Below are 230,686 nucleotides of genomic sequence, written 5' to 3'. Positions count from 1 at the left end.
AGTGACAGCTCGAAATCCCGTTGCAGCCCGCTGCTGTCACCTTGCAACACGGCGAGGAACAAACGGTTCTGCTCGGCACCGGCGCTCTTGCCCGGCAGCATCTTCCAACCGCTGGCATCACGTCGTGCGATGCCCTTGGTGGTGATGCGGTAATCCTGTTGCAGCGGCGTTTTCAACAGCCACAACAAACCCTGGTTTTTTGCCAGGACGAAGGAGCCCTTGCTGGTCAGCGGCTGGGGCAGGGCGCGCAGGTGTTTCTCCTGGACGAAGCTGCCGTGGATAACTTCGGGTCTGGCCAGCTGATCGCTGAGCTGTTGCAGATCGAAGGCATGGGCCAGCCCTGGAATACCCAGCAACACACAAAACACTGTGGGAGCGAGCCTGCTCGCGAAAAACCTGAGAACGCCACGGGGTGTCAGGTGCCCAGCATCATCGTTATCGACCATCGCGAGCAGGCTCGCTCCCACAGGGAAGTGGCGGGCATTCATGAGAGCACCCGTTCGACGGCGTCGGTGAAGACCTTCGGCGAAGCCAGTTGCATCTCGCGGCTGCCCATGTCGACGGCGACTTGCACGGAAACGGCGCGGGTCAAGCGTTCGCCGGTTTCCAGGTCGCTGATCAGGTAGTTGATCTTCAGTCTGTTCTCCCACTCCACCAGATTGGCGCGCACGTTCAGCTTCTGACCGAACACCGCGCCCCGCACGTAGCGCAGTTGCAGGTCGATCACCGGCCAGGCGTAGCCCGATCCGGACATGGCGCTGTAGTTGTGGCCGATCTTGTCCAGCAACGCACAGCGGGCGATTTCCAGGTATTTGACGTAATGGCCGTGCCAGACGACGTTCATGCTGTCGACGTCAAAGAACGGCACGAGGATTTCCGTATCGGTGTGGAGCACTCCCTTGCTACGCATGCAACCTCCAGTGTTGTTCGGCGATGCGTTGCAGGCACAGGCGCAATTCGCCTTCCAGCGCGCGGTCTTCGATGACCGGCGGGAAGTCTTTGGCCAACTCTTCGTGCATGGCGGCCAGCGCTGGCGGCAACGGGCGTGAGTCTGCAGACTGTTCACGTAGCCAGACGCCCTGATTGGCGGCCAGCAGCGTGGCGGCGGCGACCTGTTCGGTCAGTTCCAGCACGCGAATCGCATCACGGGCGGCGATGGTGCCCATGCTCACCTTGTCCTGGTTGTGACACTCGGTGGAACGCGAGAACACGCTGGCCGGCATGGTGTTTTTCAGCGCTTCGGCGGTCCATGCACTGGCGCCGATCTGCACCGCCTTGAAGCCGTGATTGAGCATGGCCCGCTCGGCGGAGGCACTGGACAGGTTGCTCGGCAAACCATGGTTGTAACGCTCGTCCACCAGCAGCGCGAGCTGGCGATCGAGCAGGTCGGCGACGTTGGCCACGAGGTTTTTCAGGCTGTCCATGGCGAAGGCGATGTGGCCGCCATAGAAGTGCCCGCCGTGCAGCACGCGCTCGGCCTCGGCGTCGATGATCGGGTTGTCGTTGGCGCTGTTGAGCTCGGTTTCAATGAACGCACGCAGCCAGTTCAGGCTGTCGGCCAGCACACCGAGGACGTGGGGCGCACATCGCAGGGAGTAGCGGTCCTGCAGGCGATGCAACGGCGCGGTCGGTGCGTCGATCGCCAGGTCCTTGCGCAACCACGCGGCGACCTGCATCTGCCCCGGATGGGGTTTAGTGGCGAACAGACGCTCGTCGAAGTGCTCCGGGTTACCCTGCAGGGCAACCACGTTCAGCGCGGTGATGCGGGTCGCCAATTGCAGCAGGTAGTCGGCGCGGGCGTAGGCCAGGCAGGCAAGACCGGTCATCACCGCCGTGCCGTTCATCAGCGCCAGGGCTTCCTTCGGACGCAGCACCAGTGGTTGCCAGCCGAGTTCGCGATGCACATCGGCGGCCTGACGGCGTTCGCCACGGAACATCACTTCGCGTTCGCCGGACAGGGTCGCGGCGACATAGGACAACGGCGTCAGATCGCCGCTGGCACCGACCGAACCTTCTTCCGGAATCAGCGGCAGGATGTCGTGTTCAAGGAACGCTTGCAGGCGCTCCAGCAGCTCCACGCGCACCCCGGAAACACCGTGGCACAACGACTGCAACCGCGCCGCCAGTACCGCGCGGGTCGCCTGGGCGTCGAGCAGTTTGCCCAGCCCGCAGCCGTGGAAGGTGTAGAGATGACGCGGCAGTGCCTCGACGTGATGCAGCGGCACCGCCACCACGCAGGAATCGCCGTAACCGGTGGTCACGCCATAGATCACGCCTTCCTTGTCCAGCAGGGAATCGAGGAAGCGTGCGCCCTTGGCGATGCGCTCGCGGTACGCGGGGTCGCTTTGCAGCTGCGTGGGGGCCTGGCGGTTGGCCAGGGCCAGCACGTCTTCGATGCGCAAAGGGAGTTCGCCGAAGGTTACCGGCTCAAGCGTTGGCGTCGTCATCGGTCTTCCAGAAAGGGTAAAAGTTGAACCATTGTTGGGGCGCTTCGAGGCAATAGTGACTCAGGCGCCCGGCATATCGGGATGCCCACTGATGAATGACCTGCTCGCGGTCTCCGCGTTTCCAGGTGATCGCCTCAGCGAACGGCTCCAGAGTCAGTCGATAACCGCCGTCGGGTTTCTTCAGGCACAGCAGCAGATTGACCGGGCATTTCAGCAGGCCGGCCAGCAGCCACGGCCCTTGCGGAAATTTCGCCGGGTGCCCCAGGAAATCCACGGTCACGCTACGCCCGCCATGCAGCGGCACGCGGTCGCCGGCAATCGCCAGCCACTCGCCGCGCTCCAGGCGTTCGTGCAGTTGCAGCATGATCACCGGGTCCAGTTCGCTGACCTGAATCAGGCGCAGATTGGTGGCACCGGCTTCGCCCAGCAAGCGATTGAATTGTTCGGCGTGCTTGGTGTGCACCAGCACGTTCATCGTCACCTTCTCACCGATCTCCGCCAGCGCGCGGCAGACTTCCAGGTTGCCCAGGTGCGCACCCACCAGCATCTGTCCGCGGGTGCCGCGCAACTGGTTGCGCAACAGCGCCGGGTCGATGATCTCAATCTGTTCGATGCTCAGCTTGCCGTTCCATACGTCGAGCTTGTCGAGCATGGAGTCGGCGAAGGCCATGAACTGGCCGAATACCCGCCAATGGGTCGGACGCAGTTCGCTGCGGCCGCTCCAGTCAGCAAGCCGCTGCTGGTACTGCCAGGCGCTGTGACGGGCGCCGCGACCGAACAGGAAAAAGTACAACACGATGCCGTACAGCAACGGGCTCAACAGCCGGCGACCGAGGACTTTGGCGGCGAACGCCGTGAATTTCATCAGCCAGAAGCTGCCGCGTTCCTCGCGGTCGGCCCAATGTTGCTTGTCGACGTTCATGTTCGCCACCGCCGCCAGAGAATCAGGGGCGAGCGCAGCAGCATGCCGAAGAACAACCGGGTGTGCATGCTCGAAATCAGCACGTTGTCGTGGAACATGCGGAAATGCGAAACGCCGTCCAGAGGGTAGTGAACTCGGGTTTGCAGCCATTGCATCGGCTGATCGCGCCAGGCCAGGCGCACCAGGATGTCCGAATCGAAATCCATGCGCTTGCCGATCTTCGCGGTGTCGATCAGCGCCAGTACCGGCGGCAACGGATAGACACGGAAGCCGCACATGGAGTCGCGGATCTGCAGCGACAGGGTATTGATCCAGACCATGACGTGGGTCAGGTAGCGGGCATACAGGCGACCTTTGGGCACACTGGCGTCGTACTGCGGATAGCCGCAGATCACAGCCTCGGGATAAGCGCGGGAGTGGTCGATGAAACGTTGGACGTCTTGCAGGTCGTGTTGACCGTCAGCGTCCACCTGCAAGGCGTGGCTGAAACCCAGGCGCGAGGCTTCACGCAGGCCGGTCATCACCGCACCACCCTTGCCCTGATTGGCGGCCAGGCGGATCAAGTGCGCCTTGTCGCGCTGGGCCAGTTGATCCAGGACCGTGGCGCAGGGCTTATCGCTGGCGTCGTCCACCAGAATGCACGGCAGACCGCTGGCGAGCAGTGCCTCGACCACGGTGGTGATCGCGGTTTCGTGGTTATAGACCGGGATGACGGCGCAGGGGTTATGCATTTTGGGGTACACCTGTGAAACCGAGGTGTCTGCTTCGCGAGCAGGCTCGCTCCCACACTGAACGGGTGAGCACCGCAGTCTCCCTGTGGGAGCGAGCCTGCTCGCGAATGAGTGCGCAGCACTCACCAAACCTATGCATGTACTGTCTCCAGCAGAATCCGCCCACTGGAGCAGGTAGCGGTTTCATTGCGATAGGCGAAATACAGTTTGTTGCGGCTCGGGTCGAAGCGCAGGTGCAATTGCACTTCATCACCGGGACGCACCAGTTGCTGGAACTTCAGCACTTCCATGCCGGCGAATTTTGCCGGCAGGTTCATCAATTGCTGGCCCAGGCTCAATGCCCACTCCACTTGCACCACGCCCGGCAGCACCGGCGCTCGGGGGAAGTGGCCACTGAAATAGGCCAGGTCCGGTGGCACGGCCAGTTGCAGGCTCCACTCGCCCTCGGTTTCGATCTGTTCCAGCACCAGTGGCGCCTTGGGGCGCGGCGCCAGCAGCAGGGCTTCGACATCGGCTTGGGGCAGTTTGCCTTGAGCGTTCAGCGGCAGTTGCCGTAGCAAACGCCAGCGCCGTGGCAGGGCCAGGGCTTCGCAGTGTTGGCTCAGATGTTGGCGCAAGGTCTCAGTGAGGCCGCGTCGGCCTTGGTTGCGCAGGGCATGCAACCCCGCTTCGCTGAGTACCAGCAGCGCCCCCAGTGAGGCGCGGTTTTCCTGAACGACACCCAGCCGCGCTTCGGCGACCCAATCATGAGCCGTCAGCGCCTGCTCCAGCATTGGCAGCGAGATACGTTTTTCTTCCAGTTTGACGATCCGGTCCAGCCGCCCGAGCAATTCGAATCGGCCATCAGGGGCGATTTTCGCTGCATCGGCGGTGTGTTCGACATGGCCGGCGGGCAAGTAGGGCGAGGTGATGAGCAGAGCGCCGTCTTTGTCCTGGCTCAGCGCGACATCGGCGAAGGGTTGCCACAGATCGTGCCCCTGACGCCATGCAATGCCACCGGTCTCCGAACTGCCGAAAATTTCGGTCGGCCATTGATGCAGGCGCTCGTGCAGGCTCTGTGCGGCCTCGGCTGGCAATGCGCCGCCGGATGAAAACACCCGACGCACCGTGCTCAAGGCCCGCCAGTCGAGGTTGTCACCCATCCGTTTGAGCAGCGCCGGGCTGGCGACCCAGGCGAAGGCCGGGTGCAAACGGCTGGCGCGTTGCAGGTCTTCCGGAAAGGCCAATTGCTTGCGCACGAACGGGCGCCCGGCGCAGAGCGGCCAAAGTACCCGAAACAGCAGGCCGTAAATGTGTTGGGTGGCGACGCTGCCAATGATGCACGCCGGGCCCAGGTCGGCGCCCCACAGTTGCTCCAGGGCTTCGACTTCATTGATCAGTTGGCGCAGGTTTTTCTCGATGCGCTTGGGTTCGCCGCTGGAGCCGGAGGTGCACAGGCTCAGGGAACAGCGATCCAGATCCAGTGCCGCAGCGGCCAGTGGCGGGTACTGGAAATCGTCCAGACGGGCGTCATCGGGTTGATCGGTGAGCCACAGGTCGACTTCGCCCGACCAGCGCTGGCGAGTCTGGGCTTGCAGGTCGGCCGGCAACAAAACGCTGACCCCGGCACGCCACGCGCCGAGCAGGGCAATCGCCAGGTCGACGGCGTCCTCAAGGTGCACGGCGATGCGCTGCACGCCTTTGGCTTGCAGGCCGGCGGCCAGGCTCAGGACCTGTTCGCACAGTTGTGCGTGATTCAGCGCCGGTTCGGCCGTTACGACACGCTCCGGCTGAGCCTTGAGCAACAAGTGCTCAAGTTTTATCCAATTCATGGGTGGCCTCGTACCCTTTGTCGTATGAGCCATTCAATGGCAAACATCAGGCCTATCAATCCGTAGGAAATCAGGCCGGTGTACAACATCCACCAGCTCAGCGGCGCCCAAAGCGTCAGGGCGGCCGCGCACAAACCGTTGCACAGAAAAAACACGCTCCAGGCGATGGTCACCTGGCGGGTATATCGAATGCCCTTGGCCGGTAGATGCGGTTCACGCAGGCGGGCCAGGCGTTCAACCATCGGTGTGCCGTAGATCAGACTCACGCCGAACAGCACCAGCATGAAACCGCTGATCAGGACCGGGTACCAGCGCAGCAATACCGGGCTATCGAACAGCGCCAGCAACAGACAGAACACGATGGCCACCACGGCCATCCACAGACTGCCCGGTCGCCGCCGTCCGGTCAGTGCTCGCGCCAGCCACAGGCTGCCCAGCAGCAAACCGAACTGCCATGGCGCGAAATGTTCCATGCCGAAATACACCGCGAAGGGGTACAGCAGGCCTGCCAGCAGCAGGCCGAGGCCGATCAGTCGGCTCATGCGGCGGGTTGAACCAGACGGTAGACGGCCTCGACCACGTCACTGACGGTACGCACCGATTTGAATTCCTCGGCGGCGATTTTCTTGCCGGTCTGACGTTTGATGTGATCGATCAGGTCGACCGCATCAATGCTGTCGATTTCCAGGTCCTGGTACAGGTTGGATTCGAGGCTCACGCGCTCGGGGTCCAGTTCGAACAGCTCGACCAAGGCATCGCGCAGTGTGTTGAAAATGTCGTCACGAGTTTGCATGGTCCGGTCTCAAGCTGCCTGTTTTGCAGTGACGAACGCCGCAAGGCTCGCCACGTTGCTGAAGTGATTGCGAGTGTCCTTGGCGTCGGCATCGATTTTGATGCCGTACTTTTTCTGGATGGCCAGGCCCAGTTCAAGGGCGTCCACCGAGTCAAGGCCCAGGCCTTCGCCAAACAGGGTCTGTTGATCACCGATGTCGTCGGCACTGATGTCTTCGAGGCCGAGGGCTTCGATGATCAGATCTTTTATTTCACGGTTCAGATCGCTCATCTTCGGCGAGCTCCTTGATGAAGAAAGAATGCAAATAGTCGTTGAGCTTGCGCGAGGCCTGAGGTGCCGGGCCCAGCGCGGCGAAGACCTGTGGGTCTATATCGGCACCGACACGGAAACTGAAGTGCACGCGGCGTTTCGGGATCCGATACCAGGGCTCGGCCTTGGTCAGTGTGGTCGGGCTGACCTTGATGATCACCGGGGTGAGGATTTTCGCACCCCGCACGGCAATTGCCGCGGCCCCCCGATGAAAGGCCGGCGCCTGCCCTGGCCGGGTGCGGGTGCCTTCGGGAAAGATGATCAGGGTCTGGCCGTTTTTCAGGGCATCGGCGGCGGCATCGAGCATGTCCATGCTGCCGTCGTTGCTGATGTATTCGGTACGGCGCAGGGGGGCGCGGGTAAACGGGTTCTCCCAGAGGCTCTGCTTGACCACGCAGTTGGCGTGGCGCACCAGGCCGATCAGGAACACCACATCGATCAGCGAAGGATGATTGGCGATGATCATCTGCCCGGGTCGTCCCAGTTTTTCCGCGCCCTGGATGTCGTAGGTCAGGACACCGACGCGAGCCATGAACCGGACAAAAAACCAGAAGCAGCGACTGACGGTTTGCCGTGCGCGCAACCGATGGGTCTGGGCATCGCCCGGCAGGCAGCTCAGCAAAGGGAAAACCACCAGGCGCAGGCACAGCCCGCCCAGCCCGAACAGGGCGAAGCTTGCGGCGGTGGCCAGCAGGCGCCAGTAATAGACGTCGCGGTTTTTTTCGGTCACGGGTTGCGTTGCCAGGTCCATACACGATTTTTCCAGGCATGTTGGCAAGTGGTTTGCTGGCCAAGCAACGTACGCACCAGATTCAGCGCGTGCGGCCAACGGGGTTTGGACAACGCATCCGCGGGGCTGTTCAGGGACAACTGCCAGTCATTGCCGGGCGTGATCAGCAGGCCTACGGCATAAGGAAAAGGTACGTCGTCGATCCAGGTCGAGTAAGCCTCGGGCGGTTGTTCTTCGGTCACTACCAACAATACCGCGGGTGCGCCTTCCTTGAGCAGGGCTGCGGCTTCCAGCATGCCGTGTTCCAGGCCATCACCGGCAGCGGCGAGGGCGGTCATTTCGCTGGTTTCGCCGCGCATGATCGACCATAGGCCAATGATCGCGTTATGTACTGAAAGGCTGAATTGGGTCGGCGACAGCGGCTCGTCGACGGCCAGATCGCTGAGAATGTCGAACGTGCGGGGGGTTTCGCCGTGACGGGAAACAAATACCAGTGGCAGGTCCTGACGGCCCTCGGCCAAAGGCCAGCCGACACTGAACGCCATCCGCGCCAGACGGCTGAGGCGCCGGCGTTGCATGGCGGGCAGGAACGAAACGTCGGGAGCGGCATCGCTGACCGGCAGCACCACCGGTTGTTGGCTCCAGGCCTGCCAATCGTCCACGCTTTCGAGCCCCGGGGCCCACGCGCGCCACTGGGCGATGTTGAAATTGATCACAGACATTCATCCCGCCCCTGCGGGCTTCTTGACGCGGTGAGTGGGAGAAGACCACGACTCACTCTACGTGGCGCCTGGCGCCGTGTGGTGCGCATTATCCCGGTGCCGGGAACGTGTAGCAAATGCTGGTTACATTTTGAACAGTAAGATGTACCGGTTAGTTCGCGAAAACCGCACATTTGACAATTATTCACATCGCTATCGGCCCGTCTGTCGGCTCTGGCGCAAGCCCATGCCCCGGGTTTGCCGCATATTTGGCGGGAGATTGCCCCTGACCCTGTAGTCCCTGTGTCAGCGAGGTAGCTAAGCCATGCCGTGGGCTACTACACTCGGTCATTCTTTGATACACGGAGGTTTTTCACATGCGGCGCGTGGTGTTCAATCAGAAAGGTGGCGTGGGCAAATCCAGCATTGCCTGCAATCTGGCGGCGGTCAGCGCCAGCGAGGGCTATCGCACCCTGTTGGTGGATCTCGATGCCCAAGCCAACTCCACTCAATACCTGACGGGACTCACTGGCAATGATATTCCGATGGGTATTGCCGATTTCTTCAAGCAGACCCTGTCGTCCGGGCCTTTCGCCAGGAAAAACCAGGTCGACATCTACGAAACTCCATTCGATAACCTCCACGTCATCACCGCGACGGCTGAGCTCGCGGACTTGCAGCCCAAGCTTGAGGCCAAGCACAAGATCAACAAGCTGCGTAAATTACTGGAAGAACTCGACGAAGATTACGATCGAATCTACCTTGATACGCCGCCTGCACTGAATTTTTACGCGGTTTCGGCGCTGATTGCCGCCGATCGTGTGCTGATCCCTTTCGATTGCGACAGTTTTTCTCGTCAGGCGCTTTACGGCCTGCTAGCGGAAATTGACGAATTAAAGGATGACCATAACGAAGGCCTGGAAGTCGAAGGCATCGTGGTCAACCAGTTCCAGGCTCGCGCCAGCCTGCCCCAGCAAATTCTCGACGAATTGATCGCCGAAGGTTTGCCGGTGCTGCCGGTGTACCTGGGCAGTTCTGTGCGTATGCGCGAATCCCACCAGGCCAACACACCGTTGATCCACCTCGACCCGCGGCACAAGCTGACGCAACAGTTCGTCGAACTGCACAACCTGCTGGAAAACGCCTGATCATTGCGGTCTATGCAGAACCCATGTGGGAGCGAGCCTGCTCGCGAAATCGGTATTACAGACAAATCAATGTTGACTGACGCACCGTATTCGCGAGCAGGCTCGCTCCCACATTGATCCGGTAGCGTCTGAAATCGTCGTCAAATCCCCTGACTACGCAACCAACTCATCAATTGCGGCAACGGGAAGGCCCCACTCTGGCGTGCGATTTCCCGTCCGTTCTTGAACAGAATCAGGCTCGGAATCGAGCGAATCCCCAATTGCGCCGACAACTGCTGATTCGCCTCGCTGTCCAGCTTGGCCAGTCGACACTTGCCCGCCAATTGCCCGGCCGCCTGCTCGAATATCGGTGCAAACGACTTGCACGGCCCGCACCAATCCGCCCAAACGTCCACCAGCAGAGGCAGATCACCCTTGATCTGACTGGCGTAGTCACCCTGTTTCAGTTCGAAGGGTTTGTTCAGCAGCACCTCGGACTTGCAACGACCGCATTTTGGGTGGTCGTTGAGGCGCTCGGCGGGAATGCGGTTAAGGCCGTTGCAGTGGGGGCAGGGGATGAGGAATGGGTCTGACATGAAAGACGGTCCAATGAGAAGCGGGTAGTCCTTATCTGGAGACACCCGCTTGAATTTTCAAATGCGCGGTACATCACGACGAACAACTGATCTCCAGATGCTTGCCCCACTCTGGCGGTCGCTCCGCATAGCTCTCCATCCCCGGCTGCTCCTCGAACGGCTTGCTCAGCACCGCGTGCAGGCGGCGGACTTCCGAGTAGTCGCCCTTTTCTGCCGCATCGATAGCGTTTTGCGCCAGGTAGTTGCGCAGGATGTACAACGGATTGACTGCGTGCATCCGTTGGCGACGCTGCTCCTGGTCAAGCGTGCCTTCGCGCATTACCCGGGCGACGTAGAGCTCGCTCCAGGCGTCGAAGCCCTTGAGGCCGACGAAGTCATCGCGTAGACGACGCGCAGCCGCTTCAGGTGATTCATTGCCCAGCCGGCGGAAGAACAGGCTGTAATCGACGCCACTGTTCTGCATCAATTGCAGCAGGTGTTCCAGCAGCTTCTGGTCCTCCTCTTCTGCGGTGGTGAAACCCAGGCGGCGGCGCATCAGGTCCAGGTAATGGGCCTGGAACAGCGGCAGGTACAGGCCGAGGGTTTCGCGCAGGGCCTCGACGCTGATGAACGGCGTCAGCGCCTGGGCCAGGGCGCTTAGGTTCCATTGGCCGATCGGTACCTGGTTGCTGAAGGAGTAGCGGCCCTGATCATCGGAGTGGTTGCAGATGAAGTTGGCATCGAAGTCATCAAGAAAGGCAAACGGGCCGTAGTCGAAGGTAATACCGAGGATCGACATGTTGTCGGTGTTCATTACCCCGTGGCAGAAGCCGTAGGCTTGCCACTTGGCAATCAGCTCGGCATTGCGCTCGACGATCTCGCGGAACATTGCCAGGTACGGTTCAGGTTGTTCCAGGCACTCTGGAAAATGCATGGCGAGGACGTGGTCGCCAAGCTCTTTCTGCTTTTCGGGACGTTTGGTGTAGTAGAAGTATTCGAAGTGCCCGAAGCGCACATGGCTGGGCGCCATTCGCAGCACCATTGCCGCGCGCTCCTGTTTTTCGCGCCAGACAGGGGTGTCAGAGCCGATCACGCACAGTGCACGAGTGGTCGGGATGTTCAGCGCATGCAGGGCTTCTGAGGCGAGGAATTCGCGGATCGAGGAGCGCAGTACCGCCCGTCCGTCGCCCATGCGCGAGAAGGGCGTCTGCCCGGCACCCTTGAGGTGCAGGTCCCAATGCTCGCCGGCTTCGTTGTACACCTCACCCAGCAACAGGCCACGGCCGTCGCCCAGCTGCGGGTTGTAGGAACCGAACTGATGCCCTGAATAGACCATCGCCCTCGGGATCGCGTCGGCCCAGAGCTTGTGGCCGCTGAACAACTCGGCGAATTCCTGGGTTTCGGCCACGGCCGGGTCAAGATCCAGCAACGCCATGGCGGCGGGACTTGCCACCACCAGGCGCGGGTTGTCGATCGGTTCGGGCAGCACATGGGCGGAAAACGCATCGCCCAGGCGGTCGAAGCGATTATCGAAGGTCAGTTCGTCGAGGGCTTTCAAAGGCCGTCTCCAGCAGAATGTCCGAGCATTCTGCTGGGGAATTGCCGGTTAGTCGAGTTTGGCGGCGGGCGGCTCTTGCGCCGGCTTGCCATCGACCATCGGCACGATGGTTTTCGCTTCCGGCTCGATCGGCACCATCTTGTATTCCTGGCCGTGGAGGTTCTTGAGGTAGACCTCCATCTGCCGGAACGAGATGTTGATGTGCTGCTTCTTGAACTCGCGATTGATGAAGCGGTTGACCTCATCGAGTACCGGGTTACGGTCGCCGAGGTCACGCACATGCATGCGCAGCTCGTGATCGAGGGTGCTTTCACCGAAGTTCAGGAAGTACACGTGCGGCTCCGGTTCCTTGAGCACACGTGGGTTTTCCCGCGCGGCCTTGAGCAGCAGTTCCTTCACCAGGTCCAGGTCCGAGCCGTAATCGACCCCGAGCTTGAGCGTCACCCGGGTGATGGTGTCGGTCAGGGACCAGTTGATCAGTTGTCCGGTGATGAACGTCTTGTTCGGGACAATGATGTCCTTGCGGTCGAAGTCGGTGATGGTCGTGGCGCGGATGCGGATCTTGCTGACCGTGCCCGACAGGTTGCCGATGGTGATGGTGTCGCCGATCCGCACCGGGCGCTCGAACAGAATCATGATGCCGGAGATGAAGTTGGCGAAGATCTCCTGCATGCCGAAACCGAGGCCTACCGACAGCGCCGCCACCAGCCACTGCAACTTGTCCCAGCTGACGCCGAGGGTCGACAGGGTCGAGACGAAGCCGACGCCGGCGATCACGTAGGACAGCAGTGTGGTGGTGGCATAGGCGCTGCCCTGTGCCAGGTTCAGCTTCGACAGCACGAAGACTTCCAGCAGACCCGGCAGGTTGCGCGCCAGGGCGAAGGTGATGCCGATGATGATCAGGGCGCCGAGCATGTCGCCGATGCTGATCGGCACCATGCTCATGTTGGCGCCGGTGCCGCTGGTGTATTCGTAGAGGGTGATGTTGTCCAGGTACGAGAACACCGTGATCAGGTCGGCCCAGACCCAGTAGAGCAAAGCCATGAAGCCACCGAGCAGTGCCAGGCGGATCAGGCGCAGGGATTGTTCGTTGACCTTCTCGATGTCCAGGGTCGGTTCTTCGATCACCGCTTCACCGTCGCCGGCCTCTTTCGCTGCCTGACGTTTGGTCAGGGCGCGCTGGTAGGCGAGGCGGCGTGCCGCCACGCTGAGGCCGCGCACGAAGGTGGCTTCGATCACCAGCCAGAACATCAGCAGGTACAGGGTGTTGATCAAGCGGTCACTGAGTTTCAGCGCGGTGTAGTAGTAACCGAAGCACACCGCCACGAACAAGGCGATCGGCAGGGCGGTAAACATGATGGCCACGGCCTTGCGGAACAGCGATGCGTTCTCGTGGGTCGGGCTGCTCCATAGCAGTCGGCTGAGCAACCAAGTCATCAAGGCGTAGCAGATGAGTACCACCGGCATGCCCAGCACGTCGTCGGCCAGTGCCGCCGGTTGCAGTTCGGCAACTGCGACCACGGCGACCAGTGCCATCACCACCATGCCGAGCCGGCGGACCCAGCCGCGCAGGAATTCGACCTGAGGCTTCTCCCAGCGGAAATGCAGTTCCGCCACGCCGCCCGGCGCGAGGATCCGATAAGCGGTGTAGAACACCAGCCATGCCTGGGCCATTTGCAGCAACGCTGCACCCATGTTGGCGTTTTGCCCGCGAGCGTCGATTTGCAGGGCCAGGCCACACAAGGCCAGGCCCAGCGACACCGGCATCGCCAGCAGAATGTTGATCAGAATCGCCTGCGGCGTATGCCACTGGCTGTCGCGCTTGAAGTGGCCGATGTCCTGGTGAACCTTGTTCAGTCGGGCGTACAGGCTCTCGCGGCGCCACAGCAAGGCGCCGATCAACAGCGCCAGAGGCAGGAACAGCAACGGTCGCTGAGTCAGGCCGTCGGTCAGCTCACTCAGGCTGGAGGCCAGGGGAAGCGTATCGATCTGACGTTTCAGACGGTCCGGCACGCTGCGGAACCATTCAGGATCAAGCGGCTTGTTACTGGGAATCCAGAACATCTGCTCATCGAGCGTCGCTCGCAGGCTTTGCGCTGTGCTGAGCAGTTGCTTCTGGTTCAGTTGCAGGGTGATGGATTCGTTGAGCACGGCGCTCAGTTCGCGGTTCAGCCGCTCCAGCAGGTCCGCACGGGTGGTGGCCAGCTCCAGCAGGCTCTTGCGCAGCTGCGGAGTGACTTGCTCGGGCGGTTGGGCCGACAGCAGGTTGTCGACGTAGGTGGTCGGGTTGCTGAGCAGCTCCCGTTGCTGGCTGACTTCGAACTGATACAGACGAATGTCGGCGATCTGGTCGGCCAGATCACGGTCGACCCGCAGACGCGGCAAGGCCTGTTTCTGTTTGTAGAGAATCTTGGAGAGCAGCAGGCTGCCCTTGAGTACGTTGATTTGTTCGTCCAGGGCCGAATCGCTCTGGGTCACGCTGTCCAGTTGCTGCTTGGTCTGCAGGTTCTGCTGGGTGACTTCGTTGAGGCGGTCAGTGCTTTTGAGCAAGTAGTCCGAGAGCTTCAGGTTGGCCGCGCTTTCGGTCGCCAGCAGGCTGCTGCCACCGGCCTTTTGCGCTTCGATGGACTGCTGCGTCACCGTTTCCTGGGATTGAGCCAGGCGCTTCTGGTTGATCAGGTTTTGCAGCTCCTGGATTTCCCGATCCAGCCGGTCGGATCGCTCCGACAGCAAATCATGCTGACTATTGCCCAGGTCTTGCAGCTGAGTGTTGCCGGCCAGTTCCTGGCGACGCAGCGGAATCAGGGCGTTGAGTGCCGAGAGTTCAGCATTGAGCTGGTCACGCTGCTCGGCGCTCAAGGTCTTGCCGGCGTCCTTGCCGGCCTTGAGGATATTGTTGATCTGCTGGATGCGCGTCTGGCTGGCGGAAATTTCCGCCTGGGCGCGCTCGGGGCGAGTCTGGGCGGTAATGATCAGGCTGTTGGCTTCGGCCAGTGCCTTTTGCAGATCGCTTTGCTGCGTAGAGCGCTCGGTGAGCATCTGCTCAAGCTGCTGAATCGACTCTTTGGTAAAGCGTTGCGCAACTGGCACCACGTTGCTGGCCTTCAGGCGCGTCAGCTCACGCTGGTTCTCGACGGTCTGTTTGGGGGCCGTGGCCAGTTGCTGCTTGAGGTCGCTGAGTTTCTGCTCGTAATCACGCTGGTTGTTGAGCTGCGTCAGCGTGCCTTGCAGGACCGACTGCAGGGCTTTTTGATCGGCCTCCGGCAGTTTGCGGTCGGCGATCTTGTCCAGGCTCGCCTGCACGGTTTCGCGGGTGGGTGGCTCAGCGGCTTGCAGCGTGCCGACGGAGAGGCTCAGGCCCAACAGGACCAGGACGAAAAAGGTGCGCAGGCTTGACATAAAGACCGATCAAAAAACAGGACGAAGTGTGGAGTTTAGAGGAAGAGTCCCGGACCCGGGCGACTTCCTTCGGGGAATCTGACGCCCACTTTACCGATCTTGTTCCCCTCCATGACCGCAACGGTCCAGATGGTGTTGTTCCATTCCACCTGGTCACCGACTACTGGTGCGCCCCCTACTTTCTGGGCAATGAAGTGGCCCAGGGACATGTCCGGATCGATGCCTTCGACCTTCAGCCCGTACAGGGCAGCAACCGCGGCCAGCTGGGCATCTCCTTCGAGTACGAAGTCGCCGAAAAAGCGCAAATCGAGGCCTCGTTGCGGAGCCTGGCTGAAGAGTTTTCCGAGGGCTCCAAGATTGTGTTCATGGCCGATTACGCACAATAAATCGTCGACTTCGAGCACCGTACTACCCGACGGATGGAGCAGTTGCTCGCCACGAAACAGGGCTGCGATACGGGTGCCTTCGGGCATTTTCAGCTCGCGAAGGTGCGAACCGATGCACCATTTTTCGGCGCCGAGGCGATAAACGAACAGCTCCCACTCGCTGGTGACGTGAACTTCGAGGGCCGAACGGGAGATCGGCGCCGGCTCCGGTGGCACCGTCACCTTCAGCAGTTTGGCGATCCACGGCAGGCTCGTGCCCTGCACCAGCAGCGACACCAGTACGATAAAGAAGGCGAGGTTGAAATAGAGTTGGGCGTTGGGCAGGCCCGCCATCAATGGGAACACAGCCAGAATGATCGGTACCGCGCCGCGCAAGCCGACCCAGGAAATGAACGCTTTTTCGCGGCCATGGAAGGCTTTGAAAGGCAGCAGGCCGACCAGTACCGACAGCGGCCGGGCAAATAGAATCATCCACAGCGCCAGGCCCAGTGCCGGCAACGCAATCGGCAGCAAGTCGTGGGGCGTGACCAGCAGCCCCAGCACCAGGAACATGCCGATCTGCGCCAGCCAGGCCATGCCGTCGAGCATGTGCAGGATACCGTGGCGGCTGCGTACCGGGCGGTTGCCGATCACCAGTCCACACAAGTACACCGCCAGGAAGCCGCTGCCATGCAGGGCGTTGGTCAGGGCAAACACCACCAGGCCGCCGGCGATGACCAGAATCGGATACAGGCCGGTGGCCAGGTTGATGCGGTTGACCATTTGCAGCATCAGCCAGCCACCGCCCAGGCCAATGACGGCGCCGATGCCGAACTCGCGCAGCAAGTGGGTCAACAGGCTCCAGTGCAGGCCGGTCTGGCCGCTGGCGAGCATGTCGATCAGGGTCACGGTGAGGAACACCGCCATCGGGTCGTTGCTGCCGGATTCGATCTCCAGGGTTGCGGTCACCCGCTCGTTCAGGCCTTTGCCACCCAGCAGGGAAAACACCGCGGCGGCGTCGGTGGAGCCGACGATGGCGCCGATCAGCAGGCCTTGAATCATGTTCAGGTCGAACAACCAGGCGGCGGCCATGCCAGTCAGCCCGGTGGTGATCAAGACGCCAACCGTTGCCAGCGACAACGCTGGCCATAACGCCACGCGGAAACTCGACACCCGGGTGCGCAAACCGCCATCGAGCAGGATCACCGCCAGTGCAAGGTTGCCGACGAGGTAAGCCGTGGGGTAGTTAGTAAAAATGATGCCGCCGCCATCGACCCCGGCGGCCATGCCCACCGCCAGGATGATCACCAGAATCGGGATGCCGAGGCGCGAGGAAAGTGAACTCACCAGAATGCTCGCACCTACCAGCAACGCGCCGATCAAGAACAGGCTGTTGATGGTCGTCGCATTCAAAGGCAGTACTCCGGAAAGCTGAAAGACGGGCACAAACTGACCATGCAGTCTGCGTGCCAGCGATTCTAACCTGTTGAAATGTGATGCTGTCAAAAAGCTTTTTGGTTGTCGCACATCCATGTAGGAGCGAGCTTGCTCGCGAAGAACTCAATGACGACGTGTTGATTCAGGCAGCACACGTTATCGTTGACGTCCATCGCGAGCATGCTCGCTCCTACAGGAAATGTGTTACCGCCTGATCAGAGGCTGAACCGCCCAACCATCGTGTTCAGGTCCACTGCCAATCGCGACAGCTCGCTACTGGCCGCACTGGTCTGGTTGGCGCCGGTGGCCGATTGCACCGACAGATCACGAATGTTCACCAGATTGCGGTCCACTTCGCGGGCCACTTGCGCCTGCTCTTCGGCGGCGCTGGCGATGACCAGGTTGCGTTGGTTGATTTCGACGATGGCGCTGTTGATGGTGTCCAGCGACAGTCCGGCGCCGCGGGCAATGTTCAGGGTCGATTCGGCGCGCTCGGTGCTGTTGCGCATCGAATCCACCGCGTGCTCGGTGCCGCTCTGGATGCTGCCGATCATGCGTTCGATTTCGCTGGTCGACTGCTGGGTGCGGTGCGCCAGGGCCCGAACCTCGTCCGCCACCACCGCGAAGCCACGGCCGGCTTCACCGGCGCGCGCCGCTTCGATGGCAGCGTTCAGGGCCAGCAGGTTGGTCTGGTCGGCCAGGCCGCGAATCACATCCAGCACTTTGCCGATATCGCGAGATTCATTGGCCAGGTCGCCGATCAGGGTGGCGGTACTTTGCACATCGGCGCTCATGCGCTCGATGGCGCTGACGGTTTCCTGCACCAGATCGCGGCCGTCACCGGCGGAAGTCGTAGCGTTTTTCGATGCTTCGGATGTGCTGACCGCATTGCGCGCGACTTCTTCCACGGCGCTGGTCATCTCGTTGACTGCCGTGGCGGCCTGTTCGATCTCGTTGTTCTGTTGGGTCAGGCCACGGGCGCTTTCATCGGTGACACTGTTGAGCTCTTCGGCGGCAGAAGCCAGCTGAGTGGCGGAGCCGGAAATTCGCTGCAGGGTGTCGCGCAGCTTGTCCTGCATCTTCGACATCGCCAGCAGCAAGCGGCCGGCTTCGTCCTCGCCGTCGACCGTGATCGGGCGTGTCAGATTGCCCTCGGCGATTTGCTCGGCAGCGTTCAGCGCGTTGGCGATCGGTTTGGTGATGCTGTTGGTCAGCAGCCAGGCGAACAGAATCGTCAGGCCAGTGGCGATCACCAACAGGGTAATGACCAGATTGAACGCCGAATCGTATTGATCGGCGGCTTGCTGGTTGGTGTCGAGGGTCTGCTGGGTATTGATCTCCAGCAGCTTGCTCAGCACAGCGTTGATCGCTTCGGAGTTGCTCAGCAGATCGGCGTTGAGCAGGCTGCGCAGTTCGTCGACCTGATTATTGCGCGACAGGGTCTTCATCCGGTCTTCGATCTGGCGGTACTGCCCGAGCAGCTGTACGTATTGATCGTAGGCCGCACGTTCCTGCGGGCTGGCGATCAGTTTTTCGTAGGTGGCCTGGGCGGCGCGGATCTGCTGGTTACGCAATTCCAGCAGCTCGATGGTTTTCTGTTGCACGTCCGGCTCGCGGTTCACCAGCAGGCGATAAGACAGCACGCGCAGGCGAAGCGTCAGTTGAGTGAACTCGTCGAGGCTCTTGATGCTCGGCACGCTACTGACGGTGATGTTCTCGGCGGCACCGCGGATCTTGCTCATCTGGTTCAGGGCAAACACGCCCAGCACCAGCATCAAGCCGCCAATCAAGGCAAAACCGAGGAACGCTCGCGGCGCGATATTCATATTACGAAGGGACATGGTGATTACCGAAAAGAGCGCACCTGAGCGGTGCCGAGGCTGACGTATGAATGACTTATCGGTCATGCGCCCGAAGTCTTGAGCCCTTGTATTAATTGTAGGAGCGAGCTCGCTCGCGATGGACGTCAACGATGACGAGGGGCACCTGAATACACGCGGTGCTCATGTCACCATCGCGAGCGAGCTCGCTCCTACAGGATGAGGCGGGCGACGAAGTGCAGGAACCAGATCGGCCAATCACAGTCTTTAAAGTTCGCGAGACAGGTCACTCGTCAGGAAAATCAAGGCTTTGCGCCCGTTTAACCCTGGCATCCACGGTGACTTTTCTTTATCGTACGCGCCCTTTGAAAATGCCTGGAAAATCAAAATGTTGGAAGCATCCCTAAGCCAATTGGAACAACTGGTCAGCGACCTGGTACAACAGAACCAGACCCTGCTCGGTACCAGCCAAGCCCTGAGCGCAGAACTGGCCCAGGCCAAGGATGAAAACGAAAGCCTGCAACTGAGCCTGATGGAACAGGAAGAGAAACAAGGCGCCACCGCCGCCCGCATTCAGGCTTTGGTTGAGCGCGTCAGCGCTGGGCCTCTAGTCGAATCAGTCAGCGCATGAGTTATGGCGCAGGGGTAAAAGTCGTCTCGATCCTGGGGGAGGACTATTCGATCAAGGCGCCGGCCGGGGAAGAACAGACCCTGCTCGATGCTGCGTTGATGTTGAAGGCTGCCCTGGCCGAGACCAAAAAGAAGTACCCGACCCTGATCGGTGACCGACTGCTGGTGCTGGCCGCCATGAACCTGTGCTCGCAACAGATCGAAATGCAGAAGCAGCACAAGCTCGAACTCGACCGTTACCAAGAGCAAGTCAGCGCCACGGTTGAAGTGATCACCAAGACGATCAATCAGGCCTGATCGGCTTTGCGCACAACCAAAGAATAGATTGTCGATTTAGCTGTATACAATCGGCATGGCTGTTGCAGTGTTTCAGCCTCTTATTCTTTGGGGGTGCTCCATGCAGTTCTGGCGACGCAGTATTCAATGGCAGTTGATCCTCAGCATGGGCACCGCCCTGCTGGTCAGTATCCTGATTGTGGTTGGCATTTATACCCTCGTGGTCAATCGCCTGGCCCAGCGCTATCTGGTCGAGCAGGCATTGCCGTCGAGCATCGAAGCGATGCGCAACGACATCGAGCGCATCCTCGTCCAGCCCCTCACTGCCGCCAAGGATATCGCCAGTAACAGCATGGTGCGCGACTGGTTGGCCGGGGGTGAAAATCCCGCCCGGACTTCGTCGTTCGTGCAGTATCTCGAAGGTATCCGCGCCGAACACAAGGCTTTTACCGCGTTGATTGTCGGCACAGCCTCAAACCACTATTTCACTGAAAAAGGTCTGGACCGGACCCTGAGCCGTTCCAATCCCAAAGACGCCTGGTTCTATTCGTTCCTCGACAGCAGCCAGCCGCGCACCCTCAACATCGACAACGACACGGCCACGGGAGAGTTGGCGCTGTTCATCGACATCAAGGTCGAACAGGCCGGTAAAGTCGTGGGTGTCGCCGGGCTTGGGTTGAGCATGAAAGAGCTGTCCGAGCTGATTCACAATTTCGCCTTCGGAGAGCGCGGCAAGGTCTATCTTGTGCGTTCCGACGGATTGATCCAGGTACATCCCGAGGCGCAACTCAGCGGTAAACGCACGTTGACCGAGCAAATTGGCGCGTCTGCCGCGCAAGCGGTGATGGGTCAAAAAGCGGTCGCCACCGGTTTCGATCGTGATGGCGAAGATTTCCTCGCATTGAGCCTGCCGCTGCGGGATCTGGGCTGGACCCTGGTGGCCGAAGTGCCACAGTCGCAGATCTACGCCGAAGCTCGACGCGCGATGTGGATGAGCAGTGGCATTGGCCTGGCGGTGGCGCTGGTGTGCCTGTTACTCGTGGTGTTGCTGGCCCGTGGGCTGGTGCGACCGATTCGTCAGGTAACAGCGGCACTGGTAGCCATCGGTAGCGGTGGTGGAGATTTGACCCACCGGTTAGATTCCAGCCGTGCCGATGAGCTGGGCGACCTGGCTCGAGGTTTCAATCGATTCCTCGACAGCCAGCGCGAGATGATCGGTGAAGTTCTGACCACCAGCGAACGCTTGCGCACGGCTGTCGGCCAGGTGGCGCGGGTGGTGGACAACACCGCTGAGCGTGCCGGTCGCCAGCAGGAAATGACTGATATGGTCGCCACCGCAGTCCACGAAATGGGCCTGACCGTACAGGAAATCGCGCAGAATGCCGGCAACGCGGCGCTCGCTTCGCAGACGGCCCTTGATGAGGCGATGCAAGCGCGGGAAGTGGTGGGCGGCTCGATTCGCCATATCGAAAGCATGTCCGATGAAATCGGTGTCGCTGCCAGCGCCGTGGGTGAGTTGGCCGATCAGGTCGCTTCCATCGATCAGGTGTTGGCGGTGATTCGCAGGATTTCCGAGCAGACCAATCTTCTGGCTTTGAATGCGGCGATCGAAGCGGCACGGGCCGGGGATATGGGGCGCGGGTTTGCGGTGGTTGCCGATGAAGTGCGCACGTTGGCGCGACGTACGCAAACGTCCACCGATGAAATCCAGCAGATGATCGGCAGCCTCAAGCAGGGCGCGGAGAATGCGGTTTCGTCGATGCATACCGGGCAGGCGGCGACTGGCACCGGAGTCGAGTCGAGCCAGCGCACTGGAGCGTCATTGACTGCGATTACCGGGCAGGTCGAGCGCATCAGCGACATGAACCACCAAGTCGCCACGGCGACGGAGGAGCAGTCCGCGGTGACCGAAGAAATCAACCGCAACGTGCAGGGGATTTCCGATCTGGCGCGGGCGACGGCGGGGGAGGTCAGGGCTTGTCGTGAGGATTGCCAGACGCTGCAGCGGTTGGCGGATGATCTGGCGCGGCAGATGGGTGGGTTTCGGTTGAGTTGATGTGCTGTCAGTGATGGCCTCATCGCGGGCAAGCCCGCTCCCACAGGATTTGTGTTGAGCACATTATCTGTGAACAACTGAGATCACTGTGGGAGCGGGCTTGCCCGCGATTGGTTTTCAGCAGCACCGAAGGGCTTTGCTCAGAACCACTCATCCTGCATATTCAGGCAGACATCATCCCGCGCCTCAAGAATCGCCAATTCATGGTGGCACCCCGGAATTTCCCAGGTCAGGAAATACCGCGCTGCCTGCAACTTGCCTTTATAAAAGTTCACATCCGCCGCATTGCCCCTGGCCAATCCTTCTTCGGCGCGAATCGCCTGTTCCAGCCAGCGCCAGCCAATCACCGTGTGGCCAAACACTTTCAGGTACAGCGCCGAGTTCGCCAGGCTGCTGTTGACCTTGCCCTGGGCCAGGTCGGTCAGCAGACCGATGGTTACGGTTTGCAGGCGCGCGACCAGTTTCTCCAGCGGTTCACGCAGTGCGGTCAGCGATTCATGGGCCTGGGCGCGCTCGGCGGTGTCGGCGATCAGGCGGATCAGTTGCTTGAGTCCCGCGCCGCTGTTTTGCGCCAGTTTGCGACCCAGCAGGTCCAGTGACTGGATGCCGTGGGTGCCTTCGTGGATAGGGTTCAGGCGGTTGTCGCGGTAGTACTGTTCCACCGGATATTCGCGGGTGTAACCGTGGCCGCCGAGGATCTGGATCGCCAGTTCGTTGGCCTTCAGGCAGAATTCCGACGGCCAGGATTTGACGATCGGTGTCAGCAAATCCAGTAGCTCATGGGCCTGTTTGCGTTCGGCTTCGCTTTCCAGGGTTGTGGTGTCGTCGAACAGGCGCGCGGCGTACAGTCCCAGGTCGAACGAGCCTTCGACGTAGGCCTTCTGGGTCAGCAGCATGCGTTTGACGTCGGCGTGCTGGATGATCGCTACCGGTGCGGTATTCGGATCTTTACTGTCCGGCACGCGACCCTGCGGGCGTAAACGTGCGTACTCCAGCGAATACAGGTAACCGGCATACCCGAGCATCACTGCGCCCATGCCGACGCCGATCCGCGCTTCGTTCATCATCTGGAACATGTAGCTCAAGCCATGGTGCGGCTTGCCCACCAGGTAACCGACACACTCGCCGTTATCGCCGAAATTCAGTGCGGTGGACGTGGTGCCACGCCAGCCCATCTTGTGAAACAGGCCAGCCAGCAACACATCGTTGCGCTTGCCCAGGCTGCCGTCATCGTTGACCAGGTACTTGGGCACGATAAACAGCGAAATACCCTTCACCCCGGCCGGCGCATCCGGCAGTTTGGCCAGGACCATGTGCACGATGTTTTCCGATAACGGGTGATCGCCGCCGGAGATGAAGATCTTGTTGCCCTTGAGTCGATAAGTGCCGTCAGACGCAGGCTCGGCGCGGGTGCGAATATCCGACAGCGATGAGCCGGCGTGAGGTTCGGTGAGGGCCATGGTGCCGAAGAAGCGCCCGTCGATCATCGGTTGCAGGAAACGTCGTTTCTGCTCCTCGGTGCCGAAGCTTTCGATCAGGTTAGCCGCACCCATGGTCAGGAACGGGTACGAGGTCGAGGCGGCGTTGGCCGATTGAAAATGCGCGAAGCAGGCTTGGGACAAGAGTGTAGGAAGCTGCATGCCGCCAGCATCGAAACTGCGCGCGGCGTTGAGGAAGCCGGCTTCGAGGAAGGCATCCACCGCCGGTTTCACTTCGGGAATCAGAATCGCCTGGCCGTCCTCATAGCGCGGCTCGTTCTCGTCACCCTTGCGGTTGTGCGGGGCGAAGAACTTCTCGGCGATGCTGCGGGCGGTGCCAATGGCGGCATCGAAGGTTTCGCGGTTGTGCTCGGCGAAACGCTCACGCTGGGTCAGGCCCTCGGCATCGAGGACTTCATACAGCTCGAAAGCCAGATTGCGGGAACTGAGCAACGTCTCGGACATGGCGGCTTACCTGTATTGGAGTGCGCCTGAGTCTAAGTCCGGGAATTGAGAGTGGGTAGTAAGATTGATGTGGGTGATGGGCGATTAGAACAAGGAGGCGCACCGGGTGTGCGCCTCCTTAGACTTTACTTAATTACTGGGGTAGTGTGGAGAAGTATTGTGTAGGTCCCGTCTCCATTGCGTACCCAGTTTTTGTTGGTGATCTTTCTAGTGTCTCCTTCTTTATACGTTGTCAGCTCCCCAACGTTGACGCTTAACCACCAATCCTTTGCGGTAATCGGCTCATTCAAAGCTCCGCTACTGATTGTTTCAGATACATTGTCGCTTGTATTTTCCATGTTCGTTCTCCGTTTTGGGGGATGCCCGAAAACAGTGAAAAGAGCCACTCAGGCTCGACTTAAAATACGCCAATGAAAGAGGTTGACTACCTATCAAAAGTGATAGGTTGCTGACAGCGAGGGGGATGGTAGGCTGGGTGCGACGTGATCGTCCCCCAAAAAAATGGGGGACGATCATTAGATAGCTATTTAGCCGATAGTCATCAGGCTCGCATTACCACCCGCCGCCGCAGTGTTAACGCTCAATGCCCGCTCGATCACCAGGCGTTCCAGCGCAATGTTGGACTCACCCTGCGACAGGCCCTGCACACCGACAATGGCACCGGCACGCTTGGCCACTTGCTGGCAGACCGCGCGCAACTGATCGGAATGGCCATGATGCAGAACCGCATCAAACACCAACTCGTCCTTGTTCCAGTCGGAAACCAGCTTGATGCGCGCCTGAATGTCCTTCGGCAGGCGTGCGAACAACGCTTTGCTCAGCTCTGTTTCCGGCCAGACCGCCGAACCACCGACCGCCAATACAGCAGCCAGTTGCGTCAGCAGGTCGCCTTCGACTTCCGCCAGGCACAGCACGTGCTCACGCGGCAGGATCGCATAGCTGTTGCGCTCGCCGGTCGGGCCGGCCAGTACACGGGTGATACCGCTTTGCGATTGCGCGGCGAACTGCACGCACAACGCGCTCAGGTCGGCGAACTTGTTGCTGTCGGCCCAGGCTTTCAGGGCGGTCAGCGGCTTGCTCATGGCGTCGCGCAGGCGCACATCCGGTGCCACGGCGGCGTCGCCGCGAGCGAAGGATTGTTCGATGGCGTCGGTAGGACGGGTCGACAACAGACGGTACAGGTACAGCGGGCCACCCGCCTTCGGACCGGTGCCCGACAGGCCTTCGCCGCCGAATGGCTGCACGCCGACCACGGCGCCAACGATGTTGCGGTTCACGTAGACGTTACCGGCATTGACGGTGTCGATCACCTTGGCGATGGTCTCGTCGATGCGGGTGTGCACGCCCAGGGTCAGGCCGTAACCGGATGCGTTGATCTGGCCGATCAGTTGATCGATGTCCTTGCGCTTGTAGCGAACCACGTGCAGCACCGGGCCGAAGATCTCCCGTTGCAGTTCGTCGAAGCTTTCCAGTTCGATCAGGGTCGGCATCACGAAGGTGCCGCGTTTGATTTCTTCGGCATCGGCGATGGCCACCTGGTACACGCTGCGACCTTTGTCACGCATGGCCTGGATGTGCTTCTCGATGCCTGACTTGGCTTCAGCGTCGATCACCGGGCCGATGTCCACGGACAGGCGTTCCGGGTTGCCGAGACGGCTTTCAGCCATCGCGCCCTTGAGCATTTCGATGACGCGGTCGGCGGAATCTTCCTGCAAGCACAGCACGCGCAAGGCCGAGCAACGTTGACCGGCGCTGTCGAAGGCCGAGGATACAACGTCGATGACCACTTGTTCGGTCAGCGCAGAGGAGTCGACGATCATCGCGTTCTGGCCACCGGTTTCGGCGATCAGCGGAATCGGACGGCCCTGGCTATCCAGGCGACCGGCGATGTTGCGCTGCAGCAGACGCGCCACTTCGGTGGAGCCGGTGAACATCACACCCTTGACGCGATCGTCGCCGACCAGGCCGGCACCGACGGTTTCGCCACGGCCCGGCAGCAGTTGCAGCACGCCTTCCGGAATCCCGGCTTCGAGCAGCAGGCGCACAGCCTGAGCCGCGACCAGTGGAGTCTGTTCGGCAGGCTTGGCCAGCACCGGGTTACCGGCGGCCAGTGCGGCAGCGACCTGACCACTGAAGATCGCCAGCGGGAAGTTCCACGGGCTGATGCACACCACCGGACCCAATGGGCGATGGGCGTCGTTGGTGAAATCGTTGCGTGCCTGCACCGCGTAATAACGCAGGAAGTCCACGGCTTCGCGCACTTCAGCGATGGCGTTGGCGTAGGTCTTGCCGGCTTCGCGAGCCAGCAGGCCCATCAGCGGCTGAATCTCGCCTTCCATCAAGTCGGCGGCACGTTCGAGGATCGCGGCACGTTCGGCTGGCGGGGTGGCCTGCCAGATCGGTGCGGCTTTCAGGGCACATTGGATGGCGTTGTCGACGTCGTCGACGGTCGCTTCCTGTACGTGACCGACCACGTCACGCAGGTCGGACGGGTTCAGGACCGGTGCCGGTGCTTCGTTGCTGGAAGCGCAACCGAGCATCGGCGCGGCTTTCCAGTGATTGTGTGCGGTGGCCAACAAGGCACAGGAGAGCGAGGCCAGACGATGTTCGTTGGCCATGTCGATGCCGCTGGAGTTGGCGCGCTCGGAACCGTACAGATCACGCGGCAACGGGATGCGTGGGTGCGGCAGGCCGAAACCGCCTTCCAGCGTCGCCATTTGCTCGATGCTCGCCACCGGATCGGCGACCAGTTCCTGGATCGAGATCGACTGGTCGGCGATACGGTTGACGAACGAAGTGTTCGCGCCGTTTTCCAGCAGGCGGCGCACCAGGTACGCCAGCAGGGTTTCGTGGGTGCCAACTGGTGCGTACACGCGGCACGGACGGTTCAGCTTGCCTTCGGAGACTTTGCCTACGACCTGTTCGTACAGGGGTTCGCCCATGCCGTGCAGGCACTGGAACTCGTACTGGCCCGGGTAATAGTTCTGACCGGCGATGTGATAGATAGCCGACAGGGTGTGGGCGTTGTGCGTGGCAAACTGCGGGTAGATGACTTCCGGCACCGACAGCAGCTTGCGTGCGCAAGCGATGTAGGAAACGTCGGTGTACACCTTGCGGGTGTAGACCGGATAACCTTCCAGGCCTTCGACCTGGGCGCGCTTGATTTCGCTGTCCCAGTAGGCGCCTTTCACCAGGCGGATCATCAGGCGATGACGGCTGCGACGAGCCAGGTCGATCACGTAGTCGATCACGTACGGGCAACGCTTCTGGTAAGCCTGGATCACAAAACCGATGCCATTCCAGCCGGTCAGTTGCGGCTCGAAGCACAGGCGCTCAAGCAGGTCCAGCGACAGCTCAAGACGGTCGGCTTCTTCGGCGTCGATGTTCAGGCCGATGTCGTACTGCTTGGCCAGCAAGGTCAGCGACAGCAGGCGTGGGTACAGCTCGTCCATCACGCGCTCGTACTGCGCGCGGCTGTAACGCGGGTGCAGTGCCGACAGCTTGATGGAGATGCCCGGGCCTTCATAAATCCCGCGACCGTGGGAGGCTTTGCCGATCGAGTGGATGGCTTGCTCGTACGAGGCCAGGTACTTCTGCGCGTCATGTTCGGTCAGTGCGGCTTCACCGAGCATGTCGTAGGAATAGCGGAAGCCCTTGGCTTCGAACTTGCTGGCGTTGGCCAGGGCTTCGGCAATGGTTTCGCCGGTGACGAACTGCTCGCCCATCAGGCGCATGGCCATGTCAACGCCCTTGCGGATCATCGGTTCGCCGCTCTTACCGATGATGCGGCTCAGGGAAGAAGTCAGGCCGGCTTCGTTGTGGGTGGAGACCAGCTTGCCGGTCAGCAGCAGACCCCAGGTGGCGGCGTTGACGAACAGCGACGGGCTGTTGCCCAGGTGTGGCTGCCAGTTACCGGTGCTGATCTTGTCGCGAATCAGTGCGTCGCGGGTACCTTTGTCCGGGATGCGCAACAGCGCTTCGGCCAGGCACATCAGCGCCACGCCTTCCTGGGACGACAGGGAAAACTCCTGCAGCAGCCCCTGAACAATGCCTGCGCGACCGCCAGCACTCTTCTGATTGCGCAGTTTTTCGGCAATCGAGGCGGCGAGTTTGTTGGTGGCTTCGGCCATAGGCGCCGGCAGGCGCGCCTGCTCGATCAGCATCGGCACCACTTCCGGTTCCGGGCGACGGTAAGCGGCGGTGATCGATGCGCGCAGCACCGATTGCGGCAGGATGCTTTCGGCGAATTCAAGGAAGCACTGATGTGCGTGATCGACATGGACTTCGCCCGCGTCGTCAGCGTCCCTGGTGGTCAAACCGTTCAGCTCGGTCAGGGTTGCACCACCCTCGAGTTTTTCCAGGTAATTGAAAATTGCCTGCTTGATCAGCCAGTGCGGCGTGCGATCAATCGAGGTCGCGGCCGCCTTGAGGCGTTCGCGGGTCGGGTCGTCAAGTTTGACCCCAAGGGTGGTGGTAGCCATGTTTTTATCCTCATGTTTGCCACGACTGCGTGGCATCAGCTGGCGGCAAGATTAGCCGCGTGCCGAGAGAGGTGCAACCGGGTGCAACCCTTTTTTGTCGGAAAAATCAGCGCCTCGTCAGGAATTAAATTCTGGTACGAACGTGCCGCTCCTGCTTGGTGCTTTTACTTCTAGAAAAGCTTCAGGACTGCGCTAAAAAGGAGCAAAAACAACGGCTTTTGTTGTAAATCCGACTAGGTGCAACTAATTCCCGAAAAATGGGTTGCACCTCATTTGCTTTGTTGAATAGCATTCGCGCCCCAAGGTGCAACCCGTCGAAAAGGCAGGTGTGCCGGCTGATGGCTTTCCTGGGGAAACATCAGTCATAAATGCGCGGGATCCCGAATCGTCTGTCAAACGTCATCGTTTGCGAGCGGTTCACCAGCCGCCGCTACATAAAAACAAAGCCAGGGCGTCACTTAATGAGCGTAACGAATCCAACCCTGATCACGTTCGTGATCTACATCGCTGCAATGGTGCTGATCGGCTTCATGGCCTATCGCTCCACCAACAACCTTTCCGACTACATTCTGGGTGGTCGCAGCCTGGGCAGCGTCGTCACCGCACTGTCCGCCGGTGCTTCCGACATGAGCGGCTGGTTGTTGATGGGCCTGCCGGGCGCCATCTACATGTCCGGTCTTTCCGAAAGCTGGATCGCCATCGGCCTGATCGTCGGTGCGTACCTGAACTGGTTGTTCGTTGCCGGCCGTCTGCGCGTGCAGACCGAGCACAACGGCGATGCCCTGACGCTGCCGGACTACTTCTCCAGCCGTTTCGAAGACAAGAGCGGCGTGCTGCGGATCATCTCTGCCGTAGTGATCCTGGTGTTCTTCACCATCTACTGCGCCTCCGGCATCGTGGCCGGTGCCCGTCTGTTCGAAAGCACCTTCGGCATGTCCTACGAGACGGCGCTGTGGGCCGGTGCCGCGGCGACCATTGCCTACACCTTCGTTGGCGGTTTCCTGGCGGTGAGCTGGACGGACACCGTACAAGCCACCCTGATGATTTTCGCCCTGATCCTCACGCCGATCATCGTGATGCTGGCGACCGGCGGCGTCGATACCGCGTTCCTGGCCATCGAAGCGCAGGATCCGGCCAACTTCGACATGCTGAAAAACACCACCTTCATCGGCATCATCTCGCTGATGGGCTGGGGTCTGGGCTACTTCGGCCAGCCGCACATCCTGGCGCGCTTCATGGCGGCGGATTCGGTGAAATCGATCGCCAATGCCCGTCGCATCTCCATGACCTGGATGATCCTGTGCCTGGGTGGCACCGTGGCGGTCGGTTTCTTCGGCATCGCTTACTTCTCGGCCAACCCGGCCGTGGCCATGCCAGTGAGCGAGAACCACGAACGTGTGTTCATCGAGCTGGCGAAAATCCTCTTCAATCCATGGGTTGCCGGTGTGTTGCTGTCGGCCATTCTGGCTGCCGTCATGAGCACCCTGAGCTGCCAGTTGCTGGTGTGCTCGAGCGCTCTGACCGAAGACTTCTACAAAACCTTCCTGCGCAAATCGGCTTCCCAACAGGAACTGGTCTGGGTCGGCCGCGCCATGGTGCTGCTGGTTGCCCTGATCGCCATCGCGATGGCCGCCAACCCGGAAAACCGCGTGCTGGGTCTGGTCAGCTACGCCTGGGCCGGTTTCGGTGCCGCATTCGGTCCGGTCGTGCTGATCTCGGTGATCTGGAAAGACATGACCCGCAATGGCGCACTGGCCGGTATCCTGGTCGGCGCAATCACTGTGATCGTCTGGAAACACTTCGAACTGCTGGGCCTGTACGAAATCATCCCTGGTTTCATCTTCGCCAGCCTGGCGATCTACATCGTCAGCAAAATGGGCGCACCGACCGCCGGCATGCTTCAACGCTTTGCCGCGGCCGAGAATGATTTCCGCCTGAACAAGTAATGGGTTGAGCGCATGCGCTGAGCCAATGCTTGAATGAGAACGGCCCGCTTCCTTTGGAGGCGGGCCGTTTTTTTGTGCATTTTTCGACAATAATTTATTCCCCTGTGGGAGCGAGCCTGCTCGCGAAGGCGGCCGCGCATTCAACATCAATGCGACGGTCAAATCGCTTTCACGAGCAGGCTCGCTTCCACAGGGGGAGTTGTATTTTTTTGCGGCGTTGTCTGTAGCCAGAAGAGCCGTTTTCTGAAGGCCAAAACTACAAGTGAAGTAGGGCATTTCTGTTTTTCCCGCCCCTCGTTCATCCCTACTGTCACTCATGCAGAATCGCGAGCCTCCCCTCTGCAGAGACACGCCGGATGTTCGCTTCTGCCAATCAACCTCGCTTCATGCTGACCCTCGACGGTGTCCCCAGTGAGCTCAAGGTGCTTGAGTTCACAGGCAAGGAGGCTATCAGCCAGCCATACCGATTTGATCTGGAGCTGGTCAGCGAGCGACCGGACATCGAGCTTGAAAGCTTGCTGCACCGTCAGGCCTTTCTGAGTTTCGATGTGCGGGGCGGAGGTGTTCATGGTCAGATTTTTCGCGTTGGCCAGGGTGATTCCGGCGCGCGACTGACGCGTTATCAGATCAGTCTGGTGCCGCGACTGGCTTACCTGAGCCAGCGCATCAATCAGCGGGTTTTCCAGCGCCTAAGCGTGCCGGCGATCATAAAGCGAATTCTCAAGATGCATGGCATCTTCAGCGACACCTTCAAGTTTCAGCTCGGTACCGTTTACCCTAAGTGCGAATACTGCGTGCAATACGCAGAAAGTGACCTGGCGTTTATACAGCGACTGTGTGCCGAGGTCGGTATTCACTACCACTTCCAGCACAGCGTCGATGGCCATCTGTTGGTGTTCGGCGATGACCAGACCGTTTTCCCGCATCTGCCCGAGCCTGCCCTGTACCTGCCGGGCAGTGGCATGACGGCACCGATTCCGGTGATCAATCACTTCAATGTACGTCTGGAAACGCGCCCGACTGCGGTGGTCCGCCGTGATTACGACTTCCATCAACCCCGGATCGAGCTGGAAAGCCATCGTGACAGCAAGCAGCTGCCGGTGCTGGAGGATTATGCTTTTCCGGGACAATTCAATGACCGCGAAGTCGGTAATCATCTGTCGGGACGAGCCCTGGAGCGTCATCGTGCGGATTACCGTCAGGCGCAAGGCGGCAGTGACCAGACCGCGCTGACCAGCGGACATTTCCTTCAGCTTGATGAGCATCCGCGACAGGCCTGGAATGATTTGTGGCTGCTGACGGAAGTCGATCACCACGGTCGACAACCGCAAGTGCTCGAAGAATCGGCGGGCAATGACGATGCGGATGATTTCCAGGGCTATCGCAATACGTTTCTGGCGACGCCGTGGGATGTTTTCTTTCGTCCATCGTTGATCGAGAAGCCCCATATTGCCGGGTATCAATCGGCGGTGGTCACCGGTCCGAAGAACAGTGAAATTCATTGCGACGCGTTCGGTCGGGTCAAGGTCCGGATGATGTGGGATCGCCGCGGTAAGTTGTATGAGCATTCCAGTTGCTGGCTGCGGGTGGCCAGTGCTTGGGCGCACGATGGCTATGGCAGCGTGCTGACGCCGCGTGTCGGCATGGAAGTGCTGGTGGGTTTCGTCGATGGTGATGCTGACAAACCGTTGGTGATGGGGTGCCTGCCAAACGCCTCGACGCCTGTGCCGCTGGACTTGCCAGCTGACAAGACCCGCAGCATTTTTCGCACCCGTAGCAGTCCCGATGGCGGCGGCTACAACGAACTGCGCATAGAGGATCGCAAGGGGGCCGAGGAAATTTCATTGCGTGCCCAACGAAACTGGCGCCAGCAGGTGCTGCACGACATGCATGTTCACGTCGGGCAAAACGAATACCTGCACGTCACAGGTGGCCAGCATATCCACGTCGGTAGCCAAACCGTCAATGCAAGCGGGCAGATTCGCATCAATGCCGGTAGTCAGGTTGTGCTCGCCAGTGGTGCTCACGCGACGATTCAGGCAGGCGGGCACTGGATAAATATTGGCCCTGCCGGGATTTTCAGCAGCGTGCCCATTCTGCTCGGTGGGGTACCGGCACCTGCTCCGGGAGAAATGGGCGAAAAGATTCAAAGTGCCGCTTTGGGCTCGGCACAGATGCGTAACCTGAAAAAAGCCGCACCTTTTTGTGAAATATGCGGACAGTGCAGGGAGGGTGTCTGTGTTGCCTGAATTTTTGTCGCCTCATACGTGGCTCGAGCTTCAGCCGCTGCAACCGTCGGAGCAACTGTTCGCCATCTTCAGCAACGCCAGTTCCGCCGAACCGTTCGAAGCCTGGCGGCGCGCGTCCCCCGAAAAGATACCGAGTCCGATCTGGGCCGAAACCGCTTACGCCGAGTGGGAAGCGGTGATGCCCTTTGTCGCAACCGTCGCTGCGAACAGTGAGTTTCTGCAGTGGGTGGCGACCACGGCGTCACGTGACTGGGGCTGGTTGGCGGTTTCCTCGGCGAGTCAGAAAATAATGGTCGAACACCTGCGCAGTCTCACGCAGGTTTTACTGCCCAATGGCAGCGCGGTGTTTTTCCGCTTCTGGGATGGGCGCTATGTGCTGCCAATGCTTCAGAATGCCGAGGTCAATGGCGCGCAACTGCTGCCGGGGATCGAGCGGTGTTTGATCAATGGCCAGGCCGTCGAAATCGGCGGAAGCGGGCAGGGGGCATCAGTAGCTTTTCCGTGGTGGGAAGTGCCTGAATCACTGTTGCAACAACTGGGTGAAGAGGATGCCACAGCGCAGATCAATAACCTTTTGCAGTGGTTGAGTGAGGAGCAACCTGGTGTTTTTGAGGCGTTTCCTGAAAGCGTATTGCGCAGCAAGGTTACAAATTTTCTCCAGGAGCCTGATTTGCCATCCGTGCCGAAAGAAGAGTTGTTGGTGTATTTGATGGAGGAGCTGAGCTGATGGCTTTGTTCCTTCAGGTTTCTTTGTCGAGCCGCTCGGCCGCGAGCCCCTGACTTGCAGGCCGGTAGAAGGTAAACTTCCCGGCCTTCGCAGGAGCAGCCATGAATTATCGTCACGCCTTCCATGCCGGCAATCATGCCGACGTGTTCAAACACCTGACCTTGACCCGCCTCATCGCCCTGATGTCGCGCAAGGAACAGCCGTTTGCCTATCTCGATACGCACGCCGGCATTGGCCTGTATGACCTTCAGGGCGATCAGGCCAGCCGTACCGGCGAGTACCTGGAAGGCATTGCACGTTTGTGGGATCAGCCGGATCTACCGATCCTGACCGCTGATTACATGCAGGTGCTGCACGAGATGAACCCGGATGGCCAGTTGCGCTATTACCCGGGTTCGCCGGAGTTGGCGCGACGCCTGACCCGCCCGCAGGACCGCGTGTTGCTCAACGAGAAACACCCGGAAGACGGCGTGTTGCTCAAGGACAACATGGCCGGTGATCGCCGGGTGAAGGTGCACCTGGGTGAAGGCTGGCATGTTGCGCGGGCCTTGCTGCCGGTGCCGGAGAAGCGTGCGGTGATGTTGATCGACCCGCCGTTCGAAAAGCTCGACGAAATGCAGCGCTGCGCGGCGTCGTTGAAAGAGGCGATTGGCCGGATGCGGCAAACCGTGGCGGCGATCTGGTACCCGGTGAAGGATCAGCGCGCATTGCGCCGGTTCTATCAGGACCTGGCCGGCACCGGTGCGCCGAAGCTGTTGCGCGTGGAGTTGCTGGTACATCCGCTGGACACGCCCAACAGCCTGAACGGTTCGGGTCTGGCGATTGCCAATCCACCGTGGGGGCTGGAGGAAGAATTGCGTGAGTTGTTGCCGTGGTTGTCCAAGAAGCTTGGGCAGACCCAGGGTGGGTGGCAGATGGATTGGTTGATCGCCGAGAGTTGATCTGTAGGAGCGAGCCCGCTCGCGATGGTCGTGAACGATTACGCGTAAAACCGGATGCCCTGCGGCGTCCTCGGGTTTTTCGCGAGCGAGCTCGCTCCTACAGGTTACTGGTCAGATCGGGCAGGTCACGCCAGTGCCGCCAATGCCGCAGTAACCTTCCGGATTCTTGGCCAGGTACTGCTGGTGATACGCCTCGGCATAGTAGAACGTCGGGGCTTCGTCGATTTCGGTGGTGATGATCCCTTGGCCGGCCTTGGTCAGTTCGGCCTGGAACACTTGCGCGCTCTTCTTCGCCGCTTCCAGTTGTTCCGGTTTGGTGGCGTAGATCACTGAGCGGTACTGGGTGCCGATGTCGTTGCCCTGGCGCATGCCCTGGGTCGGGTTGTGCAGTTCCCAGAACATCTTCAGCAGCTCTTCGTAGCTGACTTTCTCCGGTTCGTACACCACCAGCACCACTTCGCTGTGACCGGTCAGGCCCGAGCAGACTTCTTCATAGGTCGGGTTCGGCGTGTAGCCGCCGGCGTAGCCGACGGACGTACTGAACACGCCTTCACGCTGCCAGAAGCGACGCTCTGCGCCCCAGAAACAACCCAGGCCAAAAATGGCGAATTCCACATTGCCCGGGAACGGACCCAGCAGCGGGTTGCCGTTGACGAAGTGTTCGTCCGGAACCTTGATCGGGGTTTCGCGGCCAGGCAGAGCTTGTTCTTTTGTAGGAAGCACGTTTTTGTTCACCAGAATTTCCGAGCGCAGAACCATTATCAGTCCTCAGTCAGGGTAATTAGTCAGATCTGTAGGAGCGAGCTTGCTCGCGATGGACTTCAGGGCAGCGCGCCGCACCAGGCAGCGCGCGTTATCGTTTACGTACATCGCGAGCAAGCTCGCTCCTACAAGTTTACAGATCAGGCGATCGGGCCGCGCGGGTAGCGTTTGAGCTTCTCGATCAGCTCGGCGCCCGGGATCGGTCGGTCGAACAGGTAGCCCTGGCCGACATCGCAGCGGTGGCGACGCAGGAAGGCCAACTGCTCGGCGGTTTCGATGCCCTCAGCCACGACCTTGAGTTTCAGGTTGTGGGCCATGGCGATCACCGCGGAGGTGATTTCCATGTCGTCCTGGTTGTCCGGGATTTCGTGAATGAAGCTCCGATCGATCTTAATGATGTCGATGGGGAATTTTTTCAAGTAGCTGAGCGACGAGTAACCGGTGCCGAAGTCGTCCATGGCCAGGGTCAGGCCCAGGCGCTTGAGCTGGTCGAGCTGCAAGTGGGTATCTTCGGTGGCTTCCAGCAGAAGGCCTTCTGTCAGCTCAAGCTCCAGCAGGTTCGCCGGCAACGCTTCTTCCTTGAGGATGTTGGCGATGGACGCCACCAGGTCCGGGTCGGAAAACTGTTTGGGAGACAGGTTGATCGCCACCTGAAGATTGCCCAGCCCGGCGGCGGTCAGCTCTTTGCTCTTGCGGCAGGCCTGGCGGGCGATCCATTTGCCGATCGGAATGATCAGGCCGGTTTCTTCCGCGACGCTGATGAACTGGTCCGGCCGGATCATGCCTTTTTCCGGGTGATCCCAGCGCAGCAACGCTTCCATGCCCAGCAAGCGACCGCTGCGCAGGCAGAGCTTGGGTTGATAGAACACGTCCAGCTCGTTCTGGGTCAGGGCGCGCCGCAGGTTGTTTTCGACGAACAACTTGTAGCTGGCTTCGGCGTTCAGTGCTTCGGTGAAAACCTGCACCTGATGCTTGCCGTTGGCCTTGGCCTTGTGCAGCGCCAGCCCGGCGTTACGCATCAGGGTTTGCGGATCGCGCCCGTGCAGCGGCGCGCAAGCTAGGCCTACGGAGCCGGTGACGCTGATCAACTGGTTGTCGACGAACATCGGCTTGTCGAGGGTCGTCAGCAACTGGTTGGCGACCAGTTGTCCGGTGTGGAGGTCGGCATTGTCCAGCAGCACCGCAAATTCGTTACTGGCGAAACGTGCCAGGCTGCCGCTCGGGCTGAGGCTGTTGCGCAGTCGCCGGGCCAGGCTGATCAGCAGCTTGTCGCCGGTCTGGTGGCCGAGGCTGTCGTTGATGCGCTTGAAGTTGTCGATGTCCACCAGCAACAGGCTGATCGGGGTATCGCTGTCTCGGGCGAAGCGTTCATCGAGATTGCGGATGAATGCCGGGCGGTTGCCGAGGTTGGTCAGGTTGTCGGTGTAGGCCAGGCGCTCGATGCGTTGCTGGGCGAGCTTGGTCTGGGTGATGTCTTCGTAGATGCCGATGTAGTGAGTCAGTTCGCGGTTATCGCCGTAGACCTTGGAGATCGACAACTGGCCCCAGTAGGGTTCGAGGTTTTTGCGGCGGCTCTTGAATTCGCCCTGCCAACTGTTGCTTTTGGCCAGCGCTGACGGCGCGTCGAACAGCAGCTCGCTGAGGTTTTCCAGTGCCGGCAGTTCCGCCAGGCGCTGGCCGTGGACTTCTTCGGTGCTGTATTGGGTGATCGCGGTGAAGCTCGGGTTGACGTATTCCACTACGCCATCGCAATTGACCAGCAGGAAGGCGTTGGCGCTTTGCTCGACCGCTCGCTGGAACAGGTGCAGGGCGCTGGTGGCGGTGCGCCGGTTATGGTTGCTGATGACCTGCGCGAACTGGTCCGCCAGCTCGCCGGCGAAGGCGATTTCATCCGACTGCCAGGCGCGGGTAGCGCCGGTTTGCTCCAGGCACAGCACGCCAACCACCTGGCCGTCGACGCGGACACTGGCGTCGAGCATTGCGTTGACATCACGCGGGCGCAGGCTCTCGGCCATTTCCCGGGTGCGCGGGTCGCGCATGGCGTTATGGGCGTCGATGGCGCGGCCAGTGTGCAGGGCGTCGAGGTAGTCGGGAAAGTCGCTGACGTCGATTGGCTGCGGCAACAGGTATTGCTGGTCGGCGCGGTAGTAGGCCGAAATCGGCACCAGCATCGAGCCTTCCAGGTTCCACAGGCTGGCGCAGTCGATTTCGTAGATCTCGCAGGCACTGCGGGTGATCAGTTCGGCGGCCTCTTGCAGGGAGTTGTTGCTGCTGTAGCGCTGGCGGGTCAACAACAGGATCAGGTCCTGCTGGGCGCGAACCCGGTCCAGATGCTGCAGTTGTTCCTGTTGTGCGCGCTGGTTGAGCTCCAGGGCGATTTGCAGCCGAGAGTTCTGGGTTTCCAGGTCCAGCGCCGGCAGCAACGGGTCATCTTCGAAGAGACCGTCGATGACCAGCAGGTAACCGCGCAACAGGTGTCGATTGTGTTGTTTATAGGCTTCGCCCAGCTCCAGCAAGTTCAGCGAACCTGTGGCGGTGTGCAGGGTGTAGCGGATCAGGTAATGCGTGGCTTCTGTCAGCTGTTGCTGGATCGCGTCATGCAGCTGATAGCGCGCTTCCGGCTCCATCAGGCTGGCGTAGGGCGAGCCGACCAGGGCGCACAGCTCCACGGCCGGCAAGCCGAATTGTCGTTCGCAATTGGGATCGAGAAACAGCAGCGCCCAGCTAGGTTCATTCAGCCGTTCGAAACGCAGCATGCCGAGCCGCGAGGGCACAGGCAACTGCGTCACTACCTCGGCCACCATACGGCTGGCGGCATCGGGTTGGCTCTTCATAGGGAGGGAAACTCGCTTCGTATTTGCTGAACGCGCCGGGCTCTCGCCCTCTTTACTGTTGCCTGCGGCAAGGTTGCATCATTGCGACACCGACTGACAAGAGACATGAAGGCCAAGTGCTATAAGAATATGTCGGCAGGAGCGAAGATTTCTTCAATTAAGGTCAAAAGTAATGCTATTTCCGTAAAAATCGCAGCCTTGCGCAGCTCATACAAACGACGTACATCCTGCAGGGGGCGGAAGGCTTCGATCTTTAGTTTTCTTAGCGCAACGGGATATCGGTCGATTGCAACAGGTTGCCATTGCGATCGTGATAACGCACATGAATCTGTTCGGCGTCGACAATCAAATGTGCGAAGTTGTCCTGGCTGATGACCTTGCTGGTGAGTTCATGTCGATAATCGCCTGCGGCGGTTCGGGCCAGCGGCTGATCGAGGATAAAGGTTGAGTCTTTGGCAAAGGGCAGCAGTTTGCTGTTGCACAGCGGAGACGAAACGATGGCATGAATTTCGAAGTCCGGGTCCTCGCTGTGGCTCAGGCGGCTGGTCAAGGAGCCGTGGACATCGCCCGAAACGAAGATGACGTTCTTGATCTTGTGGAGGCGAATGGTCTCCAACAATCGTAATCGTTGTTCGGGGAAAGCCTCCCAGGCGTCACCGGCAGGGCGTTTGCGGTCTGGGTAGAACATGACGCTGGTGACCACGAATTTGACTCGGGCCGGGCTGTGGATCAGCCAGTCGCACAGAGCCTGTTCCTGTTCGATATCAAAAATGCGCCGGTCGTTAGCCGCGAGATTGCGTCGGGTACGGCTATCGGTGACAAACCACTCGATATCGCCATGGGTAAACTGATACCAATAGTGTTTGAACTGCCAGTTTAATTGCCCTTCAGTATTCAACTTATGGGCCGGACTGTGACTGGCTTGAAATAACTCATAGGCACCCATGGCGTTTTTGTATAACTGTTCATCGCCTCTGGTTTTATTGGCTGGCCAGTTGTCTTCGATTTCGTGGTCGTCGAGGATCATGTAAGTCGGCGTGCCGGACATCAACTTTGTAATGTGCGGCTGAGAAAAGGCGATGCGGTATTTGGCAAGTATTTCGTGGTATTCACGATCCGGTGCAATGAAGTTCAAATCATCGATATAAACCTGGTCGCCTGTCATCAACATGGCGCTGATGGGCGGTGAGCCATGTTTTGCCAGGTTTGAAATGGATGCGAAGATCCGGTCACCCAGATGCGGTGCCCATGGCACGCCGGCCGTCATGCTCAAGTAGCGACATGATCCGACGACATAGGCCCGTGGCGTTGTGATCTGGTTCGACTGCGTGCGAAAGCGATAGACGTCCCGAGGCCATTGCAGTGGCAGTTCCTGAATGGTTTCCACGGTGTGCACCGGGTTCATGGGGCTGAGCCATCCGGCCTGATACTCGTATTCGGTATCGGCATTAAGATCATGGAGAACTATTACGTCGGCCATGTCGCGTGAAGCCGTCAGTTGCGTAAAAAATCCTTGATTCCAGCGCTCATCACCTATCCGTCGATAACGGATACCGGCAAATACCAAAGCGCCTTTCTGTCTTTCGCCGCGTAAAAATATTCGGGCTTGATTCATTGTAGTGTGGCCAATAATAGGGCCTACAGTTGGTTTTAACATGGTCGAGTCCATTCGATTGTTTATGATTCAAGTTGCCGGGTTTTCGACTGTTTTGCGCAGTTGTAAACAAGGCTAGTTATTGAATGCGAAAAAATATCGAGCCGAAATGGACTTGAGTTGTGGGCGATATCAGCCACAAATGTAGGAAGGCTCTCTGCCAGATAAAAACATCAAGCAAAAAAAAGCCCCGCCAAATTGGCGGGGTTGAGGTACGAGCGTGGCGCTCGGAAAACTTGAAACGCGGCAGGCCCCCCGGTGAAGGAGGGCCTGTCGGGGTTACAGCAGGATGGTGCGGATGTCCGCCAGCAGGTCGCTCAGACGCTTGGTGAAGCGAGCGGCAGCGGCACCGTTGATCACACGGTGATCATAGGACAACGACAGAGGCAGCATCAGTTTCGGCTGGAAGGCTTTGCCGTCCCAGACAGGCTGGATGGTTGCCTTGGAAACACCGAGGATCGCCACTTCCGGCGCGTTGACGATCGGCGTGAAGCCGGTGCCGCCAATGTGGCCGAGGCTGGAAATGGTGAAGCAGGCGCCTTGCATTTCGTCCGACGAGAGCTTCTTGGTCCGGGCTTTTTCAGCCAGGGAAGCGGCCTCGGCGGCCAGTTGCAGCAGGCTCTTCTGGTCGACGTTTTTGATGACCGGTACCAGCAGGCCATCCGGGGTGTCGACGGCGAAGCCGATGTTCACGTATTTCTTGCGGATGATCGCCTTGCCGCTCGGTGCCAGCGAACTGTTGAAGTCCGGCAGTTCCTTGAGCAAGTGCGCGCAGGACTTGAGCAGCAGCGGCAGGATGGTCAGCTTGACGCCGGCCTTCTCTGCAACGGCTTTCTGGGCGTTACGGAACGCTTCCAGCTCGGTGATATCCGCCGAGTCGAATTGCGTCACGTGCGGCACGTTCAGCCAGCTGCGGTGCAGGTTGGCGGCACCGACCTGCATCAGGCGGGTCATTGGCACTTCTTCGATTTCACCGAAGCGGCTGAAGTCCACGACCGGGATCGGCGGGATGCCCGCGCCACCGGTTGCGCCGGCGGCAGCGGCCGGCGCTTCCTTGGCCTTCTGCATCATGGCCTTGACGTAAACCTGCACGTCTTCCTTCAGGATGCGACCGTGCGGGCCGCTGGCACCGACAGCGCTCAGCTCGACGCCAAACTCACGGGCCAGTTGGCGCACCGCAGGACCTGCGTGAACCTTGGCGCCAGGCTTGGCCGGGGCGGCAACAGGAGCAGCAGCTGGAGCCGATGCAGCAGCCGGCGCGGCGGCAGGCGCAGGAGCGCTCGGTGCAGCCGCCGCAGGTGCCGGGGCAGCAGCCGGGGCCGCGCCTTTGACTTTCAACTTCAGAATCAGGTCGCCGGTACCGACTTCGTCATCCAGCTTGATGGAAACGCTTTCCACCACGCCAGCGGCAGGCGATGGGATTTCCATGCTGGCCTTGTCGGATTCCAGGGTGATCAACGATTGATCAGCCTCGACGGTGTCACCGGCCTTGACCAGGACTTCGATGATCTTGGCCTTGCCGGCCGAGCCGATGTCCGGAACGTGAATGTCCTGAACACTGTCTGCCACGGGGGCAGCCGGAGCTGCCACAGGAGCAGGGGCGACAGCCGGAGCAGGTGCAGCGGCCTGGGCTGGCGCGGCAGCAGGTGCAGCAGCACCCGCCACTTCCAGGTCCAGGATCAGGTCGCCAGTGCCGACTTCGTCGTTGAGCTTGACGCTGATGGCCTTGACCACGCCAGCGGCAGGCGATGGGATTTCCATGCTGGCCTTGTCGGATTCCAGGGTGATCAACGATTGATCAGCCTCGACGGAATCGCCGACCTTGACCTGGATCTCGATGATCTGGGCCTTGCCCGACGAACCGATGTCCGGCACGTGCACTTGCTGAACCGAAGCGGCTGCTGGCGCAGCCGCAGGAGCGGTCGGAGCTGCTGACACAGGAGCAGCAGCGGCCGGTTTCTCTTCGGCTTTCGCAGCAGGCGCGGCGGCAGCCGCAGGGGCAGCAGCGGCACCTTCGACTTCCAGCTCGAGCAGTTCGTCGCCTTCTTTCAGGCGGTCGCCCAGCTTCACTTTCAGGCTCTTGATGATACCGGCCTTCGGCGCAGGCACTTCCATGCTCGCCTTGTCCGATTCCAGCGTCAGGATGCTCTGGTCGGCTTCGATACGGTCGCCGACCTTCACAAACAGTTCAATTACTTCACCTTCACCGCTGCCGATGTCAGGTACGCGAATGAGTTCGCTCACAGAATCTCTCCTCAGCAGTCCAGTGGGTTGCGTTTTTCCGGGTTGATACCGAACTTGGCGATGGCTTCAGACACCACTTTAGGTTCGATATCGCCACGGTCAGCCAGTGCTTCCAGGGCTGCCAACACCACGAAATGACGGTCGACTTCGAAGAAATGACGCAGTTTCTTGCGGCTGTCGCTGCGACCATAACCGTCGGTGCCCAGGACTTTGAATTCCTTGGACGGTACCCACTGACGGATCTGCTCGGCGTACAGTTTCATGTAGTCGGTCGAAGCAATGACTGGACCTTGACGGCCGTTCAGGCACTCTTCAACGTAGCTCAGCTTAGGCTTCTGGCCCGGGTGCAGACGGTTGGTGCGTTCTACGGCCAGGCCGTCGCGACGCAGTTCGTTGAAGCTGGTAACGCTCCACACGTCGGCGCCGACGTTGAACTGTTCGCGCAGGATCTTCGCCGCTTCGCGGACTTCACGCAGGATGGTGCCGGAGCCCATCAGCTGCACGTGGTGCGCCGCTTCGCGGTTGTCTTCTTCGAGCAGGTACATACCCTTGATGATGCCTTCCTCGACACCGGCCGGCATGGCTGGTTGCTGGTAGGACTCGTTCATCACGGTGATGTAGTAGAAAACGTCCTGCTGCTCTTCGGTCATTTTCTTCATGCCGTCCTGAATGATCACCGCCAGCTCGTAGCCGTAGGTTGGATCAAAGGTGCGGCAGTTCGGGATGGTGGCAGCCAGGATGTGGCTGTGACCGTCTTCGTGCTGCAGGCCTTCACCGTTCAGGGTGGTACGGCCGGCGGTGCCGCCAATCAGGAAGCCACGGGTACGGCTGTCGCCAGCGGCCCAGGCCAGGTCGCCGATACGCTGGAAGCCGAACATCGAGTAGAAGATGTAGAACGGCAGCATTGGCTGGTTGTGGCTGGAGTACGACGTGCCGGCAGCGATGAAGGAGCTCATGGCGCCCGCTTCGTTGATGCCTTCTTCTAGGATCTGGCCCTTCTTGTCCTCTTTGTAGAACATCACCTGGTCTTTATCGACTGGCTCGTAGAGCTGGCCGACGGACGAGTAGATGCCCAACTGACGGAACATGCCTTCCATACCGAAGGTACGGGCTTCGTCCGGGATGATCGGGACGATGCGCGGACCGATTTCCTTGTCCTTGACCAGTTGCGCGAGGATCCGCACGAAGGCCATGGTGGTGGAAATTTCACGGTCGCCGGTGCCGTCCAGGATAGCCTTGAGGGTTTCCAGTGGTGGCGTCGGAACGTTGAAGCTCTGCGCGCGACGCTGAGGCACGAAACCGCCCAGTGCCGTGCGGCGTTCGCTCAGGTAGCGGGCTTCGGCGCTGTTCGGTTCCGGTTTGAAGAATGGCAGGTTTTCCAGTTCTTCGTCTTTTACCGGAATGTCGAAGCGGTCGCGGAACAACTTCAGGCTCTCGACATCGACCTTCTTGGTGTTGTGCGCGGTGTTTTTCGCTTCGCCGGCACCGGTGCCATAACCCTTGATGGTCTTGGCCAGGATGACGGTAGGCTGTTCTTTGTGGTTGACCGCTTCGTGGTATGCCGCGTAGACCTTGTACGGGTCGTGGCCGCCACGGTTGAGTTTCCAGATCTCGTCGTCGGACAGGTCTGCAACCATCGCCTTGAGTTCTGGCGTGTTGAAGAAGTGTTCACGTACGAACGCGCCGTCTTTGGCTTTGTAGTTCTGGTACTCGCCGTCGATGACTTCGTCCATGCGGCGTTGCAGGATGCCGTCGACGTCCTTGGCCAGCAGTGGGTCCCAGAAACGGCCCCAGATGACTTTGGTCACGTTCCACTGAGCACCGCGGAACACGCCTTCGAGTTCCTGGATGATTTTGCCGTTGCCGCGAACCGGGCCGTCGAGGCGCTGCAGGTTGCAGTTGATGACGAAGATCAGGTTGTCGAGCTTCTCGCGGCCAGCCAGCGAGATGGCGCCCAGGGATTCCGGCTCGTCGCACTCGCCGTCGCCCAGGAAGCACCAGACTTTCTGTTTGCCAGGCTGGATGAAGCCACGGGCTTCCAGGTACTTCATGAAGCGCGCCTGGTAGATCGCCTGGATCGGACCCAGACCCATGGATACGGTCGGGAACTGCCAGAAGTCAGGCATCAGCCAAGGGTGCGGGTAGGACGACAGACCTGTTCCGTCGACTTCCTGGCGGAAGTTGTTCATCTGGTCTTCGGTGATGCGGCCTTCCATGAACGCACGGGCGTAGACGCCTGGCGAGGTGTGGCCCTGGAAGTAGATCAGGTCGCCGCCGTGTTCGTCGGTCGGGGCCTGGAAGAAGTAGTTGAAGCCGATGTCATACAGGGTCGCACTGGAAGCGAAGCTGGAGATGTGACCACCCAGGTCAGAATCTTTCAGGTTCGTACGCATTACCATGGCCATCGCGTTCCAGCGTACCAGCGAGCGAATGCGGCGTTCCATGAACAGGTCGCCAGGCATGCGTGCTTCGTGGGTCACCGGGATGGTGTTGCGGTAAGGCGTGGTGATGGCGTAAGGCAACTGCGAGCCGCTGCGGGTCGCGAGTTCGCCCATACGGGTCATCAGATAGTGAGCACGGTCTTCGCCTTCTTTGTCGAGAACCGATTCCAGGGCGTCCAGCCATTCCTGGGTTTCGACGGGATCGAGGTCTTGCATGGCTTGCTCCAGGGCGGAAAGGCTACCAGAATCGGTTGCCTGAGTTAGCGACTGGCCTTGTGGGCAGACGTTATGAATTCTTGGATTGCCGATAGGTTGTTCCGGCGGCGTGTAGTTTTACTACAAATCATCCGGCATTTCAGCTATCCGAATGTATATACGAGTAGTAAAACTACAGAAGAGCGGCTTGTGGCCTCCGACTACGTTGTGAGAATAATCGTTAAGGTTGGAATTTTGCTAACCAAAAAAGGTGAGAGCTTGATGCTGGCTGCCAAAAATAAAGAGATTTCAGCTATTTCTAACCTTTGTTCGACAGTCGATCAGGTAGTGCGTTTCGTTAAATCACTACATACAGCCCTCTACACGCCGATCAAGGATAGACCATGAGCCTTCCTTCGCTTGTCGAACTGCCAGCCATTCTGCTGCCGTTTGTCACCCGCGCGCAGCAGTCGTTGCGCGCCGCCGTTGCGGCTTTGGATAACGACCATGGCTTATCCGAATGGACGCCTGAGCGTTGGGAGCAATTTGCCCGCGTGACGGCTGCCAGCGACTTCGTGACCGAACAAAGCGTGCGTGACCCACTGATGCTTCTTGAGCTGGTGCAGTCCGGCGAACTGGACCGTCACTACGCTCCCGGCGAGTTGTGCGCGCAGATCGCTGCGGCAGTGAGCGTCGCTGAAGCCGACGACCAGCTCGGCCGGGCGCTGCGTCGCCAGCGCGCGCGTCACCAGGTGCGGATCATCTGGCGTGACCTGACCCGCCAGGCCGATCTGGTCCAGACCTGCCGCGATCTCTCTGACATGGCTGATGCCAGCATCGATCAGGCTTATCAATGGCTGTATGCGCGACATTGTCAGCAGTTTGGTGTTCCGACCGGTCGACGCAGCGGCGAACCGCAGCAGATGGTTATCCTCGGCATGGGTAAGCTCGGCGCGGTGGAACTCAATCTGTCGTCGGACATCGATCTGATTTTCGCCTACCCCGAGGGCGGCGAAACCGTTGGCGTAAAGCGCTCGCTGGACAACCAGGAATTTTTCATCCGTCTCGGCCAGCGCCTGATCAAGGCACTGGATCCGATGACCGTCGACGGCTTTGTGTTCCGTGTCGACATGCGCCTGCGACCCTACGGTTCGTCGGGTGCGCTGGTCCTGAGTTTCAATGCACTGGAGCAGTACTATCAAGACCAGGGCCGCGACTGGGAACGCTACGCGATGATCAAGTCGCGGGTGGTGGCCGGCGATCAAGTAGCCGGCGCGCAATTGCAAGAGATGCTGCGCCCGTTCGTTTACCGGCGTTATCTGGACTTCTCGGCCATCGAAGCCCTGCGCACCATGAAGCAACTGATCCAGCAGGAAGTCCGGCGTAAAGGCATGGCCGACAACATCAAGCTTGGCTCTGGCGGCATTCGCGAAGTCGAGTTTATTGCCCAGGCGTTCCAGCTGATCCATGGTGGCCGTGACCTGAGCCTGCAACAACGTCCTCTATTGAAAGTGCTGAGCACACTGGAAGGCCAGGGCTACCTGCCGCCAGCAGTGATCAATGAATTACGCGAAGGTTACGAATTCCTGCGTTACACCGAACACGCGATCCAGGCGATTGCCGACCGTCAGACCCAGATGCTGCCCGATGGCGCTCAGGATCAGGCGCGCATTGCCTTTATGCTGGGCTTCGCCGATTGGACGGCTTTCCACAAGCAGCTTATGTACTGGCGCGGTCGTGTGGCCTGGCACTTCGGCCAGGTGATCGCTGATCCGGATGAGGAGCAGGGCGCCGAAAGCGAAGTCGTGGTGGGCGGTGAGTGGCTGCCATTGTGGGAAGAAGCCCAGGATGAAGAAGCGGCCTGCCGGCAGTTGCAGGAGGGTGGTTTCGCTGATGCCCCCAAAGCCTTGAAAGCCTTGGCCAGTCTGCGCAGTAGTCCGCAACTGCGGGCCATGCAACGACTGGGGCGCGAGCGCCTCGATGCCTTTATTCCGCGTTTGCTCGCCCAGGCCGTGGAGCACGCCAACCCGGATCTGGTGCTGGAGCGGGTATTACCCCTGGTGGAGGCGGTGGCGCGTCGCTCCGCTTATCTGGTGCTGCTGACCGAAAACCCCGGCGCGCTTCGACGCTTGCTGACCTTGTGTGCCGCGAGCCCGTGGATCGCCGAGCAGATCACGCGATTCCCGTTGCTGCTCGACGAACTGCTCAATGAAGGTCGGTTGTTCAAGCCGCCCCTGGCGCCGGAACTGGCCGCCGAGTTGCGCGAGCGCCTGACGCGGATTCCCGAGGATGACCTTGAGCAGCAAATGGAAGCCTTGCGCCATTTCAAACTGGCGCACCGCTTGCGGGTGGCCGCCTCGGAAATCGCCGGTAGCCTGCCATTGATGAAAGTCAGTGATTACCTGACCTGGCTCGCCGAAGCGATTCTTGAGCAGGTGCTGGCCCTGGCCTGGCGCCAGACCGTGGCCAAGTACGGTACGCCGTTGCGCACCGATGGCACCCTGTGCGATCCCGGCTTCATCATTGTCGGTTATGGGAAAGTCGGTGGCCTGGAGCTGGGGCATGGTTCGGATCTGGACCTGGTATTCATCCACGATGGCGACCCGCAGGCGGAAACCGACGGGCCGAAGTCTATCGATGGCGCGCAATTTTTCACCCGGCTTGGGCAGCGAATCATCCACTTGCTCACGGCCCAGACCAACTCCGGTCAGCTGTATGAAGTGGACATGCGCTTGCGGCCATCCGGCGCATCGGGGTTGCTGGTGAGTTCGCTGGGGGCGTTTGCCCGTTATCAGGAGGGCGAGGCCTGGACCTGGGAGCACCAGGCGTTGGTGCGGGCGCGGGTGTTGGTGGGTAGCGAGGATGTCGGCCGGGCATTCGAGCAGGTCCGCGCAGCGATTCTGGGCAAGACGCGGGATCTGCCGACCTTGCGCCAGGAAGTGAGCGAGATGCGCGCCAAGATGCGCGATAACCTGGGCAGCAAGAGCACTGCTGCCGGTACCGGGGCAAATGCCTTCGAGGCCACGGCACCGTTTGATCTCAAGCAGGATGCCGGAGGTATCGTCGATATCGAATTTATGGTGCAATACGCGGCCCTGGCGTGGTCGGAAACTCACCCGCCATTGCTGCGCTGGACCGACAATATCCGCATTCTGGAAGAGCTGGAACACGAAGGGCTGATGCCCGCCGAAGATGCCAGCCTGTTGCGTGAAGCCTATAAGGCCTATCGCTCCGCCGCCCACCGGCAGGCCTTGCAGAAGGATCCCGGGGTGATAACCGGCGACCAGTTCGCGGATGAACGGCGACAGGTCATGCGGATCTGGCGTGAGCTGGGGCTAAGCTGAACAGGATGTTTGAAACACCGAGTACCCAATATGGGGGCGAGCCTGCTCGCTCCCACAGAAGATCTGCAGTTTTTGTAGAATCATCGAGGCGGGGAGGCGTATGCCTCCCCGGTTCGTTTTTGGAAGCCACATGAAAATTCTGATCGTTGGGCCCAGTTGGGTCGGTGACATGGTGATGGCGCAGACACTGTTTCAGTGTCTTAAACAGCGCCACCCGCAGTGCGAAATCGACGTGCTGGCCCCCGAATGGAGCCGGCCGATACTTGAGCGCATGCCCGAAGTACGCCAGGCCTTGAGCTTCCCGCTCGGCCACGGTGCACTGGAACTGGCGACGCGTCGGCGCATCGGCAAATCCCTGGCCGGCCAGTACAGCCAGGCGATCCTGTTGCCCAATTCCCTGAAGTCGGCACTGGTACCGTTTTTTGCCGGTATCCCCAAGCGCACCGGTTGGCGTGGCGAATTCCGTTACGGCCTGCTCAACGACGTGCGCACGCTGGACAAAGAGCGTTACCCGCTGATGATCGAACGCTTCATGGCGCTGGCTTACGAGCCCGGCCTTGAACTGCCCAAACCCTATCCGCGACCCAGTCTGCGGATCGACCCGGTGACCCGCGAAGCGGCACTGGCCAAGTTCGGTCTGGTGCTGGATCGTCCGGTGCTGGCGCTGTGCCCGGGTGCAGAGTTCGGTGAGTCCAAGCGCTGGCCGTCCGAGCACTACGCCAAGGTTGCCGAAGCGAAGATTCGCGAGGGTTGGCAGGTCTGGCTGTTCGGTTCGAAAAACGATCACGCGGTGGGCGAAGATATCCGTTCGCGGCTGATTCCCGGCTTGCGTGAAGAATCGGTGAACCTTAGTGGCGGCACCTCGCTGGCCGAGGCGATCGATTTGATGTCGTGCGCCGACTCGGTCGTTTCCAACGACTCCGGCCTGATGCATGTCGCCGCTGCGCTGAACCGTCCGCTGGTGGCGATCTACGGCTCGACGTCGCCGGGCTTCACGCCACCACTGGCCGAGCATGTCGAGATCGTGCGCCTGGGCATCGAATGCAGCCCGTGCTTCGATCGCACGTGCCGTTTTGGTCATTACAACTGCCTGCGTCAGCTGATGCCGCAAGCGGTGAACGAAGCCTTGCAGCGTTTGCAGGGTACTGTGGTCGAGGTCAAATAGTTTGCGGGTACTGCTGATCAAGACTTCATCGCTGGGCGACGTGATTCATGCGTTGCCGGCGCTGACCGATGCTGCGCGGGCCATCCCCGGCATCACCTTCGACTGGGTGGTGGAAGAAGGCTTCGCCGAAATTCCCACCTGGCACCCGGCGGTGGGCAAGGTGATTCCGGTGGCTATCCGTCGCTGGCGCAAGAACATCTGGCAGACCATCAAGAGCGGCGAGTGGAAGCGTTTCAAGCAAAGCCTTCGCGCCACGAAATACGATCTGGTCATCGATGCCCAGGGTCTGCTCAAAAGCGCGTTACTGACCCGCTACGTCAAGGCCCCGGTTGCCGGTCTCGACAAGGACTCCGCCCGCGAACCGATTGCCGCGCGTTTCTATTCCCGGCGCCTGGCCGTGGCCCGTGGGCAGCATGCGGTGGAGCGGGTGCGTCAACTGTTCGCCGTGGCCCTGGGTTATGACCTGCCCAAAGGCCTGGGCGACTATGGCCTGAACGTCGAGCGGCTGGTGGAGCTGCCGCGCGTGAATCCGTACGTGCTGTTCCTGCACGGCACCACCTGGGACACCAAGCACTGGCCGGAAGCCTACTGGCGCGAGCTGGCCGAGCGTGTCGGTTACCTGGGGGTCGGGGTGAAACTGCCTTGGGGCAACGCGATCGAGAAGGCCCGCGCCGAACGCATCGCAAAGGACTTGAAGCACGTCGAAGTGCTGCCCAAGCTGAATCTGGCGGGTGTCGGCAAAGTGCTGGCCGGGGCTCAAGCCTGCGTGGCGGTGGACACCGGCCTCGGTCACCTGGCCGCGGCACTGGATGTGCCGACGCTGTCGCTGTTCGGCCCGACCAACCCCGGCCTGACCGGTGCCTACGGCAAGTCGCAGATTCACCTGGCCAGCGATTTTCCCTGTGCGCCGTGCCTGCAAAAGAAATGCACCTATCAACCGACGGCCGAAGATGCCCGTCAGTTTGATCTGAAACGCGAGTGGCCACTGTGCTTCACGCGTCTGAACCCCGAGCGTGTCGCCAGCAGACTGAGCACGTTGTTACTGGCTGAGGAGCTGCGCTGATGCAATTGGCATTTGTCCTGTACAAATACTTTCCCTTTGGTGGCTTGCAGCGCGATTTCATGCGCATTGCCCTGGAGTGCCAGAAGCGCGGCCACCAGATTCGCGTCTACACGCTGATCTGGGAAGGCGACGTGCCGCCAGGGTTTGAGGTGCTGGTGGCACCGGTCAAGGCGTTTTTCAATCACCGTCGCAATGAAAAGCTCAGCGAGTGGATGGAGGCGGACCTGGCCAAACGGCCGGTGGACCGTCTGATCGGCTTCAACAAGATGCCTGGCCTGGACGTCTACTACGCCGCCGACGGTTGCTTCGAAGACAAGGCGCAGAACCTGCGCAACTCGCTGTACCGTCGCTGGGGCCGTTACCGTCACTTCGCCGAATACGAGCGCGCGGTGTTCGCCCAGGACGCCAAGACCGAAGTGTTGATGATTTCCGAAGTGCAGCAACCGCTGTTCATCAAGCATTACGGCACCCCGCTCAAACGCTTCCATCTGCTGCCGCCGGGCATCGCCCAGGACCGCCGCCGGCCCGCGGATGCGGACGAGATTCGTGCCGGGTTCCGCGCCGAATTCAACCTCAAGGACGATGAGCTGCTGTTGGTGCAAATCGGCTCGGGGTTCAAGACCAAGGGTGTCGATCGCAGCCTCAAGGCGCTGGCGGCACTGCCCGCCGAGCTGAAAAAGCGTACGCGGCTGTTTGTAATCGGCCAGGACGACCCCAAATTATTCCAGATGCAGAGCGCCACATTGGGGCTTGGTGACAACGTGACGTTCCTCAAGGGGCGCAGTGATATCCCGCGTTTCCTGTTGGGCGCCGATCTGTTGATTCACCCGGCGTACAACGAAAACACCGGCACTGTGCTGCTTGAAGCGCTGGTGGCCGGGTTGCCGGTGCTGGTGAGTGCGGTCTGTGGTTATGCCCATTACATTGCCGAGGCCGATGCAGGCCTGGTGTTGGACGAGCCGTTCGAGCAGGCACAACTGACGCAGTACCTGACCGGCATGTTGAACGACACTCAAGCACGGGCGGCCTGGAGCCGCAACGGTCTGGCCTTCGCCGAAACGGCCGACCTCTATAGCATGCCGCAGCACGCGGCCGATGTGATTCTGGCGGAGCACGCTTAAATGAAGTTGATGCTGGCTGAACCGTTCAAGAGCCTCTGGGCCGGACGCGACCCGTTCGCCGAAGTCGAAGGGCTCAAGGGCGAGGTGTACCGCGAACTTGAAGCTCGCCGCACCCTGCGCACGGAAGTGAACGGCAATGGATTCTTCGTCAAGATCCACCGAGGCATCGGCTGGGGCGAGATCTTCAAGAACCTGCTCACCGCCAAGTTGCCGGTACTCGGTGCCGGCCAGGAGTGGAAGGCCATCCAGCGCCTGCAGGAAGTCGGCGTGCCGACCATGACTGCCGTCGCTTACGGCGAGAAGGGCGGCAATCCGGCGGATCAGCATTCGTTCATCGTCACTGAAGAGCTGGCGCCGACTATCAGTCTTGAAGACTTCAGCATCAACTGGGTCAAGCAACCGCCGGAGCCAAGACTCAAGCGCGCCCTTATCGCCGAAGTTGCACGCATGACCGGCATGATGCACCGCGCCGGAGTCAATCATCGCGACTGCTATATCTGTCACTTCCTGCTGCACACCGATAAACCGGTGACGGCGGAGGACTTCAAGCTCTCGGTGATCGACCTGCACCGCGCCCAGACCCGTCCGACGATCACCCAGCGTTGGCGCAACAAGGATCTGGCGGCGCTGTACTTTTCGGCTTTGGATATCGGTTTGACCCGTCGCGACAAACTGCGCTTCCTCAAAGGTTATTTCCAGCAGCCGCTGCGGCAGATTCTCGGTGAAGAAGCCGGGCTGCTCACTTGGCTCGAAGGCAAGGCCAAAAAGCTCTACGACCGCAAACAGCGATACGGGGACGCGCTCTGATGGCGGGTTGGACACTGGAACCTGCTTACAGCGATCTGGCCGCAGATTTCGGCAGCCTTGACGCTGTGTTTGCGTTACAGGGCGAGCGCCTGACCCACGACCCGCTGTCCGAGGTCATCCGCGTTCAGCGCAACGGCGTCAACTACTACGTCAAACGCTACGTGGGCGCCGGCAAAGGCTTGCGGCGCTACATCGGCAAGCCACGGGTGAAAATGGAGTGGCAAAACCTCAAGCGCTTTGCCAAGTGGGGCATTCCCACAGCCGAGGTGGTGGCCTGGGGGCTGGAGCGGCGAGGGGCAACCTATGATCGCGGGGCGATGATCACCCGTGAGCTGCCGCACACTGAAGACTTGTCGGCCCTGGCCGAACGGCGCGACCCGAAGCTTGCGGACCGTGCCTGGGTCGATATCGTCAGTCGCCAATTGGCCGACTACACCCGGACCATGCACGAACATCGCTTTACCCATAACGATTTGAAGTGGCGCAACTTGTTGATCGACGATCAGGCCAGGTTGTTCCTGATCGACTGCCCCAATGGCGATTTCTGGCGCGGCTTCTGGCTCAAGTACCGCATCACCAAGGACCTGGCGTGCCTGGACAAGGTCGCCAAGTATCAATTGTCGGCTACCCAGCGCCTGCGCTTTTACCTGCAATACCGCCAAAGTACCCGGCTGACAGTCGCCGACAAAAAACGGATCCGGCACGTGGTGAGATTTTTCGAGGGGCGCGAATGACTGACTTTCTGGCTGCTGAAGACCGTGCGCTGCTCGAGCGTCACGGCCTCGGCACGTTCGACGCACTCTGGACCCGGCAGCTCGATGCCGTGGACGAACCCAACACCCTGCGCGGTGGCTGGAGCAGCGTGTTTCGGCTGGATCTGGAAGGTCACGGCTTCTACCTCAAGCGTCAGAGCAACTATCAGATGCACACCTTGCACGCGCCCTTTGGCGAGCCAAGTTTCGCCCGGGAATTTCGCAACATCAGTCGCTATGAGGCGCTCGGCATTCCAGCGCTGAAGGCGGCGTTCTTCGGTGAGCGCAAGGTCGACGGTGAAGTCCGGGCGATTTTGCTGACCCGTGCCCTGGACGGTTGGGATGATCTGGATTCGTTGCTGCAGCGCTGGTCGGATCTGAGCGAGGCGCAACACACCGCCATCCTGCAAGCCTGCGGGAAACTGGCCCGGCGCCTGCACGGCAAGCGTCAGGTGCACGGCTGTTTTTATCCCAAGCACATTTTTCTGTGCGCCACCGGCGATGGCTATCAGGCCCAGTTGATCGACCTGGAAAAGACCCGTCCGTTGCTGCTGGGTCGGCGCGACCGGGTCAAGGATCTGGAGCCGCTGCTGCGTCGGGCGCCGGAGTGGAGCGAAGCACAGTTGCGCATTTTGCTGGCCGCCTATCTGGATCAGTCGCAAGACAGTTCGTTGATCGATAGCTGGTTGGCTCGCTTGACCTCGCGGCGCAGCTATAAGGAGAAGCGCTGATGCGTTTGTCGGAGTTGAAAAACGCTGGCCGCAGCCCGTCATTGCCGTTGAGTCTTACTCTGGCAGATGCCGCCGGGCCTGCTGACTTGCAATTGCTGAGCCTGTTGCGGGTGCTGCCCGGTCAGCGTTATGTCGGTGCCGGTGTCTGGCGGGGCCGCCCGGTGCTGGCCAAATTGCTGGTCGGCAGCAAAGCGGCGCGGCATTTTCAGCGAGAGCTGGAGGGCGTGCGCCTGCTCGCAGCGCAAGGCCTGACCACGCCACTGCTGTTGGCAGACGGTCTTAAGGACGGCGAGGGTGGCTGGTTGTTGTTCGAGTTTCTGGAAGGCGCTGCAAGCCTGGGCGATGACTGGAAGCAGGTCGAACACTTGCCGGCGCTGGCCGATGAGCAATCGGCGGTTCTGGCCGAAGCCTTGGGCGCGATCGGTCAAATGCACCGCAAAGGCTTGTGGCAGGAAGATCTGCACCTGGACAATCTGCTGCGCCAGGGCAGTCGACTGTATTTGATCGATGGCGCCGGGATCTGCGCCGAAACACCTGGCCAGCCACTGTCGCGGCAGAAAGTCCTGGAAAACCTCGGGGTGTTTTTCGCCCAGTTGCCCAAGGCGCTGGAGCCGTTCACTGAAGAGTTGCTGGTGTACTACCTGCTGAGCAATGGCGAACATGCCTTGCCCATGGAGGCGCTGCAGAAACAGATCGACAAAGTGCGTAGCTGGCGCCTCAAGGACTTCCTGACCAAGGTTGGCCGTGAGTGCACGTTGTTCAGTGTCCGGCGCAGCGCGTTCGGCTTACAGGCCATCCGTCGCGAGGAAGAAGCGGCGATGCTGCCGGTACTGGCGCAGGCCGACGCCTTGCTCGATCAGGGGCACCTGTACAAGACCGGCGGCGCGGCGAGCGTCGGCAAGGTCGAAGTGGATGGTCGCACGCTGGTGATCAAGCGCTACAACATCAAGGGTTTTGCCCACTGGCTCAAGCGCTTCTGGCGCCCCAGTCGCGCCTGGCACTCCTGGCGTGAGGGCAATCGCCTGGCGTTCCTCGGCATTGCAACACCCAAGCCCCTGGCGTTGCTGGAGAAGCGTTTTCTCTGGCTGCGCAGCCGCGCCTACCTGATCACCGAGCATCTGCCGGGGCCGGACATCATCGAGCGCTTCGCCCCCTTTGTAGAAAGTGGCGATGCGCCCGAGACGGAGTTGGCCGCGCTGGATCATCTGTTTGCCGAACTGATACGCGAGCGCATCAGCCATGGTGACTTCAAGGGGCACAACCTGTTCTGGCAGGATGATCGCTGGGCGCTGATCGATCTGGATTCAATGTGCCAGCACGGTTCGCTTGCCAGCTTCGCCCCGGCGTACGCGCGGGATCGGGCGCGGTTCATGCGCAACTGGCCTGAAGGTAGTGCCCTTTATCAAGTCATTGATCAGCGTCTTCCCAAGGACATCTCCAGCGCTGACTGAATCGCTTTCGCGAGCAGGCTCGCTCCCACCCGGGATCGCGTGCGGCCGGGCTCTCCTGTGGGAGCGAGCCTGCTCGCGAAGAGGTTGGATTGGTCGCCAGGGATCAGGGGACAAGCTCTTATGAACCTTCCTACACAATCTTGGGAAGCCATGAACTGTGGCCTGAGCAGCCACGATGCTAGTTTGCCTGACGTTCTCGGAGGGCAGACTTTGACAATCAGAATGGCAGTCGCATCAGGCGCAATCTCACTGGCCTTGACCGGTTGCGGGACCGTTGCAACGGTGTTGCAGGATGATGCCGAAGCCGCCCAGGGGCTCCGCCGGCAAAAAACCTACTGTCAGTCCATCCCGCGGGTCTACAGCGGCCTGGCTTACGATTTTTGTGTACTGAACGCGCCACCCGATCCCACGGGAATCCTCGTACCGCTCGTTTTGCTGGACCTGGCTTTGTCTGGCGGTCTGGATACCGTTGTCTTGCCGTACACGATTTACCGGCAGACCGTGAATGGCAACATCCTCATTTACTGGCGGCCCGCGCGCGGCTGGGGAGCCTCTTAAGCACCACGCGCCTTCTTGCCGTTTGCAGCTAGAGGCTTGCCGCTGCTTTTAAGCTATAATCCCGCCCTTTAGCTGCCTCGCGCTCCTTGCGAAGGCACATCATTTTTTGAGGCGCCACTGCGCCTGCATGCAGACTAAAGAGGCTAGACCCCTGTGGCATTGACGATTCTTGGCCTGTCCGGCGCCCTTAGCCATGATCCTTCCGCAGCCTTGTACATCGACGGCAAGCTGGTCGCGGCGGCTGAGGAAGAGCGCTTCGTACGCGATAAACATGCAAAGAACCGCATGCCTTACGAATCGGCAAAGTTCTGCCTGGAACAGGCTGGTATCAAACCTTCCGACGTTGACGTGGTAGCGATCCCGTTCGCTCCGATCAGCCTGTTCGGCAAGGCGCGCTGGCACTACGCCAAGCGTTACTGGTACGCCCCGGACCGCGCCCTCGACGCGATCCTGATGGGCAACCGTCGCTACAAGCGCTATCGCAACAAGATTGTCTGGTGCCTCGAGCAACTGGGCTTCGATCCAAAGAAAATCAAGATCGAGCCGGTCGAGCATCACCTGGCCCACGCCTCCAGCGCCTACCACTGCTCCGGTTTCAAAGAGAAAACCGCGATCCTCGGGATCGACGGCAAGGGTGAGTACGCCACGACCTTCTTCGGTTACGGCGAAAACGGCAAGATCCACAAGATCAAGGAGTTCTTCGATCCTGACTCCCTGGGCGGCCTCTACGGCGCGATCACCGAGTTCCTCGGTTTCGAGATGCTCGACGGTGAGTTCAAGGTCATGGGTATGGCGCCGTACGGCGACGCCAGCAAATACGATTTCTCGCGCCTGGCCTCGTTCGAAAATGGTGAGTTGGTGATCAACACCGATTACGCCAACGTCATCGGCCTGCGCCGCTATAAAGAAAAGGGCAAGGGTTTTTACTTCTCGCCGAAGTTGATCGAATGGCTGGGTCCGAAGCGCGAAGGCGACATCGCCGACGAGCCTTACATCCACTACGCCGCGAGCATGCAAGCACTGTTCGAGAAACTGGCGTTGCAGATGATCGACCATTACCTGGGCGATGTGCTCAAGGAAACCGGCAAGCTGGCCTTCGCCGGCGGCTGTGCGTTGAACGTCAAGCTGAACCAGAAAATCATCGCTCGCGACGATATCAAAGAACTGTTCGTACAGCCTGCGTCCGGCGATGCCGGTACCGCAGTCGGCGCCGCCGCCTATGTATCCCACGCCCGTGGCGTACCGGTCGAGAAGATGGAACACGTCTACCTCGGCCCCTCGTACAGCAACGAAGACGTGATCGCAGCCTGCGCCCGTCATGCGAACAAACCTGCGTGGCGCAAGCTCGACAACATGCCGGAGCAGATCGCCAAGATCATGGTCGACGGCAATCCGGTGGCCTGGTTCCAGGGCCGCATGGAGTTCGGTCCGCGCGCATTGGGTGGTCGTTCGATCATCGGTTGCCCGAGCGTGGCCGGCGTGGCCGATCGCATCAACCACCAGATCAAGTTCCGCGAGCGCTGGAGGCCTTTCTGCCCGTCGATGCTCGACACCGTCGCGCCACAGATGATCAAGATCGATCACCCGGCGCCCTTCATGACCTTCACCTTCGAAGTGGCTGAGGAGTGGAAAACCCGCGTACCGGAAGTCGTCCACGAAGACGGTACTTCCCGCGCCCAGGTGCTCAAGCGCGAATACAACCCGCGCTACTACGACATGATGAAGGCGCTGGAAGTCCTGACCGGCAACGGTGTGTCGCTCAACACTTCGCTCAACCGTCGTGGCGAACCTATGATCTGCTCTCCGACGGACGCCTTGAACATGTTCTTCGGTTCGGACCTACAGTATCTGATCATGGAAGACATCCTGGTGGTCAAAGAGGGCGCGAACGCATATGACACGCTCGGCTGAACGCCATGTGCTGCAGTTCTGCCACGGCTATGACGGCCCGTTTCTGGACTGCGCCCGGCAGTACGCCAGCCTGTTCGCGGGGACTGGCTATCGCGTGACCACGGTTTTTCTGACCGGGGTCGCCGATGCCGAAGTCGCCGCGGGGTGCGCCTCCGATGAAGTGTTGTTCATGGAGTACAGCTCCAGGGCCATTCGTGGCTTGAAGCTGGGAGCCATTGGCGATCTGCGCAAGATCGCCGCTTCACGCAATTTCAGTTTCTGCATCGCCCATCGCTTCAAGCCGATCTATATTGCCTTGCTCGGCACCTCGTTGCCGGTGATTGGCGTGCATCACGCGTTTGACGATTACAAACGTGGCTCGCGCAAACTGTTCGCGCATATTTTCCGCAAGCGTCTGAGCCTGCTTGGGGTGTCCGACGCGGTGCGCGATGACATGCGCAGTTGCCTGCCGAAATGGCCGGCAGCGCGGATTCGAACCCTCTATAACCGCATCGATGTACAGGCCTTGCAGGACAGTCAAGTGTCGGCGAGCGAGGCACGGGAAGTACTCGGCCTGGCGGCGGATGCCTGGATTGTCGGCAATGTCGGGCGATTGCATCCGGACAAGGACCAGGCCACGCTGCTGGACGGTTTTGCTGCGGCGCTGCCGGGCTTGCCGGCCAACAGCCAGTTGGTGATCCTCGGCAGCGGTCGTCTGGAGGAGGATCTCAAGGCCCAGGCCCGCGAGCTGGGGATTGGCGACCGCGTCCTGTTCCTCGGCCAGGTGCCCGAGGCGCGACGTTATTTCCGTGCCTTCGATGTGTTTGCCCTGAGTTCCGATCACGAACCGTTCGGCATGGTGCTGCTCGAAGCCATGGCTGCCGGCGTACCGTTGCTCGCCACCGCGTGTGGCGGGGCGAAAGAAGTGGTCGAAGGCGTGGGCATTCTGTTCCCGCTGGGCGATGCCGAACACCTGGCGCAAGGGCTGCAACATCTGGCCGCGATGGATGAAGGTCAACGTCACCAATGCGCCGAACTGATGCTCGACCGCTTGCGCGAACGTTTCTCCGACCGCGCGGTACGCGATGCTTTCTGGCATTTGCCACACGTTATCGAACTGGCACCGAGGGGCTGATGCTCAACCGATTTCAAGGCTGGCGCGAACGTGGCTGGTCGGTAGCCGATGCCTCTACATATGCCGAAACCTGGCAGCGTTATGGTGGCAGCGTCGCGACTCATCCAATGGTGGTCGAGCGCCTGGCGCAGTTGGCCGATATTCCGGTGCGTTACCTGGCCTGGGAGCAAAATGGCGAAATCAAGGCGGCGATTCCGACATGGGGCCGCGACCTTGCACTGTCCAAGGACGTACTCAAGCGCAGCGGAAAGAAAGGCCTGTTCGACCTTGGCAATGCCGAGATCATCTTGCCGGCCGCTGAAAATACACAGGCCCCCCTGCGTCATCGCGGTCGTTATTTGTCGGCGCTGAACGAAAGCCGTTTTACCGGCATCAAGTTGCAGGCCGAACAACTGGCCATGGCCCGCACACCCGAAGAACTGTCGAAGAAGTTTCGCTACAACCAGCGCCGCGAACTGAGGCTGCTGGAAGAGGCGGGTGGCTTGATACGACCTGTGTCGGAGTTCTCCAGTGCCGAGCTGGCAGCGATTTACTGCGACCTGTTTCTGCGCCGCTGGGGTTTCCCGGCGACAGGTGCCGAGCGCATGGCCGAGGTCATCGAGCTGTTGCGCGAGTTGCTGATCGGCTCGGTGATTTTCCTCAAAGATGCGCCGATTGCGATCCAGCTGGTGTACCGCGTCGAGACGCCGCAGTGGATCAGCGTCGAGTACATCAATGGCGGCGTCGACCCTGAAACCCGCGAATTCAGCCCTGGCAGCGTGCTGAGTTTTCTCAACACCCAAAGCGCCTGGGAGCATGCCCGGGCGCTGGACAAGCCCTTGCGTTTTTCCTTCGGCCGCGCCGACCGGGAATACAAGGATCGCTGGTGCAACCCTGTGCCGGTCTACACCGTGTGAGTCAACCTATGAGCCGCAAGCAGCAATTGCTCAAGCGTCATCGCCGCAACAAACGCATCGGTCTGCTGATCGCAGTGGGGCTGTTGGTTGTAAGTGGTGTAGTGGTGGCCTGGTGGCTGCCGCTGGTACTCGCGGCTCTGGGGTGGTTTGCCCATGAGGCCTGGTTTGCCGACCACCTGTTCTATTCGCCCCAAGACGATTATCAATACAGTTTCCCGCCCTACACGCCGCAACCCAAGGTTCATCTGAGTGGCGATCGCCTGCGGCTGGACGATGGCGTCATGCTGGTTGATGACTCGACGCTGGTGTTGGCGTTGCGCATCAAAAGCACGTGGTTGGGGCGATTCATTGATCCGGTCGTCGAGATGTCCGGCGGTGATAACCCGGACCGACAAACCTTCGAGCGTGGCGTGAACGGCCTGCGTTACCTCAACCTCAGCGGTCAGGCACGGGTGTTGTCGCGCGGGGAGTTGCGCCTGCGTGGGCGTTTCTGCCGGCTGTTGGGCGAACCTGTGCTATGGGCATTCGAGCATCCGGATTACAGTCGTCAGCGGGTGATGGTCATTGCACCCCATGCCGATGACGCGGAACTGGCTGCCTTCGGGTTGTACAGCCGCGCGAGTGAAAGCTGGATCGTGACCCTGACCGCTGGCGAGATCGAAGCCGAGCACTATCGGCAGATGGGGCTTGAAGGTGTCGAGGCGTCGCGGTTGAAGGGGGCACTTCGCGCCTGGGACAGTATCAGTGTGCCGTTGTGGGGCGGTGTTCCTCAGGAGCGTTGCATCCAGCTGGGTTATTTCTGTCTGCAATTGCCTGCGATGCAGGGCGCGCCGGCCGAAGCCGCGGCGTCCCGCGAGGCCCAGCTTGGCGATACCCGGTACTTTCGCAAGTTCAATCCATTTACCTTGGGCAGTGATGTCGATGGAGTGCCGTCCTGGAACAATCTTTTGGCCGATTTGCGTGAGCTGATCGAGCGCATCCAGCCCCAGGTCATTGTTTTGCCACATCCGCACTTCGATCCGCATCCGGACCATCTATGCTCACAGCAGGCGGTGATGCAAGCGCTGCTCGGCACAGCCTGGCAGCCAGAAATCCTGTTGCATTACGCCAATCATTTGCACGACAACGATCGCTGGCCAATGGGCGATGCAGGCACGGGTGTCGCGCTGCCACCGCAGTTCGATGCTGTCGAGCCCTTGCGGCCATGGACACCTTCTTTGTCGACTGAAGTGCAGTGGCGCAAGGCCATGTCTTTGGGCATGATGCACGACCTTCAGCCCCGGCTGCCCCTCAAACGCCTTTTTCGCCGGGCCATTCAACGTTGTCTCGCAGGCCGACGCTGGCCAGCTTTTGGTGAAAACGAATTTTTCCGTAAAACAGTGCGACGCCACGAGTTGTTCTGGGTCCAAGAGTTGACTGGCAAGAGAGAGCCCAATTGAAAGTTCTGTTTCTGGTGCAGAAAGAGCAACGAGCGATCCTCGATCGACTGTATGACGGTATTGCCGAGCAGTGCGACTGCGACAAGCGTGAGCTGACCAGTGCCGAGCAGGACGACTTGCGCGGTTATTTCCGCAAGCATGTCGATGTGACCCTCTATGACAGGATCGTGTTTTTCCTGCGCTTCAAAAAAGAAATCAGACAGGTGCGGTTCATACAGACGCTGCCCAATCTGGTTATTCTGGAGCACGATGCCTATCAGAATTACATCCCGTGCAAATACACCGGCAAATTCAGTGCGCATTACCGTAAATTGCCGTGGGCGCGGGTGATCAGCTCGGGTTTTATGGTCAGCCAGCGTTTGCGTGACGAGGGCTTCGACGCGCATTTCGTGCCCAAAGGCTACGACCAGGCGCTGCTGCAAAACCGTCAGCGCGAACGGGATATCGAATTGGGTTTCGTCGGCAGTCTCAACAGCGTTGCTTATGCTGGACGCAAGGAGATGCTCGAGTCCGTTGCCGAAGTCGAAAACCTGTTGATCGCGCGCACCAAATCGGGCGAGGAATACTGTGAAACGCTGAGCCGGATCCGTTACTTCGTCAGTGCCGATGTGGGGATGGGCGAGTACATGATCAAGAATTTCGAGGCCATGGCCTGTGGTTGTGTGCTGTTTGCCTACGATCAAGGGGAAGAAGAGAATCGCGCCTTGGGTTTCGTCGACATGCACAACGTTGTGCTCTATCGAACCCGCGACGAGCTTCGGGAAAAACTGGCCGTGCTGCGCGAATCTGCGCAACTGACCGAGGCCATTTCATTGGCCGGACAAGCGCTGGTAGAGCAGCGTTATACCTTCCGTGCGGTGGGGCATGCGATTGTCGAGGCGATGCGTGCACCATTGCGCGAGCGGACTCCACTGAGCTGGAAAGAAAAATTACGCGTGTCGCTAGGGCTGTGAGGCCGGGCGATTCAACAATCAAGGGTGCGGTGTAAACACATGCTGTTCAGCGAGACTAGCGACATTTCGGTCGTCATCACCAGTTGCGGTCGCTTCGATCTGTTGAAGCGAACCCTGGAGACCTTTGACCGGTTCAACACGGCTCCCATCCGTAAAGTGTTCATTACCGAAGACTCTGGCGACCGTGCCGTAGAGGCTTGTATTCCGGAACACTGGAGGGCGCATACCCAGTTTTTCATCAACAATCCGCGCCTGGGTCAGTTGAAGTCCATCGATGCTGCCTATGCTCAGGTGCAGACGTCGTGGATTTTCCACTGCGAGGATGACTGGGACTTCTATCGCGAAGGGTTTATCGAAGAGTCCCAGTGCCTGCTGGAGGAGGATCCACAGGCGCTTCAGGTGTGGCTACGCAGCTTCAATCACGACCTGATGGTCCACAGTCCTTATGTGTTCCTCAACGAACGCAAGGTCAGCCACGGCATTCCTTTTTATGTGCTGGGCTCGCAAAAGGCAGACTGGCAGGGCTTTTCCTTCAATCCGGGCCTGCGGCGTCGTGCGGACTACCTGGCCCATGCGCCGTATGCCGCGTTCTCTGGAGAAAAAGACCTGTCGCGCCTGTATGCCGCGCAGAACCGCTATGCGTTGATTCTGGAAAACGATGCGGTACTGCACACAGGCTTCGGTGAACACGTAGTGGTTCCGCAGGAGCGCGTGAATAAATTGCGACGTAAACGTCTCGATCGACTCAAACTGATCGCGGCCCTTGTTTTTGGTCTTGTAGCAGGTTGGGTGCTCCATGGGATCTAGCGGCGTGAAGCCAGGAAAGATCACCGTCACGTCGTATTTCGGAGCAGTGCTGTGCCTGTTCTTGCTGAGCTTTGTGGTGGGCTGGTCCTCGAAGTGGACCAACAATCTGTTCTACGGCCTGATGGTCGTGCCGGGCCTGGTGTTCCTGATCAAGGAGCGAGGCGCAGGCTTGTTCAGGCAACCGCTGGCGCTGGGCTGGCTGGCGTTCATCCTGTGGTTTCTGGTGCCGGCAGCCATTGCCGGGCAGATGCAGTTTTTCAAGCATGTGTTCTACGTGATGATGTTCGTCATGGTCGTGGGGGCCTTCAGCGATCCACGGTTTTTCCGCAGTCCGGGGTTTGTGCGCGCGCAGTTCTGGATCCTGGCGTTGTATATCTTCTGTTGCGCCCTCTACAGCTGGACCACCCATGAATTTGCAATCGGCAGTCGGGTGGCATTGTTGCCGGCACGTTTGCAGAACGTCATCTACGCCAGTATCTGGCTGTTGTGCGCGCTGGCGCTGGCATTGCCATTCTGGGTGAAGGAGCATTGCTGGGTTGAAGGTGCGCTGGCCATTGTCTTTTCGCTATTTGCGGTGGCCTTTGTTTTGCAAACGCGTACAGCGTTTGTCGGGGGGGCGTTCCTGTTGGGCGTGTGGTTGCTTTATGGCCTCTATCACAAGCCGCGGCTGGTCGGTGGTGTGGCGGCGATCAGTCTGGTGGTGGCTGGCATTCTGTACCTGATCGTGCATGACGAAGCCTGGTTCCAGTCACTCTGGACCCGTGGTGATTCGTATCGCATCGAACTCTTTCGCATCATGGTCGGCGAGTGGCAGAACTGCGGCTGGATGCTGGGTTGCGGCATTAATTTCCACACCGATCAGTTGCTTGATGGCTCGATGCCTATCCAGCACCCGCACAACATCTTTGTGGCACTGGGGTTGTACAGCGGCGCGGTGGCTCTGGTGTTGTTTATCGGGCTGATGGCGGCCACGCTGTGGCAGGCCTGGCGTCTGCGTGATGCCTGGGGCATGTACCTGGCGTGTGCGCTGGTCATGCTGAACTTCGATGGCAGCTTGCTGATCGGCAACCCAGACGAGTTGTGGCCGCTGGTGCTGCTGCCTGGGGCAATGATCCTCGGGCGAGTGCTCAAGGCGCAGCGGATCGCGCTGGCATGAACCCTACCTTCGCCTCCTCCCCGGAGGCGAAGGTAGGTCATTTTTGCAGGGCGCTGTTCAGTTCTTCCGGGGAACAGATGCTCTGGGTCTGGCCATAGTGTTGCATGAAGACTTCTCCACGCCTGTCGAGCAACCATTGCCGATCCTGCGGGTAGCGCACCATGTGTTTGAAATTGCGCAGCCGCAGGGTCTTGCGTAGTGGACGGCGATAAACCCGCAAATCGGCAATGTCGATCAGGCCCAACTGATGTTCGGGCGTGAGTACGATGTTGCCCAGATGCGCCGAGCGGAAATAGATCCCGCGTTCATGCAAGGTGGCCATGAAAACCCCAAGCTGACCCCGCAGCGGATCGGCATCGCCCTGGATATCCAGCAACTGACGCAAGGTCTGCCCCGGCAGCGGATCGTAATGCACGGCATCACGGGCGATACTCGGGATGCGATAGACCTGGCGGATTGAGGGGCAGGGAATCTGCCGTTCACGCAACGCATCGCAATTGTCGGCGAACCTTTTGGCGTACGGATACCAGGCGGCTGAAGTCAGCAGGCGCTTGCGACGAAACAGTTTGAGGATCGAGCCATCCGTCAGCCGCAAGACCTTGTCCCCCGAACCATCCGCTTCAAGGACTTGTGCTCCCTCGCGCAGGGCAAGGTATCGGGTGTGATCAAGCGCTTGCATCAATACTCCGGGGTTCGACGCCGTGAGGCATGGATAGCCGGCCATGTTACCGCAGCTCAGCGACTAAAATGGCCTGTGTTACACTCGCGGGCTCTTTTCTCATACAACGGGTTCTCATGACTAGCCCTGATTCGCCTGCGCCGTCGAGCTTGAAGATTTACCTGCGCCTGCTGTCGTATGTGCGTCCGTACTGGGGCATGTTTGCGCTCAGTATCGTTGGCTTTGTGATTTTTGCCTCGACGCAGCCGATGCTGGCCGGCATTCTCAAATACTTCGTCGATGGCCTGAGCAACCCTGAAGCGGTGCTCTTCCCCAATGTCCCCTATCTGAAAGACCTGCAGCTGCTGATGGCCGTGCCATTGCTGATCATTCTGATCGCTGCGTGGCAAGGCCTCGGTTCGTTTCTTGGCAACTACTATCTGGCGAAGGTCTCGTTGGGGCTGGTCCATGACTTGCGCGTCGAGCTGTTCAACAAGTTGCTGGTACTGCCCAACCGTTATTTCGATACCCATAACTCCGGGCACCTGATTTCGCGCATCACCTTCAACGTGACCATGGTCACCGGTGCCGCCACGGACGCCATTAAAGTGGTCATTCGTGAAGGCCTGACCGTGGTGTTCCTGTTCGCCTACCTGCTGTGGATGAACTGGAAGCTCACCCTGGTAATGCTGGCGATCCTGCCTCTTATTGCGGTCATGGTGAGCAGCACCAGCAAGAAATTCCGCAAGCAGAGCAAGAAGATCCAGGTGGCCATGGGCGATGTGACCCATGTGGCTTCCGAGACCATCCAGGGCTATCGCGTGGTGCGCAGCTTCGGCGGCGAGAGCTATGAAGAGCGCCGTTTCGCCGCCGCCAGCCAGGGCAATACCGACAAGCAATTGCGCATGACCAAGACCGGTGCGGTCTATACGCCCATGCTGCAGCTGGTGATCTATACCGCCATGGCGGTGTTGATGTTCCTGGTGCTGTTCCTGCGCGGTGATGCCACCGCCGGTGACCTGGTGGCCTACATTACTGCCGCGGGCTTGCTGCCCAAGCCGATCCGGCAGTTGTCGGAAGTCAGCTCGACCATCCAGAAAGGCGTTGCCGGTGCCGAAAGCATTTTCGAACAGCTGGACGTCGAACCTGAAGTCGATAACGGCACGGTCGAGCGTGATCGCGTCGAAGGACATCTGGAGGTGCGCAACCTTAGCTTCACTTATCCAGGGACCGAGCGTGAAGTGCTGAAGAACATCAGCTTCACGGCGGCGCCAGGGCAAATGATCGCGCTGGTCGGTCGCTCCGGTAGCGGCAAGTCGACCCTGGCCAGCCTGATTCCGCGTTTCTATCATCACGACATCGGCGAAATCCTGCTCGATGACGTCGAAATCGAAGACTATCGCCTGCGCAATCTGCGTCGACATGTGGCGCAGGTCACGCAGCATGTGACCCTGTTCAACGACACCATTGCCAACAACATCGCCTACGGTGACCTGGCTGGCGCTCCCCGCGCCGACATCGAAAAAGCCGCCACCGATGCCTACGCGATGGACTTCATCTCGCAAATGCCCGAAGGCCTGGATACCCAGGTCGGTGAAAATGGCGTGTTGCTGTCCGGCGGGCAGCGTCAACGCCTGGCGATTGCCCGTGCGCTGTTGAAGAATGCACCGCTGTTGATCCTCGATGAGGCAACGTCGGCACTTGATACCGAGTCCGAGCGTCACATTCAGGCTGCACTGGATCAGGTCATGAAAGGTCGCACCACACTGGTCATTGCCCACCGTTTGTCGACTATCGAAAAGGCCGACCTGATTCTGGTGATGGACCAGGGACAGATCGTCGAGCGCGGCACTCACACGCAGTTGCTGGCGCAGAATGGCTACTACTCGCGTCTGCATGCAATGGGACTGGACACACCGGCCGAAGACATCGCCTGACCCCGACAACAGGGTGGGCCCGGCTCACCCTGTTACACTGCCGACGTGCAATGCGTCCGCAGACTTGTATCCAGATCCTTACGTTTCTTGACCAAACCTGAATAAATCCCGGCAGCGCGCTTGTTAAGGTTCCTGAACGAATTTTGGCTTCAATCGTAAGGGTCATCCCTTTCGCGCGGGTGCTGCAATGTTGCAACGATATCTCTGGAAGCTGTTGCCCAAGACGCAACGGCATTTCTTGCTGGGCCGGCTGTCGGTCGTGGATCGTCAGGTGGTGAACAAGTCGATGTCGGCAAGTTCGCGTTACCCACGGCCCTTCGCGCAGCGTTCCTGCCTGTTCATCCACGTGCCCAAATGTGCTGGCAGCAGTATCTGTGCTGCGTTGTTCGATGGCTGGAGCCCCGGACACCTGCCGTTGTACTGGTACGAGCAACAATTTCCCGAACAGTTTGCCAGCAGCTTCAAGTTTGCCTTTGTTCGCGATCCGCTGGAGAGGGCTTATTCGGCCTACGCTTTTCTGCGGGGCAATGCATTGAGCCAGCGTGACCAGGCTGCGCAAAAGCTGGTCAGCCACTACCGCGACTTCGACGATTTCGTTGCGCGCTGGCTGCACCCGGAAACGATCCGGCAGCAAGTGCATTTTGCCCCGCAGACCGACTTCCTCACCGATTCCCTTGGGCATCTGGCACTGGATTTCATTGGATATCAGGAAGACCTGGAGCGGGACTTCCGCCTGGTGTGCGAACAGTTGGGGCACGGGACGCCGTTACCTCATATCAATGGTTCGGATCATCGAAGCCCCGGTCCTGCCCGGGAATTCTGTTCGACGCGAACCCGTCGTCTGGTTCGTCGGGTGTACCAGCGTGATTACGAGTTGCTCGGTTATGAATGAAGTGCTGCCGATACCGGATCCGGGGATCAGGCCCTATGCACTATCGCTGTCGAGCGCCGAACGTGCCGCGCTCAAGTCGCAACGTCCGCGGTGTCTTTGGCTGACAGGGTTGTCGGGGGCGGGCAAATCGACCCTGGCCAATGCCCTGGAGCTGCAACTCAATCAACGTGGACTGCACACCTTTGTACTCGATGGCGATAACCTGCGAGCCGGTCTTTGCCGTGATCTGGGCATGGGGGCCGACTGTCGTCGGGAAAACATCCGGCGTATGGCCGAGGTGGCGCGACTGATGGTGGAAGCCGGCCTGATTGTAATTGTGGCGGCGATCTCGCCGTTCCGGGTCGAGCGTGAGGCGGCGCGGCGGCTGTTCGCCGAGGGCGATTTCATTGAAGTGTATGTGAGCACGCCGTTCGCGGTTTGCGCACAGCGCGACCCCAAAGGCTTGTACCTGGCGGCCCGGCAAGGACGGATCAAGGACTTCACGGGCGTCGATAGCCCATATGAAGCCCCGCGGCATGCGGAGTGCGAGATTGATACCCAGACGCTGGATATGCCGCAGGCGTGCCAGCGCATGACGGAGATTCTGCTCAAAAATTGACCGGAAAACTACGCTGTTTTATCCCGTTGCAGCCATCGCACAAGCGGGTGCCTGCCCTGTGTTAATATCGCGCCCCTGTTCATTTTGTATGTGGGTTGCTCCATGAAGTTGTCCATGCCGCGATTCGATCAAGCCCCTGTCTTGGTGGTCGGCGATGTCATGCTCGACCGTTACTGGCATGGTGGTACCTCACGGATTTCCCCTGAGGCGCCGGTACCGGTAGTGAAGGTCGATCACATCGAGGACCGCCCGGGCGGTGCCGCCAACGTTGCGTTGAACATTGCCGCCCTCGGCGCCCCAGCCTCGCTGGTTGGCGTGACCGGCGACGATGAAGCCGCCGACAGTCTGGCCAATAGCCTCAAGGGTGCCGGTGTGCGGGCGCTCTTTCAGCGCGTTGCGCACCAGCCGACCATCGTCAAGCTGCGGGTCATGAGTCGTCACCAGCAACTGCTGCGTATTGACTTTGAAGAGCCGTTCGCCACCGACGCGCTCGAACTGGCGGCGCAAGTCGACGAGTTGCTCGAAGGCATCAAGGTGCTGGTGCTGTCCGACTACGGCAAAGGCGCGCTGAAAAATCACCAGGTCTTGATCCAGGCCGCCCGTGCCCGAGGTATTCCGGTACTGGCCGATCCCAAGGGCAAGGATTTCTCGATCTACCGCGGTGCGAGCCTGATTACGCCGAACCTCAGCGAATTCGAAACCATCGTCGGTGGTTGTGCCGATGAGCACGAATTGGTGAGCAAGGGCGCGCAGTTGATGCACGACCTGGAGCTTGGGGCCTTGCTGGTGACCCGTGGCGAACACGGCATGACCCTGTTGCGCCCGGATCATCCGGCGCTGCACCTGCCGGCCCGCGCCCGTGAAGTGTTCGACGTGACCGGTGCCGGCGACACGGTGATTTCTACCCTGGCGGCGGCGATTGCCGCAGGCGAGGAGCTGCCTCACGCGGTCGGCCTGGCCAACCTGGCGGCGGGCATCGTGGTCGGCAAACTCGGTACGGCGGCCATCAGCGCGCCGGAGTTGCGTCGTGCCATTCAGCGTGAAGAAGGTTCGGAGCGCGGCGTGCTGGGTCTCGAACAACTGCTGCTGGCTGTCGACGATGCCCGTGCGCACAACGAGAAGATTGTCTTCACCAACGGCTGCTTCGACATCCTGCACGCCGGTCACGTGACATACCTTGAGCAGGCGCGGGCGCAAGGCGATCGTCTGATCGTCGCGGTCAATGACGATGCGTCGGTCAGCCGCCTGAAAGGGCCGGGTCGGCCGATCAACAGTGTCGACCGGCGCATGGCCGTGCTGGCCGGTCTGGGCGCGGTGGACTGGGTGATCAGCTTCCCGGAAGGCACCCCGGAAAACCTGCTGCGCGAGGTCAAGCCGGACGTGCTGGTCAAGGGCGGGGACTACGGGATCGATCAAGTCGTCGGCGCAGACATCGTGACCGCTTACGGCGGGACGGTGAAAGTGCTGGGTTTGGTGGAAAACAGCTCAACGACCGCGATCGTCGAGAAGATCCGCAAGTCCGAATAGTGTGTGGTCAATGTGGCGAGGGAGCTTGCTCCCGTTCGGCTGCGAAGCAGTCGTAGATCCATTGCATGCGGTGTGCCTGGCACATCGCGGTTGCAAGTTTCAGGGCCGCTTCGCAGCCCCACGGGAGCAAGCACCCTCGCCACAACAGCGTCCTACCTGCTTATCGTGCCGCCTTGCGCGGCACAATCTTCTTCAGCAGCTGTTTCGCCTTTCCGCGTAACAGCGCCAGACCTGAATCCTTCCCCGGCGGGGTCAAACCCTGCTGCCTGACCCAATCCTTCCAGCGAATCCGCTCATCCTTGACCAGCCAGCCTTCTTGTCGGGCAAAGCTTTCGGCCAGGTACAAGCCGCGCGTACTTGCCGGGTGCAGTTGATCCTTTTTCAAGGTGTAGAGCTCGGCCAGAGGGTGGCCGTCCTGCAAGGGCATCAGGTATAGATCGGGGCGCTTGCGATCCAGTCGGGCCACCAATTGATCGCCCTCCAAACGTTCGTCGACATGGAACAGACTCAAGGATTTGGCTTCCTTGGGTACGTCCAGGCGCAGATCATAGATAAGTTGCAGTGACGCCGTCGGCAGGTGCACATAGGCCCGTGGTCGTTCGATCAGCGGCAGTTTGGCGCAACGCACCGGTCGTGCCGAGCCGGACAGTGATGTCAGGCGAAACGGCATGGCTTCGCGGTAATGCAGGGCTGAAGAGTAGGGCGCCGGTAGCCAGGTATCGTGGAAGCGCCCGCCGAGCCAGCCTTCCGGGGTTTCCAGCAGGCATTCCTCGGCAATCTCCTGGATCGCGGTGTGCAGCGGCAGATTCAGTTCATGTGCCGGTACATAACCGGAAATCAGCTTTAGCACCACGTCGCCACGGTCCTGCCGACGTTGCCTCACTAACACCCAGTAGTCGCGATTCTGCCAATGCAGCGTCAGGCGCACTGAAACCCCGAGGTTGGCCAGTTCGAGGGCAAACCGCTCGGTGTCCCCGACCGTTACGGGGCGGCGACGCTGGAGGATCTGGGAGAAATTGAGCGGTCTCCCGACGCTCTGATAACTCAGGCCTTCGGGAGTCGCTTCGACGAATAACGGCAGGGTCTTGAAGTTGCTCGGGTTCTTTCTTATGAGCGTACGCGGCATGTCGGCTCCTGCTTAAGGCCGCGTGGGGCGGCATCAGTTGCTACGTAGGACCTGGGCAACGGTCGCGACGTTGTGGGCGAGGTGCAGCGGATTGATGGTCCCGACAATAGCACTGGCAACACCCGGATGTTCGAACAACAGCTCGAAACTCGCGCGCACCGGATCCACCCCCGGGCTCAGGCACACGTGACCGCTGGCGAGGGCTTTTTTCACCAGAATGGCCTTGCCGTGAGCAGCAGCATAGTCAATGACGGGCTTTTCGGTCTGTTCGTTCAGATTGTAGGTGACCATCGCGCAATCACCTTGCTCCAGAGCCTTCAAACCGCCTTCGACGGTTTTACCGGAAAAACCGAAGCCGCGGATCTTGCCTTCGGCCTTGAGCGCGGCGAGGGTGGCATAGACTTCGCAATCGTCGAGGATCGCCAGATCGTTGCCATCGGAGTGCACCAGCACCAGATCGATGAAATCTGTCTCCAGGCGTTGCAGGCTACGCTCCACTGAAAATCGGGTATGCGCGGCCGTGAAATCGTGGCGAGACTGACCGTCGGCAAATTCTTCGCCGACCTTGCTGACAATCACCCAATCCTGGCGCTGTCCCCGCAGCAGCGGGCCGAGGCGTTCTTCGCTGCGACCATAGGCCGGAGCGGTGTCGATCAGGTTAATGCCCAGGTCGCGCGTGAGTTTGAGCAGCATCCGCGCTTCGTCATCGTCAGGAATCTGGAATCCATTGGGGTACTTCACCCCTTGATCACGGCCGAGTTTGACCGTGCCCAGGCCCAGGGGTGATACCAGCAGGCCGGTGCTGCCAAGGGGGCGATGCAGGTCGTGCAGGGTCGGTTGGCTCATGGCAGCAGTTGCTCCCAGGCAGGCACACCCATCGGCGGCTTTGGCAGGGGCGGCAATTCGGATGTCGGGCCGGGTCGAATGCCATCATGCTCAAGGCTTGCGATTACCCGATCGGCAAAGTCCGGCGCCAGTGCCAGTTTGGTCGGCCAGCCCACCAGCAGTCGACCTTCCTCGGCCAGGAACGCATTGTCAGGGCGGGTCAGCCCCGTTTGCAGGGGCTCGGCACGATCCACGCGCAAGGTAGCCCATTGCACGGTGCTCAAGTCGATCCAGGGCAGCAACTGGCCGAGTTCTTTCTGGGCGGTGGCGATTTGTTCGGCGGGCTCACGGGCCACGCCGTCGGTTTCGGCGATATCGCCCCCCAGATACCAGACCCACTGGCCGTCGGCGGCCGGGTGGGTGGTCACGGTGATGCGTGGTTTGGTGCCGCCGCCCAGGCAGTGGGCGTACAGTGGTTTGAGGCTCGGGCCCTTGGCGATGATCATGTGCAAAGGCCTGCGTTGCATGGCCGGCTGACTCAAGCCCAAGGCCTGAAGCAGTGCCGCCGTCCCGGCGCCGGCGCTCAAGACGATGCGTTGCGCGCGGATCTCACGCTCGTCCACTTTAAGGCCGACGAGCACGCCGCCCTCCAGCAGCGGTTCGATTTTCTGACCGGCGAGCAAGCCATCACCCGCCAGGTCGGCCAGGCGCTGGACCAGGCTTGGCACGTCGATCACCAGTTCGGCCAGGCGATAAACCTTGCCCTTGAAACGCTTGTCCTGCAGGGCCGGTGGCAGTTGGTCGCCCTTGACCTGATCGACGCGACCGCGCACGGCTTTGCTGGCGAAGAAACTGGTGAGGTTGCCGGCGATCGTGCCGGGGGACCAAAGGTAATGGGCTTCGGACAACAGGCGCACACCGGACAGGTCCAGCTCGCCGTCCCCGGCCAGCGCTTCACGCCAGCGGCGCGGCATGTCGGCGATGGCTTCCGATGCACCGGTCAGGGCGCCATGCAGGGCGTATTTGGCGCCGCCATGGATGATGCCCTGGGACTTCATGCTCTGCCCGCCACCGAGGCTGGCGCTTTCCACCAGTACGGTCGAAAAACCCTGGCGGCGCAGGCGCGCATTCAGCCAGAGGCCGGCGACACCAGCGCCGACAATCAGAACGTCGGTGGAAATAACGGATGGCATGCAGCGACCTCAGTGTTTGAGCGAAGCTGCAAGTTTCAAGCTTCAAGCTTCAAGCTGCAAGCAAGAGCCGGAGAATATCCCTCTTGCAGCTTGTGGCTTGCAGCTTACAACTGCTTTCAGTGCCCTGCTGTTTTGGAGAAGAGCTGGATGACCACGACGCCCAATACGATGAGCGCCATCCCCATCATCGCCGGCACATCCAGCTTCTGCCCGTAGATAAACAGCGCCGCGACGCTGACCATCACGATGCCCATGCCGGCCCACACCGCATAAGCCACGCCCACCGGCACACTGCGCACCACCAGGGTCAGCATCCAGAAGGCAATGCCGTAACCGACGATGACCAACAGCAGTGGCAGCGGGGTGCTGAAGCCCTTGACCGCTTTCATCGAAACAGTGGCAATCACTTCGGCGCAGATGGCTATGGCCAGGTAGTAGTAAGCGGTCATGGGTCAATCCTCGTGTGAAGTGCTGCTTTCTAAGGTCGGCATTTTAGAGGCTCTTCAGATGCGGTAAAGTCATTACCTATCTGCTATTAAGATGGGTTGATCCATGAACATGCAATGGAATCTGGAGCAGTTGCGCCTGTTTGTCAGCGTGGCCGAGCAACGGTCGTTTTCCGCCGTGGCACGGGAGCAGCGCAAGGCGCAATCGGCGGTCAGCAGTGCGATCGCGTTGCTGGAGGAAGACCTGGGCGTGAGCCTGTTCGACCGCAGCAGCGGCCGTCAGCCGAAACTCACCGAGGCCGGCAATGCCTTGCTGGACGAGGCGCGGGAAGTGCTACGCCAGTGCGAGCGCCTCAATGGCCGGGCATTGGCGATGATGCGCGGACAGGAGGCCCGCCTGCGTCTGGCCCAGGATGAGGCGATGCCTTATCAACCGATCATCGAAAGCTTCGAGGCGCTGGCCGAGCGCTTTCCCAGTCTTGAAGTGCAATTGACCAGCGCCGCCCAGGGCGAGGTCGCACGCAAGCTGGTGGAGCGCCGCGCCGATCTGGGCTTGCTGTTTTTTCATGATCAGATTCCCGAAGCACTGGAGCGGCGCGTGCTCGGCAGTGTGGAAATGGTCACCGTCTGTGGTGTTGATCATCCGTTGGCCAGGCAGGCACAAGTCGATTGCCAGCAACTGGCACAACATCGTCAATTGCTGATGTCGACCCAGTCCAGCATTTACCCCGGCAGCGAACCGGCCAGCCCGCAAGTCTGGCGTGCGGACAGTTTCTACGTGATGGCTGAATGGCTGGTGCGCGGCCTCGGTTGGGCCTGGCTGCCGCGCCATGTGGTGCAGTACCCGACCTATCACGGGCAGATGGTCGAACTGAGCAGCGAATGGACCCCGCCAGCCTTGGTGGTGGAACTGGTCTGGCGTCGCGATGAACCACTCGGCCCGGCGGCGCGCTGGCTGGCGGAACGATTTGCCGTGCACTTGCAGGCGATCGGCGAAAAAACCGATAAACTCCGCCGCCATGAATAGAACTCTCTACACCGCGTTGTTTTACCTGGGGCTGCCATTGGTGGCGATTCGGCTGTGGCTGCGGGCGCGCAAGGCGCCGGCCTATGCCAAACGCATTGGCGAGCGTTTTTCCTACGGGATACCGACGATGAAACCGGGCGGTCTCTGGGTGCACGCAGTGTCCGTGGGCGAAAGCATTGCCGCCGCGCCGATGATTCGCGCCTTGCTGCAACGTTATCCACAGCTGCCGATCACCGTGACCTGCATGACGCCAACCGGCTCGGAGCGTATCCAGGCGTTGTTCGCTAATGAACCGCGCATTCAGCACTGTTACCTGCCTTATGACTTGCCGTGCGCGGCGAAACGCTTCCTCGATCAGGTGCGGCCGAAACTGGCAGTGATTATGGAAACCGAGCTCTGGCCCAACCACATCCATCAATGTGCCCAGCGTGGAATTCCCGTGGCCCTGGCCAATGCCCGATTGTCCGAGCGCTCGGCCAAAGGCTACGGTCGCTTCAGTAAGCTAACCGGGCCGATGCTCGCCGAGATGAGTTTGTTCGCGGTGCAGACAGAAGCAGAGGCCCAACGTTTTCGTGCGTTGGGCGCGCGGGCTGAAACCGTCGAAGTCACCGGTTCGATCAAGTTCGATCTGACCATCGACCCGCAGCTGTTGCAGCGTGCCGCCGAGTTGCGCGGGCAATGGCAGGCGCAGGAGCGCCCGGTATGGATCGCCGCCAGTACGCACGACGGCGAAGACGAAGTGGTGTTGGCCGCCCATCGCCAGTTGCTGGCGAGCCATCCCGATACCTTGCTGATTCTGGTGCCGCGTCATCCAGAACGCTTCAATCCGGTGTTCGAGTTGTGCCGTCAGCAGGGGTTTGCCACGGTCCGGCGCTCCAGTAGCGAGCCAGTCACCGCCAACATTTCGGTGCTGCTGGGCGACACCATGGGCGAACTGCTATTTCTCTATGCCTTGGCCGACAGCGCGTTCGTCGGCGGCAGCCTGGTGCCCAACGGCGGGCATAACCTGCTGGAACCGGCGGCACTGGCCAAACCGGTGCTCAGTGGTCCGCATCTGTTCAACTTCCTCGAAATCGCCGCGCAGTTGCGCAGCGCCGGGGCGTTGCAGGAAGTGGAAGATGCCGACGGATTGGCCCTGGCGGTGCAGCGTCTGTTCGAGCTGCCACGGGATGCGCAGCGTATGGCGGAGGCGGGCTTGAGGGTGATGCGCACCAATCAGGGCGCGTTGCAGCGGTTGCTGGATGGGTTAGGGCGGTTGATCGACCGCTGATTGGTAAGCCTGAATCCCTTGTAGGAGCGAGCTCTGCTCGCGATGGTCGTCAACGATAACGCTGGCAGCCTGACACCCCGTGGCGCTCTCGGGGTCATCGCGAGCAGAGCTCGCTCCTACAGGGAACGCATCAGGGTCTGGCTTTGAGTTGTTCGGCTGCTGCCTTGGCCAGATCCGGTGGCAGGAAGTCCTTGTCCGGGTTGTAGTCAGGCTTGAGCCAGCGCGCCAGATCCTGCAAGTCCCCCGGGTTCAACGTGCCGGCCTGTTGTTTCAAGCGCAAGTTGTCGAGGATGTAGTCGTAGCGGGTGTTGTTGTAGTCACGCACGGAGTTGTACAGCGAACGCTGCGCATCCAGCACGTCGACGATGTTTCGTGTTCCCACCTGATAACCGATTTCGGTCGCTTCCACCGCACTCTGGTTGGAGATGATCGACTGTTTGCGCGCCTGCACCTGCTCGACATCGGTGTTCACCGCACGATGCAGGTCGCGGGTGTTCTCCACGATTTGCCGGCGCAGGGATTCGCGTTGCTGCTCGGTCTGGTCCAGCTGGGCGTACGACTGCCGTACCTGGGAATTGATCAGGCCGCCGCTGTAGATCGGAATGTTCAGTTGCAGTCCGATCGACGATTGTTCGACGTCACCCTTGTACGGCACGCCGAAGGCGCTAGGGTTGCTGAAACCCAGCGCATCGTTGTCGCCCTTCTCGTACCTGGCCACGGCATCGACGGTCGGCGCATGACCGGCCTTGCGCTGTTTGAGGGTTTGTTCGGCGGCGCTGACCGCGTAGTTGCTGGCCAGCAAATTAAGGTTCTGTCTGGCCGCTGTTTCAACCCAGGCCTTGGCGTCATTCGGTGCCGGCGGCAGGATCGGCAGATTGTGGCTGATGCCCTGGATCGAGTTGTAGCGTCGATTGGTCAGGGTGACCAGGGCTTCGAAGGCATCATCCACCTGGCGCTGCGCGACGATGCGGTTGGCCCGGGCGGTGTCATAGCTGGCTTGTGAGTTCAGTACGTCGGTCTTGTCCGAGAGACCGACATCGAAGCGCTCGTTGGATTGATCGAGCTGGCGCTTGAATGCCGCTTCTTCGGCCTTGGTCGAAGCCAGGTTGTCCTGGCTGCGCAGCACGTTGAAGTAGCTGTCGGCAGTTTGCAGGATCAGGTTTTGCTCGGTCGCCGAGAGTTGCAGGGCGGCCTGTTCGTTCACATCCTTGGCCGCCTGGAACTGGAACCAGCGGTCGGCACGGAACAGCGGCTGCGCCAGGGTGGCCTGGTAGGAATGAGCATTGCGGTTGGCGGTGGCCGAAGGCTGATCGATCGAGGTGCGAACGCTGGAAACATCGGCGCCACCCGAGAGATTGGGCAGCAGCCCGGCACGGGCCTGAGGCACAACTTCTTTTTGCGCGCCATATTGGGCAATGGCGGCGGCGAGGTCGGCGTTGTTGTCGACCGCTTCCTGATAGACGCTGACCAGGTCGGTTTTGGTCGATAAGGGCGCTTCTGCTGCCCAGGCCATTCCATTGGACGCACAAGACACGGCAACGGCCAGTGAGAGTTTGCGCAGCATGAGGCGATCCCTGAAAATTACACTGATAATTTGAGCGCCAAGGCTACGGCGCGGCACCTGCAGCGTCAATGCGCAGCTGGGCCGTTGCGAGTGTAGTAGCGCACTCGCCTCGCAACAATCCTGTAATTGCGCCATTCATCATGGTGTTTGCAGCGGTGTTGGCGTTCTTGATCAGTTGTGTCTAGACTGGCCACGTTCTTGTCGGGGTGCCTTGCTATGAGGCTGAGATCGAATAATTTCGGATCCCGTTGAACCTGATCAGGTTAGCGCCTGCGTAGGGAACAAGATTTCTCGTCACCCGGCGAGTCCTCTTGTGCTTCGTCCGGGATGTTGTTCGACAATCGAACACCCCTCGAGCACTGAGCACAGCACAGCTGGTTACCCAGCTCACGTGCGTCCATTCGTTACAGGTTCGCTCCGACAAAATTCCACTGCCTGGATGCTGTCTGGAGAGCCCGTGATGACCATAAAAGCAAAAATCGCCACCAACCTGAGTGACTCGGCCAAGGTCGATCAGCAGTCGGTTCAGCCGTTTACCCGCTCGCAAAAAATCTATGTTCAGGGCACCCGTCCCGACATCCGCGTGCCGATGCGTGAAATCAGCCTCGACGTGACGCCGACCGACTTCGGCGGTGAAGTTAACGCACCGGTGGTGGTGTACGACACCTCTGGCCCGTACACCGACCCCAACGTGATTATCGACGTGCGCAAAGGCCTGGCCGACGTGCGCTCGCCGTGGATCGAAGCCCGTGGCGACACCGAACGCCTGAGCGGCCTGAGCTCGAACTTCGGCCAGGAGCGCCTCGCCGATCCGGAGCTGACCAAGCTGCGTTTCGCTCACGTCAACAACCCGCGCCGCGCCAAGCCCGGGGCCAACGTCAGCCAGATGCATTACGCGCGCAAAGGCATCATTACCGCCGAGATGGAATACGTCGCCATCCGCGAAAACATGAAGCTGGAAGTGGCCCGCGCCGCCGGCCTGCTGGATCAGCAACACGCCGGTCACAGTTTCGGCGCCAGCGTGCCGAAAATCATTACACCCGAATTCGTCCGTGACGAGATCGCCCGCGGTCGCGCGATCATTCCGGCCAACATCAACCACACCGAACTGGAACCGATGATCATCGGCCGTAACTTCCTGGTGAAGATCAACGGCAACATCGGCAACAGCGCCCTGGGCTCGTCCATCGAAGAAGAAGTGGCGAAACTGACCTGGGGTATCCGTTGGGGTTCGGACACGGTCATGGACCTGTCTACCGGCAAGCATATTCACGAAACCCGCGAGTGGATCATCCGCAACTCGCCGGTGCCGATCGGCACCGTACCGATCTACCAGGCCCTGGAAAAAGTCGGCGGCGTGGCCGAAGACCTGACCTGGGAGCTGTTCCGCGACACGCTGATCGAGCAGGCCGAGCAGGGCGTCGACTACTTCACCATCCACGCCGGCGTGTTGCTGCGCTACGTGCCGATGACTGCCAAGCGCGTAACCGGCATCGTTTCCCGTGGCGGTTCGATCATGGCCAAGTGGTGCCTGGCGCACCACAAAGAGAACTTCCTCTACACCCATTTCGAAGACATCTGCGAAATCATGAAGGCCTACGACGTCAGCTTCTCGCTGGGCGATGGCCTGCGTCCGGGCTCGATTGCCGACGCCAACGACGAAGCGCAGTTCGGCGAACTGGAAACCCTCGGTGAACTGACCAAGATCGCCTGGAAGCACGACGTGCAATGCATGATCGAAGGCCCGGGCCACGTGCCGATGCAGTTGATCAAAGAGAACATGGACAAGCAGCTCGAGTGCTGCGAAGAGGCGCCGTTCTACACCCTCGGCCCGCTGACCACCGACATTGCGCCGGGCTACGACCACATCACCTCCGGCATCGGCGCGGCGATGATCGGCTGGTTCGGTTGCGCCATGCTCTGCTACGTAACGCCCAAGGAGCACCTGGGTCTGCCGAACAAGGATGACGTGAAGACCGGGATCATCACCTACAAGATCGCCGCGCATGCCGCCGATCTGGCGAAGGGCCATCCGGGCGCGCAGATCCGCGACAATGCCCTGAGCAAGGCGCGTTTCGAATTCCGCTGGGAAGACCAGTTCAACCTGGGCCTTGATCCGGACACCGCTCGTTCGTATCACGATGAAACCCTGCCGAAGGATTCGGCCAAGGTCGCGCACTTCTGCTCCATGTGCGGGCCGAAATTCTGCTCGATGAAAATCACCCAGGAAGTCCGTGAATATGCGGCCAACCAACGGATCGAAGCGGTCGACGTGGACGTCGCCCAGGGCATGGCCGAACAGGCCGAGCGCTTCAAGCAGGAAGGCAGTCAGCTGTACCAGAAAGTTTGATCTGACCTGAAAGGGTGGGGCCTGCACGGGCCCCATCGCCAGCAGGCTGGCTCCCACATTGGATCTGTGCGTTCACATGTCCCCTGTGGGAGCCAGCCTGCTGGTGATAGCGACCTACACAACAACAAATGTCCCTCTGAGATAACACCCTTGAGCATTCAACCCAGCACTTATTCCCCCGATATCGCGGTGCCGATCGACAAGCGAGTCTTCGGTGGGCGCGATCTGTTTTCCCTGTGGTTCTCCCTCGGCATCGGCCTGATGGTCCTGCAGACTGGCGCCTTGCTTGCGCCTGGCCTGGGGCTGTCGGGCTCGTTGCTGGCGATTTTCCTCGGCACGCTGGTCGGCGTTCTGCTGCTGGCCTCGGTCGGCGTGATCGGCAGTGACACCGGCCTGTCGTCGATGGCTGCGCTCAAGCTCAGCCTGGGTGCCAAGGGCGCGAGCCTGCCGGCGGTGCTGAACCTGCTGCAGCTGATCGGCTGGGGCTCATTTGAAATCATCGTCATGCGCGATGCCGCCAGCCTGCTGGGCGCACGTGCCTTCAGCGAAGGCAGCCTGATGTCCAGCCCGGTGCTGTGGACGCTGTTCTTCGGTGCATTGGCGACCTTGCTGGCCGTCAGCGGTCCGTTGACCTTCGTGCGGCAGATCCTGCGCAAGTGGGGCATCTGGCTGCTGTTGGCCGCGTGCATCTGGCTGACCTGGAATCTGTTCGCCAAGGCAGACCTGGCGGCGTTGTGGGCGCAGGCCGGTGACGGTTCGATGCCGTTCGCCGTGGGCTTTGACATCGCCATTGCCATGCCGCTGTCGTGGCTGCCGCTGATTGCCGACTACTCGCGTTTCGGCAAACGGGCGAAAAACGTCTTCGGTGGCACCGCCATCGGTTTCTTTATCGGCAATTTCTGGCTGATGAGCCTGGGCGTGGCCTACACCCTGGCGTTTGCGCCGAGCGGTGAAGTCAATGCCTTGCTATTGGCGTTGGCCGGTGCCGGCCTGGGAATTCCGCTGCTGCTGATTCTGCTGGATGAATCGGAAAACGCCTTTGCCGATATTCACTCGGCTGCGGTGTCCAGCGGGATTCTGTTGCGCTTGAAGGTCGAACACCTGGCGCTGGCTATCGGTGTGGTCTGCACCTTGATCGCCTTGCTGGCGCCTTTGGCCCAGTACCAGAACTTCCTGTTGTTGATCGGTTCGGTGTTCGCGCCGCTGTTCGGCGTCGTGCTGGTGGATCACTTCATCCTGCGCAAACGCAGTGGCCAAGTGGCGTCAGCCGCGTTGCGCTGGCCGGCACTGCTCGCCTGGCTGGGCGGGATCAGTACCTATCATCTGCTGGCCAATCTGTATCCGGATGTCGGTGCAACCCTGCCGGCGCTGGTCCTGGCAGGGCTGCTGCAGCTTGTGCTGGGTCGTGCCTTCAGTTACGGCCGGGAAACAGCTCGGGCTTGATGATGCCGTTCAGGCGAGGGTAGGGGATCTTCAGCTCGACATGGCCCAGCGCGTAAGGCGCGATGCTGCTGGTTTCGTACTTGAGGATCACCCCGCCATAGGTCAGCGCCACGTTCTGGGTTTTCTGGAATGGCCAGCTCTTCACGAACTCCGGTTCCTGATCGAGCTTGGTGCTGATCAGCCAGCTGTTGTGCGCCACCTGCGCCGCTTTCCAGAAGGCATCTTCCTGCCCCGGCACCAGCATGTCCGACAGCGTCAGCACTTTATGCTGCTGGCGTGAATAGTTGATGAAACCTCGACCCGGCGTGCCATGGGCGCCGCCGGTGTCCAGGTAGCTGGACAATTCGATGATCACCAAGCCGTCATGCTGCTCGCGTACTTTCGCTTGCAGATAACTGCTGTTGCGCGGTCCGGCGGTGCGCAAAAACTGATCGCGATACGCCGCCAGCGTCGGCGCAACCGGGGCGTCGGGCGAGGTGCGGGTCATTTGCAGCAGGCGTTTCTCGATGATGCCGTCCAGTTGTGGCTCATCAGGGAATCGCAGCGTGTCGATATTCACCAGTGGGCAGTCCTGGTCCTTGCAACCCGGTTTCAGCTGTTCGCTGGCATCGCGGGTGGTTTCCAGCGGCACTCGATAGTTGGGCTGGAACAGGCTCTGGCAGGCACCCAGGGTGAGGGCGATAGCGGCCATGGAGGCGATTTTAAAAAGCGACATGGGTGTCCTTCATAAAACAGGGAAAGGCAAAAAGTTACCCGCTTCGACTCTCAACGGAGCAGTCAGTTCGCCACTAAGCTAATTAGAGTGGGTTTCGCCCTCACCGTCTATCCCGCTGACGGGAAAGTGGCTGCATCAAACGTCGCGGGCGCGTTAGGATGGCGCGAAGTCGAGGCAGGAGCCTCGTGTGGGATGTGAAACAAGAGGATTGTCATGACTGATTTTGCCAACGCCATTCCGACCGCCGTCGATATCGTTCGGCGCGAAAAGTGCTTCGAGGGCTTCTACAAGCTCGATCGCGTGCACTTGCGTCACGAATTGTTCGCCGGGGGCATGAGTCGTGAAATCCATCGTGAATTGTTTGTCCGTCACGATGCCGTGTGCATGCTGCCTTACGATCCACAGCGCGACGAAGTGGTGCTGATCGAGCAGTTTCGCGTCGGCGCCATGGGCAAGACCGCCAACCCATGGCTGATCGAACTGGTCGCCGGTCTGATCGACAAGGATGAACAACCGGAAGAAGTTGCTCACCGCGAAGCGCAGGAGGAAGCTGGGCTTGTGATCGGGGCGCTGTGGCCGATGACCAAGTATTTTCCATCGCCGGGCGGCAGCAACGAGTTCGTGCATTTGTACCTGGGGCGCTGCGACAGTAACGGGGTCGGCGGGCTGCATGGGCTGGAGGAAGAAGCAGAAGATATCCGCGTAACGGTGTGGGCCTTTGAAGATGCCCTGCAAGCCGTACGCGACGGACGTATTGCCAACGCGGCCAGCATCATTGCCTTGCAGTGGCTGGCTTTGAATCGCGTTGAAGTGAGGGGGTTATGGTCGTAAACAAGCTGCGCGATCGCTATCGGGTGGATCTGGTGGGGCTGCAAGCATCCTGCGAGGCGAACTACGCGCGCCTGATGCGATTGCTGCCGGACATGCGCAGCGAGCCGGCGGCGCGGCGCATTGCCGTGACCCATGGCGACCAGATGCTCGGCGTGCTGGCGCTGGAAGTGCTGCAAGTTTGCCCGTACACCACTACCCTGCAAGTTCGCCAGGAACACAGCTTGCCATGGCTGCCTGTGCCACAGCTGGAAGTTCAGGTCTACCACGACGCCTGCATGGCCGAAGTGGTCAGCGCCGAGCACGCGCGGCGCTTTCGCGGCATCTATCCTTACCCGAACGCCTCGATGCACCAGCCCGACGAGAAGGCCCAGTTGAACATGTTTCTGGGCGAGTGGCTGAGCCATTGCCTGGCGTTGGGGTATGAGTACGAAGTCGTCCGTTAACGTTCTTGTGAACTGCGTCAGGTTCACGGATTCCCCTTTTCGATCATCCCCCAGCATAATTGCGCCATTCCTTCATTCCCGTGATCATGCCCTGGGAGAACGCCTTGCCGAGCGCATCCACATTGACCACCGCCGATCCGGCGTTGCTGGTGCAACTTTCCGACAGCCATCTGTTTGCCGAGGCGGACGGTACGTTGCTGGGCATGAACACCCGCGATAGCCTGCAAAAGGTCATCGAGCTGGTGCGCGCGCAGCAACCCCGCATCGATCTGATCCTGGCTACCGGGGATCTGTCCCAGGACGGCACGCTGGAGTCCTATCAGCAGTTTCGCGACTTGACCCGACAGCTCGATGCACCGTCGCGCTGGATTCCCGGTAATCATGACGAGCCGCGGATCATGGCTGAGGCCGCAGTGCAAAGCGCTTTGCTGGAACCGGTAGTGGATATCGGAAATTGGCGGGTCACGCTGCTCGATTCGGCTGTGCCAGGCTCGGTGCCGGGCTATTTGCAGGACGAACAATTGCAGTTGTTGGCGCGCTCGTTGAGTGAAGCGCCGCAGCGACATCATCTGGTGTGTTTCCATCACCATCCGGTTTCGATCGGTTGTGCCTGGATGGAGCCGATAGGGCTGCGCAATCCCGATGCGTTGTTTGCGGTGCTGGATCGTTTTCCACAGGTGCGCGCGGTGTTGTGGGGGCATGTGCATCAGGAAATCGATCAATTGCGTAACGACGTGCGTCTGATCGCTTCGCCGTCGACCTGCATCCAGTTCGAACCGGGCAGCGAGGATTTCAAGGTCGGCGAGCAGGCGCCGGGGTATCGCTGGCTGCGGTTGTTGCCGGACGGGCGGCTGGAAACCGGGGTGGAGCGGGTCGTCGGGTTCGATTTCACGGTGGATTACGGTTCTAACGGCTACTGAAAGACCGAGTCGCGGCCTTCGCGAGCAGGCTCGCTCCCACAGGGATTTGTGAACGACGTAGAACCTGTGTGGGAGCGAGCCTGCTCGCGAATGGTGCGGCTCGAATTGCGCATGTATCCCCGATTCCCCCGGCACCCTGTAAACTCCCTCCTTCTTTACCCGACGCACAGGGAGTCCAAATGTCCGGCTCGATCCTTTATATCCACGGTTTCAACAGCGCGCCTGCCTCAAAAAAGGCCACTCAGTTGAGCGAAGTGATGGAGCGACTGGGCTTGAGCGATCATCTGCGCGTACCCGCCCTGCATCACCATCCCCGCAAGGCCATCGGCCAACTGGAGCAGGCGATTGCCGAGCTCGGTCGGCCATTGCTGGTCGGCAGCTCGCTCGGCGGCTACTATGCGACTCACCTGGCCGAGCGCCATGGCCTGAAAGCCTTGTTGATCAACCCTGCCGTCAGTCCGCACCGGATGTTCGACGGATTTCTGGGAACCCAGAAAAACCTGTATACCGATGAGGCCTGGGAACTGACCCACGACCATGTGACGGCCCTGGCCGAGCTGGAAGTGCCGGCGCCGCAGGATCCGCATCGCTATCAGGTGTGGTTGCAGACCGGGGACGAAACGCTGGACTATCGCCTCGCCCAGCAGTATTACCGGGCCTGCGCCTTGCGTATCCAGGCCGGCGGCGACCATGGTTTCCAGGGATTTGCCGCACAGCTGCCGGCGATGCTGAGTTTTGCCGGCATTGGCGCAGATGTGTATCAGGCGATTGATTTCACCGCACTCTGATTTCACGGCGACAATGCCCTTTTTGTACTGAACCTTTTTTACTGAACAGCTTTTCACTGAAGGACGACGAGACCCCATGGCCACTCCCAGCGCTAGCTCTTATAACGCCGACGCCATCGAAGTCCTCTCGGGCCTCGACCCGGTGCGTAAACGCCCCGGCATGTACACCGACACCAGCCGGCCGAACCACCTCGCCCAGGAAGTCATCGACAACAGTGTCGACGAAGCGCTGGCCGGACATGCCAAATCGGTACAGGTCATCCTGCACGCCGATCACTCGCTGGAAGTCAGCGATGACGGCCGTGGCATGCCAGTGGATATTCACCCGGAAGAAGGCGTGTCGGGCGTCGAACTGATCCTCACCAAACTTCACGCGGGCGGCAAGTTTTCCAACAAGAACTACCAGTTCTCCGGCGGTCTGCACGGGGTGGGTATCTCGGTGGTCAACGCCTTGTCGACCGAAGTCCGGGTGCGCGTAAAGCGTGACGGCAACGAGTACCAGATGACCTTCGCCGATGGCTTCAAGGCCAGCGAACTGGAAATCGTCGGCACCGTCGGCAAGCGCAACACCGGCACCAGCGTGTTCTTCGCCCCGGATCCGAAATACTTCGACTCACCGAAGTTTTCCATCAGCCGCCTCAAGCACGTGCTCAAGGCCAAGGCCGTGTTGTGCCCTGGCCTGTTGGTCAGCTTCGAAGACAAAGGCACCGGCGAGAAGGTCGAGTGGCATTACGAAGACGGCCTGCGCTCCTACCTGGTGGACGCAGTCAGCGAGTTCGAACGCCTGCCGGACGAACCGTTCTGCGGCAGCCTGGCCGGTAACAAGGAAGCGGTGGACTGGGCCTTGCTGTGGCTGCCGGAAGGTGGCGACGCGGTGCAGGAAAGCTACGTCAACCTGATCCCGACCGCCCAGGGCGGCACCCATGTCAACGGTCTGCGTCAGGGTCTGCTCGACGCCATGCGCGAGTTCTGCGAATTCCGCAGCCTGTTGCCGCGCGGTGTGAAGCTGGCGCCGGAAGACGTCTGGGAGCGCGTCGCTTTCGTGCTGTCGATGAAGATGCAGGAACCGCAATTCTCCGGCCAGACCAAGGAACGTCTATCGTCCCGCGAGGCGGCGGCGTTCGTTTCCGGTGTGGTCAAGGACGCCTTCAGCCTGTGGCTCAACGCCCACCCGGAAACCGGCCTGCTGCTGGCCGAACTGGCGATCAACAACGCCGGTCGTCGTCTGAAGGCCAGCAAGAAAGTCGAGCGCAAGCGCATCACCCAAGGGCCGGCGTTGCCGGGCAAGCTCGCCGATTGCGCCGGGCAGGACCCGATGCGTTCCGAACTGTTCCTGGTGGAAGGTGATTCCGCCGGTGGTTCGGCCAAGCAAGCGCGGGATAAAGAGTTCCAGGCGATCCTGCCGTTGCGCGGCAAGATCCTCAACACCTGGGAAGTCGACGGCAGCGAAGTGCTGGCCAGCCAGGAAGTGCACAACATTGCCGTGGCCATCGGCGTCGATCCGGGCGCGGCGGACATGAGCCAACTGCGCTACGGCAAGATCTGCATCCTTGCCGACGCCGACTCCGACGGTCTGCACATCGCCACCTTGCTCTGTGCCTTGTTCGTCCAGCATTTCCGTGCACTGGTCGATGCCGGTCACGTGTATGTCGCCATGCCGCCGCTGTACCGCATCGACCTGGGCAAGGAGATCTATTACGCCCTGGACGAAGCCGAGCGCGACGGGATTCTCGATCGCCTGGTGGCCGAGAAGAAACGCGGCAAGCCACAGGTCACCCGATTCAAAGGCCTGGGTGAAATGAATCCGCCGCAGTTGCGTGAAACCACCATGGACCCGAACACCCGGCGGTTGGTGCAACTGACGCTGGATGATTTCGAGGCGACCTCGGAAATCATGGACATGCTGCTGGCGAAAAAACGCGCCGGCGACCGCAAGACCTGGCTGGAGTCCAAGGGCAACCTGGCCGAGGTTCTGGGCTGATGCGTCTGGGCTTTGCCCTGGCGTGTGCGTTGCTGCTGACCTCGATCACGGTGTCTGCCGAGCCGACACCGCAACTGCGCCTGTTGTCCGAGCATGCCATCGAAGGCATGCGCGGCGGCAACCTGTCCGGGCTGGCCCAGTGCGGCAACGAGTTGTGGACGGTGTCCGACCGTGACGATGACCAGATCTACCGTCTCCAAACCGGTGGCAACGTCTGGCAAGCTGAAGCGGTCGGCATCGGCATACCTCCGGTGCCCGACAGCGGTTTGCCCTGGGGCTTGCGTTCTCGTGCCTGGGTGGCGTCGTTCGTGCGCGGTGGTGACCTGGATTTCGAAGGCATCACCTGCGACAGTGCGGGGAACCGTTACGTGGTCAGCGAATCCCACGGGGCCGTGCTGCAAGTTCCGCCAACGGGGCCGACGTCCTGGTTGAAGATTTCGCCGCTCATGGTTCGCGAAGCGCGGGCCAGTGGCATGCTGTTGCGCTTCAATGCGCTGTTCGAAGGCCTGGCGATCAATCCTGAAGGTGACCAGCTGTGGTTGGCCGCCGAACGTGACAGTCGCGGGTTGCTGCTGATCAAGCGCAAGCAAAGCGTCTGGGACTGCGATGGCGGCTGTGTGCTGCTGAGCGAGGCCGGAAAAGAAATGCAACCTGCACAGTTTCCCCGAGCCCGGGCAATGCCCCGGGATTTTGCCGATCTGTCGTTGTTCAACGGCAAGCTCTTTACCCTTGAGCGCAACGTGTTCGAGATTTGTCGCCGTGACGCGGTGACAGCGAAGGTCGAGCGCTGCTGGTCGTATGCCGACGAGGCTTTGCAGGAAAATCGCCGTTATCCGCAGGACTATGGCCTGGCGGAAGCGTTGGTCGTGGACGCCGAGGGCGCCTGGATTGGTATCGACAACAACACCGGAGCCCGCGCCGATGGCGAGGTCCGTCCGATCGTCTGGCGCTTTGCCGCACCTGACGGTGGCTGGAGCGCCAAGCCGTGAGTCAGCAAACGCCAGGAAAACGTGCCGGACGGGTATTGATGGTGCTGGCCTGGTGCGCAGCGCTGTTTCTGGCGACGCGTTTCTTTGGCCAATGGGAGCAGCGGCAGCAAAATCCCAACGCTGTGATCAGCTCGCAGCAGGGCGACGGCTTTGTCGAAGTGAAACTGCTCGGCAATGCCCAAGGGCATTTTGTCGCCAGCGGCCAGATCAACGGTCAGCCGGTGGACTTCATGCTCGACACCGGGGCGACCGATGTAGCGATTCCGGCAGAGCTGGCCAAGCGCTTGAAGCTCGAAGAAGGTTTCGGTGTGACCCTGAGCACGGCCAATGGCCTGAGCCAGGGCTATCGCACCCGTATCGAACGCCTGCAACTGGGCGACATCGTGTTGCGGGACGTCCGCGCACTGGTGGCGCCGGGCCTGCATGGCGATCAGGTGCTGCTCGGCATGAGCGCGCTGAACAAACTTGAATTTACCCAGCGCGGTGGCACCATGCTGCTGCGCCAGACAACGAACCGATGAGGCCCGCATGAGCGACATCCTTGCAGACAGCTTAGATGGCGTAGAACGCCGATCGCTGGCTGACTTCACCGAAAATGCCTACCTCAACTACTCCATGTACGTGATCATGGACCGTGCCTTGCCGCATATCGGCGACGGCCTGAAGCCCGTACAGCGGCGCATCATTTACGCCATGAGCGAGTTGGGGCTGGATGCCGACTCCAAGCACAAGAAATCGGCGCGTACCGTCGGTGACGTGCTCGGTAAATTCCATCCCCACGGCGACTCGGCGTGCTACGAAGCCATGGTGCTGATGGCCCAGCCGTTCAGCTACCGCTACACGCTGGTGGATGGCCAGGGCAACTGGGGTGCACCGGACGATCCCAAGTCCTTCGCTGCCATGCGATACACCGAGGCGCGGCTGTCGCGTTACTCCGAAGTGCTGCTCAGCGAGCTGGGCCAGGGCACCGCGGATTGGGGGCCGAATTTCGACGGCACGCTCGACGAGCCGCTGGTGTTGCCGGCACGCCTGCCGAACATCCTGCTCAATGGCACTACCGGCATCGCCGTGGGCATGGCCACCGACGTACCGCCACACAACCTGCGCGAAGTCGCCAGCGCCTGCGTGCGTTTGCTCGATGAGCCCAAGGCCACGGTCGAACAGCTCTGCGAGCACATCCAGGGGCCGGACTACCCGACCGAAGCGGAAATCATCACGCCGCGCGCCGATTTGCTGAAAATCTACGAAACCGGTCGCGGTTCGGTGCGCATGCGCGCCGTGTATCACATCGAAGACGGCGACATCATTGTCACCGCGCTGCCGCATCAGGTCTCCGGCGCCAAGGTGCTGGAACAGATCGCCGCGATGATGCAGGCCAAACCGTCCAAGGCCCCGCAAATCGCGGACCTGCGTGACGAATCGGACCACGAAAACCCGTGCCGGATCGTGATCATTCCGGGTGCACGCAAGAACTTTGACCACGATGCGCTGATGCAACACCTGTTCGCCAGCACGGAGCTGGAGTCGAGCTACCGGGTCAACGTCAACATCATCGGCCTGGACGGCAAGCCGCAACTGAAAAACCTGCGGGCCTTGCTGGTCGAGTGGCTGGAATTCCGCGTACAGACCGTGCGTCGCCGCCTGCAATTCCGCCTCGATAAAGTTGAGCGCCGCCTGCACCTGTTGGACGGTTTGCTGATTGCCTACCTCAACCTGGATGAAGTGATTCACATCATCCGCACCGAGGAGCACCCGCGGGCCAAGCTGATCGAGCGCTTCGCCCTGAGCGAAATCCAGGCCGATTACATCCTCGACACTCGGTTGCGTCAGTTGGCACGCCTGGAAGAGATGAAGCTGCGTGCCGAGCAAGACGAACTGCTCAAGGAACAAGCCAAGCTACAGGCCTTGCTCAGCAGTGAATCCAAGCTGAAGAAGCTGGTGCGCACCGAGTTGATCAAGGACGCCGAAACCTACGGCGACGACCGTCGCTCGCCAATCGTCGAGCGCGCTGAAGCCAAGGCCCTGACCGAGCACGATCTGCTGCCCAACGAGAAGGTCACCGTTGTGCTGTCCGAAAAAGGCTGGGTTCGCTCCGCCAAGGGCCATGAGATCGATGCCACGGGGCTTTCCTACAAGGCGGGGGATGGCTTCAAGGCCTTGGCGGCCGGGCGCTCCAACCAGTTTGCGGTGTTCATCGACTCCACCGGTCGCAGTTATTCGGTGGCGGCGCATACGCTGCCGTCGGCCCGTGGCCAGGGCGAACCGCTGACCGGTCGTCTGACGCCACCGCCGGGGGCGAGCTTCGAATGCGTGCTGATGCCGGAAGATGATGCGTTGTACGTCATCGCGTCCGACGCCGGTTACGGTTTCGTGGTCAAGGGTGATGACCTGCAGGCCAAGAATAAGGCGGGCAAGGCGCTGTTGAGCCTGCCGAACAATGCCAAGGTGATCCTGCCGCGTCCGGTGGCCGATCGTGAACAGAACTGGCTGGCTTCGGTGACCACCGAAGGTCGCTTGCTGATCTTCAAGATCAGCGATCTGCCACAATTAGGTAAGGGCAAAGGCAACAAGATCATCGGGATTTCCGGTGAGCGTGTGGCCAGTCGCGAAGAATATGTCACGGACATCGCCGTCATACCGGATGGCGCCACCTTGGTGCTTCAGGCCGGAAAACGTACCTTGTCACTGAAAGCGGACGACCTTGAGCACTACAAGGGTGAGCGTGGGCGTCGTGGTAACAAGTTGCCACGTGGCTTCCAGCGGGTAGATGCGCTGCTCGTCGAAAACCTCAATTAAGCGTCCTAGAGGCGTCGGTCCACGATTTAACGCGTAGATCGACGCTTTCGCGCTGGAGTCGGAACGCATATTCACGGATGATATGGCCTTTCAAGCGCCGGCGTGGCCGAGCGTTCTTCATATTTATTGAGTATTTTCACTGTGATCAGCCTTGTGGCGATCACCTGGATGGGACGATGACTGCTCTGCGCCTTCCTTTTATTTTGATGCTCGCTGGCGTTCTTGGCCTGGCGGGTTGCAGCGTTCACCAGCCGGTGTCGCTGTATCAACTGGACAGCGGAAGTCCGGTTCAGCCTGCGCAAAGCGCGGGCATGGCAGTATTGCTGGGCCCGGTAACCGTTGCTGACTACCTTCAGCGCGAAACCCTGTTGCAACGCCAGCCAGATGGCAGCCTGCAAGCCTCGGTCGACGGTCGTTGGGCCGGTAGCCTGTCTTCGGACATCGATCAGCTGTTGCTGCGACAGGTCGCCGGTCACCTGGACAGCCAGCGCGTGGTGTTGGCGCCGGCAACCGTTGGCTTCACACCGGATGTTCAAGTGCTGCTGACCATCACTCGTCTGGATTCGGGTGAAAAACAACCGGCGATCCTCGATGCGCAATGGCGCCTGATCGACCGCCGTGGTCAGGTGCGCGACAACCGCATCATTCATCTGCAGGAACAACACGCCGGCACCACGGCCGCTCAGGTTCAGGCTCAGGGTGTGCTGTTGCAGAAACTCGCCGAACAGCTGTCGGTGGCGCTCAAGCCGCTGGCCAATCAACCGCCAATCGCCGAAGCTCCTAAAAAGCCGGCAGCCAAGCCTGTGGCGCCTGCGGCGGAAGCGGAAAAGCAGCCGAAGATTCCGATGGCTGCACCGATTCGTACGGATATGGAAGTATTCCGCTTCTAAATCCACACCGGTTCAACACAAGGCCCGCATTGATGCGGGCCTTGTTGTTTCTGCAGACTGGAGACCCCTTGTGCCTGTCCCGGCCCCTTCGCGAGCAGGCTCGCTCCCACAGTGGGTTTTCAGTGATCACACCCTTTGTGGGCAGCCTGGATCAAATGTGGGAGCGAGCCTGCTCGCGAAGGCGACGTTACAGGCAATAAAAAGCCCGCAGACGATCACTCGTGTGCGGGCTTTTTCATTTCGAGGCTATCACGCCCGACGCTCATGCATCCGCGCCAGCTGCCGCTCCAGCATCGACGGATAAGGCTCCATCAAGCGCTCCACACAGCAAGCGCCTTCCGGGCTGGCAATTGGCCGGATGCGTGCACGTTGGCGGATCAGGGCATCGTCGCTGATCTTGCGCTCCACCAGCAGCAGGTTGCGGCTGTGCTGCGATAGGGCCAGGGCGTCCTGGGCGGGGTCGGTCAGCAGCAGGTCGATCTGGCTCAGGCCGAACAGCTCGTCGCCCAGGGTCAGGCCCAGCTGCAGTTGCAGGGTGATGCCGCTGTCGGCGACTTCGATCTGCAACTGATGGCCCAGCGCGCGCAACAGCTCACCGCAGCAAATGGCGTTGGTCAGGTAGTCGTCGCCGCTGTCTTCGGTGTGGAACAGCATTAGTGTGCTGCCATCGTTCAGGGTATGCAGTTCGCTCTGGTAGAGCGAGGCAGCCTGGTCAAGGCAGTCGCGGTAGCGTTTGAGCAGTTCTTCCAGGCGCGTACGAGGCAGGCGACGCAGTTGCTCCTGGGAGCCCAGCTGAACAGCCAGCACCGCGCTGTGCTGCGGCACGTTGGAAATCACGGGTTTGGCCAGTGGTTTCAAGGCACTGTCCGGCGAATCATCGAGCAGGTCGGCGAATGCATCTTCGTCATCGTCCTCGACGGTGTTGGCGGTGCGTCGTGGCGCAGCCTTCAGCGCGGTCATAGGACGGCTTTCATCAAAGCTCGGATCACGCAGGTTACGCACTTCGAAGCCCGGTTCGGCATCGTCATAATCGTTGTCGTCGAACTCGGGTTCCGGCATGGGCTCGGGTTCAGCCGGTTCCGGCGCGAAGTTGGCGTGCAGCTGGCGCGCCAGGTCGCCGATTTCGTCCTGGCGTTCGGTGGCCGGGGTGTGCTCGTCAATGTTGCGCAGCCATACCCGCAATTGCAGGAGTGGGGTGGAGAGGTGTCGGCCCAGGCGCAGGCTCAAGGCCAGGGACAAAGCCAGCAGGATGGCGCTCAAAATGCCCATGCTTTGCAGGCTGATGGTCATTGGCTGTTGGAACTGATCCATGTCCAGGCTGATGCGCAATTGTCCGGCGGTCACGTCCTGGAAGGTGATCTTGCTCTGATAAATGCCTTCGGCCTCGCCCAGCAGGCCGTGCTTGGGACGCTGGCCGGCCTCGGCAAGGATGCGGTTATCCATGCTATAGATGGCGGCGTGGGCCACCAGCTTGTTCTTGGTCAGGTTGTTGAGCAGCACGTTGAGGCTGAGGATGTCGTTGGACACCAACAGCTCGGTGGCCGAAGTGGCTGTCTGCGTGGTCAGGCTTTCACCCAGCGCATCCGCCTGCTCGTGCATGGCCTGCTTGAACTGCAAACCCATCACGCAGGCGTAGATCACCAGGGCCAGGGCGACCAGGATCACGTTATGGCTGGCAATACGCAATGCAATCGGTACACGGCGGTGGCGCAGTGCACGGAAGATCAGCAGAAAGAAGTTGTCGGTTTTTACTGGCGTGGGCCGGTTCACTTGAGCTCGGCTCTTTTGTCCGTGAAGTTGACGCGCAGTATAGCGACAGGCCCTAGACCGGCAAAGCGCTCACGGTGCCCGATGGTCACTGAATGTGGGTAGAATGCGGTTTTTTTCCACCTGCGGGGGTGCGCCTTGCGCGAAATCGTCCTGATAAACATCACGGGAGTCGACCGTCCGGGTCTGACTGCGGCCATTACCGGCGTTCTGGCCCAGGGTGGTGTGAACATTCTCGACATCGGTCAGGCGGTGATCCACGACACCCTGTCGTTCGGCATCCTGGTTGAAATTCCTGACACCGAACAAGGCAAGTCGGTCCTCAAGGACATCCTGTTCAAGGGCTATGAACTTGATCAACAGGTGCGTTTCACGCCGGTGTCCGAAGAGGATTACCAGCAGTGGGTCGGTAACCAGGGCAAAAAACGCCACATCGTGACGCTGTTGACCCGTAAAGTGACCGCCGGGCAATTGCAGGCCGTCAGTTCGATCACCGCCAAGTACGGCCTGAACATCGACCACATCGATCGCCTGTCCGGGCGCATGCCGCTGGATACCCCGGCCGACAAGGGCAAGGGTTGCATCGAGTTTTCCGTGCGCGGCGAAGCGGCCGATCCGCAAGCGTTGCGGGCCGAGTTCCTCAGCGTGGCCCAGGAGCTGAACGTCGATATCGCCTTCCAGGAAGATTCGCTGTTCCGCCGCAACCGCCGTCTGGCGGTGTTCGACATGGACTCGACCTTGATCGAAGCCGAAGTCATCGACGAACTGGCCAAGGCGGCCGGCGTGGGCGACAAAGTGTCGGAAATTACCGAGCGGGCAATGGCGGGTGAACTGGATTTCCGTGCCAGCTTCAAAGAGCGCCTGGCATTGCTCAAAGGCCTGGATGTCGGCGTGCTGGATTCGATCGGTGCCTCGCTACGCCTCACCGAAGGTGCTGAAACCCTGTTCGCCGAACTCAAGCGCCTGGGCTACAAGACGGCCATTCTGTCGGGCGGCTTCACCTACTTCGCCAAGCAATTGCAGGCCAAGCTGGGTATCGATTATGTGTTTGCCAACGAACTGGAAGTAGTCGACGGCAAGGTGACCGGCGTGGCGGTCGAGCCGATTGTCGATGCGCAGCGCAAGGCTGATCTGCTCAAAGAACTGGCGCACAAGGAAGGCTTGCGTCTGGAGCAGACCATTGCGGTCGGCGACGGCGCCAACGACCTGCCGATGCTGGCGATTGCCGGCCTGGGCGTGGCGTTCCGCGCCAAGCCACTGGTCAAGCAGTCGGCGAAGCAGGCGATTTCAACGCTGGGGCTCGATGGCGTGCTGTATCTGCTGGGCTTCCGCGATCGAGACGGACAGCTCTAACACGACAGGTAACAGCTGATCCCTGTGGGAGCGAGCCTGCTCGCGATGGCATCGCCGCGGTTTATCAGATAGACCGCGGTGCCTGCATCGCGAGCAGGCTCGCTCCCACAGGTGTTTCTGCGATCAGGCTTTTGGCAGACCCATTCCCTGACCCATCTGCACCGGCGAACCCGCCGCCAGCTCTTCAGCCCATTTCACCTGATCCGGCCCGAACAGCACGACAGCGGTCGAACCCAGCTTGAAGCGACCCAGTTCCGCGCCTTTTTCCAGGTGGATCGGCGCGCGGGCGGCTTCGTCGTAACGGAACGTTTTCAGCTCGCGCTTCGGCGGCGTAACCAGGCCGGCCCACACGGTTTCGATCGAAGCCACGATCATTGCACCCACCAGCACCACGGCCATCGGCCCGCGCTCGGTGTCGAAAATGCACGCCACACGCTCGTTGCGGGCGAACAGTTCCGGGACGTTTTCAGCGGTGGTCTGGTTGACCGAGAACAGGCGGCCCGGAATGTAGACCATCTCACGCAGGGTGCCGGCCAGCGGCATGTGCACACGATGGTAATCCTTCGGCGACAGGTAAATGGTGGCGAAATCACCGCCCATGAATGGCGCGGCGTTGGCTGCGTCGCCGCCCAGCAGTTCCAGCACGCTGAAACTGTGGCCCTTGGCCTGGAACACGCGACCGTGCTCGATCGGGCCAAGCTGGCTGACTGCGCCATCGGCCGGGCTGAGGATCGCCCCGGGTGTTTCGTCCAGTGGGCGGGCGCCGTCTTTCAACGCGCGGGTAAAGAAGGCGTTGAAATGCTCGTACGCGGTCAGGTCTTCGACCAGGGCCTCGGACATGTTCACCTGATAACGCTGGGCGAACCAGGCGGTGAAGGCGTTCTTGAACCAGCGCACGCGGCATTCGGCGATGCAGCCGGCCAGTCGCGAGAGCAGGTTGTGGGGTAGCAGGTACTGGCTGACGATAAACAGACGCTTGTTCATTAACTGTCCTTAAAAACCTTGATTCTCTACAGGGGTGTCAGGATGGTTGCCCCATTCGCCCCAGGAGCCGGCGTAGCCTTTGACCCGCGGATAACCGAGGGACTTGGCCACCAGATAGGTGAAGCCAGAGCGATGGTGAGTCTGGCAGTGGGTGATCACTTCTTTGTCTTTGCTGATCCCGAGTTGTTCGAGGATTTGCGGCATATCGGTGCGGATGCGCAGGTTGCGTGACCGATCCATGCCGGCAGTCCATTCGAAGTTCACGGCGCCGGGGATGTGTCCGCCCTTGGCGGCCAGGACTTTCTCGCCGGAGAACTCCAGCGGTCCGCGCGCGTCCCAGATCGCCAGGTCGGCAGCCCCCAGGCGGCTTTGCAGGTACTCACGGGTGGCGGTCGGCTCGTCGTGCAGGGTCAACGCAACCGGCCCACCAACGGCAGCCGGGATCTGGATCGACATGGGCATGCCTTCTGCCAGCCAGGCTGTCAGGCCGCCGTCAATATAGTGGTACTTGCTGTGGCCGATGACATCCAGAAGCCAGATAAAACGCCCGGCCCAACCACCGCCTTCATCGTCATAAACCACGTAGACCGCGTCGGGGTTGTGTCCCAGCTCACCGAACAAGGCTTCGAGTGCCGCTTGCGGCGGCATCAGTCCCGGTGCTGGCGCCTGACCGAGTTGCGTGCGTTTCGGGTCGACGAACCGTGCGCCGGGAATATGCCCTTCGGCGTAGCGGGCACTGCTGGTCAGGTCCACCAGGATCAGTTCGCGGGCGTCGAGGCGAGGGAGCAAGTCGCTCGGTTCGATCACCAGCGGCAAGCCAGAGAAGTCAGACATGTGAGGTCTCCAGGGCACAAAAGGGAGGATTGTAACGCAGCGTCATTTGCCGCGCTGACTAAAGCTGTGCAGCGCTTTTTCGATGCACTGTGCGGTTTTGCCGAAGGCTTGCACGGTGATCTCCGAAAACGGCCCGCCGCCCTGATCCGCCACGACAATCATGATCACCCGGCCATTGTTGACAAGCGAGCGCAGCAGCAGATGTTCGCCGCTGAACTGCGAACGCAGGCTATTGGGCAGCAGGGCGGAAAACTGCGCGTTGTTGTCCGGTGTCAGGCGCACCTGGGCCTGCTGCGCGAGCAAGCGCTGCAGCACGGTGCTCTGGCTGACGGCGAAATTCATGCCGGCAACTTCCTTCGGCAACCCGGCAGTCTGGTGAACCCGAAGATTGGCATGGGTGCGGTCGGCCATCAGGATCATCACCCGGCGCATACCGCTTGCGACCAAAGCGTCACGGGCGGAAGTGGTCAAGTGCATGGCGTTGGTAAAGCGACTCGGCTCGACCAGCAGTTCGGCACATTGTTTGCGCCACTTCACCAGGTCTTCGGCGGTGGGTGCCGGTGCTGGCAGCAGCCCGGCGTGGACACGTTTCGTGCCCAGCGGCCAGATCAGCGCAACGGCGGGGTGCCAGAGGTCGGGCATGGCGTGGTGGCGTGCACTATTGGCCGCCTGCTGATGCAATTGCTGTTGGACTTCGCCCATCGGCATTTGCAGGTAAAGGCTGGTCAGGTACTGCCACCGTTCACTGTGCGGGCTGTCCCAGGCCTGTTGTGCCGAGAGCGCCAGACCGTTGGCCAGCAGCACCGTGTTGGCCGGTTGATTGAGCCAGCGGCGCAGGGTCGGGTCGTCGTCGAGACGGTTCTGCTGGCGCAACGGATGCTCGTTGTCGCGGGCAATGCGCAGGACTTTCACCAGTTCCCGCTGCTCGGTGAGCAGCAGCCGATAGCCTTGCTGTACCCAGATCGGCAGGCGCCAGATATCTACGAGGGCCAGGCCGATTTCCAGCAGGCGCGTGCCAAACAGTTGCTTCTCGACTTTGCGCGCCGACTCGCGTTTGTGGATGACCCGCAGCTCCCATTCTTCGAGTAATTGCGGATGCGTCAGCGCCAATGGCCACAGTGGCGACAGAAACAGCAGGCTGCCCCAATGGATGTCCTGCCATAGTCGCGCCAGGCGGCTGGCAAAAAAACCGTTGGCCTGTTGTGTGGCGTGCAGGCTGATCATCTGCAGCTGACGCAGGGCTTTCGGAATCTCGGCCATGGGCTCTGCGGGCAAGCGCTCGAGCAGTTCTTCGGTGCGCTTGAGGCCGAGGCGATTGATCGCGACTTCAAGGTTTTCCGCAGGCTCGGTCATGCTGCCATGGGTGTGGCGATTGGCATGACGAATGACACTCAAGGCCAGGGCCGGGCTGCCCTGCATCAATTCGGCGATGTCGCGCAGCGAGCTGCGACTGTCGCGGATCGCCCGGCAGACAAGGTCGTGACTGTCTAGCGGAACCGGCAGGCGCACGCCATCGAGAAGCTTGACCCAGCCTTCGAGCGTGGTTGGTTTTGCAGGCGGGACGTTCGTTTCGTTAGCCATGTCTGGAGGCGATCATCGTCAACATTACCTGGGCCCGGAGTGGGTCAAATTGGCTTTTCGCCTGAACTGGCTATAGTCTGGCGCAGTTTTGCCGATAAGTAGAAGAAGAGATTTTTTAACTTCCGAATATGACCTTGAACCCGACTCAGTAAGTGCTCTCCTACCTATGGCTAAAATAATCGGCATCATCGTCGTATTCGCGAGCGTGCTCGGCGGATACGTGCTCTCCCACGGCAAAATCGCCGCCCTGATCCAGCCCTTCGAAGTGATGATTATCGGTGGTGCGGCCCTCGGTGCATTCCTCCAGGCCAACCCGGGTCACATGGCGATGCACGTTCTCAAGAAAGCCTTGGGAATGTTCAGTTCGCGTTTCACTCACGCTTTCTATCTGGAAGTGCTGGGGCTGATCTACGAGATCCTCAACAAGAGTCGCCGCGAAGGCATGATGGCGATTGAAGGCGATATCGAAGATCCCGCCGCGAGCCCGATCTTCGCCAAGTACCCTACGGTCCTCAAGGATGAGCGCATGACAGCGTTTGTCTGCGATTACCTGCGCATCATGTCTTCCGGCAACATGGCTCCCCACGAACTGGAAAACCTGTTCGACATGGAGCTCGCCAGCCTCAAGGAGGATCTGGATCATCCGTCCCACGCAGTGAACGGCATTGCCGACGCCATGCCGGGTTTCGGTATCGTCGCGGCGGTACTGGGTATCGTGGTGACCATGGCTTCGCTGGGTGAAAGTGACCAGAAAATGATTGGCCTGCACGTCGGTGCGGCACTGGTCGGTACCTTCTTCGGTATTCTCGCGGCCTACGGTTTCTTCGGTCCCCTGGCGCATGCCCTGGGTCACGATGCCAAGGAAGAGCTGAACGTCTACGAAGCCATCAAGGCCTCGCTGGTCGCTTCGGCTTCCGGCATGCCGCCATCGCTGGCAGTAGAGTTCGGGCGCAAGGTTCTGTACCCGGCGCACCGCCCTAGCTTCGCCGAGCTGGAACAAGCGGTTCGCGGCAGATAAGTCATGGAAAATAACCAGCCGATAATCATCAAGCGCGTCAAACGCTACGCCGGCGGGCATCACGGAGGCTCCTGGAAAATCGCCTTCGCCGACTTTGCCACGGCGATGATGGCGTTCTTCCTGGTGTTGTGGCTGTTGTCTACCGCTACACCGGAGCAGAAGCTTGCCATCGCCGGTTACTTCAAGGACCCGATCGGCTTCACTGAAAGCGGCACGCCCTACATCATTGACCTGGGTGGTACACCCGAGTTGGCACCGGAAAACACCCTCAATCCCGAGGTGAAGTCCCAGCCGCAGCCGGACAAAGTGACTGTCGACGCCGAACAGGTCGAAGGCATGGCCGAGATGGTGGAGAAGGAGCGCCTCGAGCTATTGCTGCAAGAATTGCAGAACAAGGTCGAAGAGAATCCGCAGCTGCAGAAGTTCAAAGACCAGATCATGTTCGAGATCACCACGGACGGGCTGCGCATCCAGATCGTGGATGCCGAGAACCGGCCGATGTTCGACTCCGGCAGTGCCCGCCTGAAGCCGTATTTCGAAGACATCCTGCTGGCCATGGCCGACACCATCAAGGCGGTGCCGAACAAGATCAGCATCAGCGGCCACACCGACGCCAAGCCGTACAGCGGCCAGGGTGATTTCGGTAACTGGGAGCTATCGGCCAACCGAGCCAACGCCGCTCGCCGCGCGCTGGTCGCGGGCAGCTATCCGGATCAGCAAGTGGCGCGGGTGGTCGGTTATGCCTCGTCGGCTTTGTTTGATCGCGAACATCCGTTCAACCCGGTCAACCGCCGTATCGACATCGTGGTGCTGACCAAGAAAGCCCAGCGTGCCATTGAAGGTTCACAAGGTGCGGAACCGGCTCCCGAGCCAACGCAAGGGCAAGGTGGTCCGGGCGAAGTACCAGCCGACCCGAACGCGTTGCCGGCGGATAAGGAGCCGTTGCCGGCTCACGAACTTCGCGAACGGCTGAACCTGTTCGATGATCCGGCACCGAAACCGGCTGAAGCGCCGAAGCAGTGACCCAAAAAAGCCGACAGCGATGTCGGCTTTTTTGCTTTGTTTGGAGGTCGCTTCATTTTCAGTACGAGCACGGTCCCTTGCAGGAGCAAGCTTGCTAGCGATGGTCGTCATCGATAACGAGTGCTATCTGAATCAACGCGGCGTACCTGCATCCATCGCCAGCAAGCTGGCTCCTACAGGTGTTGCGTCATGCCGTGCCGGTGCTTATGAGGGATTTGCGTTTGCTTGGTAGCTGTAGGAACGATCTGAAATTTCGCGCCTGGGTTCTCAGTCGCGCAAGCATCGGCCTATAGTTCCATCGTTGCTGCCAACGTGGCGACCGATCTTAGCCGGTCGAATACAGATGAAGCCTCTCGAACGCATCCGGAGTTTTTGACCATGGCTAAGTATTATCCGCTTCAAGGCAGCTTCAGTGTCGGCCCGACGCTGTACATCGACACCGAAGCCCGCGCTTCCGATCTCCTCGAAACTGCCGTCCATCGACTCAAAGCCGCGCGTAATCTGCTCAATAGCATCACCTGCCTGTGCGTCAAAGAAGCCGAAGGGCACGACCTGGAGCATTTCGCCAACGCCGCTCACATATTGATCCAGGATGGCTGTGATGCCTTGGATGTGCTGGGCTGGACGCTGGAAAAAACTGCACGCTGAAAATGAGAAAGCCGCGATATTCGCGGCTTTTTTGCGGGCTGTGTCTCGAAGAGCCCGTGTTCTGACGGGGGCACTGGCTGACTTCGACGAGCAGCATGGTCCGCATCTCTGCATCACTTGCAACCGCTACAAAGAATCTATACTGTCCCGTGAGTTTTGCGGCAAGACAGGATGTCTACTGCTTGAGCGCCCCATTTCATGTGATGCCATTCTAGGGAGGAGGGATCTATGACCACAGTTCAGAACCTTTACTCCGCCTTAGACAAACAGGGCATTTCGAAAAGAAAGCTCACTCTTCTGCTGCCTGACTGGTGGACAGATGAGGTCGAGGCGTCACCTTCAGGTGTGCAGCAAGCCAAGGTCTATTTGGCCAAAGCATTAAGTCTGCGTATGCGTCCTTTCAGTGAGACACCTCCGCGGATTGAGTTCGACCTACCAGCGGATAAGCGGTTCAAAAAGTCCGCCAAAACCTCTGAAGCAGATGTGAATCTTGCGGTCGCCTTGGCTCGCAGCGCCTCGCGCCTCGCGCTTTCTGCGCTAGACACTCAATTCGTTCCGCCTCCACCGGACGCACTGGCGATTCGCGAGCACTTGCTCTCGTCGGGTGCTCCTTGGGTAGGTTTGTCTACGTTGCTCGACTATTGTTGGAGCATTGGCATCCCGGTCATCCACTTGGCTACACCTTTGCTCGGCAGAAAAATGGATGGCATCGCCATGGCGATCAATGGCCGGCCATCGATTGTGCTTTCTAACAATCGAAAAAGCGGCTTCTTGCTTTTCCATTTGGCACATGAGCTCGGGCATATTGCCTTGGGTCATGTCGGTGCAAATGGAACGATTGTCGATGATGAAATCAAGGAAGGTGACGCGCTAGACAAAGATGCCGATGAGCTTGCCGCGGACCAGTTTGCGATTCAGTTATTGACCGGTAATGCTCATGGCAATTTAAAGCTTCAGCAGTTGGTCAAGGCGCCTGTGCTGGCGCGAATGGCGATGCAGTATGGAAAAGATCATCAAATCGATCCTACGCATATCGTTTTGAATTGCGCCCATAACAACAAGAGCATTTTTGCTCTGTGTGTTTCTGCCGCAAATTTCATCGCTGGAGAAAACACTGACCGGGCGATGGTTGCAGATTTTGTTTTCCGGCAGCTTCGAGAGAATCTCAAGAACGACAGTGAGCATTTACTGCGGAAACTTATCGCATAAATGATTCTCCTCACCGACAACGACATATTGGTAAAGCTAGCTCAGTGTGACTTGATTGAAGAAGCTTTATCAGTTTTCCAGTGCGGACTTGCTGATTGCTACGTTCTAGACAGTGCCAGGCACTCTCTCTACTTAAATGATGTGGAGAAGTGCGTATCCAGGCGCGTCGGTAGCTACCAATCCTATGATCGACTTTGCAATCTCGTCCAGTCTTGCCGTGTGCTTGGAGCTGCCGATGAAGATTTGGACTTCATGGAGGAGTTGCTTCAAATCGACAGTATCGACGATGGCGAGCTTTTACTGTTGATGCATGCTTTCTCTCTATTTCAAAATCAACAGCCCTACTCATTTACCACGGGTGACAAACGCGCACTCGTCGGTATCTTGATGTCGCAGTCAGATAGAGCAAAGCAGATACTTTTCCAGCGGGTGGAATGTGTCGAGTCAATCATTCTGAAAGCAATTCGAATATACGGTTTTACTCATATCAGCACGAAGCTCATGCAAGCTCAGGCTCATGTTGCGGTAGAAAAATATGACAAGGTTCTGAGAATGGCTTTCGGTGCCGGACGTGATGAACATCACTCCAATACCTGCCTTTCTCAATACCTCGCGCCCGTAGGTCAGTTCATCAAGCCCTGATTCATGCACAAGCTTGGCGGCCCTCCAGAGCGCCGTTAATACTCAGGGAGGGTTACTTGAGGTGTGTATTTGATCAAACATGACCCACAAAAAAGCCGCGAGATGATCGCAGCTTTTTTTGTGTCTGCGGGAAACTGCTAATCATTTTCGCGGCGTCACGAAAATGATCGAAGCTACTTAGTAATTGATCTCCGGCAAACTCGCGATGATCGAGCGATAGCTGTTCATCCGTTGTTGCTGCACACGGCCATCTTCCAGGGCCTTGAGCAGGGCGCAGCCCGGTTCCCGGTCGTGCTTGCAGTCGCGGAAGCGGCAGGTGCCGAGCAGGTCGTTGAACTCGATGAAGCCGGCTTCGACGTCGGCACGGCTGACGTGGCCCAGGCCGAATTCGCGAATACCCGGGGAGTCGATCAACTCGCCGCCGCCGGGGAAGTGGAACAGCCGCGCGGTAGTGGTGGTGTGAGTGCCCTGGCCGGACAGCTCGGACAATGGCCCGACACGGGTTTCGACTTCCGGCAGCAGGCTGTTGACCAGCGATGACTTGCCGACGCCGGACTGGCCGACGAACACACTGATGCGCCCGTCCAGTTGCTTCTGCAGTTGCTCCATGCCGTTGCCGTGATGGGCCGACACTTCGAGCACCGGATAACCCAGCGTGCGATAAACCGCCAGCAAGGCATTCAGCGCCGGGGCGTTATGCTCGTCGATCAGGTCGAACTTGTTCAGCAGCAGCAACGGCTTGATTCCCGCGTGCTCGGCGGCGACAAGGTAGCGGTCGATCAGGTTGGCGTGTGGCTCAGGCAATGGCGCGAAAACGATGACGATCATGTCGACGTTGGCTGCTACCGGCTTGAGTTGACCGCGGCTGTCCGGGCGGCACAGTTCGGTGTTACGCGGCAGTTGCGCGACGATCACGCCGATGCCCTGATTACCGGCACGCCAGACCACCTGGTCGCCGGTCACCAGCGCCGGCAGGTTGGCGCGCAGGTGGCAACGGAATACCTGGCCGGCCAACTCGCCATCACGGGCCTCGACCTCGACCTGCACGCCGAAGTGCGCGATCACCAGGCCGTGCTGTTCCGGACCCAGGTCGCCACCTTCGAGTGCTTCGACAGCCGAGGACTCGCGTTTGGCGGCGCGGGCAGCGCGTTCGCCCTGAATCTTTTCGATGCGCCAGTTTTGACGACGATTGAGTTGGCGTTTGGCCATGGGTGTTCCGTATCAAGAATGCAGCGATTAGGTAAAACGGCCGCGAGTTTAGCACGCCCGGCCACCGGCCTAGGCTAAACTGCGCAGCATTGCCTAGGAGCCGACACATGCAAAACCCGCAGAACCTGATCTGGATCGACCTGGAAATGACCGGTCTGAACCCGGATACCGACGTCATCATCGAGATGGCCACCATTGTCACCGACAGTGACCTGAACACCTTGGCCGAAGGCCCGGTGATCGCCATTCACCACAGCGACGAAGTCCTCGCCGGCATGGACGAGTGGAACACTCGCACCCACGGCAACTCGGGCCTGACCCAGCGTGTGCGCGAAAGCCGTATCAGCATGGCTGAAGCCGAAGCGCAAACCATTGCCTTCCTGGAGAAGTGGGTGCCGAAGGGCAAGTCGCCGATTTGCGGCAACAGCATCTGCCAGGACCGTCGCTTCCTTTATAACCACATGAAATCCCTGGAAAGCTATTTCCACTATCGCAACCTCGACGTTTCGACGCTCAAGGAGCTGGCCGGGCGCTGGGCGCCAGACGTACGGGACAGCTTCAAGAAGGGCAGCACCCACCTCGCCCTGGACGACATCCGCGAATCCATCGCCGAGTTGCAGCACTACCGCAAGCATTTCATCAAGTTCTAATAGCTAGGCGAGGGCTTTTGTGGCGAGGGGATTTATCCCCGTTGGGCTGCGAAGCGGCCCCAAAACCGGTGACCGCGGTGTATCAGGCATACCGCAGACGACTGCTGCGCAGCCGAACGGGGATAAATCCCCTCGCCACAGGTTCTCGGTGCTTGTTCTGCCCTCTTTTGGTGCTTGGGTGAAGTGAGTAGACTGCGCGCCTTTGTGCAAGGACCGCCACCATGTTGCTGATGCTTTACCTGATCGCCATTACCGCCGAAGCCATGACCGGCGCCTTGTCTGCGGGCCGTCGCGGCATGGATTGGTTTGGTGTGGTGCTGATCGCGTGCGTCACGGCATTGGGCGGCGGTTCGGTGCGCGACGTGCTGCTCGGCCACTACCCGCTGACCTGGGTCAAACACCCGGAATACCTGATATTGACGACCATCGCGGCGATGTTCACGGTGTTCACCGCCCGCTGGATGCGTCATCTGCGCTCGCTGTTTCTGGTCCTCGACGCTGTCGGTCTGGTGGCGTTCACTCTGATCGGCTGCATGACCGCCCTGGAAATGGGTCATGGCATGTTGGTCGCGTCGGTCAGTGGTGTGATTACCGGGGTTTTCGGCGGCATCCTGCGCGACATCTTCTGCAACGACATTCCACTGATCTTCCGTCGCGAACTCTATGCCAGCGTCTCGTTCGCGGCGGCATGGTGCTACATGCTGTGTCTCTGGCTGAACGTGCCGGGTGAGCAGGCGATACTGATCACGCTATTTGGCGGTTTTCTGCTGCGCTTGCTGGCGATCCGTTTTCATTGGGAAATGCCGAAGTTCATCTACAACGACGAGGCCTGACGGTCGGCATGTTGCTGCAACGCCCATTCGACATGTTCACGCACCATCTCGGATGGATAATCGCGCCGCGCTTTTAAAGCTTCCAGAACCGGAATCGTTGACGGTGCGTTGCCCAGCCCGACCGCCAGATTGCGCAACCAGCTTTCATAACCCGCCCGTCTGAGTGGCGAGCCTTCAGTGCTGCTCAGAAACCTGGCCTCGTCCCACATGAACAGCGCGGCCAGGTCGGCGTTGTCCAGGTTGTGCCGTGGCTTGAAATCGCTTTCGCCAGAAGGGCGGGCGAAGCGGTTCCACGGACAGACGATCTGGCAGTCATCGCAGCCGAACACCCGGTTGCCGATCAGCGGTCGCGAGTCCTCGGGGATCGCGCCCTTGAGTTCGATGGTCAGGTAGGAAATGCAGCGTCGGGCATCCAGCACATAGGGGCCGACGAAAGCGTTGGTCGGGCAGATGTCGAGGCAGGCGCTGCAGCGACCGCAATGTTCGGTGGCGTGGGGCGGGTCCACCGGCAGCGGCAAATCGACGAACAGTTCGGCGAGGAAGAAGTAACTCCCCGCTTTACGATTCAAGACCAGGGTGTTTTTGCCGATCCATCCCAGGCCGGCCTGTTCCGCGATGGCTTTTTCCAGCACCGGGGCGCTGTCGACGAACGCGCGGTAGCCGAACGGACCAATCACGGCCTGAATCTTTTCCGCCAGTTGTTGCACGCGTTTACGGATCAATTTGTGGTAATCGCGGCCCAAGGCATAGCGCGAGACGTAGGCTTTTTCCGGTTGGGCCAGCAATTGCGCCATTTTGGTGTCGCCCGACAGGTAATCCATGCGCAGCGAAACCACGCGCAGGGTGCCCGGTACCAGTTCATCCGGGTGCGAGCGTTTGCTGCCATGGGCGCCCATGTAGTCCATTTCACCGTGGTAGCCGGCGTCGAGCCAGCGCTGCAGGTGCTGCTCATGCTCCCCCAGGTCGAGGCCACTGATGCCGACTTGCTGGAAGCCCAGCTCGCGGCCCCAGTCCTTGATGGATTGGGCGAGGGCGGGCAGGTCTGTGGTAATAGCGGGCATGAGGCGAGAGAAACCGGAGCTGAGGTGCGTATAATTCTGCCAGACATCGGAGCCCGAAGACGCATGCCGCACACTAAAGATGATTTACCCGACGCGCTGTACAGCGCTGCGCAGGTCCGAGGGCTCGATGCGAGCCTGATCGCGGCCGGTACCCCGGGCTTCGAATTGATGCGGCGCGCGGCGCGGGCGACCTGGCGAGCGTTGGTCCGCCAGTGGCCGACGGCGAGTGAATTGACGGTGGTCGCCGGTCATGGCAATAACGCCGGTGACGGTTATCTGGTGGCCGTGCTGGCCAAGCGTGCCGGTTGGTCGGTTCGGGTACTGGCGGCGGGCGATGCGCAGCAGTTGCGCGGTGATGCGGCGGCGGCTCATGCCGAAGCGGTGTCCGAAAACGTCTTTATCGAAGCCTGGACGGCAAATTCCGAATTGCGCGGCCTCGTGCTGGATGCCTTGCTGGGCACTGGCCTGACCGGTGACGTGCGTGAGCCGTACGCCAGTGTCATCGCCTCGATCAATGCCAGCGAGCTGCCAGTGGCGGCGGTCGATATCCCTTCCGGCCTCTGCGCCGATACCGGTCGTACCCTCGGCTGCGCAGCGCGAGCCGATCTGACAGTCACGTTTATCGGCTTGAAACTGGGGTTGTTCACCGGTGATGCGGCGGACGTGGTGGGCGAACTGGTTTTTAACGACTTGCATGCCGATCCGCAGCTGCTTGAGCGCGCGCCCACCAGTGCCCGTCGCCTGATGCCCGGTAATCTGCCGCAACTGGCCAGTCGCGCGCCCACCTCCCATAAGGGCAAATTGGGTCATGTGCTGCTGATCGGTGGCGATCGCGGTCTGGGCGGGGCGATCCTGCTCAGTGCGCAAAGTGCGCTACGCAGTGGTGCCGGCATGGTGTCGGTGGCGACCCGCAGCGAACATGTGCCCGCCGCTTTGGCCCGAATCCCCGAGGTGATGGTGTTGGGTACTTCGTCGGCCAATCAGTTGATGGAATTGCTGCAAAAGGTTTCCGTGTTGGTCGTCGGTCCCGGATTGGGTCAGGCTGCCTGGGGGCACAGTTTGTTGTCCGCCGCCGCCAATGCACCACTGCCGCAAGTCTGGGACGCCGATGCGCTGAACATGCTGGCGCAGGAACGTGTGAACTTGCCCAAGGATTGTGTGATCACGCCGCATCCGGGCGAAGCGGCGCGGTTGCTGGGCATGAGTACTGCTGAGGTTCAGGCTGATCGCCCTGCGGCGGTGCGTGCCTTGAGCAAAAAATATACAGCGGTCGTGGTGCTCAAGGGGGCCGGCAGCCTGATCGCCAGTCCCGACGGGCGGTTGACGGTGTGTCATCAGGGCCATCCGGCGATGGCCACCGCCGGTTTGGGCGATGTGCTGGCCGGTCTGGTCGGCGCCCTGCTGGCCCAGGGCATGGATGCGTTCGACGCCGCCTGCCTTGCCGTCTGGCTGCACGCCAATGCCGGTGAACAGCAAGGTAAATTGGGCCGCGGGCTGGCGGCCAGTGATCTGATTCCAGCCATTCGTCAGTTGTTGGAGGAGCAAGCACCGTGTCTGAAGTAACCCTGTACCTGGCTGATGAAGAGGCGATGACCGCGTTTGGCGCACGCATCGCCCAAACCACTAAAGGGCACGGCCTGATCTTTCTCGAAGGCAACCTGGGGATGGGCAAAACCACGTTGTCCCGGGGCATCATCCGGGGGCTGGGGCACGTCGGGGCGGTAAAGAGCCCGACCTTCACCCTGGTCGAGCCCTACGAGATTGGCGATATCCGCGCCTTCCACTTTGACCTGTATCGCCTGGTCGATCCGGAAGAGCTGGAATTCCTCGGTATCCGCGACTATTTCGAAGACGACGCTTTGTGTCTGATCGAATGGCCCGATAAAGGTGCAGGCTTTTTGCCAAAGCCCGACCTGACCATTACCATTAGCCCGCAAGACAGCGGGCGTTCGCTGAAAATTTTGTCCCAGGGCTCGCGTGGCGAGTCGTGGTGTGCCGCTTTGGCATTGGAATCCAAATAAATGATGGGGTTAGGTATGCGCTTTCGCGCGTTGGTTGCTGCCGTAGGGGTATTGTTTTTGGCGGTGACCGTCGACGCTGTGGCCGAGACGAAGGTCAACAGTGTTCGCCTGTGGCGGGCGCCGGACAACACACGGCTGGTGTTTGACCTGACCGGCCCTGTGCAGCACAGCGTCTTTACCCTGACGGCCCCCGATCGTCTGGTCATCGACATCAATGGCGCGTCCTTGGGTGCGCCGCTGAACGTCAACAGCGCCAATACCCCGATCACCGCCATGCGCTCGGCCCAACGCACGCCGACTGACTTGCGGGTGGTCATCGACCTGAAAAAGGCCGTCACCCCGAAAAGCTTCTCCCTGGCCCCCAACGCCCAGTACGGCAACCGACTGGTGGTCGATCTGTTCGATAACCCGGCCGATGCCGCGCCGCCGCCTGCGCCGACGCCGTCGGTGGCCACGGTGCCAGCCGTACCGGTCACGCCAACGGAGCCTGCTATCAAACTGCCTCCGGCCCCGGCGGGTAAACGCGACATCATTGTGGTGATCGATGCCGGTCACGGTGGCGAAGACCCGGGCGCCTCCGGCTCGCGCGGTCAGCGCGAAAAAGACGTGGTGCTGCAGATTGCCCGCGAATTGCAGCGTCAGGTCAACGGCATCAAAGGTTTCCGTGCCGAGTTGACCCGCACCGGCGACTACTTCATTCCGTTGCGCGGGCGTACCGAAATCGCCCGCAAGAAGGGCGCCGACCTGTTCGTCTCGATCCACGCCGACGCCGCGCCTTCGACCGCCGCGTTCGGTGCTTCCGTGTTCGCCCTGTCTGATCGCGGTGCCACCTCGGAGACCGCGCGCTGGCTGGCCGACAGTGAAAACCGTTCCGACCTGATCGGTGGTGCCGGTAACGTCAGTCTCGACGACAAGGACCGCATGCTCGCCGGCGTGCTGCTCGATCTGTCGATGACCGCGTCCCTGACCTCCAGTCTGAACGTCGGTCAGAAAGTATTGAGCAACATTGGCCGGGTCACGCCGCTGCACAAGCAGCGGGTTGAACAGGCCGGGTTCATGGTGCTGAAGTCGCCGGATATTCCATCGATCCTGGTGGAAACCGGATTCATCTCCAACGCCAACGAAGCCTCGAAACTTGCCGCGTCGAGCCACCAGCAGGCGCTGGCCCGCTCGATCAGCAGCGGTGTGCGTCAATTCTTCCAGCAAAATCCGCCACCGGGCACTTACATCGCCTGGCTGCGTGATTCCGGGAAAATCGCCCAAGGCCCGCGTGACCACCGGGTAAATCCGGGCGAGACGCTGGCGATGATCGCCGTGCGTTATCAGGTGTCGCCGGCCGCGCTGCGTAGCGCCAACAACCTGGCGAGTGACGAACTCAAGGTCGGTCAGCACTTGACCATACCTGGCACTGAATTGGCGGCCAAAGAATGAACCAGGTGCTGACCAACGCTGCCCGCATCGAGCTGCTTAGTCCTCGGCTGGCAAACCAGATTGCCGCCGGCGAGGTGGTAGAACGCCCGGCTTCGGTGATCAAGGAATTGCTGGAAAACAGCCTCGACTCCGGCGCCAAACGCATCGATGTCGATGTGGAGCAGGGCGGCGTCAAGTTGCTGCGGGTGCGCGACGATGGCAGCGGCATTTCCGCCGATGACCTGCCGCTGGCCCTGGCGCGACACGCCACCAGTAAAATCCGCAATCTCGAAGACCTGGAACAGGTCATGAGCCTGGGCTTTCGCGGTGAGGCACTGGCTTCGATCAGTTCCGTGGCGCGCCTGACCCTGACGTCCCGCACCCGCGATGCCGATCAGGCCTGGCAGGTCGAGACCGAAGGCCGTGACATGGCGCCCCGCGTACAGCCGGCAGCACATCCGGTAGGCACCTCTGTCGAAGTTCGCGACCTGTTCTTCAACACACCGGCGCGACGCAAGTTTCTCAAGACTGAAAAAACCGAATTCGATCATCTGCAAGAAGTGATCAAGCGCCTGGCCCTGGCGCGTTTCGACGTGGCGTTCCATCTGCGCCACAACGGCAAGACCATCCTCAGCCTGCACGAAGCCCACGATGATGCGGCCCGTGCCCGGCGAGTCGCGGCGATTTGCGGTCCCGGTTTCCTGGAGCAGGCGCTGCCGATCGAGATCGAACGCAACGGGCTGCACCTGTGGGGTTGGGTCGGATTGCCGACGTTCAACCGCAGCCAGGCGGATTTGCAGTATTTCTTCGTCAACGGCCGTGCGGTGCGCGACAAGCTGGTGGCCCACGCGGTGCGCCAGGCTTATCGCGATGTACTGTTCAATGGCCGACACCCGACGTTTGTGCTGTTTTTCGAAGTCGATCCGGCGGGCGTTGACGTCAACGTACACCCGACCAAACACGAAGTTCGTTTCCGTGACGGGCGCATGGTCCACGATTTCCTCTATGGCACCTTGCACCGCGCCTTGGGTGATGTGCGGCCGGAAGACCAGTTGGCGGCGCCGGTTGCGACAGCGATTGTCCGGCCTACCGGACTGGATGCCGGTGAGTTCGGTCCGCAGGGTGAAATGCGTCTGGCGGCCAATGCGTTGCTGGAGCAGCCTCAAGCGCAACCGTCGTTCAATGCGCCAGCCGGATCGGGTTCAGGGGCCGGCTACCAGTATCAATACACGCCGCGTCCTCAGTCCGCTGTGCCTGCCGCCGAAGCCCAGGCCGCCTATCGCGAGTTCTTCGCGCCGCTGCCCGAGGTCAATGCGGTCGCATTGCCAGCCGGGCAGGGTGACATCCCGCCGCTGGGTTATGCGCTGGCGCAGCTCAAGGGTATCTACATTCTTTCGGAAAACGCCCAGGGGCTGGTGCTGGTGGACATGCACGCCGCACATGAGCGGATCATGTACGAACGCCTGAAAGTCGCCATGGCCAGCGAAGGCTTGAGTGGTCAGCCACTGCTGGTGCCAGAATCCCTGGCGGTCAGCCAGCGTGAAGCCGATTGCGCTGAAGAGCACGTCGCCTGGTTCCAGCGACTGGGCTTCGAATTACAGCGCCTGGGTCCGGAAACCCTGGCCATCCGGCAGATTCCGGCACTGCTCAAACAGGCCGAAGCCAATCGGCTGGTCGGCGATGTGCTGGCCGACCTGATGGAGTACGGCACCAGCGACCGGATTCAGGCACACCTGAACGAACTGCTCGGCACCATGGCCTGTCACGGCGCGATCCGGGCCAACCGGCGCCTGGCCTTGCCGGAAATGAACGGTCTGCTGCGTGACATGGAAAACACCGAGCGCAGCGGGCAATGCAACCATGGCCGACCGACCTGGACCCAACTGGGCCTGGACGATCTGGACAAACTGTTTTTGCGCGGTCGTTGATGAGCCAGCTCCCACCTGCCATTTTCCTGATGGGACCGACCGCCGCCGGCAAGACCGACCTGGCCATCGAACTCACCAAGGTCCTGCCCTGCGAACTGATCAGCGTTGATTCGGCACTGGTCTACCGTGGCATGGACATCGGCACCGCCAAGCCGTCGAAGGAGCTTCTGGCGCAGTTTCCGCACCGTTTGATCGACATTCTCGATCCGGCCGAGAGCTATTCGGCCGCGGATTTTCGTCGTGACGCCCTTGAAGCCATGGCCGATATCACCTCGCGCGGAAAAATTCCGCTGCTGGTAGGCGGTACAATGCTCTACTACAAGGCTTTGCTCGAAGGCCTGGCCGATATGCCGGCTGCCGATCCGGACGTGCGCGCGCAAATCGAGGAAGAGGCTGCACGCCTTGGCTGGCAAGCCTTGCACGAACAATTGGCGGTGATCGATCCGGTTTCCGCGGCGCGCATTCATCCGAACGATCCGCAGCGGCTCAGTCGAGCACTGGAAGTTTATCGCGTCAGCGGTCAGAGCATGACCGCGCTACGCCTGCAACAATCTGCGCAAAGTACTGAAGCAGCCGCTTCGGGACGGCAACAATTGCCCTATACTGTCGCGAACTTGGCGATTGCTCCGGCAAATCGTCAGGTACTGCATGAGCGAATTAAACAAAGATTCACTTTAATGTTGGAACAGGGATTCATCGACGAGGTCGTAGCCCTGCGTAAGCGAAGTGACCTGCATGCCGGGTTGCCGTCTATACGTGCGGTAGGCTACCGACAAGTCTGGGACTACCTGGATGGCAAGCTGACGTCAGCCGAGATGCAGGAGCGTGGAATCATCGCCACGCGCCAATTGGCAAAGCGCCAGTTCACCTGGCTGCGCAGTTGGGCTGATTTACACTGGCTGGACAGCCTGGATTGCGACAATCTGCCGCGCGCCTTGAAATACCTGGGGACCATCTCCATATTGAGCTGAGTCCTTGCAATTGCCGTCTATCCTTGGGGGTGTGACGGCCACAAGCCATCTGTTTACCTATTTTTTTTATATTGAATCCTTAAAGGAGTGCGGCACATGTCAAAAGGGCATTCGCTACAAGACCCTTACTTGAATACTTTACGTAAAGAGAAAGTTGGGGTGTCCATCTACCTGGTCAACGGTATCAAGCTGCAAGGCACGATCGAGTCTTTCGACCAGTTCGTTATCCTGCTGAAAAACACCGTCAGCCAAATGGTCTACAAACACGCTATCTCTACAGTAGTGCCGGTTCGTCCAATTCGTCTGCCTAGCGCAACCGAATCCGAAGCAGGTGATGCTGAGCCAGGTAACGCCTGATAGGAGTCTCCTTTGTTCTTTGAGCGCCACGGTGGTGGTGAGCGAGCCATTCTCGTTCACTTGGATGGTCAGGACCCTGAGGCGCGCGAAGATCCGCAGGAGTTTCAGGAGTTGGCAATGTCGGCTGGCGCCGAGACCGTCGCGTTTTTCAACGTGCCGCGTAATCGGCCAACCGCCAAATACCTGATTGGCAGCGGCAAGGTCGAGGAATTGCGCGACCTGGTCAAAGCCGAACAGGTAGATCTGGTGATTTTCAATCACATCCTCACGCCCAGTCAGGAACGTAACCTCGAACGGATATTCGAGTGTCGCGTGATCGACCGCACGGGTCTGATTCTCGATATCTTCGCCCAACGCGCCCGTACCCATGAAGGCAAGCTCCAGGTCGAACTGGCTCAGCTTGAGCACATGAGCACGCGTCTGGTTCGTGGCTGGACTCACCTTGAGCGGCAGAAGGGCGGTATCGGTCTGCGCGGTCCGGGTGAAACCCAGCTGGAAACCGACCGGCGTCTGTTGCGGGTTCGCCTGCGGCAGATCAAGGGGCGCCTGGAAAAGGTCCGCAGCCAGCGCGAGCAGTCGCGTCGTGGCCGCAAGCGCGCTGACATTCCGACGGTTTCACTGGTGGGCTATACCAACGCCGGCAAATCGACGCTGTTCAACTCGGTCACCGAGTCCGATGTGTTCGCCGCCGACCAGTTGTTCGCCACCCTCGACCCGACCCTGCGCCGACTCGAGCTCGACGATCTCGGGCCGATCGTGCTGGCAGACACCGTGGGTTTCATTCGTCACTTGCCGCACAAACTGGTCGAGGCATTTCGGGCTACGCTCGAAGAGTCGAGCAACTCCGACCTGTTGCTGCACGTGATCGACTCCCATGAGCCCGAGCGCATGGCCCAGATTGAGCAGGTCATGGTGGTGTTGGGTGAGATCGGGGCCCAGGACTTGCCGATCCTGGAGGTATACAACAAACTCGATTTGCTCGAGGGTGTTGAGCCGCAGATCCAGCGCGATGCCGATGGCAAGCCGCAACGGGTCTGGTTGTCGGCCAAGGACGGTACGGGTCTGGGTTTGCTCAAGCAGGCCGTGGCCGAGCTGCTCGGCGATGATTTGTTTGTTGGCACCTTGCGCTTGCCGCAACGATTTGCTCGACTGCGTGCGCAGTTTTTCGAACTCGGTGCGGTACAGAAAGAAGAACATGACGAAGAAGGTCTCAGCTTGCTGGCCGTTCGTTTGCCACGGGCCGAATTGAATCGGCTGGTGAGCCGCGAAGGTTTGCAGCCGCTGGAGTTCATCGAGCAACACACTTTGCAATAAAAGCCTGAGAAAGCGGTTGTGCCGTGGTGACAGGCATTCTGTAGCATTGGTCGGCGCGCCGTGGGTGCGTCTTTGCTTTATCAGATGGAGAGCGCTATGGCTTGGAATGAGCCGGGTGGCAACTCGAATAATCAGGATCCTTGGGGTGGCAAGCGCCGTAATAACGGCGATCGCAAGGGGCCGCCAGATCTCGACGAGGCCTTCCGAAAGCTGCAGGAAAGCCTGAACGGGTTGTTCGGTGGTGGTAAGAAACGTGGTGATGACGGTGGTGGTCCGGGCAAGAGCGGCGGCTTCGGCGGTCTGCTCGGCATCGGCCTGGTCGTGTTGGCGGCCGTATGGCTGTACAGCGCGGTCTATGTAGTCGACGAGCAGGAGCAGGCCGTGGTGCTGCGCTTCGGCAAGTACTACGAAACCGTCGGCCCGGGTCTGAACATTTATTTCCCGCCGATCGACAAGAAGTACATGGAAAACGTCACGCGTGAGCGTGCGTACACCAAGCAGGGTCAAATGCTGACTGAAGACGAAAACATCGTCGAAGTGCCGCTGACCGTGCAGTACAAGATCAGCAACCTGCAGGACTTCGTGCTGAGCGTCGATCAGCCGGAAATCAGCCTGCAACACGCGACGGACAGCGCCTTGCGCCATGTGGTGGGCTCCACCGCGATGGACCAGGTACTGACCGAAGGTCGTGAATTGATGGCCAGCGAAATCAAGGAGCGCCTGCAGCGCTTCATGGATACCTATCGCACCGGCATCACCGTTACCCAGGTCAACGTACAGAGCGCAGCGGCACCGCGTGAAGTGCAGGAAGCCTTCGATGACGTGATCCGTGCCCGTGAAGACGAGCAGCGTTCGCGCAACCAGGCTGAAACCTACGCCAACGGCGTCGTGCCGGAAGCTCGTGGTCAGGCCCAGCGTATTCTCGAAGATGCCAATGGCTATCGTGACGAAACCGTCTCGCGTGCCAAGGGTGAGGCTGATCGCTTTACCAAACTGGTCGCCGAGTATCGCAAGGCACCTGAAGTTACCCGCCAGCGTCTGTACCTGGACACCATGCAGGAAGTCTTCAGCAACACCAGCAAGGTTCTCGTGACCGGTAACAAGAATGGCCAGAACAACCTGCTGTACCTGCCACTGGACAAAATGGTCGATAGTGGTCGCAGCACCAGCACTCCGGTGAGCAGTGCAGCCGCCACCAGCAATGAAGCGAATGCGCGTGCGGCAGCTGATCTGCAGCAACAGCAAGCACGTACCAGGGAGAGTCGCTGATGAGCAATAAATCGCTGATCGCCCTTATTGTCGGCGTCGTCGTGGCGATCGCTGCCTGGAACTGCTTCTACATCGTGGCTCAGACCGAGCGTGCGGTGTTGCTGCAGTTCGGTCGCGTGGTTCAGACCGATGTTCAGCCAGGCCTGCATGTGAAGGTGCCTTACGTTAACCAGGTGCGCAAATTCGACGCACGCCTGATGACGCTGGATGCACCGACTCAACGCTTCCTGACGCTGGAAAAGAAAGCCGTGATGGTTGATGCCTACGCCAAGTGGCGCGTGAAGGACGCAGAGCGTTTCTACACCGCGACTTCCGGCCTCAAGCAGATTGCCGACGAGCGTCTGTCGCGCCGTCTGGAATCGGGCCTGCGTGACCAGTTCGGTAAGCGCACCCTGCACGAAGTGGTGTCGGGTGAGCGTGATGCGCTGATGGCGGATATCACGGCTTCGCTGAACAAGATGGCTGAAAAAGAGTTGGGCATTGAAGTCGTCGATGTCCGGGTCAAGACCATCGACCTGCCAAAAGAAGTGAACCGCAGTGTGTTCGAGCGTATGAGCACCGAGCGTGAGCGTGAAGCTCGCGAGCACCGCGCCAAGGGTAACGAACTGGCTGAAGGCATCCGTGCTGACGCCGATCGTCAACGCCGCGTGTTGCTGGCTGAAGCCTACCGTGAGTCCGAAGAGATTCGCGGTGACGGCGATGCCCAAGCCGCTGCGATCTACTCCAAGGCCTACGGTCAGGATCAGGAGTTCTACGCGTTCTACCGTAGCCTGCGTGCCTACCGTGAAAGCTTCGCGAACAAATCCGACGTCATGGTCCTCGACCCAAGCAGTGACTTCTTCCACTACCTGGAAAAAGCCAAGCCTTGATACGGCGTTGACCTGAATCATCCCGCCGGGCGGCTAAAACCTCTGGCGGGGTGATCCTTTGGGAAAACGTGTGTATGATGCGGCAGCCGGGAAATTCCCGGCTTTTTTGCGTCTGCACGTTTGATTGCTGTTTTTGTGCAGGTGCCTGAGCTGACAAGCTCGACAGGTTTTACGAGGAAAGTGCTTGGCGAAGCCCATTTCAGGCTTTTCGCTTCGTCGCTCATGCGCGTGGTTTGTGCTGAGCCGAGCGTTTTCTGCTTCACTCAAGGCTCGCCCAAAGGCTTGCCGCCCGGATCATAGGGGAATGGCGTAATGGCAACGGTAGACCGCTGGCTGCTGCCAGATGGCATCGAAGAAGTACTGCCACCGGAAGCGGCGCGCATAGAAGTCGCGCGTCGTCAGGTGTTGGATCTGTTCCAGAGCTGGGGTTACGAGTTTGTCGTGACTCCCCATATCGAGTACCTGGAATCCCTGCTGACCGGTGCGGGCCAGGACCTGGATCTGCGTACCTTCAAGGTCATCGACCCGCAGTCGGGCCGGCAGATGGGTTTCCGCGCGGACATCACGCCGCAGGTGGCGCGTATCGATGCGCATACCCTGCGTCGCGAAGGCCCGAACCGTCTGTGCTATGCCGGCAGCGTGCTGCATGCGCAGCCGCGCGCCTTGTCGTCCTCGCGCAGCCCGATCCAGTTGGGCGCCGAGTTGTACGGCGATGCCAGCCCGAGCAGTGACGTTGAAGTCATCAGTCTGATGTTGGCCATGCTGCAACTGGCCGATGTGCCGGACGTGCACATGGACCTGGGGCATGTGGGTATCTATCGCGGGCTGGCCCGCGCTGCCGGCTTGTCCGGTGAAGTCGAGCAACAGTTGTTCGATGCGTTGCAACGTAAAGCCATCGACGAGGTCATTACCTTGACCGAAGGCTTGCCGGCCGATCTGTCGGCCATGCTGCAGGCACTGGTCGATCTGTGTGGCGGTCGTGAAGTGCTGGTGGCTGCCCGCGAGCGTCTGGCCAAGGCCCCGGCCCCGGTTCTGGCGGCGCTGGACGATCTGCTGGCGATTGCCGAGCGTTTGTCCGTGCGTTTCCCGGAGCTGCCGTTGTACTTCGACCTGGGTGAGTTGCGCGGTTACCACTATCACACCGGTGTAGTGTTCGCCGCGTTCGTGCCGGGTGTTGGTCAGTCCATTGCCCAGGGCGGTCGTTACGACGACATCGGCGCCGATTTCGGTCGCGCCCGTCCGGCAACCGGTTTCTCTACCGATTTGAAAACCCTGGTGACCCTGGGGCGTGCTGAGATCGAGCTACCGTCTGGCGGTATCTGGATGCCTGACAGTACGGATGCGGCACTCTGGCAGCAGGTTTGCCAGTTGCGCAGTGAGGGTCAGCGTGTCGTTCAGGCCTTGCCTGGACAACCTTTGGCCGCCGCCCGTGAAGCGGACTGCGACCGGCAATTGATTCAGCAGAACGGGCTTTGGCAAGTATCGCCACTGGCTTCTTGAGTTTTCCTGCCGGCCACCGCCGGCACCAAGTTTGCGCGAATGAGGACAAGTGTTATGGGTAAGAATGTCGTAGTCCTGGGCACCCAATGGGGTGATGAGGGCAAAGGCAAGATCGTTGATCTGCTGACCGAACATGCTGCCGCCGTAGTGCGCTACCAGGGGGGGCACAACGCTGGCCACACGCTGGTGATCGACGGTGAAAAAACCGTCTTGCACCTGATCCCGTCGGGCGTGCTGCGCGAAGGCGTGCAGTGCCTGATCGGTAACGGCGTGGTGGTTGCACCTGATGCCCTGCTGCGGGAAATCAACAAGCTGGAAGAGAAAGGCGTGCCGGTGCGCGAGCGCCTGCGAATCAGCCCTTCCTGCCCGCTGATCCTGTCCTACCACGTTGCACTGGACCAGGCCCGTGAAAAGGCCCGTGGCGAGCTGAAGATCGGCACCACCGGTCGTGGCATCGGCCCGGCCTACGAAGACAAGGTTGCGCGTCGCGGCCTGCGCATCGGTGACCTGTTCCATCGTGAGCGTTTCGCCGCCAAGCTGGGCGAGTTGCTGGACTACCACAACTTCGTACTGGTTAATTATTACAAAGAGCCTGCAATCGACTTCCAGAAGACTCTGGACGAGTGCATGGAGTACGCCGAGCTGCTCAAGCCGATGATGCTCGACGTCACCGCCGAACTGCACCAGCTGCGTCGTGCCGGCAAGGACATCATGTTCGAAGGCGCCCAGGGCTCCCTGCTGGACATCGACCACGGTACCTACCCGTACGTCACCAGCTCCAACACCACCGCGGGCGGTATCGCTACCGGTTCGGGTGTCGGCCCGATGTTCCTGGATTACATCCTCGGCATCACCAAGGCTTACACCACTCGTGTCGGTTCGGGCCCGTTCCCGACTGAGCTGTTCGACGACGTTGGCGCGTTCCTGGCCAAGCGTGGCCACGAGTTCGGTGCAACCACCGGCCGTGCCCGTCGTTGCGGCTGGTTCGATGCCGTCATCCTGCGTCGCGCCATCGACGTCAACAGCATCTCGGGCCTGTGCCTGACCAAGCTGGACGTACTGGACGGCCTGGAAACCATCAACATCTGTGTCGGCTACAAGAACCAGGATGGTGCAGTGATCGACGCGCCGACCGACGCCGACAGCTACATCGGCCTGGAGCCGGTGTACGAAGAGATGCCGGGCTGGAAAGAATCCACCCTCGGTGCCAAGACGCTGGAAGAGCTGCCGCAAGCTGCACGCAACTACATCAAGCGCGTCGAAGAGTTGGTCGGTGCGCCGATCGACATTATTTCGACGGGCCCGGACCGCAACGAAACCATCGTTCTGCGTCATCCGTTCGCTTGATAAGTCGTTGATGTAAAAAACAAAGGGCCCTTGATTGGGCCCTTTGTCGTATATGCCTGTAGGACGGCATGACCTTTGCTGTAAGAATTGCTTCTGGCGAGCCATCAATTTAATGGCGCTCATGCAGAGGGATTTCCAGTGTCGGCCGTTCTCTCACTGTTACAAAGCCGTCTCTTGCGGCCTGTGTTCGTTACTCTCGGTATCGCCCTTTTGGTGCAGGTGCTGGTGGCTGTTGCTCTGACCCGGAGCACGGTGACCGCGCTGGAAGCCGATCTTGGCGTGCGCCTGGGAGCTGACAGTCAAAAACTTTCCGGCGAACTCGAGCAGGCAGGGCGTGAAGTCACGTCCAGTCTCGACAGTCTCTCCGCCAGCACGCGTCAGCGTCTTACAACCGGTTTGTCTTCGCGGTTGAAGGAAGAACAGGCGCAACTGCGTGCGACCCTGGAAAAAGACCTGAAGGACTCCGCCAATGATATGGCGCAGCTTCTGGCTTCGGTCGCACCCCGCGCCATGTGGGACAGCGATGTTCCAACCCTCTCCGAGTTCGCCCGTCGGGCGCAGCGCAATCCCAATGTGTTGTTCGTGGTCTACGACGACGCAACGGGCCAGCACCTGACGCGCTATCTCAACCGGGAGAACCCGATCAACAAGGCGCTGCTGGAAAAAGGCCAGGGCGAACGCGCGCTGGACAAGCTGTTGGATGCAGCGAAGAACGATCCGTCGGTCTACTACCTCGAAGCCTCGATCAATCCCAATGGCGTGGAAATCGGCAAGGTCTTGATGGGGGTTTCTACCGCCTCGGTGGAAACCGACCTGGCGGCCCTCGACAAGCGCTTCTCGGCCCTGATCGCCAGCAGTGATCAGCTGGTGGGCGACAGCCTCAAAGGCGCGGCGGCCGACAGCGCGACAGCCATGCGTGCACGGCTGCAGTCGGCGCAATCCACAGCCTCTGAAATGAAAGCCAACACCACCAGCACCGTGCAGGAAGCCGCGGCGACCTTGCGCTGGCGCATTGGCGTGGGGCTGGCGGTAGTGGGTGCCGGCGTGCTGCTATTGCTGGCAGTGGTGCTGGGCCGTCGAGTGGTCAATCGCTTGAAAATGCTGATTAGCGCCATGGATGACCTGGCGGCCGGCGAAGGTGATTTGACCAAGCGCGTGAAGATCAACAGCAAGGACGAAATCGGCGACATGGCTTCGGCGGTCAATCGCTTTGTGGATAAGTTGCAGCCGATCGTGCGTGAGGCGGGTGATGTAGCTCAGCGTACCGGGGTGGAAATCGGTGCCATGACCTTGCGCAATGCAGGAGCCGACGCGGCGGCGGGCATGCAGCGCGACGAGGTGGCCGAGAGCCTGCGTGCGCTGTCGCAGATGGCGGATGAGGCTCAGTCTGAAAGCCATGCCATGCAGGCGGCATTGAAGCAGGTGGTGGATATTCGTCAGGCCACCGATGAAAACACCCGGACCTCCGCGAAAGTCGGCAGCCTGATCGAGGCGTTGGCCGGGCAGGTCGATACCGGCGCACAAGTGATCGAGCGCCTGGCGCAGCAGAGTGAGCAGATTGAAGTGGTGCTGACGGTGATTCACGGGATCGCCGAGCAAACCAACTTACTGGCCTTGAACGCGGCCATCGAGGCGGCGCGAGCCGGTGAGACCGGGCGCGGGTTTGCCGTGGTGGCCGATGAGGTGCGGGCGCTGGCGAGCAAGACTCAAAGCTCCACTGGCGATATCCAGGCGCACATCGTGGCGTTGCAGCAAGGTGCACGCGAAGCAGTGGCGGCGATCGGGCAGGCGGGGCGTCAGGCCAACGAGGGTTTGCTGGTGTTGCGTGACAGTGCGCGGTTGCAGCAATCGGTACAGGCATCGGTAGAACAGGTGCACGCGGCGATTGGCCTGGCGACTCAGGCCGCGGCGCATCAGGCGCAGGGTGCACAGGCGGTGCGTGGACGGGTCGAGACTATCCATGCGCAGGCCGAGAAAGCGGCGCAAGCCGTGGTGGAAACCACGGCCAGCGGCAAGGTGCTGGATGGCCTGGCGGCGCAGTTGAAGGCGAGCCTGGGGCAGTTCAGGGCTTAAGTTATTCTTTGGTTGAGCAGGCCTCTTCGCGAGCAGGCTCGCTCCCACATTGGAACGCGTTCTCCTGTGGGAGCGAGCCTGCTCGCGAAAGCGCTTTCAGCGGCTCAGATACATCCGCGTCGTTAACAGATAGACCGGCACCCCTGATACCAGGATCAACAACGCCGCATAAGGCGCCGCCGCCGCAAACTCCACGTTCGCGGTATGCGCCCAAACCTCCGTCGCCAAGGTGTTGAGCCCCGTCGGACTCAACAGCAGGGTCGCCGTCAGTTCCTTCATTGCATCCAGAAACACCAGCGCAAACGCCGCTCCCAGTGCCGGGAAGATGATCGGCAGTGTCACCCGGCAAAACGCGGTGAACGACGATGCGCCCAGTGTTCGTGCAGCCTCTTCCAGTTGCGGTGCAGCCTTGTTCAGCGCTGTGCGGATCGGTGCCTGGGCCAGGGGCAGAAACAGCAGTGCATAAGCGATCAACAGCAACATCGACGTCTGGTACAGCATCGGTACATAGTGCAAGGCGAAATACACCAGGGTCAGGGCGATCACCAGGCCTGGCAGTGCGTGCAGCAGATACGGCAAGCGTTCGGCCCAGATTGCCAGTTGGCCTTTGTAGCGCACCACCAACAGGCCCACCGGCACCGCAAGCACCAGGCAGAACGCCGCGCCACCCATCGACAGTGCCAGGGACGACAGCAGCGCCTCGCTGATGGCGGCAACCGGGAAAGCGGCCGATGATCCCACAGCCAGCCAGTAAACCAGCATGCCCAGCGGAATACCGCTGCCGACGATCGCCAGCAACAGGCAGTACAGTTGCCCGGCAATCGCCCATGGCCCCAGCCGCACTTGCTCCGCCTGTCGCGCCGCGCCCTGTCCGGTGCGCACGTGTCGACCCTTGCCGCGAACGCGAAGCTCCAGCCATAGCAGCATCAGGCACAGCATTAGCAGCACCGCTGAAAGCATCGCCGCGTTGGCGTTGCTGAACTCCAGTTCGAACTGTTGATAGATCGCGGTGGTGAAGGTTTGCAGGCCGATGATCGACAGTGCGCCGAACTCAACCAGCATGTGTAGTGCGATCAGCAAAGAGCCGGCAATCAGCGATGGCCAGAGCAGGGGCAGGGTGATCTTGAAGAATACGCCCCAGCGATTGTGTCCCAGTGTTCGCGCGGACTCTTCCAGCGAGGGGTCAAGGTTGCGCAAGGTCGCTGCAACCGGCAAGAAGATCAGCGGGTATTTGGAAAGGGTCATGACCAGGATCGCCCCGCCCAGTCCTTCGAAGTGTGCGCTGAGGGATACCCAGGTGAAGCTGCTGACAAACGCGGGGACGGCGAACGGCAAGCACAGGATCACGCCCCACAACCGCCGTCCTGGCAGATTGCTGCGTTCCAGCAGCCACGCCAGCGACAGACCGATCACACCGCAGGCCAGCGTAACGCCGACCATCAATGCCAGGGTGTTGCGCAACAGGCCGAACACGTAGGGCCGCCACAACAGATGCACGGCTTCGGCCCAGCCGGCTTGCCAGGCCTTGAGCCCGACATAGACCAGTGGCAGCAGGCTGAGCACCACCAGCAGCAAAACCGGCAGCAGCAGCCAGATCGACGGCCGCTTGCGTCGCGGCACGTAGCTGCGGTGCCCAGCGGCGGATAGCGTTGTGCTCATCAGTTCAGGCCAACATCACGTTCCAGGTCCAGGGCTTCTTCAGCATTGCCGAGGTCGGCTGGCGTGACGTTCGGTGCTTGCAGCTCGCTGAATGGCTTGAGACCGCGATCCGACTCCATGCCTTTGTGCAGTGGGTATTCGGCGGTGGTCTGGGTGATCACTCGCTGGCCTTCTTCGCTGGCCATGTAGGCGAGCAGTTGCTGGGCTTCTTTGGGGTGCTTGCTGGATTTCAGCACGGCCGCACTGGAAACCGTGATCAGCCCGCCGACGTCGCCGCCGGTGAAGTAATGCAGCTTCGAGTCGAGCTGGCCTTTTTCCCGCTGAAGGGCGAACCAGTAGTAGTTGTTGACCAGTACGGTGGCGACTTCGCCGTTTTCCACGGCTTTGAGTGCAACCATGTTATTGCTGTAGGTCTTGCCGAAGGCGCGCAGGCCGGTGAGCCATTCTTCGGCCGCGTCCATGCCGTGCACCTTGATAATCGCCACGGCCTGTTCCTGGAAGGCGCCACTGGTGGGCACGAAGCCGACCTTGCCTTGCCATTTCGGATCGGAGAATTCCATCACCGATTTCGGCAGGTCTTTTTCATCGATCAGCTTCGGGTTGAACGCGACAACCCGCACCCGGGCGGTCACGCCAATCCAGGTGCCATTGCCGGCGACGTAATCCTTGGGCAGGACCGCCAGGGTGGCGTCGTCAGCCATGGCCAGCAGGCCTTGTTCGCCGAGCTTGTTCAGTGGGGGCGATTCCTCGGTGTAGATCACGTCGGCAGGGGAGCGATCGCCTTCTTCGACGATCTGGCTGGCGAGTTGGTTGCTGCTGCCTTTGCGTACGTTGACGTGAATGCCGGTCTTGGCTTCGAAGGCTTTGGCGACCGCGTCGCCGACTTCCTTGTGCTGGCCGTTGTAGAGTGTCAGGGAAACCGGGTCGGCGGCTTGGGTGAGGGGAGTGGCGAGTGCCAGGCCGAGCAGGGTGATGGTCAGGCCTCGGCGCAGGGTATTTCGAAGCATCATTCGCAGGGTTCCTCACTGTCGCATTGCAAAATCTTGCAACAATGATAAACGATATTCTTTCTCAAATGCGCCTTGTGAGTCCGGCATGACTTTGATATGTGCGATTGCTTTTGTGGGGGCGAGCTCTGCTCGCGATGGGCGTGAACGAAAACGAGGGGTGTCTGGAGAAGTGCGTTGTCTTTGAATCCATCGCGAGCAGGGCTCGCTCCTACAGGGAGAGGTGCTTTTCAAACCTCAAAAACGCAAAAACCCGCTTTCGCGGGTTTCTGTGAAATTCAAGGCCGTAACCTTGAACTTGAATTGGTGCCCAGAAGAAGACTCGAACTTCCACGGCCGTAAGGCCACCAGCACCTGAAGCTGGCGTGTCTACCAATTTCACCATCTGGGCATTCATCTTCAGCGTTGCCGCTGTTGATGTGGCGCACTATACGGAGAGTATTTTTATCTGTAAACCCCTGATTTAAATTTATTAAATCAGAGGTTTAGAATGCAAAAAACCCGCTTTCGCGGGTTTTGTGTGAGCCTTGAAATTGATCTAATCTCAAGCTCGAAATTGGTGCCCAGAAGAAGACTCGAACTTCCACGACCGTAAGGTCACCAGCACCTGAAGCTGGCGTGTCTACCAATTTCACCATCTGGGCAGTATCGGCAACGTTGTCCGTCGTCGATGGCGCGCACTATACGGAGCGTCTTTTTAACTGTAAACCCCCGGTCTCAAAAAAACCTGAAAAATTTCACCAGCGGTCTGCAATTCAGCGTTGAGGTGTCGATACAGGGCTTTAGATGGGCCGTCTTAGCTTGAAATTTCCCGTTTCATTACGCCTATGCCAAACTAACCCGCATATAGACAAGGTGAAAACTCTCTAATGGCCGATTGGCAGTCCCTCGATCCCGAGGCCGCTCGTGAAGCGGAAAAATATGAAAACCCCATTCCTAGCCGCGAACTGATCCTTCAGCATCTTGCTGATCGGGGTTCGCCTGCTAACCGCGAGCAATTGGTCGAAGAGTTTGGTCTGACCACAGAAGACCAGATCGAAGCCCTGCGCCGCCGCCTGCGCGCCATGGAGCGCGATGCTCAACTCATCTATACCCGTCGTGGCACCTATGCACCGGTGGACAAGCTTGACCTGATCCTCGGTCGCATCAGCGGTCATCGCGACGGTTTCGGTTTCCTGGTGCCGGACGACGGCAGTGACGACCTGTTCATGAGCCCGGCGCAAATGCGTCTGGTGTTCGACGGTGACCGTGCCCTGGCCCGTGTTTCCGGCCTGGACCGTCGCGGTCGCCGCGAAGGCATGATTGTCGAAGTGGTGTCCCGTGCTCACGAAAGCATTGTCGGTCGTTACTTCGAAGAGGGCGGTATCGGTTTCGTGGTTGCCGACAACCCGAAGATCCAGCAGGAAGTGCTGGTGACGCCGGGCCGTAACGCCAATGCCCAGATCGGTCAGTTCGTTGAAGTGAAGATCACTCACTGGCCGACGCCACGCTTCCAGCCGCAAGGCGACGTGGTTGAAGTCGTGGGCAACTACATGGCGCCAGGCATGGAAATCGATGTCGCCCTGCGGACCTACGACATTCCGCACGTCTGGCCGGACGCCGTGCTCAAGGAAGCCGGCAAGCTCAAGCCGGAAGTCGAAGAAAAAGACAAAGAGAAGCGCATCGACCTGCGCCATCTGCCGTTCGTCACCATCGACGGTGAAGATGCCCGCGACTTCGACGACGCGGTCTACTGCGAAGCCCGGCCGGGCAAGCTGCGCCTGTTCTCCGGCGGCTGGAAGTTGTACGTGGCGATTGCCGACGTTTCCAGCTACGTGAAGCTCGGTTCGGCACTGGATGCCGAGGCTCAGGTTCGTGGCAACTCGGTGTACTTCCCCGAGCGCGTGATCCCGATGCTGCCAGAGCAGCTGTCCAACGGTCTGTGCTCGCTGAACCCGCAAGTCGATCGTCTGGCCATGGTTTGCGAGATGACCATCTCCAAATCCGGCGAAATGACCGACTACTGCTTCTATGAGGCGGTGATCCATTCCCATGCGCGCCTGACCTATAACAAAGTCAGCGCCATGCTCGAAACGCCGAAAGCCACCGAAGCGCGCAAGCTGCGTGGCGAGTACACCGATGTCGTGCCGCACCTCAAGCAGCTGTATGCGCTGTACAAGGTGTTGCTGGCCGCTCGTCATGTGCGCGGTGCGATCGATTTCGAAACCCAGGAAACCCGCATCATCTTCGGTTCCGAGCGCAAGATCGCCGAAATCCGGCCGACCGTGCGCAACGATGCGCACAAGTTGATCGAGGAATGCATGCTGGCGGCCAACGTGGCCACCGCCGAATTCCTGAAAAAGCACGAGATTCCTGCGCTGTATCGCGTTCACGACGGTCCGCCACCGGAGCGTCTGGAAAAACTGCGTGCCTTCCTCGGCGAACTCGGCCTGTCCCTGCACAAAGGCAAGGACGGCCCGTCGCCGAAGGACTACCAGGCACTGCTGGCAGGTATCAAGGACCGTCCGGATTTCCACCTGATCCAGACTGTCATGCTGCGCTCGTTGAGCCAGGCGGTGTACAGCGCCGATAACCAGGGCCACTTCGGCCTGAATTACGAGGCCTACACCCACTTCACCTCGCCGATCCGCCGCTATCCGGACTTGCTCACGCATCGGGCGATTCGCAGCGTCATCCATTCGAAGCAGGACACCCCGCACGTTCGCCGTGCCGGTGCGATGACCATTCCGAAGGCGCGCATCTACCCGTACGACGAAGCGGCGCTGGAGCAACTCGGCGAGCAGTGCTCGATGAGCGAACGCCGTGCCGACGAAGCGACCCGCGACGTGGTGAACTGGCTCAAGTGCGAGTTCATGAAGGATCGCGTGGGCGAATCGTTCCCGGGCGTGATCACGGCGGTGACCGGTTTCGGTCTGTTTGTCGAACTGACCGATATCTACGTCGAAGGCCTGGTGCACGTCACCGCGCTGCCGGGCGATTACTACCATTTCGACCCTGTGCATCACCGCCTGGCCGGTGAACGTACCGGCCGCAGCTTCCGCCTTGGCGATACCGTTGAAGTGCGGGTCATGCGCGTCGATCTCGACGAGCGCAAGATCGACTTCGAGATGGCCGAAAAAACCATCAGCGCGCCGATCGGTCGCAAGAAACGCGGTACTGAAACCGCCGCTCCTGCTGCAAAGACCGCCGCAGAGCCTGCGCCGGCGAAAACCGGTCGTCGTCCTGCCAAGGAAAAGGCTGTCGAAGCTTATCGTCCGAGCGATGCGGCGGCGAAAAACGCTGAAGTGCGCAAGAGTCGTGAATTGAAAAAGGCGCTGTTGGCCGACGCAAAAAGCGGCGGTAAAGCGGCGTCTGCGGGAAAGACCTCACGGTCGGCGCCTGACAAGGCTTCCGGCGGCAAACCAGCCAAACCGAGCAAACATCGTAAAGGTCCGCCAAAAGCGGGCTCGGCCCCAGCCAAAAGCGGTGGGGCGCGTAAACCTAAGGCCAAGCCATGAGTCAGTTGGAGAAAATCTATGGCGTGCACGCCGTAGAAGCGTTGCTGCGTCACCACCCCAAGCGCGTCAAGCAGATCTGGCTGGCCGAAGGCCGCAGTGATCCGCGCGTGCAAACGCTGATCGAGCTGGCCAACGAGAATCGTGTCCAGGTCGGTCAGGCCGAGCGCCGTGAAATGGATGCCTGGGTCGAAGGCGTGCATCAGGGCGTGGTCGCGGACGTCAGTCCGAGCCAGGTCTGGGGCGAAGCGATGCTCGATGAGTTGCTCGATCGCACTGAAGGCGCGCCGCTGCTGTTGGTGCTCGACGGCGTGACCGATCCGCACAACCTGGGTGCCTGCCTGCGATCCGCCGATGCGGCGGGTGCGCTGGCGGTGATTGTGCCGAAGGACAAGTCCGCGACGCTGACCCCTACGGTTCGCAAGGTGGCTTGTGGTGCTGCCGAAGTGATCCCGTTGGTCGCCGTGACTAACCTGGCGCGCACACTGGAAAAGCTCAAGCAGCGTGGCTTGTGGGTCGTCGGTACGGCGGGCGAGGCGCAAGTCAGTCTTTATGACCAGGACCTGACCGGCCCGACCATCCTGATCATGGGGGCAGAAGGCAGCGGCATGCGACGCCTGACTCGCGATCTGTGCGACTACCTGGTGCGCCTGCCGATGGCGGGTAGCGTCAGCAGTCTCAACGTCTCCGTAGCGACCGGCGTTTGTCTGTTCGAGGCCTTGCGCCAGCGCGGCGCGAAAGCGGCCACCAAAAAGGCTTAAGCCAGTTGTAATCCCTGTGGGAGCGAGCCTGCTCGCGAAAGCGGAGTAACATTCAGCATCAATGTTGAATGTTTATGTCCCCTTCGCGAGCAGGCTCGCTCCCACAATGATTTGTGCGTAGGCAAAGATTGGCGGTTGTTCAAATAATCACCAATTACCTTGCGCCTCCCACGCCCCTTCTCTACAATTGCGCCCCTTGCTGTGACGGCAGGCGCGCATGTGCCTTACCCACGCAAGTCCATAAGTGTCATTCACTCCTTGTCTGACCGCTTTTGAGCGGCAGGCTACAACCCGTAAGGAGCATTCATGCGTCATTACGAAATCATCTTTTTGGTCCACCCGGATCAAAGCGAGCAAGTCGGCGGCATGGTTGAGCGTTACACCAAGCTGATCGAAGAAGACGGCGGCAAAATCCACCGTCTGGAAGATTGGGGCCGTCGTCAACTGGCCTACGCAATCAACAATGTTCACAAGGCTCACTACGTGATGCTGAACGTTGAGTGCACTGGCAAGGCCCTGGCCGAGCTGGAAGACAACTTCCGCTACAACGATGCAGTGATCCGTAACCTGGTCATCCGTCGCGAAGAAGCCGTTACCGGCCAATCCGAGATGCTCAAGGCTGAAGAAAACCGCAGTGAGCGCCGTGAGCGTCGCGACCGTCCTGAGCACTCCGACGCCGAAGGCGTTGAGGGTGATGACAGCGACAACAGCGATAACGCTGACGAGTAATCCACGGACCTTTTAAGGAGCCTATCAAATGGCACGTTTCTTCCGTCGTCGTAAATTCTGCCGCTTCACCGCTGAAGACGTGAAAGAGATCGATTACAAAGATCTCAACACTCTGAAAGCTTATGTATCCGAGACCGGCAAAATCGTTCCAAGCCGCATCACCGGTACCAAAGCTCGTTATCAGCGTCAGCTGGCCACCGCTATCAAGCGCGCCCGCTTCCTGGCCCTGCTGGCCTACACCGACAGCCACGGCCGCTGAGACCGGGCAGTCGACACGTAGCAAAGGATTGAATGTATGCGGGCCTTGGCTGAGTTCATCATGCGGGGCCGTATGCAGGCCACTCTGGTAGTGGCTGGATGCGCGGCATTGCCGTTGTTGTATTGGTTGGGTGCTGCCGCCGGATGCCTTGTGCTCCTGCGGCGCGGATTGAAGGACGCCTTGGGCGTTCTTGCTCTTGGACTGCTGCCGGCGTTGATCTGGTGGCTTTACTCCGACGACCCACGGGCGCTTCTGGTGCTGCTGGGGTCTGCGAGCCTTGCGTTGGTTCTGCGCGCAAGCGAGTCCTGGAACCGCGTGCTGCTGGTCAGCATAGCGATGGGAGTGGTGTTTTCAGTGGTGCTGGGGACGGCTTTTGGGCCCCAGATCGAGATGCTGGCGCAGGCTTTGATCAAAGTCATGCCGTCGCTACTCGGTGAGGTCTACCAGAAGATGTCGGTAGACGAGCAAGCGCGTTTCGCGTCCCTGATTGCACCGATCCTGACCGGCCTGATAGCGGCCTTGTTGCAAATCGTCAGTGTGCTGAGCCTGATTGTCGGGCGCTACTGGCAGGCGTTGTTGTACAACCCCGGTGGTTTCGGTCGCGAGTTTCGCGCCGTCCGAATCCCGCTGGGTCCCGCGATGTTGCTGCTGGCGGGCATGGTTGTGACACCGAATCTCGGTGTCCAGATGTCCATGCTTGTGCCGTTGTGCAGTGTACCGCTGGTTTTCGCCGGGCTGGCCCTGATTCACGGGCTGGTGGCGCAAAAGCGACTGGCCAGGTTCTGGCTGGTGGGGTTGTACGTGACGCTGTTGCTGTTCATGCAGCTGATCTATCCGTTGCTGGTGGTTTTGGCCATCGTCGACAGCCTGATTGATTTTCGCGGTCGTCTGGTGTCGAAAGACCCCGATAACGCGAACGGTGAAGGTTAAAAGTTAAGAGGATTTTCACATGCAACTGATCCTTCTGGAAAAAGTCACCAACCTGGGCAACCTGGGTGACAAAGTGAACGTTAAGGCTGGTTACGGTCGTAACTACCTGCTGCCTTACGGCAAAGCTACCGCTGCGACCCCAGCCAACCTGGCTGCGTTCGAAGAGCGTCGCGCTGAGCTGGAAAAAGCCGCAGCAGACCGTAAATCTTCGGCTGAAAGCCGTGCCGCCCAACTGGCTGAGCTGGAAGTGACTATCACTGCCACCGCTGGTGACGAAGGCAAGCTGTTCGGTTCGATCGGCACCCACGACATCGCTGATGCACTGACCGCCTCTGGCGTTGAAGTTGCAAAAAGCGAAGTTCGTCTGCCGAACGGCACCATCCGCAACGTAGGTGAATTCGACGTGGCCGTGCACCTGCACGCCGAAGTTGAAGCCACCGTACGCGTTGTCGTGGTAGCAGCTTAAGCAGCACTTGTCGGCTGGCACCCTCGGGTGCTTGCCGGTAACATCGGGCACGATCCTGTTTACAGGTCGTGCCCTTTGTCTTTCTGGTAACACCCGTTTTTCAATCCCTGCTTTTCCTAAAAAACCAAGTGGCCATGAACGAAATCTCCGCTCCCGAGCAATACGATCTGCAAACCGCCGCGCTGAAGGTGCCGCCGCATTCCATCGAAGCCGAACAGGCTGTGCTCGGTGGTCTGATGCTGGACAACAACGCCTGGGAACGCGTGCTCGATCAAGTCTCCGACGGCGATTTCTATCGACATGACCACCGCCTGATTTTCCGCGCGATCGCCAAGCTGGCCGATCAGAACTCCCCGATCGACGTCGTGACCCTTGCCGAGCAATTGGACAAGGAAGGTCAGACTTCGCAGGTCGGTGGCCTTGGTTACCTTGGCGAGCTGGCGAAAAACACGCCGTCCGTCGCCAACATCAAGGCCTATGCGCAGATCGTCCGCCAGCGCGCGACCCTGCGCCAACTGATCGGCATCAGTACCGAGATTGCCGACAGCGCCTTCAATCCGGAAGGTCGCACGGCTGAAGAGATCCTCGATGAGGCAGAACGGCAGATCTTCCAGATCGCCGAGGCCCGGCCAAAAACCGGCGGCCCGGTGGGTGTGAACGAACTGCTGACCAAGGCCATCGACCGCATCGACACCCTGTTCAACACCGATAACGCGATCACCGGCCTGTCCACCGGCTACACCGACCTCGACGAGAAGACCAGCGGTCTGCAGCCGGCCGACTTGATCATCGTCGCCGGCCGTCCGTCCATGGGTAAGACCACCTTTGCGATGAACCTGGTGGAAAACGCCGTGCTGCGCAGCGAGAAGGCCGTTTTGGTTTACTCGCTGGAGATGCCAGGCGAATCGCTGATCATGCGTATGCTGTCGTCCCTCGGCCGTATCGACCAGACCAAGGTCCGTTCCGGCCAGCTGGAGGACGACGATTGGCCGCGCCTCACGTCGGCGGTGAACCTGCTCAACGACCGCAAGTTGTTCATCGACGATACCGCCGGCATCAGTCCGTCGGAAATGCGTGCCCGTACCCGACGTCTGGTGCGTGAGCACGGCGACGTTGGCCTGATCATGATCGACTACCTGCAACTGATGCAGATTCCGGGTTCCAGCGGTGACAACCGGACCAACGAGATTTCCGAAATCTCCCGGTCCCTGAAAGCGCTCGCCAAGGAGTTTAACTGCCCGGTGGTGGCGTTGTCCCAGCTCAACCGCTCCCTGGAGCAGCGGCCGAACAAGCGTCCGGTGAACTCCGACTTGCGGGAATCCGGAGCGATCGAGCAGGACGCCGACGTGATCATGTTCGTGTACCGCGACGAGGTGTATCACCCGGAAACTGAACACAAAGGTATTGCCGAGATCATCATCGGCAAGCAGCGGAACGGCCCGATCGGCTTTATCCGACTGGCGTTTATCGGCAAGTACACCCGATTCGAGAACCTGGCGCCGGGTAGCTACAACTTCGACGACGACGAATAGGTTTTTGTTGCCTGAACTGGCCCCATTCGCGAGCAGGCTCGCTCCCACCCTGGAATGCATTCCTCTGTGGGAGCGAGCCTGCTCGCGAATCGGGCATCACCGATTTCCGACCATAGCCGTCGGAATTGGTCAAAATTTGTGCTATATTCCGCGCCCGCGAAATTCAATGAAAGCCAACACCGGTTATCGACATGCAAGCAGCCAAGCCGTTATTTGACTATCCCAAGTACTGGGCCGAATGTTTCGGGCCAGCGCCATTCCTGCCGATGAGCAGGGAGGAGATGGATCAGCTTGGCTGGGATTCCTGCGACATCATCATCGTGACCGGTGATGCCTATGTCGATCACCCGTCGTTCGGCATGGCGATCATCGGCCGGCTGCTGGAGTCCCAGGGCTTCCGCGTCGGGATCATTGCCCAACCGAACTGGCAGTCCAAAGACGATTTCATGAAGCTCGGCGAGCCGAACCTGTTCTTCGGTGTCGCGGCCGGCAACATGGACTCGATGATCAACCGCTACACCGCGGACAAGAAAATCCGTTCCGATGACGCCTACACGCCAGGTGGCCTGGCAGGTAAACGTCCGGATCGCGCGAGCCTGGTTTACAGCCAGCGCTGCAAGGAAGCCTACAAGCACGTGCCGATCGTGCTCGGCGGCATCGAAGCCTCCCTGCGCCGCATCGCCCACTACGATTACTGGCAGGACCGGGTCCGCAACTCGATCCTGATCGACGCCTGCGCCGACATCCTGCTCTACGGCAACGCCGAGCGTGCGATTGTCGAAGTCGCCCAGCGTCTGTCCTACGGTCACAAGATCGAAGACATCACCGATGTGCGCGGCACCGCGTTCATTCGTCGCGACACGCCAAAAGACTGGTACGAAGTCGACTCCACGCGCATCGACCGCCCGGGCAAGATCGACAAGATCATCAACCCGTACGTGAACACCCAGGACACCCAGGCCTGCGCCATCGAGCAGGAGAAGGGGCCGGTTGAAGATCCGCAGGAAGCCAAGGTCGTGCAGATTTTGGCCAGCCCGAAGATGACCCGCGATAAGACCGTGATCCGTCTGCCGTCGGTCGAGAAAGTACGTGGCGACGCCGTTTTGTATGCGCACGCCAACCGCGTGTTGCACCTGGAAACCAACCCGGGTAACGCCCGTGCCTTGGTACAGAAACACGGCGAAGTCGATGTCTGGTTCAACCCGCCACCGATTCCGATGACCACCGAAGAAATGGACTACGTGTTCGGCATGCCTTATCAGCGCATTCCGCACCCGGCGTATGGCAAGGAGAAAATCCCGGCCTACGAGATGATCCGTTTCTCGGTAAACATCATGCGTGGCTGCTTCGGCGGATGCACCTTCTGCTCGATCACCGAGCACGAAGGCCGGATTATCCAGAACCGCTCCGAAGAGTCGATCATTCGCGAAATCGAAGAAATTCGCGACAAGGTCCCGGGTTTTACCGGCGTCATCTCTGACCTCGGCGGCCCGACCGCGAACATGTACCGTATCGCCTGCAAGAGCCCGGAAATCGAATCCGCGTGCCGCAAGCCGTCTTGCGTGTTCCCGGGTATCTGCCCGAACCTGAACACCGACCACTCGTCGCTGATCCAGTTGTATCGCAGTGCCCGTGCCTTGCCGGGCGTGAAGAAGATCCTGATCGCTTCCGGCCTGCGCTACGACCTCGCGGTCGAGTCGCCGGAGTACGTCAAGGAGCTGGTGACCCACCACGTCGGTGGTTACCTGAAGATCGCCCCGGAACACACCGAGGAAGGTCCGCTCAACCAGATGATGAAACCGGGCATCGGCAGCTATGACAAGTTCAAGCGCATGTTCGAGAAGTACTCCAAGGAAGCCGGAAAAGAGCAGTACCTGATCCCGTACTTCATCGCCGCCCACCCGGGCACCACCGATGAAGACATGATGAACCTGGCGCTGTGGCTCAAGGGCAACGGTTTCCGTGCCGACCAGGTGCAGGCGTTCTACCCGTCGCCGATGGCCACCGCGACCGCGATGTACCACTCGGGCAAGAACCCGCTGCGCAAGGTCACCTACAAGAGTGACGCGGTGACCATCGTCAAGAGCGAGGAGCAGCGTCGCCTGCACAAGGCGTTCTTGCGTTATCACGACCCGAAAGGCTGGCCGATGCTACGTGAAGCGTTGACCCGCATGGGCCGCGCCGATCTGATCGGGCCGGGCAAGAACCAGTTGATCCCGCTGCACCAGCCGTCTACCGACAGCTACCAGAGTGCCCGTCGCAAGAACTCGACGCCGGCCGGCAGTCATAAAGTGGCGGGGGAAAAGACCACCAAGATCCTGACCCAGCACACCGGCCTGCCACCGCGTGCCAGCGATGGCGGCAACCCGTGGGACAAGCGTGAACAGGCCAAGGCGGCGGCATTCGCCCGTAACCAGCAGGCGGCCAAGGAGCGCAAGGATGCGGCCAAAGGCAAGGGGCCCAAGCCCGCGCGCAAGCCAGTCGTGCCGCGCTAAGCCTCGTTTGAACTGAACAGAACGCCAACCTTCGGGTTGGCGTTTTGCGTTTGTACGCCAGGGAAGTCGAGTCTCGGCTCGGAAGTTGTGTTGGGGCGCCCGGCCTCTTCGCGAGCAGGCTCGCTCCCACAGGGAAATGCATTCCAATGTGGGAGCGAGCCTGCTCGCGAAGAGGCCAGTACGAATACCAGCCAAAGGCCAGTTGAGGGCTTCCCCTCAACCATAGAATCTCCCACAGGGAAATGCATTCCAATGTGGGAGCGAGCCTGCTCGCGAAGAGGCCAGTACGGTCACCAAAGAACCTCCCAGGACGAGCTCGGCGCCACAAATACGTGCAATCGCTCTAAACCATTTTCCCGCATCGCCCGATTTTGGTGCTGTACTGCCTCGAGTAACCGGAGAAAGCGCCAGCGCTGCTGGATGGCATAAGTCTTGCGCGCTTTCGAATACGCTCAAGGCTCGCAGGAGGCACGCCGTGTCGATTCATGTCGCATTGCACCATGTCACGCATTACCGCTACGACCGCGCCGTCGAGCTTGGTCCGCAGATCGTTCGCCTGCGCCCGGCGGCCCACAGTCGCACGCGGATACTGTCCTATGCGCTGAAGGTTTCGCCCGAGCAGCATTTCATCAACTGGCAACAAGACCCGCAGGGTAACTACCAGGCGCGGTTGGTGTTCCCGGAGAAAACCGATGAGCTGCGCATCGAGGTCGATCTGCTGGCGGAAATGGCGATTTTCAATCCTTTCGACTTCTTCCTCGAACCCTATGCAGAAAAAATCCCGTTTACCTATGCCGCGGATGAGCGCAAAGAATTGGCGCCGTACCTGGAAACCTTGCCCCTGACACCGAAGTTCCAGGCTTATCTGGAGGGCATCGACCGTACGCCGCTGCCCGCCGTGGATTTTCTCGTCGCGCTCAACCAGCGCCTGAGCGAAGACGTCGACTACCTGATCCGCATGGAGCCGGGTGTGCAAACGCCTGAGCACACCCTGGAACAGGCTTCGGGTTCGTGCCGCGATTCGGCGTGGCTGCTGGTGCAACTGCTGCGCAACCTAGGGTTGGCAGCACGCTTCGTCTCGGGTTACCTGATCCAGTTGACCGCCGACGTGAAAAGCCTCGACGGTCCTTCCGGCACCGAGGTGGACTTTACCGATCTGCATGCCTGGTGCGAGGTCTACTTGCCCGGCGCGGGCTGGATCGGCCTGGATGCAACCTCTGGGCTGTTTGCGGGTGAAGGGCATATCCCATTGGCTTGTAGTCCCGATCCGTCCTCCGCGGCACCGATCAGCGGCCTGGTGGAACCTTGCGAGTGTGAATTTAGCCATGAAATGTCGGTGGAACGGATCTGGGAGGCGCCAAGGGTCACGAAGCCCTACACCGAAGAGCAGTGGCTGGCGATCCAGGCCCTGGGCCGGCAGATTGATGCCGACCTGCTCGAAGGCGACGTGCGTCTGACCATGGGTGGCGAGCCAACCTTTGTTTCCATCGATGACCCTGACGGCGCCGAATGGAATACCGCCGCACTGGGCCCGAACAAGCGTCGGCTGTCCGCCGAACTCTTCCAGCGCATGCGTAAGCGCTACGCGCCTCAAGGGCTGGTGCATTTCGGTCAAGGCAAGTGGTATCCCGGCGAGCAGCTGCCGCGTTGGTCGCTCAATTGCTATTGGCGTCGCGACGGTGTGCCGATCTGGCATAACAGCGCGCTGATTGCCGATGAACAGCATGACTATGGCGCCAATGGCGAATTGGCCGGGCGCTTTTTGGCGAGTGTGGCTGAACGCCTGAAAATTCCGACACGCTTTGTGTTTCCGGCCTACGAAGACAATTTCTACTACCTCTGGCGCGAAGGCACGTTGCCGCAGAACGTCAGCGCCGAAGACTCACGTCTTGAAGAACCGCTGGAGCGTGCGCGGCTGCGCAAAGTCTTCAGCCAGGGCCTGGACAAGGTCATCGGGCAGGTGCTGCCGCTGGCCCGTACCGCCAAGGGCGATCAGTGGCAAAGCGGGCGCTGGTATCTGCGCGACGAGCATTGCCGGCTGGTACCGGGAGATTCGCCACTGGGCTATCGGCTGCCGCTCGGCTCGCAGCCTTGGGTGAAAGCGGCTGAATACCCATTCATTCATCAACAGGACCCGAATCAGGATTTCCCGCCGCTGCCTGACACCGCACGGTTGAACAGCCATGGCGAGCCGGCCGAGGCGCAGGAGTGCATGCCGAAGATCGACGAATCCGCCGACTGGCTGACGCGCACGGCGTTCTGCGCCGAGGCGCGGGAGGGGCGGTTGTACCTGTTCATGCCACCGCTGGAACGCGCTGAGGACTATCTGGAACTGGTCGCCGCCATCGAAGCCACTGCCGAGGAGCTGCATTGCCCGGTACTGCTCGAAGGCTATGAACCACCGAGCGATCCGCGTTTGAGCAATTTGCGCATCACCCCTGACCCCGGTGTAATCGAGGTCAATGTGCAGCCATCCGCGACCTGGGATGAACTGGTCGAGCGCACCGAATTTCTGTACGAGGAAGCCCGACAGACCCGACTCACTACCGAGAAATTCCTGATCGACGGCCGGCACACCGGCACCGGTGGCGGAAACCATTTCGTACTGGGCGGTGCGACACCGGCTGACTCGCCGTTTCTGCGTCGCCCGGATCTGTTACGCAGCCTGATCAGTTACTGGCATAACCATCCATCACTGTCCTATCTGTTTTCCGGGCTGTTCATCGGCCCGACATCCCAGGCGCCGCGCGTCGACGAAGCTCGTAACGACGCCTTGTACGAACTGGAAATCGCCTTTGCCCAGATGCCGGAACCCGGCGAGGAATGCCCGCCGTGGCTGGTCGACCGACTGCTGCGTAACTTACTGATCGACGTCACGGGCAACACTCATCGCGCCGAGTTCTGCATCGACAAACTGTATTCGCCGGACGGCGCCACAGGACGCCTTGGCTTGCTGGAGTTGCGCGCTTTTGAAATGCCACCCCATGCACGCATGAGCCTGGCTCAGCAGCTGCTGCTGCGAGCGCTGGTGGCGAAGTTTTGGCGCGAGCCTTACGCGCCGCCGAAACTGGCGCGCTGGGGCACGGAGCTGCATGACCGGTTCTTGTTGCCGCACTTTATCGAGCAGGATTTCGCCGACGTGATCGTCGATCTCAATGCCTCGGGTTATCCGGTGCGGGCCGAGTGGTTTGCGGCGCATCTGGAGTTCCGGTTTCCCAAGGTGGGCGATTACGCCGTCAGTGGTATCGCGCTGGAACTGCGGCAGGCACTCGAGCCATGGCATGTGCTGGGCGAGGAGGGCGCGGTCGGCGGCACGGTGCGCTATGTGGATTCATCCCTGGAGCGTTTGCAGATCAAGCTCACGGGCCTGCCGCCACAGCGTTATGTGCTGACGTGCAACGGCATCCCGGTGCCATTGCAGCCAACCGGACGTGTAGGCGAATTCGTCGCTGGCGTAAGATTTCGTGCCTGGCAACCGGCGAACTGTTTGCAACCGACCATCCCGGTTCATGCACCGTTGGTATTCGACCTGCTCGACACCTGGATGGGCCGTTCACTGGGGGGTTGTCAGTACCACGTCGCACATCCGGGCGGGCGCAATTACGAGACGTTACCGATCAATGCCAATGAAGCCGAGAGCCGGCGCATGGCGCGATTCTTCCGCATCGGACACACGCCAGGGAAACTTCCGATACCGATTCTGGAAATCAATGACGAGCTGCCGATGACGCTCGATTTACGACGTTTCTAAACCGTACGCGACGCTCGGATTTTTCGTATATCCGGGCGTCATGAGCCTGCGTTAGTCTGACCGTTCCTTGCTGTCTGCCGAGCTTTCCATGCCTGACCTGCTAGACCGCTACCCGCTGACGGCGGGCACCTATCACGAACTGCTCGACGACAGCGGCGGGGTACGTCCGCACTGGCGCCGACTGTTCGACCAATTGCAGCGCAGCACGCCAGCGCAACTGGTGCAGCGGCAGGCACTGCTGACCCGGCAGATTCAGGAAAACGGCGTTACCTATAACGTCTATGCCGACCCCAAGGGCGCCGATCGGCCGTGGGAACTGGACCTGCTGCCCCATGTGATTGCCGCTGACGAGTGGGAACAGTTGTCGGCCGGTATCGCCCAGCGTGCCCGATTGCTCAATGCCGTGCTCGCCGACCTGTATGGACCGCAGCGCCTGATTGCCGAAGGTTTGCTGCCGGCCGAACTGGTATTCGGCCACAACAACTTTCTCTGGCCCTGTCAGGGCATCAGCCCGCCTGATGGCGCCTTTCTGCATCTGTATGCCGTGGATCTGGCGCGCACTCCCGATGGCCGCTGGTGGGTCACGGCGGATCGTACTCAAGCGCCTTCCGGTGCCGGCTATGCGCTGGAAAACCGTACCATCGTCTCCCGGGCTTTCCCCGAGTTGTATCGCGATCTGAAAGTGCAGCATCTGGCCGGCTTCTTCCGCACGCTTCAGGAAACCCTGGCCCGCCAGGCACCCTGCGATGAGGACGTGCCACTGGTGGTACTGCTGACGCCGGGGCGATTCAACGAAAGCTACTTCGAACATTTGTACCTGGCTCGCCAACTCGGTTATCCGCTGGTGGAGGGTGGCGACCTGACAGTGCGTGATGCCACGGTTTACCTGAAAACCCTGAGTGGCCTGCGCCGCGTCCACGCGATCATGCGCCGCCTCGATGACGACTTCTGCGACCCGCTGGAACTGCGTACCGATTCGGCACTGGGCGTACCGGGTCTGCTTGAGGCCGTGCGACAAGGGCGGGTACTGGTGGCCAACGCCCTGGGCAGCGGTGTGCTGGAGTCGCCGGGATTGCTGGGCTTCCTGCCGAAAATCAGCCAATTCCTGTTCGGTGAAGCACTGATCCTGCCGTCCATCGCCACCTGGTGGTGTGGCGAAGCCCCCGTACTGGCCCAGGCGCTGGAGAAATTGCCGGAATTACTGATCAAACCGGCGTTCCCGTCCCAGAGCTTTACACCGGTCTTTGGTCGCGATTTGAGTGAAAAACAGCGCGATGAGCTCGCCGAGCGCATGCAGGCGCGGCCTTATGCTTATGTCGCGCAAGAATTGGCGCAGTTGTCCCAGGCACCCATCTGGCAGGCCGAGGGTGGGCAGTTACAGCCCCGGGCGATCGGCATGCGCGTGTATGCGGTGGCCAGCCACGATGGTTATCGGGTGTTGCCCGGCGGGTTGACCCGAGTGGCCGCCGAGGCCGATGCCGAAGTGGTGTCGATGCAGCGGGGTGGTGCGAGCAAGGACACTTGGGTGCTGGGCGATCGCCCGCCCAGTGGCGAGCAATGGAAAGCCCAGCGCAACGTCGGCGTGCATGATCTGGTACGACGCGACCCCTATCTGCCATCGCGCGTAGTGGAAAACCTGTTCTGGTTCGGCCGTTATTGCGAGCGTTGCGATGACAGTGCGCGATTGCTGCGCATCATGCTGGCGCGCTATGTGGACGGCGATGACCCACAGGCGCTGCAGGCGGCAGTTGACCTGGGCGAACGGCTGATGCTGTTGCCCGATGAAGGCGAGCTGCCGGAGCGCCTGTTGGCGGCGATACTTGGCGATGACTGGCCGTTCAGCTTGCGTTCCAACCTGCAGCGCTTGCAGTGGGCGGCTTCGCAGGTACGCGGCAAGCTTTCGCGGGAAAACTGGCAAGCGCTGGTGGAGTTGCAACGTGAAGCCATGGAGCTGGAGACCGATGAGCCGGACTTCGGCGAGCTGCTGGATTTCCTCAACCGTCTGGTGATGTCTCTGGCGGCGCTGTCCGGTTTTGCCCTCGACGACATGACCCGGGACGAAGGCTGGCGCTTTTTGATGATCGGTCGGCGGATAGAGCGCCTGCAATTTCTCAGCGGCAGTCTGGCGGCGTTCTTGCGGGGTGCGGGCGCGTTCGATCAGGCCGGTCTCGAATGGTTGCTGGAGCTGGGCAACAGCAGTATCACCTACCGTTCGCGGTATCTGGCGGTGGCGCAGTTGATCCCGGTGCTGGACCTGTTGCTGCTCGACGAGCAGAACCCTCACGCCGTGCTGTTCCAGTTGAAACTGGTGAGTCGTACCCTCAAACGCCTGAACGATGACTTTGGTGCCCCGCGAGAAACCGGGTTGCCCCAGTTGGTGGAGCGACTGGCGCGATTTGACTTGGGGTGCCTGGAAAACCCGCTGTTCGGCGAAACCAGCGTGCGCGCGGCACTCGAAGGTTTGGCCGATCTGCTGCAAGAGATCGCCGATGCCAGCGGGCAAGTATCCGATCGCCTGGCCTTGCGTCATTTTGCCCATGTCGATGATGTCAGCCAGCGTACGGTGTCCGTCTGATGAGTGCTCGATACCAGATTTTCCACGACACTCATTATCACTACGACAGCCCGGTTTCCCTGGCCCAGCAACTGGCGCACCTGTGGCCGCGCCCTTGCACCTGGCAACGTTGCACCGAGCAGCAATTGCAGATCAGTCCGGACCCGACGACCCGCCGTGATGAACTCGATGTATTCGGCAACCCGCTGACCCGGCTGGCGTTCGAGCGCCCTCATGATGAACTGCTCGTCAATGCCAGCCTCACGATCGAAGTGCTGCCCCGGCCTGCGCTGGATTTCAATCTGTCCCCGGCCTGGGAAGAAACCCGCAACGCATTGACCTACAGCAGTCAGCCGCTTTCAGCTGAATTGCTGGATGCATGCCGTTATCGGTTTCAATCGCCCTACGTGCATTTGAAGCGCAATTTCGTCGAGTTTTCGGACAGCTGCTTTCCGGCAGGTCGACCGCTGTTGCTGGGCGTGCAGGCATTGATGGAGAAAATCTTCAGTGAATTCACTTTCGACGCCGAAGCCACCCAAGTGGCAACGCCGCTGGTGGAAGTGCTGGAGCGTCGGCGCGGGGTCTGCCAGGACTTCGCCCACCTGATGCTGGCATGCGTACGCTCCCGAGGTCTGGCCGCGCGGTATGTCAGCGGTTACCTGCTGACCCAGCCGCCGCCCGGTCAGCCACGACTGATCGGCGCCGATGCCTCCCATGCCTGGGTGTCGGTGTATTGCCCGGTGCTGGGTTGGGTGGATTTTGACCCTACCAACAACGTGCAGCCGGCACTGGAACACATCACCCTGGCCTGGGGCCGGGATTTTTCCGATGTGTCGCCGTTGCGGGGGGTGATTCTGGGAGGAGGCAATCATGACCCTGAGGTCCGCGTCACCGTGATGCCACTGGATTGATAGAGAACCAATTGTGGGAGCGAGCCTGCTCGCGAAAGAGGTCTGACAGAAACGGATGTGTTGGATGTGCCGCCGCTTTCGCGAGCAGGCTCGCTCCCACAGGGGGGGGAGCATTCAGGGATTGGGTATTTCAGATTGACCTGTGAGGGCCGGCAGCAAGACTGCCAACCCTGGACACAGATGCCATTGAATTAGCACTGAACCATTGTGGGAGCGAGCCTGCTCGCGAAGGCGTAGTGTCAGGCGAAATCGATGCTGAATGACACACTGCTTTCGCGAGCAGGCTCGCTCCCACAGGGGGGTGTGGAGTGTTCAGGGATTGGGTGTTTCAGATTGACCTGTGAGGGCCGGCAGCAAGACTGCCAACCCTGGACACAGATCCGGTGGGCCTGATGTATTCATCCGGCCCGGAGGGTCTCAGGCGTCGGGCGCCTGGTCTTTCGGTGCTTCAACATCATCTTCTGTCGCGACGTCACCGTCAGGGTTCAGTGTCGCGTCTTCAGCCATCGCTTTCTTGCGCTGAAGCTTTTCCTCTTTCTTCTGCTCCTTGGCCAAGTCACGCTGACGTTTGGCGAAGGAATAATTGGGTTTAGCCATGGGCGATCCTCTGGGGTCGAAGGTGAGGTTGAGCGGCGCGTATTCTGCCCTGTATCGGTGCCGAGTCGTTAGTCGGGTTTTTGTTCGACCCACTTGGGCGGTACGGTCGGTTGCCAGCTATCGAGGGCATCGAGCAGCGTCTGTGGCGATTCGCTCACCTGCAGCATGTCACGGTGCGCCCCGCGAACGAAGCCTTCGCCGACGATGTGATCGAGAAAACCGGTGAGTTTGCTGTAGAAACCGTTCACTTCCAGCAACCCCAGCGGTTTGCCGTGGTAGCCCAATTGGCCCCAGGTCCAGACTTCGAACAGTTCTTCCAGCGTGCCCAGGCCGCCGGGCAGGGCGATGAAGGCATCGCTGAGTTCGGCCATCCGCGCCTTGCGCGCATGCATGCCGTCGACCACTTCCAGGCGGGTCAGGCCGCTGTGGCCGATTTCCTTGTCCTTGAGGCTTTGCGGGATGATGCCGATCACTTCGCCACCGGCCGCCAGCGCGGCGTCGGCCACGATGCCCATCAGGCCCACGGCACCGCCGCCATAGACCAGGGTCAGCTTGCGTTCGGCCAATGCCTGGCCGAGCGCCACAGCGGCTTCACGATAAGCCGGGTTGGTGCCGGTGCTGGCACCACAAAATACACATACGGATGCTAAAGACATGCCTTACTCCATGGTCGAACAGTGCCACAGAGTAAAGGCAGGCGCGCAGCGCACCAAGGGCTAAACTTCCCGCTTGGGCGTTTCGTAAGTACCGCTGGCGCCACAGGCGTAGGCGGCGAGCAAGCTGCACAACAGGCTATTGAGGGACATGTCGGACGCTCCGGTCAGTGATGATGGCTTGATCATAAGCCCGGGCCAGACGCCTGGCTGGTAGATTGTCTCGATCGGTGCCATAGCCCAAAAGTTGTATACAATTTTTGATTCAGGTCATATGAACTTGCGAAGTTTTCAGGCAGTCTTCTGTTCATTCGCATTTTCCAATAACCCTGCCTTGGAGATTCACCATGTTTGCCAAACTTGTTGCGGTATCCCTGTTGACGCTGGCCAGCAGCCAATTGATGGCTGCGGAGTGCAAAGTCACCGTTGACTCCACAGACCAAATGTCCTTCAACACCAAGGCCATTGAAATCGACAAGAGCTGCAAGACATTCACCGTGGAACTGACCCACTCCGGCAGCTTGCCGAAAAACGTCATGGGTCATAACTGGGTGCTGAGCAAAGAAGCTGACATGCAGCCGATCGCCACCGACGGCCTGAGCGCCGGTATCGACAAGAGCTATCTGAAAGAAGGCGATGCCCGCGTTATCGCTCATACCAAGATCATCGGCGCCAAGGAAACCGATTCGGTGACCTTCGACGTGTCCAAGCTCGATGCCAATGAGAAATATGGTTTCTTCTGCTCGTTCCCGGGCCACATTTCGATGATGAAGGGGACTGTGACCCTGAAGTAAGTCGACACACCGCGTTATCGTTCTTCGCGAGCAGGCTCGCTCCCACAGGTTTAGCACCGTCAATGTGGGAGCGAGCCTGCTCGCGAAGAGGTCATCAGCATCAACACATGCATTGGCCAAGGAAAAAGCCCGCTGAAGATCAACTCTTCAGCGGGCTTTTTTCATTCATTCACTCATCAAGGCGCAAACGGCATCACACGCTTGTGATGGGTCTTGTTGTACGTGTTGCAAATGATCTTGAACGCTTCCTCGCGCACCGGCTGCCCATGCAAGAAGGCGTCAATTTCGGCGTAGGTCACGCCGTGGGACGCTTCGTCCGGCTTGCCGGGAGACAGATCTTCCAGATCGGCGGTCGGGACTTTCTCCACCAGTGATTCCGGCGCGCCGAAGCTGCGGGCAATTGCCCGGACCTGATTCTTCACCAGGCCACTGAGCGGTGCCAGGTCGCAAGCGCCATCACCGAACTTGGTGAAGAAACCCATGACCGCTTCCGCCGCGTGGTCAGTACCGATCACCAGGCCCTGGGCCGCACCGGCGATGGTGTACTGGGCGACCATGCGCATCCGCGCCTTGGTATTGCCGAGTACGAAGTCCACCGACACCGCGTGCTTGCCTTCGAACGCTGCGACTTCATTGGCCAGTGACTTGACCGCCGGGCCGATATTCACGGTATGACGTTCGTCCGGCTTGATGAAATCCACCGAAGCCTGGGCATCGTGCTCATCGAACTGAGTCTCGTACGGCAAGCGCACGGCGATGAATTTGTAATTGTCGTCACCCGTGCGATCGCGTAACTCGCGCATGGCACGCTGGGCCAGCAGGCCGGCGGTCAGGGAGTCGACACCGCCGCTGATGCCCAGCACCAGGGTCTTGAGCCCGGAATTGACCAGGCAGTCCTGGATGAAGGTGATCCGCCGGGCGACTTCTGCCTCAAGGGCGGCCTCGTCGGCGAACGGCGGTTGGACCTTGAGCTGCTCAGCAATCTCACGCTGTACGGCTTGCATGAATTCACTCCTTGCCAGGTAGGCTTGATGGGGCAGGTACTTGGAAAACGTGTCGCAAATAGGCGACGAAATTCGGGTCTTTGCAGTGAGTCTTGCCAGGCTCGTCGGAGATCTTCGCCACCGGCGCGCCGTTGCAGGCGGTCATTTTAAGCACGATGCTCATCGGTTCGACACCCGGAATATCGCACGTCAGGTTGGTGCCGATGCCGAAGCTGACATTGATCCGACCACGCAGTGCCCGAAATATTTCCAGGGACTTGGGCAGGGTCAGGCTGTCGGAGAAGGTCAGCGTCTTGCTCATCGGATCGATGCCGAGCTTGTGATAGTGGGCAATGGCTTTTTCTGCCCAGACCACCGGATCGCCGGAGTCGTGGCGCAATCCGTCGAACAGCTTGGCGAAAAACAGATCGAAATCGCCGAGGAAGGCATCCATGGTGATGCAATCGGTCAGGGCGATTCCCAGCAGGCCGCGGTACTCGCGCACCCAGCAATCGAGGGCGGCGATCTGGCTGTCAATCAACCGCGGGCCGAGTTGCTGGTGAGCCATGATCCATTCGTGGGCCATGGTGCCCAGCGGCTTCATATCCAGTTCCCGGGACAGGTGCACGTTGCTGGTGCCGACGAAGCGTCCAGGGAAATCGTGCTTGAGCACGTTCACCACTTCTTCCTGCACGCGGTACGAGAAGCGACGGCGAGTGCCGAAATCGGCGACCTGCAATTCGGACAACTCGTCGTTGCCGGCGTTGGCGGCCAGCCAGTCGAACTTGCGGTAGAGCTGCTCGCGGGCCTGTTCCAGGACGATTTCCGGGTAGCGATAGCGGTTACGCACTTCACTGACTATCGCCAGTATCGGCACCTCGAAAAGAATGACGTGCAGCCACGGGCCACGCAGGCGGATGAACAACTCACCGTTTTCGATCCCGGTGTGGATGTAGCGCAGGTTGAAGCGAAACAGCCCGAGAAAGCGCAGGAAATCCGGCTTCAGGAAGGTGATGCGCTCCAGAAAGCCCAACTGATCGGGACTCAGGCTCAACTCTGCCAGGCGCTCGATCTGGAAGCGGATCTCCGGCAGGTACGGGCGCAAATCTTCACTGTTACGGCAACGAAACTCCCATTCGACTTCTACGTTCGGGTAGTTGTGCAGCACCGCCTGCATCATCGTCAGTTTGTAGAAATCGGTGTCGAGCAGGTTCTGCACGATGCGATCGGCAAACACACTCTCGCTCATAACGGGAATCTCCAGCGTTGCAGCGGTATTGAACATTGGCACTAGTGGCGCATATCAATGGTGAGGATTGCCAGCGTTTTTTTGGCCGCAACAAACCCTTGTGGGAGCGAGCCTGCTCGCGAATGCAATCTGTCAGTCGACATTGATGTTGTCTGATACTCCGCCTTCGCGAGCAGGCTCGCTCCCACAGGTATTGGGGAAACTCTAAATACGGAGGGCATCCGGGCTATCGATCTGCTCCAGCATCCACTTCACAAAATCCCGCACCTTGGGCACTTCCGCCGAATGTTCCGGGTACGCCAGGTAATAGGCATCAGTGCTGGGCATTGCATGCTGCCAGGGAATGACCAGCTTGCCTTCGGCCAGTTCTTCTTCCACCAGAAACCGTGGCAATAACGCCACGCCACAGCCGACTTGCGCGGCGCGGATGCACATGTAGAAAGTTTCGAAGCGCGGCCCGTGGTAGCTGTGTTCGGTGTGGTAACCCTGGCTGTCGAACCAGTCATGCCAGGCCTGGGGGCGGGAGGCGTTTTGCAGCAGGACCAGGTCAGTGAGTTGCGTGGGGTCGGTGAAGGGCTCGGCGGGCAGGCTGCCGGGGGCACATACCGGAACAAGCTCCTCACTGAACAGTTTCAGGCATTCGGTGCCGGGACGGGAACCCTGGCCGAAGTAGAATGCCAGGTCGCTGCGACCTTGCAGCAGATCATCAGCCTCCTGCTCGCTGCACAGATCCAGATGGATCGACGGATGGCGCAGGCGCCAGCCTTTGAGCCGTGGCACCAGCCAGCGCGCACCGAAGGTCGGCGGTGTTGAGACACGCAGGACTTCTGTTTCACCGCCGTAGGAACGCAGGTAATGGGTCGACATTTCGACCTGCGTGAGGATTTTTCGTACCTCGACCAGGTACAAATCGCCCGCCGGAGTCATCTGCAGGCGGCGGCGCACCCGACGAAACAACAGATGCTGCAACAGCTCTTCGAGTTGCGCGACCTGTTTGCTGACGGCGCTCTGGGTCAGGTTCAACTCTTCGGCGGCCCGGGTGAAGCTCAGATGCCGGGTCACGGCTTCGAAACACTGCAGGGCAGCGATCGATGGCAGGTAGCGTTTGTTCAGCATGGGCGGTCCTTTGTTCTTGTCTCTTTATTGCCAACAATGCACAGCATGAATAAACGGAATGATATCTCTCTTAAAGGTCGTTTGTTGAGTAACCTGCGGGGCGCTAAAACTACAGGTCTGATCAGCCGTGTCCGCGCGGCTGCACACGTACCGTTTTTTGCTTGAGGAGTAACCCATGGTTGCCGCATTGCTTGATCGTCTTGGTGTGAACCCGGCCCTGTACCAGAACGGCAAAGTGCCGGTGCATTCGCCCATCGACGGCAGTCGAATCGCCGCCGTGAACTGGGAAGGTGCCGCTGAAGTCGAGCAGCACATCAGTCGCGCAGATCATGCGTTCGAACTGTGGCGCAAGGTTCCTGCACCGCGCCGTGGCGAGCTGGTGCGTCAACTGGGCGACATCCTGCGTGAATACAAGGCCGATCTCGGCGAGCTGGTGTCCTGGGAAGCCGGCAAGATCACTCAGGAAGGCCTGGGTGAAGTTCAGGAAATGATCGACATCTGCGATTTCGCCGTCGGCCTGTCCCGCCAGTTGTACGGTTTGACCATTGCTTCCGAGCGTCCTGGCCACCACATGCGTGAAACCTGGCATCCGCTGGGCGTCGTCGGCGTTATCAGCGCCTTTAACTTCCCGGTAGCGGTCTGGGCCTGGAACGCCACGCTGGCGCTGGTCTGCGGCAACCCGGTGATCTGGAAACCGTCGGAAAAAACCCCGTTGACCGCACTGGCCTGCCAGGCGTTGTTCGACCGTGTGTTGAAGAACTTCAGCGATGCACCTGCGCACCTGAGCCAGGTCATCATCGGTGGTCGCGACGCCGGCGAAGCGCTGGTCGATGATCCACGTGTCGCGCTGGTCAGCGCCACCGGCAGCACCCGCATGGGTCGCGAAGTGGCGCCGAAAATCGCCGCGCGTTTTGCCCGCAGCATCCTGGAACTGGGCGGCAACAACGCAATGATCCTCGGCCCAAGCGCCGATCTGGACATGGCTGTACGCGCGATCCTCTTCAGCGCCGTTGGCACTGCCGGTCAGCGTTGCACCACGTTGCGTCGCCTGATTGCCCACGAATCGGTCAAAGAAGAAATCGTTACCCGCCTGAAAGCCGCGTATTCCAAAGTGCGCATCGGTCATCCGCTGGAAGGCAACCTGGTCGGTCCGCTGATCGACAAGCAAAGCTTCGATAACATGCAGGACGCACTGGAGCAGGCGCTGAGCGAAGGCGGCCGGGTATTCGGCGGCAAGCGCCAGCTGGAAGACAAATTCCCGAATGCCTACTACGTTTCGCCGGCCATCGTCGAAATGCCGGAACAGAGCGACGTGGTCTGCCACGAAACCTTCGCGCCGATCCTGTATGTGGTCGGTTACACCGACTTCAACGAAGCGCTGCGCTTGAGCAACGCCGTGCCGCAAGGCTTGTCATCCTGCATCTTCACCACCGACGTGCGTGAAGCCGAGCAGTTCATGTCGGCGGTGGGCAGTGACTGTGGTATTGCCAACGTCAACATCGGCCCGAGCGGTGCTGAAATCGGTGGCGCGTTCGGTGGCGAGAAAGAAACCGGCGGTGGTCGTGAGTCGGGCTCCGATGCATGGCGCGGGTACATGCGTCGTCAGACCAACACTGTGAACTACTCGCTGGAGTTGCCGTTGGCCCAAGGCATTACGTTTGACTGATATTTCAGCCAAACAGTGATCCCCTGTGGGAGCGAGCCTGCTCGCGAATGCTATCTGTCAGCCGACATCATTGGTGGCTGATATACCGCTTTCGCGAGCAGGCTCGCTCCCACAACTGATTTGTGTGGGTTGGTTAGGTTTCTGTTGGAGTCTGGCAATGCCGTTACGCGAAGAGTGTCTGTGGGAAAAACTGACGCCGCAAAGGCCTGACAATGCGGCGCTCAAAGGTGAGGTGAAGGCGGATGTCTGCGTCATCGGCGCCGGTTTCACCGGGCTGTCGGCGGCGGTTCATCTGCTGGAGCAGGGCAAGACGGTTTGTGTGTTGGAAGCCCATCGTGCCGGCCATGGCGGTTCGGGGCGCAACGTCGGGCTGGTCAACGCCGGAATGTGGATACCCCCGGATGAGATCGAGGCGGGGTTTGGCGAAGCGGTCGGCAGTCAGCTCAACCGCATGCTGGGCGCGGCACCATCGCTGGTGTTCAGCCTGATCGACAAGTACAACATCGATTGCCAGTTACGCCGCGAAGGCACGCTGCACATGGCGCACAACGCCCGGGGCGAAGCCGATCTGCGCAGTCGAGAAGAACAGTGGAAACGTCGTGGCGCGCCGGTCGAACTGCTGACCGGGCAAGCTTGCGAACAGGCAACAGGCACCAAAAAGATCGCTGCTGCACTGCTCGACAAGCGTGCCGGCACCCTCAACCCGATGGCTTACACAACGGGGCTGGCAAAAGCGGCCATCGGCCTTGGCGGTCAGTTGTTCGATCATTCCCCGGTCACCCGCCTCGAGCGCCAGGGCCAGCGCTGGTCGGTGCAGACTGCGCAGGGTTCGGTGGTGGCCGAGCAAGTGGTGATCGCCTCCAACGCTTACACCGAAGGCGACTGGACCGAGTTGCGGCGCAATTTTTTCCCCGGCTATTACTATCAAGTGGCGTCGGTGCCGCTGACTGAAGAGGCGGCGAAGCAAATTCTGCCCGGTGGCCAAGGCTCATGGGATACCCGTCAGGTACTCAGCAGTATCCGCCGGGATAAAGACGGTCGCCTGCTGCTCGGCAGCCTGGGCAATGGCAACCAGAAACCGACCTGGTTCCTCAAGGCCTGGGCCGATCGTGTGCAACAGCATTACTTCCCTTATCTCAAGTCGGTGGAATGGGAATGCACCTGGACGGGGCGCATCGCCTTCACGCCGGATCACTTGATGCGCCTGTTCGAACCCGCGCCCGGAATAGTGGCAGTCACCGGCTACAACGGTCGGGGAGTGACCACGGGAACGGTGGTCGGCAAGGCGTTTGCCGATTATTTGTGTAACGGAAATCCTCAAGCGCTACCCATTCCTTTCGCTCCCATGCAGCCATTGGCAGGGGTGGGGTTGCGTAGCTGTTTGTACGAGGCCGGTTTTTCGCTGTATCACGCAGGCCAGTGCCTGCGGATCGTGATCTGATTGTTGAAATTTGTTGCTGGAAGCGGCGCTTTTTCGCGCAGCGACTAGCCTGTAGTGGTGCGGGTTGTAGCAGTTGCGCACCAGCAGTGTGCAGTTCGGTGACGTGCGTTGTTACAGGCTGGTTGCACGCCGTTTGGCGCCGCGGTTGCAATGATGGCGCAGAGGGGTTGCGCCTCAAAAAATAAATGGTTTTACCTTCCGCGGTTTAGACGGTTGCACGCCCAATGAAAATGGGATCGAAACAGTCGAAATAACAATAAAGCAGCGACTTTTTTCAGAATAAAAAACCGATGGCACGGCACTTGCTCTGAGCATTCAGTGAAGTCGCAGTGCCAATTAAAAAAAAACCTTGGAGCACCACCTCATGTCCCAGACGTTTTACAAGAAAGGCTTTCTGGCCCTCGCAGTGGCAACTGCGTTGGGTGTTTCTGCGTTTGCTCAGGCTGACATCAAGATCGGCGTAGCGGGTCCAATGACGGGCGCCAACGCAGCATTTGGCGAGCAGTACATGAAGGGTGCACAGGCAGCGGCCGATGCGGTCAACGCAGCGGGCGGCGTGAACGGGGAAAAAATCGTACTGGTCAAGGGCGATGACGCCTGCGAACCGAAACAGGCTGTGACGGTCGCCAAGGACCTGACCAACCAGAAAGTTGCCGGCGTGGTCGGTCACTTCTGCTCCTCGTCGACCATCCCGGCCTCCGAGATCTATGACGAAGCGGGCATCATTGCAATCACTCCGGGTTCCACCAACCCGGCCGTTACCGAGCGTGGCCTGAGCGCCATGTTCCGTATGTGCGGACGTGACGACCAGCAAGGCATCGTGGCCGGCGACTACATCGTCGACGTGCTCAAGGGCAAGAAGGTTGTCGTGCTGCACGACAAGGACACCTACGGCCAGGGCCTGGCAGATGCCACCAAGGCGCAGCTTGCCAAGCGCGGCGTGACGCCAGTGCTGTATGAAGGCCTGACCCGTGGTGAAAAAGACTTCAGCACCATCGTGACCAAAATCCGCGGTGCTGGCGCCGATGTCGTCTACTTCGGTGGTCTGCACCCGGAAGCCGGTCCTCTGGTCCGTCAACTCCGCGAGCAAGGCCTGAAAGACGTCACGTTCATGTCCGACGATGGCATCGTGACCGACGAACTGGTGACCACCGCTGGCGGTCCGCAGTTCACCAAAGGCGTGCTGATGACTTTCGGCGCCGACCCTCGCCTGCTGCCAGACAGCAAGACGGTGGTAGACGCATTCCGCAAGGCCGGCACCGAGCCTGAAGGCTATACCCTGTATGCCTACGCTTCGGTCCAGACCCTGGCAGCGGCGTTCAACGGTGCCAAGTCCAACAGTGGCGAAAAAGCTGCCGAGTGGCTGAAAAAGAACCCTGTCAAAACCGTCATGGGCGAGAAGACCTGGGACAGCAAGGGCGACCTGAAAGTCTCCGACTACGTGGTTTACGAGTGGGACGCGAACGGCAAATACCATCAACTGGAAAAACAGAAGTGATATGAGCGGCTGATCTGCCCGGTGCCTTATGGGCCGGGCAATCCTGAAACATGTCCGTGCAGTACCTGTCTTTTCTCGTAGAGCTGCACACAACCGCATAGCGCCGGCGGCTGAACCCCGGTCCGACGCTAGCGGCTTCTGTGCAGTCTCTCAAATGCGTGAGATTGCGTTATGGATGGTATTTTCCTGCAGCAACTGGTCAACGGCCTGACCCTCGGGTCGGTCTATGGCCTGATCGCCATCGGCTACACAATGGTCTATGGCATCATTGGCATGATCAACTTCGCCCACGGCGAGGTTTACATGATTTCCGCTTACCTCGCGGCAATCAGTCTGGCACTGCTGGCTTACTTCGGTATTGAATCCTTCCCGCTGCTGATGCTCGGCACCCTGATCTTCACCATCGTCGTCACGGCGGTGTATGGCTGGGTCATCGAGCGAGTCGCCTACAAACCCCTGCGTAACTCCACCCGACTGGCACCGCTGATCAGCGCCATCGGTATTTCGCTGATCCTGCAAAACTACGCACAGATCTCCCAAGGCGCGAAGCAACAGGGCGTTCCAACCTTGCTCACAGGTGCCTGGCGCGTCGATATCGGTACTGGTTTCGTGCAATTGACCTACACCAAGGTCTTCATTCTGGTCGCAGCGTTTGCCGGGATGGCCCTGCTGACCTACATCATCAAGTACACCAAGCTCGGCCGCATGTGCCGCGCGACCCAGCAAGACCGCAAGATGGCCTCGATCCTGGGGATCAACACCGACCGGGTGATCTCCTACGTGTTCATCATCGGTGCAGCCATGGCGGCCCTGGCTGGCGTGCTGATCACCATGAACTACGGCACGTTCGACTTCTATGCCGGCTTCATCATCGGAATCAAGGCGTTCACCGCCGCGGTACTCGGCGGGATCGGTTCGCTGCCTGGCGCCATGCTTGGCGGGATCATTCTCGGGATTTCCGAATCGCTGTTCTCCGGTCTGGTGAACTCGGACTACAAAGACGTATTCAGCTTCTCGCTGCTGGTTCTCGTTCTGGTCTTTCGGCCTCAAGGCCTGCTCGGCCGTCCTCTTGTGTCGAAGGTGTAAGCGATGTCCTCAACCACTAAAAAAACCATTGATCTCAAGAAAAGTCTGGTTGACGCGATCCTTGCCGGGCTTGTGGCCCTGATCGTATTCGGGCCGATTGTCGGTGTTGTACTCGATGGCTACGGTTTCAACCTGGAATCGACCCGGGTGGCCTGGATTGTTGCCATCGTCATGGCCGGTCGCTTTGCCTTGAGCACGTTCCTGCAGACGCCCAAGGGCCTGAGAATTCTCGAAGGATTTGAATCCTCCGGCTCCGGGGTGCACGTATTGGCACCCGATTACAAATCGCGCCTGCGCTGGATCATCCCGCTGATGATCGTCATCGCCGTGGTGTTCCCGTTCTTCTCCAACTCCTACGTGCTGGGTGTGGTTATCCTCGGGCTGATCTACGTGCTGCTGGGCCTGGGGCTGAACATCGTGGTCGGCCTGGCCGGCCTGCTCGACCTGGGTTACGTGGCGTTCTACGCCATCGGCGCCTACGGCCTGGCGCTCGGTTATCAGTACCTGGGGTTGGGTTTCTGGACGGTGCTGCCGCTGGCGGCGATTACCGCGGGGCTGGCCGGTTGCATCCTTGGCTTCCCGGTGTTGCGTTTGCACGGTGACTACCTGGCGATCGTGACCCTGGGCTTCGGTGAAATCATCCGCCTGGTCCTCAATAACTGGCTGACCCTGACCGGCGGCCCGAACGGTATGTCGGCGCCGCTGCCGACCTTCTTCGGCCTCGAGTTCGGCAAACGTGCGAAAGATGGCGGTGTGCCGTTCCATGAGTTCTTCGGCCTCGCCTACAACCCCGACGTGAAGTACTACTTCATCTATGCGGTGTTGTTCCTGGTGGTGCTGGCCGTGCTGTACATCAAGCATCGTCTGGTCAAGATGCCTGTAGGTCGTGCCTGGGAAGCGCTGCGTGAAGACGAAATCGCCTGCCGTTCCATGGGCCTGAACCATGTATTGGTCAAGCTCTCGGCGTTTACCATCGGTGCATCGACGGCGGGCCTGGCCGGCGTGTTCTTCGCCACCTACCAAGGCTTCGTCAACCCGACTTCGTTTACCTTCTTCGAATCGGCCCTGATCCTCGCCATCGTGGTGCTCGGCGGCATGGGCTCGACCATCGGTGTGGTCATCGCGGCTTTCGTACTGACCGTAGCCCCGGAGCTGCTGCGTGGCTTCGCCGAGTACCGCGTTCTGCTGTTCGGCATCCTGATGGTGTTGATGATGATTTGGCGACCGCGCGGCCTGATTCGGATCAGCCGTACCGGTGTGACCCCGCGTAAAGGAGTAGCGCCATGAGCGAAGTCGTACTCAGTGTCGAAAAACTGATGATGCACTTCGGCGGCATCAAGGCGTTGAATGATGTCAGCCTGAAGGTCAAGCGCAACTCGATCTTCGCCTTGATCGGTCCCAACGGCGCCGGCAAGACCACCGTGTTCAACTGCCTGACCGGGTTCTACAAGGCCTCCGGCGGCAAGATCGAACTCAACGTGCGTGGCCAGCAGACCAACGTCATCAAGTTGCTGGGCGAATCGTTCAAGCCGACCGATTTCGTCTCACCGAAAACCTTCGCCAGTCGCCTGTTCTACAAGGCGTTCGGTGGTACTCATCTGGTGAACCGGGCCGGGCTGGCGCGGACTTTCCAGAACATTCGCCTGTTCAAGGAAATGTCGGTGCTGGAAAACTTGCTGGTGGCCCAGCACATGTGGGTCAACCGCAGCATGCTCGCGGGCATCCTCAACACCAAGGGCTACCGCAAGGCCGAAAGCGATGCCCTGGACCACGCGTTCTATTGGCTGGAAGTGGTGGACCTGGTGGACTGCGCCAACCGTCTGGCCGGTGAGCTGTCCTACGGCCAGCAACGTCGCCTGGAGATCGCCCGGGCTATGTGCACCCGTCCGCAGATCATCTGCCTCGACGAACCGGCCGCCGGCCTCAACCCTCAGGAAACCGAAGCGCTGAGCGCGATGATCCGGCTGCTGCGCGATGAGCACGATCTGACCGTGGTGCTGATCGAACACGACATGGGCATGGTAATGAGTATTTCCGACCACATCGTGGTGCTGGATCACGGCGTTGTCATCGCCGAGGGCGGCCCCAACGACATCCGCAACGACCCGAAAGTGATTGCCGCGTACCTGGGCGCCGACGAAGAGGAGGTGGTATGAGTAAACCCATCCTCGAACTCAAGGCGCTGGACGTGTTTTACGGGCCGATTCAGGCCCTGAAGAAAGTCTCGCTGCACATCAACGAAGGTGAAACCGTCAGCCTGATCGGCTCCAACGGCGCCGGCAAGTCGACCCTGCTGATGTCGATCTTCGGCCAGCCGCGGGCGGCGGACGGGCAGATCCTCTACCAAGGCGTGGACATCACCCACAAGTCGTCGCACTACATCGCGTCCAACGGTATCGCGCAGTCGCCGGAAGGCCGGCGGGTGTTCCCCGACATGACCGTCGAGGAAAACCTGCTGATGGGTACCATTCCGATCGGCGATAAATACGCCAAGGAAGACATGCAACGCATGTTCGAGCTGTTCCCGCGGCTCGAAGAGCGGCGCACCCAGCGCGCCATGACCATGTCCGGCGGCGAGCAGCAAATGCTTGCCATCGCCCGGGCGTTGATGAGCCGGCCCAAGCTGCTGCTGCTCGACGAGCCGAGCCTGGGTCTGGCCCCGATCGTGGTGAAGCAGATCTTCGCCACCCTGCGGGAGCTGGCAAAGACCGGCATGACTATCTTCCTGGTGGAGCAGAACGCCAACCACGCCCTCAGGCTGTCGGACCGGGCATATGTGATGGTCAACGGCGAGATCCGCATGAGCGGCACAGGCAAGGAACTGCTGGTCAACGAGGATGTGCGTAACGCTTATCTTGGCGGGCATTGATTCGTTGCTGAAGTATCCACAGCCCCGGCGAGCAATCTCCGGGGCTTTTTTACACCTTCAATACACTGCAAATCCCTGTGGGAGCGAGCCTGCTCGCGAAAGCGGCGGCACAGTCAATATGGATGTGGCAGACAGACCGCTTTCGCGAGCAGGCTCGCTCCCACAGTGGGCGGTCGTGCGGTCTCGGGAAATTGTGGAAAACAATATTCGCAAGCTCCCAAAGCGCGACATAAAGCCGCTGCAAATAGTTGTTTTGTCACGGTTTTGACTTGTCCCCGTTTGCTGTGGAACTGGCTGTGAATAACGTGGGTGTAGCTGGCTGGAAGCCTCTGAATTCGTGGCTTTCAGCGTTGTGGTTGTTTTTTGAGCAGGCGCTTTTGCGCGTCTTGAGGCCGGATTTGTCAACTATTTTCTTGGGGTGAAACTGCTGCAAACGGGTGTGGGCAAGCCTGTGGATAAGTCTGTGGTTAAACTCTGGAAAGACTCGGCTGAAGGCCGTAGTTACTGGCTTGCGGCCACCGTCGGTTTGACCGGCTGGTCGAGAAAATGGCCATGGGCTACACGGCAGGACGACGAGGGTCAAGCGAAAAAGTTTTGTAATCCCTCGCTAAGCCTTGTGGATAGCGGCTTGCAGCATTTCGACTTGCCCCCGGAATGTGTGGATGGGGCTGTGGATAAGATGCGCGCACCTGGCTGCAAGCCACGGTTTACAAGGTTTTGCGTGGGGTGGTCGTTTTTTGTACAGGTTTGGCAGTGGTTGCCGCTGTGGACAAGGCCGGGCATGCTGCTTGCTGATTTTCTATTCCAATGGCTGACCCTCAGTCCAAGCAAGGAGAACACGATGTCCAACACCCTGTTTATTACCGGCGCGACCTCCGGTTTTGGTGAAGCCTGTGCCCGTCGTTTTGCCGAGGCCGGCTGGAAACTGGTGCTGACCGGTCGTCGTGAAGAACGCCTCAACGCACTGTGTGCCGAGCTGTCGAAGCAGACCGAGGTGCATGGCCTGGTGCTCGATGTGCGTGACCGCAAGGCCATGGAAGAAGCCATTGCCAACCTGCCACCCTCTTTCGCCAAGTTGCGCGGGCTGATCAACAATGCAGGCCTGGCCTTGGGAGCTGATCCGGCGCCCAAGTGCAGCCTGGACGACTGGGACACCATGGTCGATACCAACATCAAGGGCCTGATGTACAGCACGCGCTTGCTGCTCCCGCGCCTGATTGCCCACGGTCGTGGCGCCGGTATCGTCAACCTGGGTTCCGTCGCCGGCAATTATCCGTACCCGGGCAGCCATGTGTATGGCGGGACCAAGGCCTTCGTCCAGCAGTTCTCCCTGAGCCTGCGCTGTGATCTGCAAGGCACCGGCGTGCGGGTCAGCAACCTCGAGCCGGGTCTGTGCGAGAGCGAGTTTTCACTGGTGCGTTTTGGCGGTGATCAGGAGCGTTACAACGCCACCTACGCCGGTGCCGAACCGATCCAGCCGCAGGACATCGCCGACACCATTTTCTGGATTCTCAATGCCCCGGCACACATCAACATCAACAGCCTGGAGTTGATGCCGGTCAGCCAGAGTTGGGCCGGGTTTGCGATTGATCGCAGTGGTAGCAAGAACGCGTAACGGCTATTCGCGAGCAGGCTCGCTCCCACAGGGGGGCATTCCAATGTGGGAGTGAGCCTGCTCGCGAAAGCGATTTATTTATCAGCGCAGATAGTCGGCCAGCCCGCGATAACAGGTCGCCAGGTGATAAGGCGTGGTCGACGGCATATCCCGACGACTCACTTCGCCGTGCTCGTCACGGCACTCGTACCACCCGCCTGGGTGCAGCGATCGCTGCTGCAACGCCTGCAATTGACGCAATACCGTGGCTTCGCTGTCCGGGCGCAGCGTCAACGCGCGCAGGTACTCGGCCTGAGCCCAGATTCGCTGGGTAGCATCTCGAGAGCCGCCATTCGGCCCGAGGTCGAGCATGGCCCGCACGGCACCGGTCTGTTGATCTACACCTAATTGCTCGGTGAAGGCAAACGCGCGCTCCAGCGAAGCGTGCAGTTTCGAGCCGCGCAGCAAATCAGAAGACTCCAGCAGGAAATACCATTCGAACTGATGGCCCGGTTCAAACCAGTTATCCACAGCGCCCAGCGGTTTCTCCATCAACACGCCGTATTTCGGATCGATAAAACCCTTCTGCATGGCTGTGCATAACTCTACGAGCGCACGTTGTACGGCGAGGTCTTCGCGCACGGATAATGTGGCGAGGAAGGCTTCGGCCAAGTGCATCAACGGGTTCTGCAGCGGGCCGGTTTCCAGGGTGCTCCAGTCACGATCGAGGCAGGCTTCGTAGAGGCCGTCGCCAGTGGCGAAACGCCGTGCGATCACTTCCAGGGCGGCGTTGAGCACCGACTCCACCAGCGGCTCGCGGACTTTGTCCCAGTAATGGGCGCAGGCGAACAGGATGAAAGCGTGGGTGTAGAGGTCTTTGCGCTGATCCAGCGGCGCTCCGTGCGGATCGATGCTGTAGAACCAGCCGCCGTGCTCGGCGTCGTGAAAATGCCGTTGCAGGGAACGGAACAGGGCAGCGGCACGTTCTTCCGCGTTCGGTACCTGACCGATCAGGCTGGCGAAGAGATACAACTGCCGTGCGCAGGCCATGGCCCGGTAACGCTGCGGGGGCAGCGGCTGGTGTTCGGCGTCCAATGCCTCATAGGGCAACGCCATGTCGGCATTCCAGCCGGGTCCTTGCCAGAGTGGCACGATCACGTCCTGGAAGTGCTGTTGCACCGAAGTGAACAGAGCGGTCAGTTCAGGCTGGGAGGCGGAGCGAGGAACATGCGGCATTGGCTGGCGTCGTCACGGCAGGTTTGATTGCGCGACATGTTAGCAGGCCTGAGGGACGCGGTGTCTGTCAGGCCCTCTTCGCGAGCAAGCCACGCTCCCACAGGATTGCGGACAACACAAAACCTGTGGGAGCGTGGCTTGCCCGCGAAGAGGCCATTACAGGCGCTAGAGAATCAACCCGCCAACAACCAGACCCCAGTCGCCGCCGAAGCCGCGCCCGCCAGCCGAACCAGCGGGCCGCCGCTTGCGGCAAGACCCGCACCACGGCATAACCGACTGCATGCAACGCTGCCGTCGCCGCGACAAAACCTGCTGCATACGCCCAGGGGCTGGACATATCCGGCAGCTCCAACCCATGTGCCACGCCATGGAACAGCGCGAACAGCGCTGTTGCGGTAACTGCCATGCTAAGCGGCGGACGCACCGCCAGGGCCACCGCCAGACCCAACGCCAACACGGACGCGGCGATCCCGCTTTCCAGTGCCGGCAGGTTAAGGCCTTCAAAACCCAGCAGCCCGCCAAACAGCATGGTGCCGACAAAAGTGCACGGCAGCGCCCAACGCGCCGCGCCTTTCTGTTGCGCTGCCCACAGACCGACGGCGAGCATCGCCAGCAAGTGGTCGAGGCCGCCGATCGGATGGCTGATGCCGGCGATCAATCCATTGTCGCCATGACCCGGGTGGGCGAAGGCGATAGCCGGGGTCAACAGAAGGGCCAGGGCGCCCAGGATACGTTTCAGTGTCATGGATAAGCTTCCTTGTGAATAAGGGGTTCAGGCCGCGGTCAGCAGGCCCTGGCGTTCAATGAAGGCGATGATTTCTTCCAGGCCCTGACCGGTTTTCTGGTTGCTGAAGACGAACGGCTTGCCGTTGCGCATGCGCGTGGTGTCGCTGTCCATCAGGGTCAGCGACGCGCCTACCAGCGGCGCCAGGTCGATTTTGTTGATCACCAGCAAATCGGACTTGCAGATCCCCGGTCCGCCCTTGCGTGGCAGCTTGTCGCCGGCCGAAACGTCGATCACATAGATGGTCAGGTCCGACAGTTCAGGGCTGAAGGTCGCCGACAGGTTGTCGCCACCGGACTCCACCAGAATCAGATCCAGGCCGGGAAAACGGCGGTTCAGCTGATCCACGGCTTCGAGGTTGATCGAGGCGTCTTCGCGGATCGCCGTGTGCGGGCAGCCGCCGGTTTCCACGCCAATGATCCGCTCTGGCGCCAGAGCCTGGTTGCGCACCAGAAAATCGGCGTCTTCGCGGGTGTAGATATCGTTGGTCACGACGGCCAGGTTGTAGCGATCGCGCAGGGCCAGGCACAGGGCCAGGGTCAGGGCGGTTTTACCGGAGCCGACCGGACCGCCGATGCCGACGCGCAGGGGTTGTGTGTTCATGTGGTTCTCCAGAATAGAGCGGCCAAAACAAGGGGCCTAGGAACGAAACAGACGGCTGTACTGGCGCTCGTGGGCCATACACGCCAGGGACAGGCCGAAAGCGGCGCTGCCATAGTGTTCGGTGTTGATGGTGGTGGCGTTCTGCTGAGCTTGCTGCAACAACGGGAGCAATTCGCTGGTCAGGCGCTGGGCAGCTTGTTGGCCCAGTGGCAGGGTTTTCATCAATACCGCCAACTGGTTTTCCAGCCAGCTCCAGAGCCACGCGGCGAGTGCGTCCTGTGGACTGATCTGCCAGGCGCGGGCGGCCAGTGCCCAACCCAGGGCCAAGTGCGGTTCGGGGCGTTGTGCAAGAAAGGCGCGTGCCGTTGCGTCCAACTCCGGTAAACCGTAGAGCAGTTGTTGCAGGGAATAGCCCATCTGCCGGCTCTCCTGATGCAACTCACGGGTTTCCCGGCTGGCGCGGTGTTCTTCGCAGCGTTGTAGCAGTCCGCTCCAGTTTTCCTCGAAAGCGGCCATGCAATGGGCAAGCAGCAGCGGGGCTTCGAAGCGGGCGAGATTGAGCAGCAACTGATCGCTGATCCAGCGCCGCGCGCTGTCCGGATCGTGCACCCGACCGTTCTCCACCGCCATTTCCAGACCCTGCGAATAGCTGTAGCCGCCGATCGGCAATTGCGGACTGGCCAGACGCAGCAGCGCCCAGGCGGGGTTCATGGGCGCACGCCGAATTGGTGCAGTTTGGGCGGGTAGTTGAAGTCTTCATCGCCATGGCGCGAATGATGGTGGCCGCCGCCATAGGCGCCGTGCTCCGGCTGGAATGGCGCTTCGATGCTTTCGGCAGTGGCGCCAAGTTGTTCGAGCATGGCCTTGAGTACGTAATCATCGAGCAGGCGCAGCCAGCCGTCGCCAACCTGCAAGGCAACGTGGCGATTGCCCAGGTGATAGGCGGCTCGGGTCAATTCGAAAGCGTTGGCGCAGGTGACGTGCAGCAGCTGTTCCGGGCGGGCGCAAACGCGGACGATGCGCCCGTCTTCGGCTTGCAGGCATTCGCCGTCATACAGTGGCGATTGACCGCGCTCCAAAAACAAGCCGACGTCTTCACCTTCGGCACTGAAACAGCGCAAACGGCTTTTGCTCCGGGCTTCGAACGTCAGGTGCAACTCGGCGGCCCAGACGGGTTGAGGGTCGATTCTGCGATGAATCACCAGCATCGGAAAGCTTCCAGCAATGGACAATGCTCAGGCTAGAGCAAGGGGCTTGCCAACCGGGGTGGTGTGTAGGAAATGCCTGAGGGACGCGTAGGTCGAGGCTTGGTAGGGCGTGGGTTTGAGTGATGTCGGTGCAAAAGGATTTTGTATTGCACCAGCGTGAGGCGGTTTGGCTTTTCTGTGGGAGCGAGCCTGCTCGCGAATGGGGCAGGTCGGTTACCTTGATGGTGAGTGGACGACCGCTTTCGCGAGCAGGGAATTGTGTGCAGCCAGGAGGAGAGGCGGGTTACTCAGTGCTGCCGAGACCTTGCCAGTGCTTGAGGCCGATAAAGATAAACCGCAACTGCTGGGTAATCTTCGCCTGAGGCGTCAGATGTTCAGGCAATGCCTCGGCTGGCGGATCGATGATGTCCGGCAAGGTGGCGAACACGCTTTTAACGATCAGGTCCGCCATCACGCTCAGGTCGGCGATGTCCAGGTGTTGCAGCTTTGGCATCAGCGACAGGTCGGCAGCCAGGTCCGAGCTGATATCTTCGCGCAAACGGCCGATGGCCAGACGCACCGGGAGCGAACCGCCGTACTGCTCGCGGGCAAGAAACAGAAATTGCGAACGGTTGGCACTGACCACATCGAGAAAAATCCGCACCGACGCATCGATGATGCCGCCCATGACAAATTCGTTGTGCCGCACCAAACGGATGGTTTCACGGAAGGTCTGGCCGACCTCGCTGACCAGCACCAGGCCCAACTCATCCATATCGGCGAAATGCCGGTAGAAACCGGTCGGGACAATCCCGGCGGTTTTCGCCACTTCGCGCAGGCTCAGGCTGCCGAATCCTCGGCCACCTTCCATCAAGTGGCGGGCAGCGTCCATCAGGGCGTTGCGGGTTTGTTGCTTCTGTTCGGCGCGGGGCAGCATTGCAGGGGTGTTTTCTGAAGAAGGAGAGCGGCGCACTCTAGCAAATCAGCTTTGCCGGCGTCGAACGGGGATACGGCGTTCCAGTGGGGGAGGTATGGCGTCTATAAAGCGAGGAGCCAGAAAATCAAAAGCCCAATCCGGTGATTGGGCTTTTTTTCAGGGCCACCATGGGGTTAGCTCATGGTGCTGTTGCGTTCGATCACGCGGTCACCACCACCTTCGGCGAGGGTTTGACCTGGGGTGCGGTCCGAGCCGTCAGCGGCAACGGTTTGACCCTGAGGCGTCTGGTCGTAGCCGTCTTCAGCAACAGTCTGACCTTGTGGGGTCTGGTCGTAGCCGTCTTCGGCAACAGTTTGACCTTGTGGGGTTTGATCGTAGCCATCTTCGGTGATCAGGCCTTTTTCTTTCAGGCGATCGTTACCACCTTCGGCAAGGGTTTGGCCTGGAGTACGGTCGGAACCATCGGCGGCGACGGTTTGGCTGAATACCGAGTGGCTGTCTTTGACTTGCGGAGTAGCCTGGTCAGCGGCCGGCAGTGCGAAAGCAGTGCTGGCCAACATAGAGAGAGTAAGGCTGAGCAGTAACTGGCGTTTCATGATCGGGTGCTCCGTGGGAGGGCGATAAATTGGGTACGAAGGCAATGCTACTCTCGATAAGTCGATATAAAAGTTCATAAACGCAATGTTAATAATCAACGGAATTGATTGTTCTCTGCAGGCCTTGTAAACCGTGGCTTTGCGGTGCACCGAGGTGGGTATTTTCGACTCACTTGCGCCACGCAAAAGTGCGGGTGCGGTAACGCAGGGTAGGAAGGAAGGGCGACAATCGAGTGGTTGATTGCGGCAATATCGGTTTTTCGATTAAACCTGCGCGCGGTTTTCCAGTCGTAGATTCCATAGCGGGCCGGTTCTGGCCCAGCGTTTTTCATGTGCGTCGCAGTCCGGGCGCTCAGTCGTATCAGGAGCCCTGTGCAATGACGCGCACTCGTAAAACTCTCGCCTGGACCTTCACCAGCCTGGTTGTGCTGCTGGCGGTGCTGGTACTGATCATCGTGTTCTTTGATTGGAACCGGATCAAACCGTCGCTCAATGCCAAAGTTTCTGAAGAGTTGCACCGTCCATTCGCTATCAACGGCAACCTGGCGGTGGTCTGGCGCCGCGAGCTTGATGAGGGCGGCTGGCGAGCCTGGGTACCGTGGCCGCACGTGGTGGCCGAAGATTTGAGCCTGGGCAATCCGGACTGGTCGAAGGCGCCACAGATGGCCAGCCTCAAACGCGTCGAGCTGCGCATCTCACCCCTGGCCTTGCTGGCACAGCGTGTGGTGATTCCGCGTATCGACCTCACAGAACCCAATGCCGAACTGCAACGCCTGGCCGACGGCCGCGCCAACTGGATTTTCAAGTTCGATCCGAAAGACCCGAACGCCGAACCATCACCCTGGGTGATGGATATCGGTGCAATCGGTTTCGACAAAGGCCATGTCACCCTCGACGACCAAAGCCTCAAGACCCAGCTCGACGTGTTGATCGACCCGCTGGGCAAACCGGTTCCGTTCAGCGAGATTGTCGGCGACAAGACCGCGAAAGCCGCTCGGGAGAAAGGCGCATCACCGCAGGACTACGCCTTTGCCCTGAAGGTCAAAGGTCAGTATCACGGTCAGAAACTCGCGGGGCAGGGCAAAGTCGGAGGTCTGTTGGCCCTGCAGGACGCGGCGCGGCCGTTTCCGCTGCAGGCCCAGGTGAAGATCGCCGACACCAGCGTCGAACTGGCGGGTACCCTGACGGACCCGATGAACCTGGGTGCCCTGGACTTGCGCCTGAAGCTGGCCGGCAACAGCCTGGGCGATCTCTACCCGCTGACCGGCGTGACCCTGCCGGATACGCCGCCGTACGCCACCGACGGTCACCTGATAGCCCGGTTACATGAGCCGGGGGGCGCAGTCTTCCGCTATGAAGCGTTCAACGGCAAGATCGGCGCCAGCGATATCCATGGCAACTTGAGTTATGTCGCCAGCCAGCCGCGACCGAAGCTCAGTGGTTCACTGCTTTCCAATCAATTGCTGTTTACCGATCTGGCGCCGCTGATCGGCGCCGACTCCAATGCCAAGCAAAAGACCCGTGGCGCAGAGAGCAAGCAGCCGGCGGACAAGGTGCTGCCGGTCGAAGCGTTCAAGACCGAGCGCTGGCGCGATATGGACGCCGATGTCGAGTTCACCGGCAAACGCATCGTCCACAGTGAAAAACTGCCGTTCAACGACCTCTATACACACTTGGTGCTCACGGATGGCGTGCTTAGCCTCGAACCGCTGCGATTCGGCGTGGCGGGGGGCAAGCTGGACGCGCAAATTCGCCTGAACGGTCGCACTGACCCCCTGGAAGGCAACGCAAAGCTCACCGCGCGCGGTTTCAAGCTCAAGCAGTTGTTCCCGACCTTCGAGCCGATGAAAACCAGTTTCGGCGAGCTTAATGGTGATGCCGACATCACCGGGCGCGGCAATTCGGTGGCCAAATTGCTGGGCAGCGCCAATGGCAATCTGAAAATGCTGATCAACGATGGGGCGATCAGTCGCGAGTTGATGGAGCTGGCCGGGTTGAACGTCGGCAACTACGTAGTGGGCAGGATCTTTGGCGACAAGGAAGTGAAGATCAACTGCGCAGCGGCCGACTTCGACATCAAGAGCGGTCTGGCAACCACGCGGCTGTTCGTCTTCGACACCGAAAACGCCATTGTCTATGTCGATGGCACGGCGAACATGGCGACCGAGCAACTGGACCTGACCATTACCCCGGAATCCAAGGGTTGGCGTTTGATTTCATTGCGTTCACCGCTTTACGTGCGGGGCAAGTTCATCAAGCCCGATGCCGGGGTAAAAGCCGTACCCTTGATGTTGCGCGGCGCCGGGATGGTGGCGCTGGGGGTGATCGCGGCACCCGCGGCAGGGTTGCTGGCACTGGTGGCGCCGAGCGGCGGCGAGCCGAATCAGTGCGCGCCGTTGCTGGAGCAGATGAAAGCGGGCAAGGCGCCTAAGACGGTGAGAAACTGAGGTGGGTTGAAAATGCTTGATCACTGCCGCAGAACAAGTCCGAGAGCGATCAAGCATAAATTGCGGCAGATTCTCAGCCAGCAAGGGTAGGTGTTGGAACGTGCAGCACATCTGTGTTGATGTGATTGCCGATTTTTTTTATGACAGCGGCTCTGATTTTGTCGTACTCACGCGCATCCAGCGAACTCACCAATAACCACATGTTGGATTTTCCATCCTTGATGGAGCTGAGGACAGGCTGGTTCAGAACATCAGCGTTGATTCCATCATTTGCTTGAAATGCAATCCGCAGGCTAATGATGCTGGCATTGTTGCGAACAATGGTTAACCGGGTAGAAGTGGCTACCGGTGTCTGTTTTGAAGCGATGGCTTTGATTTTTACGCCTGGATCAAATGTATTGGTTCGAAGTTTATCCAGAATTATGTTGATAACAGGCGATTGGGTGGGCGGTTTACTTAGCTGCAAAAAGGCATTGAGTAATGCTTGTTTTTCGTCTTTTGTCAGGGAAACCTCTGCACATGTTTCCACTGCCTGTAACAGGCTTTTCGCGGAGAATTCGCAACGCTTCAACTCTCGGCTCTTCGTGATCCAGCCTAATTTGTTGACCGTGGATACATATTCGGACCACGAAAGTTCGCAGTGTGAGTGTTTCGACCCTGAAGCGAGGTCGCCCAACAGGCTGGAATGCAAAATGTCTTTTTTAAAGTCTTCGGTGTGGGTACCACAGAAAATAGTTATATTGCCTCTTATCAGGTAAATATCAAACGGGGATGTGTCCATGATGGCTGGGACTCTGGTTTGGTGTTTAAGTGTATTAGTTTGCAGTTTGTGTTGACTTAGAAGTTTAGCCCCTCAATAAAATCTTCAGCTTGCTTGCTGAATTTCCTATACAGCAGTTCGCGAATGCCAGAGAACACGCGGTTGTCCAGGTATGTCCGCACGGCCCCGGTCTTGATGGTGGTGGATTGCCTTGTGGATTTCCAGAACAGGACGCCACGGGTGCTTTCCCTTGCGTCGAGGGATATGCAGTTAAGGACCATGTTCGCTTGTCCGTTACCATCAACCCAAACGGGAGCGATGTCGAACTTGGCTTGTTTTCCAAGCTTGGAATTTCGATTAAAAATATCGATGGCTCGAGGATTTTTTTGTGCCGCCTCTACTGCCTGTTTGCCGACGTTTGCGAGGATTTGAGCACTATTTGCACCAATCAACCCCTTGGCAATTTCCAGGGCAACCTGATCCATCGTCAGTCCAACTCTTCGGATAGTGGTCTCTTGAATGTCCTTGGCTTGAATGATCCAGCCCAGCTTGCTCAAGCCAGTAACATAGTGTTTGTACCATTCAAATAACTGGGTGTCATTCGGATATAATCTATCTGCGTCCCTTTGCATTATTAGTTTGCAGATGTTGACATCCTCCATCAGTTGTTGCGAAACACCAGGCATAAACACATCGATTGTGCCAGGCAATGCGCTGGCGTTTGGTTTGTTTATATCGTATGCGGGCTGGTCTCCAGACGTGCCGGAGAATGCCCGTGGCATTGTGATCAGTGGTAACGATGGAAGGGAGTCGACAAATTCGAGTCGTTGTTCCAAAAACATGTGAGTAGTCCTTTACTTGATTGTGTAAGCAACCGGTTGGTTACGGTTTTAGATTAATTTTCTCCGATAAAAAGTCCATTTAAGGTTTGTGACTTTAAATATAGGTGAAGTGTTAGATGTTGAGTTGTTTTCTATCTATCAGGTTTTCGGGTTGTGTTTTTAATGGAGAGGTGCTCAATCTTTTATATCTAAATGTCGAGTGACTTATCTTTGAAGCTCAACGCACGGCCTGTCCCGAGCCAAGTGCTTCTTCTCGCAACCACGCAAAAAACGCTCGAACCGGAGGATGTCGCTCACGCCCCGGTACACAGAGTGCGCTGTATCCGGCGCCATCCACCTGCACATCGCCCCGATAAGGCACCAGCACACCGCTGGCAACGTTTTCGGATACCAGAATGTTGCTCGCCAGCACCAGACCTTGCCCGGCGATCGCTGCTTGCAGGGCGTAATGCTCTTCATCGTATTCACGCACGGCGGGCTGGCCGGTCAGCCAGGTCTCGCCAGCCTGTGCGCACCAGGCCTCCCAGCCGTGGGCATAGAGCTTGGAGTTGTGCCAGTGCACGCTGATCAGCGTTGGCGTGCGAGTGGTGGCCAGGCTCACTTGTTCTGGTGAGCCATAGACGCCGAAGGATTCGTCGAACAGGCACAATCCATACAGGTTCGGATAGTCATCGAGGCTGTAGCGCACCACCAGATCGACGCTGGCGTCCTGATGCAGATCGATGACTTCGCAATGGGTATCGAGACGCAGGCTGATGTTTGGATGGCGGGCGTAAAAGCGCCCCAGGCGAGGCACCAGCCACAGGGCGGCGAAGGCGGCGGTGGTGGAGATCGTCAGGTTCGTGCCGCTGCGTTGCGGGCGCAGGGTGTCGACGCTTTGCGCCACTTCCAGAAAAGCGCCATGCAGGCTGTGGAACAGCCGTTCGCCGCAGTCGGTCAGGCGTACCTGACGTGGCAAGCGTTCAAACAACGGCACGCCGAGCCACGTCTCCAGCGAGCGTATTTGATGGGACACCGCCGTCGGGGTCACCGACAGTTCTTCGGCGGCAGCCTTGAAGCTCAGCAGGCGTGAAGCGGATTCGAAGGCGCGCAGGGCGGTCAGCGGTAGCGAGGCAAACATTGAATGCTCCATGGATGAAATGGATTCATCCAGACTGATTTTTGTTCAGTTGAATAGGGGCAGCTGCGAGCTTCAAGCTGCAAGCCACAAGCAGTTTTAGTTTAGCTCCGAGGAGATTCAGATGAGTAAAATTCTTGCCATTCATGCCAGTCCACGTGGTGAGCGCTCGCACTCCCGACGTTTGTCCGAAGTGTTTTTGTCAGCCTGGCAGGCGCGTAATCCCCACGCACAGCTGACCCGCCGCGAAGTCGGGCGGGCGCTGATTCCGCCAGTCAATGAAGCCTTCGTGGCGGCCGCGTTCTACCCTGAACCCGATGCCCGGCCATTGTCGATGCAGGCCGACCTGGCGTTCAGCGATGAACTGGTCGGCGAGTTGCTGGACCATGACTTGCTGGTGATTTCCACGCCGATGCACAACTTCAGCGTCCCCAGCGGCTTGAAGGCCTGGATCGATCAGATCGTGCGGCTTGGGTTGACCTTCAATCACACGCTCGACAACGGTATCGCCCAATACGAACCGCTAGTGCGGGGCAAAAAAGCACTGATCATCACCAGTCGCGGCGGCTTCGGTTTTGGTCCGGGTGGCGAGCTGGAAGCCATGAATCACGCCGATCCCTTGTTGCGAACGGCATTGGGTTTTATTGGTATCACCGATGTCACAGTGGTCGCCGCCGAGGGCGAAGAGTCCGAGGCACGCACCTTCGAGGTTTCCGCCGCCGAGGCCGAACAGCGTTTGCTGGCGCTGGCCAGGGAGTTCTAGATGGCCTGGCTGTTCTTGCTGATCGCCGCCGGGTTCGAAGTCACCTTCGCCATGGGCATGAAGTACGCCGAGGGCTTCACCCGCCTGTGGCCGTCGCTGATCACCGTGGTGGCCGCAGTGGGCGGGGTGTACTTCCTGACACTGGCCATGCGCGAGTTGCCGGTGAGCATCGCCTACCCGATCTGGACTGCCATCGGTTCGTTGGGCACGGTATTTCTCGGGTTTGCGTTGCTGGGTGAAAGCCTGAGCGCGGTCAAGTTGCTCTCGGTCGGGCTGATCGTGGCGGGGGTAGTGGGGTTGAAGTAGGGTGGATGTCTTAAACTGGTCGTCGAGTTGTCATGTTCGCTGGCTTAGCTTGGCGGATGTCTTGCATCCCGCCTTGCTTCAACGCTCACTTACAACCCTCGATCACAAGGATGTTCGCCCATGTCGCAAGGTTTCGCCCCGCGCTATCCGTTGGTGCTGGTCCCGGGAATGCTCGGATTTGTGCGCTTGCTGCTGTATCCGTACTGGTACGGGATCATTTCCGCGCTGCGCCAGGGCGGTGCAGTGGTGTTTGCGGTGCAGGTCTCGCCGCTCAACTCCAACGAGGTGCGCGGTGAGCAGTTGCTGGCGCGGATAGAAGAGATTTTGCGCGAAACCGGGGCCGAGAAGGTCAATTTGATAGGCCATAGCCAGGGTTCGCTGACGGCTCGGTATGCTGCCGCCAAGCGACCCGACCAGGTCGCGTCGGTGACGTCGGTGGCGGGGCCGAATCATGGTTCGGAACTCGCCGACTACCTGCACAAACATTATCCACATGACAGTGTCCGTGGCCGGCTGCTGAGTTCTTTGCTGCGTCTGATCGGCGCGTTGATGAGCCTGCTGGAAACCGGGTATCGCGGACCGAAACTGCCTGTGGATATCCACGCGTCCCACCACTCACTCACCACCGAAGGCGTGGCGCTGTTCAATCAGCGTTATCCACAAGGGCTGCCCGAGACCTGGGGCGGGCAGGGGGCGGAAGAGGTCAATGGCGTGCGTTATTACTCCTGGTCTGGCATTTTGCAGCCGGGCAAGACCAATCGCGGACTCAACCTGCTCGATGGCACCAACCGCAGTTGCCGGCTGTTCGCCAGGACCTTTGTGCGCGAAGCCGGGCATTGCGACGGGATGGTCGGACGCTACAGCTCGCATCTGGGGACGGTGATTGGCGATGATTACCCGCTGGACCACTTCGACATCGTCAATCAGTCGTTGGGGTTGGTGGGAAAGGGGGCCGAGCCGGTGAGGCTGTTTGTCGAACATGCGGCGAGGCTTGAAGCGGCAGGGCTTTAGACCGCCTGTGGCGAGGGAGCTTGCTCCCGCTGGGCTGCGTAGCAGCCCCAAATCCTGTCACTCGACTTCCTCTGACACATCGCAGCGTTTGATTTTGCGGCGGCTGCGCCGCCGAACGGGAGCAAGCTCCCTCGCCACAACGGTTATGCCCGCCCTAATACCGTGGTCCAGCGCTCGGAAAGAATCACCCCACCCAAGGTCAACATTCCGCCCACCAGGTGATACATCGCCAATTGCTCATGCAACACCAGCGCCGCAATCAAGGCAGTCATCACCGGCAGCAAATTGAAAAACAGCGTGGTCCGGCTCGGCCCCAGACGCACCACGGCCTGCATCCACGCCAGCGGCGCCAGCATCGAAGCCAGCAAGCAGGCGTACAGCACCAGCGGCATGTTCTGCAGGGTCAGGCCGGTCTTCGGTGAAGCGAGGAATAACGGAAACAGCACCACCACCGCCACCAGTACCTGCAAATACAATAAAACCAGCGGCGGTAATTTCAGCTGCCATTTCTTCAGCAGTGTGCTGTACACCGCATAGGCCAGCGTGGCGACCAGCATCATCGCGTCACCCAGGTTTACCCCGTGCTCCAACAGCACGTCGAGGCTGCCGGAGGAGACCACCACCAAGACTCCGGCGAACGACAGGACTGCACCCGCCAGTGCGCCGGCGGTCAGGCGCTGGCCGAGGCTGATGATCGCCATGGCCAGCGACATCAGCGGCATCAGGGACAGAATGATGCCCATGTTGGTGGCCGTGGTCAGGGCCGCGGCGAAGTACGCCAGGCTCTGATAGACCGCCATGCCCAGCACGCCGAGAATGAAAATCTTGCCCAGGTGCGGTCGGATTGCCGGCCAGTGGGCGATCACCGGTTTGAGCATGAAGGGTGTGAACAGCAGTCCGGCGAGCAGCCAGCGGTAAAAACCGATCTCCGCGGGGAAGATCGCCCCGGCAGACATTTTCGTGATCACGGTGTTGCCGGCCCAGATAAAAATGGCCAGCAGGGGATAAGCGTATTGCATCGGGGAAAACCAGAACGTTAATGAGGGCCAATTATCCTCTGTCCGGATACAAGCCTATACTTCGATCCAGACAACCCACCCTTGATTCCGGACAGCATGACCAGTCAACACATCGACCTGCTGGATTTCAGCGAACTGCCGGCCCCGGTTTACTTCCGCTACGCCGATTTTGATGCGCACCGCTTCGCTTCAGCGCACCGGCATCCGTGGGGCACCCTGGAATATTCGGCCTATGGTGTGCTCCACATGGAGATCGGTGGCAGCCGCTTCATGTCACCGCCGCAATACGCCGTGTGGGTGCCACCCGAGACCGAGCACAGCTTCTACAGCAACCAGCCGATCAACTATCGCGCGGTCTGCCTCGCGCCGGTCCTTTGCCGTGATCTGCCATCGCAAGCCTGCACCCTGGCCATCAGCGACATACTCAAGGCCATCCTCAAGGATTTCGCCGCCCGTGATGTGAAAATTCCCGAGCGCGACGCGGACCAGCGCCTGGCCCAGGTGTTGGTGGATCAGCTGCAACAGGCCCCCGTGCATGAGTGCTACCTCCCCTACGCCAGCAGTACCGGTTTGCTTGGCATTCTCGAAGCCCTGCAGAAAGAGCCTGGCGATAACCGGCCATTGGCGGATTGGGCGGCGCACATTCATGTGAGCGAGCGCACCCTGGCACGGCAGTTTGTCCGAGAGTTGGGCATGAGCTTCGGCGAGTGGCGCCAGCGCCTGCGGTTTCTCGCCGCCCTCGAAGCGCTGGACAGCCATCGCAGCATTCAGGAAATCGCCTTCGACATGGGCTACAGCACAGGCTCGGCGTTCATTGCGATGTTCCAGCGCCAGGCCGGATGCACGCCGGAGCAGTATCGACGCAGCCATTTGGAGAGCAGGAAGGTGTAACGGCTGTTGACTACACTGCACTGCGAGGCCGTTCCCCTCGGTGCGGCAACAAGGAGAAAACTCCATGAAGATGTTGCGTGCCCCTTTGTTGATGATCGGTTTGCTGCTCTGCGCCCAGGGCTTTGCCGCCACTGAACAACAGAACAAGATGACCACCTGCAACGCCGACGCTACCGCAAAAAGCCTCAAGGGCGACGAGCGCAAGGCCTTCATGAGCAATTGCCTCAAGGCGGCACCGGCAGCAAACGATGCCGGTAAAGCCCTGACTCCGCAGCAAGAGAAAATGAAAACCTGCAATGCCGACGCGGCGACCAAGGCCCTCAAGGGCGATGCGCGCAAGGCGTTCATGAGTGAGTGCCTGAAGAAAAAATAGGCATTGATCGGGGTTCTGTGGTGGTTGAGAGGGCCTCTTCGCGAGCAGGCTCGCTCCCACAGTGGATGTGTGTTCATAGGACAAATGTGGGAGCGAGCCTGCTCGCGAAGGGGCCGGTAAGGGCGCTGCAAATCTTGATCGGAACCCCGACCAGGGTCGTCCCACACAATCTCTAGTGCTGACACCGGATCGCTGGCAGACTGCCAATCCTTTTACGCCGTTCGTTTTGAGGCTGTATGCCAACGTTTTCTCAGCGTCAAGTGTTGCTGGTCATCAGCTGGGTCATCATTTTCGGCGGGTTGCTGCTGGTGATTCCACTGCGGTTGTTGCCCAGTCTGTTGGCCGGGTTGCTGGTGTTCGAGCTGGTGAACATGCTCACCCCGCAGTTGCAACGGCTGATCGAAGGTCGGCGCGCGCGCTGGCTCGCGGTGGCATTGTTAGGGACTTTGATTGTCAGTGTCCTGGCGCTGATCTTTGCCGGTGCCTTCAGCTTTCTGCTGCACGAGGCGGAAAACCCCGGCGCTTCTCTCGACAAGTTCATGGGCGTGGTCGACCGCGCTCGCGGGCAACTGCCACCCTTCATCGACGCCTACCTGCCGGCCAGTGCCGCCGAGTTTCGTGTGGCGATTGGCGAGTGGATCAGTAAACACCTCAGTGACTTGCAGCTGGTAGGCAAGGACGCGGCACACATGTTTGTGACGCTGTTGATCGGCATGGTACTCGGCGCGATCATTGCCTTGCAGCGCGTGCCGGACCTGACCAAGCGCAAGCCTTTAGCCGCCGCGTTGTTCGATCGTCTGCACCTGCTGGTCCAGGCCTTTCGCAACATCGTGTTCGCGCAGATCAAGATTTCCCTGCTCAACACCTTCTTCACCGGGATCTTCCTGGCCGTTGTGCTGCCGATGCTCGGCATCAAGCTGCCGTTGACCAAGACCCTGATCGTCCTGACCTTCCTGCTCGGCCTGTTGCCGGTGATCGGCAACTTGATGTCGAACACCCTGATCACCATCGTCGGCCTGTCGCTGTCGATCTGGGTGGCTGTGGCGGCGCTGGGTTACCTGATCGTGATCCACAAGTTGGAGTACTTTCTCAACGCGCGCATCGTCGGCGGGCAGATCAGTGCCAAGTCGTGGGAGTTGCTGTTGGCGATGCTGGTGTTCGAAGCCGCGTTCGGCCTGCCGGGAGTGGTGGCGGGGCCGATTTACTATGCGTACCTGAAGAGCGAGTTGAAGCAGGTGGGGATGATCTAGAGGCAGCTACAAGCTACAAGCGGCAAGTAAAAGCAGGAGCGGACACGGTCTGCTCTTTGCCCTTACTTGAAGCTTGCAGCTTGAAGCTCGCAGCTGCTCCTCAGCCGTAGCGCTTCGCCGCTTCAATGGCCAAACCACTACCAATGCTGCCAAAGATGTTCCCTTCCACATGCCGCGCATTCGGCAGCATGGCCGAGATGCTGTTACGCAGCGCCGGAATCCCGCTCGAACCACCCGTGAAGAAAACCGTGTCCACCTGACCGACCTGCACGTTGGCATCGGCCAGCAACTGGCTCACGCTGTTGCGCACGCGTTCCAGCAGATTGTCGATGGCCGATTCGAACAGCGCACGGGTCAGCTCCACGCTCAAACCGGCTTCGATGCGATCCAGTGGCACATGACGGCTGTCGCAATAGGTCAACTCGATCTTGGTTTCTTCCGTCAGCATGGCCAGCCAGTGCCCGGCGCGCTGTTCGATCAGCTTGAACAGGCGGTCGATGCCTCCGGTGTCTTCGATGTCGTAGCGCATGCTCCCCAACGCCAGTTGCGACTTCTGCGAATACACCGAGTTGATGGTGTGCCAGGTCGCCAGGTTCATGTGGTGGCTGGTGGGCATGTAGGCGCCACTCTTCATCCGGCTGCCATAGCCGAACAGCGGCATCAGGCCTTGCAGGCTCAGTTGCTTGTCGAAATCGGTCCCGCCGATGTGCACACCGCCAGTGGCCAGGATGTCTTCGTGACGGTTATCCACACCCCGACGCTCGGGCGACAGGCGCACCAGGGAGAAGTCGGACGTACCGCCGCCGATGTCGACGATCAGCACCAGCTCTTCTTTCTCGATGGTCGACTCGTAGTCGAAAGCAGCCGCTATCGGTTCGAACTGGAACGAGACTTCCTTGAAGCCGATCTTGCGCGCCACATCCACCAGGGTGTCTTCGGCTTCCTTGTCCGCCATTGGATCATCATCGACAAAGAACACCGGGCGGCCCAGCACCACTTCTTCGAATTCCCGACCGGCGGCGGCTTCGGCGCGGCTCTTGAGTTGGCCGATAAACAGCCCGAGCAGGTCCTTGAACGGCATCGCCGTGTCCAGGACGCTGGTGTCGTGCTTGATCAACTTGGAACCCAGCAGGCTCTTGAGCGAGCGCATCAGGCGGCCTTCGTAGCCTTCCAGGTACTCGTGCAGCGCCAGCCGGCCGTACACCGGGCGGCGTTCTTCCAGGTTGAAGAAGACCACCGAGGGCAGGGTGATCTTGTCGTCCTCCAGCGCGATCAGCGTTTCCATGCCGGGGCGCAGCCAGCCGACGGTGGAGTTGGATGTGCCAAAGTCGATACCCACGGCACGGGCTGGAGATGCGTTTTTCATGTCTTTCGAGTTCCGGTTAAAAAACGGCCGCGCAGTGTATGCCAGTGCGGCACAGAATCGAAGGCCGGTTATCTGCTAAATCTTGCCGTTCAACGCTTGAAAGAAGTGGCATCACCCCCAAACTACCCTGCATCAACCGGACAGCCCCGAGGCGAGCACAAGTCGCCCCGCTCGCTGCCGATAAACTTCTGATGCGCCGCCCGGTCACAACCTTGAGATCGGTCAACCCCTGCGCTGCAATCAAGCGCATGCTGTGGCAGGTGGCGCGATTTCGATAACGGATGGTGATTCCCGCGATGGACTTCAAAGACTATTACAAGATTCTCGGTGTGGAGCCGACGGCGGACGACAAGGCGATCAAGGCCGCCTATCGCAAGCTGGCGCGCAAATACCACCCCGACGTCAGCAAGGAAAAGGACGCCGAATCCAGGTTCAAGGACGCGTCCGAAGCCTATGAAGCGCTGAAAAGCGCCGACAAACGCGCCGAATACGACGACCTGCGCCGCTACGGCCAGCATGGCCAGCCATTCCAGGGACCACCGGGCTGGCAGAGCCGTGGCGGTTTCGGCGGCGGTGGCCAGGACACTGGCGACTTCTCGGACTTCTTCAGTTCGATCTTCGGTAATCGTGGCCCCGGTTTCGGTGGTGGTGGACAGTCGCGTCGCAGCACCGGGCGTCGAGGGCAAGACGTGGAAATGGAACTGGGGGTTTTCCTCGAAGAAACCCTGTCGAACGAATCGAAGAAGGTCACCTTTCAGGTACCGCAATACAACGCGGCCGGCCAGCACGTCAGCAACACCCCTAAAAGCCTGAACGTGAAGATCCCCGCCGGCGTGACCGACGGCGAGCGCATCCGCCTCAAGGACCAGGGCGCACCGGGCGTGGGTGGTGGTGCCAACGGCGATCTGTACCTGACGATTCGTTTTGCGCCGCACCCGAAATTCGACGTCGAAGGCGAGAACCTGATCATCACGCTGCCGCTGGCACCGTGGGAGCTGGCGTTGGGCACTGAAGTCGCGGTGCCGACCCTGACCGGCAAGATCAACCTCAAGGTCCCGGCCGGCAGCCAGAACGGCCAGCGCATGCGCGCCAAGGGCCACGGCTTGTTGAACAAGTCGGGCGAGCGGGGCTACCTGTTCGTGCAACTGAAGGCCGTCATGCCGAAGAAATCCGACGACGACATCAAGGCCTTGTGGCAGGAACTGGCGAAAAAAGCCGCGTTCGACCCCAGAGAAAATTTCTGATCCCAGACATGGAGTAGCCCGTCATGAGCAACCCCCGGATCGTTCAATTGGACCTGGCGGAATTCTGTGAGGCGACCGACCTGTCGGACGTCTACGTGATCGAAATCGTCGAGCACGGCATCCTCGAACCTCAGGGCGCCGTGCCCAAGGACTGGCGCTTCACCGATTACGAACTGACCCTGGCCAAACGTGCCGCCAAACTGCGCCATGACCTGGAACTGGATTGGGAGGGCGTCGCCCTGGCGCTGGACCTGCTGGAAGAGGTCCAGCAGTTGCGGGCGGAGAACCGGATGCTCAAGCAGCGGTTGGGGCGGTTGGTGGTGGATTAATTCTCGGTACTGACACAAAACCTGTGGCGAGGGAGCTTGCTCCCGTTGGGTTGCGAAGCAGCCCCCAGTAACCGGGCTTCGTCAAAAAAACATGTATGTTGGATCAGCGACCGCTTCGCGCTCGAACGGGAGCAAGCTCCCTCGCCACAAAGGCTCCCTCACTGCAACGGTCTAAACCTTTCTCGGCAACATTACGGTGAACAGCGTTCCGTCTGTTTCACTTGAGCTGACCTCAACCGTCCCGCCATGCGCATCCACCACTTCCTTGACGATGAACAACCCCAGACCGAGGCTGGTGGACGGGTGGCCCAATTCTTCGTCGGCGCTACGCACCAATGGATCGAAGATCGTGCCGATGTCCTTCTCGGCAATCGGTTCGCCGTAGTTGTGTACCGCGAGGTGAACGGCGTCGGGTTCACCGTTGAGCGTCACCGTTACAGCGCCTTTGGTCGAGCCATGCTGCAATGCATTGCCGATAAGATTTTGCAGCAACTGGCTCAGCCGCGCGGCATCCCAGACGCCTTGCATATTCCCCGCTACTTTTAACGTCGGATCGCACTCCGGGTTTCCTGCGCAGGCTTGGGCTATCGCCGCTTGCGCCACGGCAGCCAGGTCCGTGGGCGCCGGGTCTATCGGCAGGCTTTTGCCCAGGCGGCTGCGCACCAGTTCCAGCAAATCATTGACCATCGCCGCCATGTGCCGCGTGCCGCGCTTGATGCTGTTGGCGCAGGTCAGCGCATCGCCTTCCAACGACGTTTTGCGCATCAGCAATTCGGTGGACATGCTCACCGCTTGCAACGGCGCGCGCAGGTCATGGCCAAGAATCGCCAGAAAGATATCCCGCGAACGATTGACCTGTTCGGCATAGGCGGCGGTGGATTCGGCGAGGGCTTCGTCAATGGCTTCGTTGAACCGGATCATGTCCTGGAAGTACGCCATGTCCGGTGATTCCAGGCTGTCGACCCACAGTCGAATCACACAGGCACGCAGGTGACGGAATTCGCTGGTCATCTGTACCAGATCGAACCCCACGGTATGCCGCAACTCGCCATGGCTGGCACCGGCTTTATCGAGGCTCGGGGTTTTCTCCGGGCCTTCCCCCCTGGCCTTGGCCATTTGCTCACTGGCGCTCTGGGGCTTCGCCATGTCGCGCGCGGCCGCCAGCAAAATAGCCTTGGCGTGGTCGCGCAAGGCCACTCGATCCAGGAATTCGGCTGCGGGCGTGATGGTTTTGGCGAATTGCTCCCACTCATCGACGATGCGGTCCGCGTGTTGCGTGATGAAATCGGATAGTCGCATGGGCGCAGTCCCGGGGACATGTGGAGGCGAGGTGTGTCGAAATAGTAGCCCCTTTGGGCCGGGTGTAAACCTGCCGCAGGGCGGATGCACGATGAGCCGTTTCAGGGGTGGTACAGATGTATATCCATTCCTTGGCTTCGCATGAATAGGCTATTGGCTTAACTATTCATTTGAAGGTCTGAATCATGTCTGACTTGCAAGGAAGCAACTCGACGAATGCCCCCTCTAAATCTGAAAAGAGTGTTCACGAGCAACGCGTAACGAGGGTTATTCCCGATGCAATAAAAAATGCGCCACCGGCGCTACTTGAATCGATGTTGAATCAGTCTGCAGAAATGCCGGATTGGTACTTGAAGACGTCGGCCGCGGATCGACAGCGTTTGAAAACGTTAATTGACGAACGCTGGCGCTTGCAGGGCGAGCTCGATGAACTGCTGGCCGGCCTGCAACACGATATCGAGGCCTTCGCCAAGCCGCTTCTGGCGAGTACCTTGCAAGCGAACTTCAATGCCTACGAAGACCCCGAAACCCTGTCCCTGCATCTTTATGTCCCGGATAACATGGTTTTTGGCATCGACACCGGTGTCAGTCGCCTGCGGAAAAGTTCGCTGCTCGCCGCCGCTTTGCATAACTTCGAGGAAGCCGAAACTCAAGAAGGCGCCTTCAGAAGTGGTTCCGGCGTTTATCGCAACACGTTACAGGGAGACCTTAAACGCGTTAACGCAATAGCCCCGGAAAAGTTCGCCAGTCTCTGTCGCAGGCTGGACATCGGTGGACAATACCAGACACACATCAAGGCGAAGCTGGACCCAACGGACACCGTTGCAAAATGGCAATTGCGCCAGCGCGCGCAGGCCCGTGAAAAAGCCGTCTTCACGTTATCGGTGTTGATCGCGCGTCTGAAAGGCGACATCTCTGCCCACGCCTATGACCGTTTGAGCGAGGTTGTCGAAGAAAGGAAAAATATCCGCTTCCATGGCGCGCCACTACGCAGCCATCGGTTGTCGCTGATGGGCTTTCGCCTGACATCCATCGTGTTGTTCAGCGCTGTAGGCGAAGCTTCGGCGGTGAAGAAGGCCGTCGATGCCCTGACCCCCGGCAGCCTGACATTCTGGACACGCTGGTCGCAGCATATCCCGGTCCTGCCAGGGCGCGAATTTGACCAGTACAAGCTGATCCAGGCCTTCTTTGCCAACGGTCCCAGTGGTGTCGCGGACGAAATGCTGCGCAAGGAAGACATCTATCAACAAAGCCGGTTGAGCGGTCCGCTGATCGCCTACGTGCCGGATGATCCTGACCATCCGCTAAGAGAATATGCCTCGCTGGCCGAGTTCATGAAAACCTTGATCAGCCAGCTGCGCGACCCGGATTACCAGGCCTTTTTCAGCCGTTTCGTGGAGCAGAAAGACAAGGGCCATTTTTTTGCGCGGGTCAACGAGCGGCTCAAGACCATGACCTGGCAACAGCGCAATCCACTCGACATGGGACCATGGTGGCGCGAAACCGCGATCGAGAACCCCAACGCAGAACCCATCACCAATGTCAGGGACGCAAATCTCTGGGCCGAGCTGTTCAAGGAGCGGCGAGACAAGATGATCCGCGATGCACGCTGCATTGCCGTGCCCACCGGCGATGAGAATTCGACTGCCCGCTGGAAGCGCCTGGCCAGCTACCTGGACATCGGCTGGAACCTGTTCAGCTTCGCCGCGATGCTGGTTCCCGGAGTGGGCGAGGCGGTGCTGGGCATCATGGTTGCGCAGATGCTGGCGGAACTGGCCGAAGGCATCGAGGACTGGAGCAAGGGCGATAAGGAAGAGGCTGCGTCCTACATCAACGGTGTGCTGATCAACTTTGCACAATTGGCCCTGATGGGCGCGGGGCATGTGCTGCCCAAAACCGCTGTGGCTGTGTCGCCCTTCGTGGAAAACCTCAAGCCCGTGGAGGTCGATGGCAAAGAACGACTCTGGAACCCCGATCTGTCGCCTTACGAGCATCCGCTGGTCCTGGAGCCCACGTCGCAGCCCGACGAACGTGGGCTTCACCGACATGAGGGCAAGGACGTATTGCGCCTCGAAGACAGGCATTACGTGGTGACGACAGACCCGAAGACAGGGCTGCATCGCCTCAAGCACCCCGACCGGCCAGGCGCGTATCAACCCGTCGTCGAACATAACGGTGCCGGGAGCTGGAAAACTGAAGTAGAACAGCCGCTGGGGTGGGGCAAGCGCCGCTTGTTAAGACGCTTGGGGACAATGACGGAAACGGTATCCGATGAGACCCTTGAGCAGGTGCTGGCCGTCAGCGGCGTGCATGAAGATGCCCTGCGCAGGATGCATGTCGAGCACGAAGCCCCGCCCGCCATGCTGGTCGACACGCTCAACCGCTTCAAGCTGTATGCCCAGGCTGGCGAACTCGGGCAGCAAATACTGGCGAACCGGATTCCGGAGGCGCTGGAACAGACCATGTCCGGCTCGGCGGCCAGCTTTATGAAACAACGTATGAGGCTTCGTCGAAACAATGGCGGATCATGCATCCGACCGACCCGGAAGCCTACCAGCCCGTCCTGACTCACAACGCTGCCGGTGCCTGGCGCCATACACTGGAGCGCCCGCGGGCATGGGATCGCCTGACACTGATGCGGCGCATGGGACCTGTGGTTGAAGCGTTCTCCGACGATCAATTACGGCAGATCGCCGACGTCAGTGGCGTCAGCGACAATGCCTTGCGCAAGATGCACCTGGATAACGCCTTGCCGCCACCCGAACTCACGGACGCTCTGCGCCTGTTCAAAACCGACCTGGACGTTCTCCGGGTCATCGAACAGATCGAGACCGGGCACGCCATCGATGACCGCTATCTGTATTCCTTGCCATTGGTAACCGAGCTGCCGCGATGGCCAATGGGCCGGATCCTGGAAGTATTCGAGGGGCCAGAACCGTTCGGCACTCCGGTCAAATATGGCTCAGAACGCCTGTTGCCGGGTTCCAAAAACAAGGCCCCTGTACAGCTGACCCGAGCCGAAGTCCTGAACGGCGAATTGCCCTCGCGCATATTGGCGGCGCTCGACGAAACGGAGATCACCCGCCTGCTGGGCGGTGAAGCGGCGCGGGTCAAGGACGCCAGACCTGGGGAGCTGCGAAAGCAGATCGCCGATTTCGCCCGAACCCGCCAACCGGCCATCTTCGAAAGTCTCTACAAGGGCAACGAACCCATAGACCCTTGGGTCGCGAAACTGCAGCAGGTTTGCCCGGGGCTGGGCGAGCCGGCGGCGCAGACTGTTTTGCGCCAGGCTTCGGCCGAGGAAATCAACCGTCTTCAGACTACCAAACGTTTCCCACTGCACCTGCAAGAGCAAGCCCGCTGGTATGCGCAACAAGGACGCTTGACCCAAGCCCTGGCAGGGTTGCACATGGAAAACATGGCCTCGGTGGACAGCAAGCGTCTGGCACTGCATACGTTGGCGAAATTGCCAGGCTGGTCTGATCAGGTGCGGCTGGAGATTCGCGACGGCCACCCCGAAGGTGCCTTGATCGATGGCATTGGCAGCGAGACCGCTGAAACCCGCAAGTATCTGGTCAAGAAAGGCTCGTACTACCAGGCCTTTAACGACCGGGGAGAAACCCTCAACAGCGTGCCCGGCCATGGCGATAATTTTTACTCTTCCATTATGCACGCACTGCCCGATGAGGCGCGGCGGTCGCTGGGCATGCCCGGGGTGGGACAAAGTGCTGAGTTGCGGCGCGCGATTATCGACTATGCCAACGGTCATCCCGTCGATTCGATGCAGAGCCTGCACGCCCGATCCGCTCGCAAACCCTGGTTCAAACCACCGCAACGCATTTCGGAAAAACTGCTGGGCTAACCCCTGTGGGAGCGAGCCTGCTCGCGAAGGACATTAACGATAACGCGTGCTTGCAGAATAAGCGCGGCGTTCCCGGGGCCTTCGCGAGCAGACTCGCTCCCACAAAAAAAGCAGGGGCGGTGGCTCAGAACAGGAAATACCGCTGCGCCATCGGCAGCGTTTCGGCCGGTTCACACCACAGCAACACGCCATCGGCCTTGACCTGATAGGTCTGTGGATCGACGTCGATTTCGGGCAAGTAATCGTTGTGGATCAGGTCGGTTTTTTGCACCTCGCGACAGCCCTTGACCACGGCGATTTTCTTTTTCAAACCCAAGGCTTCCGGTAACCCGGCCTCCTGCGCCGCCTGGCTGATGAACGTCAGGCTGGTGGCGTGCAGCGAACTGCCGTAACTGGCGAACATCGGACGGTAGTGCACCGGTTGCGGTGTCGGAATCGAGGCGTTGGCATCACCCATCAGGCTTGCCGCGATGGCACCGCCCTTGAGAATCAGCGTCGGCTTGACCCCGAAAAACGCCGGGCGCCATAGCACCAGATCCGCCCATTTACCCACCTCCACTGACCCCACTTCATGACTGATGCCGTGGGTGATCGCCGGGTTGATCGTGTATTTGGCGATGTAGCGTTTGGCGCGGAAGTTGTCGTTGCCAGCGCCGTCACCCGGTAGTGGACCGCGCTGTTTTTTCATCTTGTCGGCGGTCTGCCAGGTGCGGGTGATGACTTCGCCGACCCGGCCCATGGCCTGGCTGTCGGAGCTGATCATCGAAAACGCGCCGAGGTCGTGGAGGATGTCTTCGGCGGCAATTGTCTCGCGACGGATGCGGCTTTCGGCGAAGGCCACATCCTCGGCAATGCTCGGGTCCAGGTGGTGGCAGACCATCAGCATGTCGAGGTGTTCGTCGATGGTATTGCGGGTGAACGGCCGGGTCGGGTTGGTCGAGCTCGGCAGCACGTTGGCGAAGCCGCAAGCCTTGATGATGTCCGGTGCGTGACCGCCGCCCGCACCTTCGGTGTGGTAGGTGTGGATGGTGCGGCCCTTGAAGGCGGCGAGGGTGGTTTCGACGAAGCCGGACTCGTTGAGGGTGTCGGTGTGGATCGCTACCTGTACGTCGTACTGATCGGCCACGCTCAGGCAGTTGTCGATGCTCGCCGGGGTGGTGCCCCAGTCTTCGTGCAGCTTCAAGCCGATGGCGCCGGCCTTGACCTGCTCGATCAGCGGCTCCGGCAGACTGGCGTTGCCCTTGCCGGTCAGGCCGATGTTCATCGGAAAGGCATCCGCCGCCTGGAGCATCCGCGCCAGGTGCCACGGACCGGACGTGCAGGTGGTGGCGTTGGTGCCGGTGGCGGGTCCGGTGCCGCCGCCGATCATGGTGGTGACGCCGCTCATCAGCGCTTCTTCGATCTGCTGCGGGCAGATGAAGTGAATGTGGGTGTCGATGCCGCCGGCGGTGAGGATCATGCCTTCACCGGCGATGACTTCGGTGCTGGCGCCGATGGCGATGTTGACGCTGGGCTGGATGTCCGGGTTGCCGGCTTTGCCAATCGCAGCGATGCGCCCGTCCTTGAGGCCGACGTCGGCCTTGACGATGCCCCAGTGGTCGATGATCAGCGCGTTGGTGATCAGGGTGTCGACGACGTCGGCGGCGAGTAGTTGACTCTGGCCCTGGCCGTCACGGATGACTTTGCCGCCGCCGAACTTCACTTCTTCGCCGTAGGTGGTGAAGTCCTTCTCGACTTCGATCCACAACTCGGTGTCGGCCAGGCGGACCTTGTCACCGACGGTGGGGCCGTACATGTCGGCGTAGGCCTGACGGGAAATCTTCATTCGTTCGCCTTGAGATTCAATTGAATTTGAAATCGTTCGCTGCGCTCACATTCGCGAGCAGGCTCGCTCCCACAAGGGACGCAATCAAATGTGGGAGCGAGCCTGCTCGCGAAGGGGGCGGTGCTGACAACGCATTAATTTAGAGATCACCCATGATCCGCCCGGCAAAGCCGAACACCCGGCGATGCCCGGCCAGATCCACCAGTTCCACCTCCCGACTCTGCCCCGGCTCGAAGCGCACGGCGGTGCCGGCAGGGATGTTCAGGCGCATGCCGCGGCTGGCGGCGCGGTCGAAGGTCAGGGCGTCATTGGTTTCGAAAAAGTGATAGTGCGAACCGACCTGGATTGGTCGGTCGCCACTGTTGGCCACGTTCAAACTGAGGGTGCGTCGGCCAACGTTGAGTTCGATGTCGCCGGACTGGATCTGGTGTTCACCGGGAATCATCAGTGGGCTCCTTGGAGAATCTTGTAGTAGAGGGCGGTCGGCTTGTAGCGCCCGCTCGGGTCGCAGGCGTAATCGGGGATTTCGCCGGCGCGGGTGTAGCCCAGCGCCTTGTAGAAGTCTTCGGCGGGGGAGCCGGCCTCGGTATCGAGGTAGAGCATGCCGCGCTTGTGTTGCAGGGCAGCCTGTTCCAGAGCCGTCATCAACTGCTGGCCCAGACCTCGCCGCCGCGCGTGCTCGCGCACCAGCAATTTCTGCACCTCGGCGCGGTTCAGGCCGTTGGCTTTCTGGCACAGGGTCAGCTGTACGCTGGCCTGCACTTGTTCGTCCTTGACCACCACCCACAACAACACATGGCCCTTGTTCAGGTTCTCCTGAACCTCATCGAAATACGCACGGGCCTGGGTTGCATCAAGATTGGCCATGAAACCGACGCTGGCGCCATAACCCACTGCATCGAGCAACAGATCAATCAATCCCTGACGGTAGTGCGCAAAGCTTTCAACATTGACGCGTCGCAGTTGGGCGGGGTTCATCGGGCATCACTCCTTGCTGGCACTCGGTGGTTGCGCGCCAGGATTAAGGGTCAGTTGCATAAAGGTCAGGTCCAGCCAGCGTCCGAACTTGGTGCCCACCTGAGGCATCTGCCCGGTGATCACGAAGCCGATACGCTCATGCAGGCGAATCGAGGCGGTATTGCCGCTTTCGATGGCGGCAACCATCACATGCTTGCCACAGTCCCTGGCGCGTTCAATCAGGGCGTCCATCAGTTTCGGGCCCAGGCCATTGCCACGCTGGTCGCTGCGCACGTAGACCGAATGCTCGACGGTGTGACGGAAACCGTCGAATGGGCGCCAGTCGCCGAATGAAGCGTAGCCCAGCACGTTGTTGTCAGCGTTGACGATGACCAGGATCGGATAGCTTTGCGCCTGCCGCGCGCTGAACCAGGCCTGGCGGTTGCCGAGGTCGACAGCCTGTTCGTTCCAGATTGCCGTGGTGTTGAGCACGGCATCGTTGTAGATGTCACGGATTGCCGGCAGGTCGGCATGCACGGCATCGCGAATGGTGTAAGTCATGGCGGACCTCAGGCGATCGGTTGATGGACGGTGACCAGTTTGGTGCCGTCGGGAAAGGTCGCTTCGACCTGGATCTCCGGGATCATTTCGGGAATGCCTTCCATCACTTGTTCGCGGCTCAGCAGCGTGGTGCCGTAGTGCATCAGTTGCGCGACGGTCTGGCCATCGCGGGCGCCTTCGAGCAGCGCCGCGGAAATGTAGGCAATGGCCTCGGGGTAATTGAGTCTCACACCGCGGGCCAGCCGCCGCTCGGCCACGAGGCCGGCGGTGAAGATCAGCAGCTTGTCTTTTTCACGTGGGGTCAGGTCCATCGTAGAAATCCATCTGGGCAGATTAAAAGGTATTCGAATGTATGAATGCGTTTCCTGTGGGAGCGAGCCTGCTCGCGAAGAGGTCATCACAGCCAGAAAAGATGTCGGCATTGAAATCGCTTTCGCGAGCAGGCTCGCTCCCACAATGGATTGCATTTCAGGTGTTCCATATTCTGGGTGGGACGGCTTCGCGGCCTAGCAGTGCTGGTCTGAGCAACTTCCATAGCTCGATCAACCAGCCCCGCGCCAACAGTGCTTCGCTGGCCAGGCACCGGGCCACAATCAGTCCCGGCAATTGCGTCAAATCCCCGCGCACGTCATTGGGCAGCGAACGGCATTTCTCCAGCAGTTCGCTATCAATCTCGCCAGTCACCAACAGCGTGGCAAACACCGGTTGCCCGTCCAGCCCAATCGGCGAATCCAGCAAGCCATCATCCCCGACAATGCGCTGGCGCTCATGCCAGAGCAACTGGCCATCGCGGCGGATATCCAGCTGCGCCTGGAAATGCCCGAGGTCGAAGCGTTCGCCGCTGGCCGGCCGACCCAGGGCCACCACGTCCCAGTAGAACAACCGGGCATCAGCCTCAAGGTCGATCGATGTACTGAGTTCAGCCTGCGCAGCACTGAAAATGATCGTCTCCTGGGGCAGCCATTCCAGTGTCGCACCGGCCGCTACGTTCAAGTCCAGCTGCTGCCAGGCGGGGCCGGCGGCGCGATACCACTTGGCCGCACCCGGGCTGGTGATCTGCGCCCAGGCATCGCGGCCGACGCTGGCCGAAATGTCCAGGCGATCACCCCCGGCGATCCCGCCCGGCGGGTGGACGATGATGTGCTGGCAGACTTCAGGACCTTCAGCGTACAGATGCTTTTGCACACGCAACGGGCCGAGATGACGGCGCTGTACCGGGCGCGTGCTATCACCGAAACGGGCGTAACCCAGCTCCAGCTCGGCGTGCCAGCTTGGGGTAAACAGGGCAGTGGCGGCAGGTAAATTCATGATGTCCAATTATCGTTAGGTTGCTACAGATTAAATCGTGCTCTTATATCGTTACTAGACCACGCACACCCTCGGCTTCCATATTTTCACCGCGACCCTGTTGCACGATCTCGCCCCGGGACATCACCAGGTATTGATCGGCCAGTTCGGCGGCGAAGTCATAAAACTGCTCCACCAGCAAAATCGCCATGTCACCGCGGGCCGCGAGCTTCTTGATCACCGCGCCGATTTCCTTGATCACCGACGGCTGAATGCCTTCGGTGGGTTCGTCGAGGATCAGCAGGCGCGGACGGCTGGCCAGTGCGCGGCCGATCGCAAGTTGCTGTTGCTGGCCACCGGACAAATCACCGCCACGACGCTGTTTCATTTGTAGCAGCACCGGGAACAGTTCGTAGATGAAGGCCGGGACTTCCCGGGCCTCGGCGCCAGGGAAGCGCGACAGGCCCATCAGCAGGTTTTCTTCCACGGTCAGCCGGCCAAAGATTTCCCGACCTTGAGGCACGTAGGCGATCCCGGCATGCACCCGTTGATGTGGCTTGAACGCGGTGATGGATTTGCCTTCCCAGTTCACCGCGCCGCCCGATGCCGGCAGCAGGCCCATCAGGCACTTGAGCAAGGTGGTCTTGCCCACGCCGTTGCGGCCGAGCAGGCAGGTGATCTCTCCGACCTTCACGTCGAACGTCAGGCCGCGCAGGATGTGGCTACCGCCGTAGTACTGGTGCAGCTTGTCGACTTGCAGCATCTCAAACTCTCCCCCGGCCCCCTGTGGGAGCGAGCCTGCTCGCGAAGAGGGGGTGTCAGTCGCCATTAATGTTGTCTGACCCACCGCATTCGCGAGCAGGCTCGCTCCCACAGTTGGATAAGTGTTCGCAAATTTATCGACCGAGATAAACCTCGATCACCCGCTCATTGTCCTGCACCTGCTCCAGCGACCCTTCGGCCAGCACGCTGCCTTGGTGCAGCACGGTGACGTGGTCGGCAATCGAGCCGACGAAGCCCATGTCGTGTTCCACCACCATCAGCGAATGCTTGCCGGCCAGGGTCTTGAACAGCTCGGCGGTGAATTCGGTTTCAGCGTCGGTCATACCCGCCACCGGCTCGTCGAGCAGCAGCAGTTGCGGGTCCTGCATCAGCAACATGCCGATTTCCAGGAACTGCTTCTGCCCATGGGACAACAAGCCTGCCGGGCGATTGACCGACGCGGTCAGGCGAATGGTGTCCAGCACTTCGGCGATGCGATCCTTCTGTTCGCCATTGAGCCGCGCCCGCAGGCTGGCCCACACCGACTTGTCGGTTTTCTGCGCCAGTTCCAGATTCTCGAACACACTCAAGGCTTCGAACACCGTCGGTTTCTGGAACTTGCGACCGATACCGGCCTGGGCGATCTGCACTTCGCTCATGTGCGTCAGGTCCAGGGTTTCGCCGAACCAGGCCTTGCCGTGACTCGGACGGGTCTTGCCGGTGATCACGTCCATCAGCGTGGTCTTGCCCGCGCCGTTGGGGCCGATGATGCAGCGCAGTTCGCCGACACCGATGTACAGGTTCAGATCATTCAGCGCCTTGAAACCATCGAAGCTGACGCTGATGTCTTCCAGGGTCAGGATGGTGCCGTGGCGGGTGTTCAGGCCTTTGCCGGCGCGCTGTCCAAGGCCGATGGCATCGCGGCTGCTGCCGGCGTCCTTGTTCGGTTCCAGCGGCGGGAAGAAGGCCGGTTCGAGCATGAATTCAGCCATGGCAGTGACTCTCATTATTCACCTCTCTTTTCATAAGGCCGTTTCTTCAGCAGACCGATCACGCCTTTGGGCAGGTACAGGGTCACGACGATGAACAGCGCGCCCAGGAAGAACAGCCAGTATTCGGGAAAAGCCACGGTGAACCAGCTCTTCATGCCGTTGACCACGCCGGCGCCAAGCAACGGGCCGATCAGGGTTCCGCGACCGCCGAGGGCGACCCACACGGCGGCTTCGATGGAGTTGGTCGGCGACATTTCACTCGGGTTGATGATGCCGACTTGCGGCACATACAACGCACCGGCCAGGCCGCACAACACCGCGCTCAACACCCAGACGAACAGCTTGAAACCCCGTGGGTCGTAACCGCAGAACATCAGGCGGTTTTCCGCATCGCGCAGCGCGGTCAACACCCGCCCAAACTTGCTCCGCGCCAGCCGCCAACCGATGAACAGGCTCGCCACCAGCAACAACACTGTGGCGAAAAACAGCACCGCGCGGGTGCCCGGTTCGGTGATGCCAAAGCCGAGAATCGTGCGGAAGTTGGTGAAGCCGTTGTTGCCGCCGAACCCGGTTTCGTTGCGGAAAAACAGCAGCATCCCGGCGAAGGTCAGGGCCTGGGTCATGATCGAGAAGTACACGCCCTTGATCCGCGATCGGAAGGCGAAGAAGCCGAACACCAGCGCCAGCAGACCCGGCGCCAACACCACCAGGCACAGGGCCCAGAGGAAGCTGCTGGTGCCGGTCCAGTACCAGGGCAATTCGGTCCACGACAGGAACGTCATGAACGCCGGCAAGCCATCACCCGAGGCCTGGCGCATCAGGTACATGCCCATCGCATAACCGCCGAGGGCGAAGAACAGGCCATGGCCGAGGGACAACAGGCCGGCGTAACCCCAGACCAGGTCCAGCGCCAGGGCGACGATGGCGTAGCAAAGGATTTTGCCCACCAGCGTCAGCGTGTAAGCCGACACATGCAGCGTGCTGTCTGCCGGCAACAACGACAGTAACGGCAACGTCAGCAGCAGAGCGAGGACGACAATACCGACGGCCATCGTGGCTTTGGGGCCGGCTTTGTGTGTCGCGGTAACGAGCAGGGGCTGGTTCATCAGTCGATCACCCGTCCTTTGAGTGCGAAGAGGCCTTGCGGACGTTTCTGGATGAACAGAATGATCAGCGCGAGGATGAGGATCTTGCCGAGCACGGCACCGATCTGCGGTTCGAGAATTTTGTTGGCGATCCCCAGGCCGAAGGCGGCGAATACGCTACCGGCCAATTGCCCGACGCCACCGAGCACCACCACCAGGAACGAGTCGATGATGTAGCTCTGGCCGAGGTCCGGACCGACGTTGCCGATCTGGCTCAGCGCCACGCCACCGAGACCGGCGATGCCCGAACCGAGGCCGAAGGCAAGCATGTCGACACGCCCGGTGGGCACGCCACAGCAGGCCGCCATGTTGCGGTTCTGGGTGACCGCTCGCACGTTCAGACCCAGGCGAGTCTTGTTCAGCAACAGCCAGGTGAGGACGACGACAAACAAGGCAAAGGCGATGATGACGATCCGGTTGTACGGCAGCACCAGATTCGGCAGCACCTGAATCCCGCCCGACAACCACGCGGGGTTGGCCACTTCGACGTTCTGCGCGCCGAACAGCAAACGCACCAACTGGATCAACATCAGGCTGATGCCCCAGGTGGCGAGCAGGGTTTCCAACGGACGCCCGTAGAGATGGCGAATCACCGTGCGTTCCAGCGCCATGCCGACCCCGGCGGTGACGAAAAACGCCACCGGCAGTGCAATCAATGGATAGAACTCGATGGCCTGCGGCGCGTAACGCTGGAACATCAGTTGCACCACGTAAGTCGAGTAGGCGCCGAGCATCAGCATCTCGCCGTGGGCCATGTTGATCACGCCGAGCAGGCCAAAGGTGATCGCCAGGCCCAGTGCCGCGAGCAGCAGGATCGAGCCGAGGGACATGCCGCTGAAGGCCTGGCCGAGCAGTTCGCCCATCAGCAGTTTGCGTTTGACCTGTGCGAGGCTGGTCTCGGCGGCGGTGCGCACATTGGCGTCAGTTTCCACGCCCGGATCCAGCAGGCTTTCCAGGCGGGTGCGGGCCAGCGGGTCGCCGGTCTCACCGAGCAGGCGCACGGCGGCCAGACGCACCGCCGGATTGGCGTCCACCAGTTGCAGGTTGGCCAGGGCCAGGCTCAGGGCGGCGTGGACGCTTTCATCCTGTTCACCCGCCAGTTGCTGATCGAGGAATTTGAGCTGCGCGGGTTTGGCGCTTTTCTGCAATTGCTGCGCGGCGGCCAGACGGATTTTCGCGTCGGCGGCGAGTAGTTGGTGGCTGGCCAGGGCGGTATCGATCAGACCCCGCAGGCGGTTGTTCAGGCGCAAGGTTTTCGGCTGGCCATCGACGGTCAACTCGCCTTGTTGCAGGGCGTTGATCAGCTCGATGCGCGCCGGATCGGGCTGCGCGGCCCAGGCTTCAAGCAGTTTGGCTTGCTGCGCGGGATTGGCGGCGACGAAGTCGTCGGCGTCACCGGCGAACGAGGCCATCGGCAAAAGAAATGCAATGGCAAGAATGAAGCGGAAAAGGGCAGTGGGCATAGAGAATCGCCTTGACGCGGACATTGTGGGAGCGAGCCTGCTCGCGAAAGCGGTCTGACATTCACCCTCAATGTCGACTGTCAGGACCTCTTCGCGAGCAGGCTCGCTCCCACAGGGGAAATCGTCGGGCCTGAGTTGTGCGGTCAGGTCCGGCATCCAGTGGCTCAGTTGCTCTTCACCGCATACTCAGGCTTCTTGTCGTTGCCCGGGATGAATGGGCTCCACGGCTGGGCGCGGATCGGACCTTCGGTCTGCCACACCACGTTGAACTGACCATCGGCCTGGATCTCGCCGATCATCACCGGCTTGTGCAGGTGGTGGTTGGTCTTGTCCATGGTCAGGGTGTAGCCGGATGGTGCGGCAAAGGTCTGGCCGCCCAGGGCCTCGCGGACTTTGTCGACGTCGGTGGACTTGGCTTTTTCAGCCGCCTGCGCCCACATGTGGATGCCGACGTAGGTGGCCTCCATCGGGTCGTTGGTCACCGCTTTATCGGCGCCAGGCAGGTTGTGTTTCTTCGCATAGGCTTTCCAGTCGGCGACGAATTTCTGGTTGGCCGGGTTCTCGACCGACTCGAAATAGTTCCACGCCGCAAGGTTGCCCACCAGCGGCTTGGTGTCGATGCCGCGTAGCTCTTCTTCACCTACCGAGAAGGCCACCACCGGAACGTCGGTGGCTTTCAACCCCTGGTTGGCCAGCTCTTTATAGAACGGCACGTTGGAGTCGCCGTTGACCGTGGAAATCACAGCGGTCTTGCCACCGGCCGAGAATTTTTTGATGTTGGCCACGATGGTCTGGTAATCGCTGTGGCCGAACGGGGTGTAGACCTCTTCGATGTCCTTGTCGGCCACGCCTTTGGAGTGCAGGAACGAGCGCAGGATTTTATTGGTGGTGCGCGGGTAGACGTAGTCGGTGCCGAGCAGGAAGTAGCGCTTGGCGCTGCCGCCTTCTTCGCTCATCAGGTATTCAACGGCGGGAATCGCCTGTTGGTTCGGCGCGGCGCCGGTGTAGAACACATTCGGCGACATCTCTTCGCCTTCGTACTGCACCGGGTAGAACAGCAGGCCATTGAGTTCTTCGAACACCGGCAACACCGATTTGCGCGACACGGAAGTCCAGCAACCGAACACGACCGCCACCTTGTCCTGGGTCAGCAACTGCCGGCCTTTTTCCGCAAACAGCGGCCAGTTCGACGCCGGGTCGACCACCACCGGCTCCAGCATCTTGCCGTTCACGCCACCCTTGGCGTTGATCTCATCGATGGTCATCAACGCCATGTCCTTGAGCGACGTTTCGGAGATCGCCATGGTGCCGGACAACGAATGCAGGATACCAACCTTGATGGTCTCGGCCGCCTGGACAGTCCAGGTCATGCCCATCGCGGCAATGCTTGCCGAGAGTGTGAAAGCCTTGATCAAACTGCGACGCTTCATTGTGCGATCTCCATGAACGTTTAATTTTTCTGGTTGGCAGATGCGGACGACTGAAGGGTCTTTAGCAAGGGCTGTGCCCAACGACGAGAATGCCTTGTCCAGAAGGGTAAACATGGGCTGGCACAAGCAGCGCTGCACTATTAACAGGCAGAGAGGTTGGTCGGGTGCGCCTGTCTGCGCGCAAATGGTGCTGCACCTGAGGGTGAGCACCCCAAAAGCCTGGATACACAAACGATAGATATGTATCGCTGATCAAGGCGCACGCATGGCGACACTCATTCGGTAGTTATCCCGATACTCTTTCGCAGGATTTTTATCATGAATGACATGTCAGGCCGGGAAGTCCGTGCCGCAGTACTACCCTCCAAAACCAGCTTTCCAAAGCTCAGTCCGGGGTTCCTGACGGAGGAGGATGCCGCTTATTGGGTCCATGGCCAGATCCCTGCCAATGCGGACAGGGAATATGGAAGTGTGATCGTGCAATTGCCGGACGGCGATTTTGCAGCCACCCGGCCTGTGCAAGGCGAGGTGAACACGTTTGATTTCAGGACCATTCTGGATACCGATGCCAACGGAAACTATGTGCATCCTGCAGGATATACCTGCGTCGCGAATGTCCATTCGCATCCGCCGGCTCTCGACAAAGTCCGGGCGGCCAATCCCGGCCAGGATGAAGTCACTCTCAGGCATTTCCTCAATTTCTTCTCCGATATGGATTTCATTTCCGATGTCTCGGAGCGCAGTTTTTTTCGCAGCGCCTATCTGTCGGGTCCTGACGGGGTGCTGTTGAAGTATTCGCCCAGCGGTACGAAAGAGGAGTTCAGCTATTACCTCTGGCTTAAAGCCGGTGCGCCGCGTGATAACCCTGTCGGTGTATTCGGAGTGGCGAACGTCATCAGAAAGGTCGCTTCGATCGGTGAGCTTAAAGTCATTGTGTCCAATGCCGATTGGGTGGGCTCCGTCGGCAAAGTCCCGCCGGACTGGCAGCCAGGCAAAGCCTTTTCCAAGGGGGTGATAACAGAGTGGCCTTTGATGACTCGCATCTGTAGCAGCGCCGAGCGTGCGGTTCTCGCAGCATTGAAGGAAAAAAGCACCCTGACTTCCGGTTTGGTGCTGAAAAAGCGCGGGGCCAACGAGTACATCGCGACCCAGGCCCGTCCCGCCGGTCAAGCGTCATGGGATCCGGTCCGGTTTTTTCCTCGCGGTGACGATGGACGGGTGAAGCTGCCGGCCGGCTATGTGCTGGAGGGATTTTATTACGCGTGAGTTCCTGTTCGGGCCTGATGGCTCATTGATTCGATATGACGCGGGTGTACTGAGCCGTTTGCGTGCCGACCTCTCGAATATCCTGACAGATAACCAGCGATTGCCGGCCGATCTCGATGGCAAGAAAATCAAACAGCAGATCCACAGTGGTGCTTTGAAGCCTAGCGATTGGGTCGACTCCCTGGCGCAGGCAGGTTATCTGCGCGTCGTCACAGGCAGTCGTTTATGGGGAGCAAGCGGCCCGGTGACCCGCTGGGCTCCTTTTCCTGCCGTCTTGCCAGCTTCGGTGGCTGGCTACGACAAGGCTTTGGCGGCTCCCGCGTGCAGCCCGGCCTTCATTCAACAAGACGCGGCGGCGCGCTATGTGAATGAAGGCCCGCGCCACACTTCGCTCCCGACCTTCGGTTTCATTTTGTGGAATGCTCGGGACGGCGTTTTTACCGGCACTCTTCCGGTTGAGAACCAGCATTCCAGGATGGCCCTCGATCGTGTATTCCCTGACGGTGCATTGCCTGAGAAGTCTGTCGTGCAAGCCCTTTACCTACGCTCGGCAGCGGCCCCGGAAGGCGTACTGGAAGATGACCCGCGTCAGTTCATTCCTTCGCCGATACTTGTGCAACAGATGTGTACGGCTGCCTATACGTCTCAAGGATACAAGCCGGTTTATTTCTCTTGCGCCGATGGCGCGTTGCTGCGATTCGACATGGCGGCCTTTGAGCCTGGCGAATTTTACGACGCTTTTGGCCAGGTCGAATTGAGGTCTAACCAGTTCTCATTAGTGGATCGGGCAAGGCTGGATGATCAAGACTATAGGAGAGGCAGGCTGGACGAGCGGGCATACATCCATCGCATGGCAAGGGCCGGAAAGCTCGAAGTCATCGTGACCAGTGCCTATTGGTCAAGGCATGGGGTAGTCGACGAGAAGTGGCAGCCGCGCCTGGCGGATGTGTCCGACAGTGAACGTTGGGCAGCCCGCCCGGTGCCGGCACTGGGGCCGGTCTTTCATCATGCCGATGATGCCGCCCGCTATATCCAGCAACGTGCGGGCAGCGCAGAGGACGGCGATAGCGGTTTTGAGAGCGCGGTACTTAGCCGAACGTCATCGTTACTGAGTCGAACGTCCCGTTACCCGGATTTTCCGCAAGGCGAATGATCCGCTTACGACACTCCAGAATCCGTCCCCACGTTATCCCGACGGTTACACGCTTGTGGCAACCCACCAGTTGTACTTGTCAGGCAACACGACACTCGTCCCGGATATGGAACAGGTCTATGCCAATTTCGCTTCACCTTCCATGGTGCGTGAACATACCCGGTACCTCAAGGACAGAGGATTCGAGATCAAGGACTATTACTACTCAACCCCTCACGGTGTGTTGCTTCGATACACGCCCGTCTACACACGCGCAGAAAAAGACTTGCTGTCGATGAAAGCGGTCGAGTTCAAGAACGGAGCATGGCAGGCTCAGCTTTCCTCGGAAGACTTTATTTCCAGGCTTGTCGATCTTGGGGACTTCAGGGTTCTGATTGCCGGTTACTACTGGAAGCAATCAGGTCGCATGGGCGTCAAGTGGCGCGAGCGTCGGCAGCAGCCACCGGGTCTCGGGATTGTCTGGCATCGTGACGAGCTCTGATTATCCGGCTACCCATTGCGCGACAGATGCCACTCATCTGTTGCGCATCAGGCCGATGAAGAATAGCCCGCCGATGGCTGCGGTGGCGACGCCGATGGGCAAGTCTTCGGGGGCAATCATTGTTCGTGCGGCAACGTCGACCCAAACCAGAAACACGCTGCCAAGCAACACGCACACCGGCAGCAACCGCCGGTGTTCGGCCCCAACCAGGCGCCGCGCAATATGCGGCACCATCAGTCCGACAAAACCAATCGCGCCGCTGATGGACACCAGCACCCCGGTCATCAGCGAGGCGATCACGAACACCCACAATCGTACCGTTCGGGCGTTCAACCCCAGTGTCACCGCCGTCTGCTCGCCCGCCATCAAGGCGTTCAACGACCGCGCCATACCCAGCAGCAACACCAGGCCGAACAACACGCTGGCAGCCGGCACGGCGAGCAGTTCCCAGCGCGCCAGCCCGAGCCCGCCGAGCATCCAGAACATCACCGCGGAACTGGCGCGGTGATCGCCGAGAAACAACAGCAGGTTGGCAATCGCCATCATCACGAACGACACCGCTACGCCGCACAGCAGCAGGCGATCACTGTCCAGCCGACCGTTGCGGCTGGCGATCATTAGCACCACCAACATGCTCAATAGAGCACCGATAAAGGCGGCGATGGGCAAGGTCAACAGGCCGACAATTTCACCCACATGCAGCACCACGATCACCGCGCCGAGGGTGGCGCCGGACGTGACCCCGAGCAAATGCGGATCAGCCAGCGGGTTGCGCGTCACTGCTTGCAACACCGCGCCGATCAGCGCCAGCCCGGCACCCACCAACGCACCGAGCAGCATGCGCGGCACGCGGATCAGCCAGACGATGTGCTCCTGCCCGGCGCTCCAGTCGGGCACGCCGAAACCGAACAGCTTGTGCTGCAGAATTCGCCACACGACGTCCACCGGCACCCGCGCGGGGCCGAAACCCAGCGACACCACGCACGACACCAGCAACAGCGCGCCGAGGGCCATCAGCAACAAGGCGTAGCGACGATTGATCATTCGCCGTGGAAACCCTTGGCCAACGTGGCGACCGCGAGCACGTTGTCGATGCCCGGCGTGGCCTGCACGTAAGGGATGACGATGAAGCGCCGATGCTTGATGGCATCCACCGATTGCAGCGCCTTGTTATCAAGCAAGAACTGCACCTTCTGATCGGCGGTGACTTCGCCGTAATCGACGATCACGATCACCTGCGGATTGCGCTCGACCACATTCTCCCAATTGACCCGGGTCCAGCTCGCCTCGACATCATCGAGCACGTTGCGTCCGCCGGCCGCGTCGATCAGCGCTTGCGGCATGCCCAGGCGACCCGAGGTCATGGCCCGGTCTTCGCCGCTGTCGTACAGGAACACCCGTGGCTTGTCGGCGGGCAGGTTTTTGCGAATCACGGCGACTTGCACCTGCATCTGACTGATCACGGCATTGGCGCGATCCTGCACGTCGAAGATTTTCCCGAGGTTGCGCAGGTCGTTGTACGTGTCTTCCAGCGTCGCCGGTGGACGCTTCATTACAAAGGCGCAGGACTCGGTCAGCTCGTAGACGTTGATGCCCAATGGTTGCAGGGTTTGCGGCGTGAGATCACCGCCCACGCGCATGCCGTAATCCCACCCGGCGAAGAAGAAATCGACGTTGGCATTGAGCAGGGTTTCCACCGACGGATACTTGGCCGCCAGTTCAGGCAATCCGTCGAGGATGCCGTGCATCTCGGGCGTCACTGACTTCCAGCCAGACACACCGCTGTAACCGGCCATCTGCGGTTTGAGGCCGAGGGCGAGCATCATCTGGGTCATGTTGATATCGTGGCTGACGGCATGTTTGGGTGCTTGCTGGAAGGTCACAGCGCGGTTGCAACTCTGAATCGTCAGCGGGTAGTGGGTGGCTTCGGCAAACGCCTGGGCGCTGCCCAGCAGCAAGGAAAGGTACAGCAGGGGACGCAAGGTCATGGTTGGGTTATCCAGGTAATTCGAGGGTAGCCATGCAAGGGGTGCTCATCGATCAGCGCTTCGACGCCGAATACGTTGCGCAGTAATTCGGTGGTCAGGACTTCTTTCGGCGTGCCGCTGGCGACGATGCGACCGTGGTTGATCACGTACAGTCGATCGCAGAAGGCTGCGGCGAGATTGAGGTCGTGGATGCTCGCCAGGGTGCCGATCTTCAGGCGCTTGACCAACTGCAACAGCTCAAGTTGATAACGCGGGTCGAGGTGGTTGGTCGGTTCGTCGAGGATCAGCAATTGCGGCTGCTGGGCCAGGGCGCGGGCAAGAATCACGCGCTGCTTTTCTCCGCCGGAAAGGGTGGAGAAGGCATGATCTTCGAAGCCCTTGAGGCCGACCGATTCCAAGGCTCGGGTTACGAGGTTTCGATCTTCCAGGGTATCGCCATCGAACAGGCCTTTGTGCGGCGTGCGGCCCATGGCGACCACTTCGTCGACGGTCAGGCCGAAGGCATCGGGAAACTCCTGCAATACCACGGCGATGCGTTGCGCACTCCAGCGTGATGACTGTTGCCAGACGTTGTGGTGATCGAGCCTGATCTCGCCGCTTTCCGGTTTGCTGAAGCGCCACGCACAACGCAGCAGGCTGGTCTTGCCGCTGCCGTTGGGGCCGATCAAGCCGACGAACTCACCGGCGGCCACGTGAAGCGAGGCATCACGCAACCGGAACTGGTGATGACAGTGACCGTGGCCCAGGGGGGACCAGGTGAGGTTTGTGAGGTTCAGCGAGGTCATGCTTTTACTCTGAAGTATTCGGTGTAACGGATGCCGCCTTCGCGAGCAGGCTCGCTCCCACATTGAAATGCGATCAAATGTGGGATCGAGCCTGCTCGCGAAGGCGGTCTGAAGGTCAGGAGAAAAGCCGGACGACAGAAATGCGCGGGAAGTTTCCAGCGCCTCCAATCCTGCGCATCTCGCCTGATTCATGATGAAGGTGAGGCGCTTTCAGTTTGTCGGGTGAAGCGCGACAACAGCAGTTTGTCGAGCAGCCAGACCACCACCAGCGAAGCGCCCACCAATGGGAACGCCACCGCCAGGGCAAACATGATGACCATCGCGGTTTTCCATTTCGGCAGGTCGTGACGCAACGGCGGCACGCCGAATTTGCCTTGTGGGCGACGTTTCCACCAGATCACCACGCCGCTGACGGCGCTGAGCAGAATCATCAGGCAGATCAGCAGCACGACGATCTGATTGACCACGCCGAACATCTTGCCTTCGTGCAGCATCACGCCGATTTCCGTGGCGCGGGCGACGGCACCGTATTGCTCATAGCGCACGTCGGCCAGCACCTTGCCGCTGTACTGATCGACATGCAGGGTGGCGTCGTTGCGCGGGTCATCGGCGAATACCGCGATGGTGAACACGCCGGTCGCGGTGGTCGGCAAGGTGATGCTGTACCCCGGCTCGACCTTGCCCTGCGTGGCGATGTTTTGCACGTCCTGCAGGCTGATGGTCGGCGCGGCCGGGCCGGCTTGCGCACCACCGTGGGCCATGTGTTCGGCATGGTCGCCGGACATCGGCATCGGCGTGTTTTCCATGGCCCATGGCACCGTCTGGCGAGTCGCGGTGTTGAGGCTGCGGGCTTCGACATCGGACTTCGGCACGTCATCCCACATCGCCGTCGGGAACACGTTCCACACCTGGGCGTATTGCTTGCCCCAGAAACCGGTCCAGGTCATGCCGCTGAGCAGCATGACCAGCAGCAGGGATGCGCCCCAGAATCCGGTCACCGCGTGCAGGTCGCGCCACAACACCCGACCACGACTGTTCAGGCGTGGCCACAGAATGCCGGCGGCCTGGCCGCGTGGCCACCACAGGAACACCCCGGACACCACCAGCACCACGCCCCAACCGGCGGCCAGTTCTATCAGTCGATCACCCACGGTGCCGATCATCAGTTCGCCGTGTATCGCCCGGGCGATCGCTTGCAGGTTTTTCTTGGCGTCTTGCTCGCCGAGGATGTCGCCGTGGTAAGGGTCGACGAACACGTTCAACTCCTGGCCGGCATTCGCGACCACGAATTGAGCGCTGCGCTCGGCATTCACCGGCGGCAGGTATTGCGTGACCTGTCCTTGGGGATAAGCCGCTTTTACCCGCTGCAGCAGGTCGTCGGCCGGGATGCTGTGATGACCGGCCGGGACGTTGAGCAGGCTGCTGTACATCAGCGAGTCGAGTTGCGGCTTGAACAGGTAAATGGTGCCGGTCAGGGCCAGCATCACCATGAATGGCGCAACGAACAATCCGGCATAGAAATGCCAGCGCCATGCCAGGTTGTAGAAATTCACTTTGGGCTGTTTCATCACGTGTGCTCCGCGTGGCTCGGATCTTTTAGTTATGGGGTGCGGGTCTACGTGACGATAGGTGGGGCGCGGGTTCGGGCACCGGGGAAAAAGGTTTGTCGGGCATGGCCCAGGTGCGGGGAAGGGGAAGTGAAAGTACTGGCGGGCGGTGTGTCGAACGCGGTGAATGACACGCCACCGGTGAGCGCCGGGCAATTGAACAACAGGCTGCAATAGCCGCATTTTTCCCAGATGGCGTGATGTCCGGCTTGCGGCGGGCAGTGCTCGGCGTTCGGTTGTGCGCCGTGATCGGCGTGCTCCATTGCCGACATATCCATGGACATGTCCATCGACAGGCTCATGGCCGCGCGCGCGTCCATCGGCATCGACTGGGAAACCAGCGGTCCGATAAAGATCATCAACATGGCGAACAGGCTGACCCAGCTGCCGCGTGTCAGGCTCGATGACTGACGACGGGGGCTGGATGACCTGGCGCTGAACGGGCGCATGGGCGTTTTCGCTCGGCCGATTACTGAACGTGCGCGTGCTTTTGCGTGCCTTCAGGCGCCTGCTTCTGCACCGTCACTTCGACCGTCACGTCACCGGATTTCTCGAAGTTCAGGGTCAGCGGGAAGCGCTTGCCGTCGCTCAGCAGGCTACGGTCTTTAAGGTTCAGCAGCATCACGTGGTAAGCCATTGGCGCAAACGTGACTTCGCCACCGGCAGGGATTTCCACGCTGGGCACGTGCTGCATTTTCATCAGGTCGTTTTGCATCACGTGTTCGTGCAGTTGCGCTTCACCGGCAATGGGCGAGTCGACACTGAGCAGCCGGTCGGCGGATTTGCCTTCGTTGTGAATCACGAAATAGGCCGCGACGTTCGGCGCGTTCGGCGGTAACTCCTGCGACCAGGGATGAGCGATGTCCAGCTCCCCGACCTTGTATTCGTGGGCATTGGCAAAGCAGGCAGGCAGCAACAACGCAGCCACAACGATGAGTTTGTTCAGCATGATGGTTCTCCAGAGCGATTCAAAACGCAGGTCAATTGCGAGAAAGAATCACACCAGAGGGGATGCGCGGGGGTTGAGGCTCGGCCATTGCTGGCGCGGCGTCGGTGTATTGAGTGAGGCGGGGGGCAGGCTTCGATTGGCGTCGAACTGCGCGAAATACAGCTGCGGTACATGTCCGGGCAGTGCCACCAACGGCGCGGAACCTGAACAGCACCAGCAATGCTGCATATTGGAATGATCGTCGTTTTGCGGGGCTTTCTGCTCGATGCCGCCCAGCGATATCGCAACCATCTTGGTGCCGCTGGATGAACAGAAACTCCCCCACAACAACTGCTCGGCGGGCGACTTCGCCGACTGCGCCATCGCTCCGGTCATCGGCATGGCGAGCAGGTTGAACAGCACTGCGAAGCAGGCTATCCAGGCAATTGCGAGCCGTTGACGGGACATGGGACAGATCCATTGGGTGGGCGATCAGGCGCGGCTATTTAGCCTGATCAATGCCGATAAGTAAAAAAGCGGCGTGCGGTGTGGTGTCGCAGTAAAAATTGTCTGGATTTTAAGCTCTCAGTGCGCACGTACCGCATGAACTTGCATATTCACCCCAAGCGTAGCGCGAATTACGGCGAAGATCGCGGCCAGGTTGTCCATGCTTGGGTTGCCTTTTGCAGACAACATTCGATGCAAACTTTTACTGGGTTTCGCCGTTTCCTTTGCCAGTCCTTCGAACCCGACAGTGGCGTTGATGAGATCACGCAAAATGATCCTGGCCATTTCAGGTTCGCCGTTAAGAAACAGAGTAGCAGCCTCATCCAACAATGCCTGGGCGAACTCAGGGTCACGCTGGGCACGCTCGGCGATCGTGTGTTTGTAGCTTCGGGTGAGCGCCATGACTTTATCTCCGGGGGCGGTCAGCTTTTTTTCGGGCTCGAAATTCGGCAATCAGTATTTTGGCCTGTTTGATGTCGGCTTTTTGGGTGGACTTGTCGCCTCCACCGAAAAGTATGATCAGGCGTTTGCCCTCTTGAACAAGATAGATTCTGTAGCCGGGCCCCCAATTTATTCGGTACTCGCCCAGACCTTCGAACCACTTGATGTTGGACGTATTGCCGAACTCCAGTCGAATCAACGCATTGGATACTTTAAGCGCGGCCTGCACATTCAAGGTGGAAAACCAGCGTCCGAAGGGGCTTGTTTCATTGTCCTGCAAGTATTCTTCGAGTGTGATCACAGACGGCCCTGAAGGTAACAAATAGGTTACTGTTCATGCAAGCCAATGATCCTGCCTTACTGAGCGAAGTCCGCCAACGCAACAAGTGTTTCCCCAAGCGTCAGAAACTCCCGCTCAACCCCCGGCAACACCGGCCGCTTCAACACCAACACCGGCACCCCACGCTCACGCGCCACTTCCAGCTTCGGTTCAGTCGCGGTACCGCCGCTGTTCTTGCTGATCAGTACGTCGATCTGTCGGCGTTCGAACAACTCACGTTCATCTTCGATAAGGAACGGTCCACGCGCGCCGATGACTTCGCAGCGTTCGTTGCCCGGGTACACGTCCAATGCGCGCAAGGTCCAGAATTGATGTGCAGGGATTTCGTCGAGATGTTGCAAGGGCTCGCGGCCCAGGGTGAACAATGGCCGCCGAAAGGGCTTCAGGGCCTCGATCAGTTCGGCCCAATCGTTGACCTCGCGCCAGTCGTCCCCGGCCTGTGGTTGCCACGCCGGACGCCGCAGCGCCCAGCACACAATCCCGTTCAGGTGCGCAGCGCTGGCGGCGTTCTGGCTGATTTGGGCCGCGTAGGGGTGCGTGGCATCCAGCAGCAGGTCGATCCGTTGGTCACGGATGAACTGCGCCAGGCCCTCGGCGCCGCCATAGCCGCCGACGCGGACCTGACAGGTCAGGTCCGTTGGCACCCGACCGATACCGGCCAGGCTGTAGATGTGTTCAGGGCCGAGGGTGCGGGCGATGGCCAGGGCCTCGGTCACACCGCCCAGCAACAGAATGCGTTTCATTGGAATGCTCCGGCATGGCCCACGATCCCGCCCTGGCGATCGATGGCAAACACTTCGACCTGAACCTGCGAAGGCACCACACTGCGGGCAAAGTCCAAAGCGTGCTGGCACACCGCGTCACCGAGGGCGATGCCGGCGGCGCTGGCCATGGCCAGGGCTTGTTGACTGGTGTTGGCCTCGCGGATGCCTTGCTGCAACGCCGTATCGGCGCCGACTGCCGCGGCCCAATCGGCCAGTTGCGGCAGGTCGATGCTCGAGTGTCGACTGTGCAAGTCCATGTGCCCGGCGGCGAGTTTGCTGATCTTGCCGAAGCCGCCACAAAGACTGAGTTTATCCACCGGCACCTTGCGCAGATGTTTGAGTACCGCGCCGACGAAATCGCCCATTTCAATCAAGGCGATTTCCGGCAGGTTGTAGACCCGGCGCATGGTGTCTTCGCTGGCGTTGCCGGTGCAGGCGGCGATGTGCAGGTAACCGTTGGTTTTCGCCACATCGATGCCCTGGTGGATCGAGGCAATGTAGGCCGCACAGGAGAACGGCCGGACAATGCCGCTGGTGCCGAGGATCGACAGGCCGCCGAGAATCCCCAGGCGCGGGTTCATGGTTTTGAGTGCCAGGGCCTCACCGTTTTCGACATTGACCGTGACATCGAAACCGCCGCCATAGCCCAGCTCGTCGGCGAGCCGGGTCAGGTGATCGGTGATCATTTTGCGCGGCACCGGGTTGATCGCCGGTTCGCCGACGCCCAACACCAGCCCGGGGCGGGTCACGGTGCCGACCCCGCGACCGGCATTGAAACCGATACCCGGCTCGGTGCGCAGTCGCACCTGGCTATAGAGCAGCGCGCCGTGGGTGACGTCGGGGTCGTCGCCGGCATCCTTGATCGTGCCGGCCTCGGCACTGTCGCCCGTCAGTCGACAGAACTCCAGGCGCATCTGCACCTGTTTGCCTTTGGGCAATATGACTTCCACCGCGTCTGCTGCCGTGCCCGCGAGCAACAGGCGAGCCGCCGCGAGGCTGGTTGCCGTGGCGCAACTGCCCGTGGTCAGGCCACTACGCAGTGGCGCGGGTTGTTCGGCGGTTTCGTCACGCATCGAAAGGTTTCGTCAGATCCAGCAAGGTAATCGGCAATGCCTGGCGCCAGGTATCGAAGTCACCCAGCGGTTGCGCCTGGGCGATATGGATGCGCGTCAGCTCTCCACCGTGCTGTTCACGCCATGCCATCAGTGTCACTTCACTTTGCAGGGTGACCGCGTTGGCGATCAGCCGGCCACCGGGTTTGAGGGCAGCCCAGCAGCTGTCCAGTACGCCTTCACGGGTGACGCCACCGCCGATGAAAATGGCGTCCGGCCGTTCGAGTCCGTCGAGGGCTTGCGGCGCGCGGCCGCGAATCAGTTGCAGGCCGGGAACGCCGAGGGCATCGCGGTTGTACTCGATCAACTGTTGTCGCCCGTCATCGGCCTCGATGGCCAGCGCCCGGCAACTCGGGTGGGCGCGCATCCATTCGATGCCGATCGAGCCGCTGCCGGCGCCGACGTCCCACAACAGCTCGCCAGGCACCGGGGCCAGGCGCGCGAGGGTGATCGCGCGTACGTCGCGCTTGGTCAGTTGGCCGTCATGCTTGAACGCCGAATCCGGCAGACCGGCCAGGCGTGACAGGCGTGGCGTATTCGGTTCAGCGATGCAGTCGATGGCGATCAGGTTCAAGTCGGCAATGGCGCAATCGGCCCAGTCGCTGGCGATGCCATCGACACGCCGCTCGGCTTCTCCGCCCAGATGTTCCAGTACGGTGATGCGGCTCGGGCCGAAACCACGCTCACGCAACAACGCGGCAATGGCGGCGGGGCTGCCGCCGTCGTTGCTCAGCACCAACAAGCGTACGCCGCTGAACAACTGGGCGTTGAGCGCGGCGATAGGGCGGGCCACCACAGAAAGGGTGACCACCTCCTGCAAGGGCCAACCCATTCGGGCGGCGGCGAGCGAGCAGGAAGAGGGGGCCGGCAGAATCAGCATTTCATCGTCGGACAGTTGTCGGGCGAGACTGGCGCCCACCCCGAAGAACATCGGATCGCCACTGCCGAGGACACAGACAGGTTCGCCACGCCGCGCCAATACCGGTTCAAGGGAGAAAGGACTGGGCCACAATTGCCGTTCACCACGGATGCAGGACGGCAACAAATCCAGTTGCCGTTGCGCACCAATAATCCGCGAAGCGTTCAACAAAGCGTGCCGGGCGTTTTTGCCCAGGCCCTTGAAGCCGTCTTCACCGATTCCCACTACTGTCAGCCAGGGCGACATCTATATTCCTCAAACACGCTGTTCCGACGGGCAGGCTTTTCATGCCGTCGAACAAAGCAGGCATAATACCGCGCCTTTGCTTGCGAAGCGCCTTTCCCACATTCCCGGTCCCGCCCTTGAACGAACGCCCGATGTCCACCGCCTTACGCCCCTCGGCCTGCCCGGGGTTGCTGCGTATCGTCCAGGCACTGGACGGCGGTATTTGCCGGATCAAGTTGAATGGCGGTTCGATCAGCGCAGCTCAGGCCGAAGCGGTGGCCAATGCTGCCGAGCGATTCGCCGGGGGAGTGATCGAGGCGACCAACCGCGCCAATCTGCAAATTCGCGGCATTGGCCGTGAGCATGGGGCCTTGATCGACAGCCTCATGGCCAGCGGATTGGGACCCAGTAGCGCCGCTGGCGACGATGTGCGCAATCTGATGCTCAGCCCCGGTGCCGGCATTGATCGGCAAATGCTGTGCGACACGCGCCCATTGGCCGAGCAGATCCTGGCCACGCTCCAGGGCGACGAACGCTTTCACGACCTCAGTGCCAAGTTTGCCGTGCAACTCGATGGCGGCGAAGGCCTGGCAATGCTTGAGCATCCCCATGATCTGTGGCTGTCCGCCACGGAGGGAGAGGGCCAGACGGTTTTTGCCTTCGGTCTGGCGGGATGCCCTCTGGACCCGCCTGTGGGCTCGGTGCTGCTGGAACATGGCCACGGGTTGGTGGTCGCAGTGCTTGATCTGTTTCTTGAATGGGCGCGTCCGGATCAGACACGCATGCGTCACCTGCTCGGCGAATGCTCACTCGACAGGTTTCTCGCGGCGTTGGCCGAACGGGTGCCATTGATGCCTGCTTCGAGTCGCCGACACGATATCCGCTCGACTGCCCTGCACATCGGCGCTCATCCGCAACGCGAGGCTGAGCGTGTCTACGTTGGCGCCGTGCCGCCCTTGGGTCGCCTCGACCCTGCCATGCTCGGAAGCGCTGCACAGCTTGCCCGTGAAAGGGGGGACGGCAGCCTGCGATTTACTCCCTGGCAAAGCCTGTTGTTGCCCGGTGTCCATGCCGACGATGCTCGCGACGTTATCCAGCGTCTTGAGAGGGCGGGTTTGCGTTGTTCTGCTGATGACGCCTTGGCACACCTGATTGCCTGCACCGGTTCGACCGGATGCGGCAAAGGCCTGGCCGATACCAAGGGCGATGCCCGGCAACTGGCGGCGCTCATGCAACGCAACGGTCATGCACCGAATGTGCACTTATCGGGTTGCCCGCGTTCGTGCGCTGCCGCGCACATCGCGCCAATTACCTTGCTGGCCGTCTCAGCCGGTCACTACGATCTCTATTTTCGCGATGCAGCGCAGCCCGGTTTCGGCGCCCTGCACGCACGCAACCTTACTATTGAAGCGGTCGCGGCCTTGCTCGACGCCCGCTCACGGAGCCCCCTTGATGCTTGATTACATCCGCGACGGTCAGGAGATCTATCGCAACTCCTTCGCGATCATTCGCGCCGAGGCCAACCTCGGGCGAATCCCGGCCGATCTGGAAAAACTCGCGGTTCGGGTGATTCACGCCTGCGGCATGGTCGACGCCATCGACGGCTTGCAGTTTTCCGAAGGCGCGGGCAAGGCCGGGCGCGATGCGCTGGCGGCTGGTGCGCCGATTCTGTGTGATGCGCGAATGGTGTCCGAAGGCATCACCCGCGCACGCTTGCCGGCGAACAACCGGGTTATCTGCACCCTGCGCGATGAGAGCGTTCCTACACTTGCCCGCGAGTTGGGCAACACCCGTTCCGCCGCCGCGCTGGAACTGTGGCGTCCGCATCTGGAAGGCAGTGTGGTGGTGATCGGCAATGCACCGACGGCTCTGTTCTATTTGCTGGAAATGCTCGATGCCGGCGCACCGAAGCCAGCGCTGATTCTCGGCTTCCCGGTGGGTTTTGTCGGCGCCGCCGAATCCAAGGCGATGCTCGCGGCGGACAGCCGTGGCGTGCCTTTCGTCATCATGCAAGGTCGCCTGGGCGGAAGCGCCATGGCCGCCGCCGCCGTCAATGCCCTCGCCACGGAGATCGAATGATGCAACAACCTGGACGTTTGATCGGCCTTGGCGTCGGCCCGGGTGATCCGGAACTGATTACTGTCAAAGCCTTGCGCCTGTTGCGTGAGTCGCCAGTGGTGGCGTACTTCGTCGCCAAGGGAAAGAAGGGTAATGCTTTTGGCATCATCGAGGCGCATCTGCAGGATGCACAGACCTTGCTGCCGCTGGTTTACCCGGTCACCACCGAGGCATTGCCGGCGCCGCTGTCCTACGAGCAAGTGATCAGTGATTTCTACGATGCCGCCGGCGAACAGCTGGCCGTGCATCTGGACGCGGGTCGCGATGTCGCCGTGATCTGTGAAGGCGATCCGTTCTTCTACGGTTCCTACATGTACCTGCACGACCGGCTTGCCGAGCGTTATCAGGCTCAAGTGGTGCCGGGTGTCTGCTCGATGCTCGGTGGTGCTTCGGTACTCGGTGCGCCGCTGGTGTATCGCAATCAGAGCCTGTCGGTGTTGTCCGGCGTACTGCCCCATGACGAACTCAAGCGCCGCTTGGCCGATGCCGATGCCGCCGTGATCATGAAACTGGGACGCAACTTTCCCAAGGTTCGCCAGGTACTGGAAGAACTCGGGTTGGCCGAGCGGGCGCTTTACGTCGAGCGCGCGACCATGGCCAACCAGAAAATCGTGCCGCTGGATCAGGTCGAGCCGATGTCCTCGCCGTATTTTTCGCTGATCATCGTTCCCGGCGAAAGGTGGCAAGGCTGATGACTCGTCCAGTTCCGGCGATTGTCATTCTCGGCAATGGCAGCCTCGCCACCGCACGCAATATTCAAAAGCGCTATCCCGGTGCACTGATCCATGGCCTGGTCGAGCGCGTTGATGGCGCGGACCGTGACTACCACGAGTTCGGCGCGACTCTGCGCGAGCTTTATCAACGGGATACGCCGATCATCGCCCTGTGCGCTGCCGGTATCGTGATCCGCACACTGGCGCCTCTGCTGCTGGAAAAAGGCGTTGAGCCTCCAGTGCTGGCCGTGGCTGAAGACGGCAGCGCGGTGGTGCCGTTGCTCGGAGGGCTTGGCGGCGTGAATGTGATGGCGCGGGAGATCGCCGCACATCTCGATGTTGCGCCGGCCATTACCACCAGCGGTGAATTGCGTTTTGGCACTTGCCTGCTCAACCCGCCAAGCGGCTATGCGTTGGCTGATCTGGAGCTGGGCAAGCGTTTTGTTTCCGATTTGCTGGCCGGTGAAACGGTACGCATCGAAGGCTCGGCACCGTGGCTGGCGCAAGCGCAATTACCTGAGGATGCCCAGGCGCGGCTGGCGGTTCATGTCAGTCCTGCCGAACGTACGCCGGCGGCCAACGAATTGTTGATCTATCCACGCAGTGTGTTGGTGGCGGTCAGTGCTGGCATTGCAGATTTGCCGAGCGTGGTTCGCGTGGCGTTGCATCAGGCCGGTGTCGCTGTGCAATCGCTGGCTTGCCTGTTGGCGGTCGATACCGAAATGGCCAGCCCGGCGCTGCGTGAAGCAGCGCTAGAGTTGGGTGTGCCATTGCGATTTGCCAATGCTGAAATGGATATTGTTGAGCTGGCCCGCAATGCTGTAGGGCAACCTGTATCCATACGGGGTGACGGCACCGTTGCCATTGCGGTCGCCGAACAGCCGCTGGACCCGTTGCAGATCGGCCGGGCGCGGGGACGTCTGGCTGTGATCGGTCTGGGGCCGGGCGCTGCCGAGCTGATGGTGCCGGCGGTTAAGGCTGAACTGGCTCGCGCCAATGATGTGCTGGGGTATGAAACTTACGTGCGCATGGCCGGACCCTTCCGCGACGATCAGGTTCTGCATTGCACCGATAACCGCGAAGAGATGCAGCGTGCACGCCATGCCTTCGAACTGGCGGCGCAAGGGCGGTCGGTGGTGGTGGTGTCCTCTGGTGATCCGGGGGTTTTTGCCATGGCCGCTGCCGTGCTCGAAGCACTGCATGAGTCCACCGATGCGGCGTGGCACAACGTTGATCTGGAAATCCTGCCAGGGGTCTCCGCTTCACTGGCGACGGCTGCCCAGGCCGGTGCGCCGTTGGGGCATGACTTCTGTGTGCTGTCGCTGTCGGACAACCTCAAGCCCTGGTCGATCATCGAGCAGCGACTGGATCTGGCGGCTCAAGCCGACCTGGCCCTGGCGTTCTACAATCCGATTTCGCGTTCACGTCCATGGCAACTTGGGCAGGCGCTTGAAATCGTTGCCCGTCACCGCGAGCTTCAGACACCGGTCGTGTTGGGGCGGGACATTGGTCGTCCGGGCCAGACCTTGCGCGTTACCACGCTCGGGCAGTTGACTCCCGATCAAGTCGATATGCGCACCATGGTGCTGATCGGCTCCTCCACGACCTGCGTGTTTCCTCGTGTCGAGGGCGGAGAATGGGTATATACCCCGCGCTGGTACGGCAACAAGCCGGGTAGTTGAGTCATGGCGGCCTCACTCCGGGGCCGCGCTTATCTATAAAAAATGATCATCTCTAATTTTTTTAGAGGTTTTTGGTTGTGTCTGATTTTTGGTAATTAATAGTATTGGTTGCTGTTGAAGGTTGAATTGAAAGTTGGGTTTGCATGTTTTAGTTTGGTTTACCGCATGGAGCGGTGAACTGTTAACTAAGGAGCTTTGCTATGTATTACCCAGTTGCCAATGGTTCGGCGGACTTGCCCTTTGATTCATTAATACAGGACACCTATTTTGAACGGATTGAGGCCCAGTTGGCTGAAACTCCGTCTCGTCCGCGTGCCAGAAGTTTCAGTGCAGCACTTGATGTTGCTCCTCCTCACCCGACGCAAGAGCACAGTGCCTCCGTTGTCGGTCCATCCCTTGTAGTGTTCGACGAGCGTCTTTCCGGGGATGACAAGCAAGATGCACTCGATAGCCAGGCCTTTGCTGAAGCCGTCGTGCGCAAACTGCCCGCCGGCAGCTCCCAGGAACAGCGTTACAACGCCTATAACGAAGCGTTGACCGCAATTGGCTGGGTGACCGAAAGCTACACTCGCAAAAAATACGATTCAAAAACGCTGACGCTGACCATGAATGAAGCGCTGCTTCAGGTCCTGCAGACTGTCATCAGTGCCGGGTCCGGTAATGTGTTGAGTTTGGTGACCAGTGGTTTCGAAAAGCTCAAAGGCGACAAGGCAGCCCTCAAAATTGTCGACTCGGGAAGCAAGAACAGCCAGGTCGTCAGCTTTAAAGCGGTTCCCTGCATCGTTACTCCAGATGGCGGTATGGCGATGGTCATGGGCGGGTTGGACGTCTACAGTACGCACTACGACGGTGATTTTTTGTTCTTTACTTTCAATACTCAAGGTGTGCATCTTTTTCAAGCGGCCGGTATTCGAAAGTTTAACAGGCGTGCTTTTAATCGCAAGCGCCAACAGGTTTACGATTATATTGATCAGTTTGGTGATGAGTTATTCAAAAACTTAGTCGGCTGATCGCGCGGCGAGGGCTTTAGATGTTGTCTGTCGATTGTTGGAGTTTGTGGCGTGAGGTGTATAAATGCCGGCTTTTTCAAATGCTGTTGTCGTGGGGGGGTGCCTGTTATCTTTCGATTCAGCTGTAAACGTGCGGGACCAACAGGATATACAGGATTGTCTGTTATATGCCGAACTGGCGGCAAACGATAAGTACCCAGGGCAAGTGTCGAAGAAAGTCTGGTTCGATTACTATCAGGGGCGATTGTTGAAGGCCGGTTTCACTCTGAAAACCATTGTTCCCTCCGAACCGTTCCGGGTGTCGGATGTTCGCCAATTGCTGAGCGTCGGCCTTACCATGATTGGTCGTCTGGGCTCTGAACGACTGAGGCAGATTGTTGTAGATACCTACAGAGCCTTGAAGCTGGACGAATTCGCATGGGAGTTTTTCCGCGGTAACGTAGCGCGAGGCGGTATGGGGATTCTCAAGTGCGCGCCTTGCGAGCGCCTCGAATCGGGTGAAACGATCATCTGCCTTTTTGGCATGCGCTACAGCACCACGGTGACTGAGCAGGACTTCTTTTTCTGGAGTGAGTATGACAAAGAGGTGCTGATTATCCCGGATGGTGGCGTCTATGCCTTCAATCGCGAGGTCTTTGATAATTACCGTGCGCGGGTGCACGAGAAAATCGAGACTTACTCCGACAGGCTCCTCGTGCGCAAGCTCAAGCGCTGATCATTTGCCGGGCAACAAAAAAAGGCCTTGTCTCAACCGACAAGGCCTTTTTTGTTGCAGTTGCATTCCGGTCCGTCAGGACACCAGATAACCCCGGACGCCGGTAAAGATGATCTGCGCCGCCAACGCGCACACGAACAACCCCATCAACCGGCTGACGATCTGCAGCCCTTGATCGCCGAGAATGCGTTCGATGCGGTTGGACAGGTACAGCACAACGCCGACAGTAAAGCTGGCCAGGGCAATACTGATAATGGCCATGAGCTTGTCGTCCCAATGCGGCTGGCTCACGCCCATCACTAACAAGGCACCGATGGTGCCGGGGCCGACCGTCAGCGGGATGGTCAGCGGAACGATGGTCACGTCCTGCTGCACGTTGTCGGTTTGCACCGCCGACTTGCCCTGAGCCATGCCCAGCGCCGAGATGAACAGCACGCTACCGGCACCAATTCGGAACGCGTCAACGGTGATGCCGAAGACGCTGAAAATCACCCGGCCGAACAGGTATAACAAGACGCTGGAGACTAATGTGGCGATCGCCACTTTCCAGGCCAGTCGACGTTGTTCCTTGCGCGAGTAACCGCGGGTCAGGCTGATGAAGCAGGACAACACGAAGAATGGGCTGTAGAGCACCAGCATCTTCAGGTAAACACTGAACAACACATGGAGCATGGTGCAGGCTCACTGGCGAGGGAAGTCGAGGGGAGTCTATCAGGCGTTGCGGGGTCTGTCGGCTCAGGACGTAGGTGTTGCCGTGCGGGTCTGCAGGTCACGTTGGGCAACCCAATGTTCGATCAGTTCACGCAACTGCGAGAGTTCGACCGGCTTGGCCATGTGCCCGTCCATGCCGGCCTGGCGCGCGCGCTCCTTATGCTCGGCGAGGATATGAGCGGTCAACGCCACCACCGGCGTACGGATCCGCTGGTTGCCCACTTCCCATGCGCGCAATTGCTGGGTGGCCGAGAAACCGTCGAGGATCGGCATCTCGCAATCCATCAGTACCAGGTCATAACGCTGGGCCTTCATTGCCTGCAGGGCCTCTTCACCATTGCTGGCGGTATCCGGTTGCAGGTTGAGTTTGCCCAGCATGCCGCGGATAACTTTGGTCGAGATGCTGTTGTCTTCGGCCACAAGAATGCGGAAATCGCTGGGCACCTTGATCGGCATGGGCGTGCCGGATGGCAATTGCTGCATGACCGCGAGCCCCTTGTTGCGTTGGGTCAGCTCGTCGGCCAGGGTCGTCTTGAGGGTGTAGCCGGCCACCGGTTTGGCGAGGATGCGTTTGATCCCCGAGTTGCGTGCGATGATTTTGCTCGGTGCATTGCTGATGCCGGTGAGCATGATCAGCAGGATGTCGTGGTTCAGGCTCGGGTCTTCCTTGATCTTGGCGGCCAGCTGCATGCCGGTCATGCCGGGCATGTTCTGGTCCAGCAGGACCACGTCGAAATAGTCGCGCAAATGCGCTTTGGTGCGCAGCAGTGCCAACGCTTCCTTGCCGGACGGAACGGCGCTGACGTTCAGGCCCCAGGCGCTGCACTGCTGCACCAAAACCTTGCGACAGGTGTCATTGTCATCCACCACCAATACCCGTGCGCCTTGCAGCGGGCCGTCAAGGTCGGAGGTCGGGTGTTCGAGGCGATCAGGATCAAGCGGCAAGGTCAGCCACAGGGTGCTGCCCTGGTTGCTGCCACTCTTGATGCCGAACTCGCCCTGCATCAAGCGAATCAGCTGGCGGGCAATCACCAGCCCCAGATTGCCGCCCAGCCGGTTGGTCGAAAGGAAGTTTTTGCTGTGCAGTTCTGCATGCATCAGCGCATCGCGCTCTTCTGCGTCCATGGGTTCGCCACTGTCCTGCACGGCGATTCGCAGACGCGGTTTGGCACTGCGCTCGTCGAGCGCGACGACGATCAGGACTTCGCCTTCATCGGTTTTCTTCAGGGCGTTTTCAAGAAGGCTCAACAGGGTCTGGCGCAGCCGCGTCGGGTCACCGCTGATGACCCGCGGTACTTGTGGCTGGATGAAGCTGATCAGCTCGACGTTCTGTTGTTCGGCCTTGGCGCGGAAGATACTCAGGCAGTCTTCGATCAGCGCGTTGAGGTCGAACTGCACATCGTCGAGTTCGATTTGCCCGGATTCGAGTTTGGATATGTCGAGGATTTCGTTGATCAACGTGAGCAGTTCGTTGCCGGCGCTGTGGATGGTCTGTACATAGTCACGTTGCTTGACCGAGAGTGGCGTACCCAGCAACAACTCGGTCATGCCCAGCACGCCATTCATCGGGGTACGTATCTCGTGGCTGATCTTTGCCAGGAATTCGGCCTTGGCGTTGATCTCGGCGTTGCTGGCCGCCAGATCGCGGCTGATGCTGAAGCGGTCTTCAGTGATCCGACGCTGGCGCTCGCTCAAGGCAATGCTCATCAGCAGGCCACTGATGCAGATGAACGCCAGAAGCGTGGTGATCAGGCCATGGGGTTCGATCAGGGTCAGCCCCAGCAGGGCGGGGAGAATGATCAGCGTACCGAGGTTGAACACCACCATGGCTGCCACGAACAACCGCGCCGGGCGATAACCTTTCTGCCAGTGAAACGCGCTGACGAACAGCATGCTCAGGCCTGCCAGCGCGACCAGACCGTAGGTAATGATATTCAACGGCAGCGTGTTGACGAACAGCAGCAACAGACCGCCGATCGTGATGAGCAGGATGTCACCCAGTAACAGCTTGTTCAGCGGGTGTGAGCCAAGGGGAGCGAAGAAACGATACGCGAACATCAGGCCGCAGGGGGCTGTCAGTAACAAGGCGAGGTAAGCACCGGGCGTCTGCACGGCTTGCCAGTTTGGCAGCCAGGTGCCCGCCAGATTCAACAACAGCACCAGGCTGAGCATCAACAAAGCTTCGCATGCCGCCAGCCAGAGGCTGCTGCGCGAGCGGGTGTAGGCGTAACGGATGAGGTTGTGCAGGATCAGCATGCCGATGCAGCCCAACAGCAAACCATAGACCAGCGTCTGGTTTTGACTGGCTGCGGTAATGATCGCCGCTTGCAGGGTTACATAGGGTCGCAACTGGTGTTCGGAAACCAGTCGCAGGTAAACGTCCAGGGGTTTTTCGCTTTGCGGCAACGGCAGCATGAAGTCGCTGCTGGGCAGTGGCCGGTCAGCCTGTGGCTGCTTGTTGCCCGTGTTCGATTGCTCGATCAGCTTGTCGCCGTCCAGCACATACATATTGAGTTGCTGCAGGTCGGGCGCGAACACTCGCAGCAATTGTTCATGGTTGCCGGGTGCAAGGCGAAAACGTAGCCAGAGCGCGCCGTCGGGTTCGGCTGCGGTGAGGCGGTCGAGTTCGATAGGGCTGAATTGATTGGTGTAGCGGGGGGAGCGGATGTCGCTCAGTTGCAGATCGCCCTGTTCGTCGAGCAATACCGCCCAGCCACTGCCTTGCGCGGCCTGAGCCGGGAGCATGCAGAGCAAAGTCAGCAGAGTGACAGTGAAACCTATGGCAATCCTGAGCCAGCGCACGGCGAAATCCCTTCGTAGGTTGATGCCAGAGTATAACTATGCGCGGCGTCGGAATAGTCAGGCAAGAGCCTAAAGCCCTTGCCTGGCTGAAAGGGTAGCTTATTCCTGATTTTCGCCACGTTCGCGGGCAATGGCACGGTAGCCGATGTCCTTGCGATAGAAACAGCCTTCCCAATCAATACTGGCTGCCAGCTTGTATGCCTGCTGTTGAGCAGCATCGACGCTGGCGCCCATGGCAGTGGCGCAAAGCACCCGACCACCGGCCGTCACCACTTGCCCGTCTTTCAATGCAGTACCGGCGTGGAAGACTTTGCCTTCCTGTGCCGCTGCCGCATCCAGGCCCTTGATGGCCGCACCCTTGGCGTAGTCACCAGGATAGCCGCCCGCGGCCAGTACGATGCCGACGCTCGGACGTGGATCCCATTGCGCCTCGACCTTGTCCAGCGCCTGTGCCAGGGCTGCTTCGACCAGCAGCACCAGGCTCGACTGCAAGCGCAGCATGACCGGTTGAGTCTCAGGGTCGCCGAAACGGCAGTTGAATTCGATAACTTTTGGGTTACCAGCCTTGTCAATCATCAAGCCTGCATACAGGAAACCAGTGTAGACGTTTCCTTCCTCGGCCATGCCGCGAACCGTCGGCCAGATCACCAGGTCCATGACACGCTTGTGCACGTCACTGGTCACTACCGGAGCAGGAGAGTAGGCCCCCATGCCACCCGTGTTCGGGCCGGTATCGCCGTCGCCGACACGTTTGTGGTCCTGGCTGGTGGCCATCGGCAGAACGTTCTTGCCATCGACCATGACGATGAAGCTGGCTTCTTCGCCGTCCAGGAACTCTTCGATCACCACACGCGAACCGGCGTCACCGAAGGCATTGCCCGCCAGCATGTCACGCACCGCGTCTTCGGCTTCGGCCAGGGTCATGGCGACGATCACGCCTTTGCCGGCGGCCAGGCCATCGGCCTTGATCACGATCGGCGCACCTTTTTCACGCAGGTAAGCCAGGGCTGGCTCGATCTCGGTGAAGTTCTGGTAGTCGGCGGTCGGGATCTTGTGGCGAGCCAGGAAATCCTTGGTGAACGCTTTCGAGCCTTCCAGTTGAGCAGCGCCAGCAGTCGGGCCGAAGCAATCCAGACCCCGGGAGCGGAACAGGTCAACGACGCCAGCGACCAGCGGTACTTCCGGGCCGACGATGGTCAGGGAAACGTTTTTCTCGGCGAAGTCCGCCAACTGCTCGAGGGCCAGCACGTCGATGGCGACGTTCTCGCACTTGGCTTCAATGGCAGTGCCGGCATTGCCGGGCGCCACGAACACCTTCTGCACGCGCGGATCCTGAGCCACTTTCCAGGCCAGGGCGTGTTCACGGCCACCGCTGCCAATGATCAAAACATTCATTTCAAAAACCTCGGATGACGCTAATTCTTGATAGCACCGCTGGGGTGCTCTTATGTGGGAGCGAGCCTGCTCGCGAAAGCGGTATATCAGTCACATCAATATTAAATGTGCCGCCGTCTTCGCGAGCAGGCTCGCTCCCACAGATGATCGGTGTATCAGTGACGGAAGTGGCGCATGCCGGTGAACACCATCGCGATGCCGGCTTCGTCTGCGGCTGCAATCACTTCATTGTCACGCATCGAGCCGCCTGGCTGGATCACCGCGGTGATGCCGGCCTTGGCTGCGTTGTCGATGCCGTCACGGAACGGGAAGAACGCGTCGGAAGCCATAACCGCACCCTGTACTTGCAAACCGGCGTGCTCAGCCTTGATCGCGGCAATGCGTGCGGAGTTCACGCGGCTCATCTGGCCCGCACCGACACCGATGGTCTGGCGGTTCTTGGCGTAGACGATGGCGTTGGATTTCACGTACTTGGCGACTTTCCAGGCGAAGATCAGGTCGTGGATTTCCTGTTCGGTCGGTGCGCGCTTGGTCACGACTTTCAGGTCATCGGCGCCGATCATGCCGATATCGCGGCTCTGTACCAGCAGGCCACCGTTGACGCGTTTGTAGTCCCAGGCGGCGGCGCGATCCGCCGACCACTCACCGCAGGCCAGCAGGCGAACGTTGGCCTTGGCCGCCACGATGGCGCGGGCTTCTTCGCTGACGCTTGGGGCGATGATCACTTCGACAAACTGACGCTCGACGATCGCCTTGGCGGTTTCAGCGTCCAGTTCGCGGTTGAAGGCAATGATGCCGCCGAATGCGGATTCGGTATCGGTGGCGTAGGCCAGGTCGTAGGCCTTGCGGATACCGCCCTCGGCATCCGGGCTCACGGCCACGCCGCACGGGTTGGCGTGCTTGACGATCACGCAGGCCGGCTTGACGAAGCTCTTCACGCATTCCAGCGCGGCGTCGGTGTCGGCCACGTTGTTGTACGACAGCTCCTTGCCTTGCAGTTGGGTCGCGGTGGCGATGCCGACTTCGGCAGGCTTGGCTTCCACGTAGAACGCCGCGCTCTGGTGCGGGTTCTCGCCGTAGCGCATCTCCTGAGCCTTGATGAACTGGCTGTTGAAGGTGCGCGGGAATTCGCTGCGGCCTTCGGTGCTGAGCGTGTCAGCGGCCTGGTTCACGGTGCCCATGTAGTTGGCGATCATGCCGTCGTAGGCAGCGGTGTGTTCGAACGCCTTGAGCATCAGGTCGAAACGCTGAGCGTAGGTCAGGCCGCCGGCCTTGAGGTTTTCCAGAACGTTGGCGTAATCACCGGCATTGACCACGATGGCCACGTCTTTGTGGTTCTTGGCTGCCGAACGGACCATGGTCGGGCCGCCGATGTCGATGTTCTCGATCGCGGTCGGCAGGTCGCAGCCTGGCTTGTTGATGGTGGCTTCGAACGGGTAGAGGTTGACCGCTACCAGGTCGATCGGCTTGATGCCGTGCTCATTCATGATGGCGTCGTCGATACCGCGACGACCGAGGATCCCGCCATGGATTTTCGGGTGCAGGGTTTTCACCCGGCCATCCATCATTTCTGCGAAACCGGTGTAATCAGCGACTTCCACTGCGGCAACACCGTTGTCCTGCAGCAGCTTGAACGTTCCGCCGGTGGAGAGGATCTCGACGCCCAGGGCTTCGAGCTCTTTGGCGAATTCGAGGATCCCGGTCTTGTCGGAAACGCTGATCAAGGCGCGGCGGATCGGCAGGCGGGTAGTCTGGTCGGTCATCTCAATTTCCATCAAAAGCAAAGGAGTCAGCAAAAAAGGCGACCGTTTTTACGCGGGCGCCTTTCTGGTTTGATTGAATGCTTACAGCAAATCGTACTGCTTGAGTTTCTTGCGCAGCGTGCCCCGGTTCAGTCCGAGCATCTCGCTGGCCTTGGTCTGGTTGCCCTTGACGTAGTTCATTACGCACTCGAGCAGGGGGGCCTCGACTTCGGAGAGCACCAGGTTGTACACATCCGTGACGGCAGCGCCTTCAAGGTGGGCGAAATAATTGTGCAGCGCTTTCTCGACACTCCCGCGAAGGGTCTGGCCTTCTTCGCTTGGGGTATTGAGGTGCTGTTTCAAATTCACGTTGTCGCTCACGGGTGTAGTTCCACTCACTAAAGTCTCGGTCATCATCGTCATGCGGCCACCCACTCTCCGTCCCCTGTCAGGCTCTCGTAACGTTCGGCGAAGAAGCCCTGAACGTTGGCGCATTGTGCTTCCGTATCTTCCAAACGATTGAAGTGGGCGCGAAACTCCCTGGCGCCCGGCAAGGTTGCGAGATACCAGCCCACATGCTTTCGAGCAATGCGTACGCCCATCACGTCCCCATAGAAGGTGTGCAGCGCAGCCAGATGCTCCAGCAGAATGCGTTCCACCTCGATCAGCTCCAGCGCCGGGAGCTTCTCGCCGGTACGCAGGAAATGGTCGATCTCGCGAAAAATCCATGGCCGCCCCTGGGCAGCCCGTCCAACCAACAGTCCATCGGCACCGGTCGCGTCGAGCACGTATCGGGCCTTCTCCGGCGAATCGATATCACCGTTGGCGAAGACCGGCATCGACACCGCCTGCTTGATCGCGGCGATGGTGTCGTACTCGGCCTCACCGGTGTACAGGTCGGCACGGGTGCGGCCATGGACCGCCAACGCCGTAATGCCAGCCTGCTCGGCGATCTTTGCCACCGTCAGTCCATTCTTGTTGTCCCGGTCCCAGCCGGTACGGATCTTCAGGGTAACCGGCACATCGACCGCAGCCACGACAGCCTGCAGGATCTCGGTTACCAGTGCTTCATCCTTCAACAGTGCGGAACCGGCTGCCTTGTTGCAGACCTTCTTCGCCGGACAGCCCATGTTGATATCGATAATCTGTGCGCCCAGTTCGACGTTGGCCCGGGCCGCGTCCGCCAGCATCTGCGCGTCGCCACCGGCGATCTGTACCGAGCGTGGCTCGGGATCGCCTTCGTGGATCATGCGCATCCGCGACTTGCGGGTGTTCCACAAACTCATGTCGCTGGTGACCATTTCCGAGACTACTAGTCCCGCGCCCAATCGTTTGCACAGCTGACGAAAGGGTTGGTCGGTGACACCCGCCATGGGGGCGAGAATCAAGCCGTTGTGTAATGTGTATGGACCGATGCGTACCGCCGACATAGGGCTTCCCTGTTGTGGGGCCGGATCATGAGAGTTCGAAAAAGGGTTGGCATGATACCCGCTCTCGATGACTGGATAAAGGCTGAATTGAACAAAATCTGAACAGTTATTCTGTTATCGCCAGCGGTTTGGTCCGGGCGGCCAAAGTCAGAAAGCCGTCGTCAATTGCGGATCAGTGAATCGTTTCACTCGGGCGAGTGGAAGCTCAGGCTGTAATTCACCGCCTTGGCGCCTGGATCGAGAATGTCCAGGGCGATATGGATCGGCGTTTGCGGAGGCATTTCCACCATGCCTTCGAGGTCGCCGTTGAGGTACTCGCCAGGTTTGAAGCGACGACTGGCGATCAGATGGCCGTTGAGATCGGCAAAGCGCAATTCCAGCAACGGGAACGGCTGGGAGAAGGGCGCGCGGTTGTAGATGATCGCATCGACTACCAGGGCGCCGGCGAATTCCGGATGGCTGCGCACCACCAGGTTGCTGCTTTTGATTTTCGCGATGTCGACCTTGGATGGCACGGTACAACCGATTTGCGGGCACAGTTGCTGGAACCACGGGCGGTACTGGTCCTGGCGGGCCAGTTCGTCGAAGTGATACGCAACGTACTGGCCGACCAGCCCGCCGGCGCCGAGCAGGATCAACAGCAGCCAGAAGAACCGACGACCCCATGGTGAGCGACGCTTTTGCCAGTCCAGCTGCAGCGGATCATCGGTCAGGTCCTGCAATACATCGGCGCGAACGCCCGGTTCGTTGCGTTCGCGGCGTTTGCGCGGCGGCTCGATCGAGGGCAGGTCGTCGTCAATTTCAGCGGTTGCCGTCGCCGACAGGCGTTCGTGATGAAGAGGCGCGTCCAGCGGGTCATGCAGGCGCAGCTGTGGCGGCTGCGTTTCGTCGTCCAGGTCCACCGGTTCCAGCGAGAGCGATGGTTCGGTGCGCGCGAGTATGCCTGTTTCTTTCAGTGGTTGTGCTGTGTCTGGAGCTTCGAGATCGTCGAGCGAATCGAGTTCATCAAGCTCGTTGACCGCTTGCACGCGGTCGGCGGCCGGCTCGCTGAACAGGCTGTCGGGCGTCCAGGGTTCTTCGTCGTTTTCGGCGCTGTCGCGGCGCGCACTGAGCGTGTCTTCGCGATGTCGGCCGAACTCGGTGGTCGGCTGGATTTCTCGCTGTTCGAGTCGGGCGAGTTCTTCGTCAAGATCGAGGCTGTCCAGGTCCAGCTCGGCGGCGGTCCATTGCTTTTGGCTGATGGCTCGAGGCGCAGCGGGTACCGGCGTTTCGGCGATGGTTGGCGCGACCGGAGCGACAGGCTCCTTGCCAGCTTGCTCAAGCAATTGCTTGGCAGCGTTGAACACCTGCAAACACGAGCCACAGCGAACGACGCCACGTGCCACGCTCAACTGGGCATGGCTGACGCGGAAGCTGGTTTGACAATGCGGGCACTGGGTGACGAAGCTGTCGGTCATGCGGCGATCCGGTGTATGCAGGCGTTCATTCTAGCGCCGACGGCCTGTAATGCGCACCCAGCCATCGCGATTGGCGATCGGGTCCAGATCGAAGTCCTTGGCATAGGCAGCGGCGACCTCTTCTCCTTGCTCGGCGAGGATGCCCGACAGCGCCAGACGACCGCCGGACTTGACCAGGCCGGACAGTTGCGGCGCCAGGGATACCAGCGGGCCAGCGAGAATGTTGGCCACCAGCACGTCAGCCTGAACCTGAGGCAGATCTTGCGGCAGATACAGCGGGAAGCGTTCTTCGGCAACATTGTTGCGCCCGGCGTTGTCGCGAGAGGCTTCCAGCGCCTGCACATCGATGTCGGTGCCCACGGCTTCCTTGGCGCCCAGCAGCAGGGCCGCAATTGCCAGGATCCCTGAGCCGCAGCCGAAGTCCAGTACGTTGCAGTCTTTCAGGTCCTGACCGTCGAGCCATTCCAGGCACAATGCGGTGGTCGGGTGAGTGCCGGTGCCGAACGCCAGGCCCGGATCGAGCAGCAGGTTCACGGCGTCAGGCTCGGGGGCGGCGTGCCAGCTTGGGACGATCCACAGGCGCTGACCGAAACGCATCGGCTGGAAATTGTCCATCCAGCTGCGTTCCCAGTCCTGGTCTTCGATCACTTCGCTGTGATGTTCGGGCAGCGGGCTGCCGGTCAGCAGCTCAAGGTGGGCCAGTACCGGGCCTGGCTCGGTGCCGCCTTCGAACAGGGCCAGCAGGTGCGTGTGCGACCACAGCGGCGTGGTGTTGAGCTCCGGCTCGAAGATCGGCTGATCTTCGGCGTCCATGAAGGTCACCGACACGGCGCCCACTTCAAGGAAAGCGTCTTCGTAGGTTTCGGCTTGTTCTGGGCTGATGGCGAGACGGACTTGCAGCCAAGGCATGGCGGGCACCTTTGAAAAATATTGATTGCAGCCTAGCGGGCTGCGAGAAGCGCGCAAGTTTACGCGAGCGCGGAGGTTTTGTGGGAGTGGCTTGACCTGCCTGTACCCTGTGGGAGCGAGCCGGCTCGCGAAAACTTTGGCATATCTGGCATTGATGTGACTGACACACCGTCTTCGCGAGCAGGCTCGCTCCCACAGGAGGGGGCGTGTGAAATGTCCAGATACAACAAAGCCGCCCGAAGGCGGCTTTGTCGTGTGCCGGTTGAAGCTTAGTGCTTCTCGCCAGCCAGCTTGTGCTCGAGGTAGTGAATGTTCACGCCCCCTTTGCAGAAGCCTTCGTCGCGGGTCAGGTCGCGGTGCAGCGGGATGTTGGTCTTGATCCCGTCGACCACGATTTCGTCCAGCGCATTGCGCATGCGCGCCATGGCTTCGTCACGGGTTGCGCCGTAGGTGATCAGCTTGCCGATCAACGAATCGTAGTTCGGCGGAACGGCATAGCCACTGTACAGGTGCGAGTCGACGCGAACGCCGTTGCCGCCTGGAGCGTGGAAATGCTTGACCGTGCCCGGGCTCGGCATGAAGGTTTTCGGGTCTTCGGCGTTGATCCGGCATTCCAGCGCGTGACCGCGGATGACCACGTCATCCTGGGTGAACGACAGCTTGTTGCCGGCGGCGATGCTGAGCATCTCCTTGACGATGTCGATGCCGGTGACCATTTCCGATACCGGGTGCTCTACCTGGACACGAGTGTTCATCTCGATGAAGTAGAAGCGGCCGTTCTCGTACAGGAACTCGAAAGTGCCTGCACCACGGTAACCGATGTCGATGCACGCCTTGACGCAGCGGGCGAGGACTTCCTCACGTGCGTTCTCATCGATGCCCGGTGCCGGCGCTTCTTCGAGAACTTTCTGGTGACGACGCTGCAGCGAGCAGTCGCGGTCGCCCAGATGCACGGCGTTACCCTGGCCGTCGGAAAGTACCTGGACTTCCACGTGACGCGGGTTGGTCAGGAATTTTTCCAGATAGACCATCGGGTTGCCGAACGCCGCGCCCGCTTCGGAGCGGGTCAGTTTCGCCGAGGAAATCAGGTCTTCTTCCTTGAGCACGACGCGCATGCCGCGACCACCGCCGCCGCCAGCGGCCTTGATGATCACCGGGTAACCGACTTCACGACCAATGCGCAGAGCGGTTTCTTCGTCTTCCGGCAGCGGGCCGTCGGAACCTGGAACGGTCGGTACGCCAGCGGCGATCATGGCGTGCTTGGCCGAAACCTTGTCGCCCATCAGGCGGATGGTTTCAGCTTTCGGGCCGATGAAGGCGAAGCCGGAGTTCTCGACCTGTTCGGCGAAGTCGGCGTTTTCCGCGAGGAAGCCGTAGCCTGGGTGAATGGCGGTGGCGCCGGTCACTTCGGCCGCGGCGATGATTGCCGGGATGTGCAGGTAGGAGTGGGCGGCCGATGCCGGACCGATGCAGACGGATTCGTCTGCCAGGCCCAGGTGCATCAGTTCCTTGTCAGCCTTGGAATAAACGGCGACGGTCTTGATGCCCATCTCTTTGCAGGCGCGCAGAATCCGCAGTGCGATCTCACCGCGGTTGGCGATCAGAACTTTTTCCAACTTCGCAGTCATCAAAGGCTCTCCGCGGTTCAAACGATGGTGAACAGCGGTTGGTCGTACTCAACCGGCTGGCCGTCTTCGACGAGGATGGATTCGATCACACCGCTGGATTCAGCTTCGATGTGGTTCATCATCTTCATGGCTTCAACGATGCACAGGGTGTCGCCTTTCTTCACGGTCTGGCCGACTTCAACGAAGGACGGCGAGGTTGGCGAAGACTTGCGATAGAACGTACCGACCATCGGCGAACGGGCAACGGCGCCGTTCAGTGCGGGTGCGGCCGGAGCAGCGGGGGCTGCAGCGGCAGCCGGAGCGGCGGCAGCGACAGGCGCGGCAGCCGGAGCAGGCATTGGAGCCGGTGCGTAGTACTGCTGAGCCGGTGTCTTGCTATGACGGCTGATGCGTACAGACTCTTCGCCTTCCTTGATCTCGAGCTCGTCGATGCCGGACTCTTCCAGCAATTCGATCAGTTTCTTAACTTTACGGATATCCATGAATCATCAACTCCCAAGGGTCGGTCAGGGGCGTTTAACGCTTGTTGTTCAAGCTGTTGCCGGTCTTTCAAGCTGCTCTAGGGCGGCCTCCAGGGCCAGTCGATAACCGCTGGCGCCAAGGCCGCAGATCACTCCCACCGCTACGTCGGAGAAGTAAGAGTGATGGCGGAAAGGTTCGCGTTTGTGCACGTTAGACAAATGCACTTCGATGAATGGGATGCTCACCGCCAGCAGCGCGTCACGTAATGCGACACTTGTATGTGTAAAAGCTGCTGGGTTGATCAGAATGAAGTCCACACCTTCGCTGCGGGCGGCGTGGATGCGGTCGATCAATTCGTACTCGGCGTTGCTTTGCAGGTGCAGCAAATGGTGGCCGGCTTCACGGGCGCGGCGTTCCAGGTCCTGGTTGATCTGCGCCAGTGTCGTGGCGCCGTAGGTGCCCGGCTCACGGGTGCCAAGCATGTTCAGGTTGGGTCCATGCAGAACCAGTAGCGTCGCCATCGGCTGTTCCTTTGTTATCCAAGTGCAAATGTCAGAACCCGGCGACTATGCCGCAAAGCCTTTGTGACTGTCCAGTTCTCTGCAAAAGCCAGCACGATGTCCGATGTTTGCGCGAAATATATGACTGCTTGATTAAATCCGGTCATTCGCCCTGGCGACACGTTCGGCGAAGTCCGCAGCACTGATCTCGCCGATCACCCGCACGTCGGCGCGTTCGGCCCCGTCTCTGCCGAAAAACATCAGTGCCGGGGGGCCGAAGAGCTTGTAGCGGTCGAGCAGCGCCCGTTGTTCGGCGTTGCTCGCGGTGATATCGAAGCGAATCAGTCGATAGCCCTTGAGACGTTCGACGACGGTGGCGTCGTTGAGTACTTCGTGTTCGATGACTTTGCAGCTGATGCACCAGTCCGCATACCAGTCGAGCAGCAGCGGAGTACCGGACGAACGGGCTTGGGCAAGTACGCGGTCGAGGTCCGCCGGCGTGCTGATGGTTTGCCAGGCGTTGGTGTTGGGCGCTTGCCCGGTAGCGACAACCGTGCGCGACGGGCCGATCGGGTTGAGCGGATCGCTCTGGCCGCTGAACCCGCCATACCAGCAGGCCAGTGCATAAAACAGCAGGAACATGCCGAGCAGTTGGCCCAGGCGCTTTCGCGGCGGTTTGTAGACGAATTCCAGCGCGCCCATGAACAAACCGACGCCCCCGGCGAGCAAACCGATCAGCAGCAAGGTGATTTGGCCCGGTAATACCCGACTGAGCAAGCCGATCGCCAATCCCAGCAACAACACCCCAATGGCGTTTTTCACGTAGATCAGCCAGGGTCCGCTTTTCGGCAGCCAGGCGGCCCCACCCGTGGCCACCAGCAGCAGCGGGGCGCCCATGCCGAGGCCGAGCATGAACAGTTTCAGGCCGCCGCCCAAGGCATCGCCGCTGGCGCTGATATACAGCAGTGCTCCGGCCAGAGGTGCCGAAACGCAGGGCGAAACCAGCAGGCTGGACACCACGCCCAACACGGCTGCACCCCACAGCGAACCGCCTTCTGTACGCCCGGCAATGCGGTCCAGTCGACTGCTGATCGCATGCGGCAACCTGAGTTCGAATACACCAAACATCGCCAGGGCAAACAGTGCGAAAAACATCGCAAACGGTACCAGCACCCAGGCTGATTGCAATCGCGCCTGCAGATTGAGTTGCGCGCCGAACATCCCCATGAGTGCGCCGAACAACGCGAAACAGAGGGCCATTGGCAGTACGTAAGCCAGGGAAAGATTGAAACCGCGCCAGCCACCGACCTGACCACGCAACACCACGCCGGAAAGAATCGGCAGCATCGGCAGCACGCACGGCGTAAAGGTCAGGCCCAAGCCTGCGAGGAAGAACAGCGCCAGTTCACGCCAACTCCAATGGTGGGTAGTCGTTGTTCCGCTGCCATCGATACTCAAGCGTTCGGTTTCGGGTGGATAGCACAGGCCTTTGTCGGCGCACCCCTGATAAGTCACGGCGAGCGTGAATGCCCGCTGATCGGTGCGCGGCAGTTCGACATCGAGAATGCCGCGGTAGACCTCGACATCGCCGAAGTACTCGTCGTGTTTCTGTTCGCCCTTGGGCAATTGCGCCGGACCGAGGGACACATCGACCGGGTCGGCGCGAAACTGGAAGCGATGTCGGTAGAGGTAATAACCCTCGGTGGCGACGAAGCGCAGTTTGATCGATTGCGGGGTGCTTTCTACCAGGCTCAACTGAAAGGCTTCGCGCACCGGCAGGAAGTCGGCGCTGTTGTTGATCGAGCCCAGGGAGGAGCTGGGGCGACTGTCCAGCAACCCGCCGGCGGTGGCCGGCAGGGCGAGCACTAAAAGCAACAGGCAAAGCAAACGGCGCATGACGGTCTCGCGTATCGGGGTTGGGGGCATGATAGCGGACAGTCGAGGGGTGTGCAGGGTGGGAGTTTGAGGGTGAATGTTACGGCGCTTTCGCGAGCAGGCTCGCTCCCACAGGGGATCTGCGTCATGCACAAATCAAATGTGGGGGCGAGACTGCTCGCGAAAGCTCTGGATCAGACGCGGAAGGCCTGAACGGCTGTGTGCAGACGCCCACCCAACACCAGCAGGTTTTCCCCCTGCTCACGTCCTTCGCCGATGCGCAGCAAGTTATCCCCACCCAATTGGTGAATGCGTTCGCTGTGATCGCGAATCTCGCTGACGGCGCCGCTCTGCTGGGCGGTTACATCGGCGATGCGTACGGCGGTGTCGGAAATGGTCTGGATTGCCCCGACGATTTTATCCAGCGCCCCGTCGGCCGCCTGGGCCTGGTTGGCCGTGGCTTCGGCGTGCTCGACCTGGGCGCGCATGCCTTCGACCGATTGCCGTGCCGCGGTTTGCAGGCCGGCGATCAAGGTCTGGATCTCGGCCGTGGCGCCGGCGGTGCGTTGTGCCAGCGAGCGGACTTCTTCGGCCACCACGGCAAAACCGCGGCCCATTTCCCCGGCCCGTGCCGCTTCAATGGCTGCGTTCAGCGCCAGCAGGTTGGTCTGGTCGGCGATCGAACGGATCACCGTCAGCACGCCGCCGATGGTCGCGGACTCTTCGGCCAGATGCTCGATCATCTGCGCATTGCCTTGCACTTCACCCACCAGCGCATGCAGGCCGGTGAGGCTTAAACCGATGACTTTCTGCCCGTGTTCCACCGCCAGTCCGGCATGGCGGCTGGCGTCGGCGGCCTGGCTGGCATCGCCGGCGACTTGCTGGATGGTCGCTTCCAGTTCGCCGAGGGAGTCGCGGATCAACGCGGTATCACCGGCCTGATGTTCGGCGCCGCTGTGCAGGTCATTGCTCAGCTCGGCCAGGGTGCGGCTGCTGCCTGCGACTTGCTCGGCGTTGAGGCGAATCGTTCCCACCAGATCCACCAGATAGGCGCGCAAGCGGTTGAGCGATGCTTCGATGTCATGCAGTTCGCGGTTGGTCTTGCCCAGCTGGATGTCCTGGCTGAAGTCACCCTCGGCCCAGGTCGAGAGCGCGGGTGCGAGGTTGGTCAGCGTGCGGGCCAGGCGCCGTTGCAGGGTGTCGATGAGCAAGGCGATCAGCAGAATCAGGGCGATCATCACCCCTTGCATCAGTCGCACTTCTCCCTGGATCTGCCCGTGCTGGGCGCGCACCACCGGCTCCAGGCCGGCAATCGCCTGTTGTACGTCGGCGATTTTCAGGTGGGTCGCGGCACTGAGGTCGGCGCGTTTCTGGATTTGATCACGGGTGCGAGCCAGTTCCGCCGGGTAGCGGCCGAGCAAACTGTTGAGCTCGCGCTTGAGGCCGACCCCGGCATCTTCGGCGACGGCTTGCTCAGTGTTCTCCAGGCCCATCATCGCGGCGAAATCATCGGTGTTCGATTCACTACTGGCCGCCACGCCGAGCAGCGGCAGGGCGTCGAGTTGTCCGGCCTGGGTGCGGATGTTGCTGACTTCGCGCTCGACATCGGCGGCCAGTTCACTGCGACCGCTGCTGACCAGTTTGTCCCGGGCCAGCGACAGTTTGCCCAGATGCTGGGAGGCGGCGAGCAGGGGTGTCAGGTAGGCCGCATTGCCGTTGGCGTACTGGCTGAGCTGATCCAGGCTGGCGCCCAGTTCGCGTTCGGCTTGTAACAGCAGAGCCTGCGGGTCGCCCGCGAGTTTGCCGGCGGCCAACAAGTCGGTTTTGCTGAATTCATTGAGGTTCGACAGGCTCGGGCGCAACGTTTCGGCCAATGCCGGTGGCAATTCCCCGAGTTGCTTTTGCAGGTTGTCGATGGCCTGGCCGGCGCTGCTCAAACGCAGGGCATCGCCGCTGGCGAGGTAGTCCTCGATGTTACGCGCCACTTCATTTTGGAACTGCTGGGACAAACCCAGGTAACGCTCCATTAATAGGTAGGGGCGCTCCAGGGCTTTTTGCGACCACCAGAGCGTGGCGCCAAGGGCCACGCACACGGCGACTAAAAGGAGGGTATTGAGATTGGTCAGCAGCTTCAGGCGCATCGCGGGACTACCAACGGCAGAATGGTAAGTGCCTGAAGTTATTGCGTTTCTGTTACAGGGTTATGACGGAAGCGCTCGATTGAGATGAAAAAGTGGCACTTTGCTTTGATTCCCGTGCGGCTTGAACGCGGTTGCGTCCAGCGCCTTTCGCCCGGTATAGCGCCTCGTCCGCCTGGTTGGCCATCAACAGCCCGTCGGAGTCCTCGCACAGTTCGACCACCCCGGCGCTGAAGGTGCACCACAGGTCCTGCGGTTGAGCCGGATAGTGGATTTCGGCAAAGCGCTGGCGGATTTCATCCAGTACTTTCCAGGCTGCTTCGAGGTCGGTGTCGGGCATGACGATGGCGAACTCTTCGCCGCCGTATCGGCCGATGAAGTCGGTTTTGCGCAGCCGCTGTTTGAGGAACAGCGCCAGGCTCTTGATCACCCGGTCGCCCATGGGGTGGCCGTGGCTGTCGTTGACCCGTTTGAAATGGTCGATGTCGAGCATGGCAAAGCTCAGCGGCTTGTTCTCGCGACGGGCGCGGAACGAGCAGTCTTCGAGCAATTGCAGAATATGGGTGTGGTTGTACAAACCGGTGAGGCTGTCGCGGACCATTCGCGCCTTTAAATTGCGCGCACGTGCCGCGCGGTTGCGCACGGTGGTGATCAGGTGCCGGGGTTTGATCGGCTTGGTCAGGAAGTCGTCGCCGCCCTCGCTCATGGCGTCGAGTTGCTTGTCCAGATCGTCCTCGGCCGATAAGTAAATGATCGGCACGCTGACATAACGGTCGTTGTGGCGGATCACCTTGGCCAGTTCAGTGCCGGTGCAGGCCGGCATGTACATGTCGAGGATGATCAGGTCCGGTTGAAAATCCGCCAGTTCGGCCATGGCCTGAATCGGCTCGATCAAGGTCCGGGTGACGATCCCCGCACTGTTGAGCAGGCGCTCGGTGTGCAAGGCCTGGGCACGAGAGTCATCGATGATCAGCACTTTATAAGGTTCGTACTGGGCGACACAGGTCAGGACTTCGATTTTCTCCAGCAGGCTCGAAGCCTCGAGGGTACCGGTGAGGAACTCCTGGCCGCCGGCGCGCACCGCGGCCAGGCGGGTCGGGGTGTCGGTTTCGTGCAGGCTGAAGAACAGTAGCGGCAAGCGATGATCGAGACCTTCCTGGGCTTCGGCGGCCAGTTTCAGGCCGACGCCGGGGCCACTGAAGTCCACGTCCATGACAATGGCTGCCGGCAGGCGCTCGACCATCGATGAGCGGAACGCCGACACGCTGTCCAGGGATTGGGCGCTGAGCCCGAAGAATTCCAGTTGCTTGGCCAGGCGCTCGGCACGGTCGTGATCCTGCAGCATCACGTAGATCGGCTTGCGCAGGGGCGGCAGGAAGGTTTGGTCGAGTTGATCGCCATGGCGCAAACCGGTGCGCGACAGGCGCTGCATCAAGCGGTTGAGATCGGTGATCAAACCGCTGCTCAGGCGTCCGCGATTGGCGTCGACAGCCTCCAGCGATTGGCCGATATGACGTGCCAGTTGAATGTGTTCCGGCTGCTCGAAACGTTCGGCGAACCGCAACAGGCGCAGGTTGGCTTCACTCAGTTCCGACAGATCATGGGTGGACCACTCGCTGCGTTGCAGGCGCTGCCATATCTCAAGTATCTGACGTGCCTGATGAATGACCCGCTGGGCAAAGTGATGCTTGAGGCGCTCGCGGCTGGGATCTTCTGGCTCGGTCATATCCTGACTACTAGTTAGGGTGCACGCTGAGGTCGACTGGTGGCTCTATGCTAGCACCTCTTTTCAATTGCATGAGTGTTGTACGTCAATAATCTGCAACGCGAACGCATTCAGTTTATGACTGGCGGGTCTTTAATTGGCTGGCGATTCCAGGCAAAGGCCCATGAGCCGGGGGCTTTCAGGGTTTATCCTACTTGTCGCTCGGCTTTTTCGAGGGCGTGAGGGGGCATCGTCCGTCAGAGGGTTCTGATTTTTTTCAGAGTAAATCGAAGCCGAATTCCAGATGCAGAAGGCTAAGGGATTCCCCTAGGGCTATCTTTCAGTCCTGACGAAAAACACCTCTAGCCCACTGCTTCTGAGTTCGAAAGTGGGCGGGGCAGGCATTTTTATGTGCGCCGGGCAGCTTATTTCCGACATGAGCCCAACGGCGGGTGCCGGGCCAAGGCACGTTGTTGTATGGTTGTGGTCGAACCGATGAACCCAAGAGATTGAAAGGATATCGCCATGCTGGACTGGAAGAACCGCGCCGGTAGCGCGCCTGAACGTGCCGCTGAACCGAAATCGGCTACCCGCAGTTACCTGGGCGGCCTATTGTTCAGCCGGGCGCTGGCCACGCTGATCGGCCTCTACCTGTTGGTGGCGATCGCTCTGGGCTGGTACTGGAGCCAGGAGCCCGCGCTGTTTCCGGTGCAGCAGACAGCGCAAATGGCCGCCGAAAAGGAAGGCAAGCAAATGGTGGTTGGTTACACCACCGTGGAAACCCTCAAGACCGTTGCCGGTACTTTGCTGACCAAGCAGGGTGGCTACATTTCCAACGACCGCTTCCCGCCAGGCCTGTGGATGGACAACATGCCGAGCTGGGAATACGGCGTGCTGGTACAGGTGCGTGATTTGAGCCGCGCACTGCGCAAAGACTTCGCCCGCTCGCAGTCGCAGTCCGCCGAAGACGCCGATCTGGCCAAGGCCGAACCGCGCTTCAACTTCGACAACAAGAGCTGGGTGTTGCCGTCCAGTGAGTCCGAGTATCAGGAAGGCATCAATTCCCTGAGCCGCTATCAGGCGCGCCTGTCCGATCCAAACCAGAAGAGCGCGCTGTTCTATGCCCGCGCCGACAACCTGAACAACTGGCTGGGTGATGTCGGGACGCGCCTGGGCTCGTTGTCGCAACGACTGTCGGCCAGCGTTGGCCGGGTCAAGCTGAACACGGCGTTGAAGACCGAAGTCGTAGCGCCGGGCGTGGCGCCTCAGGTCGACGAAGAAATCGTCGAGACCCCGTGGCTGCAGATCGACAACGTGTTCTACGAAGCCCGTGGTCAGGCCTGGGCCTTGTCGCACCTGCTGCGCGCCATCGAAGTCGATTTTGCCGATGTGCTGGCCAAGAAGAACGCCACGGTCAGCGTGCGCCAGATCATTCGTGAGCTGGAAGCGTCGCAGGAAACGCTGTGGAGCCCGATGATTCTCAACGGCAGTGGCTTCGGTGTGCTGGCCAACCACTCGCTGGTCATGGCCAACTATATTTCCCGGGCCAACGCGGCGGTGATCGATTTGCGTCAACTGCTGAATCAGGGCTGAGCCATGGTCGATAGCTCCATCGATAGCCTGCGCGAGGCCGCCCACCGGGCGGCGTCCGATGCCGAGCAAATAGCCTGGGTCGACGAGCAGGACAACCTGCTGGGCGCCCTGGTCCGTTCCGACCTGCGCGAGCGCGGGCTGATCGGGCGCGGTACCTACATTATGTTGTTCAATTCCGCCGGTGAACTCTGCGTGCACCGGCGTACCCTGAGCAAGGCTATCTATCCGGGATATTGGGACGTGGCGGCGGGCGGCATGGTGCTGGCCACTGAAACCTATGCCGAGTCGGCAGCCCGGGAGCTGGAAGAGGAGCTGGGTGTGAGTGGGGTCGAGTTGATCGCCCATGATCATTTTTTCTTCGAAGACACCGGCAATCGTCTCTGGTGTTCGGCATT

The 230,686-nt window shown here is 60.1% G+C and carries 198 protein-coding genes, 2 tRNA genes, 3 pseudogenes and 1 riboswitch (2 of these 204 cut by a window edge); of the genes and pseudogenes, 105 read left to right on the top strand and 98 right to left on the bottom strand.

Going from position 1 to position 230,686, the window contains the following annotated elements:
* The 11 genes from CKW21_RS01275 to CKW21_RS01225 all read right to left on the bottom strand — a co-directional run.
* Positions 1-488 carry the 5' portion of an outer membrane lipoprotein carrier protein LolA gene (locus CKW21_RS01275; RefSeq protein WP_095192219.1) on the bottom strand. 211 nt of this gene lie to the left of the window's left edge, so only the first 488 of its 699 coding nucleotides appear in the window; the start codon lies at positions 486-488; its stop codon lies beyond the left edge, outside the window.
* Positions 485-910: a thioesterase family protein gene (locus tag CKW21_RS01270; RefSeq protein ID WP_095192218.1), complete on the bottom strand. Its 426-nt coding sequence runs from the start codon at positions 908-910 to the stop codon at positions 485-487. Before CKW21_RS01270 ends, CKW21_RS01275 begins: the two co-directional genes overlap by 4 nt.
* The gene (gene hutH, locus CKW21_RS01265) at positions 903-2,447 is read right to left on the bottom strand and encodes a histidine ammonia-lyase (protein ID WP_095192217.1); all 1,545 of its coding nucleotides are present in this window, start codon (positions 2,445-2,447) and stop codon (positions 903-905) included. Before hutH ends, CKW21_RS01270 begins: the two co-directional genes overlap by 8 nt.
* Entirely contained in the window at positions 2,428-3,369 is a 942-nt protein-coding gene (locus CKW21_RS01260; protein ID WP_095192216.1) for a glycosyl transferase, read from the bottom strand. Before CKW21_RS01260 ends, hutH begins: the two co-directional genes overlap by 20 nt.
* Positions 3,366-4,100: a glycosyltransferase family 2 protein gene (locus CKW21_RS01255; protein WP_095192215.1), complete on the bottom strand. Its 735-nt coding sequence runs from the start codon at positions 4,098-4,100 to the stop codon at positions 3,366-3,368. The genes CKW21_RS01260 and CKW21_RS01255 overlap by 4 nt, the downstream gene beginning before the upstream one ends.
* Before the next feature lie 131 nt (positions 4,101-4,231).
* Positions 4,232-5,911: an acyl-CoA synthetase family protein gene (locus CKW21_RS01250; RefSeq protein WP_095192214.1), complete on the bottom strand. Its 1,680-nt coding sequence runs from the start codon at positions 5,909-5,911 to the stop codon at positions 4,232-4,234.
* The gene (locus CKW21_RS01245; protein ID WP_095192213.1) at positions 5,908-6,453 is read right to left on the bottom strand and encodes a hypothetical protein; all 546 of its coding nucleotides are present in this window, start codon (positions 6,451-6,453) and stop codon (positions 5,908-5,910) included. Before CKW21_RS01245 ends, CKW21_RS01250 begins: the two co-directional genes overlap by 4 nt.
* Entirely contained in the window at positions 6,450-6,704 is a 255-nt protein-coding gene (locus CKW21_RS01240) for an acyl carrier protein (protein ID WP_007992314.1), read from the bottom strand. The genes CKW21_RS01245 and CKW21_RS01240 overlap by 4 nt, the downstream gene beginning before the upstream one ends.
* Positions 6,705-6,713: 9 nt before the next feature.
* Positions 6,714-6,974: a phosphopantetheine-binding protein gene (locus tag CKW21_RS01235; RefSeq protein ID WP_095192212.1), complete on the bottom strand. Its 261-nt coding sequence runs from the start codon at positions 6,972-6,974 to the stop codon at positions 6,714-6,716.
* Complete coding sequence (locus CKW21_RS01230) at positions 6,955-7,764, bottom strand: 1-acyl-sn-glycerol-3-phosphate acyltransferase (RefSeq protein WP_095192211.1); 810 nt, start codon at positions 7,762-7,764, stop codon at positions 6,955-6,957. Before CKW21_RS01230 ends, CKW21_RS01235 begins: the two co-directional genes overlap by 20 nt.
* Entirely contained in the window at positions 7,740-8,465 is a 726-nt protein-coding gene (locus tag CKW21_RS01225) for a beta-ketoacyl synthase chain length factor (RefSeq protein WP_095192210.1), read from the bottom strand. The genes CKW21_RS01230 and CKW21_RS01225 overlap by 25 nt, the downstream gene beginning before the upstream one ends.
* 356 nt (positions 8,466-8,821) lie before the next feature.
* Here CKW21_RS01225 and CKW21_RS01220 point away from each other — a divergent pair, with 356 nt between their 5' ends.
* Positions 8,822-9,592 (top strand): ParA family protein, encoded by a 771-nt coding sequence (locus CKW21_RS01220; RefSeq protein WP_095192209.1) that lies wholly within the window; start codon positions 8,822-8,824, stop codon positions 9,590-9,592.
* A gap of 140 nt (positions 9,593-9,732) precedes the next feature.
* On the opposite strand, the gene trxC is transcribed toward CKW21_RS01220, so the two are convergent.
* The 6 genes and pseudogenes from trxC to CKW21_RS32120 all read right to left on the bottom strand — a co-directional run.
* Positions 9,733-10,167 (bottom strand): thioredoxin TrxC, encoded by a 435-nt coding sequence (gene trxC, locus CKW21_RS01215; protein ID WP_095192208.1) that lies wholly within the window; start codon positions 10,165-10,167, stop codon positions 9,733-9,735.
* A 73-nt stretch (positions 10,168-10,240) separates the two neighbouring features.
* Positions 10,241-11,704 (bottom strand): protein adenylyltransferase SelO, encoded by a 1,464-nt coding sequence (gene selO / locus CKW21_RS01210; protein WP_095192207.1) that lies wholly within the window; start codon positions 11,702-11,704, stop codon positions 10,241-10,243.
* A gap of 48 nt (positions 11,705-11,752) precedes the next feature.
* Entirely contained in the window at positions 11,753-15,103 is a 3,351-nt protein-coding gene (gene mscK, locus CKW21_RS01205) for a mechanosensitive channel MscK (RefSeq protein WP_095192206.1), read from the bottom strand.
* A gap of 35 nt (positions 15,104-15,138) precedes the next feature.
* Complete coding sequence (locus CKW21_RS01200; RefSeq protein ID WP_095192205.1) at positions 15,139-16,881, bottom strand: potassium/proton antiporter; 1,743 nt, start codon at positions 16,879-16,881, stop codon at positions 15,139-15,141.
* Positions 16,882-17,120: 239 nt separating this feature from the next.
* Positions 17,121-17,984 carry a methyl-accepting chemotaxis protein gene (locus tag CKW21_RS32125; RefSeq protein ID WP_371917495.1) on the bottom strand — a complete coding sequence of 288 codons (864 nt, stop codon included), beginning with the start codon at positions 17,982-17,984 and terminating at the stop codon, positions 17,121-17,123.
* Positions 17,976-18,731 (bottom strand): annotated as a pseudogene (locus tag CKW21_RS32120) (MCP four helix bundle domain-containing protein); the annotation flags it as partial. The pseudogene CKW21_RS32120 and the gene CKW21_RS32125, both read right to left, overlap by 9 nt.
* 382 nt (positions 18,732-19,113) lie before the next feature.
* Between CKW21_RS32120 and CKW21_RS01190 the strand changes: the two are divergent.
* From CKW21_RS01190 to CKW21_RS32110, 4 genes and pseudogenes are all read left to right on the top strand, one after another.
* Entirely contained in the window at positions 19,114-19,356 is a 243-nt protein-coding gene (locus CKW21_RS01190) for a hypothetical protein (protein WP_095192203.1), read from the top strand.
* Positions 19,353-19,652, top strand: coding sequence for a cell division protein ZapA (locus tag CKW21_RS01185; RefSeq protein ID WP_095192202.1), 300 nt, complete (start codon positions 19,353-19,355; stop codon positions 19,650-19,652). Before CKW21_RS01190 ends, CKW21_RS01185 begins: the two co-directional genes overlap by 4 nt.
* Before the next feature lie 55 nt (positions 19,653-19,707).
* Positions 19,708-20,823, top strand: a pseudogene (locus tag CKW21_RS32115) (cache domain-containing protein); the annotation flags it as partial.
* A gap of 18 nt (positions 20,824-20,841) precedes the next feature.
* Positions 20,842-21,687, top strand: coding sequence for a methyl-accepting chemotaxis protein (locus tag CKW21_RS32110; protein ID WP_371917494.1), 846 nt, complete (start codon positions 20,842-20,844; stop codon positions 21,685-21,687).
* A gap of 140 nt (positions 21,688-21,827) precedes the next feature.
* Here CKW21_RS32110 and CKW21_RS01175 read toward each other — a convergent pair whose 3' ends face one another.
* The 3 genes from CKW21_RS01175 to putA form a co-directional block, all read right to left on the bottom strand.
* The gene (locus CKW21_RS01175) at positions 21,828-23,630 is read right to left on the bottom strand and encodes an acyl-CoA dehydrogenase (RefSeq protein ID WP_095192200.1); all 1,803 of its coding nucleotides are present in this window, start codon (positions 23,628-23,630) and stop codon (positions 21,828-21,830) included.
* A 125-nt stretch (positions 23,631-23,755) separates the two neighbouring features.
* Entirely contained in the window at positions 23,756-23,968 is a 213-nt protein-coding gene (locus CKW21_RS01170) for a hypothetical protein (RefSeq protein WP_095192199.1), read from the bottom strand.
* Positions 23,969-24,157: 189 nt separating this feature from the next.
* Positions 24,158-28,111, bottom strand: coding sequence for a trifunctional transcriptional regulator/proline dehydrogenase/L-glutamate gamma-semialdehyde dehydrogenase (putA, locus tag CKW21_RS01165; protein ID WP_095192198.1), 3,954 nt, complete (start codon positions 28,109-28,111; stop codon positions 24,158-24,160).
* A 461-nt stretch (positions 28,112-28,572) separates the two neighbouring features.
* On the opposite strand from putA, the gene putP reads away from it, so the two are divergent.
* The 4 genes from putP (at position 28,573) to CKW21_RS01145 (ending at position 33,974) form a co-directional block, all read left to right on the top strand.
* A complete protein-coding gene (gene putP / locus CKW21_RS01160) occupies positions 28,573-30,057 on the top strand; it encodes a sodium/proline symporter PutP (RefSeq protein ID WP_095192197.1) in 1,485 nt (494 codons plus the stop codon).
* Between the two features lie 356 nt (positions 30,058-30,413).
* Positions 30,414-32,306: a type VI secretion system tip protein VgrG gene (locus CKW21_RS01155; protein WP_095192196.1), complete on the top strand. Its 1,893-nt coding sequence runs from the start codon at positions 30,414-30,416 to the stop codon at positions 32,304-32,306.
* Positions 32,296-33,033 (top strand): DUF4123 domain-containing protein, encoded by a 738-nt coding sequence (locus tag CKW21_RS01150; protein ID WP_095192195.1) that lies wholly within the window; start codon positions 32,296-32,298, stop codon positions 33,031-33,033. Before CKW21_RS01155 ends, CKW21_RS01150 begins: the two co-directional genes overlap by 11 nt.
* A 101-nt stretch (positions 33,034-33,134) precedes the next feature.
* Positions 33,135-33,974, top strand: coding sequence for a 23S rRNA (adenine(2030)-N(6))-methyltransferase RlmJ (locus CKW21_RS01145; RefSeq protein WP_095192194.1), 840 nt, complete (start codon positions 33,135-33,137; stop codon positions 33,972-33,974).
* A gap of 111 nt (positions 33,975-34,085) precedes the next feature.
* Here CKW21_RS01145 and msrA read toward each other — a convergent pair whose 3' ends face one another.
* From msrA to aceE, 5 genes are all read right to left on the bottom strand, one after another.
* Positions 34,086-34,733 (bottom strand): peptide-methionine (S)-S-oxide reductase MsrA, encoded by a 648-nt coding sequence (msrA, locus tag CKW21_RS01140; protein ID WP_095192193.1) that lies wholly within the window; start codon positions 34,731-34,733, stop codon positions 34,086-34,088.
* 143 nt (positions 34,734-34,876) lie between these two features.
* On the bottom strand, positions 34,877-37,570 hold the full coding sequence (locus tag CKW21_RS01135) for a bifunctional diguanylate cyclase/phosphodiesterase (protein ID WP_095192192.1): 2,694 nt from the start codon (positions 37,568-37,570) through the stop codon (positions 34,877-34,879).
* Positions 37,571-37,832: 262 nt separating this feature from the next.
* Positions 37,833-39,227 (bottom strand): alkaline phosphatase D family protein, encoded by a 1,395-nt coding sequence (locus CKW21_RS01130; protein WP_095192191.1) that lies wholly within the window; start codon positions 39,225-39,227, stop codon positions 37,833-37,835.
* A 276-nt stretch (positions 39,228-39,503) separates the two neighbouring features.
* Positions 39,504-41,468, bottom strand: a complete 1,965-nt coding sequence (gene aceF, locus CKW21_RS01125; protein ID WP_095192190.1) for a dihydrolipoyllysine-residue acetyltransferase — start codon at positions 41,466-41,468, stop codon at positions 39,504-39,506.
* An 11-nt stretch (positions 41,469-41,479) separates the two neighbouring features.
* Positions 41,480-44,125, bottom strand: coding sequence for a pyruvate dehydrogenase (acetyl-transferring), homodimeric type (gene aceE / locus CKW21_RS01120; RefSeq protein ID WP_095192189.1), 2,646 nt, complete (start codon positions 44,123-44,125; stop codon positions 41,480-41,482).
* A 72-nt stretch (positions 44,126-44,197) separates the two neighbouring features.
* Here aceE and CKW21_RS30220 point away from each other — a divergent pair, with 72 nt between their 5' ends.
* From CKW21_RS30220 to CKW21_RS01040, 17 genes are all read left to right on the top strand, one after another.
* Entirely contained in the window at positions 44,198-44,512 is a 315-nt protein-coding gene (locus CKW21_RS30220) for a hypothetical protein (RefSeq protein WP_141232873.1), read from the top strand.
* Positions 44,509-47,448 carry a bifunctional [glutamate--ammonia ligase]-adenylyl-L-tyrosine phosphorylase/[glutamate--ammonia-ligase] adenylyltransferase gene (gene glnE, locus CKW21_RS01115; RefSeq protein ID WP_095192188.1) on the top strand — a complete coding sequence of 980 codons (2,940 nt, stop codon included), beginning with the start codon at positions 44,509-44,511 and terminating at the stop codon, positions 47,446-47,448. Before CKW21_RS30220 ends, glnE begins: the two co-directional genes overlap by 4 nt.
* A gap of 130 nt (positions 47,449-47,578) precedes the next feature.
* The gene (gene waaF / locus CKW21_RS01110; RefSeq protein WP_095192187.1) at positions 47,579-48,613 is read left to right on the top strand and encodes a lipopolysaccharide heptosyltransferase II; all 1,035 of its coding nucleotides are present in this window, start codon (positions 47,579-47,581) and stop codon (positions 48,611-48,613) included.
* Position 48,614: 1 nt separating this feature from the next.
* A complete protein-coding gene (gene waaC / locus CKW21_RS01105) occupies positions 48,615-49,676 on the top strand; it encodes a lipopolysaccharide heptosyltransferase I (protein ID WP_095192186.1) in 1,062 nt (353 codons plus the stop codon).
* Positions 49,676-50,797 carry a glycosyltransferase family 4 protein gene (locus CKW21_RS01100; RefSeq protein ID WP_095192185.1) on the top strand — a complete coding sequence of 374 codons (1,122 nt, stop codon included), beginning with the start codon at positions 49,676-49,678 and terminating at the stop codon, positions 50,795-50,797. The genes waaC and CKW21_RS01100 overlap by 1 nt, the downstream gene beginning before the upstream one ends.
* Positions 50,798-51,604, top strand: coding sequence for a lipopolysaccharide core heptose(I) kinase RfaP (rfaP, locus tag CKW21_RS01095; protein WP_095192184.1), 807 nt, complete (start codon positions 50,798-50,800; stop codon positions 51,602-51,604).
* Entirely contained in the window at positions 51,604-52,338 is a 735-nt protein-coding gene (locus CKW21_RS01090; protein WP_095192183.1) for a lipopolysaccharide kinase InaA family protein, read from the top strand. The genes rfaP and CKW21_RS01090 overlap by 1 nt, the downstream gene beginning before the upstream one ends.
* Positions 52,335-53,087 (top strand): lipopolysaccharide kinase InaA family protein, encoded by a 753-nt coding sequence (locus tag CKW21_RS01085; protein WP_095192182.1) that lies wholly within the window; start codon positions 52,335-52,337, stop codon positions 53,085-53,087. Before CKW21_RS01090 ends, CKW21_RS01085 begins: the two co-directional genes overlap by 4 nt.
* The gene (locus CKW21_RS01080; RefSeq protein ID WP_095192181.1) at positions 53,087-54,538 is read left to right on the top strand and encodes a lipopolysaccharide kinase InaA family protein; all 1,452 of its coding nucleotides are present in this window, start codon (positions 53,087-53,089) and stop codon (positions 54,536-54,538) included. The genes CKW21_RS01085 and CKW21_RS01080 overlap by 1 nt, the downstream gene beginning before the upstream one ends.
* Positions 54,539-54,748: 210 nt before the next feature.
* Positions 54,749-55,096 (top strand): YceK/YidQ family lipoprotein, encoded by a 348-nt coding sequence (locus CKW21_RS01075; protein ID WP_170948609.1) that lies wholly within the window; start codon positions 54,749-54,751, stop codon positions 55,094-55,096.
* Positions 55,097-55,249: 153 nt separating this feature from the next.
* The gene (locus CKW21_RS01070) at positions 55,250-57,007 is read left to right on the top strand and encodes a carbamoyltransferase (RefSeq protein WP_095192180.1); all 1,758 of its coding nucleotides are present in this window, start codon (positions 55,250-55,252) and stop codon (positions 57,005-57,007) included.
* Positions 56,991-58,121 carry a glycosyltransferase gene (locus CKW21_RS01065; RefSeq protein WP_095192179.1) on the top strand — a complete coding sequence of 377 codons (1,131 nt, stop codon included), beginning with the start codon at positions 56,991-56,993 and terminating at the stop codon, positions 58,119-58,121. The genes CKW21_RS01070 and CKW21_RS01065 overlap by 17 nt, the downstream gene beginning before the upstream one ends.
* Entirely contained in the window at positions 58,121-59,017 is an 897-nt protein-coding gene (locus CKW21_RS01060) for an antimicrobial resistance protein Mig-14 (RefSeq protein ID WP_095192178.1), read from the top strand. The genes CKW21_RS01065 and CKW21_RS01060 overlap by 1 nt, the downstream gene beginning before the upstream one ends.
* 8 nt (positions 59,018-59,025) lie before the next feature.
* Positions 59,026-60,456 (top strand): PIG-L deacetylase family protein, encoded by a 1,431-nt coding sequence (locus CKW21_RS01055; protein WP_095192177.1) that lies wholly within the window; start codon positions 59,026-59,028, stop codon positions 60,454-60,456.
* Complete coding sequence (locus tag CKW21_RS01050; protein ID WP_095192176.1) at positions 60,453-61,409, top strand: glycosyltransferase; 957 nt, start codon at positions 60,453-60,455, stop codon at positions 61,407-61,409. The genes CKW21_RS01055 and CKW21_RS01050 overlap by 4 nt, the downstream gene beginning before the upstream one ends.
* 39 nt (positions 61,410-61,448) lie before the next feature.
* Positions 61,449-62,216: a glycosyltransferase family A protein gene (locus CKW21_RS01045; RefSeq protein WP_095192175.1), complete on the top strand. Its 768-nt coding sequence runs from the start codon at positions 61,449-61,451 to the stop codon at positions 62,214-62,216.
* Positions 62,206-63,372 carry an O-antigen ligase family protein gene (locus CKW21_RS01040; protein WP_095192174.1) on the top strand — a complete coding sequence of 389 codons (1,167 nt, stop codon included), beginning with the start codon at positions 62,206-62,208 and terminating at the stop codon, positions 63,370-63,372. Before CKW21_RS01045 ends, CKW21_RS01040 begins: the two co-directional genes overlap by 11 nt.
* A gap of 37 nt (positions 63,373-63,409) precedes the next feature.
* On the opposite strand, the gene CKW21_RS01035 is transcribed toward CKW21_RS01040, so the two are convergent.
* Positions 63,410-64,051, bottom strand: coding sequence for a toluene tolerance protein (locus CKW21_RS01035; RefSeq protein ID WP_095192173.1), 642 nt, complete (start codon positions 64,049-64,051; stop codon positions 63,410-63,412).
* Between the two features lie 116 nt (positions 64,052-64,167).
* Here CKW21_RS01035 and msbA point away from each other — a divergent pair, with 116 nt between their 5' ends.
* From msbA to hldE, 4 genes are all read left to right on the top strand, one after another.
* On the top strand, positions 64,168-65,967 hold the full coding sequence (msbA, locus tag CKW21_RS01030) for a lipid A export permease/ATP-binding protein MsbA (protein ID WP_218274025.1): 1,800 nt from the start codon (positions 64,168-64,170) through the stop codon (positions 65,965-65,967).
* A 187-nt stretch (positions 65,968-66,154) separates the two neighbouring features.
* On the top strand, positions 66,155-66,859 hold the full coding sequence (locus CKW21_RS01025) for a sulfotransferase family 2 domain-containing protein (protein ID WP_095192171.1): 705 nt from the start codon (positions 66,155-66,157) through the stop codon (positions 66,857-66,859).
* The gene (gene cysC / locus CKW21_RS01020; RefSeq protein WP_095192170.1) at positions 66,852-67,457 is read left to right on the top strand and encodes an adenylyl-sulfate kinase; all 606 of its coding nucleotides are present in this window, start codon (positions 66,852-66,854) and stop codon (positions 67,455-67,457) included. Before CKW21_RS01025 ends, cysC begins: the two co-directional genes overlap by 8 nt.
* A 102-nt stretch (positions 67,458-67,559) precedes the next feature.
* Entirely contained in the window at positions 67,560-68,984 is a 1,425-nt protein-coding gene (gene hldE / locus CKW21_RS01015) for a bifunctional D-glycero-beta-D-manno-heptose-7-phosphate kinase/D-glycero-beta-D-manno-heptose 1-phosphate adenylyltransferase HldE (RefSeq protein ID WP_095192169.1), read from the top strand.
* 160 nt (positions 68,985-69,144) lie between these two features.
* Here hldE and CKW21_RS01010 read toward each other — a convergent pair whose 3' ends face one another.
* From CKW21_RS01010 to CKW21_RS00995, 4 genes are all read right to left on the bottom strand, one after another.
* Positions 69,145-70,110 (bottom strand): metal ABC transporter ATPase, encoded by a 966-nt coding sequence (locus tag CKW21_RS01010; RefSeq protein WP_095192168.1) that lies wholly within the window; start codon positions 70,108-70,110, stop codon positions 69,145-69,147.
* Between the two features lie 33 nt (positions 70,111-70,143).
* Positions 70,144-70,956 (bottom strand): aldo/keto reductase, encoded by an 813-nt coding sequence (locus CKW21_RS01005; protein WP_095192167.1) that lies wholly within the window; start codon positions 70,954-70,956, stop codon positions 70,144-70,146.
* A complete protein-coding gene (locus CKW21_RS01000) occupies positions 70,953-72,128 on the bottom strand; it encodes an FAD-binding oxidoreductase (RefSeq protein ID WP_095192166.1) in 1,176 nt (391 codons plus the stop codon). Before CKW21_RS01000 ends, CKW21_RS01005 begins: the two co-directional genes overlap by 4 nt.
* A gap of 116 nt (positions 72,129-72,244) precedes the next feature.
* Positions 72,245-72,577, bottom strand: coding sequence for a multidrug efflux SMR transporter (locus CKW21_RS00995; RefSeq protein ID WP_095192165.1), 333 nt, complete (start codon positions 72,575-72,577; stop codon positions 72,245-72,247).
* A gap of 103 nt (positions 72,578-72,680) precedes the next feature.
* On the opposite strand from CKW21_RS00995, the gene CKW21_RS00990 reads away from it, so the two are divergent.
* Together CKW21_RS00990 and waaA are read left to right on the top strand one after the other, a co-directional pair.
* Complete coding sequence (locus tag CKW21_RS00990; protein ID WP_095192164.1) at positions 72,681-73,601, top strand: LysR family transcriptional regulator; 921 nt, start codon at positions 72,681-72,683, stop codon at positions 73,599-73,601.
* Positions 73,594-74,871, top strand: a complete 1,278-nt coding sequence (gene waaA / locus CKW21_RS00985) for a lipid IV(A) 3-deoxy-D-manno-octulosonic acid transferase (RefSeq protein WP_095192163.1) — start codon at positions 73,594-73,596, stop codon at positions 74,869-74,871. The genes CKW21_RS00990 and waaA overlap by 8 nt, the downstream gene beginning before the upstream one ends.
* Before the next feature lie 130 nt (positions 74,872-75,001).
* On the opposite strand, the gene CKW21_RS00980 is transcribed toward waaA, so the two are convergent.
* Positions 75,002-76,435, bottom strand: coding sequence for a TolC family outer membrane protein (locus CKW21_RS00980; protein ID WP_095192162.1), 1,434 nt, complete (start codon positions 76,433-76,435; stop codon positions 75,002-75,004).
* Between the two features lie 192 nt (positions 76,436-76,627).
* Positions 76,628-76,733, top strand: a riboswitch (TPP riboswitch).
* A 162-nt stretch (positions 76,734-76,895) separates the two neighbouring features.
* Here CKW21_RS00980 and thiC point away from each other — a divergent pair.
* Entirely contained in the window at positions 76,896-78,785 is a 1,890-nt protein-coding gene (gene thiC / locus CKW21_RS00975; protein ID WP_095192161.1) for a phosphomethylpyrimidine synthase ThiC, read from the top strand.
* A gap of 150 nt (positions 78,786-78,935) precedes the next feature.
* Positions 78,936-80,228 (top strand): putative hydroxymethylpyrimidine transporter CytX, encoded by a 1,293-nt coding sequence (gene cytX, locus CKW21_RS00970; protein ID WP_095192160.1) that lies wholly within the window; start codon positions 78,936-78,938, stop codon positions 80,226-80,228.
* On the opposite strand, the gene CKW21_RS00965 is transcribed toward cytX, so the two are convergent.
* A complete protein-coding gene (locus CKW21_RS00965; protein ID WP_095192159.1) occupies positions 80,197-80,943 on the bottom strand; it encodes an RsiV family protein in 747 nt (248 codons plus the stop codon). The genes cytX and CKW21_RS00965 overlap by 32 nt on opposite strands.
* Before the next feature lie 213 nt (positions 80,944-81,156).
* Here CKW21_RS00965 and CKW21_RS00960 point away from each other — a divergent pair, with 213 nt between their 5' ends.
* From CKW21_RS00960 to CKW21_RS00920, 9 genes are all read left to right on the top strand, one after another.
* Positions 81,157-81,774, top strand: coding sequence for an NUDIX domain-containing protein (locus CKW21_RS00960; RefSeq protein ID WP_095192158.1), 618 nt, complete (start codon positions 81,157-81,159; stop codon positions 81,772-81,774).
* Entirely contained in the window at positions 81,765-82,217 is a 453-nt protein-coding gene (locus tag CKW21_RS00955; RefSeq protein ID WP_095192157.1) for a DUF1249 domain-containing protein, read from the top strand. Before CKW21_RS00960 ends, CKW21_RS00955 begins: the two co-directional genes overlap by 10 nt.
* Positions 82,218-82,321: 104 nt before the next feature.
* A complete protein-coding gene (cpdA, locus tag CKW21_RS00950) occupies positions 82,322-83,137 on the top strand; it encodes a 3',5'-cyclic-AMP phosphodiesterase (RefSeq protein ID WP_095192471.1) in 816 nt (271 codons plus the stop codon).
* 179 nt (positions 83,138-83,316) lie between these two features.
* Complete coding sequence (locus CKW21_RS00945) at positions 83,317-83,925, top strand: YqiA/YcfP family alpha/beta fold hydrolase (protein ID WP_095192156.1); 609 nt, start codon at positions 83,317-83,319, stop codon at positions 83,923-83,925.
* A 76-nt stretch (positions 83,926-84,001) separates the two neighbouring features.
* Entirely contained in the window at positions 84,002-85,906 is a 1,905-nt protein-coding gene (parE, locus tag CKW21_RS00940) for a DNA topoisomerase IV subunit B (protein WP_095192155.1), read from the top strand.
* On the top strand, positions 85,906-86,895 hold the full coding sequence (locus tag CKW21_RS00935; protein WP_095192154.1) for an esterase-like activity of phytase family protein: 990 nt from the start codon (positions 85,906-85,908) through the stop codon (positions 86,893-86,895). Before parE ends, CKW21_RS00935 begins: the two co-directional genes overlap by 1 nt.
* Positions 86,892-87,416, top strand: coding sequence for a TIGR02281 family clan AA aspartic protease (locus tag CKW21_RS00930; protein ID WP_095192153.1), 525 nt, complete (start codon positions 86,892-86,894; stop codon positions 87,414-87,416). The genes CKW21_RS00935 and CKW21_RS00930 overlap by 4 nt, the downstream gene beginning before the upstream one ends.
* A gap of 7 nt (positions 87,417-87,423) precedes the next feature.
* The gene (parC, locus tag CKW21_RS00925; RefSeq protein WP_095192152.1) at positions 87,424-89,691 is read left to right on the top strand and encodes a DNA topoisomerase IV subunit A; all 2,268 of its coding nucleotides are present in this window, start codon (positions 87,424-87,426) and stop codon (positions 89,689-89,691) included.
* A gap of 176 nt (positions 89,692-89,867) precedes the next feature.
* Positions 89,868-90,581: a membrane integrity-associated transporter subunit PqiC gene (locus tag CKW21_RS00920; protein WP_095192151.1), complete on the top strand. Its 714-nt coding sequence runs from the start codon at positions 89,868-89,870 to the stop codon at positions 90,579-90,581.
* A gap of 249 nt (positions 90,582-90,830) precedes the next feature.
* Here CKW21_RS00920 and CKW21_RS00915 read toward each other — a convergent pair whose 3' ends face one another.
* Positions 90,831-92,351, bottom strand: coding sequence for an AhpA/YtjB family protein (locus CKW21_RS00915; protein ID WP_095192150.1), 1,521 nt, complete (start codon positions 92,349-92,351; stop codon positions 90,831-90,833).
* A 135-nt stretch (positions 92,352-92,486) separates the two neighbouring features.
* Here CKW21_RS00915 and serB point away from each other — a divergent pair, with 135 nt between their 5' ends.
* Positions 92,487-93,701, top strand: coding sequence for a phosphoserine phosphatase SerB (gene serB, locus CKW21_RS00910; protein ID WP_095192149.1), 1,215 nt, complete (start codon positions 92,487-92,489; stop codon positions 93,699-93,701).
* A 123-nt stretch (positions 93,702-93,824) separates the two neighbouring features.
* Here serB and asd read toward each other — a convergent pair whose 3' ends face one another.
* The 3 genes from asd to CKW21_RS00895 are packed head-to-tail and all read right to left on the bottom strand — an operon-like array spanning position 93,825 to position 97,100.
* Complete coding sequence (gene asd / locus CKW21_RS00905; protein ID WP_095192148.1) at positions 93,825-94,685, bottom strand: archaetidylserine decarboxylase; 861 nt, start codon at positions 94,683-94,685, stop codon at positions 93,825-93,827.
* Positions 94,686-94,694: 9 nt separating this feature from the next.
* Positions 94,695-95,519, bottom strand: a complete 825-nt coding sequence (locus CKW21_RS00900; protein ID WP_095192147.1) for a rhodanese-like domain-containing protein — start codon at positions 95,517-95,519, stop codon at positions 94,695-94,697.
* A 42-nt stretch (positions 95,520-95,561) separates the two neighbouring features.
* On the bottom strand, positions 95,562-97,100 hold the full coding sequence (locus CKW21_RS00895) for an HDOD domain-containing protein (RefSeq protein ID WP_095192146.1): 1,539 nt from the start codon (positions 97,098-97,100) through the stop codon (positions 95,562-95,564).
* A gap of 166 nt (positions 97,101-97,266) precedes the next feature.
* Here CKW21_RS00895 and motA point away from each other — a divergent pair, with 166 nt between their 5' ends.
* The 5 genes from motA (at position 97,267) to CKW21_RS00870 (ending at position 101,640) form a co-directional block, all read left to right on the top strand.
* Positions 97,267-98,118: a flagellar motor stator protein MotA gene (gene motA / locus CKW21_RS00890; protein ID WP_095192145.1), complete on the top strand. Its 852-nt coding sequence runs from the start codon at positions 97,267-97,269 to the stop codon at positions 98,116-98,118.
* Positions 98,119-98,121: 3 nt separating this feature from the next.
* Entirely contained in the window at positions 98,122-99,141 is a 1,020-nt protein-coding gene (motB, locus tag CKW21_RS00885) for a flagellar motor protein MotB (protein WP_095192144.1), read from the top strand.
* A 378-nt stretch (positions 99,142-99,519) separates the two neighbouring features.
* Positions 99,520-99,789: a hypothetical protein gene (locus CKW21_RS00880; protein WP_095192143.1), complete on the top strand. Its 270-nt coding sequence runs from the start codon at positions 99,520-99,522 to the stop codon at positions 99,787-99,789.
* 228 nt (positions 99,790-100,017) lie between these two features.
* Complete coding sequence (locus CKW21_RS00875) at positions 100,018-100,998, top strand: ImmA/IrrE family metallo-endopeptidase (protein WP_095192142.1); 981 nt, start codon at positions 100,018-100,020, stop codon at positions 100,996-100,998.
* The gene (locus CKW21_RS00870) at positions 100,999-101,640 is read left to right on the top strand and encodes a hypothetical protein (protein WP_095192141.1); all 642 of its coding nucleotides are present in this window, start codon (positions 100,999-101,001) and stop codon (positions 101,638-101,640) included.
* Between the two features lie 177 nt (positions 101,641-101,817).
* On the opposite strand, the gene rsgA is transcribed toward CKW21_RS00870, so the two are convergent.
* On the bottom strand, positions 101,818-102,849 hold the full coding sequence (rsgA, locus tag CKW21_RS00865) for a small ribosomal subunit biogenesis GTPase RsgA (protein ID WP_095192140.1): 1,032 nt from the start codon (positions 102,847-102,849) through the stop codon (positions 101,818-101,820).
* Positions 102,850-102,956: 107 nt separating this feature from the next.
* On the opposite strand from rsgA, the gene orn reads away from it, so the two are divergent.
* Together orn and CKW21_RS00855 are read left to right on the top strand one after the other, a co-directional pair.
* A complete protein-coding gene (orn, locus tag CKW21_RS00860; protein WP_095192139.1) occupies positions 102,957-103,499 on the top strand; it encodes an oligoribonuclease in 543 nt (180 codons plus the stop codon).
* Positions 103,500-103,720: 221 nt separating this feature from the next.
* Positions 103,721-104,332 carry a trimeric intracellular cation channel family protein gene (locus CKW21_RS00855; RefSeq protein WP_095192138.1) on the top strand — a complete coding sequence of 204 codons (612 nt, stop codon included), beginning with the start codon at positions 103,721-103,723 and terminating at the stop codon, positions 104,330-104,332.
* On the opposite strand, the gene queG is transcribed toward CKW21_RS00855, so the two are convergent.
* On the bottom strand, positions 104,314-105,393 hold the full coding sequence (queG, locus tag CKW21_RS00850; RefSeq protein ID WP_095192137.1) for a tRNA epoxyqueuosine(34) reductase QueG: 1,080 nt from the start codon (positions 105,391-105,393) through the stop codon (positions 104,314-104,316). The two genes, CKW21_RS00855 and queG, sit on opposite strands and share 19 nt — an antisense overlap.
* Before the next feature lie 63 nt (positions 105,394-105,456).
* Between queG and CKW21_RS00845 the strand changes: the two genes are divergently transcribed.
* The 9 genes from CKW21_RS00845 (at position 105,457) to hflC (ending at position 115,532) form a co-directional block, all read left to right on the top strand.
* Positions 105,457-106,956: an NAD(P)H-hydrate dehydratase gene (locus CKW21_RS00845; protein WP_095192136.1), complete on the top strand. Its 1,500-nt coding sequence runs from the start codon at positions 105,457-105,459 to the stop codon at positions 106,954-106,956.
* Positions 106,944-107,414 (top strand): tRNA (adenosine(37)-N6)-threonylcarbamoyltransferase complex ATPase subunit type 1 TsaE, encoded by a 471-nt coding sequence (tsaE, locus tag CKW21_RS00840; RefSeq protein ID WP_095192135.1) that lies wholly within the window; start codon positions 106,944-106,946, stop codon positions 107,412-107,414. The genes CKW21_RS00845 and tsaE overlap by 13 nt, the downstream gene beginning before the upstream one ends.
* Positions 107,415-108,845 carry an N-acetylmuramoyl-L-alanine amidase gene (locus CKW21_RS00835; RefSeq protein ID WP_095192134.1) on the top strand — a complete coding sequence of 477 codons (1,431 nt, stop codon included), beginning with the start codon at positions 107,415-107,417 and terminating at the stop codon, positions 108,843-108,845. It abuts the gene before it with no gap.
* An 8-nt stretch (positions 108,846-108,853) separates the two neighbouring features.
* Positions 108,854-110,752: a DNA mismatch repair endonuclease MutL gene (mutL, locus tag CKW21_RS00830; protein WP_170948608.1), complete on the top strand. Its 1,899-nt coding sequence runs from the start codon at positions 108,854-108,856 to the stop codon at positions 110,750-110,752.
* Positions 110,752-111,723, top strand: coding sequence for a tRNA (adenosine(37)-N6)-dimethylallyltransferase MiaA (gene miaA / locus CKW21_RS00825; RefSeq protein ID WP_095192132.1), 972 nt, complete (start codon positions 110,752-110,754; stop codon positions 111,721-111,723). Before mutL ends, miaA begins: the two co-directional genes overlap by 1 nt.
* Before the next feature lie 96 nt (positions 111,724-111,819).
* On the top strand, positions 111,820-112,080 hold the full coding sequence (hfq, locus tag CKW21_RS00820; RefSeq protein WP_007902656.1) for an RNA chaperone Hfq: 261 nt from the start codon (positions 111,820-111,822) through the stop codon (positions 112,078-112,080).
* Between the two features lie 12 nt (positions 112,081-112,092).
* Positions 112,093-113,394: a ribosome rescue GTPase HflX gene (hflX, locus tag CKW21_RS00815; RefSeq protein ID WP_095192131.1), complete on the top strand. Its 1,302-nt coding sequence runs from the start codon at positions 112,093-112,095 to the stop codon at positions 113,392-113,394.
* 96 nt (positions 113,395-113,490) lie between these two features.
* Positions 113,491-114,663 (top strand): FtsH protease activity modulator HflK, encoded by a 1,173-nt coding sequence (hflK, locus tag CKW21_RS00810; protein ID WP_095192130.1) that lies wholly within the window; start codon positions 113,491-113,493, stop codon positions 114,661-114,663.
* On the top strand, positions 114,663-115,532 hold the full coding sequence (gene hflC / locus CKW21_RS00805) for a protease modulator HflC (RefSeq protein WP_095192129.1): 870 nt from the start codon (positions 114,663-114,665) through the stop codon (positions 115,530-115,532). The genes hflK and hflC overlap by 1 nt, the downstream gene beginning before the upstream one ends.
* Positions 115,533-115,549: 17 nt before the next feature.
* On the opposite strand, the gene CKW21_RS30215 is transcribed toward hflC, so the two are convergent.
* Positions 115,550-115,795, bottom strand: coding sequence for a hypothetical protein (locus CKW21_RS30215; RefSeq protein ID WP_141232872.1), 246 nt, complete (start codon positions 115,793-115,795; stop codon positions 115,550-115,552).
* 49 nt (positions 115,796-115,844) lie between these two features.
* Between CKW21_RS30215 and CKW21_RS00800 the strand changes: the two genes are divergently transcribed.
* From CKW21_RS00800 to CKW21_RS00790, 3 genes are all read left to right on the top strand, one after another.
* Entirely contained in the window at positions 115,845-117,032 is a 1,188-nt protein-coding gene (locus CKW21_RS00800; protein ID WP_095192128.1) for an ATP phosphoribosyltransferase regulatory subunit, read from the top strand.
* A 54-nt stretch (positions 117,033-117,086) separates the two neighbouring features.
* The gene (locus CKW21_RS00795) at positions 117,087-118,379 is read left to right on the top strand and encodes an adenylosuccinate synthase (protein WP_095192127.1); all 1,293 of its coding nucleotides are present in this window, start codon (positions 117,087-117,089) and stop codon (positions 118,377-118,379) included.
* A 138-nt stretch (positions 118,380-118,517) separates the two neighbouring features.
* Complete coding sequence (locus CKW21_RS00790) at positions 118,518-120,452, top strand: methyl-accepting chemotaxis protein (protein ID WP_095192126.1); 1,935 nt, start codon at positions 118,518-118,520, stop codon at positions 120,450-120,452.
* Positions 120,453-120,548: 96 nt separating this feature from the next.
* Here CKW21_RS00790 and CKW21_RS00785 read toward each other — a convergent pair whose 3' ends face one another.
* The 4 genes from CKW21_RS00785 to CKW21_RS00770 form a co-directional block, all read right to left on the bottom strand.
* Positions 120,549-122,111 carry an iron ABC transporter permease gene (locus CKW21_RS00785; protein WP_095192125.1) on the bottom strand — a complete coding sequence of 521 codons (1,563 nt, stop codon included), beginning with the start codon at positions 122,109-122,111 and terminating at the stop codon, positions 120,549-120,551.
* Positions 122,111-123,121, bottom strand: a complete 1,011-nt coding sequence (locus CKW21_RS00780; RefSeq protein ID WP_095192124.1) for an extracellular solute-binding protein — start codon at positions 123,119-123,121, stop codon at positions 122,111-122,113. The genes CKW21_RS00785 and CKW21_RS00780 overlap by 1 nt, the downstream gene beginning before the upstream one ends.
* A gap of 301 nt (positions 123,122-123,422) precedes the next feature.
* Positions 123,423-123,509, bottom strand: a tRNA-Leu gene (locus CKW21_RS00775).
* Positions 123,510-123,675: 166 nt separating this feature from the next.
* Positions 123,676-123,762: transfer RNA gene (locus tag CKW21_RS00770), tRNA-Leu, on the bottom strand.
* 225 nt (positions 123,763-123,987) lie between these two features.
* Between CKW21_RS00770 and rnr the strand changes: the two genes are divergently transcribed.
* The 11 genes from rnr to CKW21_RS00715 all read left to right on the top strand — a co-directional run bounded on the left by rnr (position 123,988) and on the right by CKW21_RS00715 (position 141,000).
* Complete coding sequence (gene rnr / locus CKW21_RS00765) at positions 123,988-126,615, top strand: ribonuclease R (protein WP_095192123.1); 2,628 nt, start codon at positions 123,988-123,990, stop codon at positions 126,613-126,615.
* Positions 126,612-127,373: a 23S rRNA (guanosine(2251)-2'-O)-methyltransferase RlmB gene (gene rlmB, locus CKW21_RS00760; protein WP_095192122.1), complete on the top strand. Its 762-nt coding sequence runs from the start codon at positions 126,612-126,614 to the stop codon at positions 127,371-127,373. The genes rnr and rlmB overlap by 4 nt, the downstream gene beginning before the upstream one ends.
* Positions 127,374-127,679: 306 nt before the next feature.
* Entirely contained in the window at positions 127,680-128,102 is a 423-nt protein-coding gene (gene rpsF / locus CKW21_RS00755; protein ID WP_095192121.1) for a 30S ribosomal protein S6, read from the top strand.
* 28 nt (positions 128,103-128,130) lie between these two features.
* The gene (rpsR, locus tag CKW21_RS00750; RefSeq protein ID WP_002551829.1) at positions 128,131-128,361 is read left to right on the top strand and encodes a 30S ribosomal protein S18; all 231 of its coding nucleotides are present in this window, start codon (positions 128,131-128,133) and stop codon (positions 128,359-128,361) included.
* A gap of 36 nt (positions 128,362-128,397) precedes the next feature.
* The gene (locus CKW21_RS00745) at positions 128,398-129,291 is read left to right on the top strand and encodes a hypothetical protein (RefSeq protein WP_095192120.1); all 894 of its coding nucleotides are present in this window, start codon (positions 128,398-128,400) and stop codon (positions 129,289-129,291) included.
* Between the two features lie 19 nt (positions 129,292-129,310).
* A complete protein-coding gene (rplI, locus tag CKW21_RS00740; RefSeq protein WP_008058981.1) occupies positions 129,311-129,757 on the top strand; it encodes a 50S ribosomal protein L9 in 447 nt (148 codons plus the stop codon).
* 134 nt (positions 129,758-129,891) lie between these two features.
* Positions 129,892-131,289, top strand: coding sequence for a replicative DNA helicase (gene dnaB, locus CKW21_RS00735; RefSeq protein WP_077045379.1), 1,398 nt, complete (start codon positions 129,892-129,894; stop codon positions 131,287-131,289).
* A 191-nt stretch (positions 131,290-131,480) separates the two neighbouring features.
* Positions 131,481-133,784: a YgiQ family radical SAM protein gene (locus CKW21_RS00730; RefSeq protein ID WP_095192119.1), complete on the top strand. Its 2,304-nt coding sequence runs from the start codon at positions 131,481-131,483 to the stop codon at positions 133,782-133,784.
* Between the two features lie 475 nt (positions 133,785-134,259).
* Positions 134,260-137,535 (top strand): DUF2126 domain-containing protein, encoded by a 3,276-nt coding sequence (locus tag CKW21_RS00725; protein WP_095192118.1) that lies wholly within the window; start codon positions 134,260-134,262, stop codon positions 137,533-137,535.
* Between the two features lie 88 nt (positions 137,536-137,623).
* A complete protein-coding gene (locus CKW21_RS00720; RefSeq protein WP_095192117.1) occupies positions 137,624-140,110 on the top strand; it encodes a circularly permuted type 2 ATP-grasp protein in 2,487 nt (828 codons plus the stop codon).
* On the top strand, positions 140,110-141,000 hold the full coding sequence (locus CKW21_RS00715) for a transglutaminase family protein (protein ID WP_095192116.1): 891 nt from the start codon (positions 140,110-140,112) through the stop codon (positions 140,998-141,000). Before CKW21_RS00720 ends, CKW21_RS00715 begins: the two co-directional genes overlap by 1 nt.
* A 417-nt stretch (positions 141,001-141,417) precedes the next feature.
* Here the strand turns inward: CKW21_RS00715 and CKW21_RS00710 are convergent, their stop codons facing one another.
* Positions 141,418-141,597 (bottom strand): hypothetical protein, encoded by a 180-nt coding sequence (locus CKW21_RS00710; RefSeq protein ID WP_095192115.1) that lies wholly within the window; start codon positions 141,595-141,597, stop codon positions 141,418-141,420.
* A gap of 68 nt (positions 141,598-141,665) precedes the next feature.
* The gene (locus CKW21_RS00705) at positions 141,666-142,253 is read right to left on the bottom strand and encodes a TIGR00730 family Rossman fold protein (RefSeq protein ID WP_095192114.1); all 588 of its coding nucleotides are present in this window, start codon (positions 142,251-142,253) and stop codon (positions 141,666-141,668) included.
* Between the two features lie 344 nt (positions 142,254-142,597).
* On the opposite strand from CKW21_RS00705, the gene azu reads away from it, so the two are divergent.
* Positions 142,598-143,044, top strand: coding sequence for an azurin (gene azu / locus CKW21_RS00700; RefSeq protein WP_095192113.1), 447 nt, complete (start codon positions 142,598-142,600; stop codon positions 143,042-143,044).
* Between the two features lie 176 nt (positions 143,045-143,220).
* On the opposite strand, the gene nadE is transcribed toward azu, so the two are convergent.
* The 3 genes from nadE to CKW21_RS00685 form a co-directional block, all read right to left on the bottom strand.
* Positions 143,221-144,048: an ammonia-dependent NAD(+) synthetase gene (gene nadE, locus CKW21_RS00695; protein ID WP_095192112.1), complete on the bottom strand. Its 828-nt coding sequence runs from the start codon at positions 144,046-144,048 to the stop codon at positions 143,221-143,223.
* Positions 144,049-144,052: 4 nt separating this feature from the next.
* Positions 144,053-145,276, bottom strand: coding sequence for a nicotinate phosphoribosyltransferase (gene pncB, locus CKW21_RS00690; RefSeq protein ID WP_095192111.1), 1,224 nt, complete (start codon positions 145,274-145,276; stop codon positions 144,053-144,055).
* A 204-nt stretch (positions 145,277-145,480) separates the two neighbouring features.
* A complete protein-coding gene (locus tag CKW21_RS00685) occupies positions 145,481-146,392 on the bottom strand; it encodes a LysR family transcriptional regulator (RefSeq protein ID WP_095192110.1) in 912 nt (303 codons plus the stop codon).
* A gap of 175 nt (positions 146,393-146,567) precedes the next feature.
* On the opposite strand from CKW21_RS00685, the gene CKW21_RS00680 reads away from it, so the two are divergent.
* From CKW21_RS00680 to CKW21_RS00640, 8 genes are all read left to right on the top strand, one after another.
* A complete protein-coding gene (locus CKW21_RS00680) occupies positions 146,568-148,058 on the top strand; it encodes an aldehyde dehydrogenase family protein (RefSeq protein ID WP_095192109.1) in 1,491 nt (496 codons plus the stop codon).
* Between the two features lie 157 nt (positions 148,059-148,215).
* Complete coding sequence (locus tag CKW21_RS00675) at positions 148,216-149,499, top strand: FAD-binding oxidoreductase (RefSeq protein ID WP_095192108.1); 1,284 nt, start codon at positions 148,216-148,218, stop codon at positions 149,497-149,499.
* A gap of 364 nt (positions 149,500-149,863) precedes the next feature.
* Entirely contained in the window at positions 149,864-150,997 is a 1,134-nt protein-coding gene (locus CKW21_RS00670; RefSeq protein WP_095192107.1) for an ABC transporter substrate-binding protein, read from the top strand.
* A 171-nt stretch (positions 150,998-151,168) separates the two neighbouring features.
* Complete coding sequence (locus tag CKW21_RS00665; protein WP_095192106.1) at positions 151,169-152,083, top strand: branched-chain amino acid ABC transporter permease LivH; 915 nt, start codon at positions 151,169-151,171, stop codon at positions 152,081-152,083.
* Between the two features lie 3 nt (positions 152,084-152,086).
* Positions 152,087-153,370: a high-affinity branched-chain amino acid ABC transporter permease LivM gene (gene livM / locus CKW21_RS00660; protein WP_095192105.1), complete on the top strand. Its 1,284-nt coding sequence runs from the start codon at positions 152,087-152,089 to the stop codon at positions 153,368-153,370.
* Complete coding sequence (locus CKW21_RS00655) at positions 153,367-154,239, top strand: ABC transporter ATP-binding protein (protein ID WP_095192104.1); 873 nt, start codon at positions 153,367-153,369, stop codon at positions 154,237-154,239. Before livM ends, CKW21_RS00655 begins: the two co-directional genes overlap by 4 nt.
* Positions 154,236-154,952 carry an ABC transporter ATP-binding protein gene (locus CKW21_RS00650; protein ID WP_095192103.1) on the top strand — a complete coding sequence of 239 codons (717 nt, stop codon included), beginning with the start codon at positions 154,236-154,238 and terminating at the stop codon, positions 154,950-154,952. The genes CKW21_RS00655 and CKW21_RS00650 overlap by 4 nt, the downstream gene beginning before the upstream one ends.
* An 841-nt stretch (positions 154,953-155,793) precedes the next feature.
* On the top strand, positions 155,794-156,567 hold the full coding sequence (locus CKW21_RS00640) for an SDR family oxidoreductase (RefSeq protein WP_095192470.1): 774 nt from the start codon (positions 155,794-155,796) through the stop codon (positions 156,565-156,567).
* Positions 156,568-156,648: 81 nt separating this feature from the next.
* On the opposite strand, the gene CKW21_RS00635 is transcribed toward CKW21_RS00640, so the two are convergent.
* From CKW21_RS00635 to CKW21_RS00605, 7 genes and pseudogenes are all read right to left on the bottom strand, one after another.
* Entirely contained in the window at positions 156,649-157,782 is a 1,134-nt protein-coding gene (locus tag CKW21_RS00635; protein ID WP_095192102.1) for an AGE family epimerase/isomerase, read from the bottom strand.
* A gap of 173 nt (positions 157,783-157,955) precedes the next feature.
* Positions 157,956-158,527, bottom strand: a pseudogene (locus CKW21_RS00630) (HupE/UreJ family protein).
* Between the two features lie 27 nt (positions 158,528-158,554).
* Entirely contained in the window at positions 158,555-159,169 is a 615-nt protein-coding gene (ureG, locus tag CKW21_RS00625) for an urease accessory protein UreG (RefSeq protein ID WP_077045358.1), read from the bottom strand.
* Positions 159,170-159,205: 36 nt separating this feature from the next.
* The gene (locus CKW21_RS00620; RefSeq protein ID WP_095192101.1) at positions 159,206-159,880 is read right to left on the bottom strand and encodes an urease accessory protein UreF; all 675 of its coding nucleotides are present in this window, start codon (positions 159,878-159,880) and stop codon (positions 159,206-159,208) included.
* Entirely contained in the window at positions 159,877-160,377 is a 501-nt protein-coding gene (ureE, locus tag CKW21_RS00615; RefSeq protein WP_095192100.1) for an urease accessory protein UreE, read from the bottom strand. The genes CKW21_RS00620 and ureE overlap by 4 nt, the downstream gene beginning before the upstream one ends.
* A gap of 283 nt (positions 160,378-160,660) precedes the next feature.
* On the bottom strand, positions 160,661-161,293 hold the full coding sequence (locus CKW21_RS00610) for a TetR family transcriptional regulator (protein ID WP_095192099.1): 633 nt from the start codon (positions 161,291-161,293) through the stop codon (positions 160,661-160,663).
* Positions 161,294-161,466: 173 nt separating this feature from the next.
* Entirely contained in the window at positions 161,467-161,889 is a 423-nt protein-coding gene (locus tag CKW21_RS00605; RefSeq protein WP_095192098.1) for a hypothetical protein, read from the bottom strand.
* 377 nt (positions 161,890-162,266) lie between these two features.
* On the opposite strand from CKW21_RS00605, the gene CKW21_RS00600 reads away from it, so the two are divergent.
* Positions 162,267-164,336, top strand: a complete 2,070-nt coding sequence (locus CKW21_RS00600; protein ID WP_095192097.1) for an AsmA family protein — start codon at positions 162,267-162,269, stop codon at positions 164,334-164,336.
* A gap of 73 nt (positions 164,337-164,409) precedes the next feature.
* On the opposite strand, the gene CKW21_RS00595 is transcribed toward CKW21_RS00600, so the two are convergent.
* The 3 genes from CKW21_RS00595 to CKW21_RS00585 all read right to left on the bottom strand — a co-directional run bounded on the left by CKW21_RS00595 (position 164,410) and on the right by CKW21_RS00585 (position 167,070).
* The gene (locus CKW21_RS00595) at positions 164,410-165,117 is read right to left on the bottom strand and encodes a hypothetical protein (protein ID WP_095192096.1); all 708 of its coding nucleotides are present in this window, start codon (positions 165,115-165,117) and stop codon (positions 164,410-164,412) included.
* A gap of 56 nt (positions 165,118-165,173) precedes the next feature.
* Entirely contained in the window at positions 165,174-165,938 is a 765-nt protein-coding gene (locus CKW21_RS00590) for a hypothetical protein (protein WP_095192095.1), read from the bottom strand.
* 217 nt (positions 165,939-166,155) lie between these two features.
* The gene (locus CKW21_RS00585; RefSeq protein WP_170948604.1) at positions 166,156-167,070 is read right to left on the bottom strand and encodes a LysR substrate-binding domain-containing protein; all 915 of its coding nucleotides are present in this window, start codon (positions 167,068-167,070) and stop codon (positions 166,156-166,158) included.
* A 109-nt stretch (positions 167,071-167,179) separates the two neighbouring features.
* Between CKW21_RS00585 and CKW21_RS00580 the strand changes: the two genes are divergently transcribed.
* The 3 genes from CKW21_RS00580 to CKW21_RS00570 all read left to right on the top strand — a co-directional run bounded on the left by CKW21_RS00580 (position 167,180) and on the right by CKW21_RS00570 (position 169,135).
* A complete protein-coding gene (locus tag CKW21_RS00580; RefSeq protein WP_095192093.1) occupies positions 167,180-167,818 on the top strand; it encodes an FMN-dependent NADH-azoreductase in 639 nt (212 codons plus the stop codon).
* The gene (locus CKW21_RS00575) at positions 167,819-168,124 is read left to right on the top strand and encodes a multidrug efflux SMR transporter (protein WP_095192092.1); all 306 of its coding nucleotides are present in this window, start codon (positions 167,819-167,821) and stop codon (positions 168,122-168,124) included. It begins immediately after the preceding gene.
* A 120-nt stretch (positions 168,125-168,244) separates the two neighbouring features.
* The gene (locus tag CKW21_RS00570) at positions 168,245-169,135 is read left to right on the top strand and encodes a triacylglycerol lipase (RefSeq protein WP_095192091.1); all 891 of its coding nucleotides are present in this window, start codon (positions 168,245-168,247) and stop codon (positions 169,133-169,135) included.
* A 143-nt stretch (positions 169,136-169,278) separates the two neighbouring features.
* Here CKW21_RS00570 and CKW21_RS00565 read toward each other — a convergent pair whose 3' ends face one another.
* A complete protein-coding gene (locus tag CKW21_RS00565; protein WP_095192090.1) occupies positions 169,279-170,154 on the bottom strand; it encodes a DMT family transporter in 876 nt (291 codons plus the stop codon).
* Positions 170,155-170,250: 96 nt separating this feature from the next.
* On the opposite strand from CKW21_RS00565, the gene CKW21_RS00560 reads away from it, so the two are divergent.
* The 3 genes from CKW21_RS00560 to CKW21_RS00550 all read left to right on the top strand — a co-directional run bounded on the left by CKW21_RS00560 (position 170,251) and on the right by CKW21_RS00550 (position 172,668).
* The gene (locus tag CKW21_RS00560) at positions 170,251-171,045 is read left to right on the top strand and encodes a helix-turn-helix transcriptional regulator (RefSeq protein ID WP_095192089.1); all 795 of its coding nucleotides are present in this window, start codon (positions 170,251-170,253) and stop codon (positions 171,043-171,045) included.
* A 64-nt stretch (positions 171,046-171,109) separates the two neighbouring features.
* The gene (locus CKW21_RS00555) at positions 171,110-171,418 is read left to right on the top strand and encodes a PsiF family protein (RefSeq protein ID WP_095192088.1); all 309 of its coding nucleotides are present in this window, start codon (positions 171,110-171,112) and stop codon (positions 171,416-171,418) included.
* Positions 171,419-171,654: 236 nt separating this feature from the next.
* Positions 171,655-172,668, top strand: a complete 1,014-nt coding sequence (locus CKW21_RS00550) for an AI-2E family transporter (protein ID WP_095192087.1) — start codon at positions 171,655-171,657, stop codon at positions 172,666-172,668.
* Between the two features lie 100 nt (positions 172,669-172,768).
* Here the strand turns inward: CKW21_RS00550 and CKW21_RS00545 are convergent, their stop codons facing one another.
* Positions 172,769-174,034, bottom strand: a complete 1,266-nt coding sequence (locus CKW21_RS00545) for an Hsp70 family protein (protein ID WP_095192086.1) — start codon at positions 174,032-174,034, stop codon at positions 172,769-172,771.
* 296 nt (positions 174,035-174,330) lie between these two features.
* Between CKW21_RS00545 and CKW21_RS00540 the strand changes: the two genes are divergently transcribed.
* Positions 174,331-175,278, top strand: coding sequence for a DnaJ C-terminal domain-containing protein (locus CKW21_RS00540; protein ID WP_095192085.1), 948 nt, complete (start codon positions 174,331-174,333; stop codon positions 175,276-175,278).
* Between the two features lie 23 nt (positions 175,279-175,301).
* Positions 175,302-175,607 (top strand): chaperone modulator CbpM, encoded by a 306-nt coding sequence (locus CKW21_RS00535; RefSeq protein WP_095192084.1) that lies wholly within the window; start codon positions 175,302-175,304, stop codon positions 175,605-175,607.
* A 171-nt stretch (positions 175,608-175,778) separates the two neighbouring features.
* On the opposite strand, the gene CKW21_RS00530 is transcribed toward CKW21_RS00535, so the two are convergent.
* Entirely contained in the window at positions 175,779-176,906 is a 1,128-nt protein-coding gene (locus tag CKW21_RS00530; protein ID WP_095192083.1) for a sensor histidine kinase KdpD, read from the bottom strand.
* A 185-nt stretch (positions 176,907-177,091) separates the two neighbouring features.
* On the opposite strand from CKW21_RS00530, the gene CKW21_RS00525 reads away from it, so the two are divergent.
* Positions 177,092-179,473, top strand: coding sequence for a dermonecrotic toxin domain-containing protein (locus tag CKW21_RS00525; RefSeq protein WP_141232868.1), 2,382 nt, complete (start codon positions 177,092-177,094; stop codon positions 179,471-179,473).
* Positions 179,434-180,768 (top strand): DUF6543 domain-containing protein, encoded by a 1,335-nt coding sequence (locus tag CKW21_RS00520; protein WP_095192081.1) that lies wholly within the window; start codon positions 179,434-179,436, stop codon positions 180,766-180,768. The genes CKW21_RS00525 and CKW21_RS00520 overlap by 40 nt, the downstream gene beginning before the upstream one ends.
* Positions 180,769-180,892: 124 nt before the next feature.
* Here CKW21_RS00520 and ureC read toward each other — a convergent pair whose 3' ends face one another.
* The 11 genes from ureC to urtA all read right to left on the bottom strand — a co-directional run bounded on the left by ureC (position 180,893) and on the right by urtA (position 191,190).
* The gene (gene ureC / locus CKW21_RS00515) at positions 180,893-182,593 is read right to left on the bottom strand and encodes an urease subunit alpha (protein ID WP_095192080.1); all 1,701 of its coding nucleotides are present in this window, start codon (positions 182,591-182,593) and stop codon (positions 180,893-180,895) included.
* A 139-nt stretch (positions 182,594-182,732) separates the two neighbouring features.
* Positions 182,733-183,038, bottom strand: a complete 306-nt coding sequence (locus CKW21_RS00510) for an urease subunit beta (RefSeq protein WP_095192079.1) — start codon at positions 183,036-183,038, stop codon at positions 182,733-182,735.
* A complete protein-coding gene (locus tag CKW21_RS00505) occupies positions 183,038-183,571 on the bottom strand; it encodes a GNAT family N-acetyltransferase (protein WP_095192078.1) in 534 nt (177 codons plus the stop codon). Before CKW21_RS00505 ends, CKW21_RS00510 begins: the two co-directional genes overlap by 1 nt.
* A gap of 6 nt (positions 183,572-183,577) precedes the next feature.
* Entirely contained in the window at positions 183,578-184,111 is a 534-nt protein-coding gene (locus CKW21_RS00500) for a GNAT family N-acetyltransferase (RefSeq protein WP_095192077.1), read from the bottom strand.
* An 8-nt stretch (positions 184,112-184,119) separates the two neighbouring features.
* A complete protein-coding gene (gene ureA / locus CKW21_RS00495; RefSeq protein WP_095192076.1) occupies positions 184,120-184,422 on the bottom strand; it encodes an urease subunit gamma in 303 nt (100 codons plus the stop codon).
* Between the two features lie 157 nt (positions 184,423-184,579).
* Entirely contained in the window at positions 184,580-185,419 is an 840-nt protein-coding gene (locus tag CKW21_RS00490; protein ID WP_095192075.1) for an urease accessory protein UreD, read from the bottom strand.
* Between the two features lie 43 nt (positions 185,420-185,462).
* Positions 185,463-186,161: an urea ABC transporter ATP-binding subunit UrtE gene (urtE, locus tag CKW21_RS00485; protein WP_095192074.1), complete on the bottom strand. Its 699-nt coding sequence runs from the start codon at positions 186,159-186,161 to the stop codon at positions 185,463-185,465.
* Between the two features lie 133 nt (positions 186,162-186,294).
* The gene (urtD, locus tag CKW21_RS00480; RefSeq protein ID WP_095192073.1) at positions 186,295-187,167 is read right to left on the bottom strand and encodes an urea ABC transporter ATP-binding protein UrtD; all 873 of its coding nucleotides are present in this window, start codon (positions 187,165-187,167) and stop codon (positions 186,295-186,297) included.
* Positions 187,167-188,258, bottom strand: coding sequence for an urea ABC transporter permease subunit UrtC (gene urtC, locus CKW21_RS00475; protein WP_095192072.1), 1,092 nt, complete (start codon positions 188,256-188,258; stop codon positions 187,167-187,169). The genes urtD and urtC overlap by 1 nt, the downstream gene beginning before the upstream one ends.
* Complete coding sequence (gene urtB / locus CKW21_RS00470) at positions 188,258-189,760, bottom strand: urea ABC transporter permease subunit UrtB (protein WP_095192071.1); 1,503 nt, start codon at positions 189,758-189,760, stop codon at positions 188,258-188,260. Before urtB ends, urtC begins: the two co-directional genes overlap by 1 nt.
* A gap of 164 nt (positions 189,761-189,924) precedes the next feature.
* Positions 189,925-191,190 (bottom strand): urea ABC transporter substrate-binding protein, encoded by a 1,266-nt coding sequence (gene urtA, locus CKW21_RS00465; RefSeq protein ID WP_095192070.1) that lies wholly within the window; start codon positions 191,188-191,190, stop codon positions 189,925-189,927.
* Positions 191,191-191,508: 318 nt separating this feature from the next.
* On the opposite strand from urtA, the gene CKW21_RS00460 reads away from it, so the two are divergent.
* The 3 genes from CKW21_RS00460 (at position 191,509) to CKW21_RS00450 (ending at position 194,090) form a co-directional block, all read left to right on the top strand.
* Positions 191,509-192,456, top strand: coding sequence for a DUF4329 domain-containing protein (locus CKW21_RS00460; RefSeq protein WP_095192069.1), 948 nt, complete (start codon positions 191,509-191,511; stop codon positions 192,454-192,456).
* A 58-nt stretch (positions 192,457-192,514) separates the two neighbouring features.
* Positions 192,515-193,609, top strand: coding sequence for a hypothetical protein (locus CKW21_RS00455; RefSeq protein ID WP_141232866.1), 1,095 nt, complete (start codon positions 192,515-192,517; stop codon positions 193,607-193,609).
* A 106-nt stretch (positions 193,610-193,715) separates the two neighbouring features.
* On the top strand, positions 193,716-194,090 hold the full coding sequence (locus tag CKW21_RS00450) for a hypothetical protein (RefSeq protein WP_141232865.1): 375 nt from the start codon (positions 193,716-193,718) through the stop codon (positions 194,088-194,090).
* Between the two features lie 33 nt (positions 194,091-194,123).
* Here CKW21_RS00450 and CKW21_RS00445 read toward each other — a convergent pair whose 3' ends face one another.
* The 12 genes from CKW21_RS00445 to cbiE form a co-directional block, all read right to left on the bottom strand.
* The gene (locus CKW21_RS00445; RefSeq protein WP_095192066.1) at positions 194,124-195,134 is read right to left on the bottom strand and encodes an iron ABC transporter permease; all 1,011 of its coding nucleotides are present in this window, start codon (positions 195,132-195,134) and stop codon (positions 194,124-194,126) included.
* Complete coding sequence (locus tag CKW21_RS00440) at positions 195,131-196,078, bottom strand: ABC transporter substrate-binding protein (RefSeq protein ID WP_095192065.1); 948 nt, start codon at positions 196,076-196,078, stop codon at positions 195,131-195,133. The genes CKW21_RS00445 and CKW21_RS00440 overlap by 4 nt, the downstream gene beginning before the upstream one ends.
* Complete coding sequence (locus tag CKW21_RS00435; RefSeq protein WP_095192064.1) at positions 196,075-196,863, bottom strand: ABC transporter ATP-binding protein; 789 nt, start codon at positions 196,861-196,863, stop codon at positions 196,075-196,077. Before CKW21_RS00435 ends, CKW21_RS00440 begins: the two co-directional genes overlap by 4 nt.
* A 188-nt stretch (positions 196,864-197,051) precedes the next feature.
* Positions 197,052-198,431, bottom strand: coding sequence for a PepSY domain-containing protein (locus CKW21_RS00430; RefSeq protein WP_095192063.1), 1,380 nt, complete (start codon positions 198,429-198,431; stop codon positions 197,052-197,054).
* A 47-nt stretch (positions 198,432-198,478) separates the two neighbouring features.
* Positions 198,479-198,919: a DUF2946 domain-containing protein gene (locus tag CKW21_RS00425; protein WP_095192062.1), complete on the bottom strand. Its 441-nt coding sequence runs from the start codon at positions 198,917-198,919 to the stop codon at positions 198,479-198,481.
* A 20-nt stretch (positions 198,920-198,939) separates the two neighbouring features.
* Positions 198,940-199,419, bottom strand: coding sequence for a copper chaperone PCu(A)C (locus CKW21_RS00420; RefSeq protein WP_095192061.1), 480 nt, complete (start codon positions 199,417-199,419; stop codon positions 198,940-198,942).
* Between the two features lie 48 nt (positions 199,420-199,467).
* Positions 199,468-199,866 carry a DUF2946 domain-containing protein gene (locus tag CKW21_RS00415; RefSeq protein ID WP_095192060.1) on the bottom strand — a complete coding sequence of 133 codons (399 nt, stop codon included), beginning with the start codon at positions 199,864-199,866 and terminating at the stop codon, positions 199,468-199,470.
* 117 nt (positions 199,867-199,983) lie between these two features.
* Entirely contained in the window at positions 199,984-200,307 is a 324-nt protein-coding gene (locus tag CKW21_RS00410) for a DNA-binding protein (RefSeq protein WP_095192059.1), read from the bottom strand.
* Between the two features lie 4 nt (positions 200,308-200,311).
* Positions 200,312-200,647, bottom strand: coding sequence for a type II toxin-antitoxin system RelE/ParE family toxin (locus tag CKW21_RS00405; RefSeq protein WP_095192058.1), 336 nt, complete (start codon positions 200,645-200,647; stop codon positions 200,312-200,314).
* 56 nt (positions 200,648-200,703) lie between these two features.
* Positions 200,704-201,429 (bottom strand): cobalt-precorrin-6A reductase, encoded by a 726-nt coding sequence (locus tag CKW21_RS00400; protein ID WP_095192057.1) that lies wholly within the window; start codon positions 201,427-201,429, stop codon positions 200,704-200,706.
* Positions 201,426-202,523, bottom strand: a complete 1,098-nt coding sequence (locus CKW21_RS00395; protein WP_095192056.1) for a cobalt-precorrin-5B (C(1))-methyltransferase — start codon at positions 202,521-202,523, stop codon at positions 201,426-201,428. Before CKW21_RS00395 ends, CKW21_RS00400 begins: the two co-directional genes overlap by 4 nt.
* The gene (gene cbiE / locus CKW21_RS00390; protein ID WP_095192055.1) at positions 202,516-203,727 is read right to left on the bottom strand and encodes a precorrin-6y C5,15-methyltransferase (decarboxylating) subunit CbiE; all 1,212 of its coding nucleotides are present in this window, start codon (positions 203,725-203,727) and stop codon (positions 202,516-202,518) included. Before cbiE ends, CKW21_RS00395 begins: the two co-directional genes overlap by 8 nt.
* Positions 203,728-203,858: 131 nt before the next feature.
* Here cbiE and cobG point away from each other — a divergent pair, with 131 nt between their 5' ends.
* The 6 genes from cobG to CKW21_RS00360 all read left to right on the top strand — a co-directional run bounded on the left by cobG (position 203,859) and on the right by CKW21_RS00360 (position 209,944).
* Positions 203,859-205,166: a precorrin-3B synthase gene (gene cobG / locus CKW21_RS00385; protein WP_305885255.1), complete on the top strand. Its 1,308-nt coding sequence runs from the start codon at positions 203,859-203,861 to the stop codon at positions 205,164-205,166.
* Positions 205,159-205,785, top strand: a complete 627-nt coding sequence (locus tag CKW21_RS00380; protein ID WP_095192053.1) for a precorrin-8X methylmutase — start codon at positions 205,159-205,161, stop codon at positions 205,783-205,785. The genes cobG and CKW21_RS00380 overlap by 8 nt, the downstream gene beginning before the upstream one ends.
* Complete coding sequence (locus CKW21_RS00375) at positions 205,785-206,516, top strand: precorrin-2 C(20)-methyltransferase (protein WP_095192469.1); 732 nt, start codon at positions 205,785-205,787, stop codon at positions 206,514-206,516. The genes CKW21_RS00380 and CKW21_RS00375 overlap by 1 nt, the downstream gene beginning before the upstream one ends.
* Complete coding sequence (gene cobJ / locus CKW21_RS00370) at positions 206,516-208,219, top strand: precorrin-3B C(17)-methyltransferase (RefSeq protein WP_095192052.1); 1,704 nt, start codon at positions 206,516-206,518, stop codon at positions 208,217-208,219. The genes CKW21_RS00375 and cobJ overlap by 1 nt, the downstream gene beginning before the upstream one ends.
* Positions 208,220-208,419: 200 nt before the next feature.
* Positions 208,420-209,229, top strand: coding sequence for a hypothetical protein (locus CKW21_RS00365; RefSeq protein WP_095192051.1), 810 nt, complete (start codon positions 208,420-208,422; stop codon positions 209,227-209,229).
* A 64-nt stretch (positions 209,230-209,293) separates the two neighbouring features.
* Positions 209,294-209,944 carry a hypothetical protein gene (locus CKW21_RS00360; protein WP_095192050.1) on the top strand — a complete coding sequence of 217 codons (651 nt, stop codon included), beginning with the start codon at positions 209,294-209,296 and terminating at the stop codon, positions 209,942-209,944.
* Positions 209,945-210,019: 75 nt separating this feature from the next.
* Here the strand turns inward: CKW21_RS00360 and CKW21_RS00355 are convergent, their stop codons facing one another.
* The 14 genes from CKW21_RS00355 to gcbA form a co-directional block, all read right to left on the bottom strand.
* Positions 210,020-210,616 carry a MarC family protein gene (locus CKW21_RS00355; RefSeq protein WP_095192049.1) on the bottom strand — a complete coding sequence of 199 codons (597 nt, stop codon included), beginning with the start codon at positions 210,614-210,616 and terminating at the stop codon, positions 210,020-210,022.
* Positions 210,617-210,679: 63 nt separating this feature from the next.
* Positions 210,680-213,457, bottom strand: a complete 2,778-nt coding sequence (locus tag CKW21_RS00350) for a hybrid sensor histidine kinase/response regulator (protein ID WP_095192048.1) — start codon at positions 213,455-213,457, stop codon at positions 210,680-210,682.
* A gap of 99 nt (positions 213,458-213,556) precedes the next feature.
* Positions 213,557-214,852: a phosphoribosylamine--glycine ligase gene (gene purD / locus CKW21_RS00345; RefSeq protein ID WP_095192047.1), complete on the bottom strand. Its 1,296-nt coding sequence runs from the start codon at positions 214,850-214,852 to the stop codon at positions 213,557-213,559.
* 155 nt (positions 214,853-215,007) lie between these two features.
* Complete coding sequence (purH, locus tag CKW21_RS00340) at positions 215,008-216,615, bottom strand: bifunctional phosphoribosylaminoimidazolecarboxamide formyltransferase/IMP cyclohydrolase (RefSeq protein ID WP_095192046.1); 1,608 nt, start codon at positions 216,613-216,615, stop codon at positions 215,008-215,010.
* A gap of 81 nt (positions 216,616-216,696) precedes the next feature.
* Complete coding sequence (gene fis / locus CKW21_RS00335) at positions 216,697-217,017, bottom strand: DNA-binding transcriptional regulator Fis (RefSeq protein WP_015093301.1); 321 nt, start codon at positions 217,015-217,017, stop codon at positions 216,697-216,699.
* Positions 217,014-218,024, bottom strand: coding sequence for a tRNA dihydrouridine synthase DusB (gene dusB / locus CKW21_RS00330; protein ID WP_095192045.1), 1,011 nt, complete (start codon positions 218,022-218,024; stop codon positions 217,014-217,016). Before dusB ends, fis begins: the two co-directional genes overlap by 4 nt.
* A gap of 185 nt (positions 218,025-218,209) precedes the next feature.
* Positions 218,210-219,481, bottom strand: a complete 1,272-nt coding sequence (locus CKW21_RS00325; RefSeq protein WP_095192044.1) for a DUF3426 domain-containing protein — start codon at positions 219,479-219,481, stop codon at positions 218,210-218,212.
* Between the two features lie 30 nt (positions 219,482-219,511).
* Positions 219,512-220,390, bottom strand: a complete 879-nt coding sequence (prmA, locus tag CKW21_RS00320) for a 50S ribosomal protein L11 methyltransferase (protein WP_095192043.1) — start codon at positions 220,388-220,390, stop codon at positions 219,512-219,514.
* A 269-nt stretch (positions 220,391-220,659) separates the two neighbouring features.
* Positions 220,660-222,018, bottom strand: a complete 1,359-nt coding sequence (gene accC, locus CKW21_RS00315) for an acetyl-CoA carboxylase biotin carboxylase subunit (protein ID WP_095192042.1) — start codon at positions 222,016-222,018, stop codon at positions 220,660-220,662.
* Positions 222,019-222,035: 17 nt separating this feature from the next.
* Positions 222,036-222,500 carry an acetyl-CoA carboxylase biotin carboxyl carrier protein gene (gene accB / locus CKW21_RS00310; protein ID WP_095192041.1) on the bottom strand — a complete coding sequence of 155 codons (465 nt, stop codon included), beginning with the start codon at positions 222,498-222,500 and terminating at the stop codon, positions 222,036-222,038.
* A gap of 48 nt (positions 222,501-222,548) precedes the next feature.
* On the bottom strand, positions 222,549-223,001 hold the full coding sequence (gene aroQ / locus CKW21_RS00305; protein WP_033059577.1) for a type II 3-dehydroquinate dehydratase: 453 nt from the start codon (positions 222,999-223,001) through the stop codon (positions 222,549-222,551).
* Between the two features lie 132 nt (positions 223,002-223,133).
* Positions 223,134-224,876, bottom strand: a complete 1,743-nt coding sequence (locus CKW21_RS00300) for a protein-disulfide reductase DsbD (RefSeq protein ID WP_095192040.1) — start codon at positions 224,874-224,876, stop codon at positions 223,134-223,136.
* Between the two features lie 173 nt (positions 224,877-225,049).
* Positions 225,050-226,093 carry a methyl-accepting chemotaxis protein gene (locus CKW21_RS32105; protein ID WP_371917493.1) on the bottom strand — a complete coding sequence of 348 codons (1,044 nt, stop codon included), beginning with the start codon at positions 226,091-226,093 and terminating at the stop codon, positions 225,050-225,052.
* 955 nt (positions 226,094-227,048) lie between these two features.
* On the bottom strand, positions 227,049-228,719 hold the full coding sequence (gene gcbA / locus CKW21_RS00290) for a diguanylate cyclase GcbA (protein WP_095192038.1): 1,671 nt from the start codon (positions 228,717-228,719) through the stop codon (positions 227,049-227,051).
* A 504-nt stretch (positions 228,720-229,223) separates the two neighbouring features.
* Here gcbA and CKW21_RS00285 point away from each other — a divergent pair.
* Both CKW21_RS00285 and CKW21_RS00280 read left to right on the top strand, forming a co-directional pair.
* Positions 229,224-230,291, top strand: coding sequence for a DUF2333 family protein (locus CKW21_RS00285; protein WP_095192037.1), 1,068 nt, complete (start codon positions 229,224-229,226; stop codon positions 230,289-230,291).
* 3 nt (positions 230,292-230,294) lie between these two features.
* Positions 230,295-230,686, top strand: the 5' portion of a protein-coding gene (locus CKW21_RS00280; protein WP_095192036.1) for an NUDIX hydrolase. Its footprint extends 178 nt past the window's final position; the window shows 392 of its 570 coding nt (coding positions 1-392); its start codon is at positions 230,295-230,297; its stop codon lies off the right edge, out of view.

Source organism: Pseudomonas sp. Irchel 3A7 (genome assembly GCF_900187565.1).
In the GTDB taxonomy this organism is placed as follows: Bacteria; Pseudomonadota; Gammaproteobacteria; order Pseudomonadales; family Pseudomonadaceae; genus Aquipseudomonas.
Note: the sequence above shows the minus strand (reverse complement) of the source record. Positions and strands in the feature narration are given on the sequence as shown.

Excerpts from the sequence above, each read along its gene's own strand:
- CKW21_RS01270 (WP_095192218.1), bottom strand. The coding sequence starts at position 910 with ATGCGTAGCAAGGGAGTGCTCCACACCGATACGGAAATCCTCGTGCCG.
- hutH (WP_095192217.1), bottom strand. The coding sequence starts at position 2,447 with ATGACGACGCCAACGCTTGAGCCGGTAACCTTCGGCGAACTCCCTTTG.
- CKW21_RS01260 (WP_095192216.1), bottom strand. The coding sequence starts at position 3,369 with ATGAACGTCGACAAGCAACATTGGGCCGACCGCGAGGAACGCGGCAGC.
- CKW21_RS01255 (WP_095192215.1), bottom strand. The coding sequence starts at position 4,100 with ATGCATAACCCCTGCGCCGTCATCCCGGTCTATAACCACGAAACCGCG.
- CKW21_RS01250 (WP_095192214.1), bottom strand. The coding sequence starts at position 5,911 with ATGAATTGGATAAAACTTGAGCACTTGTTGCTCAAGGCTCAGCCGGAG.
- CKW21_RS01245 (WP_095192213.1), bottom strand. The coding sequence starts at position 6,453 with ATGAGCCGACTGATCGGCCTCGGCCTGCTGCTGGCAGGCCTGCTGTAC.
- CKW21_RS01240 (WP_007992314.1), bottom strand. The coding sequence starts at position 6,704 with ATGCAAACTCGTGACGACATTTTCAACACACTGCGCGATGCCTTGGTC.
- CKW21_RS01235 (WP_095192212.1), bottom strand. The coding sequence starts at position 6,974 with ATGAGCGATCTGAACCGTGAAATAAAAGATCTGATCATCGAAGCCCTC.
- CKW21_RS01230 (WP_095192211.1), bottom strand. The coding sequence starts at position 7,764 with ATGGACCTGGCAACGCAACCCGTGACCGAAAAAAACCGCGACGTCTAT.
- CKW21_RS01225 (WP_095192210.1), bottom strand. The coding sequence starts at position 8,465 with ATGTCTGTGATCAATTTCAACATCGCCCAGTGGCGCGCGTGGGCCCCG.
- CKW21_RS01220 (WP_095192209.1), top strand. The coding sequence starts at position 8,822 with ATGCGGCGCGTGGTGTTCAATCAGAAAGGTGGCGTGGGCAAATCCAGC.
- trxC (WP_095192208.1), bottom strand. The coding sequence starts at position 10,167 with ATGTCAGACCCATTCCTCATCCCCTGCCCCCACTGCAACGGCCTTAAC.
- mscK (WP_095192206.1), bottom strand. The coding sequence starts at position 15,103 with ATGTCAAGCCTGCGCACCTTTTTCGTCCTGGTCCTGTTGGGCCTGAGC.
- CKW21_RS32125 (WP_371917495.1), bottom strand. The coding sequence starts at position 17,984 with ATGCAGGACAAGCTGCGCGACACCCTGCAGCGAATTTCCGGCTCCGCC.
- CKW21_RS01190 (WP_095192203.1), top strand. The coding sequence starts at position 19,114 with ATGTTGGAAGCATCCCTAAGCCAATTGGAACAACTGGTCAGCGACCTG.
- CKW21_RS01185 (WP_095192202.1), top strand. The coding sequence starts at position 19,353 with ATGAGTTATGGCGCAGGGGTAAAAGTCGTCTCGATCCTGGGGGAGGAC.
- CKW21_RS32110 (WP_371917494.1), top strand. The coding sequence starts at position 20,842 with ATGATCGGTGAAGTTCTGACCACCAGCGAACGCTTGCGCACGGCTGTC.
- CKW21_RS01175 (WP_095192200.1), bottom strand. The coding sequence starts at position 23,630 with ATGTCCGAGACGTTGCTCAGTTCCCGCAATCTGGCTTTCGAGCTGTAT.
- CKW21_RS01170 (WP_095192199.1), bottom strand. The coding sequence starts at position 23,968 with ATGGAAAATACAAGCGACAATGTATCTGAAACAATCAGTAGCGGAGCT.
- putA (WP_095192198.1), bottom strand. The coding sequence starts at position 28,111 with ATGGCTACCACCACCCTTGGGGTCAAACTTGACGACCCGACCCGCGAA.
- putP (WP_095192197.1), top strand. The coding sequence starts at position 28,573 with ATGAGCGTAACGAATCCAACCCTGATCACGTTCGTGATCTACATCGCT.
- CKW21_RS01155 (WP_095192196.1), top strand. The coding sequence starts at position 30,414 with ATGTTCGCTTCTGCCAATCAACCTCGCTTCATGCTGACCCTCGACGGT.
- CKW21_RS01145 (WP_095192194.1), top strand. The coding sequence starts at position 33,135 with ATGAATTATCGTCACGCCTTCCATGCCGGCAATCATGCCGACGTGTTC.
- msrA (WP_095192193.1), bottom strand. The coding sequence starts at position 34,733 with ATGGTTCTGCGCTCGGAAATTCTGGTGAACAAAAACGTGCTTCCTACA.
- CKW21_RS01135 (WP_095192192.1), bottom strand. The coding sequence starts at position 37,570 with ATGAAGAGCCAACCCGATGCCGCCAGCCGTATGGTGGCCGAGGTAGTG.
- CKW21_RS01130 (WP_095192191.1), bottom strand. The coding sequence starts at position 39,227 with ATGTTAAAACCAACTGTAGGCCCTATTATTGGCCACACTACAATGAAT.
- aceE (WP_095192189.1), bottom strand. The coding sequence starts at position 44,125 with ATGCAAGACCTCGATCCCGTCGAAACCCAGGAATGGCTGGACGCCCTG.
- CKW21_RS30220 (WP_141232873.1), top strand. The coding sequence starts at position 44,198 with ATGAATTCTTGGATTGCCGATAGGTTGTTCCGGCGGCGTGTAGTTTTA.
- glnE (WP_095192188.1), top strand. The coding sequence starts at position 44,509 with ATGAGCCTTCCTTCGCTTGTCGAACTGCCAGCCATTCTGCTGCCGTTT.
- waaF (WP_095192187.1), top strand. The coding sequence starts at position 47,579 with ATGAAAATTCTGATCGTTGGGCCCAGTTGGGTCGGTGACATGGTGATG.
- CKW21_RS01100 (WP_095192185.1), top strand. The coding sequence starts at position 49,676 with ATGCAATTGGCATTTGTCCTGTACAAATACTTTCCCTTTGGTGGCTTG.
- rfaP (WP_095192184.1), top strand. The coding sequence starts at position 50,798 with ATGAAGTTGATGCTGGCTGAACCGTTCAAGAGCCTCTGGGCCGGACGC.
- CKW21_RS01090 (WP_095192183.1), top strand. The coding sequence starts at position 51,604 with ATGGCGGGTTGGACACTGGAACCTGCTTACAGCGATCTGGCCGCAGAT.
- CKW21_RS01085 (WP_095192182.1), top strand. The coding sequence starts at position 52,335 with ATGACTGACTTTCTGGCTGCTGAAGACCGTGCGCTGCTCGAGCGTCAC.
- CKW21_RS01080 (WP_095192181.1), top strand. The coding sequence starts at position 53,087 with ATGCGTTTGTCGGAGTTGAAAAACGCTGGCCGCAGCCCGTCATTGCCG.
- CKW21_RS01065 (WP_095192179.1), top strand. The coding sequence starts at position 56,991 with ATGACACGCTCGGCTGAACGCCATGTGCTGCAGTTCTGCCACGGCTAT.
- CKW21_RS01060 (WP_095192178.1), top strand. The coding sequence starts at position 58,121 with ATGCTCAACCGATTTCAAGGCTGGCGCGAACGTGGCTGGTCGGTAGCC.
- CKW21_RS01055 (WP_095192177.1), top strand. The coding sequence starts at position 59,026 with ATGAGCCGCAAGCAGCAATTGCTCAAGCGTCATCGCCGCAACAAACGC.
- CKW21_RS01045 (WP_095192175.1), top strand. The coding sequence starts at position 61,449 with ATGCTGTTCAGCGAGACTAGCGACATTTCGGTCGTCATCACCAGTTGC.
- CKW21_RS01040 (WP_095192174.1), top strand. The coding sequence starts at position 62,206 with ATGGGATCTAGCGGCGTGAAGCCAGGAAAGATCACCGTCACGTCGTAT.
- CKW21_RS01035 (WP_095192173.1), bottom strand. The coding sequence starts at position 64,051 with ATGCAAGCGCTTGATCACACCCGATACCTTGCCCTGCGCGAGGGAGCA.
- msbA (WP_218274025.1), top strand. The coding sequence starts at position 64,168 with ATGACTAGCCCTGATTCGCCTGCGCCGTCGAGCTTGAAGATTTACCTG.
- CKW21_RS01025 (WP_095192171.1), top strand. The coding sequence starts at position 66,155 with ATGTTGCAACGATATCTCTGGAAGCTGTTGCCCAAGACGCAACGGCAT.
- cysC (WP_095192170.1), top strand. The coding sequence starts at position 66,852 with ATGAATGAAGTGCTGCCGATACCGGATCCGGGGATCAGGCCCTATGCA.
- hldE (WP_095192169.1), top strand. The coding sequence starts at position 67,560 with ATGAAGTTGTCCATGCCGCGATTCGATCAAGCCCCTGTCTTGGTGGTC.
- CKW21_RS01010 (WP_095192168.1), bottom strand. The coding sequence starts at position 70,110 with ATGCCGCGTACGCTCATAAGAAAGAACCCGAGCAACTTCAAGACCCTG.
- CKW21_RS01005 (WP_095192167.1), bottom strand. The coding sequence starts at position 70,956 with ATGAGCCAACCGACCCTGCACGACCTGCATCGCCCCCTTGGCAGCACC.
- CKW21_RS01000 (WP_095192166.1), bottom strand. The coding sequence starts at position 72,128 with ATGCCATCCGTTATTTCCACCGACGTTCTGATTGTCGGCGCTGGTGTC.
- CKW21_RS00995 (WP_095192165.1), bottom strand. The coding sequence starts at position 72,577 with ATGACCGCTTACTACTACCTGGCCATAGCCATCTGCGCCGAAGTGATT.
- CKW21_RS00990 (WP_095192164.1), top strand. The coding sequence starts at position 72,681 with ATGAACATGCAATGGAATCTGGAGCAGTTGCGCCTGTTTGTCAGCGTG.
- waaA (WP_095192163.1), top strand. The coding sequence starts at position 73,594 with ATGAATAGAACTCTCTACACCGCGTTGTTTTACCTGGGGCTGCCATTG.
- CKW21_RS00980 (WP_095192162.1), bottom strand. The coding sequence starts at position 76,435 with ATGCTGCGCAAACTCTCACTGGCCGTTGCCGTGTCTTGTGCGTCCAAT.
- thiC (WP_095192161.1), top strand. The coding sequence starts at position 76,896 with ATGACCATAAAAGCAAAAATCGCCACCAACCTGAGTGACTCGGCCAAG.
- CKW21_RS00965 (WP_095192159.1), bottom strand. The coding sequence starts at position 80,943 with ATGTCGCTTTTTAAAATCGCCTCCATGGCCGCTATCGCCCTCACCCTG.
- CKW21_RS00960 (WP_095192158.1), top strand. The coding sequence starts at position 81,157 with ATGACTGATTTTGCCAACGCCATTCCGACCGCCGTCGATATCGTTCGG.
- CKW21_RS00955 (WP_095192157.1), top strand. The coding sequence starts at position 81,765 with ATGGTCGTAAACAAGCTGCGCGATCGCTATCGGGTGGATCTGGTGGGG.
- CKW21_RS00945 (WP_095192156.1), top strand. The coding sequence starts at position 83,317 with ATGTCCGGCTCGATCCTTTATATCCACGGTTTCAACAGCGCGCCTGCC.
- parE (WP_095192155.1), top strand. The coding sequence starts at position 84,002 with ATGGCCACTCCCAGCGCTAGCTCTTATAACGCCGACGCCATCGAAGTC.
- CKW21_RS00935 (WP_095192154.1), top strand. The coding sequence starts at position 85,906 with ATGCGTCTGGGCTTTGCCCTGGCGTGTGCGTTGCTGCTGACCTCGATC.
- parC (WP_095192152.1), top strand. The coding sequence starts at position 87,424 with ATGAGCGACATCCTTGCAGACAGCTTAGATGGCGTAGAACGCCGATCG.
- CKW21_RS00920 (WP_095192151.1), top strand. The coding sequence starts at position 89,868 with ATGACTGCTCTGCGCCTTCCTTTTATTTTGATGCTCGCTGGCGTTCTT.
- asd (WP_095192148.1), bottom strand. The coding sequence starts at position 94,685 with ATGAACAAGCGTCTGTTTATCGTCAGCCAGTACCTGCTACCCCACAAC.
- CKW21_RS00900 (WP_095192147.1), bottom strand. The coding sequence starts at position 95,519 with ATGTCTGACTTCTCTGGCTTGCCGCTGGTGATCGAACCGAGCGACTTG.
- CKW21_RS00895 (WP_095192146.1), bottom strand. The coding sequence starts at position 97,100 with ATGGCTAACGAAACGAACGTCCCGCCTGCAAAACCAACCACGCTCGAA.
- motA (WP_095192145.1), top strand. The coding sequence starts at position 97,267 with ATGGCTAAAATAATCGGCATCATCGTCGTATTCGCGAGCGTGCTCGGC.
- motB (WP_095192144.1), top strand. The coding sequence starts at position 98,122 with ATGGAAAATAACCAGCCGATAATCATCAAGCGCGTCAAACGCTACGCC.
- CKW21_RS00880 (WP_095192143.1), top strand. The coding sequence starts at position 99,520 with ATGGCTAAGTATTATCCGCTTCAAGGCAGCTTCAGTGTCGGCCCGACG.
- CKW21_RS00875 (WP_095192142.1), top strand. The coding sequence starts at position 100,018 with ATGACCACAGTTCAGAACCTTTACTCCGCCTTAGACAAACAGGGCATT.
- CKW21_RS00870 (WP_095192141.1), top strand. The coding sequence starts at position 100,999 with ATGATTCTCCTCACCGACAACGACATATTGGTAAAGCTAGCTCAGTGT.
- rsgA (WP_095192140.1), bottom strand. The coding sequence starts at position 102,849 with ATGGCCAAACGCCAACTCAATCGTCGTCAAAACTGGCGCATCGAAAAG.
- orn (WP_095192139.1), top strand. The coding sequence starts at position 102,957 with ATGCAAAACCCGCAGAACCTGATCTGGATCGACCTGGAAATGACCGGT.
- CKW21_RS00855 (WP_095192138.1), top strand. The coding sequence starts at position 103,721 with ATGTTGCTGATGCTTTACCTGATCGCCATTACCGCCGAAGCCATGACC.
- queG (WP_095192137.1), bottom strand. The coding sequence starts at position 105,393 with ATGCCCGCTATTACCACAGACCTGCCCGCCCTCGCCCAATCCATCAAG.
- CKW21_RS00845 (WP_095192136.1), top strand. The coding sequence starts at position 105,457 with ATGCCGCACACTAAAGATGATTTACCCGACGCGCTGTACAGCGCTGCG.
- CKW21_RS00835 (WP_095192134.1), top strand. The coding sequence starts at position 107,415 with ATGATGGGGTTAGGTATGCGCTTTCGCGCGTTGGTTGCTGCCGTAGGG.
- miaA (WP_095192132.1), top strand. The coding sequence starts at position 110,752 with ATGAGCCAGCTCCCACCTGCCATTTTCCTGATGGGACCGACCGCCGCC.
- hfq (WP_007902656.1), top strand. The coding sequence starts at position 111,820 with ATGTCAAAAGGGCATTCGCTACAAGACCCTTACTTGAATACTTTACGT.
- hflK (WP_095192130.1), top strand. The coding sequence starts at position 113,491 with ATGGCTTGGAATGAGCCGGGTGGCAACTCGAATAATCAGGATCCTTGG.
- hflC (WP_095192129.1), top strand. The coding sequence starts at position 114,663 with ATGAGCAATAAATCGCTGATCGCCCTTATTGTCGGCGTCGTCGTGGCG.
- CKW21_RS00800 (WP_095192128.1), top strand. The coding sequence starts at position 115,845 with ATGGCAACGGTAGACCGCTGGCTGCTGCCAGATGGCATCGAAGAAGTA.
- CKW21_RS00795 (WP_095192127.1), top strand. The coding sequence starts at position 117,087 with ATGGGTAAGAATGTCGTAGTCCTGGGCACCCAATGGGGTGATGAGGGC.
- CKW21_RS00785 (WP_095192125.1), bottom strand. The coding sequence starts at position 122,111 with ATGAGCACAACGCTATCCGCCGCTGGGCACCGCAGCTACGTGCCGCGA.
- CKW21_RS00780 (WP_095192124.1), bottom strand. The coding sequence starts at position 123,121 with ATGATGCTTCGAAATACCCTGCGCCGAGGCCTGACCATCACCCTGCTC.
- rnr (WP_095192123.1), top strand. The coding sequence starts at position 123,988 with ATGGCCGATTGGCAGTCCCTCGATCCCGAGGCCGCTCGTGAAGCGGAA.
- rlmB (WP_095192122.1), top strand. The coding sequence starts at position 126,612 with ATGAGTCAGTTGGAGAAAATCTATGGCGTGCACGCCGTAGAAGCGTTG.
- rpsF (WP_095192121.1), top strand. The coding sequence starts at position 127,680 with ATGCGTCATTACGAAATCATCTTTTTGGTCCACCCGGATCAAAGCGAG.
- rpsR (WP_002551829.1), top strand. The coding sequence starts at position 128,131 with ATGGCACGTTTCTTCCGTCGTCGTAAATTCTGCCGCTTCACCGCTGAA.
- CKW21_RS00745 (WP_095192120.1), top strand. The coding sequence starts at position 128,398 with ATGCGGGCCTTGGCTGAGTTCATCATGCGGGGCCGTATGCAGGCCACT.
- rplI (WP_008058981.1), top strand. The coding sequence starts at position 129,311 with ATGCAACTGATCCTTCTGGAAAAAGTCACCAACCTGGGCAACCTGGGT.
- dnaB (WP_077045379.1), top strand. The coding sequence starts at position 129,892 with ATGAACGAAATCTCCGCTCCCGAGCAATACGATCTGCAAACCGCCGCG.
- CKW21_RS00730 (WP_095192119.1), top strand. The coding sequence starts at position 131,481 with ATGCAAGCAGCCAAGCCGTTATTTGACTATCCCAAGTACTGGGCCGAA.
- CKW21_RS00720 (WP_095192117.1), top strand. The coding sequence starts at position 137,624 with ATGCCTGACCTGCTAGACCGCTACCCGCTGACGGCGGGCACCTATCAC.
- CKW21_RS00715 (WP_095192116.1), top strand. The coding sequence starts at position 140,110 with ATGAGTGCTCGATACCAGATTTTCCACGACACTCATTATCACTACGAC.
- CKW21_RS00710 (WP_095192115.1), bottom strand. The coding sequence starts at position 141,597 with ATGGCTAAACCCAATTATTCCTTCGCCAAACGTCAGCGTGACTTGGCC.
- CKW21_RS00705 (WP_095192114.1), bottom strand. The coding sequence starts at position 142,253 with ATGTCTTTAGCATCCGTATGTGTATTTTGTGGTGCCAGCACCGGCACC.
- azu (WP_095192113.1), top strand. The coding sequence starts at position 142,598 with ATGTTTGCCAAACTTGTTGCGGTATCCCTGTTGACGCTGGCCAGCAGC.
- nadE (WP_095192112.1), bottom strand. The coding sequence starts at position 144,048 with ATGCAAGCCGTACAGCGTGAGATTGCTGAGCAGCTCAAGGTCCAACCG.
- pncB (WP_095192111.1), bottom strand. The coding sequence starts at position 145,276 with ATGAGCGAGAGTGTGTTTGCCGATCGCATCGTGCAGAACCTGCTCGAC.
- CKW21_RS00685 (WP_095192110.1), bottom strand. The coding sequence starts at position 146,392 with ATGCTGAACAAACGCTACCTGCCATCGATCGCTGCCCTGCAGTGTTTC.
- CKW21_RS00680 (WP_095192109.1), top strand. The coding sequence starts at position 146,568 with ATGGTTGCCGCATTGCTTGATCGTCTTGGTGTGAACCCGGCCCTGTAC.
- CKW21_RS00675 (WP_095192108.1), top strand. The coding sequence starts at position 148,216 with ATGCCGTTACGCGAAGAGTGTCTGTGGGAAAAACTGACGCCGCAAAGG.
- CKW21_RS00670 (WP_095192107.1), top strand. The coding sequence starts at position 149,864 with ATGTCCCAGACGTTTTACAAGAAAGGCTTTCTGGCCCTCGCAGTGGCA.
- CKW21_RS00665 (WP_095192106.1), top strand. The coding sequence starts at position 151,169 with ATGGATGGTATTTTCCTGCAGCAACTGGTCAACGGCCTGACCCTCGGG.
- livM (WP_095192105.1), top strand. The coding sequence starts at position 152,087 with ATGTCCTCAACCACTAAAAAAACCATTGATCTCAAGAAAAGTCTGGTT.
- CKW21_RS00655 (WP_095192104.1), top strand. The coding sequence starts at position 153,367 with ATGAGCGAAGTCGTACTCAGTGTCGAAAAACTGATGATGCACTTCGGC.
- CKW21_RS00650 (WP_095192103.1), top strand. The coding sequence starts at position 154,236 with ATGAGTAAACCCATCCTCGAACTCAAGGCGCTGGACGTGTTTTACGGG.
- CKW21_RS00640 (WP_095192470.1), top strand. The coding sequence starts at position 155,794 with ATGTCCAACACCCTGTTTATTACCGGCGCGACCTCCGGTTTTGGTGAA.
- CKW21_RS00635 (WP_095192102.1), bottom strand. The coding sequence starts at position 157,782 with ATGCCGCATGTTCCTCGCTCCGCCTCCCAGCCTGAACTGACCGCTCTG.
- ureG (WP_077045358.1), bottom strand. The coding sequence starts at position 159,169 with ATGAACACACAACCCCTGCGCGTCGGCATCGGCGGTCCGGTCGGCTCC.
- CKW21_RS00620 (WP_095192101.1), bottom strand. The coding sequence starts at position 159,880 with ATGAACCCCGCCTGGGCGCTGCTGCGTCTGGCCAGTCCGCAATTGCCG.
- ureE (WP_095192100.1), bottom strand. The coding sequence starts at position 160,377 with ATGCTGGTGATTCATCGCAGAATCGACCCTCAACCCGTCTGGGCCGCC.
- CKW21_RS00610 (WP_095192099.1), bottom strand. The coding sequence starts at position 161,293 with ATGCTGCCCCGCGCCGAACAGAAGCAACAAACCCGCAACGCCCTGATG.
- CKW21_RS00605 (WP_095192098.1), bottom strand. The coding sequence starts at position 161,889 with ATGAAACGCCAGTTACTGCTCAGCCTTACTCTCTCTATGTTGGCCAGC.
- CKW21_RS00600 (WP_095192097.1), top strand. The coding sequence starts at position 162,267 with ATGACGCGCACTCGTAAAACTCTCGCCTGGACCTTCACCAGCCTGGTT.
- CKW21_RS00595 (WP_095192096.1), bottom strand. The coding sequence starts at position 165,117 with ATGGACACATCCCCGTTTGATATTTACCTGATAAGAGGCAATATAACT.
- CKW21_RS00590 (WP_095192095.1), bottom strand. The coding sequence starts at position 165,938 with ATGTTTTTGGAACAACGACTCGAATTTGTCGACTCCCTTCCATCGTTA.
- CKW21_RS00585 (WP_170948604.1), bottom strand. The coding sequence starts at position 167,070 with ATGGAGCATTCAATGTTTGCCTCGCTACCGCTGACCGCCCTGCGCGCC.
- CKW21_RS00580 (WP_095192093.1), top strand. The coding sequence starts at position 167,180 with ATGAGTAAAATTCTTGCCATTCATGCCAGTCCACGTGGTGAGCGCTCG.
- CKW21_RS00575 (WP_095192092.1), top strand. The coding sequence starts at position 167,819 with ATGGCCTGGCTGTTCTTGCTGATCGCCGCCGGGTTCGAAGTCACCTTC.
- CKW21_RS00570 (WP_095192091.1), top strand. The coding sequence starts at position 168,245 with ATGTCGCAAGGTTTCGCCCCGCGCTATCCGTTGGTGCTGGTCCCGGGA.
- CKW21_RS00565 (WP_095192090.1), bottom strand. The coding sequence starts at position 170,154 with ATGCAATACGCTTATCCCCTGCTGGCCATTTTTATCTGGGCCGGCAAC.
- CKW21_RS00560 (WP_095192089.1), top strand. The coding sequence starts at position 170,251 with ATGACCAGTCAACACATCGACCTGCTGGATTTCAGCGAACTGCCGGCC.
- CKW21_RS00555 (WP_095192088.1), top strand. The coding sequence starts at position 171,110 with ATGAAGATGTTGCGTGCCCCTTTGTTGATGATCGGTTTGCTGCTCTGC.
- CKW21_RS00550 (WP_095192087.1), top strand. The coding sequence starts at position 171,655 with ATGCCAACGTTTTCTCAGCGTCAAGTGTTGCTGGTCATCAGCTGGGTC.
- CKW21_RS00545 (WP_095192086.1), bottom strand. The coding sequence starts at position 174,034 with ATGAAAAACGCATCTCCAGCCCGTGCCGTGGGTATCGACTTTGGCACA.
- CKW21_RS00540 (WP_095192085.1), top strand. The coding sequence starts at position 174,331 with ATGGACTTCAAAGACTATTACAAGATTCTCGGTGTGGAGCCGACGGCG.
- CKW21_RS00535 (WP_095192084.1), top strand. The coding sequence starts at position 175,302 with ATGAGCAACCCCCGGATCGTTCAATTGGACCTGGCGGAATTCTGTGAG.
- CKW21_RS00530 (WP_095192083.1), bottom strand. The coding sequence starts at position 176,906 with ATGCGACTATCCGATTTCATCACGCAACACGCGGACCGCATCGTCGAT.
- CKW21_RS00525 (WP_141232868.1), top strand. The coding sequence starts at position 177,092 with ATGTCTGACTTGCAAGGAAGCAACTCGACGAATGCCCCCTCTAAATCT.
- CKW21_RS00520 (WP_095192081.1), top strand. The coding sequence starts at position 179,434 with ATGCATCCGACCGACCCGGAAGCCTACCAGCCCGTCCTGACTCACAAC.
- ureC (WP_095192080.1), bottom strand. The coding sequence starts at position 182,593 with ATGAAGATTTCCCGTCAGGCCTACGCCGACATGTACGGCCCCACCGTC.
- CKW21_RS00510 (WP_095192079.1), bottom strand. The coding sequence starts at position 183,038 with ATGATTCCCGGTGAACACCAGATCCAGTCCGGCGACATCGAACTCAAC.
- CKW21_RS00505 (WP_095192078.1), bottom strand. The coding sequence starts at position 183,571 with ATGAACCCCGCCCAACTGCGACGCGTCAATGTTGAAAGCTTTGCGCAC.
- CKW21_RS00500 (WP_095192077.1), bottom strand. The coding sequence starts at position 184,111 with ATGACTTACACCATTCGCGATGCCGTGCATGCCGACCTGCCGGCAATC.
- ureA (WP_095192076.1), bottom strand. The coding sequence starts at position 184,422 with ATGGACCTGACCCCACGTGAAAAAGACAAGCTGCTGATCTTCACCGCC.
- CKW21_RS00490 (WP_095192075.1), bottom strand. The coding sequence starts at position 185,419 with ATGAATTTACCTGCCGCCACTGCCCTGTTTACCCCAAGCTGGCACGCC.
- urtE (WP_095192074.1), bottom strand. The coding sequence starts at position 186,161 with ATGCTGCAAGTCGACAAGCTGCACCAGTACTACGGCGGTAGCCACATC.
- urtD (WP_095192073.1), bottom strand. The coding sequence starts at position 187,167 with ATGAGAGTCACTGCCATGGCTGAATTCATGCTCGAACCGGCCTTCTTC.
- urtC (WP_095192072.1), bottom strand. The coding sequence starts at position 188,258 with ATGAACCAGCCCCTGCTCGTTACCGCGACACACAAAGCCGGCCCCAAA.
- urtB (WP_095192071.1), bottom strand. The coding sequence starts at position 189,760 with ATGCCCACTGCCCTTTTCCGCTTCATTCTTGCCATTGCATTTCTTTTG.
- urtA (WP_095192070.1), bottom strand. The coding sequence starts at position 191,190 with ATGAAGCGTCGCAGTTTGATCAAGGCTTTCACACTCTCGGCAAGCATT.
- CKW21_RS00460 (WP_095192069.1), top strand. The coding sequence starts at position 191,509 with ATGAATGACATGTCAGGCCGGGAAGTCCGTGCCGCAGTACTACCCTCC.
- CKW21_RS00450 (WP_141232865.1), top strand. The coding sequence starts at position 193,716 with ATGGAACAGGTCTATGCCAATTTCGCTTCACCTTCCATGGTGCGTGAA.
- CKW21_RS00445 (WP_095192066.1), bottom strand. The coding sequence starts at position 195,134 with ATGATCAATCGTCGCTACGCCTTGTTGCTGATGGCCCTCGGCGCGCTG.
- CKW21_RS00440 (WP_095192065.1), bottom strand. The coding sequence starts at position 196,078 with ATGACCTTGCGTCCCCTGCTGTACCTTTCCTTGCTGCTGGGCAGCGCC.
- CKW21_RS00435 (WP_095192064.1), bottom strand. The coding sequence starts at position 196,863 with ATGACCTCGCTGAACCTCACAAACCTCACCTGGTCCCCCCTGGGCCAC.
- CKW21_RS00430 (WP_095192063.1), bottom strand. The coding sequence starts at position 198,431 with ATGAAACAGCCCAAAGTGAATTTCTACAACCTGGCATGGCGCTGGCAT.
- CKW21_RS00425 (WP_095192062.1), bottom strand. The coding sequence starts at position 198,919 with ATGCGCCCGTTCAGCGCCAGGTCATCCAGCCCCCGTCGTCAGTCATCG.
- CKW21_RS00420 (WP_095192061.1), bottom strand. The coding sequence starts at position 199,419 with ATGCTGAACAAACTCATCGTTGTGGCTGCGTTGTTGCTGCCTGCCTGC.
- CKW21_RS00415 (WP_095192060.1), bottom strand. The coding sequence starts at position 199,866 with ATGTCCCGTCAACGGCTCGCAATTGCCTGGATAGCCTGCTTCGCAGTG.
- CKW21_RS00410 (WP_095192059.1), bottom strand. The coding sequence starts at position 200,307 with ATGGCGCTCACCCGAAGCTACAAACACACGATCGCCGAGCGTGCCCAG.
- CKW21_RS00400 (WP_095192057.1), bottom strand. The coding sequence starts at position 201,429 with ATGAAACGCATTCTGTTGCTGGGCGGTGTGACCGAGGCCCTGGCCATC.
- CKW21_RS00395 (WP_095192056.1), bottom strand. The coding sequence starts at position 202,523 with ATGCGTGACGAAACCGCCGAACAACCCGCGCCACTGCGTAGTGGCCTG.
- cbiE (WP_095192055.1), bottom strand. The coding sequence starts at position 203,727 with ATGTCGCCCTGGCTGACAGTAGTGGGAATCGGTGAAGACGGCTTCAAG.
- cobG (WP_305885255.1), top strand. The coding sequence starts at position 203,859 with ATGTCCACCGCCTTACGCCCCTCGGCCTGCCCGGGGTTGCTGCGTATC.
- CKW21_RS00380 (WP_095192053.1), top strand. The coding sequence starts at position 205,159 with ATGCTTGATTACATCCGCGACGGTCAGGAGATCTATCGCAACTCCTTC.
- CKW21_RS00375 (WP_095192469.1), top strand. The coding sequence starts at position 205,785 with ATGCAACAACCTGGACGTTTGATCGGCCTTGGCGTCGGCCCGGGTGAT.
- cobJ (WP_095192052.1), top strand. The coding sequence starts at position 206,516 with ATGACTCGTCCAGTTCCGGCGATTGTCATTCTCGGCAATGGCAGCCTC.
- CKW21_RS00365 (WP_095192051.1), top strand. The coding sequence starts at position 208,420 with ATGTATTACCCAGTTGCCAATGGTTCGGCGGACTTGCCCTTTGATTCA.
- CKW21_RS00360 (WP_095192050.1), top strand. The coding sequence starts at position 209,294 with ATGCCGGCTTTTTCAAATGCTGTTGTCGTGGGGGGGTGCCTGTTATCT.
- CKW21_RS00355 (WP_095192049.1), bottom strand. The coding sequence starts at position 210,616 with ATGCTCCATGTGTTGTTCAGTGTTTACCTGAAGATGCTGGTGCTCTAC.
- purD (WP_095192047.1), bottom strand. The coding sequence starts at position 214,852 with ATGAATGTTTTGATCATTGGCAGCGGTGGCCGTGAACACGCCCTGGCC.
- purH (WP_095192046.1), bottom strand. The coding sequence starts at position 216,615 with ATGACCGACCAGACTACCCGCCTGCCGATCCGCCGCGCCTTGATCAGC.
- fis (WP_015093301.1), bottom strand. The coding sequence starts at position 217,017 with ATGACGATGATGACCGAGACTTTAGTGAGTGGAACTACACCCGTGAGC.
- dusB (WP_095192045.1), bottom strand. The coding sequence starts at position 218,024 with ATGTCGGCGGTACGCATCGGTCCATACACATTACACAACGGCTTGATT.
- CKW21_RS00325 (WP_095192044.1), bottom strand. The coding sequence starts at position 219,481 with ATGACCGACAGCTTCGTCACCCAGTGCCCGCATTGTCAAACCAGCTTC.
- prmA (WP_095192043.1), bottom strand. The coding sequence starts at position 220,390 with ATGCCTTGGCTGCAAGTCCGTCTCGCCATCAGCCCAGAACAAGCCGAA.
- accC (WP_095192042.1), bottom strand. The coding sequence starts at position 222,018 with ATGACTGCGAAGTTGGAAAAAGTTCTGATCGCCAACCGCGGTGAGATC.
- accB (WP_095192041.1), bottom strand. The coding sequence starts at position 222,500 with ATGGATATCCGTAAAGTTAAGAAACTGATCGAATTGCTGGAAGAGTCC.
- aroQ (WP_033059577.1), bottom strand. The coding sequence starts at position 223,001 with ATGGCGACGCTACTGGTTCTGCATGGACCCAACCTGAACATGCTTGGC.
- CKW21_RS00300 (WP_095192040.1), bottom strand. The coding sequence starts at position 224,876 with ATGCGCCGTTTGCTTTGCCTGTTGCTTTTAGTGCTCGCCCTGCCGGCC.
- CKW21_RS32105 (WP_371917493.1), bottom strand. The coding sequence starts at position 226,093 with ATGATCGCCCTGATTCTGCTGATCGCCTTGCTCATCGACACCCTGCAA.
- gcbA (WP_095192038.1), bottom strand. The coding sequence starts at position 228,719 with ATGACCGAGCCAGAAGATCCCAGCCGCGAGCGCCTCAAGCATCACTTT.
- CKW21_RS00285 (WP_095192037.1), top strand. The coding sequence starts at position 229,224 with ATGCTGGACTGGAAGAACCGCGCCGGTAGCGCGCCTGAACGTGCCGCT.